The organism is Erythrobacter sp. NAP1, from assembly GCF_000152865.1.
In the GTDB taxonomy this organism is placed as follows: Bacteria; Pseudomonadota; Alphaproteobacteria; order Sphingomonadales; family Sphingomonadaceae; genus Erythrobacter.
In genome coordinates this window covers 1416152-1639853 of the sequence record NZ_CH672390.1, presented here as the reverse complement: position 1 = coordinate 1639853, position 223702 = coordinate 1416152, and the positions used below count along the sequence as shown (strand labels likewise).

At 61.4% G+C, this 223702-nt stretch carries 228 protein-coding genes, 2 tRNA genes and 2 pseudogenes (2 of these 232 cut by a window edge); 125 read left to right on the top strand and 107 right to left on the bottom strand.

What is annotated here, in order from left to right; genetic code table 11:
* Together fsa and cobT are read left to right on the top strand one after the other, a co-directional pair.
* Nucleotides 1-639, top strand: partial view of a fructose-6-phosphate aldolase gene (fsa, locus tag NAP1_RS07880; protein ID WP_007164736.1) — the 3' portion only. 15 nt of this gene lie to the left of the window's left edge; only the last 639 of its 654 coding nucleotides appear in the window; its start codon lies off the left edge, out of view; it ends in the stop codon at nt 637-639.
* Nucleotides 640-690: 51 nt separating this feature from the next.
* Complete coding sequence (gene cobT / locus NAP1_RS07875; RefSeq protein WP_007164735.1) at nt 691-2529, top strand: cobaltochelatase subunit CobT; 1839 nt, start codon at nt 691-693, stop codon at nt 2527-2529.
* Here the strand turns inward: cobT and NAP1_RS07870 are convergent, their stop codons facing one another.
* Nucleotides 2530-3060, bottom strand: coding sequence for a hypothetical protein (locus NAP1_RS07870; RefSeq protein ID WP_007164734.1), 531 nt, complete (start codon nt 3058-3060; stop codon nt 2530-2532). It lies immediately after the preceding gene.
* A 103-nt stretch (nt 3061-3163) separates the two neighbouring features.
* On the opposite strand from NAP1_RS07870, the gene NAP1_RS07865 reads away from it, so the two are divergent.
* On the top strand, nt 3164-3826 hold the full coding sequence (locus NAP1_RS07865) for a nitroreductase (RefSeq protein WP_040464837.1): 663 nt from the start codon (nt 3164-3166) through the stop codon (nt 3824-3826).
* Nucleotides 3827-3833: 7 nt separating this feature from the next.
* Here NAP1_RS07865 and NAP1_RS07860 read toward each other — a convergent pair whose 3' ends face one another.
* Nucleotides 3834-4508 (bottom strand): DUF998 domain-containing protein, encoded by a 675-nt coding sequence (locus NAP1_RS07860; RefSeq protein WP_007164732.1) that lies wholly within the window; start codon nt 4506-4508, stop codon nt 3834-3836.
* A 30-nt stretch (nt 4509-4538) separates the two neighbouring features.
* Between NAP1_RS07860 and cysS the strand changes: the two genes are divergently transcribed.
* From cysS to NAP1_RS07840, 4 genes are all read left to right on the top strand, one after another.
* A complete protein-coding gene (gene cysS, locus NAP1_RS07855; RefSeq protein WP_040464836.1) occupies nt 4539-5987 on the top strand; it encodes a cysteine--tRNA ligase in 1449 nt (482 codons plus the stop codon).
* A gap of 102 nt (nt 5988-6089) precedes the next feature.
* Nucleotides 6090-7028 (top strand): D-2-hydroxyacid dehydrogenase, encoded by a 939-nt coding sequence (locus NAP1_RS07850; protein WP_007164730.1) that lies wholly within the window; start codon nt 6090-6092, stop codon nt 7026-7028.
* A gap of 225 nt (nt 7029-7253) precedes the next feature.
* Nucleotides 7254-8912, top strand: a complete 1659-nt coding sequence (locus NAP1_RS07845; protein ID WP_007164729.1) for an acetolactate synthase large subunit — start codon at nt 7254-7256, stop codon at nt 8910-8912.
* Nucleotides 8913-8970: 58 nt separating this feature from the next.
* Entirely contained in the window at nt 8971-10347 is a 1377-nt protein-coding gene (locus NAP1_RS07840) for an aldehyde dehydrogenase family protein (RefSeq protein WP_007164728.1), read from the top strand.
* A gap of 119 nt (nt 10348-10466) precedes the next feature.
* Here NAP1_RS07840 and NAP1_RS16655 read toward each other — a convergent pair whose 3' ends face one another.
* Together NAP1_RS16655 and NAP1_RS07830 are read right to left on the bottom strand one after the other, a co-directional pair.
* Entirely contained in the window at nt 10467-10901 is a 435-nt protein-coding gene (locus NAP1_RS16655) for a hypothetical protein (protein ID WP_007164727.1), read from the bottom strand.
* A complete protein-coding gene (locus NAP1_RS07830; protein WP_007164726.1) occupies nt 10891-11121 on the bottom strand; it encodes a hypothetical protein in 231 nt (76 codons plus the stop codon). The genes NAP1_RS16655 and NAP1_RS07830 overlap by 11 nt, the downstream gene beginning before the upstream one ends.
* A 133-nt stretch (nt 11122-11254) precedes the next feature.
* On the opposite strand from NAP1_RS07830, the gene NAP1_RS07825 reads away from it, so the two are divergent.
* A complete protein-coding gene (locus NAP1_RS07825) occupies nt 11255-11938 on the top strand; it encodes a S24 family peptidase (protein ID WP_007164725.1) in 684 nt (227 codons plus the stop codon).
* Here the strand turns inward: NAP1_RS07825 and NAP1_RS07820 are convergent.
* Nucleotides 11935-13236 carry an NADH:flavin oxidoreductase/NADH oxidase family protein gene (locus NAP1_RS07820; protein WP_007164724.1) on the bottom strand — a complete coding sequence of 434 codons (1302 nt, stop codon included), beginning with the start codon at nt 13234-13236 and terminating at the stop codon, nt 11935-11937. The genes NAP1_RS07825 and NAP1_RS07820 overlap by 4 nt on opposite strands.
* Nucleotides 13237-13347: 111 nt before the next feature.
* Between NAP1_RS07820 and NAP1_RS07815 the strand changes: the two genes are divergently transcribed.
* Nucleotides 13348-14013, top strand: a complete 666-nt coding sequence (locus NAP1_RS07815; protein WP_007164723.1) for an MBL fold metallo-hydrolase — start codon at nt 13348-13350, stop codon at nt 14011-14013.
* Here the strand turns inward: NAP1_RS07815 and NAP1_RS07810 are convergent.
* Complete coding sequence (locus NAP1_RS07810; protein ID WP_007164722.1) at nt 13998-14315, bottom strand: metalloregulator ArsR/SmtB family transcription factor; 318 nt, start codon at nt 14313-14315, stop codon at nt 13998-14000. The genes NAP1_RS07815 and NAP1_RS07810 overlap by 16 nt on opposite strands.
* Nucleotides 14316-14402: 87 nt before the next feature.
* On the opposite strand from NAP1_RS07810, the gene NAP1_RS07805 reads away from it, so the two are divergent.
* Nucleotides 14403-15389, top strand: coding sequence for an acyl-CoA desaturase (locus NAP1_RS07805; protein ID WP_193353877.1), 987 nt, complete (start codon nt 14403-14405; stop codon nt 15387-15389).
* On the opposite strand, the gene NAP1_RS07800 is transcribed toward NAP1_RS07805, so the two are convergent.
* Nucleotides 15352-15747, bottom strand: a complete 396-nt coding sequence (locus tag NAP1_RS07800) for an MAPEG family protein (RefSeq protein WP_007164720.1) — start codon at nt 15745-15747, stop codon at nt 15352-15354. The two genes, NAP1_RS07805 and NAP1_RS07800, sit on opposite strands and share 38 nt — an antisense overlap.
* A gap of 291 nt (nt 15748-16038) precedes the next feature.
* Between NAP1_RS07800 and rpmF the strand changes: the two genes are divergently transcribed.
* The 5 genes from rpmF (at nt 16039) to NAP1_RS07775 (ending at nt 19226) form a co-directional block, all read left to right on the top strand.
* Nucleotides 16039-16221 (top strand): 50S ribosomal protein L32, encoded by a 183-nt coding sequence (gene rpmF, locus NAP1_RS07795; RefSeq protein ID WP_007164719.1) that lies wholly within the window; start codon nt 16039-16041, stop codon nt 16219-16221.
* 26 nt (nt 16222-16247) lie between these two features.
* Nucleotides 16248-17348, top strand: coding sequence for a phosphate acyltransferase PlsX (gene plsX / locus NAP1_RS07790; RefSeq protein ID WP_007164718.1), 1101 nt, complete (start codon nt 16248-16250; stop codon nt 17346-17348).
* On the top strand, nt 17345-18322 hold the full coding sequence (locus NAP1_RS07785; RefSeq protein WP_007164717.1) for a beta-ketoacyl-ACP synthase III: 978 nt from the start codon (nt 17345-17347) through the stop codon (nt 18320-18322). Before plsX ends, NAP1_RS07785 begins: the two co-directional genes overlap by 4 nt.
* Before the next feature lie 137 nt (nt 18323-18459).
* A complete protein-coding gene (locus NAP1_RS07780) occupies nt 18460-18759 on the top strand; it encodes an integration host factor subunit alpha (protein WP_007164716.1) in 300 nt (99 codons plus the stop codon).
* 14 nt (nt 18760-18773) lie between these two features.
* Entirely contained in the window at nt 18774-19226 is a 453-nt protein-coding gene (locus NAP1_RS07775) for a MerR family transcriptional regulator (protein ID WP_007164715.1), read from the top strand.
* A gap of 22 nt (nt 19227-19248) precedes the next feature.
* Here the strand turns inward: NAP1_RS07775 and smc are convergent, their stop codons facing one another.
* The 4 genes from smc to NAP1_RS07755 form a co-directional block, all read right to left on the bottom strand.
* Nucleotides 19249-22671 (bottom strand): chromosome segregation protein SMC, encoded by a 3423-nt coding sequence (gene smc, locus NAP1_RS07770; protein WP_007164714.1) that lies wholly within the window; start codon nt 22669-22671, stop codon nt 19249-19251.
* Nucleotides 22672-22693: 22 nt separating this feature from the next.
* Entirely contained in the window at nt 22694-23440 is a 747-nt protein-coding gene (locus NAP1_RS07765) for a thioredoxin domain-containing protein (RefSeq protein WP_007164713.1), read from the bottom strand.
* A gap of 122 nt (nt 23441-23562) precedes the next feature.
* Entirely contained in the window at nt 23563-24324 is a 762-nt protein-coding gene (locus NAP1_RS07760) for a thioredoxin domain-containing protein (RefSeq protein WP_241761196.1), read from the bottom strand.
* Nucleotides 24321-24914, bottom strand: a complete 594-nt coding sequence (locus NAP1_RS07755; RefSeq protein WP_007164711.1) for a DUF721 domain-containing protein — start codon at nt 24912-24914, stop codon at nt 24321-24323. The genes NAP1_RS07760 and NAP1_RS07755 overlap by 4 nt, the downstream gene beginning before the upstream one ends.
* 14 nt (nt 24915-24928) lie before the next feature.
* Between NAP1_RS07755 and NAP1_RS07750 the strand changes: the two genes are divergently transcribed.
* Complete coding sequence (locus NAP1_RS07750; RefSeq protein WP_007164710.1) at nt 24929-25966, top strand: A/G-specific adenine glycosylase; 1038 nt, start codon at nt 24929-24931, stop codon at nt 25964-25966.
* On the opposite strand, the gene NAP1_RS07745 is transcribed toward NAP1_RS07750, so the two are convergent.
* The gene (locus tag NAP1_RS07745; RefSeq protein ID WP_007164709.1) at nt 25963-26184 is read right to left on the bottom strand and encodes a hypothetical protein; all 222 of its coding nucleotides are present in this window, start codon (nt 26182-26184) and stop codon (nt 25963-25965) included. The genes NAP1_RS07750 and NAP1_RS07745 overlap by 4 nt on opposite strands.
* A 136-nt stretch (nt 26185-26320) precedes the next feature.
* Between NAP1_RS07745 and NAP1_RS07740 the strand changes: the two genes are divergently transcribed.
* From NAP1_RS07740 to NAP1_RS07720, 5 genes are read left to right on the top strand one after another with little or no spacing between them, the layout of a single operon-like run.
* Nucleotides 26321-27646 carry a serine hydrolase gene (locus NAP1_RS07740; RefSeq protein WP_007164708.1) on the top strand — a complete coding sequence of 442 codons (1326 nt, stop codon included), beginning with the start codon at nt 26321-26323 and terminating at the stop codon, nt 27644-27646.
* Nucleotides 27646-28539 carry an NAD(+) diphosphatase gene (nudC, locus tag NAP1_RS07735; RefSeq protein WP_007164707.1) on the top strand — a complete coding sequence of 298 codons (894 nt, stop codon included), beginning with the start codon at nt 27646-27648 and terminating at the stop codon, nt 28537-28539. The genes NAP1_RS07740 and nudC overlap by 1 nt, the downstream gene beginning before the upstream one ends.
* On the top strand, nt 28536-29228 hold the full coding sequence (locus tag NAP1_RS07730) for a DsbA family oxidoreductase (protein WP_007164706.1): 693 nt from the start codon (nt 28536-28538) through the stop codon (nt 29226-29228). Before nudC ends, NAP1_RS07730 begins: the two co-directional genes overlap by 4 nt.
* Complete coding sequence (locus tag NAP1_RS07725) at nt 29225-30043, top strand: SDR family oxidoreductase (RefSeq protein ID WP_007164705.1); 819 nt, start codon at nt 29225-29227, stop codon at nt 30041-30043. Before NAP1_RS07730 ends, NAP1_RS07725 begins: the two co-directional genes overlap by 4 nt.
* A gap of 54 nt (nt 30044-30097) precedes the next feature.
* Entirely contained in the window at nt 30098-30991 is an 894-nt protein-coding gene (locus NAP1_RS07720; RefSeq protein ID WP_007164704.1) for a DUF1295 domain-containing protein, read from the top strand.
* 32 nt (nt 30992-31023) lie between these two features.
* On the opposite strand, the gene NAP1_RS07715 is transcribed toward NAP1_RS07720, so the two are convergent.
* Nucleotides 31024-31269: a hypothetical protein gene (locus NAP1_RS07715; protein ID WP_007164703.1), complete on the bottom strand. Its 246-nt coding sequence runs from the start codon at nt 31267-31269 to the stop codon at nt 31024-31026.
* A 154-nt stretch (nt 31270-31423) separates the two neighbouring features.
* Between NAP1_RS07715 and NAP1_RS07710 the strand changes: the two genes are divergently transcribed.
* Nucleotides 31424-31924, top strand: coding sequence for a cytochrome c (locus tag NAP1_RS07710; RefSeq protein ID WP_162013477.1), 501 nt, complete (start codon nt 31424-31426; stop codon nt 31922-31924).
* Nucleotides 31925-31947: 23 nt separating this feature from the next.
* Nucleotides 31948-32619 carry a cytochrome b/b6 domain-containing protein gene (locus NAP1_RS07705; RefSeq protein ID WP_007164701.1) on the top strand — a complete coding sequence of 224 codons (672 nt, stop codon included), beginning with the start codon at nt 31948-31950 and terminating at the stop codon, nt 32617-32619.
* An 11-nt stretch (nt 32620-32630) separates the two neighbouring features.
* Here NAP1_RS07705 and NAP1_RS07700 read toward each other — a convergent pair whose 3' ends face one another.
* Nucleotides 32631-33020 (bottom strand): DUF1489 family protein, encoded by a 390-nt coding sequence (locus NAP1_RS07700; protein WP_007164700.1) that lies wholly within the window; start codon nt 33018-33020, stop codon nt 32631-32633.
* Between the two features lie 68 nt (nt 33021-33088).
* On the opposite strand from NAP1_RS07700, the gene NAP1_RS07695 reads away from it, so the two are divergent.
* Nucleotides 33089-34030 (top strand): cyclase family protein, encoded by a 942-nt coding sequence (locus NAP1_RS07695; protein ID WP_007164699.1) that lies wholly within the window; start codon nt 33089-33091, stop codon nt 34028-34030.
* A gap of 6 nt (nt 34031-34036) precedes the next feature.
* On the opposite strand, the gene mgtE is transcribed toward NAP1_RS07695, so the two are convergent.
* Nucleotides 34037-35485, bottom strand: a complete 1449-nt coding sequence (gene mgtE / locus NAP1_RS07690) for a magnesium transporter (RefSeq protein ID WP_007164698.1) — start codon at nt 35483-35485, stop codon at nt 34037-34039.
* Nucleotides 35486-35596: 111 nt separating this feature from the next.
* Here mgtE and NAP1_RS07685 point away from each other — a divergent pair, with 111 nt between their 5' ends.
* The 5 genes and pseudogenes from NAP1_RS07685 to NAP1_RS15895 all read left to right on the top strand — a co-directional run bounded on the left by NAP1_RS07685 (nt 35597) and on the right by NAP1_RS15895 (nt 40971).
* A complete protein-coding gene (locus NAP1_RS07685) occupies nt 35597-36058 on the top strand; it encodes a peptidylprolyl isomerase (RefSeq protein WP_007164697.1) in 462 nt (153 codons plus the stop codon).
* A 141-nt stretch (nt 36059-36199) separates the two neighbouring features.
* A complete protein-coding gene (locus NAP1_RS07680; protein ID WP_007164696.1) occupies nt 36200-37006 on the top strand; it encodes a hypothetical protein in 807 nt (268 codons plus the stop codon).
* A 35-nt stretch (nt 37007-37041) separates the two neighbouring features.
* Nucleotides 37042-38370 (top strand): tRNA (N6-isopentenyl adenosine(37)-C2)-methylthiotransferase MiaB, encoded by a 1329-nt coding sequence (miaB, locus tag NAP1_RS07675; RefSeq protein ID WP_040464352.1) that lies wholly within the window; start codon nt 37042-37044, stop codon nt 38368-38370.
* A 145-nt stretch (nt 38371-38515) separates the two neighbouring features.
* Nucleotides 38516-39569 (top strand): annotated as a pseudogene (locus NAP1_RS07670) (PhoH family protein).
* Nucleotides 39562-40971: an acyl-CoA thioester hydrolase/BAAT C-terminal domain-containing protein gene (locus tag NAP1_RS15895; protein ID WP_162013476.1), complete on the top strand. Its 1410-nt coding sequence runs from the start codon at nt 39562-39564 to the stop codon at nt 40969-40971. Before NAP1_RS07670 ends, NAP1_RS15895 begins: the two are co-directional and overlap by 8 nt.
* A 75-nt stretch (nt 40972-41046) precedes the next feature.
* Here the strand turns inward: NAP1_RS15895 and NAP1_RS07660 are convergent, their stop codons facing one another.
* The gene (locus NAP1_RS07660) at nt 41047-41661 is read right to left on the bottom strand and encodes a hypothetical protein (RefSeq protein WP_007164691.1); all 615 of its coding nucleotides are present in this window, start codon (nt 41659-41661) and stop codon (nt 41047-41049) included.
* 18 nt (nt 41662-41679) lie between these two features.
* Entirely contained in the window at nt 41680-42669 is a 990-nt protein-coding gene (locus NAP1_RS07655; protein WP_007164690.1) for a PD40 domain-containing protein, read from the bottom strand.
* 121 nt (nt 42670-42790) lie between these two features.
* Here NAP1_RS07655 and NAP1_RS07650 point away from each other — a divergent pair, with 121 nt between their 5' ends.
* The 5 genes from NAP1_RS07650 (at nt 42791) to NAP1_RS07630 (ending at nt 48686) form a co-directional block, all read left to right on the top strand.
* Complete coding sequence (locus NAP1_RS07650; RefSeq protein ID WP_007164689.1) at nt 42791-43261, top strand: Lrp/AsnC family transcriptional regulator; 471 nt, start codon at nt 42791-42793, stop codon at nt 43259-43261.
* Nucleotides 43262-43495: 234 nt separating this feature from the next.
* Entirely contained in the window at nt 43496-45973 is a 2478-nt protein-coding gene (locus NAP1_RS07645) for a hypothetical protein (RefSeq protein WP_162013475.1), read from the top strand.
* Nucleotides 45974-46259: 286 nt separating this feature from the next.
* Complete coding sequence (gene ybeY / locus NAP1_RS07640; protein ID WP_007164687.1) at nt 46260-46745, top strand: rRNA maturation RNase YbeY; 486 nt, start codon at nt 46260-46262, stop codon at nt 46743-46745.
* A gap of 25 nt (nt 46746-46770) precedes the next feature.
* A complete protein-coding gene (locus tag NAP1_RS07635; protein ID WP_040464346.1) occupies nt 46771-47706 on the top strand; it encodes a hemolysin family protein in 936 nt (311 codons plus the stop codon).
* 95 nt (nt 47707-47801) lie between these two features.
* Nucleotides 47802-48686: a LysR substrate-binding domain-containing protein gene (locus NAP1_RS07630; RefSeq protein WP_083776271.1), complete on the top strand. Its 885-nt coding sequence runs from the start codon at nt 47802-47804 to the stop codon at nt 48684-48686.
* Between the two features lie 6 nt (nt 48687-48692).
* On the opposite strand, the gene NAP1_RS07625 is transcribed toward NAP1_RS07630, so the two are convergent.
* The 7 genes from NAP1_RS07625 to NAP1_RS07595 form a co-directional block, all read right to left on the bottom strand.
* A complete protein-coding gene (locus NAP1_RS07625; RefSeq protein ID WP_007164684.1) occupies nt 48693-49616 on the bottom strand; it encodes a 1-acyl-sn-glycerol-3-phosphate acyltransferase in 924 nt (307 codons plus the stop codon).
* A 10-nt stretch (nt 49617-49626) separates the two neighbouring features.
* Entirely contained in the window at nt 49627-50049 is a 423-nt protein-coding gene (locus tag NAP1_RS07620) for a Fur family transcriptional regulator (RefSeq protein ID WP_007164683.1), read from the bottom strand.
* A gap of 189 nt (nt 50050-50238) precedes the next feature.
* On the bottom strand, nt 50239-50676 hold the full coding sequence (locus tag NAP1_RS07615; protein WP_040464829.1) for a MucR family transcriptional regulator: 438 nt from the start codon (nt 50674-50676) through the stop codon (nt 50239-50241).
* A 139-nt stretch (nt 50677-50815) separates the two neighbouring features.
* On the bottom strand, nt 50816-51265 hold the full coding sequence (locus NAP1_RS07610) for a GNAT family N-acetyltransferase (protein ID WP_007164681.1): 450 nt from the start codon (nt 51263-51265) through the stop codon (nt 50816-50818).
* Nucleotides 51266-51294: 29 nt separating this feature from the next.
* Nucleotides 51295-51924: a tRNA (adenosine(37)-N6)-threonylcarbamoyltransferase complex dimerization subunit type 1 TsaB gene (tsaB, locus tag NAP1_RS07605; protein WP_007164680.1), complete on the bottom strand. Its 630-nt coding sequence runs from the start codon at nt 51922-51924 to the stop codon at nt 51295-51297.
* 53 nt (nt 51925-51977) lie between these two features.
* Entirely contained in the window at nt 51978-52586 is a 609-nt protein-coding gene (locus tag NAP1_RS07600; protein WP_007164679.1) for a malonic semialdehyde reductase, read from the bottom strand.
* 23 nt (nt 52587-52609) lie between these two features.
* Nucleotides 52610-53191 carry a NifU family protein gene (locus NAP1_RS07595; RefSeq protein WP_007164678.1) on the bottom strand — a complete coding sequence of 194 codons (582 nt, stop codon included), beginning with the start codon at nt 53189-53191 and terminating at the stop codon, nt 52610-52612.
* Between the two features lie 96 nt (nt 53192-53287).
* On the opposite strand from NAP1_RS07595, the gene NAP1_RS07590 reads away from it, so the two are divergent.
* The 7 genes from NAP1_RS07590 to NAP1_RS16300 all read left to right on the top strand — a co-directional run bounded on the left by NAP1_RS07590 (nt 53288) and on the right by NAP1_RS16300 (nt 62612).
* On the top strand, nt 53288-56290 hold the full coding sequence (locus NAP1_RS07590; protein ID WP_007164677.1) for a pitrilysin family protein: 3003 nt from the start codon (nt 53288-53290) through the stop codon (nt 56288-56290).
* A gap of 136 nt (nt 56291-56426) precedes the next feature.
* The gene (locus NAP1_RS07585; RefSeq protein ID WP_007164676.1) at nt 56427-57803 is read left to right on the top strand and encodes a class II 3-deoxy-7-phosphoheptulonate synthase; all 1377 of its coding nucleotides are present in this window, start codon (nt 56427-56429) and stop codon (nt 57801-57803) included.
* 69 nt (nt 57804-57872) lie between these two features.
* Nucleotides 57873-59030, top strand: a complete 1158-nt coding sequence (locus tag NAP1_RS15890) for a diguanylate cyclase domain-containing protein (protein ID WP_083776270.1) — start codon at nt 57873-57875, stop codon at nt 59028-59030.
* Between the two features lie 102 nt (nt 59031-59132).
* Nucleotides 59133-60401, top strand: a complete 1269-nt coding sequence (gene egtB / locus NAP1_RS07575; RefSeq protein ID WP_007164674.1) for an ergothioneine biosynthesis protein EgtB — start codon at nt 59133-59135, stop codon at nt 60399-60401.
* 5 nt (nt 60402-60406) lie between these two features.
* Nucleotides 60407-61393, top strand: a complete 987-nt coding sequence (gene egtD, locus NAP1_RS07570) for an L-histidine N(alpha)-methyltransferase (protein WP_007164673.1) — start codon at nt 60407-60409, stop codon at nt 61391-61393.
* A gap of 46 nt (nt 61394-61439) precedes the next feature.
* Complete coding sequence (locus tag NAP1_RS07565; RefSeq protein WP_007164672.1) at nt 61440-62399, top strand: NAD(P)/FAD-dependent oxidoreductase; 960 nt, start codon at nt 61440-61442, stop codon at nt 62397-62399.
* A gap of 3 nt (nt 62400-62402) precedes the next feature.
* Entirely contained in the window at nt 62403-62612 is a 210-nt protein-coding gene (locus NAP1_RS16300; protein WP_007164671.1) for a DUF5522 domain-containing protein, read from the top strand.
* A 27-nt stretch (nt 62613-62639) separates the two neighbouring features.
* Here NAP1_RS16300 and NAP1_RS07560 read toward each other — a convergent pair.
* From NAP1_RS07560 to yghU, 3 genes and pseudogenes are all read right to left on the bottom strand, one after another.
* Nucleotides 62640-62714: transfer RNA gene (locus tag NAP1_RS07560), tRNA-Gln, on the bottom strand.
* A 54-nt stretch (nt 62715-62768) separates the two neighbouring features.
* Nucleotides 62769-64094 (bottom strand): annotated as a pseudogene (locus NAP1_RS16650) (MFS transporter).
* 149 nt (nt 64095-64243) lie between these two features.
* Nucleotides 64244-65110 carry a glutathione-dependent disulfide-bond oxidoreductase gene (gene yghU, locus NAP1_RS07545; RefSeq protein WP_007164668.1) on the bottom strand — a complete coding sequence of 289 codons (867 nt, stop codon included), beginning with the start codon at nt 65108-65110 and terminating at the stop codon, nt 64244-64246.
* 119 nt (nt 65111-65229) lie between these two features.
* Between yghU and NAP1_RS07540 the strand changes: the two genes are divergently transcribed.
* Both NAP1_RS07540 and NAP1_RS07535 read left to right on the top strand, forming a co-directional pair.
* Nucleotides 65230-66240, top strand: coding sequence for a DNA topoisomerase IB (locus NAP1_RS07540; RefSeq protein ID WP_007164667.1), 1011 nt, complete (start codon nt 65230-65232; stop codon nt 66238-66240).
* Nucleotides 66241-66296: 56 nt separating this feature from the next.
* Nucleotides 66297-68360: an NAD(+) synthase gene (locus NAP1_RS07535; RefSeq protein WP_007164666.1), complete on the top strand. Its 2064-nt coding sequence runs from the start codon at nt 66297-66299 to the stop codon at nt 68358-68360.
* Between the two features lie 60 nt (nt 68361-68420).
* On the opposite strand, the gene NAP1_RS07530 is transcribed toward NAP1_RS07535, so the two are convergent.
* From NAP1_RS07530 to NAP1_RS07520, 3 genes are all read right to left on the bottom strand, one after another.
* Entirely contained in the window at nt 68421-68849 is a 429-nt protein-coding gene (locus NAP1_RS07530) for a DoxX family protein (protein WP_007164665.1), read from the bottom strand.
* Nucleotides 68850-68880: 31 nt separating this feature from the next.
* Nucleotides 68881-69471, bottom strand: a complete 591-nt coding sequence (locus tag NAP1_RS07525) for an FMN-dependent NADH-azoreductase (RefSeq protein ID WP_007164664.1) — start codon at nt 69469-69471, stop codon at nt 68881-68883.
* Nucleotides 69472-69551: 80 nt separating this feature from the next.
* On the bottom strand, nt 69552-70253 hold the full coding sequence (locus tag NAP1_RS07520) for a pirin family protein (RefSeq protein WP_007164663.1): 702 nt from the start codon (nt 70251-70253) through the stop codon (nt 69552-69554).
* A 122-nt stretch (nt 70254-70375) separates the two neighbouring features.
* Here NAP1_RS07520 and NAP1_RS07515 point away from each other — a divergent pair, with 122 nt between their 5' ends.
* Nucleotides 70376-71269: a LysR family transcriptional regulator gene (locus tag NAP1_RS07515; protein ID WP_007164662.1), complete on the top strand. Its 894-nt coding sequence runs from the start codon at nt 70376-70378 to the stop codon at nt 71267-71269.
* Here the strand turns inward: NAP1_RS07515 and NAP1_RS07510 are convergent.
* The 6 genes from NAP1_RS07510 to NAP1_RS07485 all read right to left on the bottom strand — a co-directional run bounded on the left by NAP1_RS07510 (nt 71266) and on the right by NAP1_RS07485 (nt 76333).
* On the bottom strand, nt 71266-71655 hold the full coding sequence (locus NAP1_RS07510; protein ID WP_007164661.1) for an STAS/SEC14 domain-containing protein: 390 nt from the start codon (nt 71653-71655) through the stop codon (nt 71266-71268). The genes NAP1_RS07515 and NAP1_RS07510 overlap by 4 nt on opposite strands.
* A 14-nt stretch (nt 71656-71669) precedes the next feature.
* The gene (locus NAP1_RS07505) at nt 71670-72059 is read right to left on the bottom strand and encodes an STAS/SEC14 domain-containing protein (protein WP_007164660.1); all 390 of its coding nucleotides are present in this window, start codon (nt 72057-72059) and stop codon (nt 71670-71672) included.
* Nucleotides 72060-72094: 35 nt separating this feature from the next.
* Nucleotides 72095-72763, bottom strand: coding sequence for a glutathione S-transferase (locus tag NAP1_RS07500; protein ID WP_007164659.1), 669 nt, complete (start codon nt 72761-72763; stop codon nt 72095-72097).
* Nucleotides 72756-73694, bottom strand: a complete 939-nt coding sequence (locus NAP1_RS07495) for a rhodanese-related sulfurtransferase (protein ID WP_007164658.1) — start codon at nt 73692-73694, stop codon at nt 72756-72758. The genes NAP1_RS07500 and NAP1_RS07495 overlap by 8 nt, the downstream gene beginning before the upstream one ends.
* Before the next feature lie 3 nt (nt 73695-73697).
* Nucleotides 73698-74777 carry a branched-chain amino acid aminotransferase gene (locus tag NAP1_RS07490; protein ID WP_007164657.1) on the bottom strand — a complete coding sequence of 360 codons (1080 nt, stop codon included), beginning with the start codon at nt 74775-74777 and terminating at the stop codon, nt 73698-73700.
* Between the two features lie 1001 nt (nt 74778-75778).
* A complete protein-coding gene (locus NAP1_RS07485) occupies nt 75779-76333 on the bottom strand; it encodes a hypothetical protein (protein WP_241761194.1) in 555 nt (184 codons plus the stop codon).
* Between the two features lie 49 nt (nt 76334-76382).
* On the opposite strand from NAP1_RS07485, the gene NAP1_RS07480 reads away from it, so the two are divergent.
* Complete coding sequence (locus NAP1_RS07480) at nt 76383-77147, top strand: TlyA family RNA methyltransferase (RefSeq protein ID WP_040464341.1); 765 nt, start codon at nt 76383-76385, stop codon at nt 77145-77147.
* 66 nt (nt 77148-77213) lie between these two features.
* Complete coding sequence (locus tag NAP1_RS07475) at nt 77214-77483, top strand: GIY-YIG nuclease family protein (protein WP_007164654.1); 270 nt, start codon at nt 77214-77216, stop codon at nt 77481-77483.
* A gap of 39 nt (nt 77484-77522) precedes the next feature.
* Here NAP1_RS07475 and NAP1_RS07470 read toward each other — a convergent pair whose 3' ends face one another.
* Nucleotides 77523-78227, bottom strand: coding sequence for a hypothetical protein (locus NAP1_RS07470; protein ID WP_007164653.1), 705 nt, complete (start codon nt 78225-78227; stop codon nt 77523-77525).
* Nucleotides 78228-78312: 85 nt separating this feature from the next.
* Nucleotides 78313-78579 (bottom strand): hypothetical protein, encoded by a 267-nt coding sequence (locus NAP1_RS16465; RefSeq protein ID WP_156777218.1) that lies wholly within the window; start codon nt 78577-78579, stop codon nt 78313-78315.
* A gap of 403 nt (nt 78580-78982) precedes the next feature.
* Here NAP1_RS16465 and NAP1_RS07465 point away from each other — a divergent pair, with 403 nt between their 5' ends.
* The 6 genes from NAP1_RS07465 to NAP1_RS07440 all read left to right on the top strand — a co-directional run bounded on the left by NAP1_RS07465 (nt 78983) and on the right by NAP1_RS07440 (nt 84712).
* Entirely contained in the window at nt 78983-79531 is a 549-nt protein-coding gene (locus tag NAP1_RS07465) for a TspO/MBR family protein (protein WP_040464824.1), read from the top strand.
* 47 nt (nt 79532-79578) lie between these two features.
* Nucleotides 79579-79830 (top strand): accessory factor UbiK family protein, encoded by a 252-nt coding sequence (locus NAP1_RS07460; protein ID WP_007164650.1) that lies wholly within the window; start codon nt 79579-79581, stop codon nt 79828-79830.
* A gap of 102 nt (nt 79831-79932) precedes the next feature.
* Entirely contained in the window at nt 79933-81918 is a 1986-nt protein-coding gene (locus NAP1_RS07455; RefSeq protein WP_007164649.1) for a S9 family peptidase, read from the top strand.
* Nucleotides 81919-81929: 11 nt separating this feature from the next.
* Nucleotides 81930-82532 carry a DNA repair protein RecO gene (locus NAP1_RS07450; RefSeq protein WP_007164648.1) on the top strand — a complete coding sequence of 201 codons (603 nt, stop codon included), beginning with the start codon at nt 81930-81932 and terminating at the stop codon, nt 82530-82532.
* A 10-nt stretch (nt 82533-82542) separates the two neighbouring features.
* Nucleotides 82543-83607 (top strand): 3-isopropylmalate dehydrogenase, encoded by a 1065-nt coding sequence (leuB, locus tag NAP1_RS07445; RefSeq protein WP_007164647.1) that lies wholly within the window; start codon nt 82543-82545, stop codon nt 83605-83607.
* A 13-nt stretch (nt 83608-83620) separates the two neighbouring features.
* Nucleotides 83621-84712, top strand: a complete 1092-nt coding sequence (locus NAP1_RS07440) for a glycosyltransferase family 2 protein (protein ID WP_007164646.1) — start codon at nt 83621-83623, stop codon at nt 84710-84712.
* 107 nt (nt 84713-84819) lie between these two features.
* On the opposite strand, the gene NAP1_RS07435 is transcribed toward NAP1_RS07440, so the two are convergent.
* Nucleotides 84820-86178, bottom strand: a complete 1359-nt coding sequence (locus NAP1_RS07435) for a phospholipid carrier-dependent glycosyltransferase (protein WP_007164645.1) — start codon at nt 86176-86178, stop codon at nt 84820-84822.
* A 57-nt stretch (nt 86179-86235) separates the two neighbouring features.
* A complete protein-coding gene (locus NAP1_RS07430; RefSeq protein ID WP_007164644.1) occupies nt 86236-86634 on the bottom strand; it encodes a hypothetical protein in 399 nt (132 codons plus the stop codon).
* A gap of 101 nt (nt 86635-86735) precedes the next feature.
* Between NAP1_RS07430 and NAP1_RS07425 the strand changes: the two genes are divergently transcribed.
* The 4 genes from NAP1_RS07425 to NAP1_RS07410 all read left to right on the top strand — a co-directional run bounded on the left by NAP1_RS07425 (nt 86736) and on the right by NAP1_RS07410 (nt 91122).
* A complete protein-coding gene (locus NAP1_RS07425; protein ID WP_007164643.1) occupies nt 86736-87281 on the top strand; it encodes a TetR/AcrR family transcriptional regulator in 546 nt (181 codons plus the stop codon).
* 12 nt (nt 87282-87293) lie between these two features.
* Nucleotides 87294-88511, top strand: a complete 1218-nt coding sequence (locus tag NAP1_RS07420; RefSeq protein WP_007164642.1) for a PLP-dependent aspartate aminotransferase family protein — start codon at nt 87294-87296, stop codon at nt 88509-88511.
* Between the two features lie 346 nt (nt 88512-88857).
* A complete protein-coding gene (locus tag NAP1_RS07415; RefSeq protein WP_007164641.1) occupies nt 88858-90375 on the top strand; it encodes a SulP family inorganic anion transporter in 1518 nt (505 codons plus the stop codon).
* A 126-nt stretch (nt 90376-90501) separates the two neighbouring features.
* Entirely contained in the window at nt 90502-91122 is a 621-nt protein-coding gene (locus NAP1_RS07410; RefSeq protein WP_007164640.1) for a 2-hydroxychromene-2-carboxylate isomerase, read from the top strand.
* 3 nt (nt 91123-91125) lie between these two features.
* On the opposite strand, the gene NAP1_RS07405 is transcribed toward NAP1_RS07410, so the two are convergent.
* Both NAP1_RS07405 and NAP1_RS07400 read right to left on the bottom strand, forming a co-directional pair.
* Nucleotides 91126-91914: a formyl transferase gene (locus NAP1_RS07405; protein ID WP_007164639.1), complete on the bottom strand. Its 789-nt coding sequence runs from the start codon at nt 91912-91914 to the stop codon at nt 91126-91128.
* Nucleotides 91911-92810: a polysaccharide deacetylase family protein gene (locus NAP1_RS07400; protein ID WP_007164638.1), complete on the bottom strand. Its 900-nt coding sequence runs from the start codon at nt 92808-92810 to the stop codon at nt 91911-91913. The genes NAP1_RS07405 and NAP1_RS07400 overlap by 4 nt, the downstream gene beginning before the upstream one ends.
* A 287-nt stretch (nt 92811-93097) precedes the next feature.
* On the opposite strand from NAP1_RS07400, the gene apaG reads away from it, so the two are divergent.
* The 34 genes from apaG (at nt 93098) to NAP1_RS07230 (ending at nt 116570) form a co-directional block, all read left to right on the top strand.
* Nucleotides 93098-93511 (top strand): Co2+/Mg2+ efflux protein ApaG, encoded by a 414-nt coding sequence (gene apaG, locus NAP1_RS07395; protein WP_007164637.1) that lies wholly within the window; start codon nt 93098-93100, stop codon nt 93509-93511.
* Between the two features lie 71 nt (nt 93512-93582).
* Entirely contained in the window at nt 93583-94371 is a 789-nt protein-coding gene (locus NAP1_RS07390) for a LysR family transcriptional regulator (RefSeq protein WP_040464338.1), read from the top strand.
* A gap of 49 nt (nt 94372-94420) precedes the next feature.
* Nucleotides 94421-94963 (top strand): GNAT family N-acetyltransferase, encoded by a 543-nt coding sequence (locus NAP1_RS07385; protein WP_007164635.1) that lies wholly within the window; start codon nt 94421-94423, stop codon nt 94961-94963.
* 553 nt (nt 94964-95516) lie between these two features.
* Nucleotides 95517-96302: a winged helix DNA-binding protein gene (locus NAP1_RS15885; RefSeq protein WP_007164634.1), complete on the top strand. Its 786-nt coding sequence runs from the start codon at nt 95517-95519 to the stop codon at nt 96300-96302.
* Nucleotides 96303-96581: 279 nt separating this feature from the next.
* Nucleotides 96582-97355 (top strand): serine protease, encoded by a 774-nt coding sequence (locus tag NAP1_RS07375; RefSeq protein ID WP_162013474.1) that lies wholly within the window; start codon nt 96582-96584, stop codon nt 97353-97355.
* A gap of 211 nt (nt 97356-97566) precedes the next feature.
* A complete protein-coding gene (locus NAP1_RS07370; protein ID WP_007164632.1) occupies nt 97567-98190 on the top strand; it encodes a hypothetical protein in 624 nt (207 codons plus the stop codon).
* A 459-nt stretch (nt 98191-98649) separates the two neighbouring features.
* On the top strand, nt 98650-99021 hold the full coding sequence (gene rpsL / locus NAP1_RS07365) for a 30S ribosomal protein S12 (protein ID WP_007164630.1): 372 nt from the start codon (nt 98650-98652) through the stop codon (nt 99019-99021).
* A 133-nt stretch (nt 99022-99154) separates the two neighbouring features.
* Nucleotides 99155-99625 (top strand): 30S ribosomal protein S7, encoded by a 471-nt coding sequence (rpsG, locus tag NAP1_RS07360; RefSeq protein ID WP_007164629.1) that lies wholly within the window; start codon nt 99155-99157, stop codon nt 99623-99625.
* Between the two features lie 105 nt (nt 99626-99730).
* The gene (gene fusA, locus NAP1_RS07355) at nt 99731-101863 is read left to right on the top strand and encodes an elongation factor G (RefSeq protein WP_007164627.1); all 2133 of its coding nucleotides are present in this window, start codon (nt 99731-99733) and stop codon (nt 101861-101863) included.
* Nucleotides 101864-101956: 93 nt separating this feature from the next.
* On the top strand, nt 101957-103132 hold the full coding sequence (gene tuf, locus NAP1_RS07350; RefSeq protein ID WP_007164626.1) for an elongation factor Tu: 1176 nt from the start codon (nt 101957-101959) through the stop codon (nt 103130-103132).
* 323 nt (nt 103133-103455) lie between these two features.
* A complete protein-coding gene (gene rpsJ, locus NAP1_RS07345) occupies nt 103456-103767 on the top strand; it encodes a 30S ribosomal protein S10 (protein ID WP_006831877.1) in 312 nt (103 codons plus the stop codon).
* A 293-nt stretch (nt 103768-104060) separates the two neighbouring features.
* Nucleotides 104061-104882 carry a 50S ribosomal protein L3 gene (gene rplC, locus NAP1_RS07340; protein WP_007164624.1) on the top strand — a complete coding sequence of 274 codons (822 nt, stop codon included), beginning with the start codon at nt 104061-104063 and terminating at the stop codon, nt 104880-104882.
* Between the two features lie 3 nt (nt 104883-104885).
* Nucleotides 104886-105509: a 50S ribosomal protein L4 gene (gene rplD, locus NAP1_RS07335; RefSeq protein ID WP_007164623.1), complete on the top strand. Its 624-nt coding sequence runs from the start codon at nt 104886-104888 to the stop codon at nt 105507-105509.
* A complete protein-coding gene (locus NAP1_RS07330) occupies nt 105502-105810 on the top strand; it encodes a 50S ribosomal protein L23 (RefSeq protein WP_007164622.1) in 309 nt (102 codons plus the stop codon). The genes rplD and NAP1_RS07330 overlap by 8 nt, the downstream gene beginning before the upstream one ends.
* A gap of 8 nt (nt 105811-105818) precedes the next feature.
* On the top strand, nt 105819-106655 hold the full coding sequence (gene rplB / locus NAP1_RS07325) for a 50S ribosomal protein L2 (protein ID WP_007164621.1): 837 nt from the start codon (nt 105819-105821) through the stop codon (nt 106653-106655).
* 6 nt (nt 106656-106661) lie between these two features.
* A complete protein-coding gene (gene rpsS, locus NAP1_RS07320) occupies nt 106662-106937 on the top strand; it encodes a 30S ribosomal protein S19 (protein ID WP_007164620.1) in 276 nt (91 codons plus the stop codon).
* A complete protein-coding gene (rplV, locus tag NAP1_RS07315) occupies nt 106937-107314 on the top strand; it encodes a 50S ribosomal protein L22 (RefSeq protein ID WP_007164619.1) in 378 nt (125 codons plus the stop codon). The genes rpsS and rplV overlap by 1 nt, the downstream gene beginning before the upstream one ends.
* Before the next feature lie 3 nt (nt 107315-107317).
* A complete protein-coding gene (gene rpsC / locus NAP1_RS07310) occupies nt 107318-108013 on the top strand; it encodes a 30S ribosomal protein S3 (protein ID WP_007164618.1) in 696 nt (231 codons plus the stop codon).
* Nucleotides 108014-108034: 21 nt separating this feature from the next.
* Complete coding sequence (gene rplP / locus NAP1_RS07305) at nt 108035-108469, top strand: 50S ribosomal protein L16 (RefSeq protein ID WP_007164617.1); 435 nt, start codon at nt 108035-108037, stop codon at nt 108467-108469.
* Entirely contained in the window at nt 108469-108675 is a 207-nt protein-coding gene (gene rpmC / locus NAP1_RS07300; protein ID WP_007164616.1) for a 50S ribosomal protein L29, read from the top strand. The genes rplP and rpmC overlap by 1 nt, the downstream gene beginning before the upstream one ends.
* Before the next feature lie 10 nt (nt 108676-108685).
* Nucleotides 108686-108988, top strand: a complete 303-nt coding sequence (rpsQ, locus tag NAP1_RS07295; protein WP_007164615.1) for a 30S ribosomal protein S17 — start codon at nt 108686-108688, stop codon at nt 108986-108988.
* Between the two features lie 72 nt (nt 108989-109060).
* The gene (rplN, locus tag NAP1_RS07290) at nt 109061-109429 is read left to right on the top strand and encodes a 50S ribosomal protein L14 (RefSeq protein WP_007164614.1); all 369 of its coding nucleotides are present in this window, start codon (nt 109061-109063) and stop codon (nt 109427-109429) included.
* A gap of 1 nt (nt 109430) precedes the next feature.
* Nucleotides 109431-109751 carry a 50S ribosomal protein L24 gene (rplX, locus tag NAP1_RS07285; protein WP_007164612.1) on the top strand — a complete coding sequence of 107 codons (321 nt, stop codon included), beginning with the start codon at nt 109431-109433 and terminating at the stop codon, nt 109749-109751.
* On the top strand, nt 109744-110322 hold the full coding sequence (gene rplE / locus NAP1_RS07280; RefSeq protein WP_007164611.1) for a 50S ribosomal protein L5: 579 nt from the start codon (nt 109744-109746) through the stop codon (nt 110320-110322). The genes rplX and rplE overlap by 8 nt, the downstream gene beginning before the upstream one ends.
* Nucleotides 110323-110366: 44 nt before the next feature.
* Nucleotides 110367-110672 carry a 30S ribosomal protein S14 gene (rpsN, locus tag NAP1_RS07275; RefSeq protein WP_007164610.1) on the top strand — a complete coding sequence of 102 codons (306 nt, stop codon included), beginning with the start codon at nt 110367-110369 and terminating at the stop codon, nt 110670-110672.
* An 11-nt stretch (nt 110673-110683) separates the two neighbouring features.
* Entirely contained in the window at nt 110684-111079 is a 396-nt protein-coding gene (gene rpsH, locus NAP1_RS07270; protein WP_007164609.1) for a 30S ribosomal protein S8, read from the top strand.
* Nucleotides 111079-111612 (top strand): 50S ribosomal protein L6, encoded by a 534-nt coding sequence (gene rplF, locus NAP1_RS07265; protein WP_007164608.1) that lies wholly within the window; start codon nt 111079-111081, stop codon nt 111610-111612. The genes rpsH and rplF overlap by 1 nt, the downstream gene beginning before the upstream one ends.
* Nucleotide 111613: 1 nt before the next feature.
* Nucleotides 111614-111958, top strand: a complete 345-nt coding sequence (gene rplR / locus NAP1_RS07260) for a 50S ribosomal protein L18 (RefSeq protein ID WP_007164607.1) — start codon at nt 111614-111616, stop codon at nt 111956-111958.
* Entirely contained in the window at nt 111958-112767 is an 810-nt protein-coding gene (rpsE, locus tag NAP1_RS07255; protein ID WP_007164606.1) for a 30S ribosomal protein S5, read from the top strand. The genes rplR and rpsE overlap by 1 nt, the downstream gene beginning before the upstream one ends.
* A gap of 6 nt (nt 112768-112773) precedes the next feature.
* The gene (gene rpmD, locus NAP1_RS07250; protein WP_007164605.1) at nt 112774-112950 is read left to right on the top strand and encodes a 50S ribosomal protein L30; all 177 of its coding nucleotides are present in this window, start codon (nt 112774-112776) and stop codon (nt 112948-112950) included.
* A 75-nt stretch (nt 112951-113025) separates the two neighbouring features.
* Entirely contained in the window at nt 113026-113505 is a 480-nt protein-coding gene (rplO, locus tag NAP1_RS07245; protein ID WP_040464335.1) for a 50S ribosomal protein L15, read from the top strand.
* Between the two features lie 174 nt (nt 113506-113679).
* Nucleotides 113680-115044: a preprotein translocase subunit SecY gene (gene secY / locus NAP1_RS07240; RefSeq protein ID WP_007164603.1), complete on the top strand. Its 1365-nt coding sequence runs from the start codon at nt 113680-113682 to the stop codon at nt 115042-115044.
* A 75-nt stretch (nt 115045-115119) separates the two neighbouring features.
* Nucleotides 115120-115764, top strand: coding sequence for an adenylate kinase (locus NAP1_RS07235; RefSeq protein ID WP_007164602.1), 645 nt, complete (start codon nt 115120-115122; stop codon nt 115762-115764).
* A gap of 68 nt (nt 115765-115832) precedes the next feature.
* Nucleotides 115833-116570, top strand: coding sequence for a hypothetical protein (locus NAP1_RS07230; protein ID WP_007164601.1), 738 nt, complete (start codon nt 115833-115835; stop codon nt 116568-116570).
* Nucleotides 116571-116573: 3 nt separating this feature from the next.
* Here NAP1_RS07230 and NAP1_RS07225 read toward each other — a convergent pair whose 3' ends face one another.
* Both NAP1_RS07225 and NAP1_RS07220 read right to left on the bottom strand, forming a co-directional pair.
* A complete protein-coding gene (locus NAP1_RS07225; RefSeq protein WP_007164600.1) occupies nt 116574-117014 on the bottom strand; it encodes an ArsI/CadI family heavy metal resistance metalloenzyme in 441 nt (146 codons plus the stop codon).
* Nucleotides 117014-117346: a helix-turn-helix transcriptional regulator gene (locus NAP1_RS07220; protein WP_241761193.1), complete on the bottom strand. Its 333-nt coding sequence runs from the start codon at nt 117344-117346 to the stop codon at nt 117014-117016. Before NAP1_RS07220 ends, NAP1_RS07225 begins: the two co-directional genes overlap by 1 nt.
* 380 nt (nt 117347-117726) lie before the next feature.
* On the opposite strand from NAP1_RS07220, the gene rpsM reads away from it, so the two are divergent.
* The 7 genes from rpsM (at nt 117727) to NAP1_RS16460 (ending at nt 123399) form a co-directional block, all read left to right on the top strand.
* Entirely contained in the window at nt 117727-118095 is a 369-nt protein-coding gene (rpsM, locus tag NAP1_RS07215) for a 30S ribosomal protein S13 (protein ID WP_007164598.1), read from the top strand.
* Between the two features lie 58 nt (nt 118096-118153).
* On the top strand, nt 118154-118543 hold the full coding sequence (rpsK, locus tag NAP1_RS07210; RefSeq protein ID WP_007164597.1) for a 30S ribosomal protein S11: 390 nt from the start codon (nt 118154-118156) through the stop codon (nt 118541-118543).
* A gap of 127 nt (nt 118544-118670) precedes the next feature.
* Nucleotides 118671-119726, top strand: a complete 1056-nt coding sequence (locus NAP1_RS07205) for a DNA-directed RNA polymerase subunit alpha (protein WP_007164596.1) — start codon at nt 118671-118673, stop codon at nt 119724-119726.
* Between the two features lie 80 nt (nt 119727-119806).
* On the top strand, nt 119807-120229 hold the full coding sequence (gene rplQ, locus NAP1_RS07200; protein WP_007164595.1) for a 50S ribosomal protein L17: 423 nt from the start codon (nt 119807-119809) through the stop codon (nt 120227-120229).
* 86 nt (nt 120230-120315) lie between these two features.
* Nucleotides 120316-121725 (top strand): serine hydrolase, encoded by a 1410-nt coding sequence (locus NAP1_RS07195; RefSeq protein ID WP_007164594.1) that lies wholly within the window; start codon nt 120316-120318, stop codon nt 121723-121725.
* A gap of 107 nt (nt 121726-121832) precedes the next feature.
* Nucleotides 121833-122384 (top strand): hypothetical protein, encoded by a 552-nt coding sequence (locus NAP1_RS07190; RefSeq protein WP_007164593.1) that lies wholly within the window; start codon nt 121833-121835, stop codon nt 122382-122384.
* Nucleotides 122385-122532: 148 nt separating this feature from the next.
* Complete coding sequence (locus NAP1_RS16460; protein WP_156777217.1) at nt 122533-123399, top strand: hypothetical protein; 867 nt, start codon at nt 122533-122535, stop codon at nt 123397-123399.
* On the opposite strand, the gene NAP1_RS07180 is transcribed toward NAP1_RS16460, so the two are convergent.
* The 17 genes from NAP1_RS07180 to NAP1_RS07100 all read right to left on the bottom strand — a co-directional run bounded on the left by NAP1_RS07180 (nt 123384) and on the right by NAP1_RS07100 (nt 142488).
* Nucleotides 123384-124079: a trimeric intracellular cation channel family protein gene (locus tag NAP1_RS07180; RefSeq protein WP_007164591.1), complete on the bottom strand. Its 696-nt coding sequence runs from the start codon at nt 124077-124079 to the stop codon at nt 123384-123386. The two genes, NAP1_RS16460 and NAP1_RS07180, sit on opposite strands and share 16 nt — an antisense overlap.
* Nucleotides 124076-124786 (bottom strand): PepSY domain-containing protein, encoded by a 711-nt coding sequence (locus NAP1_RS07175; protein ID WP_007164590.1) that lies wholly within the window; start codon nt 124784-124786, stop codon nt 124076-124078. Before NAP1_RS07175 ends, NAP1_RS07180 begins: the two co-directional genes overlap by 4 nt.
* Before the next feature lie 26 nt (nt 124787-124812).
* Nucleotides 124813-126171: an amidase family protein gene (locus NAP1_RS07170; RefSeq protein ID WP_007164589.1), complete on the bottom strand. Its 1359-nt coding sequence runs from the start codon at nt 126169-126171 to the stop codon at nt 124813-124815.
* Between the two features lie 67 nt (nt 126172-126238).
* Nucleotides 126239-127603, bottom strand: coding sequence for a serine hydrolase (locus tag NAP1_RS07165; protein WP_007164588.1), 1365 nt, complete (start codon nt 127601-127603; stop codon nt 126239-126241).
* Between the two features lie 80 nt (nt 127604-127683).
* Entirely contained in the window at nt 127684-128661 is a 978-nt protein-coding gene (locus NAP1_RS07160) for a hypothetical protein (RefSeq protein WP_007164587.1), read from the bottom strand.
* Nucleotides 128658-129494 (bottom strand): hypothetical protein, encoded by an 837-nt coding sequence (locus NAP1_RS07155; protein ID WP_007164586.1) that lies wholly within the window; start codon nt 129492-129494, stop codon nt 128658-128660. The genes NAP1_RS07160 and NAP1_RS07155 overlap by 4 nt, the downstream gene beginning before the upstream one ends.
* Nucleotides 129494-130912 (bottom strand): dihydrolipoyl dehydrogenase, encoded by a 1419-nt coding sequence (gene lpdA / locus NAP1_RS07150; RefSeq protein WP_007164585.1) that lies wholly within the window; start codon nt 130910-130912, stop codon nt 129494-129496. The genes NAP1_RS07155 and lpdA overlap by 1 nt, the downstream gene beginning before the upstream one ends.
* A 17-nt stretch (nt 130913-130929) precedes the next feature.
* Nucleotides 130930-131448: a DapH/DapD/GlmU-related protein gene (locus NAP1_RS07145; RefSeq protein ID WP_007164584.1), complete on the bottom strand. Its 519-nt coding sequence runs from the start codon at nt 131446-131448 to the stop codon at nt 130930-130932.
* 54 nt (nt 131449-131502) lie between these two features.
* The gene (locus NAP1_RS07140; protein ID WP_007164583.1) at nt 131503-131832 is read right to left on the bottom strand and encodes a hypothetical protein; all 330 of its coding nucleotides are present in this window, start codon (nt 131830-131832) and stop codon (nt 131503-131505) included.
* 27 nt (nt 131833-131859) lie between these two features.
* The gene (odhB, locus tag NAP1_RS07135) at nt 131860-133086 is read right to left on the bottom strand and encodes a 2-oxoglutarate dehydrogenase complex dihydrolipoyllysine-residue succinyltransferase (protein WP_007164582.1); all 1227 of its coding nucleotides are present in this window, start codon (nt 133084-133086) and stop codon (nt 131860-131862) included.
* A gap of 34 nt (nt 133087-133120) precedes the next feature.
* Nucleotides 133121-135952 (bottom strand): 2-oxoglutarate dehydrogenase E1 component, encoded by a 2832-nt coding sequence (locus tag NAP1_RS07130; protein WP_007164581.1) that lies wholly within the window; start codon nt 135950-135952, stop codon nt 133121-133123.
* A 24-nt stretch (nt 135953-135976) separates the two neighbouring features.
* A complete protein-coding gene (sucD, locus tag NAP1_RS07125; protein WP_007164580.1) occupies nt 135977-136867 on the bottom strand; it encodes a succinate--CoA ligase subunit alpha in 891 nt (296 codons plus the stop codon).
* The gene (locus NAP1_RS07120) at nt 136868-137356 is read right to left on the bottom strand and encodes a hypothetical protein (RefSeq protein ID WP_007164579.1); all 489 of its coding nucleotides are present in this window, start codon (nt 137354-137356) and stop codon (nt 136868-136870) included.
* Nucleotides 137349-138311 (bottom strand): malate dehydrogenase, encoded by a 963-nt coding sequence (mdh, locus tag NAP1_RS07115; RefSeq protein WP_007164578.1) that lies wholly within the window; start codon nt 138309-138311, stop codon nt 137349-137351. The genes NAP1_RS07120 and mdh overlap by 8 nt, the downstream gene beginning before the upstream one ends.
* A 272-nt stretch (nt 138312-138583) precedes the next feature.
* Nucleotides 138584-140467 carry a bifunctional diguanylate cyclase/phosphodiesterase gene (locus NAP1_RS07110; RefSeq protein ID WP_241761243.1) on the bottom strand — a complete coding sequence of 628 codons (1884 nt, stop codon included), beginning with the start codon at nt 140465-140467 and terminating at the stop codon, nt 138584-138586.
* A gap of 264 nt (nt 140468-140731) precedes the next feature.
* On the bottom strand, nt 140732-141106 hold the full coding sequence (locus NAP1_RS07105) for a hypothetical protein (RefSeq protein ID WP_007164576.1): 375 nt from the start codon (nt 141104-141106) through the stop codon (nt 140732-140734).
* Nucleotides 141107-141288: 182 nt separating this feature from the next.
* Complete coding sequence (locus NAP1_RS07100; protein ID WP_007164575.1) at nt 141289-142488, bottom strand: cell wall hydrolase; 1200 nt, start codon at nt 142486-142488, stop codon at nt 141289-141291.
* Nucleotides 142489-142603: 115 nt separating this feature from the next.
* On the opposite strand from NAP1_RS07100, the gene NAP1_RS07095 reads away from it, so the two are divergent.
* The 4 genes from NAP1_RS07095 to NAP1_RS07080 all read left to right on the top strand — a co-directional run bounded on the left by NAP1_RS07095 (nt 142604) and on the right by NAP1_RS07080 (nt 146500).
* A complete protein-coding gene (locus NAP1_RS07095) occupies nt 142604-143482 on the top strand; it encodes an ABC transporter substrate-binding protein (protein ID WP_241761192.1) in 879 nt (292 codons plus the stop codon).
* The gene (locus tag NAP1_RS07090; RefSeq protein ID WP_007164573.1) at nt 143479-144468 is read left to right on the top strand and encodes an iron ABC transporter permease; all 990 of its coding nucleotides are present in this window, start codon (nt 143479-143481) and stop codon (nt 144466-144468) included. The genes NAP1_RS07095 and NAP1_RS07090 overlap by 4 nt, the downstream gene beginning before the upstream one ends.
* The gene (locus NAP1_RS07085) at nt 144468-145211 is read left to right on the top strand and encodes an ABC transporter ATP-binding protein (protein WP_007164572.1); all 744 of its coding nucleotides are present in this window, start codon (nt 144468-144470) and stop codon (nt 145209-145211) included. The genes NAP1_RS07090 and NAP1_RS07085 overlap by 1 nt, the downstream gene beginning before the upstream one ends.
* Nucleotides 145212-145501: 290 nt before the next feature.
* A complete protein-coding gene (locus NAP1_RS07080) occupies nt 145502-146500 on the top strand; it encodes a hypothetical protein (protein ID WP_007164571.1) in 999 nt (332 codons plus the stop codon).
* 30 nt (nt 146501-146530) lie between these two features.
* On the opposite strand, the gene NAP1_RS16645 is transcribed toward NAP1_RS07080, so the two are convergent.
* On the bottom strand, nt 146531-147529 hold the full coding sequence (locus NAP1_RS16645) for a lysozyme (RefSeq protein WP_007164570.1): 999 nt from the start codon (nt 147527-147529) through the stop codon (nt 146531-146533).
* Between the two features lie 482 nt (nt 147530-148011).
* Here NAP1_RS16645 and NAP1_RS07070 point away from each other — a divergent pair, with 482 nt between their 5' ends.
* Nucleotides 148012-149730, top strand: a complete 1719-nt coding sequence (locus tag NAP1_RS07070; protein WP_162013473.1) for a toll/interleukin-1 receptor domain-containing protein — start codon at nt 148012-148014, stop codon at nt 149728-149730.
* A 13-nt stretch (nt 149731-149743) separates the two neighbouring features.
* On the opposite strand, the gene NAP1_RS07065 is transcribed toward NAP1_RS07070, so the two are convergent.
* Nucleotides 149744-150106 carry a hypothetical protein gene (locus NAP1_RS07065; RefSeq protein ID WP_007164568.1) on the bottom strand — a complete coding sequence of 121 codons (363 nt, stop codon included), beginning with the start codon at nt 150104-150106 and terminating at the stop codon, nt 149744-149746.
* Between the two features lie 313 nt (nt 150107-150419).
* On the opposite strand from NAP1_RS07065, the gene uvrA reads away from it, so the two are divergent.
* A complete protein-coding gene (gene uvrA, locus NAP1_RS07055) occupies nt 150420-153344 on the top strand; it encodes an excinuclease ABC subunit UvrA (protein WP_007164566.1) in 2925 nt (974 codons plus the stop codon).
* Nucleotides 153345-153675: 331 nt separating this feature from the next.
* On the opposite strand, the gene NAP1_RS07050 is transcribed toward uvrA, so the two are convergent.
* Complete coding sequence (locus NAP1_RS07050; protein WP_007164565.1) at nt 153676-155034, bottom strand: ATP-binding protein; 1359 nt, start codon at nt 155032-155034, stop codon at nt 153676-153678.
* Nucleotides 155035-155882: 848 nt separating this feature from the next.
* Here NAP1_RS07050 and NAP1_RS07045 point away from each other — a divergent pair.
* Nucleotides 155883-156245: a hypothetical protein gene (locus tag NAP1_RS07045; protein ID WP_156777216.1), complete on the top strand. Its 363-nt coding sequence runs from the start codon at nt 155883-155885 to the stop codon at nt 156243-156245.
* 33 nt (nt 156246-156278) lie between these two features.
* On the opposite strand, the gene NAP1_RS07040 is transcribed toward NAP1_RS07045, so the two are convergent.
* The 3 genes from NAP1_RS07040 to NAP1_RS07030 form a co-directional block, all read right to left on the bottom strand.
* Nucleotides 156279-156728, bottom strand: coding sequence for a response regulator (locus tag NAP1_RS07040; protein ID WP_007164563.1), 450 nt, complete (start codon nt 156726-156728; stop codon nt 156279-156281).
* Nucleotides 156721-157854 (bottom strand): ATP-binding protein, encoded by a 1134-nt coding sequence (locus NAP1_RS07035; RefSeq protein WP_007164562.1) that lies wholly within the window; start codon nt 157852-157854, stop codon nt 156721-156723. The genes NAP1_RS07040 and NAP1_RS07035 overlap by 8 nt, the downstream gene beginning before the upstream one ends.
* Nucleotides 157855-157967: 113 nt before the next feature.
* Entirely contained in the window at nt 157968-159137 is a 1170-nt protein-coding gene (locus NAP1_RS07030; RefSeq protein WP_007164561.1) for a lipoprotein, putative, read from the bottom strand.
* Nucleotides 159138-159251: 114 nt separating this feature from the next.
* On the opposite strand from NAP1_RS07030, the gene NAP1_RS15875 reads away from it, so the two are divergent.
* A complete protein-coding gene (locus NAP1_RS15875; RefSeq protein ID WP_007164560.1) occupies nt 159252-160124 on the top strand; it encodes a hypothetical protein in 873 nt (290 codons plus the stop codon).
* A gap of 15 nt (nt 160125-160139) precedes the next feature.
* Nucleotides 160140-160598 (top strand): CHRD domain-containing protein, encoded by a 459-nt coding sequence (locus NAP1_RS15870; protein ID WP_007164559.1) that lies wholly within the window; start codon nt 160140-160142, stop codon nt 160596-160598.
* 27 nt (nt 160599-160625) lie between these two features.
* Here the strand turns inward: NAP1_RS15870 and NAP1_RS07015 are convergent, their stop codons facing one another.
* Together NAP1_RS07015 and NAP1_RS07010 are read right to left on the bottom strand one after the other, a co-directional pair.
* Entirely contained in the window at nt 160626-161240 is a 615-nt protein-coding gene (locus tag NAP1_RS07015) for a septal ring lytic transglycosylase RlpA family protein (protein WP_007164558.1), read from the bottom strand.
* 1019 nt (nt 161241-162259) lie between these two features.
* Nucleotides 162260-163483 (bottom strand): argininosuccinate synthase, encoded by a 1224-nt coding sequence (locus tag NAP1_RS07010; RefSeq protein WP_007164557.1) that lies wholly within the window; start codon nt 163481-163483, stop codon nt 162260-162262.
* Nucleotides 163484-163685: 202 nt separating this feature from the next.
* Between NAP1_RS07010 and NAP1_RS07005 the strand changes: the two genes are divergently transcribed.
* Nucleotides 163686-163934 carry a hypothetical protein gene (locus tag NAP1_RS07005; RefSeq protein WP_007164556.1) on the top strand — a complete coding sequence of 83 codons (249 nt, stop codon included), beginning with the start codon at nt 163686-163688 and terminating at the stop codon, nt 163932-163934.
* A 20-nt stretch (nt 163935-163954) separates the two neighbouring features.
* On the opposite strand, the gene NAP1_RS07000 is transcribed toward NAP1_RS07005, so the two are convergent.
* Nucleotides 163955-165289 carry a cyclopropane-fatty-acyl-phospholipid synthase family protein gene (locus NAP1_RS07000; protein WP_007164555.1) on the bottom strand — a complete coding sequence of 445 codons (1335 nt, stop codon included), beginning with the start codon at nt 165287-165289 and terminating at the stop codon, nt 163955-163957.
* A 128-nt stretch (nt 165290-165417) separates the two neighbouring features.
* Between NAP1_RS07000 and NAP1_RS06995 the strand changes: the two genes are divergently transcribed.
* The gene (locus tag NAP1_RS06995; protein WP_007164554.1) at nt 165418-165855 is read left to right on the top strand and encodes a DUF1801 domain-containing protein; all 438 of its coding nucleotides are present in this window, start codon (nt 165418-165420) and stop codon (nt 165853-165855) included.
* 6 nt (nt 165856-165861) lie between these two features.
* Here the strand turns inward: NAP1_RS06995 and NAP1_RS06990 are convergent, their stop codons facing one another.
* The 12 genes from NAP1_RS06990 to NAP1_RS06935 all read right to left on the bottom strand — a co-directional run bounded on the left by NAP1_RS06990 (nt 165862) and on the right by NAP1_RS06935 (nt 175962).
* On the bottom strand, nt 165862-166611 hold the full coding sequence (locus NAP1_RS06990) for a molybdopterin-dependent oxidoreductase (RefSeq protein WP_007164553.1): 750 nt from the start codon (nt 166609-166611) through the stop codon (nt 165862-165864).
* Nucleotides 166604-167278: a cytochrome b/b6 domain-containing protein gene (locus NAP1_RS06985; protein ID WP_007164552.1), complete on the bottom strand. Its 675-nt coding sequence runs from the start codon at nt 167276-167278 to the stop codon at nt 166604-166606. Before NAP1_RS06985 ends, NAP1_RS06990 begins: the two co-directional genes overlap by 8 nt.
* Nucleotides 167275-168063, bottom strand: coding sequence for an SDR family oxidoreductase (locus tag NAP1_RS06980; RefSeq protein WP_007164551.1), 789 nt, complete (start codon nt 168061-168063; stop codon nt 167275-167277). The genes NAP1_RS06985 and NAP1_RS06980 overlap by 4 nt, the downstream gene beginning before the upstream one ends.
* A gap of 97 nt (nt 168064-168160) precedes the next feature.
* Nucleotides 168161-168688, bottom strand: a complete 528-nt coding sequence (locus NAP1_RS06975; RefSeq protein ID WP_007164550.1) for a glycine zipper 2TM domain-containing protein — start codon at nt 168686-168688, stop codon at nt 168161-168163.
* 137 nt (nt 168689-168825) lie between these two features.
* Nucleotides 168826-169476: an MOSC domain-containing protein gene (locus NAP1_RS06970; RefSeq protein ID WP_007164549.1), complete on the bottom strand. Its 651-nt coding sequence runs from the start codon at nt 169474-169476 to the stop codon at nt 168826-168828.
* A gap of 175 nt (nt 169477-169651) precedes the next feature.
* Entirely contained in the window at nt 169652-170248 is a 597-nt protein-coding gene (locus NAP1_RS06965) for a bifunctional 2-polyprenyl-6-hydroxyphenol methylase/3-demethylubiquinol 3-O-methyltransferase UbiG (protein WP_007164548.1), read from the bottom strand.
* 32 nt (nt 170249-170280) lie between these two features.
* The gene (locus tag NAP1_RS06960; RefSeq protein WP_040464806.1) at nt 170281-171261 is read right to left on the bottom strand and encodes an acyl-CoA thioester hydrolase/BAAT C-terminal domain-containing protein; all 981 of its coding nucleotides are present in this window, start codon (nt 171259-171261) and stop codon (nt 170281-170283) included.
* A 64-nt stretch (nt 171262-171325) separates the two neighbouring features.
* Nucleotides 171326-172576, bottom strand: coding sequence for a 23S rRNA (adenine(2503)-C(2))-methyltransferase RlmN (gene rlmN, locus NAP1_RS06955; protein ID WP_007164546.1), 1251 nt, complete (start codon nt 172574-172576; stop codon nt 171326-171328).
* A gap of 41 nt (nt 172577-172617) precedes the next feature.
* Entirely contained in the window at nt 172618-173007 is a 390-nt protein-coding gene (locus tag NAP1_RS06950; RefSeq protein ID WP_199796966.1) for a VOC family protein, read from the bottom strand.
* Nucleotides 173004-173483, bottom strand: coding sequence for an invasion associated locus B family protein (locus NAP1_RS06945; protein WP_007164544.1), 480 nt, complete (start codon nt 173481-173483; stop codon nt 173004-173006). Before NAP1_RS06945 ends, NAP1_RS06950 begins: the two co-directional genes overlap by 4 nt.
* On the bottom strand, nt 173476-173958 hold the full coding sequence (gene greB, locus NAP1_RS06940; protein WP_040464332.1) for a transcription elongation factor GreB: 483 nt from the start codon (nt 173956-173958) through the stop codon (nt 173476-173478). Before greB ends, NAP1_RS06945 begins: the two co-directional genes overlap by 8 nt.
* 24 nt (nt 173959-173982) lie before the next feature.
* Nucleotides 173983-175962: a lytic transglycosylase domain-containing protein gene (locus tag NAP1_RS06935; RefSeq protein ID WP_241761191.1), complete on the bottom strand. Its 1980-nt coding sequence runs from the start codon at nt 175960-175962 to the stop codon at nt 173983-173985.
* 96 nt (nt 175963-176058) lie between these two features.
* Between NAP1_RS06935 and dapA the strand changes: the two genes are divergently transcribed.
* Entirely contained in the window at nt 176059-176940 is an 882-nt protein-coding gene (dapA, locus tag NAP1_RS06930; RefSeq protein ID WP_007164540.1) for a 4-hydroxy-tetrahydrodipicolinate synthase, read from the top strand.
* Here dapA and NAP1_RS06925 read toward each other — a convergent pair.
* Nucleotides 176937-178007 carry a succinylglutamate desuccinylase/aspartoacylase family protein gene (locus NAP1_RS06925; protein ID WP_007164539.1) on the bottom strand — a complete coding sequence of 357 codons (1071 nt, stop codon included), beginning with the start codon at nt 178005-178007 and terminating at the stop codon, nt 176937-176939. The genes dapA and NAP1_RS06925 overlap by 4 nt on opposite strands.
* Before the next feature lie 88 nt (nt 178008-178095).
* On the opposite strand from NAP1_RS06925, the gene smpB reads away from it, so the two are divergent.
* The 5 genes from smpB to alaS all read left to right on the top strand — a co-directional run bounded on the left by smpB (nt 178096) and on the right by alaS (nt 186113).
* Entirely contained in the window at nt 178096-178578 is a 483-nt protein-coding gene (gene smpB / locus NAP1_RS06920) for an SsrA-binding protein SmpB (protein WP_040464805.1), read from the top strand.
* 241 nt (nt 178579-178819) lie between these two features.
* Complete coding sequence (locus NAP1_RS06915) at nt 178820-179353, top strand: DUF2062 domain-containing protein (protein ID WP_007164537.1); 534 nt, start codon at nt 178820-178822, stop codon at nt 179351-179353.
* Nucleotides 179354-179427: 74 nt separating this feature from the next.
* Entirely contained in the window at nt 179428-181935 is a 2508-nt protein-coding gene (locus tag NAP1_RS06910; RefSeq protein ID WP_241761190.1) for a response regulator, read from the top strand.
* Nucleotides 181936-182098: 163 nt separating this feature from the next.
* On the top strand, nt 182099-183163 hold the full coding sequence (gene recA / locus NAP1_RS06905) for a recombinase RecA (protein WP_007164535.1): 1065 nt from the start codon (nt 182099-182101) through the stop codon (nt 183161-183163).
* Nucleotides 183164-183449: 286 nt separating this feature from the next.
* Nucleotides 183450-186113 (top strand): alanine--tRNA ligase, encoded by a 2664-nt coding sequence (alaS, locus tag NAP1_RS06900; protein WP_007164534.1) that lies wholly within the window; start codon nt 183450-183452, stop codon nt 186111-186113.
* 3 nt (nt 186114-186116) lie between these two features.
* Here alaS and NAP1_RS06895 read toward each other — a convergent pair whose 3' ends face one another.
* From NAP1_RS06895 to cpdR, 7 genes are all read right to left on the bottom strand, one after another.
* Nucleotides 186117-186302, bottom strand: a complete 186-nt coding sequence (locus NAP1_RS06895) for a hypothetical protein (protein WP_007164533.1) — start codon at nt 186300-186302, stop codon at nt 186117-186119.
* A gap of 48 nt (nt 186303-186350) precedes the next feature.
* A complete protein-coding gene (locus tag NAP1_RS06890) occupies nt 186351-188114 on the bottom strand; it encodes a cation:proton antiporter (RefSeq protein ID WP_007164532.1) in 1764 nt (587 codons plus the stop codon).
* Between the two features lie 31 nt (nt 188115-188145).
* Nucleotides 188146-189789, bottom strand: coding sequence for a bifunctional GNAT family N-acetyltransferase/carbon-nitrogen hydrolase family protein (locus NAP1_RS06885; RefSeq protein ID WP_007164531.1), 1644 nt, complete (start codon nt 189787-189789; stop codon nt 188146-188148).
* A 101-nt stretch (nt 189790-189890) separates the two neighbouring features.
* The gene (locus tag NAP1_RS06880) at nt 189891-191111 is read right to left on the bottom strand and encodes an NADP-dependent isocitrate dehydrogenase (RefSeq protein ID WP_007164530.1); all 1221 of its coding nucleotides are present in this window, start codon (nt 191109-191111) and stop codon (nt 189891-189893) included.
* Between the two features lie 186 nt (nt 191112-191297).
* Nucleotides 191298-191990 (bottom strand): SDR family oxidoreductase, encoded by a 693-nt coding sequence (locus tag NAP1_RS06875; RefSeq protein WP_007164529.1) that lies wholly within the window; start codon nt 191988-191990, stop codon nt 191298-191300.
* An 81-nt stretch (nt 191991-192071) separates the two neighbouring features.
* A tRNA-Val gene (locus NAP1_RS06870) sits at nt 192072-192146 on the bottom strand.
* A 110-nt stretch (nt 192147-192256) separates the two neighbouring features.
* Nucleotides 192257-192646, bottom strand: a complete 390-nt coding sequence (cpdR, locus tag NAP1_RS06865; protein WP_007164528.1) for a cell cycle two-component system response regulator CpdR — start codon at nt 192644-192646, stop codon at nt 192257-192259.
* A 323-nt stretch (nt 192647-192969) separates the two neighbouring features.
* Between cpdR and NAP1_RS06860 the strand changes: the two genes are divergently transcribed.
* Nucleotides 192970-193878, top strand: coding sequence for an N-formylglutamate amidohydrolase (locus tag NAP1_RS06860; RefSeq protein ID WP_241761189.1), 909 nt, complete (start codon nt 192970-192972; stop codon nt 193876-193878).
* A gap of 254 nt (nt 193879-194132) precedes the next feature.
* Here NAP1_RS06860 and NAP1_RS06855 read toward each other — a convergent pair whose 3' ends face one another.
* Nucleotides 194133-194951, bottom strand: a complete 819-nt coding sequence (locus NAP1_RS06855; protein WP_007164526.1) for a SapC family protein — start codon at nt 194949-194951, stop codon at nt 194133-194135.
* A gap of 125 nt (nt 194952-195076) precedes the next feature.
* A complete protein-coding gene (locus NAP1_RS06850; protein ID WP_007164525.1) occupies nt 195077-196525 on the bottom strand; it encodes an FAD-binding oxidoreductase in 1449 nt (482 codons plus the stop codon).
* A gap of 171 nt (nt 196526-196696) precedes the next feature.
* Between NAP1_RS06850 and NAP1_RS06845 the strand changes: the two genes are divergently transcribed.
* Both NAP1_RS06845 and NAP1_RS06840 read left to right on the top strand, forming a co-directional pair.
* Nucleotides 196697-197296, top strand: coding sequence for a hypothetical protein (locus NAP1_RS06845; RefSeq protein ID WP_007164524.1), 600 nt, complete (start codon nt 196697-196699; stop codon nt 197294-197296).
* Nucleotides 197297-197467: 171 nt separating this feature from the next.
* Entirely contained in the window at nt 197468-198856 is a 1389-nt protein-coding gene (locus NAP1_RS06840; protein WP_040464804.1) for a DEAD/DEAH box helicase, read from the top strand.
* Between the two features lie 6 nt (nt 198857-198862).
* On the opposite strand, the gene NAP1_RS06835 is transcribed toward NAP1_RS06840, so the two are convergent.
* Nucleotides 198863-200218, bottom strand: a complete 1356-nt coding sequence (locus NAP1_RS06835; RefSeq protein ID WP_083776264.1) for an Ig-like domain-containing protein — start codon at nt 200216-200218, stop codon at nt 198863-198865.
* 189 nt (nt 200219-200407) lie between these two features.
* Between NAP1_RS06835 and NAP1_RS06830 the strand changes: the two genes are divergently transcribed.
* Both NAP1_RS06830 and NAP1_RS06825 read left to right on the top strand, forming a co-directional pair.
* Nucleotides 200408-201184, top strand: a complete 777-nt coding sequence (locus tag NAP1_RS06830) for an aspartyl/asparaginyl beta-hydroxylase domain-containing protein (RefSeq protein WP_007164521.1) — start codon at nt 200408-200410, stop codon at nt 201182-201184.
* Between the two features lie 18 nt (nt 201185-201202).
* A complete protein-coding gene (locus NAP1_RS06825; protein WP_007164520.1) occupies nt 201203-201841 on the top strand; it encodes a hemolysin III family protein in 639 nt (212 codons plus the stop codon).
* Between the two features lie 28 nt (nt 201842-201869).
* On the opposite strand, the gene NAP1_RS06820 is transcribed toward NAP1_RS06825, so the two are convergent.
* Nucleotides 201870-204185, bottom strand: a complete 2316-nt coding sequence (locus NAP1_RS06820) for an ATP-dependent helicase (protein ID WP_007164519.1) — start codon at nt 204183-204185, stop codon at nt 201870-201872.
* Nucleotides 204186-204355: 170 nt separating this feature from the next.
* Here NAP1_RS06820 and NAP1_RS06815 point away from each other — a divergent pair, with 170 nt between their 5' ends.
* The 3 genes from NAP1_RS06815 (at nt 204356) to NAP1_RS15865 (ending at nt 206043) form a co-directional block, all read left to right on the top strand.
* The gene (locus tag NAP1_RS06815) at nt 204356-204658 is read left to right on the top strand and encodes a hypothetical protein (RefSeq protein ID WP_007164517.1); all 303 of its coding nucleotides are present in this window, start codon (nt 204356-204358) and stop codon (nt 204656-204658) included.
* Between the two features lie 267 nt (nt 204659-204925).
* Nucleotides 204926-205288 (top strand): hypothetical protein, encoded by a 363-nt coding sequence (locus NAP1_RS06810; protein WP_007164516.1) that lies wholly within the window; start codon nt 204926-204928, stop codon nt 205286-205288.
* Between the two features lie 164 nt (nt 205289-205452).
* Nucleotides 205453-206043, top strand: coding sequence for a hypothetical protein (locus NAP1_RS15865; RefSeq protein ID WP_007164515.1), 591 nt, complete (start codon nt 205453-205455; stop codon nt 206041-206043).
* On the opposite strand, the gene rsmD is transcribed toward NAP1_RS15865, so the two are convergent.
* From rsmD to NAP1_RS06790, 3 genes are read right to left on the bottom strand one after another with little or no spacing between them, the layout of a single operon-like run.
* Nucleotides 206009-206563: a 16S rRNA (guanine(966)-N(2))-methyltransferase RsmD gene (rsmD, locus tag NAP1_RS06800; protein WP_007164514.1), complete on the bottom strand. Its 555-nt coding sequence runs from the start codon at nt 206561-206563 to the stop codon at nt 206009-206011. The genes NAP1_RS15865 and rsmD overlap by 35 nt on opposite strands.
* Entirely contained in the window at nt 206563-207345 is a 783-nt protein-coding gene (locus NAP1_RS06795; RefSeq protein WP_007164513.1) for a pseudouridine synthase, read from the bottom strand. The genes rsmD and NAP1_RS06795 overlap by 1 nt, the downstream gene beginning before the upstream one ends.
* Nucleotides 207346-207367: 22 nt before the next feature.
* Nucleotides 207368-208492: an aromatic ring-hydroxylating dioxygenase subunit alpha gene (locus NAP1_RS06790; RefSeq protein WP_156777344.1), complete on the bottom strand. Its 1125-nt coding sequence runs from the start codon at nt 208490-208492 to the stop codon at nt 207368-207370.
* A gap of 119 nt (nt 208493-208611) precedes the next feature.
* Between NAP1_RS06790 and NAP1_RS06785 the strand changes: the two genes are divergently transcribed.
* A complete protein-coding gene (locus NAP1_RS06785) occupies nt 208612-210024 on the top strand; it encodes an MFS transporter (RefSeq protein WP_007164511.1) in 1413 nt (470 codons plus the stop codon).
* On the opposite strand, the gene NAP1_RS06780 is transcribed toward NAP1_RS06785, so the two are convergent.
* From NAP1_RS06780 to purB, 9 genes are all read right to left on the bottom strand, one after another.
* Nucleotides 210021-211334, bottom strand: coding sequence for a folylpolyglutamate synthase/dihydrofolate synthase family protein (locus NAP1_RS06780; RefSeq protein WP_007164510.1), 1314 nt, complete (start codon nt 211332-211334; stop codon nt 210021-210023). The genes NAP1_RS06785 and NAP1_RS06780 overlap by 4 nt on opposite strands.
* 8 nt (nt 211335-211342) lie before the next feature.
* Entirely contained in the window at nt 211343-212194 is an 852-nt protein-coding gene (gene accD / locus NAP1_RS06775) for an acetyl-CoA carboxylase, carboxyltransferase subunit beta (protein WP_007164509.1), read from the bottom strand.
* Between the two features lie 12 nt (nt 212195-212206).
* Nucleotides 212207-212989 carry a tryptophan synthase subunit alpha gene (trpA, locus tag NAP1_RS06770; protein ID WP_007164508.1) on the bottom strand — a complete coding sequence of 261 codons (783 nt, stop codon included), beginning with the start codon at nt 212987-212989 and terminating at the stop codon, nt 212207-212209.
* 164 nt (nt 212990-213153) lie between these two features.
* Nucleotides 213154-214371, bottom strand: coding sequence for a tryptophan synthase subunit beta (trpB, locus tag NAP1_RS06765; RefSeq protein WP_007164506.1), 1218 nt, complete (start codon nt 214369-214371; stop codon nt 213154-213156).
* Nucleotides 214364-215005 carry a phosphoribosylanthranilate isomerase gene (locus NAP1_RS06760; RefSeq protein WP_007164505.1) on the bottom strand — a complete coding sequence of 214 codons (642 nt, stop codon included), beginning with the start codon at nt 215003-215005 and terminating at the stop codon, nt 214364-214366. Before NAP1_RS06760 ends, trpB begins: the two co-directional genes overlap by 8 nt.
* A gap of 18 nt (nt 215006-215023) precedes the next feature.
* On the bottom strand, nt 215024-215398 hold the full coding sequence (locus tag NAP1_RS06755) for a bleomycin resistance protein (protein WP_007164504.1): 375 nt from the start codon (nt 215396-215398) through the stop codon (nt 215024-215026).
* A 12-nt stretch (nt 215399-215410) separates the two neighbouring features.
* Complete coding sequence (gene pyrF, locus NAP1_RS06750; RefSeq protein WP_007164503.1) at nt 215411-216085, bottom strand: orotidine-5'-phosphate decarboxylase; 675 nt, start codon at nt 216083-216085, stop codon at nt 215411-215413.
* Nucleotides 216082-216459 carry a hypothetical protein gene (locus NAP1_RS06745; RefSeq protein ID WP_007164502.1) on the bottom strand — a complete coding sequence of 126 codons (378 nt, stop codon included), beginning with the start codon at nt 216457-216459 and terminating at the stop codon, nt 216082-216084. The genes pyrF and NAP1_RS06745 overlap by 4 nt, the downstream gene beginning before the upstream one ends.
* Before the next feature lie 121 nt (nt 216460-216580).
* A complete protein-coding gene (gene purB, locus NAP1_RS06740) occupies nt 216581-217891 on the bottom strand; it encodes an adenylosuccinate lyase (protein WP_007164501.1) in 1311 nt (436 codons plus the stop codon).
* A gap of 147 nt (nt 217892-218038) precedes the next feature.
* On the opposite strand from purB, the gene NAP1_RS16290 reads away from it, so the two are divergent.
* Nucleotides 218039-220273, top strand: coding sequence for an FAD-dependent oxidoreductase (locus NAP1_RS16290; RefSeq protein WP_007164500.1), 2235 nt, complete (start codon nt 218039-218041; stop codon nt 220271-220273).
* On the opposite strand, the gene radC is transcribed toward NAP1_RS16290, so the two are convergent.
* Nucleotides 220270-221016: a DNA repair protein RadC gene (gene radC, locus NAP1_RS06730; RefSeq protein WP_040464799.1), complete on the bottom strand. Its 747-nt coding sequence runs from the start codon at nt 221014-221016 to the stop codon at nt 220270-220272. The two genes, NAP1_RS16290 and radC, sit on opposite strands and share 4 nt — an antisense overlap.
* Nucleotides 221017-221100: 84 nt before the next feature.
* On the opposite strand from radC, the gene NAP1_RS06725 reads away from it, so the two are divergent.
* A protein-coding gene (locus NAP1_RS06725) for a YdbH domain-containing protein (RefSeq protein WP_050750415.1) crosses the window boundary here: on the top strand, nt 221101-223702 show its 5' portion. It continues 710 nt past the right edge of the window; the window shows 2602 of its 3312 coding nt (coding positions 1-2602); its start codon is at nt 221101-221103; its stop codon lies off the right edge, out of view.

Genomic DNA, 223702 nt, shown 5'->3' with positions numbered 1-223702 from the left:
GACACCGCCGAGATCGATCCGATCAAGGAACTCGCCGCAACTGGCCTGCTCGACGGGGTGACCACGAACCCCTCGCTCATCCACAAGTCGGGCCGCGACTTCATGGAAGTAACCAAGGAAATCTGCAGCATCGTTGATGGCCCGGTCAGCGCCGAAGTCGTCGCCCTCGACCATGATACGATGATGAAAGAGGCTGAAGTGCTGCGCAAAATCGCGGACAATGTCTGCATCAAGGTTCCGCTGACGGTCGACGGGCTGAAGACCTGCAAGGCGCTCACCGAAGACGGGACGATGGTGAACGTGACATTGTGCTTCTCGGCCAATCAGGCGCTCCTCGCGGCCAAGGCTGGGGCGACCTTCATTTCGCCTTTCGTTGGCCGTCACGATGACAACGGCTTTGACGGGATGGACCTTATCCGTGACATCCGCCTGATCTACGATAACTACCTTTTCGACACTGAAATCCTTGTCGCATCGGTGCGTCACACCAATCACGTGCTCGAAAGCGCGAAGATCGGCGCCGACGTCATGACTGCGCCGCCAAAGGTAATCCACGCGCTGTTCAAGCATGTGCTGACCGACAAGGGGATCGAGGGCTTCCTCAAGGATTGGGAAGCGACCGGGCAAAGCATCATCTGATTTGGGCATCAATTGATCGCTGCAAGCCGTATCCCTATCTGAACCAAGAGAATGTCCGAAGAATCCCCCCTCGACCGCTTCAAACACGCCTTGACCGGAGCAGCGCGCGCGATTGCGCGTGATGCCGAGGTTGAGGTTGCGTGGAGTGCAGACGTGCCCGGCGCGTCGGGCAATCGTTTCCGGGTGCCTCTGCCCGGACGCGATCTGCCGGCCGATCAGGTGACCGAGGCGCGCGGCTTTGCAGACAGTTTTGCGCTCAAATTGCGCCACCACGATGCGGGGCTTCACGCGATGGCCGCGCCGCCCGAGCCGGTGGCGCGCGCCTGCTACGATGCGATCGAGCAGGTCCGTTACGAGGCGCTGGGTGCAAACCGGTTTGGCGGGATTAAATCGAACCTCGATTCGGCCACAGAAATGCGCACTGCGGGTGACCCGATTGCCCGCGCGCAAAACGCTTCCGAGGTGCCGCTCCAAACCGCGCTCTCGCTGATGCTGCGCGAACAGCTTACCGGCGAAGCCATTCCTGACCGCGCTCAGGCAGGCGTGGGGCTGGTCCGCGAATTCATCGAAGACGCCGTGGGCGACGATTTCGCCTCGCTTGCCGAACAACTGAGCGATCAGGAAGCCTTTCAGAAGCTCACGCTCGACCTGCTCCGCGATCTCGACCTCACGCGCCCGACCGAAACGCCCGAAGAGACCGAGAACGACGACAGCGAAGAGGACGAGGGCGAGGACGACGACCAGACCGGCGACGAACAGAATGAAGGCGACGCCGACCCGCAAAGCGCCGAGATGGCCGGCGAAATGGCCGAAGGCGACGCCGATGGCGAAGCCGACAGCGAGATGTCCGCCGATGACGAGACGCAGGAGGGTGAGCCGGGAGAAGAGGGCGATGCCTCCAACGCGCCTGTGCGCCCGAACCGCCCGCAAGCCGACATCCCAGATGGCCTCGACTACAAGGCCTTCACAGACCGTTTCGACGAGGAGATCGAAGCGCCCGAACTGTGTGATGCCGAAGAGCTCGACCGGCTGCGCGCCTATCTCGACAGCCAACTGACAGGGCTTCAGGGCGTGGTCACGCGCCTCGCCAACCGGTTGCAGCGCCGCCTGATGGCGCAGCAGAACCGCAGCTGGGACTTCGACCAGGAAGAGGGCGTTCTGGATGCAGCGCGCCTTTCGCGCGTCGTTGTTTCTCCGGGCACGGCGCTGTCCTACAAGGTCGAGCGCGACATCGACTTCAAGGACACGATCGTCACGCTGCTGATCGACAATTCTGGTTCGATGCGCGGGCGACCGATCTCCATCGCCGCGATCAGCGCCGACATTCTCGCGCGTACGCTGGAGCGCTGCGGGGTAAAGACCGAGATCCTCGGCTTCACGACGCGCGCCTGGAAGGGTGGGCAAAGCCGCGAAGCATGGCTGGCGGATGGCAAACCGCAGGGTCCGGGCCGCCTCAACGATTTGCGTCACATAATCTACAAGCAGGCCGATGAGCCATGGCGCCGCGCGCGCCGCAATCTCGGCCTGATGATGCGCGAAGGGCTGCTCAAGGAAAACATCGACGGAGAAGCGCTCCTCTGGGCACATTCCCGCCTGATCTACCGCCCCGAAGAGCGCCGCATCCTGATGGTGATTTCCGACGGCGCGCCGGTTGATGACAGCACATTGAGCGTGAACTCGGCAGGCTATCTCGAAGCACACCTGCGCGGCGTGATCGACTGGATCGAGAACGTCTCACCCGTGCAGCTGGTCGCTATCGGCATCGGTCACGATGTGACCCGGTACTACCGCCGTGCGGTAACCATCATGGATGTCGAGCAACTGGGCGGCACGATCATGGAGCAGCTTGCGGAGCTGTTCGAAGATGAGAAGGGGCCGAAGCGGCGCTGATCAGGGCTTCAATGCAAATCGACGCCGTGGATCGCCCTTCATCAGATAGCGCTGCACGATCACCATTGCGATGGCGAGAATGGCGAAGTTCGACAATGCAAAGACCATCCAGAATGTCGCGATCGGCATCACTTCGACGATACCGAAACGCGGGTTGGTAAGCATCTGGCTCAGCCCCGCCATCAGAAGCCCTGCATAGCTGAAGGCGAAGCGCACCTGGTGTTTGCGAAGCCACTCAGGATCGCCGGTTACGCGCCACCGCCAAAGCGCAAACGCGCCAACCGCCGAACTGACGCCACCGACTATGATAAACAGATGGAAGAAGCCCCAGCCGCTATTTCCGAATTCAAGCACAGTCGCAGGCACGAAGGCGACAACGCCAGTCGTGACCAGCATCGCCACAACATAAGCAGACGCAAATCGGCGGTGAGGCGCGCCACCTTTCGGCAGCGAAAAGACGATCGCTCCCAAAACAATGGCAGCCATCGCTGCGACGATATGAATTTGCAAAAGCAGGCTGAGATCGCTCATCGTTCTTCCCCTCGACGACGGCGCAGTGCCTAGCATATGTGTATTATTGAGGCAATACAGTGGTCGGTTGCTTTTCGAAACCGCTCTGTTAGGTCTTGCTGCCATGAACGTTACCGAAGCCGTCACAACCCGCCGCTCTGTACGCCAGTTTCTCGATAAGCCGGTCGATCTCGAAACCATCCGCCGTGTCATGGACAAGGCGCGCTGGGCTGCTTCGGGGTGCAATTACCAGCCTTGGGAAGCGACGATCCTGACGGGTAAGCCGCTGGCCGAGCTTCAGGAGAAGATGAAGACCACTCCTCCGCAGCAGGCCGAGTATGACTGGACTGCTCCAGGGCAGGAGGAAGCTTACACCAAGCGTCTCCACGGCGTGTCCGCTGGCATGTTCGGCGCCATGGGCATAGCGCGTGATGACGGGCAGGGCCGAATGGCCGCAATGGCGCGCAACACGACCAGCTTCGATGCGCCGGTCGTCATGTTCACCTATTTCCCGCGCTTCATGAAAGAGGCGCAGTGGTCTGACACCGGCATGTGGCTCGCCACGGTCGGTTTGCTCTTGCGCGAGGAAGGGCTCGACAGCTGCTACCAGGAATACATGGCGCTTTATGCCAACGTCATCCGTGAGCATATCGGGATCGACCATGATCGCTACATGCTCTTTTGCGGCATGGCGATCGGCTATCGCGACCCGGACGCTCCGGTGAACAATTTCGAGCGTGAGCGTGAGCCGCTCGACGATACGGTGAAGTTCCTCGGCTTCGACTGAGCGCGGGTCAATCGTGCCCGCGCTGGTCCTCTGACACCTGCCGGACAACGTCGGGGTCGTCCCAGATCATCACCCCCATGGTGATGAACCATGCGAGCATTCCGCCCGCCAGCATCCGCTCGTAAGCGCCGTCATAGTCGGTCGGTACGAAGAAAAAGAGCGGACCCAGTACAGCCCATGCCACTCCGCCGAGATAGAGCGATCGGCCAAGCCACTTGTTGATTTCCCAGAATTGCCCGGCGGTCAGCAGGACGGTCAGCGGGAAGGCTAGGCCCAGCACATAGACCAGCCGGTAATGGATCACCGGCCCTTCGCCGGTCGTGTAAGCCTCGTATCCAGCGATCAGCACAACGCAGACCGCCACGATCACCAGCAGCCATGACCCGATCTTCCAGTCCAACCGATCGATCCGCCATCGCAGCAATCCGGCGGTCGTTGCCAGCACCGACGCGACGAACGCGTAAATGCCAAGGTCGGCAAGCTCGTCTGCAGGCGTGCCCTCGTCTTTGGATGCAGCAAGGTCGCTGATCGTGTCGCGCATGATGCCGACCTGCTCGGACATTCCTGTGCCTATGAAGTCCATGATGACCGAGATCAGGCATCCGCCAATCGCGATGCCTCCCAGCACGCGCGAGATCGTATCGGTTCCGGAATCTGTGCTGATCGTTGGCTCCTGTTGCACTGGGTGGCGGTTTGTCGCATGGGCGCTGGCATGGCCCAGACACCGCTTAGACTGTTCAACTCTCTCAACAGGCAGATCGAGGAGTTCGTTCCAATTCACGAGGGCGAGGCGCGCGTCTACACCTGCGGGCCGACGGTCTATAATTACCAGCATATCGGCAACATGCGCGCATACGTGTTCGCCGATACGCTTGGCCGCACGCTTCAACTCAAAGGGCTGAAGCTCACTCACGTCATCAACATCACCGATGTAGGCCACCTTACGTCCGACGCTGATGAGGGTGAGGACAAGATGGAAAAGATGGCGGCGAGCCAGGGCAAGAGCGCTTGGGACATCGCTCGCTTCTATCAGGAAGACTTCGAGCGCGATCTGGCGCGGCTGAACGTTCAGAAGAAACAGCACCCGCGCGCGACCCAATATGTCGAAGAAATGATCGCGTGGGGCAAGCGCGTGGCGGACAAGCACTGCTATGAGCTTGAGAGCGGGCTCTATTTCGACGTCTCGACGGTCGCGGATTACGGCAAGCTGGCCCGCGCCGTCACCGAAGAGGGTGAAGGGCGGATAGAGCGGCTGGAGGGCAAGCGCAACGCGGCCGACTTCGCGATCTGGCGCAAGACGCCGGAGGGCGAGACGCGGCAGATGGAATGGGACAGCCCATGGGGCAAAGGCGCTCCGGGATGGCACCTTGAATGCTCGGTCATGGGCGAGGCGCTGCTCGGCTTTCCCTTCGACATTCACACCGGCGGTATCGACCACCGCGAAATCCATCACCCCAACGAGATCGCGCAGAACCAGGCTTATTGCTGCTCGGGCGGGCTTTCCGATGCGACCAATTCGGGCGCGCGCATCTGGATGCACAACAACTTCCTGGTCGAGCGTTCTGGCAAAATGTCGAAGTCGTCGGGCGAGTTCCTGCGGCTGCAACTGCTGGTCGACAAGGGCTTCCACCCGCACGCCTATCGGATGATGTGCCTGCAAGCGCATTATCGCAGCGAGCTCGAGTTCAGCTGGGAGGGGCTGGAAGCGGCGCTGACGCGATTGAAGCGGATGATCATGGCGGTTGAGCGGCTTGCCGATGCGCCGTCGCAGCCGGTTGCGGAACACCCCAAGTTCGCTGCTCCGCTTGCCAAGTTCGAAGAGGCGATGTCGGACGATCTTAATACCGCGATTGCTCTGACTGCGCTGGAAGACGCGCTTGCGACCAAGAAGGTCGATGCAGGCATCAAGCGCGCTGTGGTTGAACATATGGATGCGGTGCTCGGCCTCGACCTTTTCAGCCTTTCCAGAGCAGACTTGCGCATTCGCCCCGCCTCAGCTGAAATCGCCGAGGAAGAGATCGAAGACGCGCTCGCCCGCCGCAAGGCTGCGCGCGCCGAGAAGGACTTCGCAACCTCCGACGCAATTCGCGATGAACTCGCGGCTAAGGGCGTGGAAGTGATGGACGGCGACCCGCTGGGTTGGGACTGGAAACTCTCCTGACTTCCCGTCGCCCCAGACTTGATCCGGGGTCCGGCCGCCTTCTACGATTGGGCGAAAAGAAGCTGGATCCCGGTTCAAGTCCGGGGTGACGAAAGGATTTCAATGACCACACTCGCAATCTCCGGCCTCATCCGTCCGCTTCTCGAACCGCAGCTGCCCAATGGGCTCGATGTGCGTTGGTTCATGACTGCCGAGGACGCGATCGACGCGGTGAAGGGTGCAGAGATCGGCTGGTTCGACATGAACGACAAGGAGGCGATGGCGAAGGCGCTGCACGCCGCGACTGATCTCAAATGGCTGAACTCGATCTATGCGGGCCTTGATTTCCTGCCGATGGATGTGCTGATCGAGCGCAATATCACCGTCACCAACGGCGTCGGCATCAACGCGATCACCATTGCCGAATACGTCGTGATGGGCATGCTCAACATCGCCAAGGGCTACCGCGACGTTATCCGCGCGCAAGAACGCCGCGAGTGGCTGCTCGATTCTCCGGGAAAGCGCGAGCTCGCCGGTTCGAAGGCCCTGCTGCTTGGCTACGGTGCAATCGGGAAACTCATCAAGCCAAGGCTCAAAGCCTTCGATGTGGATGTGAGCGTGGTGCGCCGATCAGGCGGAGAGGGCGTGCTGACGCCTGACGAATGGCGCGGGAAACTGGGCGACTTCGACTGGGTGATCCTTGCCGTGCCTTCCACCCCCGAGACCGAGAACATGATTGGCGCGGACGAGCTTGCAGCGATGAAATCGGATGCAGTGCTCGTCAACATCGCGCGCGGCGAAGTGGTCGATCAGCCGGCGCTTGTCGAGGCGCTTCGCAGCAAGGCTATCGGCGGGGCATTTCTCGATGTGACGACGCCCGAACCGCTTCCCGAAGATCACGAGCTTTGGACGCTCGATAATGCGCACATCTCGATGCACCTGTCAGGCCGTGCGCAGGACAAGATGTTCATCCGCTCTGCCACGCGCTTTCTTGAGAACCTGCAAAAATATTTGGACGGAAAGCCCGTCGCGCCGATCTTCGATCCGCATCTGGGCTACTGATCTAGGCCGCTAATTTTCCGGGAATTTCCGCTTCGCCCTTGGATTCTGGCGGAATCCTGCAATACATGGCTCTGACGTCCGGCCATCACGGCTGCGACACACACGACACGTACCGCAAGGACATTGGGTGCAGCCTCCACGTAGAGGCGTCCTTGCGTGAGCATTTTACGGTCACGGCGAAAGGCAAGCGACGGCTTTTTGCGAAGTATTGGGGGGAATACGAAAATGAGCGATACCAAAAAAGCGTCTGACGTCTTTATCGACTGTCTCGAGGCCGAGGGCTGCGAGTATATCTTCGGTGTGCCGGGTGAGGAAAACCTCGACTTTCTCGACTCCCTTGGCCGCTCAAAAAAGATCAAGCTGATCCTCACGCGCCACGAACAGGGCGCAGGCTTCATGGCCGCGACCTATGGCCGCCATACCGGCAAGACCGGCGTGTGCGTGGCAACGCTTGGCCCGGGCGCGACCAACTTCGTAACCAGCGCGGCCTATGCGCAGCTTGGCGGGATGCCGGTGCTGATGATTACTGGCCAGAAACCGATCAAGAAATCCAAGCAGGGCCGCTTCCAGATTGTCGACATCGTCTCGCTGATGGAGCCGGTCACAAAGTATTCGATCCAGATCGCAGCCGGCGACAACATCCCCAGCCGCGTGCGCGAAGCCTATCGCCTCGCCGAAGAGGAAAAGCCGGGCGCGACGCTGATCGAGCTTCCCGAAGATATTGCCGAGGAGCAGGCGACCGACTTCAAGCCGCTTCCCAAGAGCGTGGCGCGTCGTCCCTCAGCTGAACCCAAAGCGGTTCGCGCTGCGGTGAAAGCGATAGAAAATGCAAAGAACCCGGTCCTCGTCATCGGAGCGGGCGCCAACCGCAAACTGTGTGGACGGATGCTCGAACAGTTTGTCGAGAAGACCGGCATCCCATTCCTGACCACTCAGATGGGCAAGGGCGTGATCGACGAACGCCACCCGAAATTCCTCGGTTGTGCGGCGCTTTCGGCTGGCGATTTCGTTCACCGCGCGGTCGAAGCCTCCGATTGCATTATCAATGTCGGCCACGACGTGATCGAAAAGCCGCCTTTCTTCATGAAGGACAACGGCGTCACTGTGATCCACGTCTCGACCAAGACGGCGGAGGTCGACCCGGTCTACTTCCCGCAGATCGAGGTCATCGGCGACATCGCCAACGCGGTCTGGCAGATCAAGGAAGACATCTCGCCCAATCGCGACTGGGATTTCGAACAGATGCTCGGCTACCACAAGGCTGAGCTTGAACACACCGGCAAGCTTGCAGCCGACGATCGCTTCCCGATCTTCCCGCCGCACCTTGTTCAGCAGGTCCGCGATGCGATGCCGCGCGATGGGATCATCTGCCTCGACAACGGGGTCTACAAGATCTGGTTCGCGCGCGGATACACCGCTTACCTTCCCAACACCGTGCTGCTCGACAATGCGCTTGCGACGATGGGTGCAGGCCTGCCGTCAGCGATGATGAGCGCGATGCTGTACCCCGATCGCAAGGTTATGGCGATCTGCGGCGATGGCGGTTTTATGATGAACAGCCAGGAGATGGAAACCGCGGTCCGCCTCGGCCTTAACCTGACGGTCCTGATCCTGCGCGACGATGCATACGGCATGATCCGCTGGAAGCAGGCGAATATGGGCTTTGACGATTTCGGTCTGACCTATGGCAACCCGGACTTCGTGCAGTACGCGGAAAGCTACGGCGCGAAAGGTCACCGGGTGGAATCCTCAGCGCATCTGGCCGAGCTGCTGAAGCATTGCAACGAGACGCCGGGTCTCCACCTGATCGACTGCCCGGTCGATTATTCGGAAAACGACCAGATCCTGAACATCGACATCAAGAAGCTGAGCGCCGAGCTTTAAGCTTAGCGTTCGCGCGCTTCATTCGATCAACTCACAACCTCGCTTTCAGGGGAAGACCATGCACGAAGTCGTCAATCCGTTCGACCGCCAGAAGATCGGAGAGGTTCCGACGCACGATTGGGAGACCATCGACGGGTATCTCGCCAAGGCCGAGGCCCTGCACAAGAACCGCGATGGCTGGCTCAAAACGCATGAGCGCGCCGCGATCCTCGAAAAGGTCGTCGAGATCATGAAGGATCGCCGCGATCACCTCGCGATGCAGATTGCGGACGAAGGCGGCAAGCCGCTGATCGATGCGCGCGTCGAGGCGGACCGCGCGATCAAGGGCGTCGAGCTGTGTATCGAGGATCTGGGCAATGTGCGCGGAACCGAGATTCCGATGGGGTTGAGCTCCTCGGGCGACGGTCGCCTCGCCTGGACTTCGCGCGAGCCGATTGGTCCGGTCGTGGCTGTGTCGGCGTTCAATCACCCGCTCAATCTGATCGTGCACCAGGTCTGTCCTGCGGTTGCGACCGGCTGCCCGGTGATTGTCAAACCGGCCAGTGACACGCCGCTATCGTGCTTCGAGTTCGTCTCGATCCTGCACGAAGCTGGCCTGCCCGAAGACTGGGCGCGCGCTGTCCTTCCTTCGCGCGATGCGTCGGAGAAGATGGTCACCGATAACCGCGTCGCCTTCTTCACCTTCATCGGTTCGGCAGGCGTGGGCTGGGGGCTTCGCTCCAAGCTCTCACCGGGCACGCGCTGCGCGCTCGAGCATGGTGGGGTAGCGCCGGTAATCGTCGATCCAAGCGCGGATATCGACGCGGCGGTAGGTTCGCTCATCAAGGGCGGCTTCTACCATTCAGGCCAGGTCTGCGTCTCAGTTCAACGTGTCTTCGCGCATGCCGATATTGTCGATAAGCTTTCATCGAAGATGGCCGATGCTGCCAAGGCTCTGAAGGTCGGCAACGCGATCCAGGAAGACGTCGAATGCGGCCCGCTGATCCGGCCCAAGGAGGTCGACCGGGTCGAAGAATGGGTAAGCGAAGCACGCGACGGCGGGGCCAAGGTCCTGTGCGGCGGTGAGCGGCTCAGCGACACGACATACGCGCCAACCGTGCTGCTCGACCCGCCCAAGGATGCCAAGGTTTCCACGCAGGAAGTGTTCGGGCCGGTGGTCTGCATCTACACCTACACCGACGTGGACGAGGCGATCGCGCAAGCCAACTCGCTCGACGTTGCGTTCCAGGCGGCGATCTTCTCGAACGACCTTGCGAACACGATGCACACCTATCGCAACATCGACGCAGCCGCGGTGATGGTGAACGACCACTCAGCATTCCGCGTCGACTGGATGCCGTTCGCAGGGCTCAAGCATTCGGGCCACGGCGTTGGCGGCATTCCCTATACGATGCACGAAATGACCATCGAGAAGATGATCGTGATTAAGGCGTGAGGTTTGGGCAGGCCCATCCGGGCCTGCCTCCTCGCTGGACGTGCTCCGCTTCGCTACGCACACGCTGCGGGCGGGCGGTCACCCTTGCGGGCCATACGGCCCGTTCCGACATTTCTTGCTCAGCTTTCTTCCAAGAGCAGCAACACCGCTGTTACCACCATGCGCTCGTCTTCGCCGAAGCGGTGGTCGACCTCTCTGATGGTAGCATCCGCAACGAGCTGGCCGGGGATGGTGAATTCGTGCTCGGGCAGGTTGGCGATGAACTCTTCGCCAACTGCGACAGCATCCGCACCGTTGAAATCGAGCATCACTTCGTGCCGCGTGCCAGCAAAGGTGATCGAACTCCACGCCTTCTCCTCATGGGTGAGCAGATCCGCGCGGCCATCAGCCAGCATCAAGAGCGCCTCGCGCACCCGGTCAGCTGTCGTGCGACGCGGGCGATAGCGGCGACCTGCGGGCCGAGCAGGGACTTCAGATGTGGCGGCGGACTTGGTTTCAAGCGCCGCGCTGACGCGGGCAAGCGGCGCGGCAAGCAGGGAGGAATCATACAGCATGGGCAAGGTCCTTGGTTTCGAGAGTATCGGTGTGTGAAGCCGCTGACGCTGCGGCAAACTCGGCCATCCAGTTGAGCGTTCGCGCTTCGGTTCGCGGACGCGGGATGCGGCCCATCCGCAAGTCGAGGACGAAGCGCGGATCACCCGCGGCGAGCCGACCGAACTTGGTTGCAGGCATTTCGTGAGCCTTGAGGAATTGCTCGACTTTCCGAAGCAGCATTTTTGATCCCTTTCCTGGTCATTCCGGACTTGAAGAAGCTGGGACGCCTGCACCGCGAATCGCTCAATGTTCACTAAACGTTCCACCTCAAATCCTACTTGTCTAGGAAAAATCCTTTGTGTAGGAAGAATTTATGACAAACGCCTCCGACACCTCACTCGACGCACCTCGACAGCGCCTGCTTGATCTGGCGCAGGAGCGCGGCGCCAGCCTCGCGAGCCTATCGGTGCTGATCGGCAGAAATGCGAGTTATCTCCAGCAATTCATTAAGAAAGGCTCCCCGAGAAAGCTCGAAGAGGGAGACCGGAAAGTGCTGGCACAATTCTTCGGGATCTCGGAAATCGAGCTTGGTGGAACTGAGAGCGTGGCGCAGGAAATATCCTACACGACTGGATCTGGCAGTGCCGATTCGACTCAATGGGTGGTGGTTCAACGCCTTGCTATCGGCGCATCAGCGGGACCAGGCGCCTTGCCAACGGAGGAGGCTGCGTTCGATACATTCCGTTTCTCGCGCCGTTGGCTGGCCGAGCAGGGACTGAGTAATGCGAAGCTGTCGGCAATCACGGTCGAGGGGGATTCGATGGAGCCTTTGCTCAATGATGGTGATGAGATCCTCATCGACCGCACTGAGCGCGCGTTTCGTGACGGTGTGCACGTCGTGCGGCTTGGCGAAACGCTGATGGTCAAGCGCGTTGCCCGTGCGGGGGCAGGGCGGTTCGCCTTGCTCAGTCAGAACCTGGCTTACCCGCCTGTCGAAGTGGCCGCCGACGAACTTGAAATCATCGGCCGTGTGGTCTGGAAGAGCGGCCGGATCTAGAGCACGCCGCCGCGCTCGCTCTTGCGCTTTGCAATCCAGGTGGCGTGCTCGTCCTCGACCCGGCGCCATGCGCCGAAGACCGAGAGGCCCTCTTCAGGAGCGCCCTTGCGACCCAGCGAATAAATCTGCTCGTAAAACCAGAATTGCGTCGCAAATCCGGCCATGGTCCGCACGAGCTTGATCCGGGTGAGGAATGAAAGCGGACCGGGCAGCAGCGAAAGCTCATCTTCGAAGCGCGGCAGGTCCTCCTCGCCAGCCAGCAGGTGGTTGGGGCCATCGGGTTGGGCACACAACGGACGGCCAAGCCCGATAAGGTCGGCTGCGCCTTCATCCAGCGCCTGCTCCATCGCCGCGCGGGTGCGAAAGCCGCCGGTGACCATCAGTGGAACCGATACGGCATCCTTCATCGCCTTGGCGAAGTCGACGAAATAGGCTTCGCGCTTGAGCGTGGATGCTGCGACTTGCGGGTTGTCGGCGGGTTCGGTCCCCTCGATCCCCAGCAGCTTGGGCTGTTCGTATGTGCCACCTGAAATCTCGATCAGGTCGACGCCAAGTTCTTCAAGCCACTTTACGACCCTGAGGCTGTCCTCGAAGGCAAAGCCCCCTTTCTGGAAATCCGCGCTGTTGAGTTTCACTGCGATCGGAAACGCCGGACCCACTGCCTCGCGTGAGCGGCGCACGACCTCGGTCAAAAGCCGCGCGCGGTTTTCGAGGCTGCCGCCCCATTCGTCGCTGCGCTGGTTGGTCTTGGGGCTGAGGAATTGCGAGATCAGGTATCCGTGCGCCGCATGGACCTGTATCCCGGTGAAGCCAACTTCCTTGCAAGTCTTGGCCGCGCGGACGAAGCCTTCGATCACGGCCTCGATCTCGTCAGCCTCAAGCGCGACAGGTTCGCCGAACTGTCCACCGGGCAGGTCGAGCTTGACCGCTGATGGCGCCTTCGGATGCGGATTGACGATGGCCATCGTCTGCCGCCCAGCATGGCTGATCTGCGCCCAGAAGTGATTGCCATTGAAAGTGCCGGCAGCAGTCCATTTGCGGAATGCCGTCAGCTCGTCTTCGCTCAATTCGCGGTCGATGATTACGTTGCCGGGGCGTTCGAGGTGGTGGGCGTCGATCTGGATATTGCCCGATAAGAGCATCCCCGCACCACCTTCGGACCAGATGCGATAGAGTCGCTCAAGCTCCGGCGTTGGCAGGCCATCGGTGTCCGCAAGCCCTTCGGTCATGGCAGCCTTTGCGAGGCGGTTGGGAATGGTTGCGCCGCAGGGAAGGTTTAGAGTGGTGTCCAAGGCCATGTTTGTCGCTCTCCCGGTTTCAACTTGCTACCGATAGCGCGGCGGTGGCGATCGCGCACCTTGCTCGTCCACAACTTGCAATTGGTAGAGCGACCCGCCATTTCACCGCGCATGACCGATACGCCCATTCCCCCGATGAAAGCCGCGATTATCCCGGTGACGCCGCTGCAGCAGAACTGCTCGCTTATTTGGTGCACCAAAACGAACAAGGCTGCACTGATCGATCCGGGCGGCGATCTCGACAAACTGAAAGACGGCATCGCCAAGGCCGGGGTCGAGATGGAGAAAATCCTCATCACTCACGGCCACCTTGACCATTGCGGTCAGGCAGGCATGCTCGCTGAGGAACTGGGTCTGCCGATTGAAGGGCCGCACAAGGACGATCTGTTCTGGATCGAGCAGCTCGACAGCGACGGTGCGCGCTATGGCATGACGGCGCAGAGCTTTACGCCCGACCGCTGGCTGGAGAACAATGACACGGTGACGGTGGGAGAGCTAACGCTCGACGTGATTCACTGCCCCGGCCACACGCCCGGCCATGTGGTGTTCTTCCACGCGCCGAGCCGCTTTGCGATCGTGGGAGACGTGCTGTTCCAGGGATCAATCGGACGCACCGATTTCCCGCGTGGCAATCATCAAGACCTGATCGATTCGATCACGCAGCGCCTGTGGCCGCTGGGTGAAGACGTGATGTTCATTCCCGGACACGGACCGACGAGCACTTTTGGCCGCGAGCGCAAGACCAATGCGTTCGTTTCGGACTACGCGTTGTCCTGATCGCCCTTTGCCATCGCCTGGCTTTCGCGCTTCAGAGGCCGTGAAACGGGGCAGACCTCCTGCACATATCCGTTGAGCGTATTGGTGAGGTTCTCGCGAACCAGTCGGTAATGCACGTATTGCCCGCGCTTCTCGCTTTCCACGAGACCTGCGTTCTGGAGTACGGTGAGATGCTGCGAGACGGCTGGCTTGGAGATGTCGAACCGCTCGGCAATCTGGCCGGCGGTCAGTTCGGACTCCGAGAGGTACGCCAGGATCTTGCGGCGCACGGTCGAGGCTAGGGCTTCGAAAACTTTCTGCATGATAGCTGGGTATATAAGCGCTTGCTTAATCGCTTACCAGTGCGCATAGGTATTTAAGTGATACATTAATTACCTATGGAGTTGCCGATGATTCGTTCCGAGGGTGAGCAGGCAGGCGAAGGCGCGCAAAGCCGCGACCGCTGCGAGGTGAACTGGATCGTCGACACTCCCGGCGCGGACTCTTCCAAGGGCGAAGTGCAATGGGATCCGGTGCACAGCGCATGGAATGGCGGGATGTTGCTGGCATCGCTCGCCCTCATTCCGTTCTTCACCACGCCCGCAGCGGTTGTAGTGGGGCTGGGACTGACCGGAGCGATGGTGCTGCTCGGCCACTCGGTCGGGTTTCATAGACTACTGATACACGGCAGTTTTGAGACGACGCCCTTCCTGCGGCGCTTCCTCATCTGGTGCGGTGCGGTGGCGGGAATGAGCGGGCCGATCTGGATTGTGAAGACTCACGACCTGCGCGATTGGGCGCAGCGGCAGGACGATTGCCACGACTACCTCGCTCACCGCAGGCCGATGCTGCAGGACGCATGGTGGCAGCTGCACTGCACCCTGAATCTCGACAATCCTCCGCGCTACAACGTCGCAAGGCTTGAAGAGAGTCGCTTCATCCGCTGGCTCGAACGCACATGGATGCTCCAGCAATTGCCGATAGCGGCGCTGCTATACTGGCTAGGCGGCTGGCCGTTCGTTGTTTGGGGCGTGTTCGTGCGCGTCACCCTGACCGTGCACGGTCACTGGTTTGTCGGCCACCTCGCGCATCGCCGCGGGCCGCAAAGTTGGGAAGTGCGCGGGGCAGGGGTGCAAGCCCATGACGTGCCGTGGGCGGGCGTCCCGACGATGGGAGAGGCCTGGCACAACAACCACCATGCCTATCCCGGCAGCGCGCGCATCGGCCTCAAACCCGGTCAAAGCGATTGGGGCTATCGCTTCATTCAGGTGCTGGAGAAACTGGGGCTGGCCTGGAACATCTGTCTGCCGGAACACATGGCTGGCAGAGCGGCCAAACTGGTAGAGGTCGATCCGCCCGTCAAAGCACCCGTGCCGCAATCAGCGCAGCCACGATAGCAAGGCCGAGCAGCGTCAGCAGAGTCACGATCGTCCCGATCAGGCGCCCCATCTTGAACGAGCCTCCATCCATGCCGAATGCGTGCGCGATGCGGGCAATGAAGTAGAGGGCAGCCACATATTGCAGCCAAGCCTGGCCTGTCCCGGAAAGTTCGATCACGAGAATCAGCGCGAGCACAAACGGCGTACTCTCGACGAAGTTTGCCTGCGCGCGCATGCGCCGGATCAGCGGCTCGCAGTCTTCGTCGCCGACGTAGACTTTCTCGGCGTTGCGTACCGCGCCGATCCGCAGCATCAGCCAGACATTGAGAATTGCCGCCGCCGCAGCCGCGGCCAGCGTCACAGGAAGCAGTGCCATTGAACGATCCCCTCGCGTATAATTATCAAGTCCCCTGCTTGGCCCTCACGCAGATGGCTTGCAACCTTTGAGTTTTGCGCTATATCGCGCGCCTTCCCGCCAGACCGGCTCGGACGCTTTCGCCTGGGACATATGCCTTCAGGGTATATGCCTTGTGCGCATCGCGGCCTTGCCCTAAGGGCAACGAGAATACGCCCTAAGGGCAACACCGACACGCCCTTCGGGCATTTTACGAAACACGCTGCGCCTTATTGGCGCAAACAACGCATTAATTGAGGAAGTGGCTTAGCCATGGCAGTCCCCAAGAGAAAAGTATCCCCGCATCGTCGTGGCAATCGTCGCGCACACGATTCGCTGAAGGTCGAAGCATTCCAGGAATGCTCCAACTGCGGTGAACTCAAGCGCCCGCACCACGTGTGCTCGGCATGCGGCTTCTACAACGGCCGCGAAGTGATGGTGCCTAAGGGCATCTAAGCCGTCATTAAAGAAGGACCAGGCGCATGACTCTCCCGCGTATCGCTGTTGATGCGATGGGCGGCGATGAAGGCGTGCGCGTCATGGTTGAAGGCGCTGCGCTTGCGCGGCGTGAATATGACGACTTCAAGTTCCTGCTGGTCGGTGACCAGCAGCGCATTGAACGTGCGCTCGATACGCATCCCGGCATGGCCGGCGCCAGCGAGATCCTCCATTGCGATGACGTGATCAGCGGCGACGAACTGCCCTCGCGCGCTATCCGCCGTGCCAAGACCACCAGCATGGGCCTTGCCGTGAACGCGGTGAAAGATGGCCGCGCAGGCGCTGCGGTCAGCGCCGGCAACACCGGCGCGCTGATGGCGATGAGCAAGATCGCTCTGCGCACGCTTCCCGGCATCGACCGTCCGGCACTCGCCGCTCTCTTGCCGACGCTCGAGCCGCACGACGTCGTGATGCTCGACCTTGGCGCAAACACCGAAGCCGACGCGCGTAACCTCGTCCAGTTTGCGGTGATGGGCGCGGCCTATTCGCGCATCGTCAACGGGTTTGAGAGCCCGAGCGTGCGACTGCTCAATATCGGCACCGAAGAGATCAAGGGAACCGAAGCCCTTCGCGATGCTGCCGCGCAGCTGACCGCAGCAACCGCCAACGGCAATTCCAGCCTTGCCCTTCAGTTCGATGGCTTCGTCGAGAGCGACAAGATCAACCGCGGCGAAACCCATGTTGTCGTGACCGACGGGTTTTCCGGCAACATCGCTCTGAAAGCGATCGAGGGATCGGCGCGCTTCGTGACGGACCTCTTGCGCCAGGCCTTTACCTCGTCGCTTCGTTCAAAGATCGGCTTCCTCGTGTCGCGGCCTGCGACCGAGCTTCTTCGCCATCACCTTGATCCGAACAACCACAACGGCGCGGTCTTCCTTGGCCTCAACGGCGTGGTCGTCAAAAGCCACGGCAGCGCGAACGCCAAGGGCGTAGCGAACGCGGTTACCGTCGCGGCCCGTCTGCTTGAGAACAAGCTGACACAGCGCATCGCTCACGACCTTGCCGAACTGGGCGAGGACGCGCTTCGCAAGGGCGGGAATGGCGCATCGACCGGACCATCCGAGGAAAGCGGAGCCGCAGCGTGACAGGCTCGAGAATTGTTGGATCGGGCTCTGCGCTACCTCAGCGCATCGTCACCAACAATGAGCTGGCAGAGCGGGTCGACACCTCGGACGAATGGATAATCGAGCGCACCGGCATCCGCCAGCGTCACATTGCGGGCGCAGGTGAGACCACGGCCACGCTTGCAACCGCCGCGGCACGCGCCGCGCTTGCCGATGCGGGGCTGAAAGCTGGCGATATCGACCTCATCGTTCTCGCAACCGCAACTCCCGACAACACCTTTCCTGCAACCGCAACAAAGGTGCAGCATGCTCTCGGCTGCAAGAACGGCCCCGCATTCGATGTCGGCGCGGTGTGTTCGGGTTTTCTCTACGCGCTCACAACAGCCGATTCGCTGCTCGCAACCGGCTCTGCGAACCGTGCATTGGTGATAGGCGCCGAAACTTTCAGCAGAATTCTCGATTGGGAAGATCGAACGACCTGCGTTCTTTTCGGAGACGGCGCAGGCGCGGTTGTGCTTGAAGCGCCTGATGCAGCGAACCCAGCAAAGGCCGGTGGTCCGGGCGTTCTCGCAAGCCGGCTTCACGCCGATGGCGCGCAGCATGATCTGCTTTATGTCGACGGTGGTCCGTCAAGTACGCAGACTGTCGGACATCTGCGCATGAAAGGCCCCGAAGTCTTCCGCCACGCGGTTGTCAATCTCTCCAGCGTTCTGAAGGAAGTGATTGAAGACGCAGACGTTTCTGCGTCCGATATCGACTGGATCGTCCCTCATCAGGCGAACAAGCGCATCCTCGATGCGACCGCCAGAAAGCTCGGAATTCCCGATGAAAAGGTTGTCGTAACAGTCGACAAGCACGCCAACACCTCGGCTGCATCTGTACCGTTAGCCTTCGATGTTGCGCGCAAGGACGGGCGGATCAAAGCTGGCGATCTGGTGATGTTCGAGGCCATGGGCGGCGGCTTCACATGGGGTGCAAGTCTCGTCCGCATGTAGTGACGACAGAGCCGATTGGCTTAACCGCGCAGGGCAAAACTCGTCCGACTTCGCGCAGTGCAGTTGCGCAATACCCCGTTTTTCAATAGGATTGTCACATTAACAGGGGTCGCGTTCTCTTTAAGGAGGGGAACAGCATGCGTTCAGTGGGCACTTTGACCCGGGCCGATTTGGCCGAGACAATCAATCGTAAGATGGGCCTCAGCCGGGCTGAATCGCTCGATTTGGTTGAGTCTATTCTGACCAAGATGTCAGACGCTCTGGCTAACGGCGAGAATGTGAAAATTTCCGGGTTCGGCAGTTTCGTCCTTCGCGACAAGAATGAGCGCATTGGCCGCAATCCCAAAACCGGTGTGGAAGTACCGATCACTCCGCGCCGCGTCCTTACTTTCCGTGCAAGCCAGCTGCTCAAGGAGCAGATCGCGAAAGGCGCCTAAGGGCGTCTGGCGGCATGGTCGACTTCAACGACGGCAAGGACAAGTCGGCGCTCCGAACCATCGGAGAGGTCAGCGAAGCGCTCGGTATCAAGCCCCACGTCCTTCGCTATTGGGAACAGCAGTTCGCTTTGCTCAAGCCGATGAAGCGCAGCGGTGGGCGGCGTTATTATCGGCCCAGCGACATTGAAATGGTCGAAGCGATTGACCGGCTCATCAATGAGGAAGGTTACACGCTCAAGGGCGCCGAAGCCGTGCTTCGTTCGGGCGGTGGTCCCAAGGGCTCTGGCGCCAACCGCCGCACGGGCGAAGATCGTCGCATTGGCGACAGGCGCGCTGACGCGGACGAAGTGGGCGAACCTGTCAGTCTGAGCGTCTCGCCCGAACAGGTACTGACCCCAGCGGTTGAGGAAACAATTGCGCAGCTCAAGACGCTGCGCAATCGCTTGGCAAAGGCGATCGAAGCCTAGTTTCTCGAAGAGATTGCGGCGCTTACTCGGCCGCCATCAACGCCGCTTCGCCCAGATCAACGCTGACGAGTCGCGAGACGCCTTTTTCGGCCATGGTGACCCCAAACAACCGGTGCATCCGGCTCATCGTCACCGCATTATGCGTGACGATCAGGTAGCGCGTCTTGGTCGTGCGAACCATAGAGTCGAGCAGATCGCAGAAGCGTTCGACATTGGCATCGTCGAGCGGCGCATCGACCTCGTCGAGCACGCAGATCGGCGCGGGGTTGGTCAGGAACAGCGCGAAAATCAGCGCGGTCGCGGTCAGCGCTTGTTCGCCGCCCGATAGCAGCGAGAGCGATTGCAAACGTTTGCCCGGCGGCTGGGCGTAAATCTCGAGACCCGCTTCCAGTGGATCATCGCTATCGACCAGCGCGAGATGCGCCTGGCCGCCCTGGAACAGGCGGGTGAAGAGAACGCGGAAGTGCCCGTCCACCTCTTCGAATGCCGCGCGCAGGCGTTCGCGGCCTTCGCGGTTGAGATTGCCGATGGAGGCGCGAAGGCGCGCGACCGCTTCGGTCAGTTCGGCCTGCTCGCTGGCATTCGCGCCGTGCTCTTCCTCGATCCGGGCGAGTTCTTCGGCAGCGACAAGGTTTACAGGGCCAATCCGCTCGCGGCTGGCGGTGAGGCGGTCCATCTCTTCCGATTCCACCGTCGCCGGCTTCACGTCCGCTTCGTCGAATTCGAACCGTTCGGCCAGCAGAGGGGGAGGGCACTGGAACCGCTCGCCCGACACTCGCGCCATTTCGCTGCGGCGGGCTTCCTCGTTCTCGGCGCGCGCGACCAGAGTGGCGCGACCTTCGCGTGCAACGGCGAGCGCTTCCTGAGCTTCTGCAAGTGCGCGCTCGATCGTGCGGCACGCGTCCTGGCACGCATCCATGACCGATTGCGCTTCTTCAAGTTCCTTGGTCAGGCGCGCGCGAACCTGATCGCCTTGCTCGATTTCGCGCATGAGGGCGGCGGGCTTGGCGGCGATGACTGCGCGCTCTTCCTCGATTTCTTCAAGCCTGCGCCCGGCTTCGGCAACACGCGAGGCAGCTTCGCCCGAACGCGCTTTCCAGCTCGACTGGTCAGCCTGCTGTGCGGCGAGGCGTTCGCGAGAGACCGCGAGGCCCTGGTCGTGGGCGGCGAGTTCGGCAAGCGCGGCTTGTACAGCGGTTTTCGCGGCCTCGTGCCGGGCGCGTGCTGCATCGAGAGCAGCACGGCCCGCATCAGGCGGCGGCAGGGCAGCGCGCGCGTCTTGAGCGGCCGTCAATTCGCCGCGAGCGCCGTCCAGTTGCTCGTCGAGATCGCTCGCTGATGCGGCAAGTTCCTCGAGCCGAGCGGCAACGCGTTCCTTTGCTGCTTCGGCAGAATCGAGACGGCGCAGGCTCGCGCGCTCAGTTTCGATAGCGCCTGCGAGCTCGCGTTCCTGCGCGACGAGAGCGGTTTGCAACGCCGACAATTCCTCGCGAGCCGTGGTCTCATTCGCCTGTGCGAGTTCAGCCGCGCCGCGCAGATCAGGAAGCTGTAATTCGAGTTCTTCCAGTCGGTTCGCAGCTTCGAGCCGCGCAGCCTCAGCTGAACCTTCGCCGCGGGCGATAAAGCCGTCCCAGCGACGCAGATGCCCTCCTGTCGTCACCAGCCATTCGCCGGGACCAAGGGCGCGGCCATCGTCACTGTCGGCCACATGCACCAGCGCGAGGCGGGCGCGCAGTTCCTCGGGGCAATCGCGCACGTGGTCGAGCAAACTGTCGGGCACTTGCGACGGCGCGTTGCTCCCGGTCCAGTACCGTCCGTCAGATCCATCGGGAGCTGCGCCAATCGGCGATTTTGCATCGCGGCCCAGCACGGCAGCGATGGCACGTTCGTAGCCCTTTTCGACCGCTACCTTGTCGAGCGCAGCGGGCAGGCTCTTGCGACCGGCCTCGCGTTTCGCACGCGCATCGCGGTCGCGGGCAAGGGCCGTGTATTCGCGTTCGATCCCGGCGAGTTCGGCACGCGCCGTGGAGAGTGCGGCCGATGCTTCGTCACGCGCAGTCTGAAGATCGCCCTTGCGCGCCTGTTCTTCTTCAAGCCGGGTGCGCAAGCGGGTGACTTCGGCAGCGGCGTCGTCAGCGGCTTCGCGCGCTTCGGTTACGGCGACCTCCGGGTCCTCTCCGCCTGACAGTTCTGCACGCGCTGCGGCTATGCGTTCGCCTTCGCGTTCCAGCCGGGAAAGCCGCGTCTGCGCCTGTTCGATCGCGGCCTCGGCAACGCGCCATTCGGCTTCGACACCCGCATGATCGGCGGTGGCCTTGGCAAGGTCGAGTTCGGCGGTTCGGCTGGCGCGCTCGGTCTTCTCCGACTTGTCGGCGAGTGCCGGACGCTCTGCCTCGGCTTCGGTAACGCGGGTGCGCGAGGCTTCGAGTTCGCGCTCGAGCTTCTTCAGCGCTTCGGCAGCGTCGTTAGTGAGACGGTCCGCTGCCACCCGATCTTCTTCAAGCCGTTCGCGTTGACGCTCAAGGTCGGCAAGCCGCGTTTCAGCTGCTTCCAGCTTTTCCGACAAGGCCGCCATGCGGTGCCCATGCGCGCTGGCATCGTCGCGGCGGTCGGCGAGTTCGTCGCGCGCTTCGGCAAGTTTTGCCGCTGCTTCAGCCTGCTGCTTCTGCGCCTCCGCGGTCAGGCGGTTGGCATCGGCAACCTTGGCTTCCGACGCTTCGGCAGCCGCGCGTGCCTCCTTTGCGGACGCAGCCGCATCGCGCCAGCGGGCGAAGACGAGCCGCGCTTCGGCATGACTGATCTGTTCGGTGAGCTTGGTGTAGCGTTCGGCCTGTTTCGCTTGGCGCTTCAGGGACGCCATCTGCGAATCGAGACCCGCCATCAGGTCTTCGAGCCGCTCGAGGTTCTTCTCGGTCGAGCGCAGTTTGCTTTCGGCATCCTTGCGGCGCACGTGAAGCCCGGCGATCCCGGCGGCCTCTTCGAGCATCATGCGCCGCTCGGCAGGTTTGGCGGCGATGACCTGCGCGATCTTGCCCTGACTGACCAGTGCCGGGCTGTGCGCGCCTGTCGCGGCGTCTGCGAAGGTAAGTGCGACGTCTTTTGCACGAACATCGCGACCGTTCACGCGATACGCGGAACCGGCGCCTCGTTCGATGCGACGGGTAACGACTATTTCTTCGTCATGTTCGTCGCTCGCATGCAGGACGACTTCGGCAAAAGCGCGGGCAGGGCGGGTCGACGTGCCTGCGAAGATCACGTCTTCCATCCCGCCAGAGCGCATCGATTTGGGCGAGTTTTCGCCCATGACCCAGCGGATCGCTTCGAGCAAGTTGGACTTGCCGCAGCCATTGGGGCCGACGACCCCGGTCAGGCCCGGTTCGATGCGCAGTTCGGCCGGCTCTACAAAGCTCTTGAAACCAGAGAGTTTGAGCCGGCTGATCTGCATATGCGTGTCCGGTTAGCCCCGCTTATTCCTGCCGCGCACCGGCGCGCTGGATCAGCGGCTCAAGCTCGCCCCAGCCGATTACATCGAGCTTGCGACCGTTCAGGAGGAAGGTCGGCGTCGAGTTGATGCCAAGCTCATTCGCCTGTTCGGACGAATTGTTGGCTATGCTCTCGATCGTGCTGACATCGGAAAGGCAAGCGCGCTGCTGGTCAGCGGAAATCCCGCGTGCTGCGAAAAATTCGACCAGCCCGGCGGCCTGCGCAATGCCGATAAAGCGCTGTTCGGGCGGAGCGTTGCCAGCGGCCTGATATGCAGCGTTGTTGCTGTTCACGTTGTTGAAGAAGGCAGGCAACTGTGCCCAGGCCATGTCGGACAGGGTCTGCATGTTCTCATCAGCGCCGCACCGCACCAGGGTCGCGATGGTAAGGTCGATCGGGTCGCGAACGAGGTTGCGCTGTTCGAAGCTGACGACGCCGGTTGCCACATATTCCTTGATCGGTTCCTTGGCGGTGGCCGCGAACTGCGCACAGCCGCCGCAGGTATGCGAGGCATATTCGACCAGCTTGATCGGCGCATCGGGATTGCCGAGGATGTATCCGTCTTCCTCGCTGACCGTCACTGTCTCGGTCCAGTTGGTGCCGTCCGGGGCAGCAATCGGCTCGATAGCTTCACTCGAGGCGACATCGCCTTCCTCGCCGCCGCACGCGGCAACAGCAAGCGCGAGCGGCGCTGCGAAAGCAAGCTTGAGAGAAGTGCGGATCGTATTCATGGTCGGACGTATCCTTGGAATCGAAGGGAAAGACTATCGCGGTGGGTTGTAGAGCCCAAGCGCTCCGGGGGAAGGGCTTGTGCAAAAATGTGCTGAAACTGTGAATTAGACGCCTGAATTGATCAATCCTGTGCGTTTCCGGGACGGAAATGTTCGCTCAATACCGGATAAAGCGCGTCCCACGAATGAACCTGCTGCAACAGCTCGCCATCGAGCGCAAAGCTCGGCGTGCCGGGAACGGCGAATTCTTCGCGGTCAGCATCACCATTGCGGATCAGCGCAAGCGCGGCCTCATCATCGGCAAGGCATGCGCTGATCTCGACCCGACTCATGCCGGTATTGGCAAGCATGTCGTCGAAATCGAGCGCCGCCGCCATGTTGGCGCGCGATGCTCTGTCGCCTCTGGCCCAGCTCTGCATTTGCGATTGCGGGGCTCGCTGCGCTTTCGCCATCCAGCTGTCCTGTCGGGTGAGGAACATGCGGTGGCGATCCTTCATGCCCGACACATCGCCGCACTGCACCAGCAGCGAGACGGTAAGATCGATCGCGTTGCGGATAACCGGGCGGATCTCGAGGTTCATGTGGCCGGGCGCAAGCACGGTTAGATCAAGCGCGCCTTCGCCTTCCTTGGCAAAGGTGGCGCAGTGGCCGCAGGTGTAGCTGATGAATTCGATCAGGCTCGCCTCGGCATTGGGGTTGCCGATGCGAAAACCACGCTCGGTGCGCTCGATCTCGGCATGCCATGCGGCGCGGCGACCATCGCCGACAAAGGCGCTTCCCGGATTGGAAAGTTGGTTGTCCTGCGAAAGCGGCGCCTGCTGCGCTCCAGCGGGAAGGGCAAGCAACGTGGCGGCTGCCACTCCTGCCAAAGTGGATCTTCTCACGTCTCGTCGTCTCTCTTCGTCTTGTCCCCGTCGCCCATACTGCGCGCGAGGCTTTCCAGCACGGTGCGCAGCTCGGGATCGCCGATGTCGCGCAGGCTGTCTCCCAGTTCCATCGGGATCGGCTTGAGCGACGGCGGCGCTTTGGGCTTCTCTTGAGCATTTGGCGGCTTAACCGCGCCTTGCCGAATTTTCGCGCGCGCGACGGCGTTGTAGCCGAAAAAGCGGTTCACCCGCTCGATGATTTCCGGGAGCACCTGCTGGATCAGCGGTGCGTGGGCGGGTGTGACGACAAGCTGCAGGATGCCCTCGGACTTCTCTCCCGGCGGAAAACGGATCGCTTCGGGTGAGCAGACGCGCGCATGGACCGGCCCGACAATTTCGGGCCAGCGCGTGACGACCGAACTTTGAACAAAGCCAAAGCGGCGAAAGGCGGTGCGCCCGATTTCGGGCATCAGATCGCCAATGGCCTTGGGGCCGCGCCCGCGCGGGCGCTCATACGGTTTGGCGGCCTTGCGCGGACGTCCCCTGGCGCTGGGCTTCGGTTTGCCCGAATTCGTGGTCTTGTCGCTTCCCATTTCGCTTCCAGCCATGCCATAGGCGCGCCGTGACTGCTAGCGCTTCAGACAACCTTCTCGACTGGTACGACAAACACGCGCGCGAGCTTCCATGGCGCAATCCGCCGGGAGAGCCTGCGCCAAACGATCCTGCGTGGCCTTATCGCGTGTGGCTGTCCGAGGTCATGCTGCAACAGACGACGGTCGCTGCGGTGAAGCCTTACTTTGCCAAATTTACGACCATCTGGCCGACCGTCTTCGATCTTGCCGGGGCGAGCGATGATGAGGTGATGGCGGCGTGGGCGGGGCTCGGATACTACTCGCGCGCTCGCAATCTCGTGAAATGCGCGCGCGAAGTGGCGTCGCGTGGCGGCTTTCCCTCGACAGAGCCAGAACTTCGCGAGCTTCCCGGCCTTGGCGCTTACACCGCAGCGGCGATTGCAGCGATTGCCTTCGGCGAGCGCGCCGTGGTGGTCGATGCCAATGTTGAGCGGGTGGTTGCGCGGCTGTTCGATATTGAGGAGCCTCTGCCGGGCGCTCGTAAGCCGATCCGCGCGCGAGCCGACGAGATTACTCCCGGGCACCGCGCCGGGGACTTCGCGCAGGCGATGATGGATCTCGGCTCGCAGATATGCACCACGAAAGCGCCGCGCTGTCTGCTGTGTCCGCTGTCCGAAGAGTGCGAAGGCCGCAAGGCGGGGCAGCCCGAGCGGCTACCGGTCAAACCGCCCAAGAAAGCCAAGCCAGAGCGACGCGGCACCGCCTACTGGATCAAGCGGGAGGGGAAAGTCTGGCTCGTGACGCGCCCCGGCAAAGGGATGCTCGGCGGGATGCGCGCGCTGCCCGATGACGGCTGGAGCGCGCGCGAGGATGGTTCAGGCGAGGCTCCGATTGCTGGCGAGGTGCAGGAAATGGGCGCCGTGCGGCACACTTTTTCCCATGCTCACCTGACTCTTAGAGTGGTGCGCATTGAGGCGACCACCGCCCCGCCGGGTGATGGCGAATGGTGGCCGATTGGTGAGATTGAAGAGGCAGGCCTGCCGACGCTATTCGTCAAAGCCGCGCGGTTGGCGCTGGCCAGCAATTAAACGAAGCCGCCACCCAAAGTCAGGCGAACCGCAGCGATCAGGCCCACGATCAGGCAGAAATTACGCCCGCCTGTTCTCGAGGACAGCGCCCCGATCACCACGCCAAGCGCAATCAGCGGCAGCGCAAGCCAGTTGGCCCAGCCCAGAAGCGGTATCTGCGCGGGGATGACGATAACAAGGCTGATGAGCCCGATGAGGTATGCAAGTATGTTTCCCATGTGTGTTATATGGGTATAACACCTTGCAGAATCAAGCCTCAAATAGACGGCGGCTGTGCACTTGCAATTGACGGTTAAGCCTCGCTCGCTCAAACAGTCGTCAAACGAAACTGACCCACCCGGGAGAGAACCCACAATGGCCTTTCGCACTTTCGAACAACCCAGCCTTTCGCGCCGCTCGCTTTTCCGCGGAGGAGCCTATGCGATGGCAGGTGCCACGCTCGCATCGCTCCCGTTCGGGCGCGCGCTCCTTGCTCATGATGTAAGCGAGAGCTGGCCCAATGTTGCTGCGATGGCGAACAAGTATGTGAGCGAAGGCAAGGTCGCCAATATGTTGCTTACCTTCGGGTGGGGGCAGGACGACATGGCGCATACCGTCGGCGGAGGCACTCTCGCGCTGAATGGCAGCACCGAAGCCGATATGGATTCGCTCTACCGCATCTATTCGATGTCGAAGCCGATTACCGGTATGGCAACGATGATGCTGATCGACGATGGCGCGTTCGAGCTCGACACGCCGCTTTACGACATCATCCCCGCATTCCGCGACACGCAGGTTCTGGTCGATCCCGAAGGTCCGCTCGACAACACCGTCGCGCCCGAGCGTCCGATCACGATCCGCCAACTGCTCACCCACACCGCAGGCATCGGTTACACGATTACGTCCAAGGGCCCGCTGCTCGACGCTTATGTCGCGAACGGTATCGTCGGCGGGCGCGTCAGCCGCTTCCCGATCCCTGGCGTTCCGAACCCAACGCCTGCACCGGGTCTTGAAGTGTGGACCAACAGGCTCGCCAGTCTGCCGCTCGCTTATCAGCCCGCGACCAAGTGGAGCTACTCGAACTCGATCGACCTGCTTGGCCGCGTGATCGAAGTTGCGAGCGGGATGGATTTCGAGGCTTTCCTCAAGACCCGGATGTTCGAGCCGCTCGGCATGACCAGCACTTGGATGACGGTGCCCGAAAGCGAGAAGGGCCGCCTCACCGACAATTACGGCATCCTTGGTGAGACGCTCCTGCCGCTCGATCCGGGTGCAAACTCGATCTTCCTCGACGAGCCCAAGGTGCCCGCGGGCGGCGGTGGCCTTGTTTCCTCGCCCAAGGACTATGATCGGTTCCTGCGCATGCTGCTTGGCTACGGCAAGCTTGGCGATGAGCGCATCATGAGCGAGGAAGCTGTGCGCGTTGGTACTTCCGATCTCATCCCCGAAACCGTCGATCTTACCGGATCGTGGATGGTGGGTCAGGGTCACGGCGCTGGCGGTCGTTCGGTCAATGGCACGTTCGGCTGGGGCGGTGCGGCTGGCACGCTTGCTGCGGTCGATTACAAGCTTGGCCTGCGCACCGGGCTTTACACTCAGTACATGCCGTCCGACGCCTATCCGATCCGCGACGAATATCTCGCTGCGCTTGAGGCGGATGTCGCGGCGATGCATGCGGGTCACGCAAACCACGCCTCGTAATGGCGCTCGCAAACGGACCCATCGCCTTCGCCGGATCTCCTCTCGACCGCGCGGATAATCTTCGCGCGGACCGCGATGCTCTGGCCGGCATGATGAACTGGAAGGCGCGGCTGCTGAAGCTCGACGCGCTGATGCCGGAACTCGACGAAACCGGGCGGCTTGCCTGGGGCACTTTGGCCGACGCTGCCGAGGATGCGGAGCTGGTGTTCCTGGGCCTCGATCGTAGCGATGGCGGCGAGAAACCGTGCTTTGCCGCGGTTCCGCCAGAGGGCGACGCAAGCCCTCGCATGGCGAATCCGCGCCTGTGGTCGCTGATGGCGACACTCGATCCGGGTGATCTGGCGCTTTACGGCGGGGCGCGCAGCCTGATCGACTGGCACGCCCGCCACCGCTTCTGCGCGAATTGCGGCGCGCCGACAAAGATCGCGAAGGGCGGCTGGCAGCGCAATTGCGACAATTGCAGCTCACAGCATTTCCCGCGCACCGATCCGGTCACGATCATGCTGGCAGAGTATGAAGGTCGCTTGATGCTGGGACGAGGGAAGGGTTGGCCTGAAGGGCGCTTCTCCGCGCTCGCAGGATTTGTCGAACCGGGCGAAACCATCGAAGAGGCTGTCGCGCGCGAGGTGTTCGAGGAATCGGGCGTGCGCGTTCGCGACGTTTCCTACATCGCCAGCCAGCCATGGCCCTTTCCAAGCCAGCTTATGGTAGGATGCCATTCCTATGCGGATGACGATGCGCTCACCATCGACGAGACCGAGATGGCCGAGATCCTCTGGTTCACTCGCGAGGAAGTAGCATCGGCTGTCGCGGGCAATGGCCCGTTCCATGCGCCGCCGCCTCACGCGATTGCGCATACGCTGATGAAATGGTGGCTGGAGAAGACCGAATGAGTGCTCCGGAAAAGCTCACGATCGACATCTATTCCGACGTCGTTTGCCCATGGTGCGTGATCGGCTACGGCCAGCTGACCAAGGCGCTGAATGAGCTTGAGGGCGAGATCGAGGCGCAGGTGCGCTGGCGGCCGTTCGAACTCAATCCCGACATGCCCAAAGAGGGCGAGGAGCAGGAGGCGCATCTCAGCCGCAAATATGGCCGCTCTGCCGAAGAGGGCGCAGCGGTGCGCGGCAAGATGCGCGAAATCGCTGAGAGCGCCGGTGTATCGCTGAGTTACGAAGGCGAGGGTGAGGCGCCGCCAGCGATGATGTGGAACACGCGCGATTGCCACAAGCTGCTGGGCCTCGCGCTTGAGCAGATGGGGCCGGAAGTCCAGACGAAGCTCAAGCTTGCTCTGTTCGAGGCCCATTTCAACCATCGCAAGGATTTGTCCGACCGCGACGTGCTGCTGGGCATCGCGAGCGAAGTCGGTCTCCACCGCGAAGCTGCCAAAGCTGCGTTTGATGACGCCGATCTTGAAGCGCGCGTACTCGCAGAGGAGCGCCAGGCGTGGGACCTTAACATCTCCGGCGTTCCCGCCATGATCGTTGAAGGCAAGTTCATGATCCCCGGCGCGCAGGCGCCTGATGTCTACGTCAATGCACTGCGCCGCGTGGTCGAGAAGACGCGGGCTTCTGCTGAGTGAGCGAATTCGCTCCCAAGAGCGCGGTCATAACGGGCGGCGCAAGCGGGATCGGGCTGGCGCTCGCACAAAGACTGGCGGGACAAGGGCTGGGCGTGATGGTCGCCGATTTGCCCGGGCCTGCCCTCGACCGTGCCGCTGCAATCGACGGTATCACCGCGATGGCCTGCGATGTGAGCGACCTGAAAGCGGTTGAGGCGCTTGCCGACGCAGCTTTCGACACTTTCGAAAGCGTCGATCTCGTCTTCAACAATGCCGGTGAAAGCGGGCCGCGAGCCAAGCTGTGGGAAGTCGACCCAGCCCGTGCCCGCGCGCATTTTGACGTCAATTACTGGGGCGTGTGGAACGGCTGCCGCGCTTTCGCTCCAAGGTTGATCGCGCAGGACAATCCGAGCGCAATCTACAACACGGGCAGTGAGAACAGCTGGTTCTGCGCGATCGAGCAATCCGCTGCGTACATAAGCGCGAAGCATGCCGTTCTGGGCCTGACCGAAAGCCTGCGCGGTGATCTGCCCGCGCACGTCCATGCGGGCCTGATCGTGCCGGGCTGGGTCTTCACCCCGCTAGGGCCCGAACAATTCATGAAGCTCGGCATGAATGTCGAGGACTATGTCGACCGGATCCTGCCGCAAGTCATGCAGCGCCGCCGCTTCGTGGTAAGCCATGGCTACAATGAGGTGCGGATAGGCGAACGCATGAGCGAGCTCTCGGCGAGTTTTGCCGAATATGCGCTACCGCCGGAGCAGGATGCGCGCCACGATGTGCGTCTGGTCGTCGAGCAAATCCGTAAAGCTTCACAAGCCGCCGAAAAGCAGTAGGCCTAAACAGCACCAAAACATTCGCCAATACAAGAAACAGGGGACAGGGGCTCAATGAGCAAGGCAATCAAGAGCTTTACCGTCGTGGCATTTGTCACGATTTTCGCGCTCGCATTTGCGTTTTTCGCAGGCGCAAACAGCGTTCAGGTCTATGACGCGCCCACCATGTATTGGTGCGCGTGGATGGCGCTGGTGATCAACTGGCTTGCCTTCATCCCCTCCGCTGCTGCGCAATCAGACAAATTTTACGACAGCTTTGGAGCGATCACCTATCTCAGCGTTACGGCGCTTGCCTGCTACGCTGCCGTCACCACGATGGGTTCTCTCGACACTCGCGGTATTGTCGTGGCCGCGATGGTCGCCATCTGGTGCATTCGTCTCGGCACGTTCCTCTTCATTCGCATCCAGGCGAAGGGCGGCAGCGACAGCCGGTTCGAGAAGATCAAGAAAAACCCGCCGCGCTTCCTTGCAGCTTGGACGCTTCAGGCGCTCTGGGTGATCCTGACTGCTTCCGCCGCGCTCGCGATCATCACCAATGAAACGCGCGAGCCGATCGGTATTTTCTTCTGGGTCGGCGCAGCGATCTGGGTCATCGGCATGGCCTTTGAGACTATCGCCGACGCACAAAAAAGCGCGTTCAAGTCCAAGGACGAGAACGACGGCGATTTCATCAATGTCGGATTGTGGAGGTGGTCGCGCCACCCCAATTACTTTGGCGAAATCACGCTGTGGACCGGTATCTTCGTGATCGCCATCCCCGTGCTTTCGGGAATGAGCTGGCTGGTCGTGATCTCGCCGATCTTCGTCTACCTGTTGCTGACCCGGATCAGCGGGATCAACCTGCAGGAAGAACAGGCAAAAGAGCGCTGGGGCGACGACCCCGAGTATCAGGAATATCGCCGAAAGACCCCAGTGCTCTTTCCCAAGCCTCCCGCCGCACAGGGTTGATGCGGGCGGGGGCAGGTGCTCGATAGCCTGACTTAGTTTGCTTCGCCCTTCTTGATGGCCTCCATCGTCTTGGGACCCTTGCGAGCATCATCTTCGGGGTTGTCCGAGCCGACCACGGGTTCGCGGTTGTCGGGATCGGTCGCGCGGTTCAGCTCGGCGCGTTTGCCCACGCGCACATTGACCGTCCCATCGGCGCTGCCCTGATGCGACGGGGTGGCTTCCTTGGTGATTTCTTCGATGAGTTCGTTGTCGGGGTGAAGCGATTGACGCTCTGGCATGTTGTTTCTCCTTTACCTCGCTTACCGGGAAGGACCCGCCAGCGTTCCCAAAAAGCGCTCGCAAAATTCGATATTTGCGCAAGGGCCAGCAATCTGTAGTGTCGCAACCGGGATCAAAGAGCGCCGTCACACCTCGCATCAAGGACCCGACCCAATGACCCGCAATTCCACTTTTCGCCTGATCGCTGCCACCCCGCTCATTGCATTGCTCGCAGCATGCGGCGGCGAAACGACAGATGCCGAAGCGCCCGAACCCGCCGGCGATGCGCCAGCCGAAATTGCCGAACGTCAGGACAATTTCGAAGCCATCGGCGACAGCTTCAAGGCGATCCGCGAACAGCTTGAAACCGACGCTCCCGATTTTGCGGTGATCGAACCGGCTGCTGCCGACATCAACACAAGGCTCCAGCGCCTGCCAGACCTGTTCCCCGAAGGAACCAGCATGGAAGCGGGCTACGACACCGAAGCTCTCGCCGCGATCTGGGAGGACCCGGAAGGCTTCAACGAAGCGATCCAGACCGCTGTCGGATTGAGCGAGGAAATGATGGCGGCTGCGGCAACTGGCGATCCCGAAGCGGTGGGCGCGCAGGTCGGCAATCTCGGCAAGAATGGCTGCAAGAACTGCCACGATAGCTTCCGCAAGGACGACGACTGATCCAGCGCAAGGTCGCATAGCGCATGGCCGAACCCACTCAGCCCGTTCGCATCTGGGACTTGCCGGTCAGGCTCACCCACTGGTCGCTGGCCGTGCTGGTCCCGGCTATGTGGGTGACAGCCGACAATTCCGAATGGGGCTGGCATATAAGGCTCGGCCATGTGCTGCTCGCGGTGCTGCTGTTCCGCATCTTCTGGGGCTTTGTCGGTACGGATACGGCGCGCTTCGGAAACTTTCTCAAGGGGCCGGGGAAAGTGCTCGCCTACCTTCGCGGCGGCTATGACGAGAAGGCGAACAAAGGGCACAGCCCGCTGGCCGCTCTCGCAGTGCTCGGCTTACTTGGCTTTACGCTGGCACAAGTCGCGATGGGGCTGTTCGCAGGCGATCCGTACGATGGAGCGACAGGGCCGCTGAACCCTCTGGTCGGAGTTGGCACCGCCGACACGCTCACCGATACGCATGAATGGTTCTGGTGGGTCGTTGTCGGAATGATCGGCCTGCACATCACCGCAATCGGCATCTACGGCGCTGTGCGCGCGGAAAACCTGATCGGCGCGATGATCGGCGGCAAGGGCGAGAAAAAGCTTGTGGTGAGCGACAACTCGCCGACCCCTTGGGGCAGGGCACTAGGCGCCTTCGCGGTTGCGGCTGGGATCGCGCTGTGGATCTACCTTGGCGCCCCGCCTTTGACATAGATGCCGCTGACCTAAACCAGTCCCAACTTCTCCAGCTTCGCCGCCAGCTTTCCGGGTAGAGCGTCGCCGATGTCTTCACCCGGAGCAAGGTCGCGAGGGGGCTCTCCCTTGAGATAGCGCCAGCCCTGATGGGCGCGCTTGGGACGCGGGGAGACCCGGACCAGTTCGGGCTTCAGCTCGATTAGCCAGCGCCCGCTATCGGTCTGCGAAAAGCCAAGAATTTCGGAGCGAGCGACGATGCTGTGCTGGTGGATCCAGTACAGCGAGCCGCCGATGCATTCCTCCCATTTTGTCGGACGATACTTGGTTGTCAGGTGCGGGCTGCGGCGACCGGCGTACCAGCTTTCGATGTCGGTATAGCTCTGCGCGCCAAACGCGATCTTGGTCAGGTGGAGAGGCATGTGTATTCATATGGCGGGTCAGAGGCGGTTTTTGAACCGGTCAAGAGCGGAAAACAGGGGGAATTTCGATGGTGAACAGTGCGAAAAATGCACTCGTGGCTGGCATGCTGGTGGCGCTTGCCGCGTGTTCAGGACAGGCGGGCGAGCAGGCGGATCAAGCCGACCTCACACCCGGCGAGCCCCATCCCGAATACGGCATGGCGAGCACCATCACCGAAGCGATGACCGCGAACGCCGCCGGTCTCGTGACCGAGGGCAAGGTCTATCCGCTTGGCGTGGTCACCGGACCGGACAGCGTGCCGTATCCGGGGCGCAGCTTCTCGATCGAGACCTTCGCCGCTGGCGACGCGATGGGAGCGAACCGCATCACGGGCCACGATGATCGCCTCGTCACGCATGTGGGGATCGGCAGCCAGATCGACGGACTTGGCCATATCGGGCGTGACGGGGTGCATTATGGCGGCGTGCGCGCAGAGGAATTCCTGACGCCCAACGGCCTCACCAAGTTCGGTACCGACCAGATCCCGCCCATCGCGACGCGCGGCGTACTGATCGACATGGCGAAGCATTTCGGCACCGACCGACTGGAACCGATGGCGAGCTTTGGCGGCGAGGACATCGCTGCCGCAGCCGAGGCGCAAGGGGTTGAGATCAGGGCAGGGGACGTGGTGCTCCTTCATTCCGGATGGCTCTCGATGGCTGAGGAAGACCCGGAAGCCTTCATCGCCCGGCAGCCCGGCATCAATGCCGATGGCGCGGAATACCTCGCTGGCCTCGGCGTTGTGGCAGTCGGTGCGGACAGCGCTGCGTTGGAGACAATGAGTTTCGAGGACGGGATCGTCTTTCCAGTCCACGCGGCCTTACTCGTCGATCACGGCATCTACATTCTTGAGACGATGAACACCGGGCCGCTTGCCGCGGACGAGATTTACGAGTTCTTCTTCGTGCTGGGGCAGCCGCGTTTTGCCGGATCGGTGCAGGCGGTGATCAATCCGCTGGCGATCAAGTAGAACGCGCTAAAGCGGTGCAAGGCCAGCCGCGACCGCAAGGCCGAGGAAGGCGAAGAAGCCCATCGAATCGGTGATCATCGTCACGAACACGCTGGACGCGACCGCAGGGTCCTGACCCATGCGCTCGAACGCGACCGGGACCAGCACACCTGCAAGTCCCGAGACCGCGATGTTGATGACCATGGCAAGCGCGATGACGACGCCCATCTGCCAGCCGAACAGGATACCAGCCGCGATCCCGATCAGCACCGCAACCGTGAAGCCGTTGAGGATCGCCACGCGCAATTCGCGCCACACGATTTTCCAAGTGTTCGCTCGCGTCAATTGGTTGGTCGCAATTGCGCGAACCGCGACGGCCATAGTCTGCGTGCCTGCATTGCCGCCAATGCTGGCCACGATTGGCATCAAGACGGCTAGCGCCACGAGCTGCTCGATCGCGGCGCCAAAGAACGCGATGATCGCGGAAGCCACCACAGCCGTCCCAAGGTTCGCGACCAGCCAGCGTACGCGGCTGGAGTAGGCCTCACGGATCGGCTCGTTGATGTCGCCATCGCCCGCACCTGAGAGAAGCAGCGCATCCTCTCCCGCTTCTTCGGAGATGATGTGGACGATGTCATCGACCGTCATCTGGCCCACAAGCCGTCCGCTCTCGTCCACCACCGCAGCCGAAATCAGCGCGTATTTCTGGAACATCAGCGCGACTTCTTCCTGATCGGTATCGACCGGGATCAGCGTCTGGTCGCGCTTCATCACGTCGGTGAGCTTGATGTTGCGCGGGGTCGTCAAAATCCAGTTGAGCGCGCAGGTGCCGACCGGATGGAAGGCGGCATCGACCACGAAAACCTCGAAGAAATCGTGCGTGAGGTCGCCTTCCTCGCGGAGGTAATCGATAAGGTCGCCCACGGTCAGGTGCTCGGGAACCGCCATCACGGCGCGGTTCATCAGGCGTCCGGCGGTCTCCTCGGGATAGGACAGCGCGGAATTGACCGCGGCCTGCGTCTCAGGCTCCAGCTCGGCGATAATCGCCTTCTGGTCGTCCTCGTCGAGGTCTTCGAGCAGTTGGACCGCGTCGTCGGTCTCCAGCTGTTCGGTAATTGCGGCGACGTCCTGAGGCTCGAGCGCCTCCATCATCAGTTCGCGCACGTGATCGTTCAGTTCCGCGATCACTTCCGCGCTCATCAGGTCGGTGATCGAAGCGGCGAGCATTGCGCGATCGTCGCGGTCGAACAGTTCGAGCAAGTCGGCGATGTCAGCAGGGTGGAGCGGCTCGACAAGGTCATAGACCGCGCCAGTATCGCCCGCCTCGAGCGCTTCCTCGACCTCGCGCACATATTCCGGTTTTAGCCGGTTTTCCTCGTCGTGCCGCTCATCGTCGATGCGGTCGTCGGGGCGCACTTCTTCCTCTTCCGCCTCGGCGGTCAGCACTTCATCATCAAGGGCTGCAGGATCGACCATGGGAGCGGGTTTAGATGCGGCCTCTCGAAAAGCAACCGCTTACCCGCACGGGTGACATGGCGAACCAAAACCGTTAGGCGCACGGGCAAATCAATCAGGAGATTCTGACAAATGGCCGAAAAGCTCACTTTCACGCTCGACACCGGCGACGGCGAAGCAAAAGACGTCGTCATCAAGCTGCGCCCGGACCTCGCACCCGGCCACGTCGAGCGCATCACCACGCTCGCCGGCGAAGGCTTTTATGACGGCGTCGTATTCCACCGCGTGATCCCGGGCTTCATGGCTCAGGGCGGCGATCCGACCGGCACCGGCATGGGCGGCAGCGACAAGCCTGACCTCAAGGCCGAGTTCAACAGCGAGCCGCACACGCGCGGCACCTGCTCGATGGCCCGTACGCAGGTCCCCGACAGCGCCAACTCGCAGTTCTTCATCTGCTTCGACGATGCCGAATTCCTCGACGGCCAGTACACCGTCTGGGGCCAGGTCGAAGAGGGCATGGAACACATCGATGCTCTGCCCAAGGGCGAGCCGCCCGCACAGCCGGGCAAGATCGTGAAGGCGACTGTCGCCTAAACTGATGGGAGTAAATAGGTGACGCTGCGCCGGGTCGCACTTGCGATTTGCCTGTTGGCAGTTTCGGCCTGCGCCACCTTTCCCGACATTTCGCAATCGCGGTCACCATGCCGGACTGAGCCTGGTGGCTGGTGCGGCTTTATGCGTGCCGCCGCCGTGCAGGCTTATCCTTTCGCGGTTGCCTCGACACAGGCCTATGTCGGTGATGACGATATATACGCCTATCCGCTCCCCACGCTTGAGCGGCTTGAGCGTTTGCCGATTGCCGAAGAGGACCGTGAGCGCGGCTTCGGTTACCAGATCTTCGAACAGTTCGAGACCGGTTCTGAAGGCGATCCTGCCAGAAAGCCTGTTGCGCGCATTCTGGCCTTTCGCGGGACCGATTTCGACGGCTTCACCGATATCTTCTACGGCACATTGCGCCGCGACCAGATCGACATTGCTGTCAGCACTTTCGAGGCGGAGATGGCGCGCTTTGACGACGACTTGCCATGGATCGTAGCGGGCCACTCGCTGGGAGGGGCGCTCGCGACCGAGGTCTCGATCCGCTATCCGGAAGTGAAAGCTTACATGTTCAACACCTCGCCATTCTACCGCGGCGAGGCGATGACCAACGACGTGCAGCGCACGGTATTCAACGAGCGAGGTGAAGTCCTGCGCAGGTTCGCGCGTTTCGACGATGCGCCGGCCGCTGACGTGTACACGCTCAATTGCGGACCGCGGAACGGTCAGTTCACGAAACACAGCATTCGCCTGCTGTCCGATTGTCTTGTTTGGATCGCAGCATACTCCAACAGCGACGCGCTCAAGATCGTGCGCGCACAAGGCATCCGAAAGCCGATGGTTGAATGCCAGCGCGATAACGACGACCATCCGGGTACGGGCTGGCAGGAGGTCGAACCCTGCGTTCATTCCGGTCGCAAACCGAAGGATGAAGCTGACAATTGAAGTGGCGCGAAGTTGCGGGTAAAGCGCCGCCAATCATGAAACCGCAAACTCCTCCCAAGACCTACCGGGTCAAGTCCTTCGGCTGTCAGATGAACGTCTATGATGGCGAGCGTATGGGCGAGCTGTTGGCCGAAAAGGGCATCACGCCTGCGCCAGAAGGTGAGGACGCTGACCTGGTGGTGCTCAACACCTGCCATATCCGTGAGAAGGCGGCGGAGAAGATCTACTCCGACATTGGCCGTCTGACCAAAGGCAAGACGCAGGAAAAGGCACCGATGATCGCGGTTGCCGGCTGCGTTGCGCAGGCCGAAGGCGAGGAGATCATGGCCCGCGCTCCGGCAGTTAGCATGGTGGTCGGCCCGCAGGCCTATCACCGCTTGCCCGACATGCTGGACAAGGCGGTTGCGGGTGAGCGCGCGACCGATACCGACATGCCTGCGATTGCGAAGTTCGATAGCTTGCCCAAGCGCAAGCGTCGTTCGCCCACCGCGTTTCTGACCGTGCAGGAAGGGTGCGACAAGTTCTGCACCTATTGCGTTGTACCTTACACGCGCGGAGCAGAAATATCACGCCCCTACAGTGATTTGATCGACGAAGCTCGCAAATTGATTGAAGCGGGCGCGCGCGAAATCACGCTGCTGGGCCAGAACGTCAACGCATGGTCCGGTGAGGACGAAAAAGGCCGCAGTGTTGGTCTCGGCCAGCTGATCCACGCGCTTGCCGAATTGGATGGGCTTGAGCGCATTCGCTACACGACCAGTCATCCCAACGACATGGATGACGCGCTGATCGAGGCGCACGGCACTTGCGACAAGCTGATGCCGTACCTCCACTTGCCGGTGCAGTCGGGCAATGACCGCGTGCTAAAAGCGATGAACCGCTCGCACACCGCCGAAAGCTATCTCAAGCTCCTCGAACGCTTTCGCACAGTGCGCCCGGATATCGCGCTCTCAGGCGACTTCATCGTCGGCTTTCCCGGCGAGACCGAGGCGGAGTTTGAAGACACGCTCAAGTTGGTCGACGAGGTCCGCTATTCGCAGGCGTTCAGCTTCAAGTATTCGCCTCGCCCCGGCACCCCTGCTGCGACGATGGATAACCAGATCGCCAAGGAGCTGATGGACGAACGCCTTCAGCGCCTGCAAGCCCGCCTCAACCGCGACCAGCTGGCCTTCAACGAGGGGCTTGTCGGCAAGACCTGCACGGTCCTCGTTGAGCGCAAGGGCAAGCATCCGGGGCAATGGCTCGGCAAATCGCCATGGCTCACCAGCGTTTGGTTCGAAGGCGATGCGCAGATAGGTGATCTGGTCGAAGTCCGCCTTGTCGAAGCGGGTCCGAACTCGATCGAAGGCCTCCTGAGCGCCTGATCACGCAGCTCATTGCACCTGTGTGACGCCATGTCGGCAGCGTGACTTTCCCCAACCTTGGATGCGGGCTGTGCTTGCTTTGCCTCGCAACGCGCTTACCTTTCCGACTCGGAAACACTCGCACAGGAGATGAGCGTAGCTACCCATGGGCCGCAGACCGACCAGCGCAATCGATCCTTCGGTTATCCCCGAAGCCATCAATCCCAAAACACGCGCAGATGCGCCAATCGGTCACGGGCAAGCGCGGGCTGAACTGTCCTTCGAGAACCAGTCGTTGCTTGGCCCGCTTTTTGGCGAGTTCGATGCGAACCTCGTTCAGGTGGAAAACCGGCTTGGCGTCTATATCCACGCTCGCGGCGACCAGATCTTGATCGAGGGGCCCGAAGACGCGGTTGGGCGGGCCCGCGACACGCTCACCACCATGTATGACAGGCTGGCGCTGGGGCAGGACCTCGATAGCGGCGCGATTGAATCGCTGATTGCCATGTCGAATGAGCCGACGCTGGGAGGGGATCATCTCCGGCGACAAGGAAGAGCCGCCGATCATGATCCGCACGCGGCGCAAGACCATCGTACCGCGCTCGGCAACGCAGATCACATATATGCGTAGCCTCGTGCGCGACGACATCATCTTCGCGCTTGGGCCGGCGGGGACGGGTAAGACCTATCTCGCTGTTGCGCAGGCGGTGGCGCAGCTCATGTCGGGAAGCGTCCAGCGCCTGATCCTCTCTCGCCCGGCGGTGGAGGCAGGGGAAAAGCTCGGCTTTCTGCCGGGCGACATGAAGGACAAGGTCGATCCCTATCTGCGCCCGCTTTACGACGCGCTCTACGATTGCATGCCGCCCGAACAGGTCGAGCGGCGGATCGCATCCGGCGAGATCGAGATTGCTCCGATTGCCTTCATGCGCGGGCGCACGCTCGCCGATGCTTTCGTGATCCTCGACGAGGCGCAAAACACCACGCGCGAGCAGATGAAGATGTTCCTCACCCGCTTTGGCCAGAACAGCCGGATGGTGATATGCGGCGATCCGCGCCAGGTCGACATTCCCGGCGGCGACCGGATGAGCGGGCTGGCCGATGCGGTCGACAAGCTCGAAGGGGTCGACGGCTTTGGCACAATCCGCTTCACAGCCGCCGACGTCGTGCGCCACCCGATCGTGGGCCGCATTGTCGAGGCGTATGAAGGGCCTGATGCGTAAGACTGCGCTGATCGCGGCGAGCCTTGCCGCCAGTGCGCTTTGCGCGGTCCCGATTGCATCCGCGCAGCAAACACCTGTTTCGGGCGAGGCAACGCAAGGCCCGCGCTTTACCGGCGACCCGGTGTGGATCGCGGGTCAGGAACCCGACATTCGGCTGGAAGGGATCGATGGCGAAGATCCGGTAACGCTCCATTCGCTGCGCAACATGGAGCGTTGGGAGGATGACGGGACCGGCAATTGGGTGAGGGCGGAAAAGCTGCTCCACGCCCGCGCGGTCGGCGTGCCGCAAGATGGCGTGCTCGAGCTGTCCGGCCTGACCCCCATCGACGGCACCTTCATGTCGACCGACAGCAATGGTCTGCTTTGGGCGGGGCGGCGCGAGGGCACGAACCGCTTCATTGAACCGCCAGCGGGCCTCGAACGTCCTGCCGCGGGCATCGTCAGGCTCGGCGCGAGCCGCAATGGAGAGCTTCTCGCGGTATACGATATCGAGCTTGTGAATGGACCTGATGACCTCATCGAAATGAAGGTCGCGGCCGAGGGGCTTGCCGGCGCCTACGCCGCACCGCCGGGAACGGGGCATCCCGCTCTCATCGTGCTTCACGGCAGCGAGGGCGCATCGCCCGGTATGACCGAGGCGACCGCAAGCGCCTATGCCGCGCAAGGATTTGCGTCGCTGGCGCTCGCCTATTTCAACCAGCCCTATCACGTATTCGACGAGCGGCTTCCGACGATCCTTGAGGAAATTCCGATCGAACAGGTCGAGACCGCGCGCGATTGGCTCGCGAACCGACCCGAAGCGGACGCGTCGCGCATTGGCATCCACGGAACGTCCAAAGGCGCAGAAATGGCGCTGCTCGCAGGTGTGCGATACGACTGGCTGGACGCGGTCATTGCGTGCGTGGGCACCGATATCGTGTGGGAAGGTGGCTCGGTCGATTACGACAAACCTGCGCATCTCAGTTCATGGACATGGGGCGGCGAACCGCTCCCCTTCATGCGCCTGCTTCCCTTCGTCGAGGGGCAGAGCCTGTGGGACTGGAACACCGACCGCTATCTCGCGTCGCGCAAGCTGTTCGCAGTGGATGAGCAAGCTGCGCGTATCCCGGTCGAAGACATCGCCGCACCCGTCCTCGCTATCGGAGGCGGACGCGACCACGTCTGGGCATCGGGCGAGATGTCGAAAGTGATAGCCGAAACGCGCGGGGAAAGGCCTACCACGGTCCTCGTGAACGAACTTGCCGGGCACCAGATCTGCGGGACCGGTACCTTCCCCAAATGGCTTTATGGCGACGACAGCGACAAGCCGAGCGCCAAGTCGATCGCCGCAGAGGGCGAGGCGGAATCGCGGTTCTGGAAAGCCAAGATTGAGTGGCTACGCGAACAGCTTTCCGAAGATTGAGGCTGATGCGGGGGGGCAGCTGCCGGGACAACGCGCTTTGGGCCGCATCGTCGAGGCTAACGATGGGCCGAACGCTTAATTGAGCAAGGCCGGTCCAACCAAGCCAAGCCAGGCGAAAATCCCCGCAACCGTGCCTGCTATCAGTGCGCCCCACGCCAGCCATCGCCGCTTATCCGGCATCGCCCGGTGCACCGTGCGCCAGACCCAGATCAGGAAGATCAGTTCGCCAACAAGCAGCGGCCAAAGTGGCAGAGCAATGGCGGTCATAACGGTATGCTCGTCGAAGGATGGCGAGGGTGGCGGTAGTCCGGATAGGGCGCGGTAGGCGAGGACGCCCAGAAACCCGACCGAGAAGATGAAACGCGCGGGCGCCGTGATGGCGAGCGCCAATCCAAACGCGCGAAACCGCCCGATCAAGGCAATACCGATCAAGGTGAGTACGACGCTCACAATTGGCCCCATGCCGGTTTGAACCACGCGCTGCAGCGGCGGATAGTCGGTAGCGGGCGTGTTTGAGATCACGCTCGATGCGGTCATGCGGACATCCTCCCCATAGGTGAGGCCAGCGAGGAAGTGCCCTGCCTCGTGCAGGAAAATCACGGGACCGGCCAGAACCAGTGACCAGAAGAAAAGCAGCGCGGCAAATTTGCCTGCCGCGCTGCTTGTCCATTGGTTTATTGAGGTCATCATGCGAAGCGATCTGTGTCTCTATTCGCTCACCTTTTCAATCGCTTCGAGCAATTCCGGCACTTCGGAGACCGCGATTTTCCAGACTTGCAGCAGACCCGCTTCGCCGCCGTCGACGGGGCGGTCCGAGGTGAAGACGAGGGTTTTGCCATCAGGCGTGATCCGCCCCGCGAATTCGGAGAAACGCGTGTTCACGCTTCTGCCCAGCGGACGCGGTGTGCTCCATGTCCCGTTTTCAAGTGTCGAGACATGCAGGTTTGCAGGAGCGCTGCTGCCGCGTGCGGTGGTGGTGAGCAGCATGAGGCGGCCATCTGCAGAAACCCAGGAACCATCATTCTCGCCATCATTGTTAATCGGCGCTGGCAGGATCTCGGGGCGCTCGAAACCGCCTGACCCATTGCTTCTGGCGACATAGATATCGCGCAGGCCCGCCCCGTCGAGGCGTTCCGACCAGAAATAAAGGTCGCCATCGAGAGTAAGAACCGGAGCGGTTTCGTTGTTGACGAAGCGCGTCTTGCGAATTGCCCCGCCGCGAATTCGGTTGATGTCAGGATCGTCGATCGCCTGGGGGACAGCGTCGGTGTCGGTCAGGTCGAGACGGAAAAGGTCAAAGTCTTCATAGACATTCTCGCCCTCATGCCGTTCACGCTCTGGGGCCCATGAGAAGTAAAGCGTGCGGCCATCAGGAGAGACGCTGGGCCAATCGACGCGGGCGCGTTGGGGGAGGGTGACTTCTTGCGGGCGGCTCCAACCGAAAGGCGTGCGTGTTGATCGCATCAGCAATTGAGGACAGTTCCAGATCCGTTCGCAATCAGCCTGCGCGAAGTAGATCGTATTTCCATCAGGCGTGAAGGCGGGTGAAAGCGTTATGCGCCCACTTTGTTGCAGGTCCTCAGGTGCAAAGAGGCTAGCACCTGACGAAGCGGTCAGGGGCGCGGGGGCATGCGCGGCAGGCTCGGCAAGGCCAAGCGATATGAGGAGACCGGAAAACAGAGAGGTGAGGAAGTTCATGGGATCATAATCCTTGGCTTGTGTCTTCTGATCCCGGCATTGAGTTCTATCAGGCGCTTAAACGTTAATGTGATCGAAAAAGGGCGTAGGATGATTGCATTCGATCATATATAACCTTTTGATGACCGAATTAGCTCAAGCTGTCCTCGACGCGGCGGATCGACGTATCTTGAGAGAGATACAACGCGATATTCGCCGCTCTCCTCAAACCATCGCCGATGCGGCAGGTCTTTCGGTTTCTAGCTACCGCAGAAGGCTAAAGCGCCTGCGCGAAGTCGGGGTGATCGAGCGCGAGGTGGCGCTGGTCAATCCGGGACAGCTCGGCATCGACATCATTGTCATGGTCAGCCTGGTCGATGAACGTGGGCCTGAATATGATCGCCTCAAGCGCCTCTACCGCGCCTCTCCGCAAATATCGCAGTGCTACAGCGTGACTGGCGACGCCGACCTCATCCTGCATGTACACATGCCAGAGATGGCCAGTTTCGAGAGCTGGATACAGGCGAACATCATCGAAGATCCGGCGGTCAAGCGATGCACCAGCCATGTCGTTTATTCACGGGTGAAGTTCGATACGACGGTCCCCTTGTGACGAGTTTCCCGGCGTCTCCCGGTATGGTCGTCACCGTGCATCAGGAAGGCACATCCGGGCTTAAACTTTGACTCTCTTGAAGAAACACGGCTAGAACGCCGTTAGTTAACACCGACTCACCATCGTGCAATGTGGTGTGTCGGCGACCAAGCGGGCGGAGACCTGCTGGTGGACAAGGCGCTTTGGGCCGCGCTTGTTTGTCTGGCCGTTTGGCCACCCTGGGGGGAATATCCAATGAAGAAATTGTTGTGGGCTGGCGCCTCGTGCATGGCGCTCACTTTGTCGACGGCTGCGTTCGCGCAGAACAATTCCAGCACCATCACGCAGACCGGCAGCGATGACGACGCTGATGTCACGCAGACCGGTGCAACCAACGTCTCCGAGGTCGAGCAAGACGGCACCGCGGTAAGCGTCGATGGCATCGCCAATGAAGCGACCATCCTTCAGGAAGGAGCGGGCGGCTTCTCCCGCGTGGTCCAGACCGGCGACAATATCGCTGATGTCAACCAGACCGGTACCAGCGATGGTATGCAATCGGTTGTCACTCAATCCAACCTAGCAGGCGGCGACAGCAACACCGCGACAATCATTCAGCGCGGCGCGGGCCTCGGCGAGGGCTCTGCAACCGGTTCTTTCGTTACGCAAACGGGCACGCGCGGCGTTGCCTTTGTCGATCAAGGCGAGTTCACCACCGATGCAGTGAGCACGATCTCGCAGAGCGGTAACACCTCGGGCAGCCAGCGCGCAGAGGTATTCCAGATCAGCGGCGCTGCCGATTCCAGCATCACCCAGCAGGACGCCGCGATGAAGGCCGAGGTCTTTCAGGATGGATCGAGCACCTCGACGATCCTGCAAACCGGCCGTTTCCATACCGCCGGCGTTCGTCAGGAAGGGGACGGCAACACCTCCAGCGTTGTGCAGACGGGCATAAATGGACAGGTCGGTGATCCCGACGACCCTGACTCCGCTCCGCTCGGAACCGCCGATGCGCTCATCGGCGTCTTCCAGGTCGGAAACGACAACGATTCGCAGATCACCCAGAACGGCGAAAACCAGAACGCTGATGTGCGCCAGTTCGCCAACAGCAACTTCTCGCGCATTTCCCAAGGCGTCCAGACGGGCGGTTCGGCCGACATCACTCAGCTCAGTGACGACAACCATTCCGAAGTCGATCAAACTGGCTCATCGACGGTCTTCGTCACGCAAAGCGGCGCTCCAAACCCGTTTGGACCACGCTCGTGGGATGGGACAGCCACGAATGCAAATTCGGGCACAGCGTATGACAACAACGTCTCGCTCGTGACGCAGTCTGGCCTCGATGCAGAAATCATTGTTTCGCAGAATGGCCAGATCAACCGCTCGAACGTTGTCCAGTCATCAAGCGACAGCATCGCCAACCGCGCGATTGTCGAGGTTTCGCAAACAGGTGTCTTCAACAGCTCGTTCGTCAACCAGTCTGGCGATGGCTCTTCGGCTGATGTCGTGCAAGGGGGTGGGCACGCGCGCAACGTATCGGGCGTGATCCAGTCTGCAACGGACTCGACCATCGAAGTCACGCAGACCGGAGAGAACTTGGCGCCGCCAGCAAACTCGCCGACGAATGAGAGCTTTGCCTCGCAGAGCGGTACGCTACAGACCGCAGCAATCATTCAGGATGGTGATGAGCACCTGTCGAACCTTACTCAGTCGGGGGAAGGCAACGAGGCGCTTGTTACGCAGCTGGGCACGGTCAACACTTCGACCGTCACTCAGTCGAACCTCAACAACTTTGCCGATGTCGACCAGTTCGCCAATGCGACCAACAGTCGCTCGACCGTGACCCAGTCGGGCGAGGGCAGCCGCGCTTTCGTTGAACAGGGCGGCGATAACCAGACTGCGACAATCACGCAGGATGTGCCAACGACGCCTCTGCTCGGTGACGACACCTTTGCTGGAGCGCTGGTGCGTCAGGAAGGCGCCGACAACACCGGCACTATCGACCAGAGCGGCGATGTTGGAGACGTCAGATTTGGCAGCGTCGCAAACCCCGGTCTCTTCCCAGGTTTCAGCTCTCAGCAGGGTGAGATCATTCAGGATGGCACCGGAAACACCGGCACGATCACGCAGACCGGCCTCAGCAACGCAGCACGCGGCATTCAGGATGGTGACCGCAACCGAGCGACGTTTACGCAATCGTCGACCAACTCGCTTGCTCGCTCGGTTTCGACCGGTGACGATAACGTCGTCACAGTGACCCAGTCGGGCGTTTACACGGGCCTGGGCGAAGCGACGATCAATCAGACGGGTGACATGAATACCTCGACTGTGACGCAAGACGGCGGTGGGCTGTTTCTTGCTTTCAGCCCAGCTTCGATCGTCAATCAGGTGGGCAACATCAACACCTCGACCATCACGCAGTCGGGCAATGATGACCTCGCATTCGTTGACCAGATCGGCGAGCGCAACCGTTCGACCATCACGCAAAATGCTGGCAGCAACCGGAACATTGCGGATGTCGATCAGAACGCCTCGGATGGCATCTCGACCATCACGCAGACGGGTGACGACAACTTTGCGCAGCTGATCCAAGGCGGTACTTTCAACGAATCCGTAATTACGCAAGACGGCACCTTGAACAGCGCTGTTGTGACGCAGGGCGGCATGATGGATTATTCGGGCGTCATGCAGACCGGGACCAGCAACGTTGCGACGGTCAATCAGAGCGTACCCTGATAACACTCAGGCGCTACGCCTCGAACAGGTTTCGGGCCGCGATCGGGGGGATCGCGGCCCGTTCTTGTTTGGGGCTTGGCGTTAAACCCTTCGCCGATGCGCGCAGCGAAACGGACCGCTTTCCTACGCGGCCATTTTCGCGCTAGGGCGTGGGGAATGATCTCGCATTTTCTTGCCCTCGCATGCGGCCTTAAGGTCGAGCGCGTACAGCGCACCGTTTTTGCGCCTGGACCGTGTAACATGCGGTCCACTTCTCGGATAAGTCACTGGAATTGCGAGGTTTCGTGTGGAGCTTGAAATCGACCTCGAAGACTGGCCAGAGGGCGAGTGGGAGGCGCTCACACAGCGGGCTGCAGACGCCGCCGCAGGTGTCGAACCAGCGCTTGCCAGCGATCGCCTCTCGGTCAGTATCCTGTTCACCAGCGATGGTGAGGTGCACACGCTCAACCGCGAATGGCGTCAGCGGGACAAGCCTACCAATGTGCTCAGCTTCCCGATGATGGAGCGCGCAGAGCTGCTTGAATTGGGCGAAGAGGGACCACCCGCAATGCTGGGCGATATCGCGCTCGCTTACGAGACTTGCGCGCGTGAAGCGGCGGAGAAGAACATCCCGCTTGATCATCATGCAGCGCACCTGATCGTCCACGGATTGCTGCACCTTGCAGGCCATGACCACGTGCATTGCGAAGAAGAAGCGCAGGTGATGGAGGATCTGGAGCGCTCGGCACTTGCAAATATGGGGATTGCAGACCCATATAACGACACTGACTGACACCAGGAGTAATCAGCAAAGGGCCATGCCCGATTCCAGTAGTCCTACCGCGGGAGACGCGGAGAGTAGCAGCGGGCTTTGGCCCCTCCTCAAGAAGATGGTCGGCGGCGGCGACGGCGACCGCTCGCTTCGCGCGCAGCTCGAAGAGAAGATCGACGAGCACGAAGGCGAGAACGACGACGAAACGCACGACGAGAATGGCAGCGGCAACGGCGATCTGTCGCCGGTTGAGCGGCAGATGCTGCGCAACCTGCTGCACTTCTCAGAACACGACGCTGACGACGTAGCCGTTCCGCGCGGCGAGATTGTCGCGGTCGATGCCTCGATCAGCTGGGATGATCTGGTTGCGCAATTCTCGCAGCACGGCCATTCGCGCATGCCGGTCTATCGCGAGACGCTCGACGATGTGATCGGGATGATCCACATCAAGGACGTCTTCACCTACCTCGCCAAGGGCAAGACAGGCCCACGCGACTGGACGGTGCTCATGCGCCAGCCGCTCTACGTGCCGCAGGCTCGCGGCGCTCTGGATGTGCTCGCGGACATGCGTGCGCGCCGCGTGCACCTTGCGATTGTGCTCGACGAGTTCAGCGGCACCGACGGCCTCATCACGATCGAAGACCTCGTTGAGGAAATCGTCGGCGAGATCGAGGACGAGCACGACGAAACGCCCGAGGCGCTGATCGTGCCGATCGGCGAAGGAATGTGGGACTGCGACGCCCGCGCGGAGCTTGAGGACGTTGCCGAACTGGTCGACCCGCGCCTTGCAGAGGTGTCTGAGGCAGTGGATACGCTGGGCGGTCTTGCCTTCGTGCTGGCTGAACAGGTCCCGCCGGTGGGAACGATGCTCGACCATTCGAGCGGCTGGAAGATCGAGGTGACGGCGGGCGATGAAACCCACGTCAAGCGCCTGCGCCTCCATGCACCTCAACCCGAAGGCGACTTGCAAGAGGTGCAATAATCGCACGCACAGGGCGATTTTCGCACTCAGGCTTCGATTTTCTGCATCCAATACGGCATTGAAACGTATCTACCTGAAAACAGGAGCCACTCGATATGCCATCACGCCGCCTGCCCCCCTTGCGAGCTCTCGAAGCCTTCATGCGCACGGTGCGTCTGGGATCGGCGCGCGCGGCAGCGGAAGAGATTGGCCTGAGCCCGTCAGCCCTTTCGCGCCGGATCACGAACCTCGAGGAGTTCGTCGGCAAGAAGCTCTTCACAAGGGCGCGCCAGTCGATGCAGCTGACCGATGAGGGTCAAGCCTTCTACGAAGCGGTGAACCCGCACTTGGAATCGCTCACCCGCGCGGTTGAGAGCCAATCGGACAACATCTCCGTCCTTCGTCTGCGGCTCGGCGTGCTGCCGATGTTCGGAAGCCAGCGTCTGTTCCCGCGGCTCGGCGAATTGCGCAAGCGGCATCCGCTGCTGCATATCGACATCGACACTGCGCCGCACCTCGAGGACAGGGTGGGCGATACGCTCGACGCAGCAATCATCCTCTCACGAGGGCCTGCGAGCGGCCTTCACGCGGTGCGGCTGGATCACAATCTCGTCCACGCGATTTGCTCGAACGAGCTCGCCGCTGCGATGGGCGACAACGTCACTCAGTCGAACATGGAAAAGCAGACCTTCCTCATCCACAACGAATTGCCTGAGAGCTTCGTTGCCTGGAGGAAGGCCAACGATCTTGAAGAGGTCGAGCCCGCCGCGATCGATCATTACGACTCAGGCGCGTTGATGCTTGAGGCAGCAGCGCAGGGTTTGGGGATTGCGATCATGCATGACGACCACCTCCGGCGCGCAGCGGACAGCCGCCTGACCAACCTCAACGGTCCCGACGTTCAGAGCCCTTACAGTTACTGGTTCGTGTGCAAGCCCACCGCGCTTGAGACACGGCCCGTTCGCCTGTTCCACGATTGGTTGGTGCGCGCAGGCCTTTAAGTCCGACTAAGCGGCGGTCTCATCGGGGACCGGATCGTCCTTTACCGCCGAATAGCGCACCGGCGGCACGTCATGTGCGAAATCACGCAGCGGCTTTCCCAGCGCCTCAAGCAGAGCTTCCTCGATCCGGCGCCGCGCTTCGACGCTGATCGCCTTGCGCCCGACATAGTCTGCCGGGCTGAAGGGCTCTAGGAACACGATACGCATGTCGAACGTGCCCTTGCGCGCAAGCACCCGCTTCGCATTGTTGAGCCCGCCTTCTTCGCCAATCCAACCGATCCATTCCGCAACGGGGCCGTAATCGAGCAGCACTGGCTGCACCAGAACGCCGGGCGGGGGCGGTTCGAGGACTGAGAGCATGCTTGTCTTGAAGGGCAGGAGCGATTGCCCGTCGGTCGTCGTGCCTTCGGGAAAGACGGTGACAGACCAGTTGTCGGCGAGCGCTTCCTTGAGAGCATTGATCTGCTGCGCGACGCCCATGCGGTGCTCACGCTTCACATAGACAGTGCGGTTCATATCGGCGAGCCAGCCAACGAGGGGCGCCTTTGCAAGCTCTGCCTTGGCAACGAACGCCGTGCCACACGCGCCCGACAGACTGAGGATATCGATCCACGAGACGTGGTTGGCGATGTAGAACACGTCGCGCTTGAGGTGCGTACCCTCGACCTTGACCTTGGCGCCCGAAATTCGCGCGGCGAAACGCAGAAACCACATGGGGAACGGCGAGCCGTAGGCGACGAGCCGAAACAGAAAATGCAGCGGCACCATCACGATGATGAGCGCGAGGAGCATGAGCGAGCGGGTAATGATGCGCACCCATCCCATGATCGAAATCGGGGTCGTCTCGCCGCGCGCAGCCGCGACCCTCAAGGCCCAGGCCTTGTCCTCGGTCGGGGCATCGGTGCCGGTGATGGCCGCTTCGTCTGTCATGTTCGCGAAGTCAGTCTTCGCGCGAAAGCCGGACGCCGTAGAGCTCCATCCGGTGGTCGACGAGGCGATAGCCAAGCTTCTCTGCAATCTGGCGCTGGAGCGCTTCGACTTCGGGGTCGACAAATTCGACAACCGCGCCGGTTTCGACGTCGATCAGGTGATCGTGATGCGCTTCGGGAACAGGCTCGTAGCGCGAGCGGCCATCGCCGAAGTCATGGCGATCAAGAATACCGGCTTCTTCAAACAGACGAACCGTGCGGTAAACGGTCGCGATTGAAATCTTGCTGTCGATTGCGGAGGCGCGTTGATGCAGCAATTCCACGTCGGGATGATCGTCGCTGTCCGAGAGGACTTTCGCTATCACGCGGCGCTGTTCTGTAATGCGCAGACCCTTCTCCGCGCACAATTGTTCAAGATCGATTTTCTGGCTCAAGCGGGTGTTCCTTGGCACGGCGTCGGGCGGGGCCGACTAATGGTCACTGCATGCTTTACCGGGCGAGGGCGGATTGCTCAAGCTGGCAGAAAAACGAAGTCCCCCGCTTGATCTTTCAAACGGGGGACATGATGTGTGCGTCCAGGTCCATCGCGACCGCGACCCGTAAGGTCGCTCCGAACTCCGGATTTACTTGGTCTTCTTGCGACCGCGGCCGGCACCCGGCTTGCGGCCAAGGCCGATCTTCTTTGCCAGATCACGGCGCTTTTCGGCGTAGTTGGGTGCCACCATCGGATAGTCTGAGGGAAGTCCCCAGCGCGCCCGATATTCTTCGGGCGTCATATCGAAATTGGTGCGAAGATAACGCTTGAGCATCTTCAGCTTCTTGCCGTCTTCAAGGCAGACGATGTAATCTGGCTTGACCGAAGCGCGAATGGATACGGCAGGCTCCGGCCGTTCTTCTTCCGGTTCGCTTTCGTCGCCAAGGCCGGACAAAGCACCGTAAACGTTGGTGATCAGTCCGGGGACGGCATCGACTTCGACGTTGTTGTTACTCAGGTGAGCAGCGACGATGTCGCTGGTCAGAGTGATGAGCGTCTCTTTCATCTCCATGTCCAGGTCTTGCATGAGTTCCTCGTTTTTCTTGTGTTCGGATTTTTCCGATAACAAGCGCATGGCGCACGAGGACAGCCTTTGCAAGTCACGCTGTGACGAAGTGTCCCTTTTATGAGCGGAACTCGATGTTTATTTGATCAATGACAATACTTTACAGCGAACGACCAAAAGTAATCGCATCAATGCGTTCACCATTTGAAAGACGGTAATAGTTGGGACGCTGGCCGATGGGTTCGAACCCGACCTTGCGGTACAGGTGGACGGCAGGGTTGCCGCGCCGCATCTCAAGGAAAATTCGGTTGACGCCGCGAGACTTCGCCATGTCGAAAAAGTGCTGCATAAGTTTTTCGCCGAGGCCGCGCCCTCTCATTTCAGGCGCCACAGCAATCAGAAGCAACTCTTCTTCATCAGCCGCGAAACGCGTGAGCACAAATCCTGCCGGAATAGAATCTCGGCCGTTGTGCGAGCTGCCTTCAATTGGCTCACCGTTCGCGTTGAGTACGAGTGCGTGAGTCGATGGCATGGCGAGAGCGTCGTTTACTTGACGGCGGTTCCAAGCTTCTCCGTAAGCCGGGTCGAACGCAGCCTCCATGACCGTCATTATGCGATCGATCGTTAGAGGGCAGGGCGTCACGTTGCGGCCTGCTTTTGAGGCTTGGCGTCAGGCGCGCGGCCATAGATCGGTGTCAGATCGCTCGTTAGCCAATTGTACGGCAAGAGCTTCACGTTGCCAGCATCCGGAAGCAGCTCGACAGCCTCGTGATCACCTTCAAGAAGGGCGGCGAAATCTTGCGCACGATTGCCCGCAATTGTCCGATGCGCCCCGCGTTCGGCCGCCTGCTCTGGGGTTAGCGAACGGACTTCAGCTTTCGAGTCCCTGCTAAAGTCGGCGATGAACCATTCGCCATGGCCGCCATTCATGCATACGGTGACGGGGCCGGGCGCGTCCTGCATGGCACGCGCTGCCACCAATGCCAGCGTCGGATAACCGTGAACGTCAGCGCCCCAGGCAAAACCGAGCGCCCGTGCTGCGGCAATCCCGATCCGGACACCAGTGAAGCTGCCCGGACCAAGCGAAACAAGAATACGTGACGCGCGGCCACGGTCGGGCATCGCTTCAATCATGGGGACAAGGCGTTCCGCATGGCCGCGGCCAAGCACACGGTGGTCGCGCGCTATCAATTCATCGCCCGCAAAGAGAGCGATCGAACACGCCTCACTGGCGGTTTCAATGGCAAGGGTGCGCGAGGGATCCTGCATGCGGCTTCGCCCTGCCTCAGGGCGAGCCGCGCTGCAAGTCGTTCACGCCAATATCAGACGATCGAGTTGAACTTCTCGAAGTCGGGGCGCGGCGAACGGTCGAAAATGCTTTCGGGATCGCCATAGCCAATCGAGCACAGGAAATTCACACGGTGACGCGGATTGTCTCCGAAATAAGCCTCGTTGACCTTGTCGGCATCGAAGCCCGACATAGGGCCGCAATCGAGCCCAACAGCGCGTGCTGCAAGTATGAGGTACGCACCCTGCATCGAGGAATTCCGGAACGCGCCTTCCTTGCGGCCTTCCTCGTCCCCTTCAAACCAGCTCTTTGCATCGGTGTGCGGGAACAGCCAGGGCAATTCCTCGTGAAAATCGATGTCGTAGCCGATGATCGCGGTAACAGGCGCGGCCTTGATCTTGTCGCGGTTGCCTTCCGAAGCGAGACCGGCGAGGCGGTCCTTTTCTTCCTGGCTCTTCACCCAGATGATGCGAACCGGCTGCATGTTAGCAGAGGTCGGCGCCATCTTCATCAGGTCCCAGATAGCCTTCAGCTGCGCGTCCGAGACGGGCTTGTCGAGCCAACCATTATAGGTGCGCGCATCGTTGAAGAGTTGGCCGAGCACGTCGGCAGACAGAACGTTGTCGTGATATTGGGTAGGCATGAGTGTCCTTGGAAATTGAGAGATTAAGCTGCTCTCACTTCAACAACCTCGGGCACATAATGTTTCAAAAGACTTTCGATGCCGTGCTTGAGCGTGGCCGTGCTCGACGGACAGCCGGCGCATGCCCCTTGCAGCGTCAAGTAGACAACACCATCCGAAAATCCGCGATAAGCAATGTCGCCGCCATCGCCTGCGACTGCTGGGCGAACGCGCGTTTCGAGGAGCTCATTGATCGAGGCGATGATCTCGGCATCCTCCTCTCGATCCTCGACCACCATCTCTGCCTCTTCCGGGGGGACGCTGATCCCGTCAGCCGTGCCGCCGACGAACAGCGGAGCTTCCGACACGAAATGGTCGAGCAGGATCGCGTGAACCTGAGGTTTGAGTGCGCTCCAATCGACGCCGGGAGCGGCGGTGACCGTCACGAAGTCCCAGCCATAGAACACATTGACGACCTCGCCCGTGTCAAAGATCGCCTGGGCAAGCGGGCTTGCTTCGGCGGCTTCGGGGGAGGCAAACTCGCGCGTTCCTGACGGCATGACGGCGCGCCCGGGGAGGAACTTGAGGCTCGAGGGGTTCGGCGTGGTTTCGGTTTCGATGAACATAAGCCTTAAATAGGCTTAGGCGCGCTTCGCTACAAGCAAGCGATAGTTTGGTCACATTCACTGGTCCTTCACCCGCAGCCTCTCTATAGAGTAGCCATGAAGAAGTTTGTCCGGGCGCTCGCTGCCTTTTCCCTGATCGCTGTTCCTGCCACGCTTGTCGCTCCGGCATTTGCCCAAGAAGCGCCTGCCGAGCCGGAAATCCCCGCACCGCAAGCGCTGCAGCCCGAGGGCGAGGTTCCCTGGCTCTACGAGGGCAGCAACGTTCCCGTCGACGAGGAATGGTATTGGGGCGTGATGGACAACGGCCTGCGTTACGCCGTGCGCCGCAACGGCGTGCCGCCGCGCCAGATCGCGATCCGGGTGCGCGTCGATGCTGGCTCGCTCCACGAGACCGACAGCGAACAGGGCTTTGCTCACCTTCTCGAACACCTGCTCTTCCGTGAGAGCAAGTATCTGGGACAGGCCGAAGCCATCGCCGCTTGGCAACGCCTCGGCGCAACCTTTGGTGCTGACGCCAACGCGGAAACGAGCCCGACGCACACGGCTTACAAACTCGACATTCCAGACATAAACCGCGCCAAGCTGGACGAGAGCTTCAAACTTCTTTCCGGCATGATCCGGGAGCCGGTCCTGAACGACGCTAACGTTGGCGCCGAGCTGCCCATCGTGCTTGCCGAAAAGCGTGAGCGTGGCGGCGCGGCTGAGCGTGTGGGCGACATCACCCGCCGCACATTCTTCGCAGGACAAAGACTCGCGACCCGCAACCCGATCGGCACCGTCGAAACGCTCGAAGCCGCTCGCGGTGATGCGGTGCAGGCGTTCTATGACCGCTGGTATCGCCCTGAGAAGACAGTGATCGTCGTCGCAGGTGATGCCGATCCTTTGGTACTCGCTGGCCTCGTGGAAAAATGGTTCGGAGACTGGGAAGGAACGGGCAATCCCGGCATTGCCCCCGATTTCGGCGACCCGCTTCCACCAGAAGGCGCTCCGGTAACAGCCGGGACAGACCTCCCGATTGGCGAAGTCAGCGCAGCCATCGAAGCAGATCTTGCGCGCACGTTCACCTATGCGATCATGCGTCCTTGGCGCAAAGTTGATGACACCATCGTGTACAACGAAGGCCGACTGCTGGACGCGCTTGCGCAGTCGATAATCAATCGTCGGTTGGAGACTCGGGCGCGGGCAGGGGGCTCATACCTCTTTGCGCAGGTGCAGCAGGATTACGTCTCGCGTTCGAGCGATGCGACCTTTGTGAGCTTCCGTCCGCTGACCGAAGACTGGCGGGCCGCTCTCGCTGACGTGCGCGGGGTCATCGCCGACGCAATCGAAAACCCGCCGACGCAGGAAGAGATCGACCGCGAGGCGGCGGAGTTCGACGTTGCTTTCGTGAATTCGGTCGAACAGGCCCCGGTTCAGGCTGGGCGTGACCTTGCCGACAATCTCGTCAACGCGGTCGACATCCGTGAAACGGTGGCGAGCCCGCAAGTCGTGCTCGACGTGTTTCGCGGAATGCGCGCACGGATGAACCCGGAAGAGATTCAGGAGCGCACGCGCGGCCTGTTCAGCGGAAACGTCGTGCGCTCGGTCTATGTGACGCCTGCCATCGGTGAGGCCGATGAGAGTGCGCTCCAGCTGGCGCTCGCAAGCGAGGCGCTTGTCGATTCAGGTGCGCGGCTTGCCGCCGAGAGCATCTCCTTCGATGAACTCCCGCCGATTGGTGAACCGGGGGCGGTCACTGAAATTGGTCCGCTTGGCATTCTGGAAGTCGAGCAAGTCAATTTCGACAACGGCGTGCGCGCGCTTCTTTGGTCCAATGACGCAGAGCCGGGCCGCGTGACCGTCAAGGTCCGCTTCGGTGCTGGCTACCGCGCATTCGATCAGGACAGCGCGGTTTATGCGCCAATCGGTCAGATGGCTCTGGTCGGGTCGGGCCTTGGAGAGCTCGGCCAGAACGAGATCGACAGGCTGGCCACTGGCCGCAAGCTCGGCTTCGACTTTGGTATCGACGATGCGGTCTTCACTTTCACGGCGCAGACCCGCTCGGACGATGTGGCCGATCAGCTGTATCTGTTTGCGGCAAAACTCGGCATGCCACGCTGGGATGCCGATCCGGTGATCCGTGCCAAGGCGGCAGCAGAGCTTGCCTACAACACCTATTCGACCAGTCCCGGGGCGGTGCTGAATCGCGACCTCGAATACATCTCGACCGACAGCGATCCGCGCTTCGCAACGCCGACGCCGGAGATGCTTGAGCAGGTCACACCCGAAGGTTTCCGCGAGGTTTGGGAGCCGCTGCTTCAGCAAGGGCAGATTGAAGTGCTGGTCTTCGGAGAGTTCGACCGTGATGCGATCATCGAAAAGCTGCGTGTCACCTTCGGCGCATTGCCGGAGCGTGCGCCCATCGCTCCCGAAGTTGCAGCGCGCGTCCCCGGGTTCCCAGATGCTTCGAACGCTCCGAGAGTGCTCACACACCGCGGTGATGATAACCAGGCCGCAGCCGTGGTCGCTTGGCCGAGCGGCGGCGGGATGGCGAGCATTCGCGAGGCACGCCAACTCGAAATCCTGATCCAGGTCTTTAACAACCGCATGCTCGACGCTCTGCGCGAACAGGCTGGCGCGAGCTATTCTCCGCAGGTCTTCTCAGACTGGCCGACCGACATTTCGGGCGGCGGTCGGATCGTGGCGCTCGCTCAGCTTGAGCCGGACTTCGTGCCTGTGTTCTTTGCAGAGGCCGATCGGATCGCAAGCGACCTTGCCGCCAGCCCACCGAGCGCAGACGAAATCAACCGCGTGACCGAACCGCTCAGCCAGCGCATCCGCCGTGCATCGACCGGCAACCAGTTCTGGCTCTACAACCTCGAAGGCGCGAGCCGTGATCCCAGCCGTGTTGAGCTGCTGCGCTCGCTGCTGAGCGATTATTCTCAGACGACGCCGCAGATCATGCAGTTCCTCGCCGATCGCTATTTCGCCAATGGCGCCCCGCTCAAACTGGCCGTCATCCCCGAGGGTCAAGAGCTTGCCGAAGGTCCGGCGCCAGTTCAGGGACCGGTCGACACCGCGGCTCCGGCAGTACGCGCGGTGCAGACTTTTGGCAGGTAGAAATTGCAATGATCGGCCTATCCGATCACTGATGCCGTGAAACAAAGTTGTCGCAAACAGCTTCACGGCTTTACATATAGAACCAGCGCGCCTAGTCCGCGCGCCCGCAGACGTTAGAGAAGAATCGAGAATATCCGTGGCCCAGAACTGGAAGCCTGAAAGCTGGAAAGAGCACGAAGCGCGGCATCTGCCGCATTACGAAGACGCCGCCGAACTGGCCGAGGCCGAGGCGACGCTCGCTGCCTATCCGCCGCTCGTCTTTGCCGGTGAAGCACGTGCTCTGAAGGCTGACCTTGCAGATGTCGCCAACGGCCATGCCTTTCTGCTCCAAGGCGGCGATTGCGCTGAGAGCTTTGCCGAGTTCCACCCGAACAACATCCGCGACACGTTCCGCGTGATACTGCAGATGGCGGTCGTCATGACCTTCGCGAGCAAGCGCCCTGTCGTGAAAGTCGGCCGCATGGCCGGCCAGTTCGCCAAGCCCCGCTCCTCGTCGACTGAAACCAAGGGCGACCTCACGCTGCCGAGCTATTTCGGCGACAACATCAACGGGATCGAGTTCGACCCCGTGCAGCGTCGTAATGATCCGGGCCGCATGGTTCGCGCCTACTCGCAGGCCGCTGCAACGCTCAACCTGCTGCGCGCCTTTGCGGGCGGCGGTTACGCGAACCTGCGCCAAGTGCACCAATGGACGCTCGATTTCATGGGACGCACGCCCTGGGCTGAAAAGTTCTCCGAGACCGCAGATCGCATCGGCGAAGCGCTCGACTTCATGGAAGCCTGCGGCGTCGACCCCGCCACGGTCCCGCAACTTCAGGGCACCAGCTTTTACACCAGTCACGAAGGCCTGCTGCTGCCTTACGAGCAGGCGCTGACCCGTCAGGATTCGCTCACCGGCGATTGGTACGCAACGTCCGCACACATGCTGTGGATCGGCGACCGCACGCGCTTTGAAGGCAGCGCGCACATCGAATTTGCTCGCGGTATCGGCAACCCGCTTGGAATGAAGTGCGGTCCGAGCCTTGAACCTGATGCGCTTCTGAAGCTGCTCGACCAATTGAACCCGGCCCGCGAAGCCGGACGCATCACGCTCATCAGCCGCTATGGCCACGACAGGGTGGAAGACGGCCTGCCCAAGCTCGTTCGTGCCGTGAAGCGTGAAGGGCACCCCGTCGTGTGGTCGTGCGACCCGATGCACGGCAATGTGATCAAGTCGGAGAGCGGCTACAAGACCCGTCCATTCGACCGCATCCTTTCTGAGGTGAAGGGCTTCTTCGCCGTTCACCGTGCTGAGGGCACCCATCCGGGCGGCATCCATGTCGAGATGACGGGGCAGGACGTGACCGAGTGCGTCGGCGGCGCTGTTGCTATAACCGACGATGCGCTGGGCGATCGGTACCACACCCACTGCGACCCGCGTCTTAATGCGGAGCAGTCGCTCGAGCTCGCATTCACCCTCGCGGAGATGCTCAACGAGGAAGCGAATACGCAGCGCACAGCAGACGCAGCCTGACCGCAATTCAGTACGTAGCCGCACGAGGGGCTGCGTTTCCTGAACTTCGCAAGTCTTTGCTTAGAGGCCATGCCTACGATGCTGGCCGCCTCACCTTTCTTGCCCGGTAGCGAACTGGGAATTGCACCGACCATTGGCGCGTCTAAACCCGATGCGCGCGCTACGGACTGGCTGCATGCATATGTGGGATCGACGGATACCACTTCGCTTTTGATCGCATGTCTCACACTGACCATCATCGCGTTGGTCGCTCTTTCGAGCACGATGGTGAACCGGCGCGAGATGCGCTTTGTCGCCCGCGAGGCTCGGTCCCGATCCGAGACGATGCGCGAATTGCTTCGCACGATGAGGATGGCGGAATGCATCGCCGGGATCGGCGTTTGGGAATATGACTATGCGGCTGGTGTGCAGCACTGGTCTGACGGTCTCAAGCGCCTTTTTGGCATCAGTGCGGATGCTGAATTCACACCGGGCGATGCAGAGACTTTGTTGTTCGCGAATGGCGCGGATCTGGTCGGTCAGATTAGAGCTAAGGGCGAAGAGGTCGAACCGTACAATTTGACGCTGGATATTTACGGGTTCGACGGCGTTGAACGTACTTTGCTTATCCAGGCCTGCAATCTTCGCGGTGCCGATGGAACCGTGCAGCGCGTTGTGGCGGTGGTGAAAGAGGGCAAGAGCAGCAAGCCGGTCGCAGGCGCGAATCCGCAAATCTCGTCATCGAAAGCGATCAACGGCCTAAGGACGCCTGAAACTTGTGCCGACAGCCGTGATCGGGGCGCGATCATGCGCACTTTGGACCGACTGGTGGTAAGCGCACGAGCGGGGAAGCATTCCCTCACAATGGTGATGTTCGACGTCAGAATTCGGCCTGCATCAGAGGAAGCCCAGCGCTCAATCTCGACGTCTGAAATGGCTGCCCAAGTCGCCCGCATTTCTCGATGGCGCTCGCGATCCGATGAACTTGTCGGAAGGCTGGGCGAAGAGCAGTTCGTTTGGCTTCTTCCGGAGATATCAGAGAATGCGGCAAGAGTTCACGCAAATGCCCTGCGCCGGGCGATAGAGAGCGAATATCGGTGTGACGGCGTGCATTTCAGCATAGGCGTCGCCGGTCTTCAGCCCGGCGATAGCGCGCTTTCCCTAATTGCTCGCGCTGATGATGCCATGAATTGCGTGAACCATCCTGAGACTATCAAAGTCGAAGTATCGCCGAGAGTGTCAGCCTGATACGACGCCTAAAAGTGTCGCGAAACCAGTCACTCAACGCTTTTCTTTGGCTTCGCTATGCGCCATGGAGGTGCGCGGACGGACCCGAGAGGGAGAGGAACGTTGGCTCAAGGCCGGCATCAGGAAGCGACCTCAAACGATACGCATGGCGGTATCGCGGAGGCTTTTGCGCGCACGCGCTCACTTATGGAAGCGCTCGCGCAGCCGCTCAGCGATGCTGACGCGAGCATCCAGTCAATGCCCGATGCCTCGCCTGCAAAATGGCATCTGGCGCACACGACTTGGTTCTGGGAGACGTTCCTCCTGCGAGAGCATGTGCGAGGATACAGGCTGCACAACGAAGAATGGCCGTTCCTTTTCAACTCCTATTATGAAGCCGAAGGTGCCCGGATTGCGCGTGCGGCTCGGGGAATGCTGTCGCGTCCCAGCGTGCAAGAGATTCTCGACTGGCGCGCTGCGGTCGGTGCGGCAATGGAGCCTCTATTTGATCGTGAGGAGCTTGTTGATTTGATCGCGCTGGGTATCGCGCACGAACAACAGCATATCGAATTGCTGCTGACCGACATAAAGCACGCTCTGTTTCAGAACCCACTCGGCCCAGCAATGTGGGATACGGATCGTGAGCGATCTCCATCCAGCGAGGACTTGGGGTGGCATGAACACCCCGGCGGGGTCGCTCTTATCGGTCACGACGGCGACGCTTTCGCTTTCGACAATGAGGGGCCGCGTCACCGAGTGCTACTTGAACCGTTCGCTGTTGCAGACCGTCTGGTCACCAATCGCGAGTGGTCGCAGTTTATCTCCGACGGTGGCTACAAGGATGCCTCGCTGTGGCTATCAGATGGCCTCGCATGGGTGAGAGAGAACGGGATCACCGCACCGCTATATTGGCGCGGAGCCGAGCAGTTCACGCACACCGGGTGGCAAGGCCGCGATCCGGACGCTCCGGTTACGCACATCTCCTATTATGAGGCCGATGCATTTGCGACATGGGCTGGCGCAAGATTGCCGACCGAGTTCGAGTGGGAGGCCATCGCCCGCGGACAAGACCAGCAAGGTTCGCCACAGGCGCACGATGCGACAGCGGGCAACCAGCTTGATCGAGCTGAAGCACCTTTGCCATCGGGCGGGAGCGAGCTGTTCGGTGATTGCTGGCAATTCACTCAATCGGCCTATCTTCCCTATCCGCGCTTCAAACCCGCATCGGGCGCGGTCGGCGAATACAATGGCAAATTCATGAGCGGTCAGTGCGTTCTGAAAGGCGCGAGCTGCGCCACTGTTCGCGGTCATTCGCGCGCATCCTACCGCAACTTTTTCTACCCCCACCAACGCTGGCAGTTCACTGGACTAAGGCTGGCAAAGGACATCTAGTTCCCATGACCACAAGCCAAGGGCTCAAGCTCGTCGACCTCGATGAAGCGGGGGTCGACAATGCTTTCAGGGCTGATGTGCTCGCAGGGCTCTCGCAGGAGCCAAAAGCAGTTCCGGCGCGCTGGTTCTACGACGACGCGGGCTCGAAGCTGTTCGAGAAAATCACTCAGCTGCCAGAGTATTATCCGACCCGGGCGGAAACGGAGATTTTGAGAGATCGGGGGGCCGAGTTCGCAAAGCTGATCCGGCCCGGCTCTACAGTGGTGGAGTTTGGATCTGGCTCGTCGGTCAAGACACCGCTACTTTTGTCCGCGATCGAGCCGTCGGCTTACGTGCCGCTTGATATTTCAGGCGATTTCCTTCGGGCGAGCGCTGCTGATCTGGCGGAGAAATTTCCGGGCCTTCCCGTCTACCCTGTTGAAGCTGACTTCATGCGGCAGGTGGAGTTACCTGACGCAGTTGCAGACCTCCCCAAGCTTGGTTTTTTCCCTGGTTCGACAATAGGCAACATGGTCGCCCGCACCGCGGTCGATCTGCTTCGTTCAATGCGAGAGACATTGGGCGTGGGTGCACAGCTGCTTATCGGGATGGATCAGATCAAAGACGAGGACGTTCTGGTTTCGGCCTACGACGATGCAGCCGGTGTGACTGCGGCCTTCAATCTGAACCTCGTGACCCGAATAAATCGCGAGCTTGGCGGGACAATTCCCCTAGAAGCTCTCAAGCACGAGGCGCGGTGGAACGACGATTTCGCTCGTGTCGAAATGCACCTTGTCGCGACCCACGACATTACCTTCGAAGTCGATGGCAAGAGCTTTGCCATGGCCGAGGGTGAGAGCATCCACACCGAGAACAGCCACAAGTTCAATCGTCGCACCTCGAACATGCTGCTTCTTGCTGGAGGGTGGGAGCCAACCAAGCGCTGGCTGGACGATCAAGGGCGCTTCTCTCTGCTGCTGGCTGAGGCCAGAGCACCCCGATCCGCGCCTTAGTCGTTTAACGCTTGAAACCGCCGACGCTTTCGGGCGTTAGGGGCGCATGAGCACACAGCATTGCGATATTCTGATTATCGGCGCGGGAATGGCTGGCCTGGCCTGCGCAAAGGCGCTGTCCGAGGCTGGCCGCAAAGTCACTGTCCTTGACAAGGGCAGGGGGCCAGGTGGCCGGATGGCCGCGCGCCGCGCAGAAATTGCTGGTAACGTCGTTTCCTTCGATCACGGCGCGCAATACTTCACCGCTCGCGATGCGCGCTTTGTCGAAGTTGTAAAGGAATGGGAGCGGCTCGGCGTGGTTGCACGCTGGGACGGTGCGGGATCGAGCGACCCGGCTTTCGTAGGCGTTCCCGGAATGAATGGTCCGATCCGCGCGCTCGCTCATCCGCTCGACGTTCGCTGGAGCACGAGAGCGGAGACGCTCACACGCTTGGGCGAAGAATGGCATGTCGATGCAGGCGACGAAAGCTTCACTGCCGACACCGTCCTCGTCGCCGTCCCTGCCGAACAGGCGGCTGACATTCTCGCAGTCACAGTGCCGGACTTTGCAAAGGTTGCGGCGAGCGTTCAATCCGAGCCCTGCTGGGCGGTCATGGCCGCCTTTTCACAGAAGCTGGACGTCACAGCCGACAGTATCCGGGATGAAAGCGCATCAATCTCGTGGGCAGCGCGAAATAGTGCGAAGCCCGATCGCGCCGGGCGTGAGACCTGGGTCCTGCACGCCTCGCCCAAGCGCAGCCGCGAACTTGTCGATCTTCCAAAGGAGGAGGTCGGACCGATTTTGCTGGACGATTTCTTCGATCAGACCGGCACTCCATGCGTTGCGCCGATCCACCTCGCCGCTCATCGATGGCTTTATGCCATGCCAAAGCCCGTCGACGGTGAAGCTGCACGATACGATCGTGATCGCAGCATCGGGATTGCTGGCGACTATCTGCATTCTCCGCGGGTCGAGGGAGCATGGATATCAGGTCGTGGGTTGGCCGATCAAGTGCTAGCGGAATAGAGAATGGCTGAGGCTCCTGAAACAGGATCGAAGCCGGCATGGTACGCCCTGCATGAAGCCGCCTGCGCTCAAGGCAAGCGCAAGTATATCGACCCAGAAACCGGCTACGTCGTCTTTACGAGGCTTGCTCATCTGGAGCGCGGCGAATGCTGCGGTTCTGCCTGCCGCCACTGTCCCTACGGACACGAAAACGTGCCGCCTGAATGGCAGTGAGCCCAACACAGCGATTTTAGGAAGGCCTGGCTGGGGTGGCAGGGATCGAACCTGCGAATGGCGGTACCAAAAACCGCTGCCTTACCACTTGGCTACACCCCAGCAGGAGGCGCGGATATAGCGCCCCGGACACAAATGTGAAGGGCTTTTGGAAGGTTATTGCGACCGCTGGCGCCGCACGGCCAAATCGCGCTCAACCTCGTCCATTAAGGAGTGGCTGAGTTTGTAGAAAAGCATCGCCACGCCCGCAGGCAAGAGCGCGAGCGCTGGCAGGATTGCAAAGGCAAAATTGATACCCGCAAGCGCCTCTGCGCTTTGTTCGCCCTGGGGCACAAAGCCCGTCAGTTCGAGGGCAATGCCGGGGGCAAACGCGCCGAGGCCTGTGCCAACTTTCACTCCGAAAATCGACGCTGAAACAGTCAGCCCGGTCATCTGCTGCCCCGATTTCCAGTCGATATATTCGGCAATATCGGTGAACATCGAGAAGGACAAAACCATCAAAAAGCCAAAGCCCAGGCCGACGAAGTACTGGGCGAGCGTCTGGGGCCAGATCGCATCAAGTGGCATCATCGCAAAAGCGGTAATTCCAATCACCTTCATCGCTCCTCCGGCGAGGATCAGATGCGACTTTTCAAACCTTCGCTGGAGCAAAAATCCAAGGATGACGCCGCTGACCTGACCCACGGCAAGTGCGGTGAGGAACAGACCGAAGCGGTCGAGGAACAGGAAGACGGGCGTTCAGTCGTCACCCGCCACGTACTTGAAGAAGAAGCGAGCCGTTGATGCACGGCTCGCGATCGAGAGCACTCCGAAGACTGCCGCGATGACGACGCAGATCCATGCGCCCGTCCTGAACAGCGTCGCAAGGTCGCGCCTGATCGCCGTGTTCGTCGGGACGGCGGGTATCCGCTCCTTCGTCGTAGCGAAAGTTACGACGTAGATTACGACGGAGACTGCGGCGAAGACGCCCATCGTCAGCATGATCCCCGTGCGCTCGTCATCGCCGCCCAGCTCGCGGATCAAGGTCGTGGCAAGCACGCCCACCACGATCCCGGCAAGGCCCGAGAAGAACATCCGATAAGCCGTGACGTTGGCGCGCTGCTTGGCCGATGGTGAGATCACTCCCAGCAGCCCCGAATACGGAACGTTGACTGCCGTGAAAGCCAGCATGGTCAATCCATAGGTCACGTAGGCCCACACCAGCAGCCATCCGGTCGACATCTCCGGTGCGGCGAAGATCGCAAAGCCGGTTAGGCCAAAGGGCAGGGCTCCGAACAAGAGGTAAGGACGGTATCGTCCCCACCGCGTGCGCGTCCGGTCGGCGATGACGCCCATGACCGGATCGGTGACCGCATCGAAAACACGCGACAGGAGGAGCATCAATGCCATCGCAGCAGGAGCAATCCCGCCAAGGTCGACGAAGAAATAGAGCAGATAGGCGCCGAAGAAATTGAGATAGAGGCCAGAGGGCAGATCGCCCACGCCGTAGCCGAGCTTCTCGCTCAGGCGGATTCGTTCATGCGCCTGTGCGCTCAAAACATTCTCTCACTCACGCATGAGACAATGGGCCGGAAGCGCAGTGACTTCCAGCCCATTTGTGCAGTTGTTCGACGAGTTTCGATGCGTGCCGGTCAGAAGGTGAAGTCGAGGTTCTTCCCTTTGAAGTCCGCGGGCGAGTGGCGCTCGGCCAATTGCTGGTCTTCGTCGCCCCAGACCTTGTTCACGAGGCGACCGCGCTGAACGCCTGGACGCTGAGCAATCTCTCGGGCCCAGCGGCCGACGTTCTTGTAGTCATCGATCGAGAGGAAAGTCTTGGCTTCGTTGTAGATCGTGCCTGCCACGAAAGGAGCCAGCCAAGGGAAGTTCGCGATATCGGCGATGGTGTATTCGTCGCCCGCAAGGAAGCGCGTCTTGCCAAGCTGCTGGTCGGCGACATCGAAAATACGCTTCGTTTCCATTGCGTAGCGGTTGATCGGATATTCGTATTTTTCAGGCGCATAAGCATAGAAATGGCCGAAGCCGCCACCGATGAATGGCCCGGTCCCTACCTGCCAAAACAGCCACGAAAGCACTTCAGCGCGCGCAGCGGGATCGGTCGGCAGAAACTCGCCGAACTTCTCGGCGAGGTAGACCAAGATCGCGCCGGATTCGAACACGCGAATATCGTCTTCGCCGCTCGCATCGACCATCGCAGGGATTTTCGAGTTCGGATTGATCTCGACAAAGCCGCTGGTGAACTGGACGCCTTCGCCGATATTGACGGTGTAGGCGTCATACTCAGCGCCCGCGTGCCCCTTTTCGATCAGTTCCTCGAGCATGATTGTCGCCTTCACGCCGTTGGGCGTTGCAAGCGAGTAGAGCTGGAAGGGATTGTCGCCGCGCGGCAGCGCTGCTTCTTCGCGCGCGCCTGCTGTGGGGCGGTTGATGTTTGCAAACTTGCCGCCGCTTTCGCTGTCATAAGTCCAGACTTCGGGCGGGGTGTAAGTGGGATCGGCCATGTCGTACTCCTTTTCTCAAGGAAGAAAATTGCGATGCGTTCCTCTGGCGGATCAATTGGAGGCTTAGCGCAGTCACCGCAAGGTGGAACCAAGCGTGCTTGCGGCGCATTTCCTTTGGCATGGAGAAGCTTATCTATGTCGATGACGCCCTGCCGGGCATCACGCGCAAGGGCGCAGGGCGCGGCTTCGCTTACTATTCTCCCGCAGGCGATCTGATCCGCGACCGGGGTGAGCGCAAACGCTTGAACGCGATCGCTCTGCCTCCTGCCTATCGCGATGCGTGGTTCTGCCCGGAGAGCAACGGGCATATCCTAGCCACCGGCTATGACGATGCAGGGCGCAAGCAATATCGCTACCACCCGCATTTCAGGCTGATGCGCGAAGGCGACAAGTTCGACCGCTGCGAGGAATTCGGCAAACGCCTGCCCCTGATCAGAAAGCGGGTCGCAAGCGAGATCGAAGGCGATGTCGCTACGCGCGAGAGAGTGCTGGCGGCAATCGTACGGCTGCTCGACATGGGCTTCGTGCGGATCGGCAACGAGGTCTACAAGAAAACCAACCAGTCCTTCGGCGCCTCCACTTTGCGCGACGAGCATGCGACGATTACCGGCAGCAGGGTCGAGCTTTGCTATACCGGTAAGGGCGGCAAGGATCGGCGTGTTCTGCTCGAAGACGAAGCGCTGGCACGCGCGGTGGAAGATGCGCGCGATGTTCCCGGACCTCATCTCTTCCAGTATTACGATGAAGACGGAGATCGTCACGCGCTCGGCAGCAGCGATGTGAACGACTATCTGCGTTCCGTGATGGGCGAGGAATTCTCGGCCAAGAACTTCCGCACATGGCACGCGAGTGTGCTTGCGTTTGCGAAGATTGCTGAAGCAACAGAGCGTCCGACCATCACCACAATCCTTGAGGAGGTATCCGACAAGCTCGGCAACACTCCGGCGGTTGCGCGCAACAGCTATATCCACCCTGTGGTGATCGACATTCTTTCAAGAGAGCGCGGATGGGAGGAGTGGCAGGCGACCCTCTCAATCCCGCGAGCTACAAAGTACCTGACAGGCCATGAGCGCGGCCTCTTGGAGCTCCTCGAACAAAGCCCGCAGGCCGCTGAACTGCTAACTGCCTAGAGTCTGTTGGCGATAGCGGCTAGAGCACACAGCAATTGCAGCGGGAGCAGGGCTTTATGGCCGATACATCTCACCCCTTTTACGACATGCATGCGCACGGTTTTGTCCGTGTGGCGACCGCGACGCCGTGCATGCGGACTGGGGATGTGGCTTACAATGTGAAGGGCATCCTTGCTGAGGCGCGCAAGGCGCATGAGCAGAATGTCGATCTTGTCGTTTATCCCGAACTCTGCGTTTCGTCCTACGCCATCGACGACCTGCATCTTCAGAACGCGATGCTCGATGCATCCGAAGCGGCGCTCGGGACGATTGCTGAGCAAAGCCGCGACCTGACCCCGGTGCTTGTTGTCGGTGCGCCGCTGCGGCGCAATTCGAAGATCTACAACTGCGCCATCGTCATCGCGCGCGGCGAAGTGCTCGGCGTCATCCCAAAGAGCTATCTGCCAAACTATCGCGAGTTCTACGAGAAGCGGTACTTCGCCCATGGCCGCAACTGTCAGGATTTATGGATCGGCGTGAATGGCGAAGAGGTGCCGTTTGGTACGGACCTCGTCTTCTCCGCCTCGAACCTGCCGGGCTTCACCTTCGGCGTCGAGATTTGCGAAGACTTCTGGGCTCCGAACCCTCCCGGTACGCTGGCGGCGCTCGCTGGGGCGCATATCCTTTGCAACCTTTCGGCATCGCCAATCACCATCGGGCGCGCGGATGATCGCCACCTGCACTGCCGCTCGTCCTCCTCGCGCTCGATCTGCGCCTATGTCTATTCGGCAAGCGGTCACGGTGAAAGCACGACGGATCTAGCTTGGGACGGGCAGGGAGTGATCTACGAGCTTGGCGGACTGCTCGCCGAAAGCGAGCGCTTCGATCTCGATCCAGAGCTTTGTGTGGTCGACGTCGACACCAATCGCATCGCGGGTGAGAGGATGCGCAATCAGACCTTCAGCGACGCTGCCGAAGCGCATGGACGCCCGGAGGACAGTTTCCGCCGCGTGGTGTTCGATCACGAATACGAAGAAGGCGATATCGGGCTCGAACGGCCCGTGCGCCGGTTCCCATTCGTGCCTAACAATCCCAAAACGCTGGACGAGGATTGCTACGAGGCTTTCAACATCCAGGTCGACGCGCTCATGCGCCGGATCCAGGCCACCAAGGCAAAGTCGCTAGTCATAGGCATTTCAGGCGGTCTCGACAGCACGCACGCGCTCATCGTGGCGGCGAAGGCCTGTGATCGGCTCGGGCTGCCACGCAGCACCATTCGTGGCTACACCATGCCCGGCTTCGGTACGTCGGATGGCACGAAGAGCAATGCGTGGAAGCTGATGGAAGTCTTCGAGATCACCGCCGAAGAGATCGACATCAAGCCCGCTGCGCAGCGCATGCTCGAAGACATGGGCCACCCCTTCGCCGAGGGAGAGCCGGTCTATGACGTAACCTTCGAAAACGTCCAGGCGGGCCTTCGCACCGACTACCTCTTCCGTCTCGCAGGGCAGCACAATGGCTTCGTCATCGGGACCGGCGATCTGTCCGAATTGGCACTTGGCTGGTGCACCTACGGTGTTGGCGATCATATGAGCCATTACGGCGTCAATTCTGGGGTGCCCAAGACGCTGATCCGGTACCTGATTCGCTGGACCGTCCAGACCGAGCAGTTCCTCCCGGTCTGCAGCGAAGTTCTGATGAGCGTCTACGACACGGTCATCTCACCCGAACTTGTCCCCGCGGGAGAAGACGGCGCCATTCAGGATACCGAGGCGCATATCGGGCCGTATGAGCTCAATGACTTCTTCCTGCACCACTGCGTACGGTTCGGTCAGCGACCGGGCACTATCGCGTTCCTCGCATGGCACGCATGGCGCGATGCTGAGGCAGGAGACTGGCCCGCCGGATTCCCCGAAGAACGCAAGAACGAATACACGCTCGGCGAAATCGCTGAGTGGCTGCAAAGCTTTCTCAAGCGTTTCTTCGGCTTCTCGCAATTCAAGCGCAGCGCGCTCCCCAATGGGCCGAAAGTCTCCTCCCAAGGCGCGCTTTCGCCGCGCGGAGACTGGAGAGCACCGAGCGATGCAGTTGCCGATGTATGGCTCGATGAATTGAAAGCGAGCTTGCCTGACAAGTTGTGATCGCAAAAAGGCCGGAGCGTCGCTGGACACTCCGGCCTTTCTAGGACGTGATCGCTAGGATCAGCCGCGATCGAGCGAGTACCTGCCCGCGCCGAAGGCAGCGATGGCGAACATGCCCCCCGAGATGGCGAGGTTCTTGAGGAACATGGTCACCTCAAGCTGCTGCGAGAAGTCATTGTGAAAGATGACTGCGGTCAGGACTGTGAAGATGCCCATCGCCAAAGCGACTTGGCGTGCCTTGAAACCGATGGCGAGCAAAAGGCCCCCGCCGATTTCGAGCGCTACCGTGCCGAAGTAAACCAGCTCGGGAAACGGAAGGCCGACGGATCCGATATACCCGACAGTGCCTTCCATTGCGCCGATCTTGTTGATCCCGGCGAGGACGAAGAGCAGCGCAAGGAGGAGTCTTGCGACCAGAGCAAGTGCGTCCTGACGCGCGGTCGAGGAAGTCGCTGGGACGGTGGTGGTTGCTTGTGAAATCGTGGACATGGGTAGTCTCCTTGATGGAGGGGCGAGATGGTCAGACCATCTCTTCGATGCGGGCCTTGGCCGCTTCGATCTTTTCAGGGCCGTCGCGGCCCATGATGCCGTCAGCTGCAACGATCTCGACGTCGCTGATGCCGAGGAAGCCGAGGAAGAACTTCAGCCAGCTCGACATGAAATCCATGCCTGAACCGATCGGAGTGCCGCCCGATGCACCCGCGATGTAAGCCTTCTTGCCCTCAAGCAGGCCGACCGGACCGGTCTCAGTGTACTTAAAGGTGGTCCCGGCGCGGGCGACGAGGTCGGCCCATGCCTTCACCGTTGCGGGCACACCGAAATTGTAGACGGGCGTCGCGATAACGATCGTGTCGGCAGCCATCAGTTCAGCGATGAGCGTATCTGCGATCGCGGCGAGTTCCTGCTGCTCTGCAGTGCGCTCAGCCTTTTCGGTCAGGCCTGCGTTGAACAGCTCCCAGCTCTGAAACGGGATGTCGTTCTCGGCGAGATCGCGCTTCGTGACGCTTGCGCAGTTCTTCTCGGCGAGGCGGTGAACCAACTTGTCTCCCAGAGTGCGCGAGACGCTTTCCTCGTCGCGGATGCTGGCAGTGATATGAAGGATGTTGGACATTGGGATGTGCTCCTTTGGAGTGAGAAACAGGGTGGGGCCGACCGCAGGGGGGAAGGCGGTCGGCCCCGGAGGGACTTGGATCAGGCCGCGTCGACGAGGACCACTTCGCTGTCTTCAAGCGCGGTGATGGTCACGCTTTCGAGCCGGGTGATCGCGACGCCGTCGCGGGCATTGGCTTCGACATCCTCGACCCGGACCTTGCCTGTGGCAGGGACGAGGTAGAGGTGACGATCTGCCGCCGATGGTGTGTAAGTCACGCTTTCACCGGCCTTGATCGTTGCACCCAGTACGCGGGCATTTGTTCGAATGGGCAGCGCGTCATTGTCGTTTGCCGAGCCGCTTGCGAGCGGGACGAACGATCCGGCGCGGTCGCCCTTCGGAAACTCGCGGGCGCCCCAGCTGGGTTCACCGCCGCGCTCCTCGGGGATGATCCAGATCTGGAAGATCTGCGTGTCGGTGTCCTCGAGATTGTATTCCGAGTGGCGCACGCCGTTGCCAGCGCTCATGACCTGGACATCGCCCGCTTCGGTTCGGCCCTCATTGCCCATGCTGTCGCGGTGGGTGATGGCGCCTTTGCGGACATAGGTGATGATTTCCATGTCGTTGTGCGGGTGAGTGGGGAAACCCGTTCCCGGAGCGATCGTATCGTCATTCCAGACGCGCAGGCTGCCCCAGTGGACGCGTGCCGGATCGTGATAGCCGGCAAACGAGAAGTGGTGGTGAGCATCGAGCCAACCGTGATTGGCGGAGCCGAGGCTGTTGAAGGGACGAAGTTCGATCATGTCGTATCTCCTGTTCGGATCGAGCGTGTCGCTCTGTTGAAACGGGAGATAGGGAGGATTGTTCAACCAGATAACTGCGATAAAACTTGCCAAGATGTTCAGATTATCTGAACATAGCGCATATGAAGCTCGGCGATCCCAGTCTCGACCAGTTGCGCATTTTCCTCGAAGTTGTTGATGCGGGCAGCTTCGGCGGTGCCGCGCGGCGCATGAACCGTGCGGTTTCGGCAATCAGCTACGGCATTGCGCAGCTTGAAGCGCAGCTTGCGGTGACCCTGTTCGAACGTGAGGGGTCGCGCAAACCCGTTCTGACACCTGCTGGCGAAGGGCTCCTCGCCGAAGCGCGGGGAGTGGCTGATGGGATCGACGCATTGCTTGCCAAGACGCGCAGCCTGCATGCGGGGCTTGAAAGCAATCTCGGCTTGGTACTCGACGTGATGGTGCCCGGCGATGATACGGCAGGCGTCCTGCGAGATTTTCGCGAGACCTTCCCGACCGTCGCCCTGCGGCTTCGCGTCGAAGGTTTGGGAGCGGTCGCATCATGCCTCATCGACGAGGAGGGCCAGCTGGCCATAGGTGGCCCGATCGTGGGCGAGGACCCGCTGCTGGAGCGCCAAGCTATCGGTGAGGTCGAACTGATACCGGTTGCCGCACCATCCCACCCGCTTGCGCAGAAAGGTGTCCAGCCCGGCGAAAGCCGCAAGCACTTGCAGCTTGTCCTTTCCGATCGCTCGAGCCGGACCGAGGGCCGCGAGTTTTCGGTGATCAGTCCACTAACGTGGCGGTTGGGTGATTTGGCAGCAAAGCATTCGCTGCTGAAGGAAGGGCTGGGCTGGGGCAACATGCCGCGCGAAATGGTAGCTGACGATCTGGCGGCAGGGCGCCTCGTGGAGCTCGATTTGCCTGAGAAACCGGGCGACAATTACACGCTTTACGCGCTGTGGCGGCGCGACACGCGGCTTGGACCAGCCACAAGCTGGCTGATCGATGCTTTCAGGGAGCGATTGGGCGCTTAAGGCGCACGTGCGGTGCGGAGCCACTCTTCGGCGTCGCTCGGCGTGTCGAAGAACTCGACATCAAGCCCGCTTGTGATCCGGCGGTACTGCATGCGCACGAGTGAGCTCTCTGATACCACGGCAAAGCGTGTCAGTCCGTTGGTCTGCGCGAGCAGTAAACTTTGGCGGATTGCGTCGGCGGTTTCGCGATCCTGCGGGACAAAGTGCCTCAGGTCGCCAAGCGCACTGAAGGTCTCGCGGGCCTTGATGAAGGGTGTCGCAGCCTTAGCCAGTTCGTCGAGAAACTTGCGCATGGTTTCGAGCGTCCAGAAGCCGCCAATCGTAAAGTGCAGCTCGCTGTGAGCCCTGTCTGTGCGGATTTCCTGAGTGCGTTCGAGCTGCTCCATGCTTTGAGTCCTGCCTAGGCGGCTTCCTTGCTGCGCAGCCAGTCGAGGGCATCGGCTTTCGTCTCGAAGATCTCGAGATTGATGCCGTCGTTGATGCGCTTGTATTGCATCGCTGCCAATTGCGAGTCCGTAACGATCGCAGTGCGGACCACTCCAAGCCTCGCAGATTCGCTGACGACCAGACGGATGCCTTCTGCGATCTCGCGAGTTTGCGTGACGAAGCCGGTGAGGTCGCCGAGCACGTACATCTTACGTCCCTGCGAATAGAACGGCTTGGCCTTTTCCAGAAGCTCGCGCGAGAATTCGGCGAGGGTATTCTGGTCCCAGAAACCGGCAGCCGAGAAATGCACCTCGCGCCGATCTAGATCGGCGATGACGGAGAATGATGGGTCAAGCGTCTGCATACCACTTGCCGTAGCGGAAGTGGGTAAAGATTGCCCTAAGCCACTGTCTTTTCTGGCCCGAATAGGACCGTTTCACCTCCCGCTTTCCACGGCGTGAACTTGGGCATGATGCTGGCGAAGAGCTCGCTTTCTAGATGCCCATTGAGCCAAGGTTGCAGATGCGGCAGGTCCTGTGCGTCGAACCAGGCGCGGTCGTGATTGGCGAATTGGCGGATGAAGGGGAATAGGGCGATATCTGCGAGAGTGCGCCGCTCTGCGCAAAGCTGGCCCTGCGCCGCGATCCGCTCGTCCCATCGTGCGAGGATCGCCAGCCCTTCCGCGCGGTGGTCGACTTTGCCGTGGTCCGGCTCGTCCTCGTAACGGTTGGGGTATTTGTAGCGGTCAAGATGGTGCTTGAACGTTCCATCAGCCTCGGCGATCAGTTCCGTATCATCGCCTTCGAGCCAGCCTTCAGGATCGTTGCGATGAAGCGCCCAGCGCATGACCGCGATGCTTTCCTCGATGACAGATCCATCGCGAAAGTCGAGCACGGGGACGGTCGCTTTAGGCGAGGCCGCGATCAGTTCGGGCGGCTTGTCGGCAAGCTTTACCTCGCGCAGTTCCACCGTCTCGCCTGCGATCCACAGCGCCATGCGTGCGCGCATCGCATAGGGGCAGCGGCGGAACGAGTAGAGGACAGGGAGGGGACGCGTCGATTCAGTCATCCTTGTCTGAGAACTCCGCACCCACATGCGCGGTTCCGCGCGCCTTGGCGATCGCTTCCTGCCGCTGACGTTCGCGGTAGCGTGCGCGCTGTTCTTCAGTGCGCTCGTTGAAGCAGGCAGGGCACGACACGCCTTCCTCGAATGCGGGCGAGGCATGATCCGACAGGCTCACTGGGCGGCGACAGGCGCGGCACAGCCCGTATTCCCCAGTTTCGAGGCCATGCTTCACCGTCACGCGCTCATCGAAGACGAAGCAGTCGCCCTGCCACCTGCTCTCTTCTTCTGGCACCTCTTCGAGATACTTGAGGATGCCGCCTTTCAGGTGGAACACGTCCTCAATCCCCTCGGCGCGCAGAAAGCTGGTCGACTTCTCGCAGCGAATGCCGCCCGTGCAGAACATCGCGACCTTCGTCTTGCCTTCGAGCAGTTCCTCGCGGTGTTCGCGGAACCATGCGGGGAAGTCGCGGAAGCTGGGGGTCGCGGGATCGACCGCGCCTTCGAACGTGCCTACCGCGACCTCGTAGTCGTTGCGCGTGTCGATCACGAGCGTGTCGGGGTCTGAGATGAGCGCGTTCCAGTCTTGCGGATCGACATAGCGCCCGACGCTTTCGCGCGGGTCGATGTCTGGCACTCCCATGGTAACGATCTCGCGTTTCAGCCTGACCTTCATGCGGTTGAAGGGCATTTCGAGAGCGGATGAGTACTTGACGTCGAGCTCGGTACAGCCAGGCAACGAGCGGATGTGGTTGAGCACCGCGGCTACGGCATTGTCTGTGCCGGCAATGGTGCCGTTGATGCCTTCATGCGCAAGGAGCAGCGTCCCCTTGACGCCGACTTCCTGACAGGCAGCCAGCAGCGGCTCGCGCAAGGCAGCTGGGTCTTCGAAAGGCGTGAAGCGGTAGAGCGCGGCGACCGTGATCGCGTCAGTCATGGCTCAAACCCGCATCACCCAGCCGTGCTTGTCGTCGACCGCGCCGTTCTGAATGCCGACGAGCTTCTTGCGCATCTTCTCGGCCATCTGACCGATACCGCCGGTGCCGATGGTGAACTCGCCAGCGGGGGAGGCGACGGTGCCGACCGGGGTCACGACCGCAGCGGTTCCGCATGCGAGCGTTTCGAGCAGCTTGCCGCTCTCGGCTTCCTCGCGCCATTGGGCGATGGAGTAGGGCTCCTCTCGCACGTCGAGGCCTTCCTCGCGCAGCATCGCGATCAGGCTGTCGCGGGTGATGCCGGGCAGGATCGTGCCGGTGAGCGGCGGGGTGATGACGCTGCCGTCGCTGCGCACGAAGAACAGATTCATGCCGCCCAGCTCCTCGATCCACTTCTTCTCGACCGCATCGAGGAAGACGACCTGATCGCAGCCATGCGCAATGGCTTCTGCCTGCGGGACGAGGCTGGCGGCGTAGTTGCCACCGGTCTTGGCTGCGCCGGTGCCGCCGGGGGCTGCGCGCACGTAGTCTTGGCTGACCCAGATCTTCACCGGGTTCACGCCGCCCTTGAAGTAATTGCCGCTGGAGACGAGGATCACGACGAACTTGTACTGCTTGGCCGGACGCACGCCCAGGAACGCTTCGGAGGCGAACATGAAGGGGCGGATGTAGAGCGAGCCGCCTTCGACGCCCGGCATCCACTTCGCATCGGTCTTCACCGCGAGTTTCACCGCGTCGAGGAACACGTCCTCGGGGATTTCGGGCATCGCCATGCGCTTGGCGCTTTCGTTGAAGCGGCGCGCGTTTTGCTCCGGGCGGAACATGGCGAGACCGCCGTCAGCGTGGCGAAACGCCTTCATCCCTTCGAAGATCTCCTGCGCATAGTGCAGGACGGAAGCCGCCGGATCGAGCGCAATCGGCTCACGCGGACCGATGCGCGCGGAATGCCAGCCGCCCTTGTCCTCGTCATAGTCGATCGTGACCATGTGATCGGTGAAGACCTTGCCGAAACCGGGGTCGGCAATGGCGGCTTCGCGGGCCGCATCAGGTGTGGGTGAGGGGTGAGGAATAGTCTCGAATTGCATAGATCACGCGGATAATGTCGGGCGAGGCCGGGGGCAAGCGGTGTGTGCGCGCTGTGGCTTTTGGAAGGCTGCGATGGACCGTCGAAGGGGTGCTTTTGAAAATACGGCGGTTCGGAGCATGTGCCTGTTAAATAGCGGGTTTTGAGTGGATTGGCGTGTAGGATGTGTGACTTTCCGTTGGCGGGCCATCGAGGCGGTCGCGGGCTTGATCATCTTGGAGAGTGTCAGGCTTTCCATAAACGCGATCCATAACTTCTGCTCTGCAAGTAGGAAAACGGGCAGCACCCTTCGCCAACACCGCCCAATGAAAAGGGCGCTTCCTCGCCCGTAGGAGGAAACGCCCTTTCATGGTCAGCGGCGGTAAGCGCCGCTCACGAAGTCTTACTCGGTCGTTAGGTTACCGAATATACCTCGCGCGGAAACTTGCCGACCTCTCTACTGAACCATGAGACATCGGATCACCTCCTTTCGCGCTTGTAAGCCAAGACCCAAACCGTATCACCGGGGGCCGAGAGCCGCGTTCGCCGCTGGCCTCAATCACTGTTGTGAATCATGTGAATTGTTCAGGCAAGACTTGAAAAAAGTTTTTCCCACGTCAGAATAGAACATCGTTGCGTAATTGACGTAACGAACGGCGCCTTGGGGAAATCCGGGGCGTTTTGTATATTCGGGACAGGTTTGTGGGTAGCCTGTCGAGAAGCTGTGGATATTAACGGATAGAATCGGTTTGGCTTGCGTGACCCCATCCGGGGCCACATCCTCGATGCTGTTCCTCCTTCGCTGTGTTCAGTCGGGCATCTGCGGCTCGCGCGCGTGCGCTCGCGACGCCTGCAGCGTCGATCACAAGCCACATGAGAAAATTACTCATAAATTGCTGCATACGGCCCGCAGGGTCGCAAGGGCGCCAAAGAGACGTGGGCGCCCGCCCGCAGCGGGCCCGCAGCGAAGCGAAGGCGTCAAGCGAGGACGAAGCCCCGGATGGAGCTTCGCTAAAGAACGATCTACCTGCAATCCTCGATCACACGCGTCACTTCGGCCCATGCGGGTAGGTACAGCGTGCGCTCGCCTTCGGTGCCGATAGCAAAGCGACCTTTGGTGATCGCCATCGCATCGAGCAACGGATCTCTCGGTTGCAGGCCCACGGCGACAAGACCGCTATCAGGGATCGGCTGAGCGACAAGCTGGCGCGTCGTCGTTTCGGTCGTGACGCTCATGGCGCGTGGCTGCGGCGAAACATTCCCGGTCGGGCGACCCAATGCGACGATCCCGGCGGCGCATCGCACGATGAAGACGGGCTCGCCCGATCCTTCCGTAAAGATCGCGAGGCTTTCACCCGGCTCATCCACATAGCTCCACATGCCCTGCGTCTGCGGCGCATCGAGGTAGTTGTCGTATTGCGGCTCCTGAACGAACGGCGGGGGCGTCGGGGTAGGGGTGGGTGTCGGCGAAGGCGTTGACACCGGCGCTGGCGGCGGCGGCGGAGGGGGAGGTGGCTCTGCGCTTGGAACGCAGGCTGCAATTCCGAAGGTGAGGGCAATGGCGCCGACGGTGTGCAAGAGACAAGCTTTCATGCCCACTCAATGCGCGCTAACGGCATTCAGGTCCATGACTGATAAGAAAAATCCTCAGAAGAAGCGCGCAAAGAAGCGCGTCGATCATCTGCTGGTCGAACGTGAACTGGCCGAGAGCCGCACGCGCGCTCAGGCGCTGGTGATGGCGGGCGTCGTTTTCGTCGGCGAGGAGAAGGTCGCAAAGCCCGGTCAGCAGGTTGCCGAGGATGCGGCGCTCGAAGTGCGCGGTCGGGATCACCCTTGGGTGAGCCGGGGGGGGATCAAGCTGGCTCACGCAATTGAACACTTTGACCTTGATCCAACCGGCGCAGTGGCGATCGACGTTGGCAGCTCAACCGGCGGCTTCACCGACGTTCTTCTGTCCAATGGCGCGGCGCACGTCTTTGCGGTCGACAGCGGCACCAACCAGCTCGCATGGAAGCTGCGCCAGGATGACCGCGTTACCGTGCTCGAACAGACGAGTGCGCGGATCCTGACCCGCGATCAGATTGACCGTGACTGCAACTGGGTGGTGTGCGACGCGAGTTTTATTGGTCTCGCAAAGGTGCTTGAGCGCCCCCTCGAACTGGCGGCGCAGGAGTGCCAGCTTGTCGCGCTGATCAAGCCGCAATTCGAAGTTGAAAAGCACGAGGTAGGCAAAGGCGGCGTGGTCCGCGACCCGGCCTTGCACGAACGGGTCTGCAACGAAGTTCGTGAGTGGTTAGAGGGGCTTGGCTGGGACATTGAAGGAATTGTCGAAAGCCCGATCACCGGTCCGCAAGGTAACGTCGAATTCCTGATTTCAGCGCGGCGCCACTAATTCGTCATTGCGAGCGAAGCGAAGCAATCCATAGGTCGATCAAAAGACTTCCAGCCTGTTGTTTATATGATGGCGAACCAAAAGGGAGGGACGATCTATGTGGGCGTCACTTCAGATTTGCCACGGCGGGCGTATGAGCATCGCGAAGGCCTGATGAGTGGATTCACCAAGAGATACAGTTGCAAACGACTTGTCTGGTTTGAGCTTCACTCGACGATGGAGGAAGCAATTCTGCGTGAGAAGCAGATCAAGGGCGGCTCTCGCTCAAAGAAGATATCCTTGATCGAGGCCACGAACCCTGAATGGCGAGACCAGTTTTTCGACATTAGCCGTTAGGCCATGGATTGCTTCGCCTGCGGCTCGCAATGACGAGGGCTACTCCAGGTCCAGCGACCCCAGCTTCGCATCAAGGTCGATCGGGATTTGCGAGAGCACTTCGATACCGCTCTCTTTCTCATACGCCGCCTCTTCACCGTGCTCTGCGACGAGTTCCGCGTGCTTCTCGTCGCGTTCGCGCAGCAGCTGCGCGATCTCGTCGCGGTAGAGCGCGACCATTGCGGTGACGAAGCGGTTCACGAGGTCGTCTTCGGGCGTGTGGTCGGTGTTAAAGTCGGACAGGTGCTCGATCATCACGTCAGCGGGGAACAGGAATTCGTTGGTCACGAAGCGGTTCACCGTGAACCATGCGCGCGGAATGCCGTTCGTGTCGATCGACAGGCCGATGACATGTGTGACGTGAGCGCGGCAGTCTTCCCCCTGAGGCGGCCAAACCTTCGGCTCCAGCCCTTCGGGCAGCTGAGTGCGGTGGAGGAACAGGTGGAAGTGCCCGTGCTCGTCCTTGTCGCGGCTGCCGGGAGCATGGACATGATAGTACCAGCGCGACTTGCAGTATTTGTCGCGCGCATCTTTGATCGGGTAATGCTTCCAGAAGTTCGCGCCCTCTTCGGGCACGACGCGCAGCATCAGCGGTTTCTGCTCCTGCGCCATCTGCGTGATGGTTTCGATCACCACATGCGCGGCCTCAACCGTCGTAAGGGGCTTGGAGGGCGGGGCAGAAGTTGTGTCGGGAGCGCTGGCCATGTCGCCATGACTATAATGCAAAACGGCCGGCGACAACTCTCGTTATCGCCGGCCGGATTGTGTTTACGCTGATGCGTCGACGCGCTTAGGCGGCACCGCAGCAACCAGCTGCACAGCAGCCAGCGGCACAGCAACCAGCGGCACAGCAACCAGCTGCACAGCAGCCAGCGGCACAGCAGGCGATTTCTTCAGCAGCTTCACAAGCAGCGTCAGCGACTTCTTCAGCTGCTTCTTCAACCGAAGTCTCGTCAGCAGCGGTGTCGCCCTCTTCAGCCGGCGGGGTGCAGGCTGCGGTCGAGATTGCGAGGCCACCAGCAACGGCGAGCATCGATGCGAAGTTGGTCTTTTTCATTAAGTCGTCCCCTCATCGAACCTTGGACGGGTTTCCTCCCCCCGACTAAGGCCCAGTTGGCAAAGGTGAGGCGCGCGAGTGGAAATTCCTGCCGAACGGCGCCCCGAATCACGGCAAGAATGTGGCGAAGCTATCACAATGTGGCGAAAGCGCGAACGCTGTTAATTTCGCTGCCGACTTTCTGCGCGCAATCGGCTGTCACCAAGACACTGATTCAGGGTAACAATGTGCCGGATTGGGGCACGTCTGACATCAGCCGCAAGGGCAGGGTTTGGCGTGCCTTATTCGCTCGTGTATCGCCCCCAAGGCGCGCAGCGGATGCGAATCGAGACGCGCTATCGGGGACGCGGAAACAGGGCACAGCGAGTTGCGCGACAGCGGCTCGACTATGTTGGGAGAAGAGATGAATTTTCTGGCTTCGAAAGCTCAGCTGCGGGCAAGTTTCCTGCGCTGGGCGTTGTTTCTGGTCCCGCTTATCGTGCTGCTTGGTTTTACCGCGGGACAATTGGGAAGTCCCGACACCGTCTGGTTCCAAAGCCTGACGAAGCCTGCGATCTTCCCGCCGACCGCGGCCTTCGGGATCGTTTGGGGCATCCTCTATGTCGTCATCGGCCTTGCGCTTGCACTCGTGGTCAGCGCCTGGGGCGCTGCGGGCAGGGGGCTCGCGATCGTGCTGTTCGCGCTCCATTTCATCGGCAACCTTGCGTGGACGCCGGTGTTCTTCGGAATGCAGGAGATGACCCTTGGCCTTTATGTCCTGATCTATGTCGCGGTCAGCCTGCTGCTTGTCATCGCCGCGTTCTGGCGGGTGCGGCGGATCGCTGCGCTGATGATGCTGCCTTACCTTGCGTGGGTGTGCTTTGCCGCAGTGCTCAACTACCAGTTCATCGAAGCCAACCCCGATGGCGGTGCAGATGCCGGCGAAGGGGCGGTAGAGCGCATCGAGTTTTGATGGGTTGGTTCTGGACAATCGCAACGCTCGTCGCCAAATAGCGAGCCATGCAAAGCCAGAACCCGATCATCGCCGATTTCGTCAAACTCGCTAACAGCGCCGCTGGCACCATGGCCGGCATGACGCGTGAAGCGCGCGAAAGCGCTCGCGAACGTGTGCGCGAGGCGATGGGCGGCATGGACTTCGTCAGCCGCGAGGAATTCGATACGGTCAAGGCGATGGCTCAGAAGGCCCGCGAACAAGCCGACGCTCTCGAAGCCAAGGTGGCCGAGCTCGAAAAGAAGCTCGCCGCGAAGTAATCTCCAGGCACTTCCCTGCCAATCGCAGGATTGCACCCGCATCATGATCCTCTAGGCTGGCTCGCGAACTTCTTGTTTCGAGAGGCATCCCAAGAGGCATCCATGATCCGATCCATCCTGCTCGCCGCAACGGCGCTTTCGCTTTCCTCCGCCGCTTTCGCCCAGGACGCCGAAGAAACCTTCGGCGGCGCGAAGGGCGCTGACCTTTCGATCGAGGCGATGGAGCCTGATGGCAGCGGCGTCACGCTTGGCCGCGCGGGCGAGTACCCCGCAGACATTGCGCGCTATCTGCTTGCTGGCGGTCCGGGAGCAGCCAACCTCTCGCCCGATGGCGAAACCATCGCGTTCTCGTGGGACATAACCGGCCAGAGCGAGCTTTGGGTCATGCCCGCAAGCGGCGGCGTGCCGCGGCAGGTGACGTTCGAAACCGGCGTCGGCGCACCTGTCTGGACCCCCGACGGATCAGCCCTGTTTTATTCCGCCGACCGCGACGGCAACGAGCAACCCGGCTATTTCGTCCTCACGCCCGACGGGATGAGCGAGACCGAAATCCTCCCGGCAGCGCGCGGCGACTTCCGCATCTTTGGCGGCTTTGCCGAGGATGGCAGCTTCATCTACGCGTCGACCGCGCGCGGGGCCGGGGTGTTCGACATCTATCGCGGCACGATGGACGGCGCGTCCGAGTTGCTGGTCGAAAGCGAGCTTGGTCTTGCCGCACGCTCGATCTCGCCGAATGGCAAATACGCCATCGTGACCGAAACTGTGGGCGAGGATGCTGACAATCTCTACCTCCTCGATCTCGCGACAAAGGAGATGACTACGATCTCCAAGCCTCCGGTCGAGAACCGTGCGAGCCATACGCTGGGCGGCTTCGAATGGTGGCCCAATTCGCGCGGCTTCTATTTCTCGACCAACCTTGGCCGCGAATATGGCGCGCTCTCCTTCTACGATGTCGAAAGCGGCAGTTTCGAGATGGTCTTCGGATCGGACCGCGATGTCGAAAACCTCGAACTGTGCGGCGCGGGTGAGGGTGGCTCCTACCTCTACTGGACCGAGAATGACGATGGCTTTGACCGCCTTCGCGGCTGGCAGGTGGTTGAGAAGCGCCCGATCGCCATGCCCGAAATGCCCGAAGGCACCTATTCGCTGGACTGCGAGGCAGAAGGCGATCTTCTGATCCGCGTCAGCGGCTGGCAGACGCCGGGCGAATTGTGGATGACGAACCCCATCGAAGGCACCTCTGAAAAGGTGTTTGCGGCGAACTATGCCGGGCTCGATCCCGAACGCCTAATTCGCCCACAGGTCGTGCGCTACGCTGCGCGCGATGGGGTGGAATTGCAGGGGCTGCTTTACCTGCCCGAAGGTGCAGGCACGGGCGACAGCGCGCCGCCGGTGGTCTTTTCCGTTCACGGCGGACCCTCGGGCCAGTCGCAGGCGAGCTTCGACCCGATTGCGCAATATCACGTCGCAAGGGGCGTCGCGGTGTTCGAGCCTAATGTGCGCGGAAGCACCGGGCTCGGCCGCACTTATGCGACGCTCGACGACCGCGAAAATCGCCTCAATTCGATCAGCGATCTCGTCGACCTGAAGAACGCGCTTGCAGCCGATGGGCTGATCGATGGCGACCGCGCTGCGGTAATGGGCGGATCATACGGCGGCTATGCCGTGAACGCCGTTCTGGCCGAATATCCGGGCGAATTTGCCGCCGGGGTGTCGCTGTTCGGTGTCGCCGACTGGATCACCGCGCTAGAGGTCGCTTCGCCTGCGCTCAAGGCGTCTGACCGGATCGAATATGGCGACATCACCGAAGACCGCTGGCGCGAGTTTTACCGCGTCAATTCGCCGATCCGCAAAGCCGACCAGATTCGCGTGCCGGTGCTCTACTCACACGGCGTGATGGACCCGCGCATCGACATCTACGAGACCGAAGTGATGGTGAAGACCCTTCGAGATAATGGGGTCGAGGCTCCCTTCGTGCGCATTCCCGACGAAGGGCACGGCTGGCGCAAGCTGTCGAACCAGCTGTTCTACTATCGCAAGCAGGCGGAATTCATCGAAGAGCAGCTGGGTCTGGCCGAAGTCGAATAGGGTTAGTTGATTTGAACATCTCCGTCCCCGCGATCCTCGTCGCAGCGCGTGCGCATGGGGAGACGGCGGTTATTGCCCGTCTGATGACTGAGGAACACGGCCTCGTTGCCGCCTATGTCGCCGGTGGGCGAGGGCGGCAGCTGCGCCCCGTGGTCATTCCGGGCAATTCGCTTGAGGCGGAGATTCGCTCCAAGTCTGACAGCCAACTGCCTTTCGCCCGGATCGAACTGGCAGTCAGCCGCGCACCATGGATGACCGAGCCGCTGCCCGCAGCCGCGATCGGCTGGGCATGCGCGCTCACCGCCTCGACCTTGCCCGAGCGCAATCCGTACCCATCGCTTTTTTCCGCGTTCGAAGCGTTGCTGGAGGCAATCTGCCACGCACCCAGCGCGCGCGGTTGGCTTGCCGCGATGGTGGCTTACGAGGCGATGCTGCTGCGCGAGCTTGGCTATGGCGGCGAGAAGCCTGACATGGCCGCTGACCTCGAAGCACAATTCGAGGCTTTCCGCCGGCTTCACCGCCCGATCCGCGACTACCTTCTTGCGGGAAACCCCCGCGATGTTATGGCCGCGAGGGTTGCATTGGGGGAGCGCCTGAAGCGCATGATCGAGTGAGGGCGAGGTTATGAAGATCGCAATTCTGCCAGGCGACGGGATCGGCCCCGAAGTCACCCGCGAGGCGGTGAAAGTGCTAGAGGCGGTGAACCTGCCCGGACTTACACTGTTCGAAGGCGACGTTGGCGGCATCGCTTACAAACGCCACGGCCATCCGCTTCCGCCCGAAACGCTGACGATTGCCAAGTCCTGCGATGCAGTGCTGTTCGGCGCTGTCGGCGATCCCGATTGCGACAGGCTCGACCGGCATCTGCGCCCCGAACAGGCGATCCTCGGCCTTCGCAAGGAGCTCGACCTGTTCGCCAATCTGCGCCCGGCCAAGGTCTATGAGGGGCTGGAGCACCTCTCTCCCCTGAAGCCGGAGATCGCGGGCCAGCTTGACATGATGATCGTGCGCGAACTCACCGGCGACGTGTATTTCGGGGACAAGGGCGAACGGGTGGCCATCGACGGCACGCGCGAGGGGTGGGACATGATGTCCTACTCCGAAACCGAGGTCAGCCGGATTGCCCGCGTTGCTTTTCGAACCGCGCGCGCAGGCGATGACAAGTACCGCGTGACCAGCGTCGACAAGGCAAACGTGCTCGAAACCAGCCAGGTGTGGCGCGACACGGTCAACGCGGCGGCTGGCGCTCATCCCGATATCGAGCTTAGCCACATGTATGTCGACAACGCCGCGATGCAGATCATCAGCAATCCGGGCAGCTTCGGTGTGATCCTGACCGGCAACCTGTTCGGCGATATCCTGTCCGATCTGGCCAGCGCGGCGGTCGGGTCGATCGGCCTGCTCGCCAGCGCCTCGATGGGCGAACGCCGCACCGACCATGGCATCTTCGGCCTCTACGAACCGATCCACGGCAGCGCGCCCGATATCGCGGGCAGGGGTATCGCCAATCCGATGGCGACGATCCTTTCGGCAGCCATGATGCTGCGCCACTCCTTCGGTCTCGACAGCGAAGCAGCGCGGATCGAGGCGGCGGTCGAAAAGGCGCTGGCAGACGGTTTCCTCGGCGGCGACCTTGGCGGAGAGCACGGGACCGAGGCGATCGGCGCTGCGGTGAGGGAGCGGCTCTAGCCAGCATCCAGCGATGAGCCTTGAGCTTGCGATAATTCTCCCGACGCTCAACGAGCGCGGCAACCTTGCGCCGCTTGTCGAGCGCATCGAAGCGGCCCTCGGGACCGAGGGCTGGGAAGTGCTCATTGTCGACGACGACAGCAAAGATGGGACAGCAGACGAGGGCCGCGATCTTGCGCGGACTGATCGCCGGGTCCGGGTGATCCAGCGGATCGGCAGGCGCGGGCTTGCGAGTGCGGCGATAGAGGGGTTCTGCGCGACCGCTGCGCCGTATGTGGCCGTCATGGACGCCGACCACCAGCACGATCCCGCGCTGCTTGCTGGAATGCTCGATGCGCTAAAAGCCGGCGAGGCTGAGATCTGCGTTGCCAGCCGATTTGCCGAAGGGGCGAGCACCGCCGACTGGCAGCAGCCCGAGCGCGAAAGACTTTCCAACCTCGCCAACCGGATCGCACGCGGGATCACAGGGGTCGAACTCACCGATCCGATGAGCGGCTATTTCATGTTGCCAACGGTGACCGCGCGGGCGCTTGTACCGCGGTTGTCGGGGATCGGCTTCAAGATCCTTCTCGATCTGCTCGCCACCGCCGATGCGCCGATGAAAGTGAAGGAGTTTCCGCTGAAATTCGCCAAGCGCCGCGAGGGCGAAAGCAAGCTTGACCGGGCGATCCTGTTCGATTTCCTCGCCGGGATTTATGACAAGTCGCTGGGCCGCCTGATCCCGACGCGTTTTGCGCTATTCGGCACGGTCGGGGCGCTGGGTGTGATCGTGCACATGGCGGTGCTCGCGAGCCTGCTTTTCGTGTTCGAGGAAGCCTTCACCGTGTCGCAGGCCGCCGCCGTGCTGACCGCGATGAGTTTCAACTTCTGGCTCAACAACTGGCTGACCTATCGCGACCGCCGTCTGAAGGGGTGGGGCGAGTTCCTGCGGGGCTGGGCGGGGTTCTGCCTGACTTGTGCAGTGGGCGGCTTCGCAAACGTCGCGGTGGCGACACTGTTGCAATCTCAGGGGCTGTTCTGGGCGCTCGCCGCACTGGCGGGCATCCTCATCGGCTCTGTATGGAATTACGCGCTATCCAGCCGCTTCGTGTGGGGGCGGTTCTAGGCAAACCGGCTGCGCAGCAGCCGCAAGGTCGACTGGCCGCCGCGCCTTATGGCGCGAAGCCAAGCAGGCCGGATGGCCTGCGCCCGGCGTCTGAGGGCGCAAAAAAGCTACCTCCAGCCCGCGATCCAGGTCCAATCGGCAAAGCTCATGGGCCCATCGAGCGGTGCGGCGGTCAGGATCTTGTAGAACACCCCGAACAGACCCGCGCTCGCCAAAAGTACGCCGTAAGCCAGCCTGTTCCATCCCGCTTGCCTCAAATCGCTCAGCGACAAGGCCAGTGCGCCGAGCAGGAACATGCTCGGCATGACGTAGTGATAATAGAACTGCACAGGCTTGGGCGCGATCAGCCACAGGCCGAGGCTGACACCGTAACCGACAACCACCGCGATCTTGGCCCAGTCGCTTCGGTAAAGCCCCGCGACAAGGCACCACACCAACGCAGGCAGGCCAATCAGCATGGTCAGCGGATTGCCGATCAGCAGAACCCCGCGCTGCGCCTCATCGACGAACTCATAGAGATACCAGATGCCGCGCGTGTTCATCACCCATTGCGGCCAGTTGCTCTGATAGGAATGCGGGGCGAGCACCTGCTGCTGAAGCGCGAGCATGTCAGCGTGCAGCCCGAAAAGGCCAAGCTCTGAGAGCGGCGAGGGGCGAAGCTCGCTGCCCAGCCAATGTCCCGGCATGAAAGTCAGCGCGTAGATCGCAAGCGGCAGGACACCGAGCCATAGGAACGCTTCGATCAGGCTGATGCCGGGTATCGGAACACCGCGGCGGCTCGTGAACAGGCGGCGACGGCCTGCCGACAGGCGCGCTGCGAAGAAGGTGAGGCCGGGCACCATCGCCAGCGGCACTGCATTCCACTTGCTTCCCAAAGCGCAGCCGATGGCAATGCCGGTGAGAATAAGACGGGTGCGCGCGGTCTCCGGTTCGCGAATGGCGGCAGCGAATTGCCATGCGGCGAGCGACAGGAACGCCGCCATGAAGATATCGAGCATCGCGATCCGGGCATGGATCAGCAGGTGAAAACCGGTCACCAGCAGGATACCAAACGCGACCGTCGCGAACCTGTCCTCGCTCGTATGCCACATCGCCCGCATGCTCGCGCCGACAGCCACGATCCCTGCGATGAGTGGCATGATCCGCCAACCCAGCGGATTGTCGCCGAATAGGTACATGCCTAGCGCAATCAGCTCCTTGCCGAGAAGGGGATGTTCGCGGTTCACGTATTCCCCGGTCACGCCCGCCCACGCATTGAGAAATTCGCGCGCTGCCGGAAGGTAGTGAACCTCGTCGAAATAGGGCGCAGAAGGGGTCGTAAGCCGGAAGCCTGCTATCAGCGCGAAGATCGCCGGGATAACGAGGCACCAGACCCAGGGATCGCTGGGGTGCTCCGGCGCGCTTTCGTGAGCGCGATGAAGCGGCTCTGGTGCGTCGTCGACACTCTGGGCTTGGGCCTCGGTCATGGACCCGAGCGCTTAGGCAAGCACTCAGGCCCCTGCAAGCTTGTTAGGCATCTATGATCAGGCGGTTGGCGCTTCCGGCTGCGCGCATTCGAGATAAAACAGCCGCGCGCACATGGCGAGAAGTCCGATGCTGGCGGTCGATATTACGAATAGCCCCCAAAGCGCGACATTCATTCCCACTGCGCGCGCTCGCGGTGCAATGAAGAAGAAGGCAATCAGAACCGCCGCGATCAGATCCCACCAAACCTGAATGCCGGTAAGGTTTTGCGAGTGGTTCACCCAGAACATCACCGGCCCTTCCTGCCACAACTGGATCGTGGTGTAGCCAGCAAAGCCTGCTCCAAGCATCGCGGCCATAAGGGCACTTCCGGTTTTTTGATGGCGCGCCAGGATCGAGGCGAATGCGACGAGCCCGCCTGCAATGCCAGCGATAAACAGGATTTCAGTGGGACTCATGACAAATTTTCCTCATCGTTGTAGCGAGTGCTACAAAAGCTTGTAGCGTAATGTAGCACTCGCTACAAGGCCCTATGTCCAGCGCATCCAACAGATCTCAAATGAGCCGCGAGACGCTTCTTCCGCTTCTTGCGGCCCATGTCCTTGAGCACGGGCTCGCCGCTGCCAGCCTTCGGCCACTGGCCAAGGCAGCAGCGACAAGCGACCGAATGCTGATCTACCACTTCGGCAACAAGGAGCAGTTGCTTGCCGACATCCTCGCGCACATTGCCGACACCTATTCGCTGGCGCTTGATGCCGCCGTGGGTGGTGAGCGCGCGCAGAGCAGGCAAGAAGTCGTCTCGCGCATCCTCGCTCAGGTGAGGGAGCCAGCCATGCAGCCCTTCCAAACCCTTTGGTGGGAGATCGTGGCGGGCTCGGCTCGCGGTGTGCCTGGCTATCACGAGGCCGCCGAGGCGGTCATGGCTCGGTTGCTCGAGTGGCTGGAAACCCAGATGCCCGAGAACGACCCCGATCCGGTTGGCGGCGCGCGGTACCTTCTCACGCTGATCGAGGGAGCGCAGATGCTCAGCACCGTGGGTCATGCACGAACAGCGCGTGAAGGACTGCTTGCGAGCGACCTTGCGGGCAACCTTTCTGGCGACTAATCGGGCTGCAAGATGAAGAAGACCACCGGAATGGACCGCGCAACGACGCGCAACTGGCGACCCGCGACACAGGCCGTGCGCGGCGGGACGTGGCGCTCGGAACATGGCGAGACGAGCGAGGCGTTGTTCCTCACCTCGGGCTACACCTACGACGATGCGCAGACCGTTGCGGACCGGTTTGCGGGCGAAGCCGAGGGCATGACCTATTCGCGCCTTCAGAACCCGACCGTCGCGATGCTGGAAGAGCGGATCGCCTTGATGGAAGGGGCCGAGGCCTGCCGCGCTCAGGCGAGCGGGATGGCGGCCATGACCGCTGCATTGCTCTGCCAACTGTCCGCCGGCGACCATGTGGTCGCCGCGCGCGCCGCTTTCGGGTCGTGCCGTTGGCTGGTCGACCATCTGCTCCCGCGTTTCGGGATCGAAACATCGGTGATCGACAGCGCTGACGATGCGGCATGGGAAGCGGCTATCCGGCCCAATACCAAGGTGTTCTTCTTCGAGACCCCGGCCAACCCGACGCTCGATATCGTTGATCTCAAGCACGTCTGCGACCTCGCCAAGGCGCACGGGATCACCACGGTGGTCGACAACGCCTTTGCCTCGCCAGCCTTGCAGCGCCCGATGGAGTTTGGCGCGGACGTCGTCGCTTACAGCGCGACCAAGCTGATGGACGGGCAGGGCAGGGTGCTCGCCGGCGCAATCTGCGGGAGCGAGGAGTGGGTGAACGAGACGCTCATGCCGTTTCAGCGCAACACCGGACCCACGATCAGCGCATTCAACGCCTGGGTCGTGCACAAGGGGCTTGAGACGCTGAGCCTGCGCGCTCACCAGCAGAGCCGCAATGCCGTTGCGCTGGGTGAGTTTCTCGAACCGCGCGTGACCAAGGCAGGCGGCCACATGCGCCATCCCGGCCTGCCGAGCCATGCGCGCCACAATCTCGCGCTTTCGCAAATGGAAGCGACGGGTCCGATCTTTGCCTTCGACGTCGGGACGCGCGAATGCGCCTTTCAGATTCTCAACGGGCTGGAGCTCGTCGATATCTCCAACAATATCGGCGATGCGCGCAGCTTGATGTGCCACCCGGCGAGCACCACGCACGCAAACATGGGCGAGGAAGCGCGCGAGGAAATGGGCGTTTCCGAAGGCCTCCTTCGCATCAATGTGGGGCTTGAGGACATCGCCGACCTTACCGAGGACATGGACCGGGCGCTCAGCGCGGCGGGCATGTAGGGTTCAACCGCAAAAAGCCGGGGCAACGCGCATGACGCGCCACCCCGGCTTCTAAGCACATCCGCTGCGGTTCGATGGTCTCTAACGCAGCGGTTGGAACGACCTTTCGTGTGGCCTTCGCCAAGTCAGGGCATGCACGCGTGCATACCAAGACACTGCCGGTATTGGCTTACCGGCTCCTAACAATTCAGGAGCGAACGACGCTAACGCCAATTTAACCACGTCATGCACGGACAGCGCGGTTGTGCAATGCAGCATGATTGCCTATGTGGCTGCATCACTTCTCCAGTCCGGGCGCACTCTCTCCACCTGTCCGGCTCACAGACATTTCCGGATAGATCCGACCATGACCCAGACCCGCTCCTTCGCGGAAACCTTCCGCCGTGACTGGTTCGCGCAGCCTCGCGCAGACATTCTTGCAGGGATCGTTGTCGCCCTCGCGCTGATCCCCGAGGCAATCGGCTTTGCGCTGATCGCGGGCGTCGACCCGAGCGTCGGGCTTTATGCGAGCGTCGCGATTGCCATGGTGATCGCCTTTACTGGCGGGCGTCCCGGCATGATATCGGCGGCCACGGCTGCGGTTGCGGTTGTCGTGATCCCGCTGGTGCGCGATTACGGGGTCGATTACCTCTTTGCCGCGACGATCTTGATGGGCATTTTCCAGGGTATTGCGGCGGTGCTGCGGCTCGACCTGCTTATGCAATTCGTCTCGCGCAGCGTCATCACGGGCTTCGTCAACGCGCTCGCAATCCTCATTTTCATGGCGCAGATACCTCAGCTGATGCCGGGTAACGAGGGCGTGGGCCCGTGGACCTGGGCGATGGTCGCGGTCGGCCTTGGCATCATCTACGGCTTCCCGCGCATCACCAAGTCGGTGCCAAGCCCGCTTGTCGCCATCGTCTTGCTGACCGCTGCGGCAATTTACTGGGGCCTGCCCGTCAACAATGTCGCGGGCGAGGGCACTCTGCCCGATGGCCTGCCAACCTTTGCGCTGCCCGACGTGCCGCTGACGTGGGAGACGTTGCAGATCATCGCGCCGTACTCGCTCACGATGGCGGCGGTCGGATTGCTGGAAAGCCTGCTCACCGCGCAGATCGTCGATGACATGACCCACACCGAAAGCAACAAGCGCCGCGAGAGCGCGGGGCAGGGCATCGCCAACGTGGTCGCTGCCTGCTTTGGCGGCATGGGTGGCTGCGCCATGATCGGGCAGTCGGTCATCAACGTGACCTCGGGCGGGCGCGGGCGACTGTCGACCTTTACCGCTGGCGCGTTCCTGCTGTTCCTCCTCACCGTTCTTGGCCCGTGGGTCGGACAGGTGCCGATGCCGGCGCTGGTTGCCGTGATGATTATGGTCAGCATCGGGACGTTCAGCTGGAACTCGATCCCGAACCTGCGCCGCCATCCGCCGACCAGCTCGATCGTGATGATCGCGACGGTTGTCACGGTTGTGTGGACCCACGATCTTGCGCTTGGCGTGCTTGTCGGTGTGCTGCTGTCGGGCATCTTCTTCGCGCAGAAGGTGAAGAACATGTTCACTGTCGAGCGCGTGCGCCGACCGCACTCCGCAGTCTATCATGTGAGGGGCGAGATATTCTTCGCCAGCGTCGACCGCTTCGTCGACCTGCTCGGCCCGGAAAGCCAGTACGATGACGCCGCACATCACGTGGTGATCGACGTGAGCCAGGCGCATTTCTGGGACATCTCTGCCATCGGTGCGCTTGAGAAAGTCATCGAGCGCATGCGCCGCAATGGCCGTCACACGCGTGTGGTCGGCCTGAACGCGGCAAGCGCCGACCTGTTTGATCGCTTTGCGCTGGAAGACAGGACCGGGGTGGAACTGGGCCTCTCACCGACGGGCTAGCCAGCGCAATCGGCGTCGTGAGCGCGCTCGGCGCCTGAGGCCCGAAAGCATAACGTCTGAAAAACAGACTTGAAACGCGCGACGCGTCGTGCGAGCCATGGGGACAATCTTATCAGGAGAGTTCCCATGGCAAACCGCGTCGAGCTGATCTTCGATTTCGTCAGTCCCAATGCCTACATGATCTGGTGGCCGCTGCGCGATCTCGTCAAGCGGACCGGGGCAGAGCTCGACGTCACGCCGGTGTTCCTTGGCGGGATGCACAAGCTCACCGGCAACGCGCCTCCGATGATCCGCGATGCCGATGTGAAGGGCAAGGTCGAGTATTCGATGCTCGAGATGCGGCGCTTCATCGAAAAGCATCAGCTGAGCAAATACAAGCTGCACCCCAAGTTCCCGTTCAACTCAATCACGCTTCAGCGGATGCTATTCGCCGCCGATCAGGACGGCCGCGGCGTGCAATTCGTAGAAGGAATGCTGCCTGCGATCTGGGAACAGGGCGTCGATGTCACCGACCCCGAAGCCCTCGGCGCAGCGGTTGCAGCAGCAGGCTTCGATGCGAAGGACTTGTTCGAGCGGACGCAGACCGACGAGGTGAAACAGGGTCTTGTCGCCAACACCGACAGCGCGGTGGAACGCGGCGCGTTCGGTATTCCGACGCTTTATGTTGGCCCTAAGGACGGTCCGCAGGATATGTTCTTCGGTAAGGAACGCCTAGCCCAGATCGAGGAAGAGCTCGAAAAGGGGTAGCGGTTAAGTCGCCAGTCGTCCGGCTTTGCGCAACCGTTTGAGCGCCCTTCGCGACTCTAGCTCGGTCCAGATGTTGAGATCCTTGCCGCGATACTCGGTGCCGATCGAGTGGTCTTGCTCGGCGCCCTCAGCTGTGCCGTCGAGAACCTCTCCGACCACTTTCACGTAGCCCTGAGCGCCCACCTCGACAGCGCGGCCAAAGACGGCGTGCAGGTCGTCATGTGACTGCAAGCTCGCGCGTCCGGTGAAGAACACCTTGCCGCCATCAACCGCCGAGGTGCATTCGTGGACGGTCGCTCCGACCATGTCGGGCCGCTCGTCGAGGATCGGCCACATCGCGCAGCTGACCCCGCGGTAATGCGGCGAAATCCCGGTGTGCATGTTGAGCGCGATATCAGTCGCGCTCTCCAGCACATCGTCAGGGATCATACCGGTTCCGTAGATCGCCAGCACATCCGGTTGGAGCGCCTCGACCGTCTTGAGCAGGCGGCCAGCTTTTGGCCTCCCGACCCGCTGCACGAGGTCTTCGCGATCAAATTGCGCAGATGTCTTGCCAAGCACCCGCGCAAGGCTGGCCTCGCGCTTGTCCCGGTCGCTCGTAACCTTGAGAAAGCCGCCCCGCAGAGCCTTGCCCAAAAACTGGTCCGGATTGCGCTTGAGGACCTTCTTCCAGGACCTCTTGGCTGGTGGATCGCACACGAGGATCGCGGCCACGTCGTAGGCCTCGCAAAGCGCATTGGTCACATACTTGTGCTCGCGCCCGTCGCCCGTGATGATGACCAACCGCTTCACCCCAGCACCGCCTTTTTGAGGGAGCGGAGGTGTTGCTTCACCCGAAATTCCGAGGCCAGTTCGCGATTGGACTGGTTCGTCAGTGAGCGGCGATACCAGACGTCCTTGGCCGGGCGCAGCCAGTTGGCGCGGGCATGGACAAGAAAGATCGCCTCGTGACCGCTCTGCCGCGCATGCGCATGCACCTCGTCGGTAAGGTCAAGCTCATGCCCATAGGGTATCGAAAGCGAACGCACGCGGCTTTGCGACAGCTCTTCCAGCATTGCCTTTGAGCCAGCGATCTCTTCCTGCATCTCTTCTGCGGACAGGCTGCGGCAATGCACATGGGTCTTGGTGTGATTGCCGATCTCGATACCAAGGGAAACGAGCTCTTTCAGGTCATGTGCCGACAACAGCGGAGCGCGTTCGCCGAGGTCAATGGGACCGAACTCGGCGATCAACTTGGCGACCACGTCCTGACGCTCGGCCGAGCCAAGCCGCGCCATGTCCTTCACGATCAGCGAATGCACCGCATCGCGGGGCGGGATACCAAGCACGCCGCAGACCTTCTCGATCCCGAACGTATTCACGGCATAGGCCAGCATGGAATCGAGCGAGATCGCGCCTTCCTGAACCATGCCGGGATTGATGAAGTAGACTGCAGGTATCCCGCGCGGGCCCAGTACTTCGCGGGCAATGCCAAGCACCGAGTACCAGGCGTCGTCAAAAGTCAGCAGCAAGGGATCGTCCGGCAAATCCCCGCTCAGGACCTGATCAAGCGACACGAACGTATAGCGCTCATCCAGCCACGCGAGTTGACGCTCAAAGGCCTCTCGCGAACTGGTCAGGCCAAGCCCTCTTTCGAAGGCACCTTCCTCCCCGATGTGATGGTGCAGCACGCAGGTGAGGTGGGGCATGATCGGGCTTGATGGCTCGCAGAAAGGTAGAAGTGCGGCGGCGCAGCGATGGACCGGCCACGCCGTGCAGTCGGCATTCACCTAGCCCAGTCGCCGCGCGCGCGGCAAGTGCAGACCCGCAGCAATCCGGGTCAAACCGGCTGTCGCAAAGGAACCGGTGAAGTCCGCAGCCGTTCATTCATCGTCCATTGTGGCGCTGCGCGGTACAAGGCTTGCGTTATTCGCAGGTGGATTAAGGGCACTCCCGCTCTTGAGGCCAGAACGAGAATTGCTACGTATAGATTCGTATGAAGGAACTTTTCCAACACGCAGCCGTCACCGAAGGCATCACCGTGCGCGTCGCGGTCAACTTCCTGCCCGAGCAATCACACCCCGACACGGGCAAGTGGTTCTGGGTCTATCACATCCGCATCGAGAACGGATCGCATGAGCAGATCCAGCTCATCACCCGCCACTGGCGCATCACCGATGCGCGCGGGATGGTGAACCATGTCGATGGCGAGGGCGTCGTTGGCGAACAGCCTGTCCTCGCTCCGGGTGAAAGCCACGATTACGTCTCCGGCTGCCCGCTGACGACGACGCACGGATCGATGGAAGGCTTCTACACCTTCCACAAGCCGGACGGCTCACCGATGGAAGTGCGCATCCCGTTCTTCCCGCTCGCCGCGCCTGAGACTGCGGACGGACAGTCGCGCGCCTGATAGAAGGCGTTTCAAGCGCACAATTTGCATTGATCTTGCGATAGAACGCGCTCGCTTCTAAGCGGGCCTTCGTGAAACGCACGCACCTCCCCTTGAACGCTTTGCGCGTCTACGACGCTGCCGCGCGCCACCTGTCGTTCACCCGCGCAGCCGACGAGCTTGCGGTGACGCCTGCCGCTGTCGGCCAGCAGATCCGCGCGCTGGAGGATCACCTCGGAGTGGTCCTGTTCCGCCGCACGTCCAAGGGGCTGGAGCTCACCCCCGAAGGCGAGGCGGGTCTCGACGCGCTGCGCGAAGGCTTCCTGCGGTTCGAAGAGAGCGTTGCCGCGATGCAGGCGGGGCAATCCTCCGACCGCTACACCATCGCCGCCCCGCGCGAATTCTACGCCGAGTGGCTCAGCCCGCGCCTTGCCGAATTCCAGGCCGGCACCCCCGGTGTCGTCTACACCATCCTCGCCGATGAGGGCGCCGACTTCACCGAGGCGAACCTCGACCTTGCCATCCGGTTGGTCGATGGGCCCGGCGAGCTCGAAGGCACCCAGCTTGCCGAGGCTCGCCGCGTTACGGTCGAGGCCCCGAAGGCCCGCGATTCCTGGATCGACTGGCCCGGAGCCGCGCTTCCCGAAGGCGTTCGCCCGTGCATCAAGGCGGGCTCTGCTGGACAGGCTCTGGCGAGCGCGCTTGCCGGCATGGGCCGCACCGTCCTGCCGCTGCCGCTGGTGGCGGGCGCGATTGAACGCGGACAGCTGACCGCGCTGGACGAGCCGGTGGAGAGCCGCCGCGCTTACTGGCTGGTCGCCCCGGTCCCGCAATGGCGCTCCAAGAAGGTCAAGGCGCTGGTGCAGTACCTAACGCAGTAACGCCTGGTCGGGCTTGCACTCGGCTTCGCCTCGCGTATCAGCGCGAGGCATGAGAGCCGTCCAAACCCTCACCACGCCCCGCTTCACCTTGCGCCCGCTGCGCCGCTCGGATGCGGCCGCGCTTTTCGCGACCATGTCGGACGACGATGTCAGCCTCTACCTCACCCGGCCCGCCTTCACGTCGGAAGAGGAGCTGTGGGGCTGGTTCGCCGATCCCGACTGGAACGGGCGCACCTGGATCGCCGAGGATGCGGGCGGAGACGTCGCAGGCCGCTTCGTCGCGTTCCCCGCGCATGAGAAGGGCGTCGAAGAGGTCGGCTACATCACCGCCATCCACCGCACCCGCGAGGGCGTCGCGCGCGAATGCATGGAGGCGCTCATCCGCCACCTGTTCACCGCCGCAATCGAGGACGAAGGCGCACGCAAGCTCACCGCCGAAGTCGACACCCGCAACGCCGCCTCGGTCCGCCTGCTCGAAGCGCTAGGCTTCACCCGCGAGGCCCACTTGCGCGAGCACGAGACCACCCATGCGGGCCTGTGCGACATCTACCTCTACGGCCTGCTCAAGAGCGAGTGGAACGGCGGCGAATAGGGCGCTTGTGCCGGACCGCAGGGAACGCTCCAACGCCAGCGCAAACCCGCAGAAAACCGAGAAGTGGACCGCATGTTACACGGTCCTAGCGCAAATTCCTGAGCCACCGCGAATGCGCGCGCAATACCCCCTCATTCGCCTCCCGCCGAGCCGCAACTTCCGGAGGGCAGGGCGGGTTCGCCCCGATATTCCCCGTCGCCACATGAGCCGCCCAGCCGGAATTGTGCGCATGCTGATCGGTGTCGCCGTGCGGTTGCCAGCCAGCATCCGGGCGGCCGGGAGGAAGCGGCTGTGTTGGATCGTAGGGAGGGGTTTTCATGGCGTGGTCCTGTTGTGGAGAGGAAAGGACCGGTTTAGTTGGCAGGTTTTGGGCGTGTAGGAAAATCGTACAAGCGCAGACCAGAAAATTGCGATCTGATTGCCGAGTTTTAATCGGGACAAGTTCTCTTAGATTATTGATTTTGCGAAGTTTAAAGCCGAACGACCCCGCGCAGGCAATGCGACCCGATAACGGCGAAGCGCATTGGCCCTGCAAACCCAAAGGGGGGGGTGAATGACCGAAAAACGCCTTGCCGCGGAGCACCTGCTTCCGCATCTCAACCGAAGTGAGCGAGACGTCGTCAAGCTTATCGCGGGGAAGGTGTCGCTCGAACAGATCATGACGCGGATGGGTCTGTCGGAGCGTAGTGTGCAGGGCCTCGTCCACAACGCACGGTTCGCTTTCGGAGCCAATGACGATCTGGTCGATGATTACCTCAACCTGCTGACGGACTGGCAGGCGGAAACAGGCCACGATTTCGGCGTTCAGAAGGTCGAGGAACCGAAGCCCGATGCCGAGCGTCTCGCCATTCTGGAGGAAATTGAGAAGAACCTCGACCCCAATGAAATGCGAGATGTCGCCAGGTCGCTGCTTAGGCTTGCAGACGCTATCGATCAGGAATGGTCGCCCAACGACAATCGGCTGGCCTATCACTGGCCATCAGGCGCCGCCCGGATTGAGCGCAACGCGCTTGAACTGGCCAAGCGCGCGGTGATGCTCCTTGAGCAACGCAAGCTGCGAGACAAGTACCTGCCAAGCGGCCTGTTCGGCGATCCGGCGTGGTACATGCTGCTGGACCTGTTCGTGCAGTTTGCGGGCGGGGCAAAGGTGTCGATCACCAGCCTGAGCATCGCGGCCTATTGCCCGACCACCACGGCCCTGCGCCACATCGGTCAACTCGAAGAACAAGGCCTGATCGTGCGCGAAGCCTCGCCAACAGACGCACGGGTCAAGCTGCTGAGCCTGACCAAGCAAGGCGTGCTTGGTGTCGGGCGGGTGCTGGAGCGGGTTGCTGTTTGAGAGCTCGCTTAATCTCGAGCTCCAAAGAATTCGACGGATTTCATCGCTTGGCGTAGCGGGCGACCTGAGCCTTTGTTACTGACCATCGGTTTCGCAAGGTAACTAATTACCTAGCAGCGTCGGAGTACAAACAGCCTATTGCTCAAGTCATTTTAATGGGCCATTAGCTTCGTGAACTTGTGAAAGCATATCTTGAAGGGGCAAAAAGGCGCGATTTCACGCCGATGAGAGATGTTGAACTTGAGGGGCAAGAATAGCGCGACTTGGGGAGGCGTCGCGTTGAGAAATTCCATCTCCAAGCTAGGCGATAAGCTGGTGCCCATCGGTCACACTACTGACGACCCTGAGATGGGCATGTTCGTAGAACAAGATGAGTATCTGGCGGAATCTGGTGGGCTGAAGATTGAGTTGGTAGGAACATGTATTGCGATCGGACGCGGTTACTACCTGACTTGCTGGCACGTTGTCGAACAACTCGCGCGGTCGAGCGGTGAAGCCATGGCAATCGTGCCCTCTGCTGGCGAAGGAAGGAACAATCTGCGCCCGATAAGGTCGGTTAAGAAGTTTGAAGATCCACGTTTTTCGGAGAATGGAAGCCTGATCGACTGCGCGCTCCTCGCAATTCCAGGCGCTGACGACCAGCCTCTAAGTGAACTACCAGCGCCAGTGGATTTTTCGAGCTCGGATAAGTTGAGTGTCGGCTCGCGAGTTTTGCTTGGCGGCTTCCCACTTGGCGAGACTATTTTCTTTGCAAACGACACGAATAAGGGGCACATTCAACCTTCGTTTTTCGATGGAATCGTAAGCGCTATCTTGCCTCCTGCCTCTGAAGGCGAAAGTCGATTGTTGCAGATTAATGCACTTGCGCTTGCCGGTATGAGTGGGGGAGTTGTTTGTGATCCGCGAAGCGGAAAGCTGCTAGGCATGATCCTTAGCGGAATAACCCAAGACGACGTCGATTTGCCGATCACATTTGCTTTGCCGGTCGACACGTTTAGAGTATTCAGCACAGCGGCACCGAACACTAAGCTGATTTCGGAGTTTTGGAAGTAATGAAGAAAGAGATTGAAACAGGAAATAAGAAATGGAAAGTCGTCGGCCGAAGTAAACTGACCGGAAAATACGTATACTCACCTAAGGCGACGAAAAAGAGCAAGTTGTCTGGGGCCAAAATCGACTTAGCTATTTCTCGTGTTTCCTCACTGTCTCGAGTATCAAAAAAGTCGGAAAAGGTCTCGCAAAATACGAAAACCAGAAGTGAATAATGAGTGAGACTTCTTCTTCGCGGCAGGTTTTCATCAACTGCCCGTTCGATGACGATTATCTCCCGATGTTTAGAGCAATCGTGTTCTCGGTAATGGCGTGCGGGTTCATTCCAAGGTCCGCCCGAGAGCTTGATGATAACGGCGAACCGAGGATCGAAAAGCTCTACGGCATCATAAATGAAAGCCGATATGGGATTCATGATATCTGCCGGACGGAGCTCGATCGAGCCAATGATTTGCCAAGATTCAACATGCCTTTGGAGCTGGGGATGTTCATCGCCTGTAAGCGGTTTGGCGGTGAGAGCCATAAATCAAAAAGAACACTAATATTTGATACCGAACAGTATCGGTATCAAATGTTCTTATCGGATCTGGCTGGAATGGACATCAATGGCCATGGCGGCAATCCGGACAATGTGGTGGCTCGTACCCGTAACTGGCTGGCAAATGTATCAAGGCGCGTTTTGCCGAGTGACAATCTTCTCCTTCGACTCTTTCAGAGGTTCTCGGTTGATTTTATCGACATCTGTGAACAGCTAGAATTCGACCCCGAGCAGATACCGTATGTCGATTTTGAGCGGATCGTTGCTAATTGGCTTATTGAAGCACCGGAAGTCCCTTGACCCCCCGCCCACATCCCCTTATGTGCGCGCCCATCCGGTGACCGGCTTGCTGTGTGCGAGTCTCGTCTTCGAACAATAGAGCTGAACATTGCCGGTTCGTCCCGCAGGCCTCGCTCGCTCCTGATACGCTCAGGGTGGAGTAAGGCCTTTTCTATTGGGCTCGCGCATGATCTTCACGATCAAAGCGGGTGTGGGGCGACTGTCAAAGTAACCCGGTGGCCACGTGGCCGGTTCTGGGTGGAGCGTTTTCAGCTTGTGCCTTTTGCGAAAGGATCGCCGCTCTTGCGGTGGCTCTTTCTCGCAAAGCCTTGGCGGCCTAGGTCGCTGGCGGCAGGCGCAAGTCCAACCTTCCACACATAATCGTCTGCAAGTTCCACCTCCGCGCCGATCCCTTCAGGGAAAGTGGGAACCGGTTTCCCGCCCGGAAGGGTCGGCAACAAGCATGGTGAAGAGTAACTTATGCCGACGATCAACCAGCTGGTCCGCAAGGGCCGCACTCCGCAGAAGGCCAAGTCGAAGGTCCCTGCAATGGAGCAGAACCCGCAGAAGCGCGGTGTCTGCACGCGCGTCTACACCACGACGCCGAAGAAGCCGAACTCCGCACTTCGCAAGGTTGCCAAGGTGCGCCTGACGAACCAGCGCGAAGTCATCTCCTACATCCCGGGCGAAGGCCACAACCTGCAGGAGCACTCGGTTGTGCTCATCCGCGGCGGCCGTGTTCGCGACCTTCCCGGCGTTCGCTACCACGTCCTTCGCGGCGTGCTCGATACGCAGGGTGTCAAGGACCGCAAGCAGTCCCGCTCGAAGTACGGCGCCAAGCGTCCGAAGTAATTGAGACGCGGTGACGGGCCTCTCCCGCGCCGTTCCACCCATACGGATACGATCCGGGTGGAAGGGCGGGGGAGAGGGCCGGCGCCGCCAAGACGCTCGCGGATGCGAGCGGCTCTCCAAAGGAGTTTTAAACATGTCACGTCGTCGTCGTCCCGAAAAGCGGGTCATCCTGCCCGATCCCAAGTTTGGTGATCAGGTTCTCTCGAAGTTCATGAACAACCTCATGCTCGACGGTAAGAAGGCCGTTGCTGAAGGTATCGTCTACTCGGCGCTCGAAACGGTAGAGGCGAAAGCCAAGGCCGATCCGGTGCAGCTGTTCCACGATGCGCTCAACAACGTGAAGCCGCAGGTCGAAGTTCGCAGCCGCCGTGTCGGTGGTGCGACCTACCAGGTGCCGGTCGAGGTTCGCCCCGAGCGTGCCCAGGCTCTCGCGATCCGCTGGCTGATCGGTGCGGCTCGCGGTCGCCCCGAGACCACCATGAGCGCCCGTCTGTCGGGTGAGCTGATGGATGCCGCCAACAACCGCGGCAACGCCGTCAAGAAGCGCGAAGACACGCACCGCATGGCGGACGCGAACCGCGCCTTCTCGCACTACCGCTGGTAAGGATTGTGGAACGGGCGAGGGACACGTCTTTCGCCTGTCACAATCGTCACTATATGGGGGCCGATCCGCTAACGGCGGCCCCCTGAAGACCTTAAGGAAGATATTATGGCCCGCGATTATCCGCTGGAGCGCTATCGCAATATCGGCATCATGGCGCACATCGATGCCGGCAAGACCACCACGACCGAGCGTATCCTCTACTACACCGGCAAGTCCTACAAGATCGGCGAAGTGCACGATGGTGCTGCGACGATGGACTGGATGGAGCAGGAGCAGGAGCGCGGGATCACGATCACGTCGGCTGCGACCACTTGTTTCTGGAACCCGGAAGATCCCGACATGGATCCGATGGGCGATCCCAAGGAACTGCGCGCGAACACGCCCAAGCACCGCATCAACATCATCGACACCCCCGGCCACGTTGACTTCACCATTGAAGTCGAGCGTTCGCTGCGCGTGCTCGACGGCGCGGTTGCATGCTTCGACGGCGTTGCCGGCGTTGAGCCGCAGTCCGAGACTGTCTGGCGTCAGGCCGACAAGTACAAGGTTCCGCGGATGTGCTTCATCAACAAGCTCGACCGCACCGGCGCCGACTTCAAGTACTGCGTGCAGTCGATCATCGACCGCCTCGGTGCGACCCCGGCTGTCCTGTACCTGCCGATCGGCATCGAATCGAGCCTCGAAGGCCTCGTCGACCTCGTCAACCAGCGTGCTATCACCTGGAAGAACGAAGACCTCGGCGCTGAATACACCTTCGGCCCGATCCCTGACGATATGGCTGACGAAGCGGCAGAATACCGCGAGAAGCTGATCGAGCTTGCCGTTGAGCAGGACGATGATGTCATGGAAGCCTATCTCGAAGGCAACGAGCCTGACGCTCAGACGCTCAAGCGCCTGATTCGCCAGGGCACGCTTGAGCAGAAATTCGTCCCCGTCCTGTGTGGTTCGGCGTTCAAGAACAAGGGCGTTCAGCCGCTTCTCGACGCGGTCATCGACTACATGCCGTCGCCGCTCGACGTTCCCGCGATTAAGGGCGTTCTGCCCGACAGCGAGGAAGAAGCATCGCGTCCGTCTTCGGATGACGAGCCCTTCAGCGCGCTCGCATTCAAGATCATGAACGACCCGTTCGTCGGCTCGCTCACCTTCACGCGCATCTATTCGGGCAAGCTCGAAAAGGGCTCGGTCCTGAACTCGGTGAAGGACAAGAAGGAAAAGATCGGCCGTATGCTGCTGATGCACTCCAACGAGCGTGAAGACATTGATGAAGCGTTCGCTGGCGACATCGTTGCAATCGCAGGCCTGAAGGAAACCACCACCGGTGATACCCTTTGTGCGCCTTCCGCACCGATCATCCTCGAGCGCATGGAATTCCCCGATCCGGTTATCGAACTGTCGGTGGAACCCAAGACCAAGGCCGACCAGGAAAAGATGGGCGTTGCGCTCAACCGCCTGGCTGCCGAGGATCCCAGCTTCCGCGTGTCGACCGACCACGAAAGCGGTCAGACGATCATCAAGGGCATGGGCGAGCTTCACCTCGACATTCTCGTCGATCGTATGAAGCGCGAGTTCAAGGTCGAAGCAAACGTCGGTGCGCCGCAGGTGGCATACCGCGAATCGCTCGCCCGCGAAGTCGAGCTCACCTACACCCACAAGAAGCAGTCGGGTGGTTCGGGTCAGTTCGGTGAAGCCAAGGTTGTCGTCACCCCCGGTGAACGCGGCCAGGGCATCATCTTCGAAGACGAGATCAAGGGCGGTAACATTCCGCGCGAATACATCCCGTCGGTTGAAAAGGGCATGCGCGAGCAGGCTGAAAGTGGTCACCTGGTCGGCTTCCCGATCATCGACTTCACGATCCGTCTGATCGACGGCAAGTACCACGATGTCGACAGTTCGACGGTGGCGTTTGAAATCACGGGTCGCGGTGCGATGCGTGAAGCCGCTCAGAAGGCCGGTATCAAGCTGCTTGAGCCGGTGATGAAGGTTGAAGTCGTCACTCCCGAGGACTACCTCGGCGACGTGATCGGCGACCTCAACTCTCGTCGTGGTCAGATCCAGGGCACCGACAGCCGCGGCAACGCACAGGCCGTCGAAGCCTTTGTCCCGCTGGCCAACATGTTCGGCTACGTCAACGAACTGCGCTCGTTCACTCAGGGACGCGCACAGTACACGATGCAGTTCAGCCACTACGACGAAGTGCCGCAGGCTGTGGCGCAAGAGGTTAAGGAGAAGCTTGCGTAAGCAAGCGCTAAACGCTAGGGGCGGCGCCTGATTCAGCGGGCCCGCCCTTTCTCCCGCGAAGCAATCAATTTCAAAAAGAAGGTTATTAGAGAAATGGCGAAGGAAAAGTTTGAGCGTAATAAGCCGCACGTTAACGTCGGCACCATCGGTCACGTTGACCACGGTAAGACCACGCTGACCGCAGCGATCACCAAGGTCCTGGGTTCGGCTGTCGATTTCGCAAACATCGACAAGGCTCCCGAAGAGCGCGAGCGCGGCATCACCATTTCGACCGCACACGTCGAATATGAAACCGACGCACGTCACTACGCTCACGTCGACTGCCCGGGTCACGCTGACTACGTGAAGAACATGATCACCGGCGCAGCGCAGATGGACGGCGCTATCCTGGTTGTGAACGCAGCTGACGGCCCGATGCCGCAGACCCGCGAGCACATCCTGCTTGCCCGTCAGGTCGGCGTTCCGGCTCTGGTCGTTTACATGAACAAGGTCGACCAGGTTGACGACGAGGAAATCCTCGAGCTCGTCGAACTGGAAGTTCGCGAACTCCTCAGCGAGTACGGCTTCGACGGCGACAACATCGCCATCGTGAAGGGTTCGGCTCTGGCCGCTCTCGAAGGTCGTGATCCGGAAATCGGTGAAAACTCGATCAAGGAACTCATGGACGCTGTGGACGAAAACATCCCGCAGCCCGACCGCCCGGTCGACAAGGACTTCCTGATGCCGATCGAAGACGTGTTCTCGATCTCGGGTCGTGGTACGGTTGTTACCGGCCGTGTTGAAACCGGCGTTGTGAACGTTGGCGACGAAGTTGAAATCGTCGGCATCAAGGACACCACCAAGACGACCGTGACCGGCGTTGAAATGTTCCGCAAGCTGCTCGATTCGGGTGAAGCTGGCGACAACATCGGTGCCCTGATCCGCGGCGTTGGCCGTGAAGAAGTTGAGCGTGGCCAGGTTCTCGCGAAGCCGGGTTCGGTTACGCCGCACACCGAGTTCAGCGCAGAAGTCTACGTCCTTTCGAAGGACGAAGGTGGCCGTCACACGCCGTTCTTCGCTAACTACCGTCCGCAGTTCTACTTCCGCACCACCGACGTGACCGGCGAAGTGATCCTTCCCGAAGGCACCGAGATGGTTATGCCGGGCGACAACGTGACCATCGGCGTCAAGCTGATTGCACCGATCGCCATGGACGAAGGTCTGCGCTTCGCAATCCGCGAAGGCGGCCGCACCGTCGGCTCGGGCGTGGTTTCGAAGATCACCAAGTAAGCCGCTGCCCTCAGGGCAACGCACAAATTCGGGGGCCGGTTCACAAATGTGAGCCGGCCCCCAATTTATGTGAGGTGAGTTTCGACGAACGTGTCGGGAGAACACCTCACCGGCTGCGTGTACTTTTCGTGACACTTATGGGTTGCCAGAATCCGGCTCACCCGATATACGCGCGCCAACTTCGACGGAGATTCGTTTCCGTTGTAACGAAATTAGGTAAGGCCGCCCGCAGAACGGCAACGAGAAGCGGGGCTGGCCTTTTGTTTTTGAGGGCGTCGCCCACCACAGTGGCGTTCTTCGGCTCTTTCGCATTGGTATAGGTAATGGAAGCACAGAATATCCGTATTCGCCTCAAGGCATTTGACCACCGCGTTCTCGACCAGGCGACTGGCGAAATCGCTGACACGGCGCGTCGTACGGGTGCTCTTATTCGTGGCCCCATTCCCATGCCGACGCGTATCGAGAAGTTCACCGTGAACCGCGGCCCGCACATCGACAAGAAGTCGCGCGAGCAGTTCGAGGTGCGCACCTACAAGCGGCTGCTCGACATCGTGCAGCCCAACGCCCAGACGGTCGACGCTCTGATGAAGCTGGACCTTGCTGCAGGCGTGAACGTCGAAATCAAGCTGGCCTAATCACCGCTCGATTTCACCGTCCATCAGGCAGGACGTAAAGCTGGTCTGAGAATTTGGGCCCCCGATGGCCCCGCTGGTCGGAAACGACCCGCAAGACATCTGGATACCGCCGAGCATGCTCGGGCTGCGTCCTCCGTCTCGCCAAACCGGCGCCATGAAGGCGAGGGGAGGCATAAGCCCGGACGGGGCTCGTAGCATAAACAAATTGGGCCGAATGGATTGCCAAGGAAACAAGGTGATCCGCACGCACCTTTGGGATGGTCCCTTGGGTGCCTCTGTAAGGAGTATAGACGATGCGCACAGGCGTGATCGCAAAGAAGGTTGGGATGACCCGCCTCTTCCAGGAGGACGGACGGCACGTGCCCGTTACCGTGCTCGCTCTGGAAGATTGCCAGGTCGTCTCGCACCGCACCGCAGATAACGACGGCTACTTCGCCGTTCAGCTGGGTGCAGGCGAAGCGAAACAGAAAAACGTTGCGAAGCCGCAGCGTGAGCACTTCGGCAAAGCAGGCGTTGGTCTCAAGCAGCGCGTTGCCGAATTCCGTGTCGAAAACGAAGAAGGCCTCGTGCCCGTCGGCTCGCTGATCAGCGCCGACCACTTCGTCGCAGGCCAGAAGGTCGACATCACGGGTCACACCCAGGGTAAGGGCTTTGCCGGTGCTATGAAGCGCTGGGGCTTCGGCGGTCTTCGCGCCACCCACGGTGTTTCGATCTCGCACCGCTCGCACGGTTCGACGGGTAACCGTCAGGATCCGGGCCGCGTGTTCAAGGGCAAGAAGATGGCCGGCCACATGGGCGACCGTCAGCGCACCCAGATGAACCTCGAAGTGGTTCGCACCGATGCCGATCGCGGCCTCCTCTTCATCAAGGGCTCGGTCCCTGGCTCGAAGAATGGCTGGCTGCTGGTTCGCGACGCGATCAAGCTCGACATGCCTGAAGATCTTCCGTTCCCCGGCGCTGTCCTCGAGACTGCAAAGCCGCAGGACGAAGCTGCAGCACCCGAGCAGGATGCCACCGACGTGCCGACCCCGGCTGAAGAAGCTGCTGCCCAAAACGGTGGCACGACTGACGCCCCCGCCACCGATGGCGCGGCTGAAGAAAAGAAGGAAGACTAAGCCATGAAGGTGAAGGTCCAGAAAATCGACGGGAAGGCGTCGGGCGATATCGAACTGTCGGATGACGTGTTCGGTGTTGAACCGCGCGCTGACATCCTGCACCGGGTCGTGACCTGGCAGCTCGAGAACCGCCGTGCCACCGCTCGTCCCACGCGTGAGCGTTCGGACGTGGCACGCACCGGCAAGAAGTTCGGTGCCCAGAAGGGTTCGGGCGGCGCTCGCCACGGCGATCGCGGCGCTCCGATCTTTATCGGCGGTGGTAAGGCTCACGGTGCTCGCAAGCGTGACTTCAACCAGTCGCTGAACAAGAAGATCCGCGCTCTCGGTCTCAAGATGGCTCTTTCGACCAAGGCAAAGGACGGCCTCGTCGTTCTCGACAGCCTTGAGCTGAAGGAAGCGAAGACCCAGGCTCTCAAGGGTCACTTCGACAAGCACGGTTTTGCCGGCAAGGTCCTCGTGATCGACGGCGAGAGCGTGAATGACGGCTTCAAGCAGGCTGCAGGCAACCTCAAGGGCGTCAACGTCCTGCCGGCCGCTGGCGCGAACGTCTACGACATCCTCAACCACGACACGCTGATCCTCACCAAGGATGCGGTCGAAAAGCTGGAGGCGCGCTTCAATGGCTAAGAAGGACGGCATCGACGCGCGGCACTACGACGTGATCCTCGCACCTCACATCACCGAAAAGTCGACCATGGCGTCGGAACAAAATGCGGTGGTGTTCAAGGTGGCGAACGACGCGACCAAGCCGCAGATCAAGGAAGCGGTGGAAGCCATCTACGACAAGAAGGTCGTATCGGTGAACACCATCCTGACCAAAGGCAAGACCAAGCGCTGGAAGGGCAAGCCCTACAAGCGCTCGGATTTCAAAAAGGCTGTCGTACGTCTCGCTGAAGGCGAGATGATCGACATCACCAGCGGTATCTGAGGCGGATCATGGCACTCAAGAACTACAAACCGACAAGCCCCGCACGTCGCGGCCTTATCCTGGTCGACAAGTCGGGCCTCCACAAAGGTGGCCCGGTCAAGTCGCTCACCGAAGGCAAGCGCAAGACCGGTGGCCGTAACAACAAGGGTCACGTGACCTCGCGCGGTATCGCCGGCGGTCACAAGCAGAAGTATCGTTTCATCGACTTCAAGCGTCGCAAGTGGGATGTCCCCGCGACCGTCGAGCGGATCGAATACGACCCCAACCGCACCGCTTTCATCGCACTCTTGAAGTACGAAGATGGCGAACTGGCTTACATCATCGCTCCGCAGCGTCTTGCTGTGGGTGACACGGTGGTCGCCGGTGAAAAGGTCGACACGAAGCCTGGCAACGCTATGCTTCTGGGCCAGATGCCGGTTGGCACGATCTGCCACAACGTCGAGATGAAGCCGGGCAAGGGTGGTCAGATCGCCCGCTCTGCCGGTGCTTACGTCCAGCTCGTTGGTCGTGACCGCGGCATGGTCATCGTTCGCCTGAACTCAGGCGAGCAGCGTTACCTGCGTGCCGATTGCATGGGTACGGTTGGCGCGGTTTCGAACCCCGACAACCAGAACCAGAACTTCGGCAAGGCCGGTCGCACCCGTTGGAAGGGCCGTCGCCCGCTCACTCGCGGTGTCGCCAAGAACCCGGTCGATCACCCGCACGGTGGTGGTGAAGGCCGCACCAGCGGTGGCCGTCACCCGGTTACTCCGTGGGGCAAGCCGACCAAGGGCGCCCGTACCCGCAAGAACAAGCAGACGGACAAGATGATCATCCGTTCGCGGCACGCGAAGAAGAAGAGGTAAGCAGACATGGCACGTTCCGTCTGGAAAGGTCCGTTCGTCGAACTCAGCCTTCTCAAGAAGGCCGAGGACGCACAGGAAGCGAGCAGCAACAAGCCGATCAAGACCTGGTCGCGTCGCTCCACCATCCTGCCGCAGTTCGTTGGGCTCACGTTCAACGTCTACAACGGTCAGAAGTTCATCCCGGTTTCCGTTTCGGAAGAAATGGTTGGCCACAAGCTTGGCGAGTTCGCTCCGACGCGCAACTTCCCAGGCCACGCGGCTGACAAGAAGGGTAAGCGATAATGGGCAAGGCAAAGTCCCCCCGCCGCGTTGCAGAGAATGAGGCGCTTGCCGTCGGCACCACGATCCGTGGTTCGGCGCAGAAGCTCAACCTCGTTGCCGAGCTGATCCGTGGCAAGAAGGCCGAAGAGGCCATGAACATCCTCTCCTTCTCCAAGAAGGCGATGGCGAAAGACGCCAGCAAGGTGCTCGCATCCGCGATCGCCAATGCGGAAAACAACCACGATCTCGACGTCGACGCTCTCGTCGTTGCCGAGGCTTCGGTTGGCAAGTCGATCACGATGAAGCGTTTCCACACTCGTGGCCGCGGCAAGTCGACTCGCATCCTGAAGCCCTTCAGCAAGCTGCGCATCGTCGTTCGCGAAGTAGAGGAGGCCTAAACCATGGGTCAGAAGAGTAACCCAATCGGTCTGCGTCTCCAGATCAACCGCACGTGGGACAGCCGCTGGTACGCCGAAGGGCGCGACTACGCCGGCCTGCTCGCGGAAGACATCAAGATGCGCAAGTACATCCTTGAAAGCCTGCCCCAGGCAGCGATCTCGAAGGTTGTGATCGAGCGTCCGGCCAAGCTGTGCCGCGTTTCGATTTATGCTGCGCGTCCGGGCGTCATCATCGGCAAGAAGGGCGCAGACATCGAAAAGCTGCGCGCCAAGCTGTCGACCATGACTTCGAGCGAAGTGAAGCTGAACATCGTTGAGATCCGCAAGCCGGAAATCGACGCCAAGCTCGTCGCTCAGGGCGTGGCTGACCAGCTGGTTCGCCGTGTCGCTTTCCGCCGCGCCATGAAGCGTGCGGTTCAGTCGGCACTGCGTCTTGGCGCTGAAGGTATCAAGATCGTGTGCGGTGGCCGTCTCGGCGGCGCTGAAATCGCCCGCGTCGAATGGTACCGCGAAGGCCGCGTGCCGCTTCACACCCTGCGTGCGAACATCGACTACGCTGAAACCGAAGCGCTCACCGCTTACGGCATCATCGGGATCAAGGTCTGGATCTTCAAGGGCGAGATTCTGGCCCACGATCCGACCGCGCAGGACCGTCTCATGATGGAAGCTCAGACTTCCGGCGTGCGTCCGGCTCGCTGATTGCAGGATTAGGAAAGAACCATGCTGCAACCAAAGAAAACCAAGTATCGCAAGGCTTTCAAGGGCAAGATCAAGGGCGACGCGAAGGGCGGCACCACGCTGAACTTCGGCTCTTACGGTCTGAAAGCTCTTGAGCCCGAGCGTATCACCGCGCGCCAGATCGAAGCGGCTCGCCGTGCGATCACCCGCGCCATGAAGCGCCAGGGTCGCCTGTGGATCCGCGTCTTCCCCGACGTGCCAGTTTCGAAGAAGCCGGCTGAAGTTCGTCAGGGTAAGGGTAAGGGCTCGGTCGAATACTGGGCTGCTCGCGTAAAGCCGGGCCGCATCCTGTTCGAACTCGACGGCGTTGACGGCCAGGTGGCCGCTCTCGCTTTCGAACGCGCCGCGATGAAGCTGCCAATCAAGACCAAGGTCGTTGCCCGCTTTGGCGACACCTCGCACCTGGGAGGCGAATAATGGCTAACACCGAAGACCTTCGCACCAAGACCGACGACCAGCTGTCCGCTGAGCTCACCGAGCTCAAGCGCGAGCAGTTCAACCTGCGGTTCCAGGCTGCGACCAACCAGCTCGAGAAGCCTTCGCGCATCCGCGAAGTGCGTCGCACGATCGCTCAGATCAAGACGCTGCAGAACGAGCGGGCTGCTGCGGCAGCCAAGGCGTAAGGAGTAGACAATGCCGAAACGTATCCTCGTCGGGACTGTCACCTCCGACAAGACCGACAAAACCGTGACCGTACTGGTCGAGCGCAAGGTGAAGCACCCGCTTTACGGGAAGATCATCCGTCGCTCGAAGAAGTATCACGCTCACGACGAGAAGAACGAATACACCCTGGGTGACGTCGTTCGTATCGAAGAGACGAAGCCGATCTCCAAGACCAAGACCTGGGCCGTCAAGGACCGTGTCGTGGCTGGCGGAGTGCAGGCAATCGAAGCCGATCTGGACGTCGCAGAAGCGACCCCGACCGGCGCAGAGTAAGACGTAGCAAGGAACTGCCAGGCCCCGGTTACTGTCGGGTGACTTGGCAAGCCAAGAGAAGGAACCGGATCAATGATCCAGATGCAATCCAATCTCGACGTCGCGGACAACAGCGGCGCAAAGCGCGTCCAGTGCATTAAGGTGCTGGGCGGGTCGAAGCGTCGTTTTGCCTCCGTTGGCGACGTGATCGTGGTTTCCGTCAAGGAAGCCCAGCCGCGCGCAAAGGTGAAGAAGGGCGACGTTCACCGCGCCGTCATCGTGCGCACCCGCAAGGATGTGCGCCGCCCCGACGGCAGCGTAATCCGCTTCGACAGCAACTCCGCTGTCCTGGTCAACAAGTCGAACGAGCCGATCGGCACCCGTATCTTCGGGCCGGTGGTTCGCGAACTTCGTGGCCGCGGCTTCATGAAGATTATCTCGCTCGCTCCGGAGGTGCTCTAAGATGGGTGCTGCAAAGATCAAAAAGGGTGACGAAGTCGTCGTTCTCTCGGGCAAGGACAAGGGCCGTACCGGCAAAGTCCAGCAGGTCCTGCCGAAAGAAGGCAAGATCATCGTCGAGGGTATCAACGTCGCAACCCGTCACCGCAAGCCGAGCCAGGTAAACCCGCAGGGTGGCATCGACCGTACTCCGGCTCCGATGAACATCTCGAAGGTTGCTCTGGCCGATCCCAAGGATGGCAAGCCGACCCGCGTCCGTTTCGAAGAAAAGGACGGCAAGAAGGTTCGCGTTGCCGTGAAGAGTGGGGAGACCATCGATGGCTGATTACACTCCGCGCCTCAAGGCCCGTTACGAAGACGAAATCGTCAAGGCGATGACCGAAAAGTTCGGTTACAAGAACCGTCTCGAAGTCCCGCGTCTCGAAAAGATCACGCTCAACATGGGCGTGGGCGAAGCGAGCCAGGATAAGAAGAAGGTCCAGACCGCAGCTGAGGAAATGGCTCTGATCGCTGGTCAGAAGCCGGTCATCACCAAGGCGAAGAAGTCGATCGCACAGTTCAAGCTGCGCGAAGGCATGCCGATCGGTTGCAAGGTAACCCTGCGCCGTGACCGCATGTTCGAATTCCTCGACCGCCTCGTGACCATCGCAATGCCTCGCATCCGCGACTTCCGCGGCGTGAACGACAAGTCGTTCGACGGCCGTGGCAACTACGCGATGGGCCTCAAGGAGCAGATCGTTTTCCCCGAAATCTCGTACGACAAGATCGAGAAGGTTCGGGGCATGGACATCATCGTGACCACCACCGCCAAGACCGACGAAGAAGCCCGTGAGCTGCTGCGTCTGTTCGGCTTCCCCTTCCAGGGCGAAGCAGGCGAAGACAAGAAGGCCGCCTGAGGGCGAGCCTTGGACAAGACACTAGGAAAGAGAGCTTAAGTCCAATGGCGAAACTGAGTTCGATCAACAAGAACGAGCGCCGCAAGCAGCTCGTTAAGAAGTACGCAGCGAAGTACGAGAAGCTGAAGGCTATCGCTAACGATGAATCGCTTGATGAAAGCGAGCGTCTGATTGCGCGCCTGAAGATGGCCGAGATTCCGCGTAATGCGAATCCGACCCGCGTGCGCAACCGCTGCGCCACCACCGGCCGCCCGCGCGGCTATTACCGCAAGTTCGGCATCAACCGTATCGAACTGCGTCAACTCGGCAACCGCGGCATGATCCCCGGTCTGACCAAGTCGAGCTGGTGAGGAACTGACACATGGCTATGACCGATCCTCTGGGTGATATGCTCACCCGCATCCGCAACGGCCAGCAGGCGAAGAAGGACAGCGTCCTTTCGCCCGCTTCCAAGCTGCGTGCAAACGTTCTCGAAGTGCTTCAGCGCGAAGGCTACATCCGTGGCTACAGCGAAGACAGCTCGGGCAAGCACGCTGCGCTGCGCATCGAACTGAAGTATTTCGAAGGCGAGCCGGCGATCAAGCACGTCGCTCGCGTCTCCAAGCCGGGCCGCCGCATTTATTCGGGTTCGAAAGAACTGCCGAACGTGCGCAACGGCCTTGGCATCACCATCGTCTCGACCCCGCGCGGTGTCCTTTCGGATGCTGAAGCACGCGAGAACAATGTCGGCGGCGAAGTGCTCGCGGAGGTGTTCTGATGAGCCGCATTGGTAAAAAGGCAGTCCCGATCCCGGGCGGCGTGACGGCCAACATCGAAGGCGACACGCTGACGGTTAAGGGCCCCAAGGGCACGCTGAGCATGGGTCTTTCCGACCTCATCGACTACAAGGTCGAGGGCGAAGAGATCCAGGTGAACCCGGCCAACGACACGAAGCAGGCGCGCTCCTACTGGGGCATGCAGCGCACGCTGGTCGCGAACCTGGTTGAAGGTGTGACCGAAGGTTTCTCCAAGACGCTCGAGATTTCGGGCGTTGGTTATCGTGCAAACGCACAGGGCAAGAAGCTCAAGCTCGAGCTTGGTTTTAGCCACGATGTTCTGCTCGACGTGCCCGAAGGTCTCGAAGTGAAGACCCCGGACCAGACCACGGTCGAAATCAGCGGTATCGACAAGCAGGCCGTTGGCCAGTTTGCCGCCGAAATCCGCGAATATCGCAAGCCTGAGCCTTACAAGGGCAAGGGTATCAAGTATCGCGGCGAGTATATCTTCCGCAAGGAAGGGAAGAAGAAGTAAGATGGCAAAACTTTCCCTCTTTGAACGTCGCCGTCGTCGTGTGCGCACCGCTCTGCGGTCGCGTGCTGGTGGCAAGCCACGTCTCTCGGTGCACCGCACCGGTCGGCACATCTACGCCCAGATCATCGACGATGCAGAAGGCAAGACCGTTGCCGCCGCATCGACGCTTGGTGCCAAGGCTTCGGGTGCGAATGTCGATGCCGCCGCAAAGGTCGGCAAGGACATCGCTGCCGCTGCCAAGAAGGCCGGCGTGACCACTGTCGTGTTCGATCGCGGCGGGTTCCTGTTCCATGGCCGCGTCAAGGCGCTGGCCGATGCCGCTCGCGAAGGCGGGCTGGAGTTCTGATGATGGCTGACGAAAACAAGAACGAAACTCCCGAAGTGACGGAAACTCCCGAAGCAGCGGCTGCAAAGGCCAACGCTGAGGTTCCTGCTGCTGCAGAAACGCCGTCGGAAGCTGCCGACAACCAGAACCCGGCTCAAGAGCCCAGCGCTCAGCCGACCGAACAGCCCAAGGCGGAAGAACGCCAGGGCCGTGGTCGTGGCCGTGGTGGTCGTGACGGTGGTGGCCGTGGTCGTGGTGGTCGCGACAACCGTCGTGGCAAGCGCGAAGAAGAAGATGATGGCATCATCGAGAAGCTCGTGCACATCAACCGCGTCTCGAAGACGGTTAAGGGTGGTAAGCGCTTCGGCTTTGCAGCTCTCGTCGTCGTCGGCGACGGTCAGGGCCGCGTCGGCTTTGGTCACGGCAAGGCACGCGAAGTGCCTGAAGCCATCACCAAGGCGACCGCTGCTGCACGCAAGAAGATGATCCGCGTCCCGCTCAAGGAAGGCCGCACGCTTCACCACGACGGCAATGGCCGTTTCGGTGCAGGCAAGGTCACCGTTCGCACTGCGCCTCCGGGTACCGGCATCATCGCCGGTGGTCCGATGCGTGCCGTGTTCGAAAGCCTCGGCGTTGCTGACGTTGTCACCAAGTCGGTCGGCACTTCGAACCCGTACAACATGATCCGCGCTACCTTCGACGCGCTTGCCGACCAGACTTCGCCGAAGTCGGTTGCGCAGCGTCGCGGCAAGAAGGTTGCCGACCTCCTGGGTCGTGGCGGTGCCAGCGCAGCCGAGGCGGAAGCCGACGCTGCAGCTATTGTGGAGTAACACCTGATGGCTACCATCAAGATCAAGCAGATCGGGTCGCCGATCCGTCGTCCCGAAAGCCAGCGCAAGATCCTTATCGGTCTTGGGCTCAACAAGATGCACAAAGTCGTCGAGCGTCAGGACACCCCTGAAGTTCGCGGCGCGGTCGCAAAGATCCCGCATCTTGTAGAGATCGTTGACTAAACCAATCTCATGGGGCCTCGCATGGTGCGGGGCCTCATCCTTTCAGCGCGAACAAAAGCGAAAGCGAGTGCACACATGAAACTCAACGACATCCGTGACAACGAAGGCGCCCGTAAGGGTCGCATGCGTGTGGGCCGTGGTATCGGCTCGGGCAAGGGCAAGACTGCCGCACGCGGTCAGAAGGGCCAGAAGAGCCGTTCGGGCGTAGCGATCAAGGGCTTTGAAGGCGGCCAGATGCCGCTTCACATGCGTCTTCCGAAGCGCGGCTTCAACAACCCGTTCGGCAAGGACTACGCGGAAGTGAACATCGGCATGGTCCAGAAGTTCATCGACGCCAAGAAGCTCGACGGCAAGAAGGACATCACCGAAGAAGCCCTGCGCGAGGCTGGCCTTGCACGTGGCGGCAAGGACGGTGTCCGTCTGCTCGGCAAGGGCGAGCTCAAGGCCAAGGTCAAGTTCGTCGTAACCGGCGCGACCAAGGGCGCGATCGCAGCGGTCGAAAAGGCAGGCGGCAGCGTCGAGACCAAGGCTCCTGCCAAGGCTGACGCCGAATAATTGGTATCTCTCATCAGCCCGGGGTGTCGCGAAGATGCTCTGGGCTGACGAAAAGTGGCCCAAAATCTGGCGGCAGGGTTCGACAAGTCGCCCTGCCGTTCCTATTTAGGCCCGCATGACCGGGGCAGGGCAGGGATCGTCCGGACCGGAAAATGTTAGGATCGACATAGAAACATGGCTTCACGCGCCGACAATATCGCCAGCAACCTGAACCTCGGCAACTTTGCCCAGGCAACAGAGCTTCGCCAGCGCATCTGGTTCACGATCGGCGCGCTGATCGTCTTCCGCTTCCTCAGCTTCGTGCCGCTTCCGGGTGTCAACCCGCTGGCGCTCGACCTGCTGGCGCAGCAGAATCAGGGCACCATCCTCGACATGTTCAACATGTTCACGGGCGGTGCGCTTGCGAATATGAGCCTCGTCGCTCTTGGCGTGATGCCCTACATTACCGCGTCGATTGTGGTGCAGATGGCATCGGCGCTTCACCCGACGCTGGCCGCTCTCAAGAAAGAGGGCGCGTCGGGCCGTCAGAAGCTCAACCAGTATACCCGCTACGGCACGGTCTTCCTGTGCGCGATTCAGGGCTATTTCCTTGCAACCGGCCTCGAAAGCTATGCCAGCGCGCAGGGCATCGAGGCAGTGGTCAATCCCGGCTACGGCTTCCGCATCGGCGCGGTGATCAGCCTTGTCGGCGGCACCATGTTCCTGCTGTGGCTGGGTGAGCAGATCACCAGCCGCGGTATCGGCAACGGCGTCTCGCTCATCATCATGGCGGGCATTGTCGCCCAGTTCCCGACCTTCGCGATGAACATGTTCGAAGGCGGCCGCACCGGCTCGATCGCTCCGACGATCATCATCGCCTTCCTGCTGATGGTCGTGGTCCTCATCCTGCTCATCAGTTTTGTCGAGCGCGCCCAGCGCCGCCTGCTGATCCAGTATCCCAAGCGCGCGACGCAGCGTGGCATGATGCAGGCGGATCGCTCGCACCTTCCGCTCAAGCTCAACACCGCTGGCGTTATCCCGCCGATCTTCGCAAGCTCGCTGCTGCTGCTGCCGCTGACGATCAGCTCGTTCGCTGGCAACTCGGTCGACACGACCAGCGGCTTTGGTTCGACCATCGTGTGGCTGAACCAGTATCTTGCGCATGGTCAGCCGATCTACATGGCGCTCTACGCCATTGGCATCATCTTCTTCTGCTTCTTCTACACCGCGGTCGTGTTTGACCCGGAAGAGACGGCGGACAACCTCAAGCGCAATGGTGGCTTCATTCCGGGCATCCGTCCGGGCAAGCGCACCGCCGACTATCTTGAGTATGTGCTCACCCGCATCACCGTGGTCGGCGCGATCTACCTGACGCTCGTCTGCGTGATCCCCGAATACATGATCGCCCAGACCGGCATCCCGCTGTTCCTTGGCGGCACCAGCCTCCTGATTGTCGTCAACGTGACCGTCGACACGATCAGCCAGGTCCAGTCGCATCTGCTGGCTCACCAGTATGGCGATCTCATCAAAAAAGCTAAGTTGAAAGGCCGCATGCGCTGACGCATGGTGGCATGATCACGCGACACAAATGCGCACGGGCGTAGTGCCCGGCGCGACAAAAGGGGATTTGCGCTCGTGAACATCATTCTTCTTGGCCCTCCGGGCGCGGGCAAGGGCACGCAAAGCGCTGGCTTGGTAGAGCGCCACGGCATGAAGCAGCTTTCAACCGGCGACATGCTCCGCGCTGCGGTCAAGGCAGGCACTCCGGTCGGGCTTCAGGCAAAAGCGGTCATGGATCGCGGCGAGCTGGTTTCGGACGAGATCGTCTCGAACCTGATCGACGAGAACCTTGCCGCCATGCCCGCTGACCAGGGCGCGATCTTCGACGGCTATCCGCGCACCGCAGCGCAAGCAGGCGACCTTGACCGTATCCTTGCGAAAAATGGCCGCAGTCTCGATCGCGTGATCGAGCTTGAAGTGAATGTCGATGCTCTGGTTGAACGCATCACGGGGCGCTTTTCCTGCGCAAATTGCGGCGCGCTTTATCACGATACCGCGAACCCGCCCGCGAAAGAGGGCGTGTGCGACGTGTGCCACTCGACCGAGTTCAAGCGCCGCCCTGACGACAACGAGGAAACCGTGCGCACCCGCATGGAGGAATACCGCGCCAAGACCGCGCCGATCCTTCCGGGCTATGAAGAGCGCGGCATCGTCTCGCGCGTCGACGGCATGGCGGAAATCGCTGAAGTGGCTAGCGCCATCGACGCAATTCTTGCCTGAGCCGACCTTCGCACTTTCCACCGGCCGGAGCTCGCTCTAACCTCGCTTCGACTGAGGGAGGATTTTTCGTGCGCATTGTTCTGAAAACCGTAAGCGGACTGGCGCTTGCCATGGGGCTCGCGGCCCCTGCCATGGCCGAAGTGGTCGAGTCTAAGGAAGATCACTTCGTCACCCGCAACCAGGCGGTGGTGGAAGCCGATCCCAAGGCGACATGGCTCGCGCTCATCAGCCCGGCGCGCTGGTGGTCGGGCGAGCATACCTGGTCCGCCGATGCTGCGAACCTGACGCTTATGCCGCAGGCAGGCGGGTGCTTTTGCGAGAAGATCCCCGAAGTCGAAGACGCCGAACGCATCACGCTTGAGGGAAGCGTCGAGCATATGCGCGTGATCCAGGCTTACCCCGAAGTCGCGCTTCGCATGGAAGGCGCGCTCGGCCCGCTGCAAAGCGAACCGGTGACCGGCATCCTCACCGTCGCAATCAGCGAAGTGGATGAAGGGACGCGGATCGTCTGGGAATACAATGTAGGCGGCAAGATGCGCTATCCGATCGAAGTGATCGCGCCTGCGGTCGACGGGGTGATGACGCTGCAACTGACGCGGCTCGCCGACATGCTCGGCACGGTTACTGCTCCGACTCAAGGGGGCGAATTGCCCGAGCCTGAGGAAGAGGGCGAGCCGAAGGCGGAAGCTCCCGCAGATGAAGATGGCGCGGCGATGATCGACCCGGAAGCCGTGATCGAAGAAGACGAGCCCGAAGGCCCCAGCGCGGTCGACGAGGCTTTCGGCGACCTCGGCGGTCCGGGCTGATTGTCAGCAGCAGCGGCTGCTTTCCCTGGCCGCTTCTTCGGTGACCGCAGCGATAGGCGCATTGTCTTCGCCATAGGTGGCGGCTGCATCCATCGTGCGGAACATTTCCCAGACGACAGAGCTCGGGTCGGCGGCCCAGTGCTTGTCGCTGCGTGCATAGCAGCAATGCGCGCCTTCTTCTGGCTTGGACGCGATATCGGCCTTGGCCAGCCGCGCTTCGAGTTCGGCCAGCTCGCCAGCATCGCCAGCCTGAATGCCGAGATGGTTGACCCCGACTGACGCGCCCTCGCGGGTGCTGATTGCGAAGTTGACGCGCGGATCCTCGACCTCCCATTTGGCGTAATCGCCCTTGGTGACGCTCGGTTCCTGATCGAAGAGCGCAGAATAGAACGCGATGGCGGGTTCGAGCGCGGCGACGCTCACATGGACGTGCAGTCGTTTCATTAAGATGCTCCTTGAGTAAGCGCGGTGAGATCGAGATCGCCGACAATCGCGGGGCTGCCGCTGCAGCAATCGGCCATCAGAAATTGGAGAAGTTCACGCAGGGTGCCGTAATCGGCGCGGTAGATGATCGATCGCCCGTCGCGGCGCGAGGTCACAAGCCCGGCATTGCTGAGCTTTGAAAGGTGCGCCGATAGCAGCGTGCTTCCGATATCGAGCTGGCGCGCGATTTCCCCTGCGGGCAAACCGTCATCACCGGCCCGCACCAGTAGCTTGAGCGTTTCGAGCCGTGTTTCCTGTGAAAGCGCGGCAAAGCAGGCGAGGGCGGTTGTCATTTCCATAATTCAACAACTATTGAAATGATTCGATCATGTCAAGATCAGACGAGCGGCCGCATCGAAATCTGCCTTCCACAAGTCGGGTTTTGCGTCGCGCCGCGTTTGGTAGTATCAGGGGCTTGAAACAACGTCTCGGCGACCCATATGGGCCGCTCGATTGACGCCTGCGCGTTTGCCCGGTTGACGTATCCCTCGAATCACCGTAAGCGCGCCCTTCATTCGACAGGTTCGAGTCCAGTCCGGCGGGCACCATGGCTTTGGTGCACCAACCGGACTTTTGCCGTTTGGGCATGGCTCGACACCATCGAATGAATTGAGCGTTGAGATAGGGGGCAGCGGCCCATAACCGCAAACCCCTGTGGAGCATGGAGAATTAAGTGGCTCGTATTGCCGGGGTAAACATCCCCACAAATAAGCGCGTAATCATTGCGCTGACCTACATTCACGGAATTGGCCGCACGACGGCAGTCCAGATCGCAGACAAGCTTGGCATTCCGCACACCGCCCGTGTGCAGGACCTCACCGATGAGGAAGTGCTGCGCATTCGCGAAACGATCGACGAAGCCTACACCGTTGAAGGTGACCTTCGCCGCAACACCGCGATGAACATCAAGCGTCTCATGGACCTGCGTTCGTATCGCGGCCTGCGCCATCGTAACCAGCTGCCCGTTCGCGGTCAGCGTACGCACACCAACGCCCGCACCCGCAAGGGCAAGGCCAAGCCGATCGCCGGCAAGAAGAAGTAAGCTGCTGGTCCTTCCAGCACGCTTTTTCCTTCTCCCGTAGAATAAGGATAACCGAACAATGGCACGCGAACCCGGCAAAGTAAGGCGCCGCGACAGAAAGAACATCACGAGCGGCGTTGCGCACATCAACGCCAGCTTCAACAACACCATGATCACCATCACCGATGCGCAGGGCAATGCGATCAGCTGGTCCAGCGCCGGCATGATGGGCTTCAAGGGTAGCCGTAAGTCGACCCCGTATGCAGCACAGGTTGCTGCCGATGACGCGGGCAAGAAGGCTGCTGAACACGGTGTTCGCACCCTCGAGGTTGAAGTGAAGGGTCCGGGCTCGGGCCGTGAAAGCGCACTTCGCGGTCTCGCCGCAGTGGGCTTCAACATCACCTCGATCCGTGACGTGACCCCGATCCCGCACAACGGTGTGCGTCCTTCCAAGCGCCGCCGCGTTTGATCCGAATTTGGGTGGTGGCGGTCTTTCGGGACTGCCGCCAACCAACCGGGTCTGGTTCGCTGACGAGCGTTTCAGACCCGCCTCACAATTCCAGAACCCGCTTACGTAAGCGAATTAGGGGAAATCCATGTCCGTCAACATGAAGAACTGGCAGGAACTAAAGAAACCCAACGCTCTCGAAATCAAGGAAGGCGGCGACAAACAGCGCAAGACCACCTTCGTCGCAGAACCGCTTGAACGCGGTTTCGGCCTGACGCTCGGCAATGCGCTGCGCCGGGTGCTGCTGAGCTCGCTTCAGGGCGCAGCGATCACCTCGATCAAGATTGAAAACGTCCTTCACGAATTCTCGTCGCTTGCCGGCGTTCGCGAAGACGTGACCGACATCGTTCTCAACGTGAAGCAGATCGCGCTCAAGATGGAAGGCGAAGGCCCCAAGCGCCTGCAGCTTTCGATGACCGGTCCGGCTGAAGTCACCGCTGGCGACATTGCTGTCACCGGCGACATCGAAGTCATGAACAAGGACCTCGTCCTTTGCCACCTCGACGAAGGCGCGACGCTCAACATGGAGCTGACCGCTGACGTGGGTAAGGGCTACTCGCCTGCCGTTCAGAACCGCCCGGCCGACGCGCCGATCGGTCTGATCCCGGTCGACTCGCTTTATTCGCCTGTCCGTCAGGTGAGCTACAAGGTCGAGAACGCCCGTGTCGGCCAGGAACTCGACTACGACAAGCTCTCGCTGACCATCGAAACCGATGGCACCGTCACTCCGGAAGACGCCGTGGCTTACGCTGCGCGCATCCTTCAGGACCAGCTGACGCTGTTCGTCCACTTCGAGGATGGCATCCCGCAGCCGCAGTCGGCCATGATCGGTCAGGCTGCTACGCCGCAGGAAGACGACGCCAACCAGCTCAACCGTTACCTTCTCAAGAAGGTCGACGAGCTCGAGTTGTCGGTGCGTTCGGCGAACTGCCTCAAGAACGACAACATCATCTATATCGGCGACCTCGTTCAGAAGACCGAAGCCGAGATGCTGCGCACGCCGAACTTCGGCCGCAAGTCGCTCAACGAGATCAAGGAAGTTCTCTCCAGCATGGGCCTGCGCCTTGGCATGGACATCCCCGGATGGCCGCCTGAGAACATCGAAGAAATGGCCAAGAAGCTCGAACAAGAGCTGCTCGGCTAACCAGGTTCCGGCGGCGCACCTTAAGCGCCGCCAGCACTGGGCTACCTCACACGGGCCCTTTTCAAACGAAGGAAATACAAATGCGTCACGGAATTTCTCAGCGTAAGCTTTCGCGCAAGTCGGGCCACCGTACGGCTCTGTTCCGCAACATGGCTGCGGCCCTGATCAAGCACGAACAGATCGTCACCACGCTGCCCAAGGCGAAGGAACTGCGTCCTTACGTCGAAAAGCTGGTCACGCTGGCAAAGCGCGGCGGTCTTTCGAACCGTCGTCTCGCCATGACCCGCCTTCAGGACGAAACGCAGCTCAAGAAGCTGTTCGACACCCTGGCCGAGCGTTATTCGGACCGTGATGGCGGCTATACCCGCATCATCAAGGCCGGCTACCGCGACAGCGACAGCGCCGCGATGGCGATCATCGAATTCGTCGAGCGCGACGAAGATGCACGCGGTCAGGACTCTGGTCCGGACATGAGCGAGCAGGACGAATACGCCGACGCGTAAGTCCTCGCACAAGAGACAAGAGAAGGGCCGGCGGAGCGATCCGCCGGCCTTTTTCTTTTGGGCGCGCATGGCTAGGCTCCGCGGCCATGAGAAAACTCGCCCTTGTCGCCGCCGGCGCGATCGTCGCCCTTTCCTCGCCAGCCATCGCGCAGTCCGCACAGGAGCGGCTAGACGCGCGATACGACCGCGCGCTGGCTGCGGGATACAAGGCGTTATTCCTGTGCAGCGCGATCGCCAATGCGGAACTTTTCGGAGCGCAGCGCAGCGAACAGAGCGTCACCGAATACGAGCTCACCGGTATCTACCCCACGCTCGATCCGATCATTCGGGACATGCCCGCTTTTTTCGAGCGCGGAGGTGATGGGGTGATTGACTACGTGCTGGTCGAATGGACAGACGACGCCGCCGCCCGCATCGCCGTTCATAAGCCAGATCGCGGCTGTTCGGTGCAGCCGATGGCGATGATCCCGCAGAACGAACCCGATGCGGAGATTTTGACCCGCGCAGCCCCCCGTATGGACAGCTTTGACCTCGCGCTAAATCCGGACGAAGGGCTTGCCCGCACCGGCTTCACCGATGCGTATGGAGCGGGAGCGCGGACCACGGGCGTGGTCATCCTCCAAGACGGCAAACTCGTCAGCGAGGCTTATGGTCCCGATCATGGGCCCCGGACGCCGCAACGAACTTGGTCGGTCGCGAAAAGCATTGCGGCGACTCTGGTTGGCGCGACAGTCCAACATGGCCTCGTCGAGGTAACCGACAGCGCCGGGCTTGGCGAGAACGTGAACGATCCACGCCGTACGATCAGCATCGACATGGCCCTTCGCATGGCCAGCGGGCGCTATTCGGACACGCCGGGCAACCGCACCGATCCGCTCTACTGGGGCGGCACGACGGTCGATGAGCGCGCACAGAACTGGCCGCTTCTGAATGCGCCTGGGACCGTCTATCGCTATGCCAACAACGATACGCTCGCAGCCGTGCAGGCGATCGAGGCGACGTTCGAGGAGCATCCGCCCACCGAACTGTTTGACAAACTGGGCATGAACCACACGATCGCAGAGACCGACTGGCAGGGGAATTATGTCTTGTCCTCGCAGGTCTGGTCGACCGCGCGCGATCTGGCGAAGCTGGGCCAGCTTTATCTCAATGATGGCGTTTGGGATGGCCAGCGCATCTTGCCAGAGGGGTGGGCTGATTACGTCTCCAGCCCTTACGGCCCACAGCCCGAGGGCACCCAATGGGGCTACGGCGCAGGCTGGTGGACCTTTCGCCGACCCGAAGGCAACGCGTTCGAAGGCATCCCCGACGACGCCTTTGCCGCGCGCGGCAATCGCGGTCAGTACGTCGTTGTCGTCCCCAGCCGCGATGTCGTGATCGTGCGGCGCGGTGAGGATATGGTGGGCACGCGCTTCGACATTGCGGGCTTCACCCGCGACGTTCTGGCGGCCTTGGCTGAGCAGTGCATCCATTCAGATAAGTCGTCATTTACCTGAACATCAACTGTAAGCCCCGCTCAGAATCACCTCAGTTTTGTTCATCTAGAAGGCTCTCACGGTGAACGGAAATTCCTCCGTCGCTGTAAACCCGAGGATGAACCCACATGACTGATCTTACCAAGACCATCACCAAGGGCGCGCTCGGGACTGTCGCGGCTGGCGCGATGGCCCTGGCGTCCGCAACTCCCGCTGCTGCAAGTGATCGCCACCGCGATCGTGGGATCAGTGCCGGCGACGTGATTGCAGGGGCCGTGGTCATCGGCGGCATCGCCGCGCTGGCAGGTGCCTTCGATGGCGACCGCGACCGGCGTTACCGTGACAATCGATACAACGACCGGCGCTTCCGTGGCTATAACGACCGCGTAGGCCATCGTGGCCGCGGTGGTGGTCAACGCGCTATCGAGCGCTGTGTTCGCACCGCAGAGCGTCAGGCCCGCCGTTTCGGTGGCTACCGCTTCGCTGACGTAACCCAGATCCGCGACGTCGATCGCACCCGCTTTGGCTGGCGCATCCGTGGCCGGATGGAAGTCGAAGGCCTGCGTGGTCGCGGCTATGGCTACGGCAACCAGGGCTTCGATCGTGGCCGCTTCACTTGCTACGTCGAACGCGGCGTGCGTCCGGAAGTCCGCTTCCGCGGCATCGCCGGGCTTCGCTAACTCATAACCAACACTGCTCGGACGGGGCAGTGACCACCAAGGCGGTTCAGGCTTGCGCAAGCCTGGGCCGCCTAACTATGGTCTACTTATGAGCGATTGGTGGCCGCTCGCCTGCACCATTGGTGACAACAAACAGGAGGGAGCTTCCATGGCTCAAAACACGAAGGCTTTTCGCATTGGCGCGCTGACCGGCATGGTCGCAGCCGTTTCGATGGCCGCTTCACCCGCATACGCAGCCGAAATGCCGCTCGCCTCGACCGAGGCAAACGGTAGCGCCTTCGGCCTCGTCTTTTCCGAAACCGACGCGATGAGCGGCGACTGGTATGCCCCGGGCGCAGAGCCGCTCGAATATCGCCGCTATCGCCGGGGCTGGCGTCGCGGTTGGCGTGGTCGGCGCGGCATTCGCGGGGGCGATGTGCTTGCAGGCGTGCTCGTCCTCGGCGGGATCGCTGCCATTGCAAGCGCGGCCAGCAACAACCGCCGCCGTGACCGCGATGTCGTGATCGTAGAACGTGACCGCGTGCGCGACCGCGACGACCGCCGCTATGATGATCGCCGCTCGAACCCGCGCGCCTCGTCTGGCTCGGGCCTCGACAATGCCGTCTCCATCTGCCTCGACGAGATCGAACGCGACGTGCGCGTCGATGCCGTCAACAATGCGAGCCGCACGCCAAGCGGCTGGGTTGTCAGCGGGACCTTGTTCAACGGCGCTGGCTTCAACTGCCGCATCGATAACAATGGCCGCGTGTCAGGCGTCGACTACTCGGATTTTAGCGGCGTGAACTTTGAGAGCGGCGAAACCGTTCAGCCCGCGGCGGGCCAGTGGTCCGACGACCGCTATCGTGAAGCGCGTGCGCAGACGGGCGAGCAGACGCCCACGCAGACAACCACGCTGGCTTTCGCCGAAGGGGCCGAGACAAACGCTCAGCCACTCAATGCCGCGAGCGCAAACGATGCGCAGCCGGCCTATCCCGGAGGCCCGCTTCCCGGCGAAGAGGGTTATCCCGAAGAGTGATCTTTCGATGATGGGGCGGGTCTTGGGTCCGCCCCTTCTTCTTTGGGGGTAGAGCGTCCGTAGCTTGGCAGCCCCAGTTCGAAATGGATGGCAGCCGCGCGCAGGACAAAACCTGCGACGAATGCCAGTGCCCAGGCCCACTGGGTCGGCACACCGATCAGTACCGCCGCAATCGCTCCGCCAACGGTCAGCGTCGCGCTAAGTGCGGCGGCAGTGACGTATAGCTCTGGCTGCATGATGATCGAAGGACGTCCGGCGACCACGTCGCGGATGATCCCGCCAACGCATCCCGTAATGATCCCCATCAGCGAGGCTGGGACGGGCGGGATACCGTAAGCCATCGCCTTCGCCGCGCCGAGCACGGCGTAAGCTGCAAGGCCGAGCGCATCGGCATAGTCGAGCAGCTTGCCCTCCCACAAACGCATCGGCGTAAACCACGCGATCAGCGCGGTGCCCAAGCATACGACCGCGACCCACGGATCGGTCATCCAGAAAACGGGCGCGTCGATCAGCAGATCGCGCACGGTTCCCCCGCCAACACCTGTCACCAGCGCGAAGAATGCCATGGTGACGAAGGTCTGCCGCTCGCGCGCAGCCACCAGCGCGCCCGACAGAGCAAAGATCGCAATGCCTGCGATGTCGAGCAGGTCGAGGATCGGGGTGAGGACGGTCTCGTTCATGCGCTGACGGTCTTAGCGCGGGCCTTGCGGCGGCGGAACATCAGGATGCAGCCGAAGATCGCTCCTGTCAGAGAGAGCGCGGCAAAGGCGATCAGGATCGGGTGGCTCGTATCCTCGCGCTCGGAGAGGTCCATGATGTGCAGCCCCCACATGAAATCGAACCAGCGCCACCAACGCGTGCGCACCGCCTCGATCCGGCCCGTGTCGCGTCCGACATAGACATGCGTGCCGTCCTCGAGAGCGACTTGCCAGACGGGCAAGGGACGGCGGAAATCGAAGGGCACATTCTCGGCGTCGAACGCCGTTACGCTGGCTACCATGTCGCCGCCCACAATTTGCGATGCCACCAGTTCGCGCGCTTCGGCTTCGCCAAGCGGGTCAAGCGCGTCTCCGCTAACTGCATCAAAGCGCTCTATGCGACCATCCATATAGGTGACGCGGGTAATCGCCCGGCCCGATTCCATGCGCGTCTCGAACGATCGAACAGGCGGTGTGCCGGTAAGCTGAAAAGCTATCGGGGCAGGATTGCCCGGTGGCAAAGCGGCGTCCTTGCTTTCGATACGCAAGTGTTCGCCGCGCACTTCCTCAATCGGTTTGGCGACCATGAACAGACCCGTCGCGGTCCACATCACGATAGGAACGCCGACCAGCCAACCGAGCCAGATATGCCACTTCGCAAGGCGGCGCATGATCGATGTTTTCGCCATAGTCTCGCGCCCTTGGCGAAGCTGTATCAGCTGTGCAAGATTTTCCCGATCTCGCCAGCCGCATCAATGCAGTCGAGATCGGACATGAACTGCCCCATGACCTGCATTCCGCAAGGAAGTTCAGTGCCTTCGTACATCCCGCTTCCCACAGGCACGATGGTGGAGGGCAGATTGGGAAAGGTCGCAATGCCCGCCCAGGCAAGCCCGCTTGCGCCCGGAATGTCCTGTCCGTTCACTCGGATCGTCGAATCGAACACGCGCTCTTCATTGTGCGGGACCGCCAGCACAGGCGCGGGCGGGGCGAGGACGAAGTCGTAGGTGTCGAACAGGGTTTCCCATTCGGCAATGTTGGCCGCCTGCGCGTCGAGCAGGTCGAACCAGTCGGTTGCTGTCGCGCGCTTGCCGCTTGGCGCAGGCGCGCCGCGCGCCATCGCGGTGTTGAGCATCCGCATGTAATGGCCCTGCTGCGCTTCGAGATCGGGGATTAGCGTACTTGCGCGGTCGATGGTGATGCCAGCTGCCAGAAGCGCCTCGATCGCGTTCTCGATCGGCTCCGTAACCGAGGCATCGACCGGTGCGCCGGGATATTCGGTGATTGCAAGCACTCGGCACTGCTTGAGCGGTTTGCCGGAGCGGGTGAGCGCGTATTGTCCGGCGATTGCAGTCAGCGCGGCGAGGTCTTCTGCATTGCGGGCCAATGGACCGGCGACAGACAGCGCGCCATCATGGGCCGCGACAAAGCCCTTTCGCCGCGCCATTTGCGGGTGGTCGTGGCCGCGCTTCGAGATCAGACCCCAGCTCGGCTTGTGCCCGTAAACGCCGCAGAAATGCGCTGGCACGCGGACAGAGCCGCCGATGTCGGTCCCGAATTCGCACGCCACCATTCCGCTCGCCACCGCAGCCGCGCTGCCGCCCGATGATCCGCCGGGCGAGCGTGTGGTGTCGTGCGGATTGTTCGTGCGGCCATAAACCGGGTTGAAGCTTTGCCAGTCGGTGAGGTCAATCGGCACATTGGTCTTACCAAGGATCACCGCGCCCGCCGCCTTGAGCCGCCGCACGAGCTCGCTGTCGCGCGGAGCGATATAATCGGTCAGGCGTTTGTGCCCCCAGCAGCTTTGCAGGCCCTCTACGTCAAAGCTTTCCTTGACCGTCATCGGCACGCCGAACAGCGGCTGGTCCTCTCGTGGGCCGGCCTTGTCGAGAGCCAACGCCGCTTCGTGCGCACGCTCGAAATCAGGAACGGCCAGCGCGTCGATCTCGGCATCGAGATGCTCGATCCGCGTGATCGCGGCATCGACCGCTTCGGAGACGCTCATCTCGCCTGCCCGGATCGCCGCTGCGGTTTCGAGCGCGCCGGGTTTGTCGGTCAGTTGCGGATAAGCCATCGTCAGTGTTCCCCTCGGCGCAGAGGGTTAATCCAGCAAAGTGCGCGGGGCAACTTTGCTCGCTCGCTTATTCCTTGGTCGCGGGCATTTCGCGCCCGCCCTGGAACAGGGTGAGGCCGGTGATGGTGCCGCTGTCATCGCGGTTGAAGCGGACCTGCGCATCGACGACCTTGAGGAAGAACGTGTCGCCTTCCTCGCGGAAGATCTCGTTGGCGCCTTGCCCGGTCGCCTGCGCCATCAGCTTTCCGCCCTCGACGAAAGTGGTGATCTTGAAGGTCGGGGCGAGGGCATAGACGCCCTCATATTCGGCCAGCGCCTCCGCCGGGACCTCAACCGCAACGCGGTCAGCCGTCGTCGGGATTTCGCCGCCCTGCGCCAATGTCATGAGCTGGCGTCCAATGTTTTCGGCCGATCCGCCATTGAGGTTGGCGAGGACGGCCACCGTTGTACTCTTCGCGCGGTCATAGCCTAGCCAGGCGTTGAACCCCTGAATGCCGCCGCCGTGCCAGATGTATTGGCCGTTTTCGCTGTCGCTGACGACGACCCCGTGCGCATATTTCGCTTCGCCGATCGCATCATGCGGGGCGGGCTCGACAAACTCGGCAACGCTTTCGGGCGACAGGATTTCGCCGGAATACAGCGCCTTGTTCCAGCGGTGCAGGTCGCTCACAGTCGAATACATCGCGCCCGCGCCGGTGGGGATGCCCATAAAGACATATCCCGCATTCACCCGGCCTTCGCCGCCCGGCGAATAGCCCGCCGCGCGCTTGGGCAGGATTTCGGCGCTCACGTCAAACCCGCTGTTTTCCATGCCGAGCGGCGTGAAGAACTGCTCATCAAAGTAGGTAGCGATGTCCTGCTCGCTGACCTGTTCGACGATACGCGAAAGGAGGACATAGCCCGAATTCGAGTAGGACCACTTGCTGCCCGGCTCGAATTCGAGCGGCAGGTCGCGGAAGAAGGCGATCAGGTCATCCTGCGAGGTTTCAAGGCGGCTGAGATCGCCGAACCCGTCGAGCGAGGTGACGTTGGGCAGGCCCGCCGTATGACGCATCAGGTTGCGCACGGTGATCGCGCTCCAGCTCTCCGGCGTGCCTTCGAGATAGGTCGAAATCGGCGCGTCGAGGTCGATCAGCCCTTGCTCTGCCAGCTTCATGATCGCAACCGAGGTGAACTGCTTGGTCACCGAACCGATGCGGAACTTCGTGTCAGGAGTGTTGGCGATATCCCATTCGAGATTGGCCGATCCCCATGCGCGTTCGAGCAACACCGTATCGTCATTCGCAACGATCACCGCTCCCATAAATGCGCCTGATTCCGCCTCTGCCGAGGCGATCTCGACCATGCGCTCGGTATCCTGCGCGGCGGCTGGCACTGCGAAAGCGATGGCCAATGGGGAAAGGGCGAGCGCGAAGCGGCGCGTGATGAGCATGTGATTTCCTCCCGAGCGTGTATTAGGTAAGCAATACACACACTCGCGCGCTGTGCAAGTCGGGATATGAGGCAAGCCCTTCAGAGCGATGCGAAAAATCGGTCTTCGGCGTCATATTCGAACATGTCCCACGGATAAGCGGCGAGCTGAGGGAATGCCTTGCGCCAGTCGGCGGGGTTCAGATCGATGAGCCATTGCGCGCTGCTCAAGAGCTCGGATGCCACGCAGAAAAAGCCCGCCTTGTCGGCCTTGGCGTTCGAGACGACAAAAGGTTCAGGCACCGACCAAGGCGTGCGGCCTACGCTGCCTTGGGGAGGCCCGTCCATCAGGTGAAATTCGACTTGGTAACCGAGCCAATCGGCAAGCACCTTGCCGATCTCGGCGACCGTTCGTGCGGGATCATCCGCCATGTTGAAGACACCGCCCGCGCCGTCGGCAGCCATCTTTTGTGCGTTTGATCCGAGACAGAACGAACTGGTCGTGCTGAACTGGCTTCGCCCGCCAAATGCCAGCGGGATGCGCGTGCGCCCGCCGAGGAACCGTTTGACGAACCACCACTCGCGCGGGTGGCGGCTGTATTTGCCGAACAACGCGCAGGGCCGCAGGATCGTCGCTCGCTTCCCGAACAGGTCGAGCGCCTTGTTCTCCATGCGAACCTTGCGGGTCGAATAGGTGTCCGGCCCGGGCGCGACGGTGGATTGCTTTTCCGTGACAGGGCCGTCGAATTTGGGAAAGCCGTTGGTGGCGGCCTCATCGAGCGTTCGGCCTTCGTCATCGCAATAGACGCTCGCCGAGGAGATCGCGATCAGCCTGCCGACCGCATCGGGGTCGTAGCGGGCGACGTCACCCTCATCGAAAGCGATGGTGTCGAGCACCACGTCGGCGTGAGGTGTAGGGGCTTCGCCAGCGGTGTAAGGAACGAATCTCTCATTCTCGCCTAGCTCCCAGGCGGGACGTGTGCGCGAGTGGATGCGCACGTCCCAGCCGTGGAACGCAAAGTTGTAGGCTGCGGCGTAACCGATCTGGCCTGCGCCGATGATTGCGACTGTCTCGCTCATGACTGCGTCCCTTTGCTGGCATTTGCCGGCCGTCGTGCGAGCGCGAGGCCCCAGCCCAGAATGCTCGCCGCGCCGTAGCCTATGAGTGGGTACGGGTAATTGGCAAGGAGCGCCGCGAGCGTGAAACCTGCGAGCGCTCCGGCAAGGGCAAAGCGCTCGGTTCGCGGCCAATCGGTTGCCTTCAGGACGAGCACCATGCTGGCGAGCAAGGTCGCCGCGAGAGCCGCGCTCGCGAGTGGCTGGCTCGGCCAGAGATCTGTGAGGATACCTTCGACAAAGGGCTGCGGGGGCAAGTCACCTGCAAAGTTCGCTCCGATGGCCGCGAAGATGCCAAGCGCTGCGACGACCGCCGTCCACCTGTCGCGCGCTGCGAAAGCGACGCTGATCGCAGCGAAGGTCAAAGCGAGCGCCGTTCCAGTGTCGGGATGGGCAAAGGCGATAAGGATCGCCGTCAGCGTTACCCAAGGTCTGATTAGCGCATCGTGCGCCACGAGGCGCACGAAAAGCGGGACCGCCAAGAATCCGGCGTGAAGCGTGAGCGGTCCGAGTGGCAACCAGCGCGACACCCCATCGAGCGAGGGCCCGGTGACGAGGGGCAGGGCGAGCACTGCAAGCAATGATACGGCCACGCCTCGGGTAGGGGCGGCGGGCTGCGGCAGGCGCACAAAAATCAACGCGCCCAACGCGAGAACTAGCGCGCCCGCATTGACCAGAAGGTAACTGAAAGGTGCGCCCGAAAACGCGAGATACGCCAGACCCCCAAGCGCGGGCGCGAGCAGCGCAAGAGCAGCGCCGCCTTGGCTCTTCAACCAAGGCGGCGCGGTCTTGCTCATTACATGTGGATCGGCTTGCCCTGAACCGCCATCGCCGCTTCCTTGAAGGCTTCGGCGTGAGTGGGGTGAGCGTGGCAGGTGTAAGCGATGTCTTCGCTCGTCGCTCCGAATTCCATCGCCTGTGCCGCCTGCGCAATCATCGTCCCCGCCAGCGTGTTGATCATCCACACGCCTAGAACACGGTCGGTCTTAGCGTCCGCAATCACCTTGACGAAGCCATCGGTGTCGCGGTTTGCCTTTGCGCGGCTGTTCGCCATCATTGGGAACTTGCCGACCTTGATCGCCTTCTTGTCGCCGCCCGCCTTCTTGATCGCCTGTTCCTGCGTGAGGCCAACGCCAGCGATTTCGGGGGTGGTGTAAACCACGTTCGGGATCACATCGTGGTTCACGATGCCGGTCTGGCCTGCGATGTTCTCTGCCACCGCGACGCCTTCATCCTCGGCCTTGTGCGCGAGCATCGGGCCGGGGACCACATCGCCGATGGCCCAAACGCCTTCGACGCCGGTGCGGAATGCGTGATCGATCTCGATCTGGCCGCGATTGTTGACCTGAAGCCCTGCCTTTTCGAGCGCGAGGCCATCGGTGTTCGGGCGGCGGCCAATCGATACGAGCACGTGGCTGGCTTCGAGCTTTTGCTCATCGCCGCCTTCGGCTTTCTCGATCGTGAGCGTGACTTTCTTGCCCTTGACCTCGGCGCCGGTGACCTTGTGGCCGAGCATCATTTCCATGCCCTGCTTCTTGAAGATCTTGTTCGCTTCCTTGCGCACTTCCTCGTCCATGCCGGGGAGGATCTGTGGCAGGAATTCGACCACCGTGACCTTCGCGCCAAGGCGGCGCCAAACGCTGCCAAGCTCAAGACCGATCACGCCGCCGCCGATAACGACGAGGTGCTCTGGCACTTCTTCGAGTTCGAGAGCGCCGGTCGAATCGACGATGCGCTTTGCCTCATTGTCGACTTCGACGCCAGGAAGCGGGGTGACCGAAGAACCGGTTGCGATCACGATGTCTTTGGCGGTGATGGTTTCATCGCCGACCTTGACCGTGTGCGCATCTTCGAACGCGCCGTGGCCCTTGAGCCAGGTGACCTTGTTCTTCTTGAACAGGAATTCGATCCCCTTGGTGAGATCGCCGACCGCGCTGGTCTTTTCCGCCATCATCTTGGAGAGATCGAATGTCGCCTTGGCGTCGATACCCCAGGTCGCGAAGTGACCGCCTTCGGCCTCTTCGAAAAGCTCCGATGCGTGCAGCAACGCCTTCGACGGAATGCAGCCCACGTTGAGGCAGGTGCCACCCAGCGTTTCGCGCGACTCGATGCAGGCGGTCTTGAGGCCAAGCTGCGCTGCGCGAATGGCGGCGACATAGCCGCCGGGGCCAGCGCCAATAACAAGGCAATCGTAATCGTAGGGGTGGTCAGCCATGTTTCGAATGATCCCGTTCAGTCTGACGTTTGAGTGTGTTGAGGCCCATTTAGTGGCTTGGGTGCCGTTGTGCCATGCAAAGTTTGCGCTGGTTCATCAATACGACCTTCGGCCCATGCGACCATGCGGCCGTGATGGCCGGTGTTGATGCCGGTCTTGACGATTCTGGCCGGATTTCCCGCCACCATCGAGCGGTCGGGCACGTGGCCGTTGACGATGCTCCCGGCAGCGATGACGCAGTGATCGCCGATAGTCACGCCCGCCGTGACAACCACGTTCGCGCCGATGAAACAGCACTTGCCGATCCGCGTATCGTCGTGATGCGCGCCGACGAAATCATGCGCAAAGATGCGAGCGCCCGGCGTTATGATCGTGTGATCGCCGATATGGATACCCTTGGGGTGAGTGTAATCGAGAAACGCCTTGCCCGAGATCAGCACACCCTTGCCAATATCCATGCCCCACACACTGCGCAGATACTGGCGGCGGATCGCCGCGAAAGCGAGGTAGAGGCGTTTGCGGATTGCAATCAGCATGGCTTCTCCTTCCGCTCACGGTGCGGTGCGCAACCAAAGAGCCGCTTCGCTGCGTCAGCTTGCGGGCGGTGCTTCCGCAGGCGCAGCGTCAGCCTCGCCAGCCGCGCTCGCGCTGCAAGTGCGCAGGAGTTCCTCGATCGTCTCGCGGTTGATATCGAGCGACGCGTCCGAAGCATCTTCGGCCAGCCTGTCCGCAGCGCATTCGCATGCAGGCGTGACGTTCTCCGAAGTGATCCCATTGTCCTGGGCAATCTGCTCGCATTGCGAAACCACCTCGGTGCGGATCTGGTCCTTGATCGCGTCGCCTGCCATTTCGGTTGCCGCATCGCACGCGGTCAATGCGAGAGCGGCGACGGGAAGCGAAATCAGGGCAAAAGCGCGCATGGGTAGGATCCTTAAAGGAGGGTCGGATTACAGGTCGATCAGCATCCGGGTCGGGTCTTCGATCGCTTCCTTGATGATCTTGAGCGCAGTCACAGCCTCGCGCCCGTCGATCAGGCGGTGGTCGTAGGAAAGCGCGATATACATCATCGGACGAATCTTGACCTCGCCATTGATCGCAACCGGACGGTCTTCGATTCGGTGAAGGCCGAGGACGGCGCTCTGCGGCGGGTTGATGATCGGGGTCGACATGAGCGAGCCGAACACGCCGCCGTTGGAAATCGTGAAGGTGCCGCCGGTCATGTCGGCCATGGTGAGCGTGCCGTCCTTGGCGCGCTTGCCATAGTCGGCGATGTCCTTCTCGATTTGGGCAAAGCCCTTCTTGTCGCAGTCGCGCACGACCGGAACGACAAGGCCGTTGGGAGCCGAGACCGCAACCGAGATGTCGACATAGTCGTGGTACACGATCTCGTCGCCCTCGATGTAAGCGTTGACGCTCGGCACGTCCTTCAACGCAAGGCAGGCGGCTTTCGCGAAGAAGCCCATGAAGCCAAGGCGGATGTCGTGCTTCTTGGCGAACAGGTCCTTGTACTTGGTGCGCGCTTCGATGACGGCGGTCATATCGACATCGTTGAAGGTGGTGAGCAGCGCGGCGTTGTCCTGCGCACCCTTCAGACGCTTGGCGATGGTCTGGCGCATGCGGGTCATTTTGACGCGCTCTTCGTTGCGGCCTTCACCGGTGGCTGTCGCGGTCGGTGCCGGAGCAGGGGTGGGCGTAGGCGAAGGCGCGGGACTGTCGCCCTTGGCTTTCGCAGCAGCGATCACGTCTTCCTTGGTCAGGCGGCCATCCTTGCCGGTGCCCTTGATGGTCGAGGGATCGACCCCGTGTTCGAGCACGGCGCGGCGAACGGCTGGCGAGAGCGTCTGAGTGACCTCTTGGTCTTCACGCTTCTCTTCGCCTTCCTCGCGCTTTTCCTGAGCGCGCGCGGGCTCTTCACCCTTGGTCGCAGCGCCGGTTGCGCCTTCTTCGATCACCGCGATGACAGCGCCAACTTCGACCGTGTCGCCTACCTCGGCGCGGTGTTCGGAGAGCACGCCAGCCACAGGCGAGGGCACGTCGACCGCGACCTTGTCGGTTTCGAGGCTCGCAATCGGCTCATCGACCGCGACCGCGTCGCCCGGCTGCTTGAGCCATTCGCCGATCGAGCCTTCGGTGACCGATTCCCCGAGCTGAGGGACAGTGATTTCAGTAGCCATTTCTCGTGATCCTCGAGTTTCTTGTCTTGGCGAATTACTTGGTGAGGCCGAGCGCGTCGGCGACCAGCTTCTCTTGTTGTTCGACGTGCCGCTTGGCGAGGCCGGTTGCGGGCGATGCAGCTGCCTCGCGTCCGGCATATTGCGGGCGCTTGCCCTCGTGGCCTGCCGCGGTGAGAGCGTCCTCGATCTGGTTCTGGACGAAGAACCAGGAACCGTTGTTCTTGGGCTCTTCCTGACACCAGATGACCTCTTCGAGGTTGGTCATGCGCTTCAGACGCACGGCGAGCGGGTCGCCGGGGAAGGGATAAAGCTGCTCGATCCGCACGATCGAGACGTCTTTCAGTTTTTCCGCGTCGCGTTTCTCGATGAGGTCATAGGCGACCTTGCCCGAGCACAGGACGAGGCGCTTGATCTTCTTGTCGTCAGCCGTTGCCGGTTCCATCGAGGGATCCGACTTGATCCGCTTGAACTGCCAGTCGCCAAGGAATTCCTCGCGCGGGCTTTTCGCCATCGGGTGACGCAGAAGCGACTTCGGCGACATGATGACAAGCGGCTTGCGGAAAGACCTGAGCATCTGGCGCCGGAGCACGTGGAAGTAATTTGCCGGCGTGGTGATGTTGCAGACCTGGATATTGTCGCTCGCGCACAATTGCAGGAAGCGTTCGAGGCGCGCCGAGGAGTGCTCCGGCCCCTGTCCCTCATATCCGTGCGGCAGCAGCATCACGAGGCCGTTGGCGCGAAGCCACTTTACCTCGCCTGACGCGATATACTGGTCGATCATGATCTGCGCGCCGTTGGCAAAGTCGCCAAACTGCGCTTCCCAGAGCGTCAGCGTTTTGGGATCGGCCATCGCATAGCCATACTCGAAGCCGAGCACGCCATATTCCGACAGCGTGGAATCGTGCACTTCGAACTTGCCGTGCGGCAGGGTGTTCAAGGGCACGTATTTGTTCTCGTCCTTCTGGTCGACCCAGACAGCGTGGCGCTGCGAAAACGTACCGCGGCCCGAGTCCTGGCCCGACAGGCGCACGTTGTAGCCTTCCATCACGAGGCTTCCGAAAGCGAGCGCTTCGGCGGTGGCCCAGTCGAAGCCTTCGCCGGTCTCGAACATCTGCCCCTTCGCCTTGAGCACGCGGCCAAGGGTGCGGTGGATGTTCACATCGTCGGGCACTTCGGTGAGCGTGCGGCCAAGCGAATCGAACATCTTGCGCTCGATTGCGGTGTCGACGTTGCGCCGCGCGGTCTCGTCGTCGGCAGGGCGGTGCAGACCCGCCCAGCGCCCGCCAAACCAGTCGGCCTCGTTCGGCTTGTAGCTCTTTGCGGCTTCAAACTCGTCTTCGAGATGAGAGACGAATTCGTCAGCCATTTTCTGACGGTCGCCGTCATCGATCACGCCTTCGGCAATCAGGCGCTCTTCGTAAACGCGGCTGACCTTGGGGTGCTTCGAGATCACGTCATACATGATCGGCTGGGTGAACTTGGGCTCGTCACCTTCGTTGTGGCCGAAGCGTCGATAGCACCACATGTCGATCACGACGTCGCGGTGGAAGCGCTGGCGGTATTCGACCGCGAGCTTGCATGCGAAAGTCACCGCTTCGGGATCGTCGCCGTTGACGTGCAGGATTGGCGCCATCACGCCCTTCGCCACGTCGCTCGGATAAGGCGAGGAACGCGCGAACATCGGCGAAGTGGTGAAGCCGATCTGGTTGTTGATGATGAAGTGCAGGCAGCCGCCGGTGTCGTAACCCGGCACGCCCGAAAGCGAGAGGCTTTCCCAGACAACGCCTTGCCCCGCAAAGGCCGCATCGCCGTGGATCAGCACGGGGAGCACCTGTTCCTTCTTCGAAAGATCGTCGCGGATAGCCTGCTGCGCGCGGGTCTTGCCGAGCACGACGGGGTTCACCGTTTCGAGGTGCGAGGGGTTGGGGACCAGGCTCATGTGAACGCTGATGCCGTCAAATTCGCGGTCGGTGCTGGTGCCTAGGTGATATTTCACATCGCCCGATCCGCCGACATCTTCGGGGTTGGCCGATCCGCCCGAAAATTCGTGGAAGATTACCTTGTAAGGCTTTTCCATCACGTTCGCGAGGACGTTCAATCGCCCGCGGTGGGCCATGCCGTAAATGATCTCGCGCACGCCCGCGCTGCCGCCATGCTTGATGACAGCTTCCAGTGCCGGGATCATGGATTCGCCGCCATCAAGGCCAAAGCGCTTGGTGCCGACATATTTCTTGCCGAGGAATTCCTCGTACTGCTCGCCGCGAAGAACGGCGGCGAGGATCGCCTTCTTGCCTTCAGGCGAGAACTGGATCGTGTCGCCCGGGCTTTCGAACTTGTCCTGCAGGAAGCGCCGCTCTTCGGTGTCGGCGATGTGCATGTATTCGAGGCCGACCTTGCCGCAATACACAACGCGCAGCCGCTCATACAGCGCGCCCACGGTCGTCCACTCCATGCCCAGCACGCCGCCGACATAGACTTCCTCGTTCTCCTTGCCCGCAAGGCCATGGAATTCGAGCGTAAGGTCGGGTGGTGTCTCGCTTCGCTTGGTAGACGTGCCCAGTGGGTCGAGCTGCGCAGCGAGGTGTCCGCGAACACGGTAGAGCCTCACAAGCGTCATCGCCGCGATCGAAAGGCTGGCCGCCTTCTCGATCGAGGCTGGGTCAGCCGCCTTGCCAGCCGCTTTCGCAGCCTTGCCGACCGCCTCCTTCGCCCCGAGCAGCATCTGCGTCGGGTCCATGGCGCTCGCCAGGTCCGCGTCTGCGTCCGCTACCTCGGCAAGCCACTTGGGATTGCCCCAGGAAGGGCCCGGCTGCGGGCCTTCCTGGTCGGTCATTTCGGGGAGAAAGTTTTGCGGTTCTTCGCCCATGAGGGTTCTCCGGGGAGGGTAGGGTTACGCCATTTCTTTCAGCATAGCGTCGAGAGTAGTGCCGAGTTCCGAGGGCGAAGGCGAAACACGGATGCCCGCATCTTCCATCGCCGCGATCTTGTCGTCAGCGCCGCCCTGACCACCCGAGACGATGGCGCCAGCGTGGCCCATGCGGCGGCCCGGAGGCGCGGTGCGGCCTGCGATGAAGCCGACGGTCGGCTTCGAACGGCCTTTGGCGGCTTCCTGCTTGATGAATTCTGCGGCTTCTTCTTCAGCCGATCCGCCGATTTCGCCGATCATGATGATCGACTTGGTTTCCGGATCGTCGAGGAAGAGGTCGAGCACGTCGATGAAGTTGGTGCCGTTCACAGGGTCGCCGCCGATGCCGACAGCCGTGGTCTGGCCGAGGCCAACCTGCGTGGTCTGGTGCACGGCTTCGTAAGTGAGCGTGCCCGAGCGCGAGACAACGCCGACGCTGCCCTTCTTGAAGATCGAGCCCGGCATGATGCCGATTTTGCACTCTTCAGGGGTCAGCACGCCGGGGCAGTTCGGGCCGATCAGGCGCGACTTGGAGCCGGTCAGCGCTGCCTTGGCGCGGACCATGTCGAGCACGGGAATACCCTCGGTGATGCAGATGATGAGCTCCATCTCGGCATCGATGGCTTCGCAGATCGCGTCCGCTGCAAAGGGCGGCGGCACGTAGATGCACGAAGCGGTCGCGCCGGTGGCTTCCTTGGCTTCGCGCACGGTGTTGAACTGCGGCAGGCCGATATGTTCCGTGCCGCCTTTGCCCGGCGTCACACCCGCAACCATCTTGGTCCCGTAATCGAGAGCCTGCTGCGTGTGGAAAGTGCCGGTGTTGCCGGTCATCCCTTGCGTGATGACCTTTGTATCTTTGTTTACGAGGATGGACATTCAATTGTTCTCCGTTCGGGTTCCCACGACCAGTCGCATGGCCGGGGCTTCACGTGATCCTGTGGGGGCGATCTGAACGATGTGCCCTTGGGCACTGAACAGGATTTCGCCTTTTTCGTTCGCGTCTGGAAGCTTGCCGCCAAAGGCAGCCTTGAATTCTTCGTAGGTGTCGAAGCTCTCGATGCGGGCGTTGACCATGCAGATGCCGTCACCGCTGAGATCGCTCAGAATGATGATCGGGGCACGCTCGCCGTGGCCGTAGATGATGGGGCCATCTTCGACCGTGTTGCCGTCGCCGTCGCGCATTGTCGCGCGCGCCCAGCCAAGATCTTCGAGCGAGGACGTGGAAATCGAGCCGCTTTCGGTTGCCGCGAAGCAATCGTTGTAGCTTTCGAAAATCTCCGGGAGCGCGGCCTCGCGAAGCTGCGCCGAAGCCGGCGCAGCGAGCAAGGCCGCGGAACCCAGAAAGATCGATGCGCGCTTAAGCAAGGCTGCTATCCAGCCCCTTACACGCTTCGAGCAGTTCTTCGACCGCGTCGGTCGAAACCTTGAGGTTGGACTTTTCCTCGTCCGACAGTTCGATCTCGACCACTTCCTCGGTGCCGCCCGCGCCGATCACGGTCGGGACGCCAACATAAAGCCCGTCGAGGCCGTACTTGCCTTCGACGTAGGAGGCACACGGCAGGATGCGCTTCTGGTCACCCAGATAGGCTTCGGCCATGCTGATCGCGCTGGTGGCGGGAGCGTAATAGGCCGAGCCGTTGCCGAGCAGGCCGACGATCTCGCCGCCGCCCTTGCGGGTGCGGTCAACGATTTCGTCGAGACGCTCTGCCGGAACGCCCTTGATCTTGGCGTAGTCGTCAACCGGGATACCGTTGATCGTGGTGTAGCTCTTGACCGGAACCATCGTGTCGCCGTGGCCACCGAGGACGAAGGCGTTGACGTCCTTGACCGAGCAATCGAATTCCCATGCAAGGAAGGTCGCAAAGCGCGCGCTGTCGAGAACGCCGGCCATGCCGACCACCTTGTTGTGGGGAAGGCCCGAGAATTCACGCAGCGCCCACACCATCGCGTCCAATGGGTTTGTGATGCAGATCACAAAAGCGTCGGGGCAGTTGTTCTTGATGCCTTCGCCAACAGCCTTCATCACCTTGAGGTTGATGCCGAGCAGATCGTCGCGGCTCATGCCGGGCTTGCGCGGGACGCCCGCCGTGACGATCACGACGTCGGAACCGGCAATGTCAGCATAGTCGTTCGATCCAGTGATCTTGGCGTCAAAGCCTTCGATCGGGCCGCACTGGCTAAGGTCCAGCGCCTTGCCCTGCGGCATACCTTCGGCGATGTCGAAGAGGACGATGTCGCCCATTTCTTTTTTCGCTGCGAGGTGGGCGAGCGTGCCGCCAATCATGCCGGAGCCGATAAGCGCGATCTTCTTGCGGGCCATGTGTATCCTTCCCAAAATCTTCGGGACGAATAATCCAAGCGAGGCTTAATAGCCCGGCTTTCGTCCCAAATGGCCGGGCACCCGCTTCTGGCGGCGGGGTAGGCCCGGGAAAGGGCGATTGCAACCGTCAAAAGGTCGCATTTGCCAACTATCTTCGCAAATAGTTCGCAATTGCATTAAGTGCAGCGATTGCGAGATTTCCGCGCCCCGCACAAGACGGTGCAAATCATGCTTAGTGGGATAAAGGTAATGCGCTCAGCGAACGCTTCGGATCAGGCGGTCGCGCGGCGGCCGTCCTGCTCGCGTTCCTGTGCCAGCAGCATGGCGGCAAGATAGTCGGGCACGGCGCGGCTGAAGTAGTAGCCCTGGCCAAGGTTGCAGCCCGCATCGCGGACAACCTGCACCTGGTCGATCGTCTCCAGACCTTCGGCGACGATGTCCATGCCAAGCGTCGTTCCCATTTCGGCCACGGCGCGGATGATCGCATCGCTCTTGCGGCCAACCTGCGCGCCCGAGACAAAGGAACGGTCGACCTTGATCTTCGAGAACGGGAAGGTGTTGATGTAGCCGAGCGAGGAATACCCCGTACCGAAATCGTCGAGAGCAAAGCGCACGCCGATTTCCGACAGTTCCTCGATGAAGGCAGCGGTCGAGTGGTTGTCTTCGATGAAGAGGCTCTCGGTGACTTCGAGTTCAAGACGCCGCGGGTCGAGCCCTGCTTCACGAAGCGCGCTCTTGATACCCAAAGCCGCGCCCGGAGCGCGGATCTGAAGCGGTGAGAGATTGACGGCGACGGTCACGTCATCGGGCCATGTCGCAGCAACGCGCGCGGCCTGCGCCGTGATCCAGTTGCCAAGCGTCACGATCACGCCGGTTTCTTCCGCCACCGGAATGAATTCGTCAGGCCGCAGTTCGCCCTTGTGCGGGTGGAACCAGCGAACCAGCGCTTCGAACGTCTTGATGCGGCCTGTTTCCAGATCGACGATCGGCTGGAAGTAGATCGACAGCTCGTCGCGTTGGATTGCGGCGCGAAGCTCGTCCTCGATCTCGCGGCGGCGTGCGAGGTCGCGCGACATCGAGGAATCGTAGAAACATGTCCGGCTGCGTCCGCCGACCTTTGCATGATAAAGCGCAAGGTCTGCGCTCTGCATCAGCGTGTCGGCATCGTTGCCGTTCTCCGGCAGCAGCGAAACGCCCAGCGAAGCGCGCACTTCGAGGCGTTCTCCGTCGATGCGGAACGGGCGCATGATCTCTGCATGGATTTCGCTCGCTAGGCGTTCGGCGTCCTGGCGGCTTACGATCGGGCAGAAAATGATGAACTCATCGCCGCCAAAGCGAGCGACGGTCGATCCTTCAGGCGAAACTTCCTTCAATCGCTTGGCAACGCCGGTCAGAACGCGGTCGCCGACCGGGTGGCCGAGCAGGTCGTTCACTTCCTTGAAGCGATCAAGGTCGACCCAGATCAGCGCCAGACGGCTGTCGTCATTCACGCCCATCATCGTTTCGACCATCGCGTGATTGAGGCCGGCGCGGTTCGCAAGGCCGGTCACCACGTCGGTGCGAGCAAGGACCTGCATCTTGTCAGCCAGCCGCGCGCTGGTTTCGGCAGAGGCAATCGAGTCGCGCAACACCGTGAAGATGTTGCCGCAGATCGAGATCATCGCCGGGATCAGCAGAAGGATCGTGATGCCCAGCGCGATGAAGCCCGGCTTCGCAGTCCAGAAACTTGCCAGCGCGATCGGAACGCAGGTGAGGCCAAGCTGGCCCATCGCGATCGTCAGACGACCGGCATTGCGGGCGCTCACCCCGATCCCATAGCCGACCGCATTACACACCATCAGCACTTCGACCTGCACACTGCTGCCGTCTACGATCACGAATGCAGCGGTGCAGCCAAGCGCGAGAGCGAAGCTGAACGCGCCGATTTCGTAAACGAATTCAAGCGTGGCGGTGCTGTTGCCATCGGCTTCGGCATCGAGCGCCAATGCCGCTGCGACACGCGCTGCCGCGATCACGGTCAGCACTGCAGCTGCGACGTAAAGTTCGGGCATTTCGGCAATCCATGCCGATACCGATGCCGCGCACACGATGCACAGCGCGCCAATCGCAAGGCTGGAAGGTTGAGCGTAAAGTGTCGTGACCAGCAAGCGGCGCACGCGTTCGGACAATTGGTCCGACGACTCTTGCCTGCCGAACCGCCCTTTCAGGCGGCTTATTACACTGGTCACTCCCATAACAGTTTGGCCCTACGCAAAACAGGTCAAGGGGTGGTTAACGCGGCGGCGGCTTTATCCACGTTCGGTGGACGCAAACCTTCGAATTCAATTTGAATCGATCGTTTACCGCCGCAGGAAATCGAGCGGACCCGGGGAGGGGGAACTGGTCGGCTCGATGGCGATAGGGACGTGCGAGGCAAAGCCTTAGCTGAGCGCGCCATTCGGTCCGAGATTGGCCGCTTCCGCCGCAAGCCTGCGGTCGAGCGTGCGGGTGATGCCGAGCCACCAGTCATACGCCTGGCGGTCGCCCTCGAAGAATGCCTTTTCCGCCTGTGCGCGTGCCTGGCGCGCGGCGCCGAGGCCGTGCTCCGCAAAGTGCCTAAGGGCTGCACGAAGCATCTGGTCATTCGCCGGTTTGTGATCGCCAGCGTTTGCGCGCTTCACCGGCCCCTTGGTTCCCGATTTCGGGTTGTTGTCGTTGGCCACGCGTTCTTGCGCACGAACCGCCAGAGCCTTGGCAATCGGAGTGCAGGCTGGGGCGTGAGCGAGGCGATTGGCGGGTGCGAAGCGAAGGGACATCGGGCGTCTTGGTCTCTCGTTTTGGCGCCCGCGTGCAATTCGCTGCCAATATAGGCGCGGCGTTGCTGTCGGGCGCAGAAAAGGGTTTCAGCGATGTCAGCCGCAATAAGCCTGACGCGCTAAGGCTTGGTGTGGAGCTAAGGTTGAGACCGCGTTAACCGGCTGGCTAACCGCTGGCCTTCTTACCGCTGGGAAGTGGGCGGAGCGGCGGTGTTCTCACCCGCTAACGAACGCTGTTCCTGCTCCAGCGCGGCGCGCGCGGCATCGCTCTTCCATTGCCCGGCGCTCGCATAGTCGTCGCGAACCTGGCCGACGCCTGCGTAAGCGGGATCGGCAAGCACGGGCTCCGGTGCAGCAAAGGCTGCCGGCGGCGAAGAAGGCTCTGCTGCGCTGCGCGGACTGGCCACCAAACCGCCTTGATTTGGCAAGGCTGGCAAGGTCTCGATATGCGCCGTTCTTGCCCGGTTTGCGGCCCCCGGTTCCTCACCTGCATAGCGCGCGGTGAATGCGCCGCTCGCGCCAGCCGCGCCTTTGGAGCGGTAGAAGCGGTGTGCGCCGATCGTGCCGATGTGGTCGAGGCTGGACGCCCAGTAAGGATTGACCCAGAGCGTGTGGTAATGCGTCGCGTGCCCAACTGGCGCGTAGACGCTGCCCGCCAACGCTTCGTCAGCAATCTGTTTTGCTCGGTCCCACGACCGCCCGCCAGCGCGGCGCGAAAGGCTGCCATCGCACGTAAAGGTGAACTGGCAACCGGTCCTGCGCTGAGAGCCCTGATAGACCACGCCGCACACGCTTCCCGGCCAGCTGCGATGGGAGACGCGGTTCAGCACGACCTGCGCAACGGCGCGCTGTCCCGCTTCGCTTTCGCTCGCCGCTTCGTACCAGATCGCCTGCGCAAGACATTCAGCAGCGCGCAGGTGGCTTGCTCCTCCGACGCTGAAGAATGGCTGCGCAGCGGGGCCAGCGTCGATCACCTGCCCCAGCTCGCGTCCGGCCTCTGCGCCGGTATCGTAGGCGTCTGTTGTTGGCAGAGCGATCAGCGCATCGTCGGCTGAAGGCGCGGCAAGGAAGAAGAACGCAGAGCCTGGGAAACTTTGGCCGGGACGCTCAAACGGCATCGCGGGGTTGGCTTTGAGCTCGGCAGACAGCTTTGCGCTCACCATCTCGGCCTCGGTCGGAGCATTGCCCGCGAGCGCTCCGAATTCGCCGGGTGCGGCCATGGCAGGCACCGCGATTGCGGCGAGCAGGACCATCAGCCGCGCGCGCAGATTGCCGCCCTGCGCTCGCGGCTGCGGCGCAGACGCGCTCGCGTCGGGCAGGCGGATCACCTGCGGCGAGGCGGTTTTGGCCACGTGGGCTGAAAGGTTGCGAAGGAAACTCATGGCGCGCCTCAAGCGCGTAACGATTGTGAGGCGCTTTCACGAGCGTGCTGACAGGTGGCGTCCCGAAAGGCGACACAGGCCATCAATTCGTTAACGCTGCGCCAGCGCGCTTGTGGTGAGCCCGTCGCGGCCCTATCGGCTGGCAGGGATGGGAGTTTCGGCGATCAATCGGGCGGCACGTTGGCTCGGCGCGGCAAGTGCGCTCGCGGTCCTTTCGGGCTGCCAGCCCGCCAAGGCCGGCCGATCCGATGACATCGGCCCCACCTTTGTCAGCCTCAATCCGTGCCTCGATGCAATCCTCGTCGAAGTGGCCGCGCCTGAGCAAATCCTTGCCCTCTCGCATTACAGCCGCGATCCGGCAGCCAGTTCGGTGGATGTGAACCGCGCTCGCAGCTTTGGCGTGACGGGCGGGACGGCTGAGGAGATCATCGCGCTTTCGCCGGACATCGTCCTTGCCAGCCGCTTCATTGCGCCTGCCACGCTGAACGCGCTCGAACGCGCAGGATTGCGGGTCGAGACCTTCGACAGCCCCTTCAGCAGCGAGGCGAGCTTCGATCAGATTTTCCAGATTTCCAACCTTGCCGAGCACCCAGCGAGGGGTGACGAGTTGGTGCAGCAAATCCGCTTCAGCGTCGACAAGCCGGAAGGCGATGCGGGCTCAGCCATGGTGTGGCAGGCTGGACAGATCGTGGCAGGCGAAAGCTCGCTGGTGGCAGAGCACCTGCGCTGGGCAGGTTTCTCTAACCACAGCGCAGCGCAGGGGTTGGGGCAGGCCGATTTCGTGACGCTCGAAGCGGTGCTGACCGAGCCGCCCGACCTGCTTCTGATCGCGGGCGATGCGGCAGGGCAGGGGCATCCGGTGCTTGGCTCGCTTGAGGGCACCCATGTCGCGCGTTTTGACCCGAACCTGTTCTATTGCGGTGGCCCCTCGATTGCGCAGGCGCGCGAACGTCTTGTCGATATTCGCGCAGAGCTTGAGGGGGCGAGCGAGTGAACCGCGCTGCCGTCATCTTCGCAGCGCTGCTCGTGGTGCTTGTGCCGATTTCTCTGCTCGCAGGGCGGGTCTGGATCAGCCCAATCGGTGCGGAAGGCACGGCGAACGCAGCGCTCATCCTGATGGAATTGCGCCTGCCGCGCGCTGTGCTGGCGATTGTCATCGGGGCGGGGCTTGGCGCGGCTGGCGCGGCGATGCAGGGCTATCTTCGCAACCCTTTGGCCGATCCGGGCCTGTTCGGCATTGCTCCCATGGCAGCGCTTGGCGCGGTGGCGAGCTTCTGGTTCGGGCTCGCCTCGTCTTCCTGGGGCGTTCCCGTCTTTGCGCTGGCCGGAGCCGCTCTCGCGATGGCGCTGCTTGCCGCGATTGCGGGTAGAAGCGTGTCCGATGGCCGCGCGGGCGCGGGCGGAGGGATCGCGCTCTTCACGCTTGCCGGTCTGATGATCGCCAGCCTTGCCGGCGCTCTCACCGCGCTTGCTATCACCATGGCGCCCAGCGCCTTTGCGATGAGCCAGATCGTCATGTGGCTCAACGGCGCGATCACCGACCGCTCATGGGCGGAGGTCTGGATCGCAGCGCCGCTTACTCTTGCCGGGATCGCGGTGCTGATGCTGGCATCGCGAAGCCTTGATGCGCTGACGCTCGGCGAAGAGGCGGCACGTTCGCTCGGCGTTGACCCAAGGCGGCTGCTCTTCCTGCTGGTGGTGGGAACGGCGCTCACCGTGGGGTCAGGGGTCGCGGTAGCTGGAATTATCGGTTTCGTCGGATTAATCGTGCCCCATCTCGTGCGCCCGCTCACCGACCGCCTGCCATCCTCGCTCCTTCTTCCAAGCGCTCTTGCAGGGGCATGCCTGGTGCTGCTGGCAGACAGCGTTGTGCGCGTCCTGCCGCTGGTGACCGAGCTTCGGCTCGGCATAGCCTTGTCGCTCATCGGGGCGCCGTTCTTCCTGTGGTTGCTCATCCGCATGCGCAAGGGGCGGCTGTGATGCTGGAGGCAAACAACCTTTCCATTGAGCGCGGCGGTCGCCGGGTTTTGAGCGATGTCAGCGCTGCGTTTGCAGCCGGTGAGATCACCGCGATTGTCGGGCCGAACGGAGCTGGCAAGTCGAGCCTCGTCCTCGCGCTCGCAGGGCTGCTCGATCCGGTGGGTGGCGCTGTGACGCTTGATGGACGCTCGATCCATGCACTGCCGCCGCGAGAGCGGGCACGCATGCTCGGCTATCTTCCGCAGGACACTGACATCGCCTGGGACGTCGCGGTCGAACAGCTGGTGGCGCTTGGCCGCCTCCCCCATGGCGACCGCGGACGCGATGAAGTCGAAGCCGCCATTTCGATGCTCGCGCTTGAGGATTTGCGCCATCGCCCGGCGAGCCGTCTGTCAGGCGGGGAGAAGGCGCGCGTTCTGCTGGCGCGAGTGCTGGCTGGAACGCCTGAGTGGGTGCTCGCCGATGAACCGCTCGCCGCGCTTGACCTTGCGCATGCAAAGGCGCTGACCGAGCACTTTCGCGAGATCGCCGATAGCGGTTCTGGCGTCGTGCTCGTGGTCCACGATCTTGCCGTGGCAATGAACTGTGCCGACCGCGTCATCGTTCTGAGTGATGGCAAATGCGTGGCCACCGGCACACCAGCCGATGCCCTTACGCAAGAGATAATCAAACGCGTGTGGGGAGTGGATGCTGACTGGTTGGGTAAGCCGGGCCAGCATGCGCTGGTCATTCGCCGTCCTTAGCGGCAGGTGCAGTGCCGCTGAATACCACAGGTGACCTGCGCATACCGACCCGGTGCGGCGGGTTAGGGTGCGCCGCATCTCAATGTTTGTTGCAATCCAAAAAGCCCAAGGCGCGACCCGAAGGGCAGGAGTGCAAAGACCTACAAAGAGGATTGCTTCATCACCAATTGCCGCCATTTTGGCGACTTCATATTTTCTGTACCCCTTCGCCAACCCCGGTTTTCTGCGGGTTTGGAGCGAAATAAAGAGTTTCGCTGGCTCCCGATTGCGAGGCCGACTAAGCCGTTTTAATGGCCAATTCCGACCAGATTCTCTCAGATTCCCGCTGGCTCCCTCACGCACTCGATCCGGCAACAGGGGCGATCACCTTCATCAAGCTGGAGCGTGAGCGACTATCGGCATCGCGCTTTCTTGCAGACGTAGGCGGCGAGGAAGGGCGCGATGTTGCAAGCGTGCCATTGGCCGAGATGGCTCAGGCTCAAATCGCTCAAGGCCCGCTCCATTTCATCTTTCACACTGCGTTCTGTCGCTCGACCCTGCTGGCAAGAGCGCTCGAACAACCCGGCATTAGCGCCGGTCTCAGCGAGCCGGGAATCATCGCAAGCCTGGTAAACGCAGGGCCTCAGGCAAAGCCTGCAATCGCGCCGGTCATGGCATTGCTAAGCCGCAGCTGGAGTGAGGGAGAGGCGGTGTTCGTCAAACCGACCAACCACGCCAACGCCATCGCGCCCGCGCTCATGGAAGCGGTGCCGGGGGCCAAGGCGGTGGTGATGACCAACCCGCTGCCAGCCTTCCTCGCTGCCGTGGTTCGCAAGGGGATGCTCGGGCGTCGGTGGGCTCGGCAGTTGTACCTCGAGATGATGGGCTATGCCGGAATGGACCTCGGCATGGATGGCCGAGAGCAGTTCTCCATGACTGACCTGCAAGCGGGCGCGCTGGCTTGGTTCCTGAACCAGCGTTTCATGCATGGGATGGCCAGCCGGTTCGGCGACCGCGTGCGCACCCTCGACGGAGATCGTTTTGGTGAGGAGCCAGCCGAAACACTCGCAGCTATTGGAGCCTTCACTGGAGTTCCGATCACTCAGCAAAAAGCCGAGGCAATCGCAAGCGGCCCCGTCTTTGCCAGCGATGCCAAGACCGGCGAGGATTACGCGACCAAAGCTGCCCGCGACGCAAAGGCCACGAGCAGCGCGGTGGTCGAGGATGAGATAGCAAAGCTCGAAGAATGGATCGCCATGATCGCTGGCCAGGCCGGGCTCACGGTGCCGATCAAACAGACGCTGTTTTAGCCGCGTCCCGACCAGCTGCCCGACTTGCGATCAGGCCTCGCGCGGATCGGAATAGTCGGCATTCAGGAAGATGTTGGTGCGCCTCTCGCTGCGATAGACAAGGCCTTTTGCGACCCTGCTTGCCGCATGGTGGTATTCGAGTTCTTCCGCGATGCCCTCATAGTCGCCCGCTTCGATGGCTGCGTTGAGCTTCGGGCTTTTCTCCGGTCCGACCGTCCCAATGCCCACATTGAAGACAAGGTCGACAAGCGCGTCGAATTCGTTTTGGTTGAGCGGAAGATCACCGACGATTTTTCGCACGCCCTTTTCGGCCTTTGCGAGGTCCTTTTCGAGAAAGGCGAGGGCGCGTCTGTGCGAGATGGTATCGCCTACCTTCAATCGGTCTTTGGGCAATACGAGGTGCCCGACGCCGACCGTTGGATAGCCCGCCACATCGCGGTAGACATCATAGCGCACGCCTTCTTCCTCGATCATCGCATCAATCAGCCGGTCGCTTACCGAGAGCTTCTTCGCATGGCGGCGCTCGGACGGGTCGACAAGTTCGAATTCATTCGCGCTCTCGAACTCCCCCATCATGTTCTCCGCCGCAATCGGATCAGCGGACAATGCAAGGTTAGAGGTCCCTGAAAGCCCGAGTGCACTGACGCCCAGCGCAAACGCGGTCCGCTTGCGCCTTTTGCCGCGCTGGCGAACATTCTGAAGCGGCGTGTAAGTGACAGAGCGCCTGCGCCTGCTGCGCTCGCGCCGGTCGTTCCAACGCTTGCGAAACGACTTCGCAAAACTGCGCCGTACAGCCTTCTTGACGGAAGGCAGATCGGGCGCCTGCGTCAAAGGCGACGTGCCCGGCGAAGTGAGCCGCGACCCCTTTTCGCCGCCAGAGGCAGCGTTGATCGAAAAAGCGGGTTTGCGACCCGCAGGACCAGATGTGAGAAGTGTGTTGCGCGTTGAACTAAAGATAAAGCTGTCCTTTCGAAGGAAAGGACCGGGCGCTTCGTCACGAATTCCGTGACGGCGAGCGAGCCTCGGCACGTGAGTGCGGCATCAAAGAGGCGCTGCTTCGGATCCTTCCCGAAATGTCTGCACGACCTGGGCGCGGCGGTTGCGCGCTGAAATGTTCGAGGTCGTTGTTGTGTTCACTTTAGTTACAGACAGGGCCGCAAGTTCGATCCACGGCTCAGCGTGATTGAGACACGGGATGTGGGAAGCTGGAGGTTGCTTTGTGAGAGCTGTCGCCGGATAGGGAAGGGATGGCGGTCGAGATCACATCGAGGGGGGAGCTTGCCGCGTGGCTTGAGGACAAGCCGCGTGAATGGGCGCAGGTGATTGGCTTCCGAGCAGTATTGAGACCTCTGGCTTTGATTTTCGAACCGGACGAGTGGACTTCGGAGTCACCACAGGTTTCAGCAGCTCTACCGACTTTCAGGGCTCTCTGCGTTGTGCACGCAATAGTGTCGTTGACTCGCGGTGCGTTGTTTCACTCTGCCGCAGAAGCTGCCTTCTTCGCGCGCGATATGGCGGAAGTAGCGGCACGCCGGGGGCCGGTCGCAACGCCGACTGACCCGGTCTCGTTGCTTTTCGGTGCGAGCGATGCAGCGTACACAGCAGCCTTTGAGAAGGCGTATGCCCAAGCAGCAGCGGACGCAGCTTTCTCAGCTAGTCAAGCGCCTCTACGGACTTATTCCGGCTACCTGTGGTACGAGACTAGCCGCGACTGTTCGCAGCTTGCGGACAATATGGACCCGTTGAGGCTGATGCATTCATCGGTCTGGAATCAGAGGCCCGATTGGTTTCAGCAGATTTGGAGCGCTGCCGCTCGATGGCTTTCGCGCAGCGAGCATGGCTTCGAAATCTGGCGCGAGTGGTACTACGGGCGGCTCGAAGGCCTCTCCCACGCCTTTGCCGAATTCGACGACGAAGCAGACCAAACCTTCTTTCGCTGGATCGTCGAACAGGACAACGAATGGTGGTCCCGCGAACCCGCCGAGGTAAACGCCGACATCAAGGCATTTGTCGACTCTTTACGCAAACGAAAATCCGACGACAAGCCGCGCGTCGACTTCTTCATCTCCTACGCCTCGCCCGACGAGACCGACGCGCGCGAAGTTGCGGCGATCTTGGACCAGCTGGGCAAATCCTACATCGTCCAATATCGCGACTTCCCGCAGGCGAATTTCGTCAATGCCATGAACGACGCAATGGACCGCGCCGACCGCCTCATTCCGCTCTATTCCAGAAGCTACGTTGCGTCTGACCACTGCAATGCGGAGTGGAACTACTATTACAACCTCGACCCGTCCTCGGTCGAGCGGCGCATTGTTGGCTTCAAGCTGGATGGCGGCGATCTCAAGCCGTTGATGCAGACGGTCAATTACCGCGACCTCACCCGGTACTCGGGGTTCGATCGCGAAGAGGCCATTCGCGAGTGGATCGAATGGGAACCCCCTGCGCCGACCAGGGAGAGCGTTTCGGACTCGGTCGAACGTCTGCTCAGCCCGCAGATTGCTGCCAACGCCGAGGGCAAGCTCGACACTCTGCCCAATCCCCTGACCGACGTCCCGGTGCGCGAAAGCGCTTTGGAAACCGCCGTGCGCGAGCTCTTGCTGGTGCTCGACGTCATCTTCGCATCGAAGCACAATCTCCCAAGCAACATGGACCGCGCGCTTTTGCGCTATCATGATGAGGTTCGCGAAAGCGGCGCGAAATCGGCTTGGGGCGGGCTTGATCGGCTGGTAAACATCGTGACCGGCGGTCTTTCAACGATGTCGAGCGCAGAGTTTGCACCGGGACAGCGTGAAACGCTCGAGGAGTTCACTGCCGCGCACAAGAAATGCATGTCGGCACTGCCGAGCCTCGATCTGGAGGAACGCGCCCTCTCAGAGATTTCAGTCGAGGAAGCTGATCCGGAAGCGGTGCGGGAGATCACGCAAAAGCTTCGCGCGATGCACGAGCCGCTTCAGGAGGCGGGCAAAACCACGTCTTCGCTCGATGAGTTGATCGAGGACGTCATCAAGGAAGGGCAGGACGTTGCTCACGCTGCGGGCGCCCTAGACGCGGACGCGAAGGAGCAGGGCAGCAAGCGGCGCTACCTCATGTATGTTGGTGGGATCGGCTTCGGGGTCGTGAATGCGCTCGGCGCGATGGCCACGATTGCCGATTCACCATCCGCGGTACAAGCGATGCAAGCGGGCAGAGAGCTTATCGAGGCCTTCTTCAAAGCGCTTGGACTCTAGCCCGCCGCGCCACTCACCCCCCGCAATACCGCCAATCCCCACCGCGACACCGCCGCACGGCTTCGCGCCATTCGCGCATGCGGCGTTCGTAGTCGGCGCGGCTTCTCTCGTAGTCGTCCATGTCCTGCGCGTGGCGGTCGTAGGCTTCCCAGCCGCGCGCATATTCGGCGTCGCGGCGCTCGACGTAGCGCAGCTGCTCGCGGTTGAGGCGGCGGATTTCGGCGCGGTCGCGGGCGAGTTCTTCGCGTGAGAGGCCTTTGCAATCGTCGGGATCGGAGCAGGCGTATGCAGGTGCGGGTGCGCTTGCGGCTAGCGCGGTGATCACAAGAGCGGCGGTTGCGGCCAGAGGGGCGGGGAAGGCGGTGGCGATACGCATGGTGGGTTCCTTCGCGATGTGAAGCGATCAAGTTGTTGTTTTTCCACCAGCCACGATCATACCGCGAAAGCCGAAGAAAGCCTTACCCGAGCCGCTCGGATCGCCGCCGCTCAGCGTCGGCCCGTCGATGCGGCATTCGATTGTGGCAAGGCGGCACCAAGTCGCGCCTCGGGCGTTGTAATCGGTAAGCCTCGTCGCCACCTCACACCCAAGCGGGCACAGCGCTCTGCGCTCCCCCTTTACATCAGCGAACATTTGCGGAACAAACGCCCCTTATGAGCCTTACGAAAATTCAAAAGCATTGGCCTGCCACATGCTGACAAAAATAAGCGTCCGTGGTGCCCGTGAGCACAACCTCAAAGGCGTCGATATCGACCTGCCGCGCGATAGCCTGATCGTGGTGACGGGGCTGTCGGGTTCGGGCAAGTCGAGCCTCGCCTTCGACACGATCTATGCCGAGGGGCAGCGGCGCTATGTTGAGAGCCTCAGCGCCTATGCGCGCCAGTTCCTGGAGATGATGCAGAAGCCCGATGTCGAGCATATTGACGGGCTCTCTCCTGCAATCTCGATCGAGCAGAAGACTACCAGCCGCAACCCGCGCTCGACCGTGGCAACCGTGACCGAGATTTACGACTACATGCGCCTTTTGTGGGCGAGGGTTGGCGTGCCGTATTCGCCTGCGACGGGAGAGCCGATCACTGCGCAGAGCGTGTCGCAGATGGTCGACCGGGTGATGGCTCTGCCAGAGGGCACGCGGCTTTACCTGCTCGCGCCGGTCGTGCGTGGGCGAAAGGGCGAATATCGCAAGGAAATGGCCGAGTGGCAGAAGGCGGGCTTCACCCGTGTGCGGATCGACGGGGAACTTTACCCGATTGAGGAAGCGCCTGCGCTCGACAAGAAGTTCAAGCACGACATCGAAGTGGTGGTCGACCGGCTGGCGGTGAAGGAAGGGCTGGAGACGCGTCTTGCGGACTCGTTCGAGACTGCGCTCAAACTTGCCGAGGGCCTCGCCTATGTGGACCTCGCCGATGGCGTGGTGCCGGGGCGCGAGGATGAGGCGGATCAGGGCGGCGCGATGAAGGGCGCGGGGCTCACTGCCAACCGCATCGTGTTCAGCGAAAAGTTCGCCTGCCCGGTCAGCGGCTTCACCATCGAGGAAATCGAGCCGCGCCTGTTCTCGTTCAACTCCCCCCAGGGCGCGTGCCCGACCTGCGACGGGATTGGCGAGAAGCAGCTGTTTGACGAGCAGCTCGTGGTCCCGAACGAGGAGCTGACTCTCAAACAGGGCGCCATCGCGCCATGGGCCAAGTCCAACCCGCCGTCGCCTTATTACATGCAGGTGCTCACCAGCCTCGCGAAGGCGTATGACTTCACGATCACGACGCCGTGGAAGGACCTTGAGCCTGACCAGCGCATGATCATCCTTCACGGCACGGGCGGGATGCCGGTTGCGCTCACCTTCAAGGACGGGCGCAAGCAGTACACCGTCAACAAGGCGTTTGAAGGCGTCATCGGCAACCTCAACCGCCGGATGATGCAGACCGAAAGCGCGTGGATGCAGGAGGAGCTGGGCAAGTTCCAGACCGCCCAGCCGTGTGAGACCTGCGGAGGCAAGCGCCTCAATGAAAAGGCGCTCGCGGTGAAGATCCCGAGCGCCAAAGGCCCCACGGATATTGCCGAACCCACGGTCATGAGCGTCGCGGATGCCAAGGCGTGGTTCCTTGACCTCGATCGGCACCTCACCGACCAGCAGGGCCAGATCGCCCGCCCGATCCTGAAGGAGATCAACGAGCGGCTGGGCTTCCTCGACAATGTCGGGCTCGACTACCTCAACCTCGACCGCACCAGCGGCACGCTTTCAGGCGGGGAGAGCCAGCGCATCCGGCTCGCCTCGCAGATCGGCAGCGGCCTGTCAGGCGTGCTCTACGTCCTCGACGAGCCTTCCATCGGCCTGCATCAGCGCGACAATGACCGGCTGCTCGAAACGCTCAAGCGGCTGCGCGATCTCGGCAATACGGTGATCGTGGTCGAGCATGACGAGGACGCCATCCGCACCGCCGACCATATCGTCGACCTTGGCCCGGGCGCAGGGGTGCGCGGGGGCGAGGTGGTGGCGCAAGGCACGCTCAAGCAGATCATGCGCGCGAAGAAGTCGCTCACCGCTGACTATCTCACCGGCAGGCGCGAGATCGCGGTCCCGCAAACCCGGCGCCCCGGCAACGGGCACATGCTCACCGTCCACGGGGCGAAAGCGAATAATCTGAAGGACGTGACCGCCGCCATCCCGCTCGGCACCTTCACCTGCATCACCGGGGTCAGCGGGTCTGGCAAGTCGTCCTTCACCATCGACACACTCTACGCCTCCGCCGCGCGCACATTGAACGGCGCGCGCGTCATTGCGGGCAAGCACGACAAGGTCACCGGCCTCGAATATTGCGACAAGGTGATCGAGATCGACCAGTCCCCCATCGGCCGCACCCCGCGCTCCAACCCCGCGACCTATACCGGCGCGTTTACCCAGATCCGCGACTGGTTCGCCGGCCTCCCCGAAAGCCAGGCGCGCGGGTACAAGCCGGGCCGCTTCTCCTTCAACGTCAAGGGCGGGCGGTGCGAGCAATGCACCGGCGACGGCCTCATCAAGATCGAGATGCACTTCCTCCCCGACGTCTACGTCACGTGCGAGACCTGCGGCGGCAAGCGCTACAATCGCGAGACGCTGGAGGTGAAGTTCAAGGGGCATTCCATCGCCGACGTGCTCGACATGACGATCGAGGATGCGGAGGAGTTCTTCAAGGCGGTCCCCCCGATCCGCGACAAGATGCGGATGCTGAACGAGGTGGGGCTTGGCTACGTCAAGGTCGGCCAGCAGGCGACGACGCTGTCAGGCGGCGAAGCACAGCGCGTGAAGCTCGCCAAGGAGCTTGCCAAGCGATCCACCGGACAAACGCTCTACATCCTCGACGAGCCTACCACCGGCCTGCATTTCGAGGACGTGCGCAAGTTGTTGGAGGTGCTGCACCGGTTGGTGGAGCAGGGCAACAGCGTGGTAGTGATCGAGCACAATCTCGACGTCATCAAGACCGCCGACTGGATCGTGGACCTCGGCCCGGACGGCGGCGTGCGCGGAGGCGAGATTGTGGCGGAGGGCACGCCGGAGGATGTGGCGCAGGTGGAGCGGTCGTTTACTGGGCGGTACCTTCAGCCCATGCTCAAGCGTCAGCAGGAAGCGGCGGAGTAAGGAAGCGCAGGTAAGCGCCGGGATGGTGACGAACCCGCCCGAAGCGCCCCCAAAGACTACGCGGAGCGGATGTGCTGCAGAAAACAGGGCGCGCGGTCGTCAACTGGATCTCATCCGAAAGAGGTATTCGACCGAAAAAGGACGCTTAGAAGAAGGGCAGTGGGAAGTTCTCATCTTCGGCGTCTCCGTGTAGTGCTATTCTATGTAATGTATCGATTCATTTCTTCGGCAGGATTCCCATTCGCACGGCGTTGGTTGTCCGCACGTCGCCAAAAATCAGGCTAAACTCATCTTATCAATTTGCTCGTGTGCAATTCGACAGAATTTTTTTCTAACCTAGCTTTACCCCGCGCTCGCTCCGTGAAAGCCGCTGATGAATGTGTATTCGCTCGTCTACATCAGCTAAAAGTTCGTTTTTTCTGCCTCTCAACCAAAGCGTGAACGTTTTGTCGACTAGAGACAGTTTGAACTTATTGCGATTATCGGAGTAAATATCGATTATAGAGGTGAAATTCTGTGAATATAGAAACTCCCGCAACGTATGCATTGCTTCCCGCGCAAATAGATCATTGAAACGATAATCTTGAAAGTCGGATTCAATTTTGGATTGAATTTGCCTAGAGGTAAAAAGGCCACGGCTGCTTGCGTAAAGTTTGAGCACGAGCCGATATATGTAAAGTGCGGGCATCTGCCGTTCCTTTCTGCAGAAACCCATCAACTTGTTGTGGAAATCGGTAAAGTTGCAATGCCTGTCAGCAACTCGCCTAACGATGGTGCTGGCATTAAGGGTTTGAGTGACCTTCAGAAGTTCAGCAGGGGCGTCCGAAACTCCGACTTGACGGCATGCTTCGGAGCAAGCTTCTTGAACGATAAAAACGCTCCCGCATGATTCCTTGGCTACAGATTCCGCGAAGCCGTCAGGGAAAGTCAAGTTGAGCATTGCTGCTCCGTTTTCGACGACCTCAACGAGATCGGTTTTTGTCCAAACATTGCAATTGATTTCAACGCATCTTCCAAGCAATTCGGTGCAAAGCGAGGCGAGCTTTTGTTCTTCCGCCCAGATACCTACACAGATGAATACAACATTCGCATTATCGAATAGCATCTTTGCGGTGTTGGCGATTTTTGTCTGTGCATGCTCTGACAATTGATGAAAATCATCGACAACAATATAGAGGTTTTCATCATACCCCCGGTCACGACCGTAACCAAGTTCTTCGAAGAAACGAAGCATGTCTCCGGGGTTGAGTAAGTCGTACTTCCGGGAATCGATTGTTCGAATTATCTGTGTGTGCGTTTTTTTGTTTGATCCTCCGACATCAATTCTAAAGTCTCCGGAGCTTGCGCCCAAATTGGCTCTCGCGTTCTTTTCGTTTACGCGCTCTTCCTCTGTTTCCGAGATTTGTTCAGTTCGGCCATACGCAACATTGAGTAAAGCGTCGATGAATTGTTCGTATGTCCATGCGTGTAGACACTGAATGTAAAGGCGCTCAGATCGCCCAACGTGTCTCTCAATCAGCGAACTCTTGCCGGTTTTTGATGCACCGTAGAGAGACACGTGTTTTCCGTTCTGCAGGGAGTCGATGAAGAGATCATCGACGTCCCTTCGTTCGATGTAATTGATTAACTCGTAGGCTTTTTTGACCCCGAAGACTTGGTTTGCGGTTAGACGCTCACTTTGTTGACGCATTAACTTTCCTCGAACCGGAATAGAGATACTTTAAGATGACGTGGCCGGTTTCAGCAAGTGCGGAGAGTATTGCCGCGGTAAGATTGTGTGCGAGATTGACTGGTTGGTGCGTCGCAAGTCTAATTTCGTGCTCCCCCCGGGAAATGCGTGCCTCAAATAGTCTAAACGGCCCGCATGGCTGCAAACCCCACCAAGTGTCCGTAGCGATCCGACCTTCGGGCCGCGTGAGCGATGAAGTCGCACACAGAATGGCGTTCGGCTCACTCGCAACAAGCTTCTCGTTCTGGGGAGTGTCTCGTCTCGTTTTGTGAATTCGTCGCCTCGGACTTTATCCGGGGTCCAGTTTTTGCCTTGTCCACGCGCAAGTAAGTTGGAGCCCGGCTCGGAGGCCGGGGTGACGGTTGGGGCTGCGGGAATGGCATTTTCCTACTCCCAACAAACCCGCTAACTGAAAGATTCGCAACGGCCCGCAGGGCCGCAAGCCCGACCGGGCGCCCGCAGCGGAGTCGAAGACGGCGCCGTGCGCCACCCGGCCTTTAGGACGTGTGAGCGAGGAAATCGCACGCCGGATGGCGTGCGCAAGGAAAGGACTCTCTCCCCCATGCACACCCCCACCATCGACCAACACCCGCCTTTCACCGCCACCACCGCTACCTCGCCCCAAGACCACCACACGCGCCCAACCACCACCACCCACTTTACCCCCAGGACCGTGTAACATGCGGTCCACTTCTCCGGTTTCTGCGGGGTTGTTGAGGGGGCACGGGGCCCGCGCTGGCTCGAAGCTCTGCGGGCGCTCTTGCTGCCATGGGCGCTATCATAATCCCTGCAATGATGTAGGGCGGGTGATGGCTTTCAAATCGAACCCCTGTCGCCCGGACGCGCGCGTCCTTGCTCTATCGCCTCGCCGGGCTGTCTGCATGGCGCTTGGCGCGGGGGTGCTGATGCTTGCCGCCGGGTGCAGCGACCTTGCCGATCCGCGCGATTACGGGGGCGGGGCCGAGGGGCGGGTCTTCGCTCAGTGCGTCACGCGCACCGAGAAGGACAACCCTTCGATTACCCGCGAACAGGCGGCGAGTATGTGCACCTGCCTCAACGAGCGCATCGCCGAAGGGACCGAACAGCCGATCGCCAACGGCACGGTCGGTCGCAGCGAGACGCAACGCGCCTTGCTGCGCTGTGCCGCTGATCTCGGGATCGAGGCGGGCTGAGCGCAAGGATCGCGTGCGCCGCGAGAGGTCTCGCTACCCGGGCAGGATCACGGTCGAGGCGTAGGACTTCAAGAGCTCGGTCATGCCCGCCATTTGCGGGCCCACGCGCGATTTGGCGATGTAGCCCGCGACGCCGAAGTCGTAGGCGCGGTCGCGGTCCTCCTCGGCCTCGGAGGTGGTGAACATGAAGACGACGTGGTTGCGCAGTTCGGGCTTCGCGCGGATCTCCTTGAGGAACTCGAAGCCGTTCATGCGCGGCATGTTGATGTCGAGCAGGATGACAAGCGGCTTCTCGCACGGATTGGCGGCGCGTCCGGTGAGCACATCGATGCCCTCCTGACCGTCCTCGGCGGCGACAACACTGATATCGGGGGCGGCCTTGCGCAGGGCGCGCTCGACCAGCTCGGAGTAGATGTCGTCGTCGTCGATGATGAGGATGCGCGGTTCGCGGGTGTGGGGCGCTTGCGTCAGGGTGTCATGCATTGAGGTCGGTCCTTGTGAAACGGGGCCAGGTGAGGCGGAAGGTGGTGCCGCGTTCGGTGATGGAGGGGACGAGATCGAGCTGGCCGCCATGTCCGGTCGCAAGCCGCTGGGCGACGGCGAGGCCAAGGCCGGAAGAGCCGCGCTCCGATGCCTTGAGCGTCTGGAACAGGCGGAACACCCGCTCGCGCGCGTTCTCGGGGATGCCGGGGCCGTCGTCGGCGATGTCGATGAGCGCCTGGTTGTCCTGCAACCGCGCGGTCACGGTGACGGTGCCTTCGTCCCTGTCATGGTGCTTGATCGCGTTGGAGATGAGGTTGCGCAGCACGGTCGTGAGCGGGGTGCGCGCGGCGTCGAAGGGTTCGTCCGAAGCCTCGACCTTGACCGCGAAGCCGTCCGGGATGTCCTCGATCGCGATGATGTCGGAGAGGATCTCGGAAAGGCTGGTGGGTTCGAGTTGGACTGCGCGGTTGCCGGCGCGGGCATAGGTGAGCAGGTCGTCGATGAGTTTCTCGACCGAGTGGACGCGGGCTTCCATGCGGTCGATGTTCTTGAGGACCCCGTCGAGCTGGCCGTCCTCGAAATCCTCGCGGATAAACTCGATGAGGTTGGAGATGCCGCGAATGGGAGAGCGCAGGTCGTGGGAGGCGACATAGGTGAACTCTTCGAGCTGCGCGTTGACTTCGCGCAGGCGGCGCTCGGTGCGCTGGCGTTCGGTGATGTCGACGATGGCCGCGCAGGTCATGGGGCCTTCGCTGGTGGTGAATGGGGTGAGCCCGATCTCGAGCGGGAATTCGACCCCGTCCTTGCGCAGGCCGGTGAGGTCGCGGCCCTGACCCATGACGCGCGCTGAACGGTCCTCGCCATATTGCGCCCGCTTCGAGGCGTGGTCGTGGCGGTACCGCTCGGGCAGGAGCTGGTCGATGCTGGTGCCGATGAGTTCGGCTTTCTCGTATCCGAACAGCTTGACGGCGAGGTCGTTGACGGCGGAGATGATACCGTCCTCGCCGATGATGATCTTGCCGTAGGGCGAGTTGTTGAAGATGAGGGTGAAGGCCTCATCCTCCTCGCCTGCGCCGGGTGCAAGCTCGCTCGGGACGACGCTTAGGGGCGGGAAGTGCTGGTTCATGGTGCCTGCTTTGCGATCGGCATGGTGTGGGTCGTCCGAGAACGACGCATTACCCGGGCAATCTCAAAGCAATGGTGGCGATCATGCCACGCAAGGGCACGTAGGACAGGCGCTTAGCCGGTGGGGCAGTTGCCCGCGATCTCTTCCCCGGCGAAGGCCTTGGTAACGAAGGCGGCGGCATCGTCCATCGATTGCAGCAGTCCGCCCGAATGGTCTGCCCCGGCATAGGTGCGCGCCTCTATGGTCGAGCCCGCAGCGCACGATGCCTGGACGAAGGCCTGCTGCATCGGGAGCGGGGTCACGGTGTCGACCTCGCCCGTGCCGACGAAGGCGGGCACGCCGAGCGCGAGGGTCGGGTATTCCAGCGCCCCGAAAACCATCGGCTGGCGCTTGAGCACCTCGGGCGTGTTGATGTCGGCGGGGGTCAGCCCTTCCTCCATCACCGTCTCGGTCAGTTCGAACACGCACTGGTCATAGGCTTTTGCAACCGTCGGCCACACATCCGCGCCGACCGATTCCTCAAGCGAGAATGTCGGGTCGAGCTCCTCGGCGAGGATCATCAGGTAGAGCGTGTAGGTATTCTGCGGCGTCGGCGTGTTTGGGTCCGCGCTCAGCATCATCTCGCGGATGGCAGGCGGGAAGAACGGGACGCCGGTTGCCGAGATCGCGCGCAGGTCGATCTCCGGCGCATATTGGGCGGCAAAGCCTGCGGTCGCAATCGCGCCCGCTGCGCCTTGTGATTGCCCGGTGACGACCACCGCATCGCTAACAGCGAAATTGCCCGACTGCACCGCGCGGATTGCGTCGAGATTGCTGTAGGCCATCGGCGCGGCGGCCATGTAGGGGTGGACGCCCTCGCTCCCCAATCCCTGATAGTCGCTTGCGACCACGGCATAGCCTTTCTCAAGCCAGCCGGAGAGGTAGGTGAGATCGCGCTGAGACCGGCCATTGGTCGACGGAGCGCAGGCATCGGCTACGCCCACCGTTCCATGCGACCACGCGATTAGCGGCCAGCCGCCTTCGGGCGCTTCGCCTTCGGGCAGGTAGATCGAGCCGGTGACCGTGATCGGGCTTTCCCCGTCGAGGCCGTTGGTCGAGGCGTAGGTGAAATTCACCCCGCTCGCCGCACCGGGGATGAGCGAGCCTTCGCCCACCGCGCTTTGCGAAATGAGCGTGCCGGGCTCCGCTTCGTCGGTTGTCTGCCCTCCCGCTTCGGGTGCGCAGGATGCGAGAAACGTCGCGGCAAGAGCGACAGGCGAGAGCGTGAGGAAAGCTGATTTCATGCGTGCGATGCTTCCTTGGCGACCCTCGTCTTGTCAAGCGAGCGACACGCGCCATTTTCCTACTCGCCCAAATCTGTGTAGCTGGTCTGGCTCCGCTTCAAGGAGCCAAGAGAAATGTCAGCACAAAGCCCGCGCCCGTTCATCCCCGCAGCCGAGGCGCTTCCCGCCATCATCGAGATGTTGCCGCCCGACAGCGAGTTTTCGGGCCAGTTGCGGTTTGCGCGGGGTCGACAGGCGGATTTCCTGCGCAAGCTTGCCGACTGCGGAGAGGTGCGCGCGGCAGCGAAAGCCTCGGCGGTCTCGCATCAGACGGTCTACCGCATGCGTCGCGCATCGCCCGCCTTTCGCGCCGGCATGGACGCAGCGATGCTGATCGCGCGCGAACTGGCCGAAGATCTGCTCGCAAGCCGGGCGATGAACGGGATCGAGGAAGAGGTCTACTACCACGGCGAGGTCGTCGCCACGCGGCGGCGCTATTCGGATCGGCTACTGCTTGCACACCTTGCGCGGCTCGACCGGCTGGCTGAACGTGATGACTTGGCGGTGGTTGCAGGTTCCTTCGATGCGATAATCGAGGCATTCGAAACCGCCGAAGATGAGAGCGAAGAAGCCCTTTCCGATTTTGCGCCAGGACCGTGTAACATGCGGTCCACTTCTTGCGCTTCAAGCGAAGAGGTTGAGGTGGAAACACCGCTTGGTGAGGAGGTCGAGGAGGTCGAGGAGGTTGAGGAGCTCCCGGTTGAACGGCTTGAAGAGCGGCTGTGCGCAATGGAGGATGCACGCCCCGCCGATGCTCCGCCATTGAGCGAACTGGCGCAAACCTCTGACGAGATAGGGGAGATCGAGGCGCTGCATCTCGCCGCCTTCGAAGCAGGCGAAGCCGAGTGGTGGATGCTGAGCAAAACGGGCGCAGAAGCTGGCGCGGACGGCAAAAGCGAATCCGGCTTCCGCGACTCAGAAGAGAGGCGTATTTTGAAGGCTCCTTAGACAAGGAGAGGGACGATGAAACTCACGCATAACGCACGGATTGCAGCGGTCTGCAGCGCAGGCTTGATCGGCGCAGGGATAGTCGGCGTTCCGGCAGCGCTCGCCGACGGGCATGCACACGCGCTTGGCGCGTCGCTGTTCGGCGAGAACGAGGTCGGCCACCAGGGCGCGGGCGAGGATGCCAGCGGCAACTTCGAAGGCGAGATCGACATGGAGGCGGGCACGCTGTGCTACTACCTCGAGATCGAGGAACTGGACGGATTCACCGCAGCTCACATCCACAAGGGCAAGGAAGGCAAAAACGGGCCGCCCGTTGTGGTGCTCGAACTGACCGGAGAGGATGGCGACGAGACCTGCACCGAAGTCGATGGCGAGGTGCTGGCCGCAATCGCGAGCGACCACGAAGACTACTACGTCAACGTGCACACGTCCGAGTTTCCGGCGGGCGCTATACGCGGGCAGCTGGGAAGCTAAGCGCGAGCGCCGACAGGCGAGGGGCGCTTAGGGCGCCAGCAGCTCCATCTCGACGCTGGCATGGCCGCGCGAGATCATGCCGATCTCGCGCGCTGCGGCGCGGCTGAGGTCGATCGTGCGCCCTCGTATGAAGGGCCCGCGATCGTTGATGCGCACCGTGACGCTCTTGCCGTTGCGGGTGTTGGTGACGCGAACGAGACTGCCGAAGGGCAGGGTCTTATGCGCGGCGGTCATCGCGCCCATGTCGAATCGTTCGCCATTGGCGGTGCGACGGCCATGGAAGCGGCGGCCGTAATAGGAAGCAACGCCCCTACCGAGGTCACGAAGAATTGTCGGGCCACGCGGAGGCTCGAAGGTGTCGAGATCGACGGCGTCGGGCGGTACCATCAGGTCGATGTCCTGAAGATCCGGGCCAAGCGGCTCGATCACGTCGGTGAACTGGGCGGCGAAAGGCACGATCTCGGCGGACTCTTCGTAGCTGGCTGCGGCGTCGGGACTGGTCGCAGAGTAGAGCGTTTGCTGCGCGGTCGAGGCCCCCAGCGGAAGGCTCGCAAGACAGATGGCGAGCACGAATCGCGATGCTGCACGCGGCGTGCGTGCCCTGCGGTGCTGCGGGTCCAAGAGGCGATCTGGCTGTCTCATGGGAGGCGTCAGATACACGACAGGAGCCTGACAAGGCAAATCTGCGCCGTTCCAAGCGGCGCTAGCGGGCCTCCGACTGGCGCGATCTGGGGCACATTTGCGACAAACCGAAAGGCGCGGGATGTGAGTAGGAATCGAGGGACAGAGCCGGGGAGGGCACAAAGCAAATGGGGCCGGCATTGCTGCCGACCCCACTCTTACCAGCGCGTGGTCGCATCGGTTTTGCGTCCGGTTTGGCGAACCTCCCCTTCAGCATCCGTTTGCGCGCTTGGCGCCCGGTTTCTCATCCGCGTCCGGCCGTGCTGTCTCTTCAGGGCCCTTGCGGGCTCTTCCGTTCTTGCACCGCCTTGCTTCGCGGTTCGTCACCGGCGCTCGCACCGGCATCCGACCTTGTTTCGTGACTGTCCCGCTATGGGTCCGGCCGAAGCCATCTCCTTGCGCTAACAGCCCCTTGACGAAGGCCGTGGCTGCAATCCCTTAGTGGCTGGCGGTTCAAACACTCCAGTTCCGTGCTCGAAAGCACTTTCCTACAGCTATCGCCTGCCGGTATCGCAGCCTTAACGATGACAACGCATTCGCACTTTCCTCAAACAAGCCGGTTTGCTTCCTGCGTGAGCATTCTGCATACCGTCTCTCAGACAGTGCGTGGACAGCAGCCACCGTATCTTCGCAACCCAAATTGCTCTGGTTTTCAGTGCCTTGCGGCTCTTCAATCAGTGCCTTCTGTGTTCCGAAGACAACTTGAAACTGCGCCCGAATCGCTTGGTTCGCAAGCCATGCAAGAGCGGGTTATCCACTTTTCACCAGATCAGCTGTGGAGAGCGGTGGACAACTCAACGGTTCATCGCATTGGACAGCTTTGAGCGGGAACCAGTGAGGCAGCGAAGCGTTGCGCTTGCAGGAAGCCGCAAGCGCAGCTTTTCGAATGTTACGCTTCTGTGAAATCCGCTTCGGAGCGACTCGGTGCGACTCGCCGCAACAGCGAATCGGTGATGGGCGAGTCGCTGCGATTGTCGATGTCAGTCCCGCTTGCGATCCCGGCCTGCCAGAAGCTTGAGGCGCAGCGCATTGAGCTTAATGAAGCCTTCGGCATCGTGCTGGTCGTATGCGCCCGCATCGTCCTCGAACGTCACGTGCGCTTCGGAATAGAGCGAATGCGGCGACTTGCGGCCCACGACGCTGGCCTGCCCCTTGTAGAGCTTGAGGCGGACGGTGCCGGTCACCTTCTCCTGGCTGAGGTCGATTGCCGCCTGCAGCATCTCGCGCTCGGGCGCGAACCAGAAGCCATTGTAGATGAGCTCCGCATATTTCGGCATCAGCTCGTCCTTGAGGTGAGCAGCGCCGCGGTCGAGAGTGATCTGCTCGATACCGCGATGGGCGCGGGCATAGATCTCGCCGCCCGGTGTCTCGTACATGCCGCGCGACTTCATACCGACGAAGCGGTTTTCGACGAGGTCGAGCCGGCCGATACCATGCTTGCGGCCAAGGTCGTTCAAAGCGGTGAGGAGGGTTGCAGGGCTCATCGCTTGACCGTTCAGCGACACTCCATCGCCGCGCTCGAAGCCGATCTCGATGTGTTCAGGCGTGTCGGGTGCGTTCTCTGGGTGGTCGGTACGCGAGTAGACGTAGTCCGGGGTCTCCTCCCACGGATCCTCGAGTACCTTGCCTTCGGACGAGGTGTGCAAGAGGTTCGCGTCGGTCGAGAAAGGTGCCTCGCCTCGCTTGTCCTTGGGCACCGCGATCTGATGCGCTTCGGCCCATGCGATGAGAGCGGTCCGGCTGGTGAGGTCCCATTCGCGCCAGGGAGCGATGACCTTGATGCTCGGGTCGAGCGCGTAGGCGGAGAGTTCAAAGCGAACCTGGTCGTTGCCCTTGCCGGTCGCGCCGTGAGCGATGGCGTCGGCGCCCGTCTCATGCGCGATCTCGACCAGACGCTTGGAAATGAGCGGACGGGCGATGCTGGTGCCGAGCAGGTAGTCGCCCTCATACCGGGCGTTTGCGCGCATCATCGGGAAGACGAAATCGCGCACGAACTCCTCGCGCAGGTCCTCGATGAAGATGTGCTCGTCCGGGATGCCCATGGCGCGCGCCTTTTCGCGGGCAGGCTCGATCTCCTCGCCCTGTCCAAGGTCGGCGGTGAAGGTGACCACCTCGAGCCCGCGCTCGACACTCAGCCACTTGGCGATGACGGAAGTGTCAAGGCCGCCGGAATAGGCAAGGACTACGCGCTTGATGTCGGACATGGTCGAGGTACTCGGATGGGCGGCCTTGCGGCGTGTGGATAATCGGAATGCGGCGCTTTACCGAGCGCAGAGGGTGGAAGCAATCCAGTCGCGTAAGTCTCGGGTAACGCGGAGCAATGTCTTAACGTATCGCGACATTCGGGGTAACAGTCTGGTTTGTCATTGGTATGCGCGGTGCGGGATCACGGACTGAAGACAATTGATGAAGAGTGTGCTCGCCGCCGCCACCCTGATCGCTTTCGCCGCCAGCGGGGCGTATGTCGACGAAATCCTGCACGCCGACCACGCTGATCATGCTCTTGGAGCGGATTGCGGCCATGATACGATGAACCAGCACGGCTCGCACATGGACTTCGTTCACGCAGGCCGCCTCCACCACATGCACGGCGACCACTTCGACGATCACGGCCCGGTCAAGATGGTCAGCAAAGAGCAGCTCGCCCGCCGTTGACCATTGCGAGCGGCGGAGTGCTACTCCGCCGCTTCCTTAAGCTCTGGATCGAAGCGCCAGCTCGGGATCTCGCCGATCTCGCGCAGGCGCGCGCTTTCGCGCTCCATATATTCGCGAGTCATCGGGATGGCGCTCCGGTCTTTCACATATTGCAGTTGCCAGTTGACCATCGTCCCGTTGCGGAAACTCTGCTCCGCTCCGGCGAGGTAGAACAGCCACATGCGATAGAACACCTCATCATACATCTCGGTGATCTCGGCCTGATGCATGACGGTGCGCGCGTACCATTCTTGAAGCGTGTGGCTGTAGTGAAAGCGCATCGCTTCGACGTCCATCACCTGCCAGCCGTTCTTCTCGCTCTCGGTCACAAGCTCGCTGAGCGCCGGGATATAGCCGCCCGGGAAGATGTATTTGCGAGTCCATGCATCGGTGTAGCCCGGCGCGCCCGATCGACCGCAGCAATGCGAGATCATCACGCCGTCCTGCTTGAGCAGGCGGTTCGTGTGTTCGAAGAATTGCGGGTAGTGGATCGTGCCGACATGTTCGAGCAGGCCCACGCTTGAGATACGGTCGAATTCGCCGGTAACGTCGCGGTAATCCATCAGCTCAAACTTGACGTGTTCGTCCACGCCCAGCTCTTTCGCGCGCTCGTTCGAAAAGGCGATCTGGTCGGGCGCTAGCGCGACGCCGAGCACTTCGCAGTCGTACATCTTGTGCAGGTACAGCGCGAAGCCGCCCCAGCCGCAGCCGATGTCGAGCACGCGCATGCGCTTGCCGCCATTGTCCTCGGGCCGCTTCAGATAGAGCTTGGAGGCAAGGTGCGCCTTCTTGTCCATCTGCGCTTGTTCGAGGCTGGTGCGCGTGGGATCGTCCTCGCGATAATAGGCCATCGTATACTGGCGATCCTCGTCGAGGAAACGCTCATACAGCTGGCGCGTCAGGTTGTACGTGTGCTCGGCATTGGCTCTCGCCGAACTGCGCAGGTTGATCCCGTCGACTGCGGCCTTGACCTTCTGCACCGCCTTGCGAACTGGCCCCTTGGCCTTGAGCGACGATGCTCCTAGCCGTTTGGCGTTCATGGTCACCATCAGGATCATGTCGCGGATATCGTGCGGCTCCTCGACCACGAGCCAGCCCCACATGAACGCCTCACCAGCGCCCATCTGCGGATAGCGAACGATGTGGTTCGCCGCTTTCTTGTTGGTCAGCTTGATGCGGATTGGACCGGCACGCCCGCCAACGAGCGGATCGTATTCGCCGCCAGGTCCGTAGGTGTACTCTTTGCCATCGTGATCCGTCACGATAAGCTGGCCAAGCTGAATTGCCTTGGTCAGGAATTTGTCGAGTAGCCACATATGTCTGATTGATCCCCCGAAAACAGTGTGCGCCGTACGAGCAAGAAAGTCTCTCCAAACACCGGTTTGGCTGGCTTTGTGTTATGCTGTCAATCGGGAGTAGGAAAGTGTCGTCAGGGGAGACGGGGATGAGCGAAGCCAAGACACAAGTGAACGATGCGCCGGTTGAGGACTTTATCGCCGCGGTAGAGCCGCCTGCAAAACAGGACGATGCGCGGGTACTGCTCGACCTGTTCGAGAAGGTGACCGGCGAAAAGGCTCGCATGTGGGGCGACAGCATCATCGGCTTTGGCGAATACAAGACGACCTATGCGAGTGGGCGCGACGTACATTGGATGCGGGCAGGTTTCAGCCCACGTAAAGCGAAGCACTCGCTTTATCTCATGGGCGGCTATTGCGACGACATCGCCGCAAAGCGGCGCGAGGAAGCGCTTGGGCGGCTTGGCAAGCACAAAACGGGCAAATCCTGCCTCTACATCAACAAGTTGGCAGACGTTGATCTCGAAGTGCTTGAAGACATGATCGCTGCCGATTGGGAGGCTATGGGCCGCATCTACCCGGAGTAGTGCGACCTAGATGCCGGCATACCACTGGTAGTCGCCGACATCCTCCCAAAAGCCACCTTTGCCGCCGTTGATGTCTTCAAAGCTTGCGACGGCTTCGATGCCGGTCAGGTACTTGGCGTGCTTGTAGCCAAGCTGCCGCTCGATCCGCATTCTTAACGGTGCGCCGTTCTTCTCGGGGATGGGTTCGCCGTTGAGCTGGTGCGCGATGATTGTCTGCGGATGATAGGCATCGACCATGTCGACGCTCTCGTAATAGGCGCGGCCATAGAGAGTGTCGGCGCAGCGGAAGAGGATGAAGTTGGCTTCCTCGCGTACCCCGGCCTCGTCGAGCAGGCGTGAAAGTTGCGGCCCGTTCCATTCGGCAATCGCGCTCCAACCCTCGACACAGTCATGGCGGGTGATCTGGGTGCGCTGAGGCAGGGCTTTGAGATCGGCAAGGCTCAGGATCAGCGGATTTGCAACCAGCCCGCCGACATCCAGCCTCCAGTCGGCAAAGCCGTTCGCCAATTGCTCGCGATACTCAGGCGTGTCGACCGTGAGCGATCCGTTGCCGCGAATGTCGGGAGAGCGTTCGTCCGGCGCATATTCGGGAGCCAGCGCCTGACGATTGGCGAGCGCGCGGTGCGCGGCGCGGTGCCAGTCCTCGGCAGCGTCGAACAGATCGCCTGCGGGGCCGGTTTGGGCAAGCTCGGTGCAGGCGGCGGCGGGAAGCGCGGCCATCCCGGCAAGCATCGCGCGGCGGGTGGTGTCAGCCATGTCGGCTCTCCTTCTTGCCCCCGGTAATCATCGCACCAAGCTCCTTCCATTGGCTGGGCATGAGAGCGAGGAGGATATGCAACACCGCGAAGCCCGCCAACGCCCATGCGGCGAGGAAGTGGAGGCTGCGCGCGCTCTGACGACCACCGAGAATGTCGACCAGCCACGGCGCGATCGGTTCGAAACCGGGGCTCATGGCAAGGCCGGTGAAGACCATCAGCGGCAAGAGGATGCCGAGCACCAAACCGTACATGATGCGTTGCAGCGGGTTGAACTTGGATGGCTGTTCGTGATCTCCCGAAATGTGAGACTTGATGACTTCAAGCCAGCGGCGCGGCGACCAGTCGCCCGGGCTGGTGGCGACATCGCGCCAGAAGTGACGGTTGATGAGGCTCGCGATCCACATGAAGAGCAGCGCGAGCGCAAAGATCCATGCCGACAGGTTGTGCCAGTCGCGCGCCTCGGCAAGGTCGTAGCGTTGGGGGATCGTCATCCAGGACGGGAAGCGCATGACCCTAAGCCACGCATCGGCCGGGTCGAAGCCATAGTCGCCCCAATAGAGATAGCGGTGCGCGTTCGAGATGGTGAGGCCGGACCCGAACAGGACGATGAAGGCGACCGCGTTGATCCAGTGCCAGATCCGCGTCGAGAGCGCGTGGCGCTTCATGCCCTGTCCTTCCGCCGCATCGCCTCTTCTCGGGCGAGGTAGATAACGTCGCGCGGCTGGTCCATCAGGTGCTGGCCGCTGTCGATGAAGAGCGTGGTGCCGCTCTTCAAGGTGCCGGTCGCAAGGAACAGCGCGGCATCGACGATCTCTTGCGGCGATGTCTTGCGCTCCAGCAGGTTCAATCGATGCGAGACATCGGTTTCATCCTCGCTCTGATCGTGGCTTGCGAGGATCGCTCCGGGCGCGATGCCGTAGACGCGGGCATCGGCGGGAGCGGTCATCGCCATCATCGGGATGGTCGAGGCAAGCGCATGTTTTGACATGGTGTAGCTGAAGAAGTCGGGGTTCGGGTTCTCGATCTTCATGTCGGTGACGTTGATGACACAGCGCGGTTCGTCACCTTGCGCATGCGCGACGAAAGCCTGTGCCATGCGGGCAGGGGTGAGGGCGTTGACTTGCATCGCTTCTCTATTCGTAGCGGGATCGAGTTTGGTTGCATCGTCGTAGCGAAAGACTGACGCGGAGTTGACGAGGCAACGAAGGCCGGGGAGACGGGCTGCCGCTTGTTCGATCATAGAGGCGGCGGCGTTATCGTCCGACAAGTCGCATTGGACGGTCTCAGCGGACGGCAATTCGCCTGCAAGCGCCCCGGCCTGATCGCCTGAGCTCAGGTAGTGAATGACGACGTGCCAGCCTTGGCCAGCAAAGCCGCGCGCGATCTCGGCGCCGATGCGCGTGGCGCCTCCGGTAATGAGGATGGCGGGGAGGGGTGCGTCATCAGCCATGACGCAGAGCCCTATCAGCGCTCACCCGCTTTGCACACAGCAAAGCGCCGCCCGCTGGGACTTGCGGACGGCGCTTATCTGGTTGGCGTTTAGAGGGTTAGCGGCAGCGTGCGTCGCTGCGGTCGATCTCGCGGCCCAGGACTGCGCCCAGCGCACCGCCGAGCAGCGTACCTACCGTGCGGTCGCCGCGGGTGTCGATGGTGCGGCCAAGGAGGGCACCGACGCCGGCACCGATCACAAGACCGGTCGTGCCGTTGTCGCGCTCGCAGTAGTAGCGTCCGTCGCGGCCGCGCCAGACGCGGTCCCCGCGGCGCAGTCGGCGCGGCTCGTAGTAGCGGCCACGGTCATCATAGACGCGGCGATTGTACCTGCGGTCGTACCGCCGGTCGCGGCGATCTTCGTAATAGTCGTCATCGTCGTCATCGTAGCGGTCACGGTAGCGACGGCCGTAGCCGCGGGCATGACGCGGCGGGTCGCCGTAGGAGGCGACGTGCTCGAGGCCGGTGTCGAATGACAGTTGTATATCCATAGCAGGAGCGGGGGCGGGAGTGATCTCGGCAGCCTGGGCGGGAGCGCTGATGGCGGCGAGGGAGCCGGTGGCGGCAAGCAGTGCGATCATTTTCATCGTCGTGTTCCTTTGCGGCCTTGTTCGTGAAGGCACGCCCTAGTTCGTTCATCTTCACCGAACGCTGGATGAACGAAATGTTGGAATACGAGTCAGGGAGACGAGATGCGTCCTTGCTGCGACGAGCGGATCGAATCTCAGATCAACTTCGCCCGCGCCTTTTCGCGCAGCTTGGGGGCGAGTCGTTCCATTTCAGCGAGCTCCTCAAGCTCGTCTTTCGAAGCCTTGCTCGCGACCAACGCCGCGAAAGTGCGCGCGACCGTCCAGTCGCTCTCGCCCGTCTCGGTCCGCTCAAGTACGTCGCCAGCGCACGCTTCCCCGATTTCGAGCACGCGGAAGTACCAGCCTGAGCGCCCGCTTTCGATGATGGTCTTCACCATCCCTTTCGATTTGCAATGCTCGCCGAAACGGTGCTCGATCTTCCAGCAAGGCTGGCGCGGCTGGCTTACTTCGATCAGCGCGCTGCCGAGCCGGAGGCGGTCGCCGATATGCACCTCGCTTTCAGTGAGGTCGCTCACCGCAAGGTTCGACCCGAACGCGCCGGGATGGTCGAGCAGGTCGACATCGCCGAGCGTTTCTCGCCAGAATGCGTGGTGGTCGAGCGGGTAGAGATGCAGCGCCATTTCCGGCCCGCCATGAACGCGCCGGTCGGCTTGTTCGTCGGGGGCTAGTCCTTCCTCGAGGATCTGCACAGCGCCCTTGCGTGGGTACTTGGCAAAGGCGCTCAATTCCGCGCCGTTGAAGGGGCGAGCGGTCCCGGTGCAGATCGCTTCGAGCGTGCGTTTCATGGCTGTTCCTTCAGGGGCGACGTATGAGAAGTGGACCGCATGTTACACGGTCCAAAGGCAAAAACTGTGCGCTCTGAAACCGGCGCGAAATACCGCTTTTGAAAATTGGGCGAGGCGACGGTTTTCATGCCAGCCTTGCAGCACATTGCGTGCCAGTAGGAAAGTGTAACGCCCGTCAATCGGGACGCCGTGCGGTGATCGCGAGCCAGTCGCGCATGACGCCGTCCGCGCCCTTTCCCTGCCACGGGGCAAGTTCGAGGATTTCGAAGCCGGCAGCGGAGTAAAGCTCCTCCACATAACCTTGCGTGACCCGTGAATTGAAGCGTCCGCGATCGTCGCGGAATTCATCATCGCCGCGCTTGTAGCTTGCAAAGTGAAGCCCGCCGGGGACCAGCGCCGTGTGGATCGCTCCGACGATATCGCTCAGCGCGTCGGTGGGCACATGCATCAGGCAGGCATGGGCCCATATCGCGTCATATTCGGCCGACGCCGCCAGTTCCTCGAACCGCATCTGGCGCGCGTTGACGCCGTGCCGTTCGTTTGCCTTGGCGACCATCGCGGCGGTGCCATCGGTTGCGTCGACCGCAAAGCCACGCTCGATCATGCGCGCCGCGTCGCGCCCCGTTCCGCAGCCCAGTTCAAGAACACGCGCACCGGAACCGAGCCGGTCGAGAAAACGGTCGAGAAACCGGCTGTGCGAGCGGTCGAATGCGAGCGTGTAATAGGGCACGCTCGCTTCGTAGTGGTCGATTGTCGGCTGATCGGTGCTCATGGCGGATGTCGTGCCCGCCAGGAGGCTGCGGATCAATCCTTGAGATTGCGCTCAAAGAATTGGAGCGTAGCGGGCCAGATGATCTTCTGCGCCTCGCCATTGGCGGGGTTGCCGGTTTCGCGGCTGCCATCGCCCGACAGGTAATGGCCGGCATCGGTGAAGATCAGGCTGACGGTCGGCAAGCCAGCTTCGGCGCGCCGCTCTGCGATGAACTGGGCCATTTCGCCTGAGTTCCAAACGAGATCGGCATCGCCGCCTGCGACTAGCACCGGCTCGTCGATCTGCTCCACTGCGATGCGCGCTTTGACCACCCGGTCGGGATTGGCGTTGCGGCCCTTGTCGTGCGGCAACCGGATACGAGGGTTGCCATCGGGACCGGTCGGGTTGGCGAATTCCTCTCCCATGCCTTCATACGGCACGAAAGGAAGCGGCTCGCCCTGCCAGCTGAAGGAGCTTGGGCGGGTGCCATCGCCTGTGCCCCATCCTTCCCAGACTACATCGCTGGGTACGATGGCTGCGATGGCCGCAAAGCCGTCGATATAGCTTCCCGCGAGGAGGGCTAATTCCGCACCCTTCGAGACGCCGTAGATGCCAATATCGTTTGCGCGCACATCGTCTCGTTCGGCAAGCCATTGCAGCGCTGTTTCTGCACGGTCGACGGGAATGTCGGCAAATGCGCGAGGCAGGCCGGGGAATTGCTGCGGATTGTCAGCCCAGGCGGGCGAGTAATAGGGCATGCCGAAGACCGCGTATCCTTCGGCGAGGAAGCGCGGTGCAAGGTTGCGCGCGGCGCGGTCGCCGCCTTCGCTCCCGCCAAGCAGGATGATCGCGGGGAAGGGGCCTTCGCCTTCGGGTGCGATGAAGAACGAGCCGGGCATCGAGTCGCCAACGGCAATCTCGGGAAGCTCACTGGTAGGCGCGGCGTCCTGCGCTAGCGCAGAACCCAGCGGCAACGTGAGGGGCAGCGCAGCGGCCGCGAGTGTAAGACCACAGATGGCGGTGCGGATAGTCATGTCGGCTCTCTCCTTCATCCCTCACCGGGCAAAGCTACGAGGAAGAGCCACATTGAGATGCGGATCAGTCCTCGCTCGCGAGCGCGGCGGCTGCGGCCTCACGGTCGCGCTCGGCGCGGCTCTTCTTCTGCGCAGCCGTTTTCAGCTGCCCGCACGCGGCGTCAATGTCGCGTCCGCGCGGAGTGCGAACAGGCGCGCTGATACCGCCTTCGAACACGATGTTCGAAAACGCCTTGATCCGTTCGGGCGTCGAACATTCGTAATTCGCACCCGGCCACGGATTGAACGGGATGAGGTTGACCTTTGCAGGCAGGTCGAACTTCCTGAGCAGGCGAACAAGCTCACGCGCGTCTTCGTCCGAATCGTTCTTGTCCTTGAGCATCACATATTCGAACGTGATGCGCCGCGCGTTGGAGGCGCCGGGATAATCGGCGCAGGCCTGAAGCAGTTCCTCGATGCCGTACTTCTTGTTGAGCGGCACGATCTCGTCGCGCACGTCCTTGGTCACGGCGTGGAGTGAAACCGCGAGATTGACCCCGATTTCCTCGCCGCAGCGCTCCATCGCCGGGACGACCCCGCTGGTGGAAAGCGTGATGCGACGCTTCGACAGTGCAAGCCCGTCGCCGTCCATCACGAGGTTGAGCGCATCGCGCACATGGTCGAAATTGTAGAGCGGCTCGCCCATGCCCATCATCACGATGTTGGTAAGCAGGCGGCCATCGGCGGTGTAGTGGCCGACATCCTCGGCCTCATCCAAACCGTCCATAACACCCTTGGGCCACTCGCCGAGGGCATCGCGAGCAAGCATGACCTGACCGACGATCTCGCCCGGCGTGAGGTTGCGAACGAGGCGCATCGTGCCGGTGTGGCAGAAGGTGCAGTTCAGCGTGCAGCCGACCTGGCTCGACACGCACAGCGTGCCGCGGTCGGCGTCCGGGATGAAGACCATCTCGAAATCGTGGCCGTCATCGGTCTGGAGCAGCCACTTGCGCGTACCGTCAGAGGAATGCTGCGCTTCGACGATGTTGGGGCGACCGATCACGAACCGCTCGGCAAGCCACGGGCGCATGGTTTTCGAGATGTCGGTCATCGCCTCGAAGTCGGTGACGCCGCGATGGTAGAGCCAGTGAAACACCTGCTTGGCGCGCAGCTTCGCCTGACGCTCGTCAAGACCCGCTTCGGCGAACAACTCGCGGATGCGCGGGCGGGGGAGGCCGATAAGGTCGATACGACCATCGGCGCGCGGCGTGATGTCACGCGCGACGGGAACCGGGTCCACCTGCCCGGGGATGGTCATGAGTGTCGTGTCTGCCATGATTGAGCGCGCATATAAGGGCGCGAGTGCGATTTGACCAGTCAGCTCATCGGGTGACTGGTGAGGTCCTGTCCGAACATGACGCGGTGCCCGTCAGGCGTGCGCACGGCAAATTCGCGCATGTCCCATTCCTCGGTGCGCGGCTCTTTCAGAATGTCGGCCTTTTCGCGGTCGATTTCGGCGAAATAGGCGTCGATGTCGTTGAACTCGATATAGCCGAAATACTGGTGGTCGCCGAGGTCGGGGACCGGATGCGCATCGGGGCAGGAACCAAGCATGATCATGCAAGGCCCGCGCTTCACGAAAACCCAACCGCCAAGATCGCGCAGGGCGTCGAACTTCATCACGTCGATCCACCAGCGCGCAGTCGCCATCGCGTCGGGTACGGCAAGCACGAAGCTCATGCCGGTGATCGAAGGCTTCTCGCTCACCGCGACGCGCATCCGACGACGGCGGCATCGATAGCGGTCGCGACGCCTGCAAGATCGTATCGGTCGGTAAAGCGCCTCCCTTGCTCGTCACGCGCCGACACGCTCATGCGTGTGGCGGAGCGAAGCGCGGCGACGACGCTTGCATCCATGCGCGCATCCTGCGCCCAGGCGTTGCGGCCATTAGCGGCGAGGGTGAAGCGCTCGGACCCGATGGTCAGGCGCACATCGCTCCCCTCTCGTGCGGGGCGGGACAGCTGAATGTGAAGCTGTGTGCGGATGTTCTGGCGCGGCCAGCTTGCGATGCTGGCGAAGGGCCCCGCTTCGTTGCTGCGGGTCGGCTTGGCAATGGCGTAGCAGCGCGCAGGGCTGTCATCGCGAAACGCGGCCCAGCTGGAATAGACGCCGAGGCTGTCTTTCGCAGCGAGAGGCGAGGCGATGAGGCCGAAGGCTAGCAGGGGGAGGGCAAACCTAGTCATAGTCTATTCCCATGACTTCCCACTCCTTGAGCCCGCCGGGAAGCTTTACGATGCGCAAATCCCCGACAGATGCGCCTTTCAGCGCCTTGGCGATGGGAGAAGACCACCCGACGAGGCCCTTGCCCGCGTCCTGTTCATCGTCCCCAACGATAGTAACAGTGCGGCGCTCGTCGTCCTCGTCGGCAAGCTCGACCGTCGCGCCGAAGAATACGCGGCTGCGGTCCGGCTGGTTGGCCGGATCGACCACGCGGCACGCTTTCATCCGGCGCGACAGGTAGCCCAGCTCGCGGTCGATCTCGCGCATGCGCTTGCGGCCATAGATGTAGTCGCCGTTTTCCGAGCGGTCGCCATTGCCCGCCGCCCAACTGACGATCTCGACAATCTCAGGGCGTTCGGTGCCGAGCAAATGGTCATAGCGCGCCTTGAGCGCAGCCATGCCAGCGGGCGTTATCGGAGGGCCGGGTTTTGAAGCCATGACGCCACTTTTAGCGCGAAGGCTTTACGGAAGAAAAGTGTCGACCGTGCGCGGCAGCCCCGCTTGCTCTGGATACATGTGCGAATAGCTAACCGCATTGCCGATCACGCGCATGACGTAATAGCGCGTCTCGAAATTGGCGGGGATCTTCTCGATCCATTCGACCCAGTCGATCTCGCCCCGGCGCGGGTCGCCATTCAGCGCGAGCCACTGACGCACGCGCCCCGGCCCTGCGTTGTAGGACGCAATCGCAAGCGGGTAGGCACCGCCATACAGGTCCATCCGGCGGGCAAAGTGCGCATCGCCAAGGCGGATATTGTATTGCGGATCCTCGGTGAGGTCCGCGCTCATATACTGGATGCCAAGAATGCCCGCTTCTTCGCGAGCGGTGCTGCGCAGAAGCTGCATCATGCCGATCGCGTTTGCGTGGCTGCGACGGGTGCGGTCGAACTCGCTTTCCTGACGGGCGATGGCGTGAACCATCGTCCAGTCGTTGACGCGCGGGGTGGGGACGGTCGGGAAGCCGATCCGCTCATAGCCCGAAAGCCCGTTTGCGCCCGCTTCCATTCCGACGACGACCGCCATTTCTTCAAGGCCCGTTTCAGCGGCGAGCTGGTTCACCATCAAGAGCTCTTCGGGCGTCTTCGCGCTTTCGCCGATCGCCTGGAAAAAGCGGCGCTCGGTCCGCCAGTCGCGGCGATTGCCGGCAAGCGTGCGGATCGCGCGAACCAGCGGGCGCGCCTCGAATTCGGCGCGGGTGGCCGCGTCGATCTGCAGTTGGGGAAGTTCGGCAAACTCAGGCATCGGGCGGCCAAGCGCCTGAAGCGAGAGCTGGCCGTAATAGTAATGCGGATATTTGGCAGCCATTTCGAAGTAGCGCGACGCATCTTCGGAAAGACCCGCCTGACGCGCCGCACGGCCTGCCCAATAAAAGCCCTTGGCGCGGGTCAGCGGCGTGCGAGCCGCCTCGCCATAGCGAAGGAACAGCGGAGCAGCTGCCGCGCCATTGCCAAGCTGCCAGAGTGCGTTCGTGCCGCCCAGCCACATGAGGTCGGTGTAGCGATCACGCAGCGAGAAGGAGCCTTGCGAGATGTCCTCTCCCTCTTCGAACAGGTCGTCGATCTTGCTCGCGATGCGCACCGAACTGGTCGCGCCTGCCGCCTTGGCAATCGCAAGCATGTCGCCGACGAATTCCGCCGAATCAAAAGCAGGTGCGTTGAAGTCGGGACGGTTCGAGAGGAGATTGATCGCCGCATCGGTCATCCGGCGCGAGCGGTAGTAATTCACGAGGTTGAAGACATAGCCCGCATCGCGCTGCGCATCGGCAGGGACCGGCACGCCCGCTTCAGACGGCAGGGTTCCGCGAACCAGCGCAATGCGCGCGGTCGCGAGGTCACGCTGCGGCGCTGCAAGGTTCACGAGGTGACGCTCGGCAGCTTCGGCATCGCCTTGCCAGAGCAGGGCATCCATGCGCGCCGCGTGATCTTCATCGGAGAATTGCGAGCCAAACAGGCCAAGGATGTAGGCCTCTGCCGTGGCGCTCATGTCACCGCCGCGCCACGCTTCGCGCGCCATGTTAAAGGCTTCGTCGCGGTTCGCAGCTACCAAAGTCAGCGCGTAAAGCGCGCGGCCATGATTGGTAAGCGGTGGGTGCGCGTCAAAGAAAGCGAGCGCATCGGCCTGCTCGGGCACCTCATCGTCGAGCGTGCGCTCGGCGCGGATACGGATCATCTCCATGCGCGGAAATTCGGGATAGCGCAGCGCGAAGCCTGCATAATCGGCGAAGGAATACTCGCCGTTTCCGGTCAGACGCTCCCATTGGGAAATCGCCGCCCCGATCTCACCGGGAGCCCGCGCCACGAGGTTGCTGCGCTGGGGAACGCTGGTCGCTTGCGCGCTCTCTTTCATGGCCGAGCCAGGGGTCGAAAGCGCTCCCACGGAAGCTGCGGCGAGGGCCGCGATGGCAATAGGGCGGGAAAGCAAATTTCTGACCATGCTGGACATAGTGCGGATTGGCTCCTTATCAGGCGCTTAACAGGATTACTCGGGTGATGAAGATTGCCCCAGCCTTAAGTTATTGTGTCATACAGGAAGATTGCAATGTTCAGCGGCTCCATTCCGGCTCTGGCGACTCCTTTTCGCGACGGATCGTTTGATGAAAGCGCGTTTCGCAAACTTGTTGACTGGCAAATAGAAAACGGCAGCTCGGGACTTGTTCCCTGCGGCACGACCGGAGAGGCTTCGACGCTTTCCAATGCCGAGCATCACCGGGTGATCGAAGTGTGCATCGAACAGGCCGCAGGACGCGTGCCGGTGATCGCCGGTTGCGGGTCGAACGACACCCGCAACGCCGCGCTTCACATGAACTTTGCCAAGAAGGCGGGCGCGGCTGCTGGGCTTTGCGTTGCGCCTTATTACAACCGGCCAAGCCAGGCGGGACTGATCGCGCATTTCAGCTATCTCGCCGAGAGCTGCGACCTTCCGATCGTTCTCTACAATGTGCCGAGCCGCACGGTGACCGACCTCGAGGACGAAACCGTGGTCGAACTGGTCAACCGCTTTCCGGACAAGATCATCGCGATCAAGGATGCTTCAGGCGATTTATCGCGCGTCGCGGACCACCGCATGGGGATCGGGCGCGAATTCTGCCAGCTTTCGGGCAATGACGAATTGTGGCTGCCTCATTCGGCCGCCGGGGGCAGGGGGGCTATTTCCGTGACGGCCAATGTCGCGCCTGCACTATGCTCGGAATTTCACGCAGCGATTGCAGCAAACGACCTCAAGAAAGCGCGTGAGCTCAATGACCGCCTGTTCCCGCTACACTACGCGATGTTCTCAGACGCATCGCCTGCTCCTGTGAAGTACGCACTGAGCCGCGTGCACGACTGGTTCTCACCCGCTGTGCGCCTGCCGATTGTCGAGGCGAGCGAGGCATCGCGCAAAGCAGTCGACGACGCGCTTGAACATGCGGGGCTGATCTAAAGCACCTCGTCTTCGTCGAGCAGCGTTTCGGCAAAGCCTTCGGGTTCGCTGGTATAGATCGCGTCTGCGAGGCTCTCGATCCGGGCGCCGACTCGTTCAGGGTGGTCGACATGGGCGATGTGGAACAGCGCATCGCCCTGATGGACCACGGGCAGGGTTGCATGGCCGATGATGATGCCGTCGGTCGGGCTGAGGATTTCCAGCGGCTCTTCGCCGAACAGGCCGGCAACGGCGGCCAGCAGGTCGCCTTTCTTCACCGCATCGCCCGACTTGCGCATCCGGTGCGTAACGCCGCCGCGCGGAGAGCGCACCCATTGCGTCTTGTTCGAGCGTGCCGGAACGCCGACTTCCGCAAGTCCATCATCGGCTTCAATCATGCCAAGATGGGCAAGCACGCGGCTCACCCCCGCAACGCCGGTCTCGATGGAAAAGCGGTCAAAGCGCAGCGCCTCGCCGGTTTCCATCAGCAACATCTCGACCCCTTCCTTGGCGGCGAGCGCGCGCAGCGACCCGTCGCGAAGCGGACTTTCGATGATGACCGGCGCGCCGAATGCCATCGCAAGCTCGACCAGCTTCTTGTTTCCGGCGGCGATGCGGATTTGCGGCAGGTTGTAGCGATGGACGGCAGCGGTGTGGATGTCGATGCCAAGCGAAGCGCGGCTTACCACTTCGCTGAAGAATACGTTGGCGACTTGCCCGGCAAGCGAACCCGACGCGTTGCCGGGAAAGGAGCGGTTGAGATCGCGCCTGTCAGGCAGGTAGCGGGTGTGACTCAAAAAGCCAAAGATGTTGGCGACCGGCACCAACATAAGCGTGCCTGACAGTTCCTCCGCCGAAAGCTGGTTGGCGATGCGCTGGATGATCGCGGTTCCCATGATCTCGTCACCATGGATCGCGCCGCTTACGAACACAGTGGGCCCCGGCTTGGCCCCATGCAGAACGCGCACGGCAAGCTGCGAAGAGTATCCGGTCGCCATCGTGGTGATGGGCAGGCCGATATCGGCCTCGGTCCCCGGCGCGATGGTCTCTCCGCCGATCTCGAAATTGGATGGTTTTGGCGCGTGCATCTTTGAGTAAATCCCTGTGGTGAGCGAGATTGCGCCTCAAAACGCGCGCTTGGCAAGCGGAAGTTGCGCGCCTATCTCGCCTGCCACCATGGCACGGCCCAAACCCAAAACTTTCGACAAGCAGAAAACCGTCGCGGAAAATCGCCGTGCGCGCTTCGACTATGCGATCGAGGAAAAGTTCGAAGCCGGTCTCGCGTTGCAGGGGACCGAGGTGAAAGCCTTGCGCGCTGGCGAGGCGACGATTGCCGAAAGTTATGCCGAAGTGCGCGATGGCGAGGTTTGGCTGATCAATTCGAACATCCCCGAATACAGCCACGGCAACCGCCTGAACCACGAACCGCGCCGCCCGCGCAAATTGCTGCTGAACGGGCGCGAGATCAACAAGCTGTTCGGCGCGGTCGAGAGGAAGGGCATGACGCTCGTGCCTTTGTCGATCTACTTTAACGCACAGGGGCGCGCGAAGGTCGAACTCGCTCTAGCCAAGGGCAAGCAGGCGCATGACAAGCGCGCCAGCATCAAGGAGCGCGACTGGAAGCGCGACAAGGCACGGATCATGCGCGACCGGGCGTAATCGCCGTTGAGAGCAAAGCTTCACGGTTAATTTTCGCTTGGGTCAATTCACCCATTGGTCAGATGCCATTCGCTACCCATATGGCGGTCATGGTGGTTAATCGGCACTTGAACGAAGGACGCTTGCACTGCGTGAAGACGCAGGCCAAGGCGCGCCCGTCGTCATGAGCAGCCAGCGCACCTCTTCTCCCAGTTTCTTCCAGAGCCCGTTCCGCTGGATGGGACACGCTTTGGCTCGCTACATGCCGAGCCGCGAGGAAATGGCTCGCAGCAAGTATCTCGCACCGATTGCGCACCGTTTCCTGTCGCCTGAATTGTGGCGCTTCACGCGGCGCTCGGTTCCGCGCGGGGTTGCTCTGGGCCTGTTCAGTGCATTCATTCTGCCGGTGGGGCAGATATTCCTCGCCGCCTTTCTCGCGCTTCCTGCACGGGCCAATGTGCCTCTTGCCGCAGCCGTCACATTTGTAACCAACCCGTTCACCATCGCCTTTTGGGCAGTGGTCGCAAACCGGGTGGGAACCTTCATTCTCAAGATCGATGCGGCCGCCGCGCAGGTCGCGAGCGCCAAGGCGGGCTCAACCTGGTGGGCGTCCTTCGTCGACTTCTTCGAACTCGCCGGAGTGACCGTGGTCGGCTTTGTCGTCCTCGCCGTTGTCTCGTCGGCAATCGGTTATCTCATCTCCGGCGCGATCTGGCGACTTATCGTTGCACGCAAGCGGGCAAAACGGCTGAAAGTGATGGGCAAGCGGCTCGACCTGAGCGCTGACGCAAACTAGGCTGGAAGGCCATTCGAGACGGGCGTTCGTGCGCTCACCTTGCAGCCGACAATCGACGAAGAGCCGTACCCAGCGTGAAAGCCCCCAGCACCGACATTTCTTCAAAATCCTCGCCATCGCTGCTTTTGACAGGGGTGGGGGCAGGGCTGCTGTTGAGCGCGCTCTTGGTGTTCCTGGTAAGCGGGGACTGGATCGTCGGTGTCGCTTATGCGGCGGGCCTGATCGTGCTGCTGGCCGCAGCCTTCGCCTTTGAACGCTACACCGCCGAACCATCGCAGGCGGAGGTCGCCGCAGCCGATTGGTCGGTAACCGTCGCAGCGATCGAAGCAAGTGGCGGCGCATCGGATGATCGCGCGGCGGAAGCCATCGCCATCACCGATAGAGCAAACAGGCTGGTCTGCGCGAACACGCCTTTCACCAACGCTTTTGGCGCTGAAAGCGCCCCGCCGGCGCTTGATCTGGATCGCCCCGAACTCGAAGCCATGAGCAAACTCGCGCGCGAAGCGTGGCGCGATGGCGATGCAAGCCTTGCTTCGCTTGATAGCCAGGGGGGCAGGGAATGGTCGGTCAGCGCGGCGCGCGCCGGGCGCGGCGACGACCACCTCATCTGGCGCTTTACTCCGATCATCGCTGCGACAAGCGATCCGCTCGCCAAGATCGACCTCTCCGGACCTTTTGGCGCGATGTTGAGCCGCGCAGGGATCGAGGCGGCCATCACCGGACCTGACGGCATTATCCGCTCGGTCAGCGCAGGATTTGCCGAGCGCGCTTCGGGTGACGAGGCTGCGACACTTGCCGGGCAGGAATTCGTTTCACTGCTGCGCGCCGACGAACGCGATCGCATCTTCTTCGCACGCGAGGGGCGCAGCGGAACGCCGCAGACGCTGATCGACGTGCCGCTTAGCGAACCGGGCCTTGCAGGGATCACTCCGGGCCCGGACGAAGGGCTTTCAATGATGCTGCTGGTCGACAGCGGCGTCGGCATCGGAACCGGCTGGGACGGAGCGTCGCAAGCGGGCGTCGCGCAGCTCGAAGCGCTGCTTTCGCAATTGCCGCTCGGCCTCGCAATGGCAGACCGCGACGGACGGTTCCTGTTCGGAAACGAAGCATTCCTACGCTCGGTCGATCGCGAGGGAAGGGGACTTCCGCCATTTCCGACCGACCTTGTCGTGCGAGAGGACAAGGGTGCACTGTCCGACGCCGTGCGCCGCCACGGACGCGGGCCTGCGACAAGCGGCGACATGGCCGTGCGCCTGACCTCGAGCTCGGAAGAACCGGTCTCGATGGGACTTGCCGGTGTGCGCGGGCTGGGCGAAGCGGCGGTGCTCCTAAGCCTTGCCGATTCCAGCGAAGAAAATCAGCTCAAGCGGCAGGTTGCACAGGCGACCAAGATGCAGGCGGTGGGCCAGCTTGCTGGCGGTGTTGCGCACGACTTCAACAACGTGCTCACCGCGATTATCGGGACGTGCGACCTCATGCTGCTGCGCCACACGCCGGGTGACAGCGACTATGACGACATCCAGCAAATCCGCGCCAACTCCAACCGCGCCGCCTCACTGACACGGCAATTGCTCGCGTTTTCGCGCCAGCAGACCCTGCGTCCGGAAATCCTGCAATTGCCTGACGTAGTCAGCGAAGTGAGCCCGCTGATCAAACGGCTGCTCGGCGAGAAGATCGACTATTACGTCCAGCATGACCGCAACCTTGGTGCGGTGCGCGCCGACCCGCAGCAGCTTGAGCAGGTCATCATGAACCTTGCCGTAAATGCGCGCGATGCGATCAATTCCAATACCGGTCACGGGCGAGCGATGGGCGGTAAGCGGCAGGGACGGATATCGCTCCTCACGCGCAGCCTGGAATCGAACCAGGTGGTTAAGCTCGGCTCCGAAATCCTGCCGCCTGCCGACTACACTGTGCTTATCGTGGAGGATAATGGCGGCGGTATCCCGACCGAGGTCCTGCCCAAGCTTTTCGAACCCTTCTTCACCACCAAGGAACAGGGCAAGGGCACAGGGCTCGGCCTTTCGACCGACTACGGGATCGTCAAGCAATCGGGCGGCTTTATTTTTGCTGACAACGCCACCGATGCGAGCGGGCGGCCCAAGGGGGCGCGCTTCACGATCTACTTCCCGGTCCACAAGGGCGTGGTCCCGCGCAAGCAGGTGGCCCCTGTGAGTGAGGCGTCCTCCGATTGGTCGGTGGGCGGCAAGATCCTGCTGGTCGAAGACGAGGACATGGTCCGCGCCGTCGCCGAACGCGCCCTGTCGCGCGCCGGATATCAGGTCACGCCTTGTGCTGGCGGGGAGGAGGGGCTTGCCGCTATCGAAGGTGACGGCGATTTCGACCTCGTTGTCAGCGATGTCGTGATGCCCGGAATGGACGGGCCCGCCATGGTGCGAGAAATCCGCAAAGCGCATCCAAAGATCCCGGTGCTCTTCATGTCGGGATATGCCGAGGAATCCTTGCGCAAGGATATCGACATTCCCGACATGCACTTCATTCCCAAACCCTTCAGCGTCGCTGCAATCAGCGACAAGGTCGGCGAAGTCATGCGTGCAGCCAAGGCAGCGCAGGACGCCTGAATTATTGCTCATTCACAGGGCGTGTGAAAAAAGTTCTGTTCTACTCTTGTTCTTATGGAACAAACCGTATACATCCACTCCAACAGGGGGCGCTCGACGGGCATCTCCAACCGGCTGGTTAAAACTCGCTAATCAGCCCTAGGCAAGCGAAGGAGTGCATGCGATGGCTACCAATCTCAAGCTCGTAGAGAAGGAAAAAGACGTGGACCGTCAAAAGGCGCTCGACGCCGCCCTTGCACAGATTGATCGCGCTTTCGGCAAGGGCTCGGCGATGAAGCTCGGCTCGAAAGAGGCGATGCAGGTTGAATCGATTTCGACCGGGTCGCTGGGCCTCGATATTGCTCTTGGTATTGGCGGCCTGCCTAAAGGCCGCGTGATCGAAGTCTACGGCCCGGAAAGCTCGGGTAAGACGACGCTCGCACTGCACTGCATTGCAGAGGCTCAGAAAGCCGGCGGTACGGCGGCCTTCGTCGATGCCGAGCATGCGCTTGACCCGGTCTATGCGAAGAAGCTGGGCGTCGACATCGACGAACTGGTCGTCTCGCAGCCCGACACGGGTGAGCAGGCACTCGAAATTACCGACACGCTGGTCCGCTCGAACGCGGTTGACGTGCTGGTGGTCGACTCGGTCGCGGCGCTTGTCCCGCGCGCAGAAATTGAAGGCGAGATGGGCGATTCCCACGTCGGCCTGCAAGCGCGCCTGATGTCCCAATCTCTGCGCAAGCTGACCGGGTCGATCAATCGTTCCAAGTGCATGGTGATCTTCATCAACCAGCTGCGGATGAAGATCGGCGTCATGTACGGCAACCCCGAAACTACGACCGGCGGTAACGCGCTCAAGTTCTACGCTTCGGTTCGCCTCGACATTCGCCGCACCGGCCAGATCAAGGACCGCGACGAGGTGATCGGCAACTCGACTCGCGTGAAAGTGGTCAAGAACAAGGTCGCCCCGCCGTTCAAGCAGGTCGAATTCGACATCATGTATGGCGAAGGCATCTCCAAGATCGGCGAGATTCTCGATCTCGGCGTGAAGGCCGGCATCGTCGAGAAGTCGGGCAGCTGGTATTCCTATGACAGCGTCCGCATCGGCCAGGGCCGCGAGAATGCCAAGACCTACCTCAAGGAAAATCCTGAAGTTTGCGACAAGTTGGAAGCCGCCATTCGCGGTAAAACCGACGAGGTCGCCGAGGAAATGATGACGGGCCCGGACGCGGATACCGACAGCTGATCCTCAAGCGGGCGCCCTGCTGAAACCTCGTCTTTTGACGAGGGAGGGGCGGATCAAAGTGCGGGCCTTTCAGGGTCCGCCGCCCGGAGAAACGGAACACCGGCGCGTACCTTGCTCCCTATATTCAGGAGCGTCAGGTCCGCGCCGGTTTTTCGTTGCGCAAAGATCGGGCGCTGGGACTGGCCGATTGCTGGGATAGGCGGTGCTGCAACAGGGATGATCCGAATGGGGCAAGAACCGCTCCTTTCGCTTGTCGCTTCCGCAAGCATTGCCTAACTGCCAATCCATGACTTCGACCAACGATATTCGCCGCTCCTTTCTCGACTTCTTCGCCAGTGAAGATCATGTCGAGGTCCAAAGCGCGCCGCTCGTCCCGCACAACGATCCGACGCTCATGTTCGTCAATGCGGGCATGGTTCCGTTCAAGAACGTCTTTACTGGTCTCGAAACACCTCCGGGGCCGCGCGCCACGTCCTCGCAGAAATGCGTTCGCGCCGGCGGCAAGCACAATGACCTCGACAATGTCGGCTACACCGCGCGTCACCACACTTTCTTCGAGATGCTCGGCAACTTCTCGTTCGGCGACTATTTCAAGGAACAGGCGATCCTCAACGCCTGGACCTTGCTGACCAAGGAATGGGGGCTTGCGCCCGAAAAACTAACGGCGACCGTCTATCACACGGATGACGAAGCCTTCGACCTGTGGCGCAAGATCTCCGGCCTCCCGGAAGAACGCATCATCCGCATCGCGACCGCCGACAATTTCTGGTCGATGGGCGATACGGGTCCATGCGGTCCGTGCTCCGAGATTTTCTACGATCACGGAGAGCACATTCCCGGCGGCCCTCCCGGAAGTCCGGACGAGGATGGCGACCGCTTCATCGAGATCTGGAACCTCGTTTTCATGCAGTTCGATCAGGCGGCCGATGGTACGCGCCGCGATCTGCCGAGCCCGTCGATCGACACAGGAATGGGCCTCGAACGCATCGCTGCTGTCATGCAGGGTGTCCACGACAACTACGACACCGATACGTTCAAGGCGCTGATCGCGGCATCGGAAAACCTGACTGAAGTCCCTGCGAGCGGTGAGAACACTGCCTCACACCGCGTGATTGCCGACCATCTGCGTTCGACATCTTTCCTGATGGCTGACGGCGTGCTGCCCTCTAACGAAGGCCGCGGTTACGTCCTTCGCCGCATCATGCGGCGCGCCATGCGGCATGCGCACCTGCTCGGCGCGAGCGAGCCCCTCATGCATCGCCTTGTACCTGCACTCGTATCCGAGATGGGCCAGGCTTATCCCGGACTTCAGCGCGGGCAGTCACTGATCGAGGAAGTGCTGCTTCGCGAGGAAACGCAGTTCCGCAAGACGCTTGATAAGGGCCTCAAGCTCCTCGACGAAGCCACCGGCTCGATGTCTGAAGGTGGCGAACTCGACGGCGAGACCGCTTTCAAGCTCTATGACACATATGGCTTCCCTTACGATCTGACCGAAGACGCTTTGCGCGCCCGCGGCATCAGCGTCGATCGCGGCGGTTTCGATGAAGCAATGGCGCGCCAGAAAGCCGCCGCTCGCGCAGCCTGGAAAGGCTCGGGCGAGGCCGCATCGGATGAAATCTGGTTCGACATCGCCGAACGCGAAGGCGCAACCGAGTTCACAGGCTATTCGACCACTTCGGGTGAGGGAACCGTTGTCGCTCTCGTGAAGGATGGCGCCGAAGTCGACAGCGCGTCGGCAGGCGATGAGGTCGTGGTCCTCACCAATCAGACGCCATTCTATGGTGAAAGCGGTGGCCAGACCGGCGACACCGGAACGATCAGCACGCCTACCGGCTTGGCAGCGGACGTCACCGACACAAGCAAACCGCTCGGCCGCCTGCACGCGCATCAAGCCAGGATCACTGCTGGCAAGGTCAAGGTCGGCGACAACGTTCAGCTCGACGTGGACGCAGAGCGCCGTACACAGATCCGCGCCAATCACTCGGCGACGCACCTCGTCCATGCAGCTTTGCGAAATCAGCTCGGCGATCATGTTACGCAGAAGGGCTCGCTCGTTTCGCAGGAGCGGCTGCGCTTCGACTTCTCCCATCCCAAGCCGCTATCGGCAGAGGACATCGTCGCGATCGAAGATGAGGTGAACGCCGAAATCCTCGCAAACGAGCCCGTCGGCACGCGCTTGATGAGCCCTGACGACGCGGTCGAGGCAGGCGCGCTTGCTTTGTTTGGTGAGAAATATGGCGACGAGGTCCGCGTGCTCTCGATGGGGCGTTCCGGCGGCAGCGGCCGCAACTACTCGGTCGAGCTGTGCGGCGGCACCCATGTCAGCGCGACAGGCGATATCGGCCTTTTCCGCATAGTCTCCGAAGGTGCCGTGTCTTCGGGCGTGCGCCGGATCGAGGCGTTGACTGGTGATGCTGCGCGCAACTGGCTCGTCGCTCGCGAAGAGGCGCTCAAATCCGTTGCTGGCGCAATCCGCGCAACACCGGAGGAAGTCCCGGCGCGCGTTGCCGCACTTCTTGATGAGCGCAAACGGCTTGAGAAGGAACTGGCAGAAGCCAAGAAAGCCCTCGCGCTGGGCGGCGGCGGATCTGGCGGCGGCCCGGCGGCTTCGGCTGATGAGCAGGTTGCCGGGGTCGCGTTCAGCGGACAGGTGCTCGAAGGGCTCAACCCCAAAGAGCTTCGCCCGCTTCTTGATGAAGCGAAGGCACGGCTTGGCACGGGCGTTGCCGCAATCGTTGCAGTTAATGATGGCAAGGCGAGTATTGCTGCTGCCGTGACCGATGACCTCACCGACAAATTCAGCGCGGTTGATCTGGTGCGCGCAGGTGTCGAAGCGCTTGGTGGCAAGGGTGGGGGTGGCCGCCCCGACATGGCACAAGGCGGCGGCCCCGACGGCTCGAAAGCCGCCGAGGCCATCGCTTCGGTCAAGTCTGTGCTGGAAAGCGCGTAAGCGTTACGCGGCGGGCGTCTGCTTCGTCACGCCGCTGCTGCCCTGTTCGACATCGTTGCCGCCGGTATCACCGGGGTGGCCGCGACCCTGATCGGTCGGCGCCTGGTCTTTCAGCGGGTCCTGTACGTTCTGCGGCTTGAACTTTTCGTCATTCGGCGTGGGCTTGGTGGGGTCGACATCCTTGGTCATGGGTTTCTCCTTTGTCTAAAAGGATTACCCGCAAGCTGCCCACTTGGTTCAATTTTCGACCGTTGACGTCCTCAGTTTCGGAGGGGACTTGAGCCCTCCGTCGACCTCCAGCTGTTCTCGAAACTCGTCACGCTTCTCATGGATCGAGGCGATCACCGGACCCATCGCGACACCGATATCGACCAGCACGGCTTCGGAGAGCTGCAACGAGCTTTCGAGATTTTCGGGCACGGCGTGGCTAGCGCCTGCTCGGTAAAGCTGCGCTGCATGGTCGGTATCGCGGGCGCGCACGACGATGAGCAACTCGGAATGGTCGGCACGCAGCCTGGCTACGAGGCGTTGTGCCAGCACCGGCTCGTCCATGGTGAACACAAGCGCTGGTGCCTCCGCGATACCGACCCGCGCAAGCACATCGCCGCGGGCCGCGTCACCGAACATGACGCGATAACCCTTGCGCTTGGCCGCATCGACTACGTCGGGATCGGAATCGATCAGCACATGGGGTTGGTCATGCGCTGTCATCATATCGGCAATCAGCCTTCCTACACGTCCTGCGCCAACGATGATGGTGCGCGGTTCGCCGTCGTCATCGTCGGGTAGGTCTGGAACGGCCTCGACCCGGCGAGCGATAGCTCTACCGAGCTTGGCAAGAAGCGGTGTGATCGTGAGACCGATTGCCGTAACGATCTGCCAGAACTGTGCGGTTTCGGTGTCGACAACAAGCGCGCTCGTCGCTGCTGCGAGCACGATCAGGGTGGTTTCCGATGGGCTCGCCATCAGCACGCCAGTCTCTGCCGCCGTAGAGCGCCGCGCGCCCATCATGCGCAGCAGGGCACCGGTTACGACCGCCTTGAACACCAGCACACCGACGACCGCCCCCATGATGGTGCCAAGATCGGCCCAGATCACGCGCAGGTCGATGCTCATGCCAATGGTGATGAGGAACACGCCGAGCGCGAGGCCCTTGAATGGCTCCATGATGCTTTCAACTTCGCCGTGATACTCGGTCTCTGCGATCAGAAGGCCTGCAATGAGCGCACCGACGATGGGCGAAAGGCCGGTGGCGGCGGTGGCAAGGCTTGCGCCAATGACGACCAGCATGGATGCGGCGAGAAACAGCTCCGGACTCTTTGTTCGCGCCGCCTGGCTGAACAGGCTTGGCAGGGCGAAACGCCCCGCGACGAGGAGGACGAGGATCACGATCCCGCCCTGGATCAGGGTGTTCGTGAGGTCGCTCACGCTGTCGCCCGATGCGGTCGGAGCGAGCGCGCCGAGGATGAAGATAATCGGGACGATCATGATGTCCTCGAACAGCAGCATCGACAGGGCTGCGCGTCCGACCGGGCTCTTGGTCCCGGAAATCGGCAACACGATGGCGGTCGAAGAAAAGGCGAGGGCAAAACCAAGCGCGAGCGCGGCTTCGGTCGCCATGCCGCTCGCATAGCCGAAGAAACCAGCCGAGATGCTGCCGATGATCAGCAGCTCAAGGCTGCCGAGGCCGAAGACGAGCCTGCGCAATTGCCACAGTCGATTGAACGAGAGCTCGAGCCCGATCGCAAACAGCAGCAGGATTATGCCGAAGTCGGCGAAGGGTGTTAATCGGTCGGGGTCAGAGATCGAGACGTATTGCAGCCACTCAAACTGATCGACCAGCGACCCGAGCCCGTATGGGCCCACCAGGATGCCGATCAGGATGAACCCGATGATCGGCGTGATCCGAAAGCGAGCGAAAACGGGGATCACGATGCCTGCCGATCCGAGGATCACCAGCGCATCCTGCATCACCGGGGACATGGTAAGTTCGCCTGCCATGGCTAGGACTTACCCGTGTCAAAAGGTGCTGTCATCCGCCACCGTGCCCTCTTGACCCGCTCGAAGAAGCAGCTGGCGTGTCGACTTTTTCTCCGAGCGGATCGGAAATGTTGCCCACGCGCCTGTCCCACTCGATTCGGTAGAGATCGAAGCGGCGATCGGCGAGGTTCTGCACCGTGCCCTCGGCCCGGGCCCATTGAAGGTCGGACAGGTTCACATCGCTGATGGTGAGCGTTTCGACGTTCTCCGAGGCTTCTGCCGCGATGCCATCGCGGGCGAAGGGGAAGTCGCATGGGGTCAGGATGCAGCTTTGCGCGTACTGGATGTCCATGTTCGCGACATTGGGCAGATTGCCGACATTGCCGCTCATCACGACATAGCACTGGTTCTCGATCGCGCGGGCCTGCGCGCAGTAGCGCACCCGCATGTAGCCCTGGCGGCTGTCGGTGCAGAACGGCACGAAAATGATCCGCGCGCCTTCGTCGACAAGGCGGCGGGCAAGCTCGGGAAACTCGCTGTCGTAACAGATGAGAACACCGATCGGGCCGCAATCGGTCGGGATGGCATCGATGCTGTCACCGCCCTTGATGTTCCACCAGTACGCCTCGTTAGGCGTGGGGTGAATCTTCTCCTGCGCGTAGATCGACCCGTCGCGAAGGCACACATAGGCAACGTTGTGGATGTCGCCATCGGGCATGCGGGTGGGGTGCGAGCCGCCGATGATGTTGATGTTGTAGGCGAGCGCCATTTCCGAAAGCTTGGTGCGGATCTTGGGTGTGTATTCGGACAGGCACTCGATCGCTTCCAATGGGCTGAGTTCGTCCTCCTCTGCGCTCAGCAGCATCAGCGTGAAGAGCTCGGGAAAAACGATGAAGTCGCTTTCATAGTCGGCAGCGACATCGACGAAATATTCGACCTGCTTCATGAATTCGTCGAAATCCGCGACCGCGCGCGCCTGGAGCTGGCAGGTCGCAATCCGCACGCCTTCGACGTCACGCGGCAGGCGGTGCTTCTTCGGCGCGTCTGCATCGACATAAGGGTTGCGCCAGACCATGCGCACCGCATTGCCGCGGCTCGCCTTGTCTTCGGGCAGGTACTTGGGGAGGATGCCCGCAGGCTCGAAGCCGTTGGCAAGCTGGAAGCGCAAGACTGGATCGTGGACCTTGCCCTCGAGGATCAGGTCGAGATATTCCTGCGGGTTCTCGGCCCGGTTGTTCTTGCGACGCTTGGCCCGCGCATAGCCCGGCATGCGTCCGCCAAAGACAATGCCGGTGAGGTCGAGCCGCTCGGCAAGCGCGCGCCGTTCTTCGTAGAGCCTGCGCCCGAGACGGCTTCCACGCACATTAGGATCGACGCACAATTCATAGCCGTAGAGCCAGTCGCCGGTCGGATCATGGCGCGATCCAAAGCCGTTGCCGGTCACCTCGTCCCATGTGTGATCGGAGAGAGCGACCTTCTCGTCGAGCCGCATCGAAGCGCAGTAGCCGACGATCTTGCCATCGAGCTTCGCGACGAAACATCCCTCGGCATAGTTGTTGATCTGCCCGCGTATCTCACCCTGCGTGTAGGCGGGCAGGTCGTCATAGGCCCGGCGCACAAGGTCGCCGATGGCGCGCACGTCCTTGAGCTTGGCCTGCCGGACTTCAAGCCGGGCCTTGCTGCGGGTCTGGGTCATTTAGGCTTGTCTCCAAATGCACAAAGGGCGGCCTGCTCCAAAAGAGAGGCCGCCCTGATGCTACGCCGTAGTGCGGGCGTTGTTCCGCCTAAGAAAGCGGATCAGGCCCAGCTCTGCATTTCCTTTTCGAGGTTCTGCACGATTGCCTCGAAGAACTGCTCGGTAGTGAGCCAGTTCTGGCTCGGACCGATGAGCAGAGCGAGGTCCTTGGTCATCTGGCCGTTCTCGACCGTTTCGATGCACACGCGCTCAAGCGTTTCGGCAAAGCGCACCACGTCGGGGGTGTCGTCGAACTTGCCGCGATACATGAGGCCGCGGGTCCACGCGAAGATCGAGGCGATCGGGTTGGTCGAGGTCGCCTTGCCCTGCTGGTGCTGGCGATAGTGGCGGGTGACGGTGCCGTGTGCGGCTTCGGCTTCGACAGTCTTGCCATCGGGCGTCATCAGGACCGAAGTCATCAGGCCGAGCGATCCGAACCCTTGCGCAACAGTGTCGGACTGAACGTCGCCATCATAGTTCTTACAGGCCCAGACGAACTTGCCCGACCACTTGAGCGCCGATGCGACCATGTCGTCGATCAGGCGGTGCTCATAGGTGATGCCGGCTTCCTTGAACTTGTCGGCGAATTCGGCGTCGAACACTTCCTGGAACAGATCCTTGAAGCGGCCATCATAGGCTTTCATGATCGTGTTCTTGGTCGACAGGTAGACCGGCCACTTGCGGTCGAGGCCGTAATTCATCGAAGCGCGCGCGAAGTCGCGGATCGAATCGTCGAGGTTGTACATCGACATGGCGATGCCGGCGCTCGGGAAGTCGAAAACGTTGAGGTCGATCTCGGTCCCGTCATCGCCGTGGTAGACCATGCGCAGCTTGCCCGGTCCCGGGATCAGCGTGTCGGTCGCGCGGTACTGGTCGCCAAATGCGTGACGGCCGACGACGATCGGGTGAGTCCAGCCCGGTACGAGGCGCGGGACATTGTCGATCACGATCGGTTCACGGAAAACAACGCCGCCAAGGATGTTGCGGATGGTGCCGTTCGGCGACTTCCACATTTTCTTGAGGTCAAATTCCTCGACGCGCGCTTCGTCAGGAGTAATCGTCGCGCATTTCACGCCAACGCCATATTCCTTGATCGCGTTGGCTGCATCGATGGTGATCTGGTCGTCGGTCTCGTCGCGCTTTTCGACCGAGAGGTCGTAATACTTCAGGTCAACGTCGAGATAAGGCAGGATCAGCCTTTCGCGGATCCACTGCCAGATGATCTTCGTCATCTCGTCGCCGTCGAGTTCGACAATCGGGTTTTTGACCTGAATTTTCTGCATGGCTAGCGCCTCATCCTTGTGGAATGTCTGTGAGCGTTAGGATGTCTGATGTGATCCCTTGCGAGCGCTCTAGCAGAGGCTGCGCAGGGCGCAAGGTGTCGAAGGTCTAATGCGACCCGACTTGTTGCAATCGACATGCAAAAGCGGAAACGGGAGTTGGGTGGCGCGCATCAACAGCGCGCCGGCTCAGAACGGCCAGAGTTCCTCGATCAGAGCTGGCGGTGTCTCGAGCTTCACATCTTCCTTGCGTGCGATGAAGGGACGCTCACGGACGTGTTTGTCCTCAAGCGCGCATTCTAGCATGAATTGCGCAAGGTCGGGGCGCCGGGTGCGCAGCGTATTTCTGGGCATGTCGTCCAACGAAACTTCATAATCGCCGGTACGCTTACGGTTGAGCAGCCAACCGGGTCGCACTGCCGTCCAGTCGATATCTTCGCATACGCGCAAGACCCGCTCCATCTCGCCCATCTGGCGAAAAATCCGGTCGAGCGCAGCGGTCGCGCCTTTGAACCAGAGCGGCACGGTGGCTTTCGGGTCGGCGAAGGCGGCGGAGATGACGACAAGGCGCTTTTTGCCGGTCTTGCGCATGGCTTCAACCATGTTGACCGCGCCTTCGGTGTAGAGGGGGGGAGGGTTGATCAACGTCTGCGGATCGCGGCCCAGACCAACAGCCGAGATGACGACGTCGATGCCGTCCATCAGATGCGCGAGGTCACCATCGAGCAGGTCGGCTTCGCATTTTTCGAAGCGTTCGTGCTCGATGAAATCACGCGGCCAATCGCGTTCTGCGCCACGTACCGAGTGGCCTGCGTCCAATGTTTGTTCGAGGAGAGGCTTGCCGGTGTCGCCGGTCGATCCGAATAGAAGTATGTTGCTCATGCTCTTGCCAATTCACGAGAGCGCGAAAAGTGCCAAGAAACTTGGCGCTTTCGTGGTTTCAGCGGATCGAAGGGGAGAAGATGGTGGGCGTAGGAAGAGTTGAACTTCCGACCCCTGCGATGTCAACACAGTGCTCTACCACTGAGCTATACGCCCACACTATCATCATATCCCGAAATCGGCCGAAGCCCGTTGCGGGAAGCGGCGCATTAGCGAGAGCGCGTCGCCAGTGCAAGCGATTCGCGCAGCGTTGATACGATTTTATGTCAGACCTGGGCTTGCGCCTGCTCTTCGAAGACGCGCTCCACCTCAAGCACGAGGTCGCGCAGGTGAAACGGCTTTGACAAAACCTTGGCATGTGGCTGCTCACGGCTGGCGCGAAGCGAGACGGCGGCAAAGCCCGTGATGAACATGACCTTGGTGCGCGGGCTAACTTCCGCGCAACGCTGCGCGAGTTCAATTCCATCCATTTCGGGCATGACAATGTCCGAAAGAAGCAGGTCGAATTCGCCTTCCTCGAGAAGGGGCAGTGCTTCGGTGCCGCGATCGACGCTGGTGACTTCATAACCGGCCTTGGTGAGCGCACGCTCCAGATATGTGCGCATTGCGTCTTCGTCTTCGGCAAGAAGGATTCGCGGAGCAAGATTTGTGGTCATGGCGAAGCCCTTTACCGCATTTCGCTTAAGAAGTCCTTGGCATGAATGCCGCGTGCCCTCATTTGAGACGGGTAACCTAATCGGGTTACCACACAGGCTTAACGTGATCGGCACATCGCAGTGGTCGCGAGTAGAGGGGCAAACGAGGCTTTGACTCAGATGTTCAAATTGGGCAGCAAAAGACCTCAATGAACCGGTTTTCCCGAAAGTCCCCGTTGCGCCCTGTTCCTGCTGGCAAAAGCGGTCAAAGCACCACGTCAAGCGGCGGCGCGATTGCGCCTTTGGCCGAGGGGCATGATGCTCAAGATCCAGCGGAAAAGGACGTGACTAACGCAGCTTACGTCCATGTCAGTCCGCGCGCGATGCCGCTGCCGGTCCTGATCGCCGTTCCGCATGCAGGGCGCGTCTATCCCGGCAATGTGCTCGCCACGATGCGCGATGCGGGGCTGAGCCAGCTGCGGCTTGAAGATCGTCATGTCGATGCTGTCGGCGTCGAGATTGCGAAGGCGACAGGAACCGGGCTTCTGGTCGCGCAGGCGCCGCGGGCAATGTTGGACCTCAACCGCTCGGCAGACGATATCGACTGGGAAATGATTGTCGGAGCGCCTGAGGAGATCCGTTCTCCTTCGCGTTCGCATCGGCGCGGCCGCGCGATGCCCAATTCTCGCGCTCGGAGCGGTCTGGGGCTGGTGCCGCGCCGCCTGCCCGGTTTTGGCGAGATCTGGCGCGAGCGTCTTTCCGCCCAGGAGCTCGCGCGTCGCATCGACCGCATTCATCGCCCCTATCACGAATTTCTAGCCAAGGAGCTTGAGCGCATCCGCGACGTCTGGGGGGCTGCTCTGCTAATCGATCTGCACTCGATGCCTCCGCTGCGCCGACCCAGTGGAGAAGAGCGCGCGCCGCAGATCGTGATTGGTGATCGGTTTGGAGCTTCCTGCCACAACACCCTAGCTGCTCGCGCGCTCAGCTACCTTGATCGCCACGGTTGCGCAGCGGCGCATAATCGCCCTTATTCAGGTGGTTACGTGCTTGATCGTCACGCGGAGCCCGCGCGCGGTATCCATGGCATTCAGGTTGAACTGTGCCGTTCGACCTATCTCGATGCGACGCTTTCGCACACTACGGCTGCGGTCAAGCCGCTCGCCAACATGATTGCAGGCCTGGTGCGCGAACTGGGCGCCGAAACTGCCGGGTTGGGGGCAGGTGGGCAGACAGCTCAGGCGGCTGAGTAAGTTCGCCTTACAAATTTCTGAAAAACTGAAGAAAAAGACCGCCTCGCGTTTTTAAGGGGGGTAACACGAGGCGGCCAGGCTCAGGGAGGAAAACGCCCAAAAGGGCGCGTCCCGGACGGCTCATGAGGGGGTGCCGTCCGCAGGTTGCAAATAAGAACTGAGGGCCCCGTGTTCAAGACACGGAGCCCCCAGAAAAAGATCGCTTTTGGCGAAAAGCGAGGGACGCTTTTGGAGCGTCCTCGCTTCGGCATATCTTACATCGTGCCGCCGGCAGGAACGGCAGGCGTACCGCCTTCAGGCATGGGAACCTTGCCCTGTGCGCTCTGGCGTTCGAACAGCATGCGCATCAGGTTCATCGAGAACAGGTGCGCGTGCATCAGCATCAGCATGCCGTTCTTGTTGAGGCCGTCGAGCACGTCCTTGTCGAGCTCGCGCAGCTTCTCTTCGTTGACCATCTGGAAGCCGGTGTAGACGAACGGCTTGTCAGGCATGTCATTGCGAGTGATGTCGATGCGGCCTTCCATCAGAACGTCGAGCTTCTTGAGCTCTTCGAGGAATGCGCGGGTGCGCTGACCGGACTGTTCAAAGCGGCGGCAGAACTCGAGAACGCCGTCGGTGTATTCGGTCGGCTTGCGCGGCTCGTCGCCTTCGCCCGGCTGGAACAGCGCCTGGCCTTCTTCGCTTGCGCCAACAACGCCCGCCTGCGGGTCGAAGCACAGCGACATATCGTCGCTGTCGCGGTTGAGCTTGGCGAGCATGAACGGGTAGCGGCGAACATAAGCGGGTACGTACACACCGGCTTCGAGCTTGCCGTCTTCGCCGATGTAGCAATTGACGCCGTCATTGAGGCCCATGAGCGCGATCGGCAGCGGGTTGTCGCCGGCGGTGAACACGATCGGGAAGTGACGCTGCGCATCGACGAACTCGTCGACGGTCAGCGGGATCGCGTGCGTGTTCGCGAGGAACGATGCGTCTGCGAACGGGCTGACTTTCCAGTCGCCATGATCGCGACTGTTGAGCGGAAGCAGGTCTTTGTAAAACAGCGGAAGTTGCGGCTGCGGCGCGGTCGCCATGGAAATCTCTCCGAGAAGCTATTGGAAATCTGTTCGCGGCTGTCAGCGGAAAAGAGGCCCCTCCCACAAGGCCGCGATTGCGGCGCTTTAGGCGTTCGCGTGGGCAGGCGCAAGCGCGAGGGGGATCAATTACCCTGCGGCGGCACCAGTTTACCCGGATTCAGCAGATTTAGCGGGTCTAGCGCCTGTTTGACGCTGCGCATCATCGCAAGCGCAACCGGATCGCCGAGCCTGCCGAGATCGCTGACCTTCATCTGGCCGATGCCGTGTTCCGCGCTGATTGACCCGCCCCATTCGGTAACGAGATCATACACTTGCGCGCTGACAGCCTTCCCTTGTGTCTCTTCCCAGACGCCCGGCTCAGCGCCCTTTGGAGCAAGAACGTGGAAGTGGACATTGCCATCGCCCAGATGCCCGAACGCAACGGCTGAGGTGCCCGGATGCGCTTCCTCGATTGCAGGTGAGGCGGCGAGGATGAATTCAGGCATGCGTTCAACGGGAACCGAGATGTCGTGCTGCATCGCAGGACCAAGCGCCCGCTCTGCTGCCGAGATCGAATCGCGCAAGGTCCAGAAGTCCTCTGCCTGCCGCTCGTTCGACGCGATCACAGCATCGGCCAAAAGCTCGGCTTCGGCAGCATCGGCAAGCGCCTCTTCCAACCTCTCGCGAAGCTCGGCATCGTCTCCATCGAGCGCCACGCATTCGACGAGCGCGTTCCAGGCGTGACGCTGCCCAAGCGGTGAGCGCGCGTCGGGCAAATGCGCGAGCACGCTGTCGAGGCAGTGCGCTGGGACGACCTCGAACCCCTCCAGCGTATCGCCGAGCGCGCGGTCGACACGCCTCAAGAGCGCGCGCGCATCAGTGATGGAGGACAGGCCGACCCAGGCGGTTGCGCGGGCCTGCGGGGCGGGGAGCAATCGAAGCGTTGCGCCGGTGACGATGCCGAGTGTGCCCTCCGACCCGATCAGCAATTGCTTGAGGTCGAAACCGCGATTGTCCTTCTTGAGCACGGTGAGCGCATCGAAAATGCTGCCATCGGCCAGCACCGCCTCGATCCCCAGAACCTGTGCGCGCATCGTGCCGTGACGCAGCACCTGCGTGCCGCCTGCATTGGTAGAGATCAGGCCGCCAATCGTCGCTGAACCCTTGCCGCCGAGCGTAAGTGGGAACCTCAAGCCCTCAGCCTCCGCCGCTTCGTGAAAGGTCTGCAGGATCACGCCCGCATCGCACACGGCATGACCTGCGCCAACATCGATCGAGCGGATCGCGTTCATGCGCCGCAGCGACAAGAGGATCGATGCACCGGTTTCGTCCGGCGTCGCACCGCCCGCCATGCCGCTGTTCCCGCCTTGCGGCACAATCGGGACGCCGTGCTTGGCGCACAGCTTCACCAGTGCCGAGACTTCCTCGGTCGATGCGGGCGAGGCGAGAGCCAGCGCGCTTCCGGTGTAGCGCCCGCGCCAGTCGGTTTCCCACGGCTCGATATCCTCGGCGAGCTGAGTGAACCCCTTGGGTCCGAGCAATTCCGCTGCTTCGGCAAGGAATGTGTCTTTGGTTCGAGTCAGTGTCGTCATTGTGGCTGCTATGCCACACTCCGCCGCGATTGTACCAGTGCTTTGCCCCGAGCAGTCCGCTTAGTTAAGCCAGCGTTCAATCGCTCATGCTAGTGCGCATTTCGGATCGCGTCAGAGGCCAGGACTAAAAGCAAACGGCCTTCGAATACTGGAGGAACCCCCGAGAAACCCATGCCGAGCTTGCTCGCCCTTGCAGCGCCGTTTGCGCTGATCTTGCCCGTTTTGGGGCAGGGGTTTTTGCAGGCTGAAAGCGGGGTGAATGACGGGGAAGAGGCTGCCAAGACGCAATCCACCGCTCCCGATTTTGATGAGCGACCCGAGGCACCTTACTCGCCCGCGAATACCGCCGCGACGCCGCTCGATGCGTTTTATGGTGGGCAGGTCGCACGTCAGGTCAGGATCGACCGGAGGGTCACGATCCGCATCACGCCGCGCCGGGAAAGCCCGCGCAACAGCTTGCTGGCACGCTTGCCACAACGCGGAATGAGCCTCGCTTACGAAGAGCGCGATACCGAGCGCTGCGTGCCGATGGCGCGTATCTCGGGCGTTCAGACGGGAACCGGCAATCGCTTGCTCCTGTTCCTTCGCGACAATCGTATCTTCAGCGTCAATCTTGAGCGCGCGTGCCGCGCCCGCGATTTCTACGCCGGTTTCTACATCGAGCGCAGCGAGGACGGACAACTTTGCGTCGAGCGAGACCAGCTGCAATCGCGCAGCGGTGCCAAGTGCGAGGTCGAGGCAATGCGCCAATTGGTGGTGGTGCAAGAGTGATTGCCGCTCTGCTTTGATGCGGCCCCGGCGACACAAGCTTCCCCAACCCTGTCCAATTCTTGACTTTTGCGGCCTTTTTCGCCAATCGCAGCGGCGCTGCTTGAGGATAACCTTATAGGCAGCGCCCAATCCGGCAGCCTCGCTGCCCGCTATCCGGACATTTTGAACCGCATGACCTTTGCCGATCTCGGCCTATCTCCCGAATTGCTGAAAGCCGTCGAGGACGCCGGCTACACCGAGCCGACCGCGATCCAGGCCGAAGCCATCCCTGCCGTGTTGATGATGAAAGACCTCATCGGCATCGCGCAAACCGGAACCGGCAAGACCGCCAGCTTCGTGCTTCCCATGATCGACGTGATGGCCGCAGGCCGCAGGCGCGCGCTGATGCCGCGCTCGCTCATCCTTGAGCCGACGCGCGAACTTGCTGCGCAGGTTGCCGAGAACTTCGAGAAGTACGGCGCGAACCACGATCTCAAGATGGCGCTGCTGATCGGCGGCGTGCAGATGGGCGACCAGTTGAAGACGCTCGACGAGGGCGTCGATGTCCTGATCGCAACGCCGGGCCGTCTGATGGACCTGTTCGAGCGTGGCAAGATCCTGCTCAACGGCTGCGAACTCCTCGTCATCGACGAGGCCGACCGGATGCTCGACATGGGCTTTATCCCCGATATCGAGTTCATCTGCGACAAGCTGCCTGAAACGCGGCAAACGATGCTTTTCTCGGCCACCATGCCTGCGCCGATCGAGAAGCTCGCAAAGAAGTTTCTCAGCAATCCCAAGCGGATCGAGACAACGCGCGCAGCGACCACGAATAAGGACATCACTGCGTTCAAGGTTCCGGTCAAGGCCCGCCAGAAACGCGATACGCTCGAATGGCTGCTGGCAAACGACCAGGTTGAAACGGCGATCATCTTCGCCAATCGCAAGACTACTGTGCGAGAGCTCAACAAACACCTTCAACGCCAGGGTTTTGCCAGCGGTGAGATCCATGGCGATATGGACCAGAGTTCCCGTCTGAAAGAACTCGACCGGTTCAAGTCGGGCGACGTCAACATCCTCGTCGCGTCAGACGTTGCGGCGCGAGGGCTCGACATCAAGGGCGTTTCCCACGTCTTCAACTTCGACACACCATGGCACCCGGACGACTACGTGCACCGCATCGGCCGGACGGGCCGCGCGGGAGCAAAGGGCCGCGCTTTCACGTTGGTTGCCGATGAAGACGCGGAAGCCATCGCCAATGTCGAGAAGCTGACCGGTGCGAAGATCAAGGTCTTCGGCAAGGAAGACGTGCGCGTCGAACTGGCGGATGGTTCAGCCAAGAACACCGGCAGTGATGACGAGGCGAAGGACGAAAAGCCCGCCGAGAAGAAGAGCCGCTCTCGCAGCCGCAAGCGCGACGATGAGGGCGATGCGCCTCGTAAACCGCGCCGCGAAAGCGCCGAGGACAAGCCTGCACGCAAAAGCCGCCCACGCCGCCGCGATGATGAGAGCGACGATCCGGTCCCTGCAGGCGAATGGAACGGGCCGAAGCCCGGCTTCCTCGACGTAGGCGCGACCTGAGGCTTGCTACTTTACGCGCACGAAAATTCGTGCCGTTTGCGTCTCGCCGTTCCCGTCAGTGACAGTGTAATCCACGTAAGTCAGACCGGTGAAACCGGAGGCTGGCATGATCGTGATGAGATTATTCTCGCCAAGGGATGCGGAAACCTCGGACACGTTGCTGCTGGGCACCGCGACCTGCGAGACCGTTATTCCGTCCGGGATCAAAAACCCATCATCAACGGCGGTGAAGTCGTTTTCGATGGGGTGGTCCTCATCGACACCGTCATCGACCAAGGTTAGTCCGATGCCGGCCCCCGTTTCGTAGTAATCGGGGCTTGGAAAGAAAAATCCTGTCTCGGTTATCGGGATAAGCTCTGCAAATCTTGCGATCGCATCTCTGATATCTTCTATGTTGAGAGCCAGGACTTCGGCGGCAATCTCGCTTGAATTGGTCTGCTCCAATTCCGAGATTCGAGGAACGAGAAAACCGACCACCGCCATCTGGAATTGAGCAGCCTGTTCAGGTGTTTCAATCCGAAGGGGTACCGTGGCTGCATATGCATTGATCAAGTGAGCGATCGCGCTTTGCACGTCACTTTGAAGGTCTGAATATAGCGGCAACCGCGCGACAAGTGCGCTCATCGCCGCGTTGTCATTGAACAAGAACGCGTCTGGCGCCGCATCTAGAGACGCAGATAGCGAGTTAATATCCTCGGGAAACACACTGCGAACGAACGGAGATATCTGCAGGGATAGCAACCCAAGCGCCCGTGCATTTGCCGCAAGCAGGCGCTCCGCATCGGCGGCCACTTCCGCGTCGTCGCTCAGTGCCTCCTTGAGCGGGTCGAATGTGCGGATATCAGGGTCGAGCGTTTGCAGGCGGAAAACGTTTTCTGTCACGCCCAACTGACGCTTGAGCTTATCCTGGTCTGGCCCATTCGGTAGAAGCGAGGTGAGTGGTGACACAACAGTCGCATCACCCGGCGCTCTCAGTACCGTTCGAAGACTCGATTGCGCGTCAATGAAGAGCGGAGCCTTGCCGAGGTCGGAAAGATCTCCTTCTCGTTGGCCCGAAACCTTACTGGGCAAACCGTCACGTTCCGAAAAATTTGGAAAGTACTCACCTTCGCGGTTGCCGTATCCACCTGCGACGAACTCGGATTCGTCATCGAAATCGCTATCGTCAAAGAAGCGCCAGAACGACGGGCCTGAGGCGAGGCCTAGCACACGCGCAGTCGATCCGGTCGGTGTGGGGGAGGGCGTGGGTGTGGGTGTCGGGGTCGGGCTTGGTCCCGAGCTTGGGGGAGGCCCGCTGCCGCCTCCGCCACACGCAGCCAAGGCAACACAGGCAGCGCCTGTGAGCAAAAGTCTCGAAATCATAAAGGTGCGACCCCGTCCCCAATTCTTCTCTAGCGCCATCGTACGGGGTGGGTCATGCTTTGCAAGTGCGTTGCACAAGCTCCTCCCATCCTCTTTGTGGGCAATGGCAAATCGAGCCCCTTTCACCAATCGAGCCGATCGCCTAAAGGCGGCGCTGCCCCCGTTTGAAACACCTTTTGGAGAATACCCTTGGCCTGGCAAGACACCCTCAACGCGCGCGGATGGAAAATCCCGTTCGTGGGCAAGTCGCTGTTCCAGATCGGCAAGGAACTGCGCCCGAAGATCGATGCGATCATCATGGAAAACTCCAAGATTCCCGACGCTGCGATCCAGGACAAGAAGAACTTTCCCTGGATGGAAAAGCTAGAGGCGCGCTGGACGGATATCCGCGACGAAGCCGTGCGCATCCGCGCGCAGGACATTCCCTCGCTGGGCGAGATTTCGTTCGATCATGGCCGCATTGGCAAAGACAAGCGCTGGCGCGCGTTCTTCCTCAAGGGCTATGGCTACACGATGGAAACCAACGCCGCGCGCGCCCCGATAACGTCGAAGCTGCTCGACGAGGTGCCGGGGCTGGTGACGGCGAATTTCTCCGTGCTCGAAGCAGGCGGTCATATTCCGCGACACTGGGGCATGACCAAGGGCATGCTTACCTATCACCTCGCGCTGAAATCTCCGGCCGAGACCGAGAAGTGCCGCATGCACCTTGAGGAAGGCGAGACAACCCACGTCCTCAATTGGCGCGATGGCGAAAGCTTCGTGTTCGACGACATGTTCAACCACGAGGTCTGGAACGAGACCGACGAGGATCGATACGTCCTTCTGATCCAGATCAAGCGCCCGTGCCGTTGGAAGGGCAATGCGATCCAGAACCTGTTCCTGTTCGGCGTGCGCAATTCGCGCTTCGTGCAGGACATCAAGAAGGCGATCGAAAGCGCGGCGAAGAAGCGCGAGACGGCGGCCTGAGGCAAGCACAGGTCTTCGATGTATCCCAGCAAAACCGCCCCTGAGCGCCTTGCCGACGGGCTCGTCCATGCGGTGAGCCTTGCTGGTTTTGCGATTGCAGCCGGGTTCCTCATCCAGAAGAGTTCCGCGACCGATGACATCTGGCTGACCAGTGCCGCGATCATCTATGTCGCGGCAGGGCTGTTCTCGATCATGGTCTCCTTCGCATACCATCTTCACCCGCGCCACGAATGGCGCCCGGCATTGCGGCGCTGGGACCATGCCGCAATCTACGTGGTCATTGCTGGCACTTTCAGCCCGCTTCTGATCATTGCGGGGTCGACGATGGCACATGCCGTGCTCGCCGTCATCTGGCTGGCAGCGATGGCAGGGGTGGCCTTCAAGCTGATGGCCGACAACGGCGACTCACGCTGGTCGCTGATCTCGTATCTGGCTCTCGGCTGGACGGCGCTGATCGCCTTGCCAAGCTTCTGGAACGCGCTGCCAGCATACTCGACCGCCGCAATCGCTGCCGGGGGCCTGTTCTACACGGTCGGAACGCTGTTCTACCGCAACAAGATCATGCGATTCCGCTACCCGATCTGGCACGCTTTCGGGACGCTCGGCGGAACGTCGTTCTTCGCAGCGATCTGGATGGCTGTCGCGGGCGTGGTGTAGATCTTGGCCGCTGAGCGTTGCCCGCGACCTAACCCACCACCGTCACGAAACTGTCGATCACGCGCTTTTCGCCCGCTTCCTCAAAGTTGATCGTCAGCTTGTTGCCTTCCTGATCGATTACGCAGCCTGTGCCGAATTTCTTGTGTTCGACCATCGCGCCGATGGCGATGTCGGAGCGCGGCTTGGCTGCGAAGCTTGCCGCTGAACGTCCCGGTTCGGCGACGCGCTTCTGGCGCGGTTCGTAGCCGGTTGCGACCGCGCGTTGCCATCCGGGACCGCGCGCCTGTGCGCGGTCAGGGCGGTCGCGTGCGACGTGGGCGAAGGGGTCTTCGTTTTCCGACCAGTTTGCTCGCCATAGCGAAGCACCGCCGGTCATCGTGGTTTCCTGCTCGATATGCTCTTCGGGCAACTCCTCGATGAAGCGCGAGGGGATCGAGCTGGTCCACTGGCCGTAAATGCGGCGGTTGGCCGCGTGCAGGATCATGCAGCGTCGACGTGCGCGGGTGATCGCGACATAAGCGAGGCGGCGCTCTTCCTCGAGGCTTGCGAGCCCACCTTCGTCGATCGCGCGCTGCGAGGGGAAGACGCCTTCTTCCCAACCGACGCAGAACACGTGGTCGAATTCGAGGCCCTTGGCCGCGTGGATCGTCATGATGGTTACGGTGTCTTCCTCGTCGCCGCGATCATTGTCCATGACGAGGCTCACATGTTCGAGGAAGTCGCCGAGCGTTTCGTACTCTTCCATCGCACGGGCGAGTTCGGAGAGGTTTTCCGCGCGTCCTGCGCTTTCGGCAGAGCGGTCGGCGGCGAGCATGTCGTTGTAGCCGCTTTCGTCCAGAACAAGCCGCAAGAGGTCGGACGGCGTCATCTGTTCCGAAGCCTCGCGCCAGGCGAGGAACGACCGCATCAGCGAGCCAATCGTATTCGCGGCGCGCTTTGGCAGTTCGTCGCTGTCAGCAAGTTCGAGCGATGCAGCGGCGAGCGGCATGCCGACGCGGCGGGCATGCTGGTGCATTTTCTCGAGCGTCTTTGCGCCTAGCCCACGTTTTGGCTGGTTGTAGATCCGTTCGAACGCGAGGTCGTCCTGCGGCTGCGCGATCACCCTCAGATAAGCGAGCGCATCGCGGATTTCCGCGCGTTCGTAAAACCGGAAACCGCCGATGATGCGATAATTGATGCCGGTCTGGATGAAGCGGTCTTCAAACTCGCGGGTCTGGTATTGGGCACGTACCAGGATCGCGACCTGGTCCAACGGAGCGCCCTCGCGTTCGAGGCGTTCGATTTCTTCGCTGACCCGCCGCGCTTCTTCGGGCGCGTCCCACACCCCGATGACGCGGACCTTGTCGCCGCCATTCACCTCGGTCCACAGCGTCTTTTCGTGACGCTGCGAGTTCGCGCGGATCAGGCCCGAAGCGGCGCCTAGAATGTGCGGGGTCGAGCGGTAGTTCTGTTCGAGCCGCACGACATGCGCGCCGGGGAAGTCCTTTTCAAACCGAAGGATGTTCGCGACCTCGGCCCCGCGCCAGGAATAGATCGACTGGTCATCGTCGCCGACCACGCAGATGTTCTTGTGGCTCTGGGCAAGCAGCCTCAACCACAGATACTGGACCGCATTGGTGTCCTGATACTCGTCGACGAGGATGTATTTGAAGCGCTGCTGGTAATCGGCAAGCACATCGGTGTGCTTGCGGAAGATGTTCAGCATGTGGAGCATCAGGTCGCCGAAGTCGCAGGCGTTCAGCGCCTTCAAGCGATCCTGATAAAGGCGATAAAACTCCGCTCCCCGCCCGTTGACGTAGGCCTCGCACTCCGCGGGGTCGAGGTCTTCGGGATTGAGTCCGCGGTTCTTCCAGCGGTCGATGAGCCCCGCAAGCTGGCGCGCAGGCCATCGTTTTTCATCGACGCCGTTGTCGTTGATCAGCTGCTTCAACAGCCGCAATTGATCGTCGGTGTCGATGATCGTGTAGTTCTGCTCAAGCCCGACGAGCTCCGCATGGCGGCGAAGCATCTTGGCGCAGATCGAGTGGAACGTGCCGAGCCAGGGGATGCCCTCAGCACCCGGACCCAGATGGCCTGCAACACGCTCCCGCATTTCCCGCGCAGCCTTGTTGGTGAAGGTCACGCACAGGATTTGGCTCGGCCATGCGCGGCGTGTTGCAACGAGGTGAGCAAGGCGCGAAGTCAGCGCCGCAGTTTTCCCTGTGCCCGCACCCGCCAGCATCAGCACCGGCCCCTCAGTCGTCAAAACGGCCTCTCGCTGCGGCGGGTTCAGCCGCTGAGCATAAGGCGGCACCGGCCCGTCGGGGACGTTGTCGTCAGGGGGAAGGGGAAGGTTCGAGCTCATGACTTCTTTTTAGAGGCGCTGTGCGAACAGGTAGGGAACGAATGCCCGCTCGGCAAGCGCACTCGGCTGCGTTTTCATCTTTTTCGGAACCATGGGACGGGCGAGTGCATTGGGAAGGGCATCACGGGAACTGACAAAGGAAGACGGGAAACAACAAAGGATTACACACGATGAAGAACCTTATCTCAGCCTCGATCACCTCTATTTCGGCCGCGACTCTTTTTGCTGTGGCCCCGGTCATTGCGCAGAATGATGCGACTACCGACAACGACGGCTCGACGAAGGCCGAATCGCCAGTAGTGGTGGAGCGCAACGATGCCGGTAAAGCCACGAAGGTGCGCATCGATGGCCAGGTTTACGACGTGTGCATGAACGACGATCAGGACGGCTGCATCAACCCCCGCGCCGCTGGCCTCGATTGGGGCAATCGCCCGCTCGATTATTGGCCTGGAAAGCCGGCGAGCTCGAAGTAAGAGCTTTGGCTCCAACCCAATTTGAAGGAAGGCGGCGCTGATAGCCGCCTTTTTTCATGTCCGCTTCCGGCCTTCGCTGTTCGCCTCAGCCTGTTTGCGCCACAGGTTTCGTTTATCCGTGCGCGCGCAGAGGTCTGGGCGCTTCAGCGGGCTTCGCGAATGACTGCGGCCATGCCACATAAGGCTCGTCCGGATCGAAGGGGATCACTCGTCCGGGTCGCATTAGCATTCGTCGCGCAAACGTGTTCGATCATCAGGAGACCACTCATGCGCAAATCCCATCTCATCCTAGGCGCCGTCGCTGTCGTCACATTCGGAGTCGTTGCCTCAGCCCCGGGCATGGCACAGGACATCGAAGAGCCAGCGCCGCCTGCAACACCGGACCCGATGGCTCCGGAGGCGAAGGCTGAATATGACGGCTGGCCGGCGGAAAAGCAGGCCGAGTACGACGTCTGGCCTGCGGAAACGCAGGGCTATTACTGGACGCTGACACCCGAACGCCAGACAATGTTCTGGAGACTTGAGGACGGCGACAAGATCGCAATCACCGCGATGACCGGCCCGGAACGCGAGGCGGCATGGACTCAGATCGAAAACGCCTTTGCCGACCCGGGCCCGAGCGAGGGCTGAGCAGCTCGATCCACGACTGATGGCAGGTCTTCGTGCCAAGAGCGCGGACCTGCCACCTTCTTCAGTTGGGGAAGATTGAGCCGGCATCACTTGCTCGCATTGATCACCCGTTCACCCGTCACTAGCCTCACAACTCGTTCGGTTTTCGTGGCGAGGGGCAGTGCATGGGTGTCGGCGAGTATCTAATTATCTTTGCAGCGATCCTGATCGGCTTGTCAGTTGCCGATCTCGCTCTCAGCCTTCATCGCCTCATGCGGCAGGGACGCGCCATTCGATGGGACCCGATCGTCCCAGTGACGGCCTTCATCGTCCTTTGCCTTATCCTCAACATCTGGTGGGGTCTCTATCGCGGCTTTTCGGAGCTCGAGCAGATACAATTCATCGAATTCCTTCCGGTCGTTTTCACACTGCTGACCCTGTTCCTGCTGGCGGCGGCTGTCCTGCCTGACGAGAAGCTGGAGCAAGGAAGCTCATTGCGCGAATACTATCTCGCGAACCGCGTCCAGTTCTGGGGGCTCTTCGCATTCTATCTGGCGATAGTGACCGCCTCTGGATTCTATGACGGCTGGCGCGAAGGATGGGAGGCGATGGAGTATTTCCAGCGGGGCATCGCAAACATCGTCTGGATGTTCCTTTGCATCGGACTGATCTTTACCAAGCGCATGGCTGCGCATTGGGGCGTGGTCATTGTCAGCCTTGTCGCGATCGCCCTATCCTGGTTCAACGCGCCTCTTGCGATGCCTGCAGCAGCGTAAGGCGCGCTTTGCCGACCTTGCGCGACACGTCGACCGAGAAACCCTTGATCTCGGGCTCTTCGTCGAAAGCCGTTTCGAGCGCGATCCAAGTCGCATCGCCAATCCATCCGAGCCGCAGCAAACGGTCGAGCGCAACTTCGCCCGCGCCGGTGCGATAGGGCGGGTCGGCAAGGATCAGATCACAGGGCTCTTTTGCCGCGCGCAGGCTCATGACCGAGCCCGCGTCGACTTGAGTTCGGGAACGACAATCCAGCGCTGAGATATTGGAGCGGATAGCGTCCAGCGCGCCGCGTTCCTGTTCGACGAACAGGCAATGAGCAGCGCCTCTGGAGAGCGCCTCGAGACCGAGTGCGCCCGATCCAGCGAATAGGTCAGCGACGCGTAGGTCTTCGAAGCTGCCAAGGCGGCTGGTGAGCATGGAGAACAACGTCTCCCGTGTTCGGTCGGCCGTGGGACGCGTCGCGTCGCCCTTGGGCGCGACCAGTTTTCGCCCGCGCCATTCGCCAGCGATCACTCGCATTACTTCGCGGGCCTCTTCAATGTGCTGACAAAGCGATCAAGATCGCCCTTGCGGATGCGAACGGCCTGTCCGCGCGGCAGGTCGCCAAGCCCAAATGGGCCGTAGGCGGTGCGGATCAGCCGGTTCACTTTCAGCCCGAGATATTCGAGCACGCGGCGCACCTCACGGTTCTTGCCTTCGGTGATTGTCATCTCAACCCATTGGTTCTTGCCCCCAGCGCCCCCGCGCTCGAGGTTCGCGTCGATCGAGCCGTAGCGAACGCCGTCAATTTCGACGCCTTCGATCAGCGCTTCGAGCTGTTCCTGCGAAACGTCCCCGAAAGCGCGCGCACGATAGGTGCGCGGAATGCCCGAGGATGGCAGCTCCATCTGTCGCTTGAGGCCGCCATCATTGGTCAGCAGCAGCAGCCCCTCGGTGTTGAGGTCCAGCCTGCCGATCGGCATCAGCCGCGGCGTATCCTTGGGCAGTGCATTGCGAAGCGCTGCGTAGATCGTGGCGCGCCCCGCCGGATCGCGCTCCGCCGTTATCAGGCCGGTGGGCTTGTGAAACGCGTAAAGCTGCGCAGGTTCGGGCTTCGCGACCGGCTTGCCATCGACAGCCACGCCCTGAAGGCTGGTCAGGAAGGTTGCAGGTGTCTCGACGACCTTGTCGTTCAGCGTGATGCGGCCGTCGGCAATCATGCGCTCGATCTCGCGGCGGCTGGCAACACCTGCGCGGGCGAGCAGTTTCGCGATACGGTCGCCCTCGGGGCGGTCTTCGGATTGTTTGGGGTTGGTGGGCATTATATTCCTTTGCCCGCGCCCCTTAGGCGTTCAAGGCGTCCTGCACAATCGCATCAAAGCGCGCGATCCCGCCTTCGAGCGTACCGAGCGTCAACTCTGTCACCGCTCCGCTCTCAAGACCTTGTTGACCCAGCTCAGCGGCGCGGAAGTCCTCGCTTGCAAAAACTCCCCCGTCGAGCAGTTTCCAAGACCGCTCCCAGTGGTCGCGCGCCTTGTCGGTCTTCGGCTCTTCGGGGATCAGCATGAAGTCCTCGACCAGAGTGAGATCATGGCGCTGAGGCATCAGCACCATGACGTTGACGTAATCGGGGCTGGGCACGATGACGGTCGCTGGCAGCAATTGGTAGGCGAAGGTGATGACCCGCCGCATCGCTTCCATATCCGTGAGGTCGACGCCTTCCATTTCTTCGAGCCGCCCAACCGCGCTGCGCAGGTGAGGACCGACGCTGTCGCCTGCTGTGACACCATCCTTGAAGAACGGACCGATCGTGTTCGCGTGAAGGCGGGTCACGTGGTAGCTTTCGAGGAAGGCATCCATGATGAGCTTCCAGTTGCCGTAGACCGTGTGGGTCTTGCGGCGGAACAGGTAGGCCTTGCCCATTCCGAACGCATCGAAATCGGCGCTCACCGCCTTCGCGTCGCTGAAATCCGCGCCTTCTTCAGGCGCGAACCAGATGAGGCCGCCTGCCTCGAGGCTAGGCAGCTCGACAAGGCCGTGCTCGCTCTTATCGAGGCCGGGGAAGGTTTCAGGCCGGGGTAAGGCAAGGAGCTTGCCGTCGAGCTTGTAGGTCCAGGCGTGGTAAGGGCAAACAAGCCGCTTGGCGCATTGGACTTCTTGTCCCTCAACCAACCTCGTGCCTCTATGTCGGCAGACATTCAGGAAGACATGCGCCACCCCATCGCCGTCGCGCGTGATGAGCAGTGGGCGACCCGTCGCATCGTGAGGCACGGCCATGCCTGCATCCGGGATCAGCGCGCTAGGCGCGAGGACCTGCGGCAGCCTGTCAAAGAGCGCCGCTTTCTCGCGAGCGAAGTGATCGGGGTCGGTGTAACGGCTCGCGGGTACCGTCTGACCGGCCTCGGCCTCCCGCGTCACCCCCTCGCCAACAGCCTGCGCCAAGGCCAATTGCCCCGGTGTCGGCTGCATCTTCGACGAATCCTTGGGTAAATCTGTTGTCGGCGCGTTCATCGCGGCTTCCCTATCTCTCTTCTCAAAGGCTAGTGTTGCATAAAATTCCTGGGAAGCAAAAGGACGACGACGACGGAATGGACTGGAGCACAGCAATTCTCTTTGGGGTCATCGCGGCCATGGTCGGGCTCGCATACGTCGTCCCGTCCTTCGCCCCCTATCGTCGAAAAATGCCATTCGTGGCGTTCCTACTTGGAATTTCCTCCGGATTTCCGCTGACGCTCCTGCTGGGGACGATGACCTTCTGGCTCTCGAAAGTCGGTATCGAAAAGTCGACCATCGGTTTCGCCATCGGCCTGACGACACCTTACACGCTCAAGTTCCTGTGGGCGCCGTTGATCGACAAGACCCGCATTCCGATCCTGTCCGACATGTTGGGTCAGCGCCGTGCATGGCTCTACCTCGTTCAGGGAGCGCTAGTTCTTGCGCTCTGGCAACTTGGCAGCAGCAATCCGACGAACGAGAACATCGGCCTCTTCGCATTCTGGGCCATCGTCGTCGCGTTCCTTTCCGCGACGCAAGACATCGTGATCGACGCTTACCGGATCGAAATTCTGTCCGACGAAGAAATGGCGCACGGCACCGCGATGAACCAGTTCGGCTATCGCACCGGCAACCTGCTGGCAGGTGCAGGCACGATCTACCTCGCTTCGACCGAGGGTTACGACGTCGGCTGGGCGATGGCTTACGGGATCACGAGCTTTCTTATCCTGCCCGCAGCGCTGGGTGCCTTGTGGGCGGGGGCGGGGCGCTATGACCCGTCGAGCGCGCGCGCCGCAGGTCAGAAGTTCTCGACCTGGCTGATCGAAACCGTCGTCAACCCGTTCAAGGAGTTCCTGGGTCGCAAGGGGGCGGTGCTGATCCTGCTGTTCGTGCTGGTCTACAAGGTCGGCGACGCGATGGGGCAGGGTATGCTCAATCCAATGATCGTCGAGCTTGGTTTCTCCGACACCGAATTCATCACGATCAACAAGTTCGTCGGTTTCGGCGCGCTGATCGTTGGCTCTGCGCTAGGCGGCCCCTTCATCGCGTGGCTCGGTATGGGGCGCGCGCTTATCGTCTCGGGCCTGTTGATGATGCTGTCGAACTTCATGTTCGTCCTGCTCGCCATCGTTGGTGACAACAACATCATGCTGGCGCTGGCCGTTGGGACCGAGAACCTGACGAGCGGGATCGGTCTGACCGTCTTCGTGACGTATCTCTCCGGTCTTTCGAACCTCGCTTACACCGCGACGCAGTTTGCGCTGCTGTCGAGTTTCGCAGCCGTCGGGCGGACCTGGTTGGCGACCCCCTCGGGTTACCTTGCCGAGAACCTGGGATGGGTCGGTTTCTGGACCTTCACTGTGATCATCGCGATTCCCGGCATGACGCTCTTGTGGCTACTGTGGCGCAAGGGTTTCGTGGTCGAAAGTGTGCGGCAGACGGGGAAGGAAGAGGTCGATGATCCACCTGAGGCGGTGAATGCCAAACCGCGGGTGGAGCCGAGCTAGGTCGGAACCTCGTCGTTCAACTTTAAGGCTTCGCCCGCGAGGTAGAGCGAGCCTGCAATCAGCACGGGCAGATCGTCCTGCGGCAGCATGCTCATTGCCTCGGAAAGGCTGCTCGCAGACTTGGCCTCATCGCCGAAGCTTGCTGGGGGATGCGCGTCGTGACCGGGGACCGGCACGGCGGTGATCGAGGCCAGATGGCCAGCCAGCGGCTCGATCAGAGCGGCAGGGTCCTTGTTGTCGAGCATACCGATCACGAGGTGTAGCTGCCCTCCCAGATGTCTCTTCGCATGACGCGCGATTGCCAGGCCTGCGCTGCGATTGTGACCGCCATCCAGCCAAACGCTGCGATTGCCTGTGAGCGGACCGGGAGCCAGTCGCTGTAATCGCGCTGGCCAATGCACATCGGTCAGACCTTTCCCCATCGCCTCTTGTGGAACGTGGACCCTGTCCTGATGGCGCAGCATCGCGGCGGCAAGGGCGGCATTGGCGAACTGGTGAAAGCCAGGAAGCGAGGGGACGGGAAGGTTCAAACGCCCCTCCGCATCGGCGTAAGCAAGCGTTGGTCCATCGCGGAAATGCCAGCTGTCCCCTTCGAGGAGGAGAGGCGCTCCAGCCTCGGCACAGCTGGCCAAAAGCTGTTGGTTGGCAGCCGGGATCGAACTGAGCGCCGCGAGAGGCACGCCCGTTTTTGCGATCCCTGCTTTCTCGAATGCAATGCGAGCCAGTGGTTCGGTCGGCACGCCTTCTTCGGGCGCGAGCAGGAAGCGCTCATGATCAATACCGAGTGCGGCAATGCCCGAAGCGGCAACGGCTTCGGCCTCAAGCACATTGGTCGCATCGAAGCGTCCACCAAGGCCGACCTCGACCACGCAGGCGTCGGCTGGCGTGCGGCTGAAGGCGAGAAAGGCGGCGGCAATGGTGACTTCGAAGAAACTGGGCGCAAGATCCTCGCCCTCATCGAGCACCTCTTCGAGAAGCTCAGCTAGCTGTCCGTCCTCGATCAGCTTGCCGGCCAGCCGGATGCGTTCATTGTAGCGCACCAGATGTGGGGAGGTTGTCACATGCACCCGCTTGCCATCTGCTTCGAGCATCGCGCGCAGGAACGCGCAGACCGAGCCCTTGCCGTTGGTCCCCGCGACGTGAAACACGGGCGGAAGCTTGCGGTGCGGATTGCCGAGCCTATCCATCAGCGCGCGGATCGTCTCCAGCCCGAGCCGCCCTTGCGGGACACTCAGCGCCGAGAGCCGGTCCAGTTGCGCCTGAACGCGCGGGTCATCGGACTGCCCGAAGTCGAGCTGACCGGATTTCATGGGAGTGCCTACGCAGCCGCTTTGGGCTGCAAATAGTCGAGCACCTGCGAGAGCCGTTCTTTCAGGTCCTTGCGATGGACCACCATGTCGACCATCCCGTGCTTGTGCAGGTATTCGGCGCGCTGGAATCCTTCGGGCAATTGCTCGCGGATCGTGTCCTGGATCACGCGCTGTCCGGCAAAACCGATGAGCGCGCCGGGCTCTGCGATATGGACATCGCCAAGCATCGCGTAACTCGCCGTCACTCCGCCCGTGGTCGGGTCGGTGAGGACGACGATGTATGGCAAGCCAGCGGCCTTGAGGCGGCGCGTCATTACCGTCGCGCGCGGCATCTGCATCAGGCTCAGGATGCCTTCCTGCATGCGCGCGCCGCCTGCCGCAGTGACGACCACAAAGGCGCAGCGGCGGTCGATGGCTTTTTGCGCTGCCTGACAGAAGGCTTCACCCACCGCCATGCCCATCGAGCCGCCCATGAAGGTGAAGTCCTGCACGCCAACAACGGCAGGTCGCCCGTCAATCGCGCCCGAGCCTGCGACAAAGGCGTCTTCGTGCGTGCTTTTGGCGCGCGCCGCCTTGATGCGGTCGGTGTACTTCTTCGAATCCTTGAACTTGAGCGGGTCTTCGGTGACCTGCGGGATCGGCAAAAGCTCGAAACCCGGATCGAGCAACAGCGCCAGCCGCGTGTCGGCGTCGATACGCCCGTGATGCGCGCATTTCGGGCAGACCGAGAGGTTCTCCTCGAACTCCTGCACGAAGAGCATTTCCTGGCAATTCTTGCATTTGACCCAGAGGTCTTTCTCGGTGCTCGTTTTCTCGGTGCCGAAACCGAGCGAATTGCGGACGCGGGTGAACCAGTTCATTTCTCGTATCCCTTAGGAACGTGCGGCGCGCATGGCCGAGGTCATGGCGCTGGTCAGTGCTTGTAGCTTGGCAGGGGCCGCATCGCCAAATTCTCCGACCAGATCGACGAAGGCGGAGCCGACGACGACGCCGTCCGCCACTTTGGCGATCTCCGCAGCCTGCTCGGGCGTGCGGACACCGAAACCGACCGCGACGGGCAGGTCAGTTGACTGCTTGATCCGGCTGACATTTGCTTCGATCGAGTCGATCGCGGCCTGTTGCTTGCCAGTAATGCCTGCGACCGAGACATAATAGAGAAAGCCCTCGCTGCCCTCGATCACCGCGGGAAGGCGCGCTGCGTCGGTGGTGGGTGTTGCGAGGCGGATTGGAGCAATACCTTTTTCACGCAGGGCCGGGCCAAGCTCGCCGTCCTCCTCGGGCGGAATGTCGACGCAAATGACGCCGTCAACGTCGGCATTCGAGGCCGCGAGCGCAAACCATTCAGCGCCGCGCCGGATCATCGGGTTGGCATAACCCATCAGGACCAGCGGCGTTTCGGGATGGCGTTTGCGGAAGTCGGTCGCCATTTGCAGCACGTCTGCGGTAGTCGTGCCCTTGCCGAGCGAGCGTAAGTTGGCGCTCTGAATCGCGGGGCCGTCAGCCATCGGATCGGTAAAGGGCATGCCCAGTTCGATCACGTCGGCCCCGCCCGCGACCAGCGCGTCGAGGTTGGCCGCGGTGTCCCCATCGCCTGCGGTTGCGAAGGCGACGAAAGCGGGGTGCGGTTTGGAGAAGGCGGCTTGGAGGCGGTTCATTTACGCAACTTTTGAGAAAGAATAATCGCGAGCGACATGATGAAGCCTAGGGTCGCAGCCTGACCGGGAGAAAGAGTGTCCCATTTGGAAAAATGGCTCGAGCCCCATGCGATCAAGGATGTGATGGGCCACAGCAGCGCGAATTTGACGAGGTCCGGCAACGCTCACATCTCCACCCCAAGCTTCTCAGCCACGGTGAAGATGTCCTTGTCGCCGCGTCCGCACAGATTCATCAGGATGATCTGGTCATCGCTCATCTGCTTGGCGCGTTCGGCGACCGCGTGAATGGCGTGGCTCGGCTCAAGCGCGGGAATGATTCCCTCGGTACGGCAAAGCAGCTTAAAGCCTTCGAGCGCCTCTTCATCGGTCACGGCGGTGTATTCGACGCGGCCTGTTTCTTTCAGCCAAGCGTGCTCGGGCCCGATGCCGGGATAGTCTAGGCCGGCGCTGATCGAGTGGCCTTCGGTGATCTGGCCGTCTTCGTCCTGAAGCAGATAAGTCTTGTTGCCGTGGAGCACACCGGGGACGCCGCCAAGGAGGCTTGCCGCGTGTTCGTCACCATCCAGGCCGTGACCCGCCGCTTCGACGCCGAGCATCTTCACGTCCGGATCGTCGAGGAACGGGTGGAAAAGGCCTAGTGCATTCGATCCGCCCCCGATGCAGGCGACGAGAAGGTCGGGCAGTCGACCGGTGCGGGCGAGCATTTGCGCGCGCGCTTCGGTGCCGATCACGCTCTGGAAATTGCGCACAAGCTCGGGATAGGGGTGCGGGCCTGCCGCCGTGCCGATGATGTAGAAGGTGTCGTGGACATTCGCGACCCAGTCGCGGAGCCCTTCATTCATGGCGTCCTTGAGCGTCGCGCCGCCGCTGGTGACAGGAACGACCTCGGCGCCAAGGAGCTTCATGCGGAAGACGTTCGGAGACTGCCGGGCCACGTCTTCTGCGCCCATGTAGATGACGCAGGGCAGTCCAAAGCGCGCGCACACGGTCGCGGTGGCAACACCGTGCTGGCCAGCGCCCGTTTCAGCGATGATGCGCGTCTTGCCCATACGCTTCGCCAGCAGGATCTGGCCGATGCAATTGTTGATCTTGTGCGCGCCGGTGTGATTGAGCTCGTCGCGCTTGAACCACACCTGCGCTCCGCCCAGCGCCTCGGTCAGTCGCTCGGCAAAATACAGCGGCGAGGGGCGGCCCACATAGTGTTCGAGCAGGTCGTCGAACTCAGCCTGAAACGCCGGATCGGCCTGGGCAGCGCGATATTCACGCTCCAGATCGAGGATCAGCGGCATGAGCGTCTCGGCGACGTAGCGGCCGCCAAACTCGCCAAAATGCCCGCGATCGTCGGGCTGGGTGCGGAAGGAATTGGGGGTGTTCTCAGTCATGGTCGAGCGCGGCTTTGCAGAAGGCGGCGATTCTGTCCACGTCCTTGACGCCCGGCGCGCTTTCCACACCTGACGAAGTGTCGACCAATGGGGCGCCGGTTGCGCGGATGGCGTCGGCAACATTCTCGGAATTGAGGCCGCCCGCAAGGCCCCAAGGGATGGACTTGTCGAACGCATCGAGCAGCGACCAGTCAAAGCCCATTCCCATGCCGCCCGGCAGCGCACCCTTGGGCGTCTTGGTGTCAAACAGGATCAGGTCGGCAACGCTCGAGTAGGCGTCGGCAGCGGCGATATCCTCGTCCGTTTCGACGCTCAGGACTTTCCAGACCGGCAGGCCGAAGCTGGCCTTGACCTCTTGGACGCGGGCTGGAGTTTCCTTTCCATGAAGCTGGATCGCATCTAGCGCGCCGTGCCGGACTGCCTCGTTGAGCAGGGTATCGTCCGGGTTCACAAACACGCCAACCTTCAGGAGCGACCTTGGCGTTATCGCAGCCAGTTCGCTCGCAAGCTCAGGCGCGACAGAACGCGGTGAGGGCGGGTAGAAATTGAAACCGATATGGCTCGCCCCCGCATCTGCGGAAGCGGCAATCGTCTCAGGCGTCGAGAGCCCGCAAATCTTGATTTGGATGGTCATGCCAAAAGGTTTCGGGCTTCAGTCGTTCTGGATCAACCTGAGCAGCGATCCGTCCGGGTCAGTCAGATACGCGATCGTTAGCCCGCTGGCTTCTTTTTGAGGAGGATGAATTCGCGGATAACCGGTGCGCGTATCAGGTACGCCTGCTGCCTCAATTTGTGCGACCATCTCAGCCAGATCGTCGAGCCGAATACATGCGCCAAACGAGCTCTCGAGGGGATTGAGGTCGGGATACGGAAAGAACTCTAGAACCGCGCGTGAGCCCTTTGGGCCGCGATGTAGGATCATCCAGTTATCAGCCCGGTAACCGCATTCGAAGCCGAACTTGGTGAAAAACTGAACCGTCGCATCAAAATCGCGCGACGGCAGGTTAGGCGTGGCCAGATCGGGCATTCGTCACCTTCGTCAAAGTGTTGCCTCGATTGCGCGCGCAGCGGCTTCGGGGTCTTCGGCGCGGCTGATTGGACGGCCAATTACAAGCACGCTCGCACCATCGTCGCGCGCCTGTCGCGGGGTGACGGTGCGTTTCTGGTCGCCGGTGAGTGAGCCTGCGGGGCGAAGGCCTGGGACGACGAAGAAGCCGTCCTTCCACTGTTTGCGGACCTGTCCGACTTCCTGACCGGAACAGACTATCCCGTCGAGGCCAGAGGAATGCGCAAGTTCAGCAAGGCGCATCACGTGATCGTGCGGGGTGCCTTCGGTGCCCGTGGCGCGAAGGTCGCGTTCATCGAGGCTGGTGAGCATGGTAACGCCGACGACCTTGCAGCCTTCTGCAGCAGCCGCCTTCGCATCCTCCATCATTGCGCGGCCGCCGCTTGCGTGCACGGTTACGATGGATGGCTCGAAGACGTGGATTGCCTGCATCGCGCCTGCGACGGTGTTGGGGATATCGTGGAACTTGAGGTCGAGAAAGATCGGCAGCCCCATATGCGCGATCTCGTGAACGCCGTGGCCGCCATGCGCGCAGAAGAACTCAAGCCCCAGCTTGATCCCGCCAATATGCGCCTTCACCTTCGATATAAGCGCCTTGGCAGGCTCGATCTGAGGTACGTCGAGCGCAAGATAGACCGGATTGCTCATTCAGCGGTGTTGTCCTTCTGGGGTGAGCTTGGTGTCGGGGCGAGTGTTTCCGCAGGCTTTGCCGGGATATCCGCAGGCTTATCCACAGTCGCATCCGGCTGATGACGCTGTGACAAGGCGTTGGATTTGATGGAGTTTTCAAGACTGCGGATACGGCGGCCAAGGCTCCACTTGACGCTGCGGTGGTAGAGCCAGGTGGGGATAACGCCGAGCAACCAGAAAACCAGCGCGATGATGCCAACGGGCCAGTCGAAACCGACAGGGTCTTCCGACAGCCAGATGCGGACCCGCTGAGGCTCTCCGTAATTGAGCATCACGAAGACGACGATGAATATCGCCAGCAAGACCCACAGAATTGTACGCACGATCTGCACGTGTTCGATCCCCTTGATTTCGCGACCCGCATTTTTCCGGGCATTTTCTATTGACGCAAACCTAGGCGATTTGGCGCACGAGTCTAGCGGTGTGGGGGCCTATCCCCGATCTCAGGGTGGCTCAGCCGAACACCCGCGCGATGATCGTGTCGACATGCTTGAAGTGATATTCGAGGTCGAATTTCTCCTCCAGCTCTTCGTTCGAAAGCGCCGCGGTCACTTCTTCGTCGGCCTTGAGCAGGTCGAGCAGAGAGAGCGTGCCGGACGATTCCCAGACCTTCATCGCGTTGCGCTGGACGATGGCATACGCGTCTTCGCGGCTCACGCCTGCCTGTGTGAGAGCCAGCAGAACGCGCTGCGAATGGACAAGGCCGCCCATCGAATCGAGGTTGGCCTGCATGCGTTCAGGATAGACGAGCAGCTTTTCGATCACCCCGGTCAGCCTAGCCAGCGCAAAGTCGAGCGTAATCGTCGCGTCAGGGCCGATGAACCGCTCGACCGACGAATGCGAGATATCGCGCTCGTGCCATAGCGCCACGTTTTCGAGCGCGGGGAGGGCATAGGCCCGGATCATGCGCGCTTGGCCGGTCAGGTTTTCGGTCAGGATCGGGTTGCGCTTGTGCGGCATCGCGCTCGAACCCTTCTGGCCCTTGGAGAAGAACTCCTCGGCTTCGAGCACTTCGGTGCGCTGGAGATGGCGCACCTCAACCGCGAGCCGCTCGATGCTGCCGGCGATGACGGCGAGGGTCGAAAAATACATCGCGTGGCGATCACGCGGGATCACCTGGGTCGAGACTGGCTCCACACTGAGGCCGAGTTTCTCGGCGACGTAGGCTTCGACTTCGGGGTCGATATTCGCAAACGTTCCCACCGCGCCCGAGATCGCGCAGGTGGCGATTTCCTCGCGTGCGGCGATTAGGCGCTGCTTGCACCGGTCGAACTCGGCATAGGCCTGCGCGAGCTTGAGGCCGAAGGTCACCGGCTCTGCATGGATACCATGGCTGCGGCCGATGGTCGGGGTGTATTTGTGCTCTTCGGCGCGGGTCTTGATCGCGGCAAGCAGTGCGTCGAGATCGGCGAGCAGGATATCCGAAGCGCGAGCTAGCTGGACCGCAAGCGTCGTGTCGAGCACGTCAGAGCTGGTCATGCCCTGGTGCATGAAACGCGCTTCTTCGCCGACCTGCTCTGCCACCCAGGTGAGGAAGGCGATCACGTCGTGCTTGGTCACCGCCTCGATCGCGTCGATGGCTTCGACGTCGATCTCAGGATTGGTCGCCCACCAGTCCCACAGCGCTTTACCGGCACTTGCAGGGACGACGCCCATCTCGCCCAGCTTTTGCGTCGCGTGCGCCTCGATCTCGAACCAGATGCGGTACTTGGCTTCAGGCTCCCACAGGGCGGACATCTCTGGGCGGGCGTAGCGGGGGACCATGAGCGGAGGCTTTCTTTCGAAAAGAGTGGATCGGCGGCTTTCCCGGCGCGGCTATGCCGCGACGCGCTGTTTGGCAAGAGCCGCCTTCGCGGTATCACCTGTAACCGGGGACGCGCCCGGCGCGAATGTAGGGCAGGAGGAACATTCATGACCAACGCATCGCCTGTAAGCGTGCCGCCCTCGGCTGTGGGCGTGGCTCACGCAGACAAGCTGCAGGAAGAGCGCTTTCCGCCTTTCCTGCGAGTGACGGTGCGCCGCTGGACGAAGTGGTACCTCGAAGGGACCGAGACCTTCTGGCCATTCAGCGATGTCGTCGTTCGATTCTTCATCGGCATGTGGTTCCTGCGTTCGGGACTGGTTAAGGTCGCCGACTGGGAGACCGCGCTTTACCTTGCCGCTAACGAGTATCCCGTTAGCTGGATGAGCCCGGCCAATGCGGCGATGACTGGGCTTGCGATCGAACTGATCGGGCCGATCCTGCTGATCGCTGGCTTCTTCACGCGCCCCGCCGCTTTGGCGATGGCCGCGCTGACGATTGTGAGCCAGGCGGTATACATCCCGACCACCACCAACCTCATCGTGAGCGCGATGCTGGTCTGGTACGTGTTTCACGGGCCCGGCGCGCTATCGATGGACCGGGTGCTGGCATCGGGTTTCAAGGCGAGCGCGCTCCCGTTCGCCCGTCCGACCGTCAACGCTTGGGAGTTCTCGCGCGAACACATCGCCCCAGTCGTGATGGCCGCGATCCGTGTCTGGTTCGCAGTGACCTTGCTTGTCGCAGCGGGACTTTTTGAGCCACCGATCGTTGTTCAGACATGGCTACCCATCAGCATTTTCTCAGGTTTCCCGGCGTGGCTCTCGATCCTGTGGGCAGCGTTCTTCTTCACCGGGTTCGGCGCGGTGATCGTATCCTACGCACTATTCTTCCTCATCGCATTCTTCATGATTGCAGGCGCTCACCCGAACATCACGCTGTTCCCGTTCCTCTTTCTCGCGATCTACGAGGCGAAGGGGGCAGGCTGGCTTTCGGTTGACCGGGCTATCCTCAAGTGGCTCGAGAAGAACATCCTGTTCGACCGAGATTATGCAGAAATTCCCGATCGCTGGCCGCATGTGGTGGTCGTTGGCGCAGGGTTTGGCGGATTGGCCGCTGTTGAACGCCTCAAGCGCCTGCCTGTGCGCATCACACTGATCGACAAGCGCAACTATCACCTGTTTCAGCCGCTACTCTACCAAATCGCCACCGCGACCCTGAACCCGGCTGACATCGCGACCCCTATTCGAAGCCTGTTCAAGGCTGACGGCAATGTGCGTGTCATCAAAGGCGAGGTGAAGGGCGTGGATAAGGAAGCGCGTACGATCACCTACTGCACCAGCGAGACGGATCACGAGCAGCACCTGACATTCGACAAGCTGGTGCTCGCCACCGGTGCGACCCACTCGTACTTTGGTAAAGACGAGTGGGGGCCATATGCGCCCGGCCTAAAGACCATCGAAGACGGTGTTGCCGTGCGGGCATCGATCCTAAACGCCTTTGAAGAGGCCGAGGCTTCGGGCGATCCGGAAAGGATCAAGCGACTGCTGACTTTCGTGATCGTCGGTGCTGGTCCTACCGGTGTCGAGCTCGCCGGTGCAATCGCGGAACTCGCCCGCGTCAGCGTCGAGCGCGAGTTTCGCACTTGCGATCCTTCGACCGCGCAGGTCATCCTAGTCCAGTCAGGCGACCGAGTGTTGCCCGCATTCCCTGAAGAGCTGTCAACCGAGGCAATGGCTTCGCTCGAGAAACTGGGCGTCGAAGTGCGGCTAGGTGGGCGCGTGACCGAAATTGCGGAGCGTCATGTGAGGATTGGCGAGGACACGGTGATCGAGACCGAAACCGTTCTCTGGGCCGCGGGCGTGGCTGCATCCCCTGCTGCCAAATGGCTCGATGCCAAGGCAGACAGAGCGGGCCGGATCGAGGTGAACCACAATCTTCGCGTGCTTAGGCCAAACGGCGCAGCGATTGAGGACGTGTTCGCCATTGGTGACACCGCTGGCAGCATGGCGTGGGATGGCAAGCCCGTTCCAGGTCTGGCACCTGCTGCGAAGCAGGCAGGTGTGCATGTCAGCCGCGTCATTGAGGCCGAATTGCTGGGCAAGCCATGCCCCGGACCCTTCGCCTACAAGCACCAAGGCAGCCTTGCGACAATTGGCCGAAAGTCGGCGGTCGCTGATTTCGGTCTGTTTAAATTGTCGGGCGCTCTTGCGTGGTGGCTGTGGGGTCTAGTCCATGTGGGCTTTCTCACCGGAGCGCGCAACCGCGTAACAGTGACGGTAAACTGGGCGTGGAGCTTCTTTGCCAAGCATTCGGGCGTCAGGCTGATTACCGAAAAGCAGGTCTAGATCAGCCCCTTCGCGCGCAGGCTTACATGACCTTCGCGTCCCACAATGACATGATCGTGCAGGGTCACTCCGAGCAGTCTTCCAGCCTCGGCGATTTTCTGTGTGATCTGAACATCTGCCCGGCTTGGCTCAGGGCTGCCGGATGGGTGATTGTGCACGAGGATCAGCGCGCTCGCGCCTACATCCATCGCACGCCGGATCACCTCGCGCGGGTGGATGGCGGCTTCGTCGATTGAACCGTCGCCCACATGATGATCGTCGATCAGCCGGTTCTTCGCATCGAGATAGAGTACGCGCACGCGCTCGACCGTCAGATGCGCCATGTCAGTCGTGAGATAGTCGATCAGCGCCTGCCAACTTCCGAGCAAGGGCTTTTGAACGATTTCACTGCGGGCCATGCGGCGTGAGGCGAGTGCGACGCTCTTCAAGGCCGCGGCGCTGGTTCGTCCGACGCCTTTCACTCGCTGCATTGCCGCTGGATCAGCGTTAAGCACGCCTGCGAGCGATCCGAACCGTTCGATCAGCGCTTTTGCCACCGGCTTGGTGTCGCCTTGCTTGATTGCGGCAAACAGCAGGTATTCCAAAACCTCATAATCTGCGAGCGCCTCGGCCCCGCCTTTCAGGAGCCTTTCGCGAAGTCTTTCGCGGTGGCCCTTGCCAGCCATCTTGCCCGAATCGGAGACATAAGCAGCCTCAGAGGCGGAGGTCTGGCCGAAATCAAAACTGTCTTCAGGTTGAGGCAATCCGGGTCCCGTCACGTAAAAAGTGTGCGATCTGTCAAAGCCATAATTGCCTTTGGCAGCCGCGTCGCGCAAGTGAAGAGAAAGATGTCAGATGCCCCTTCGCCTTTCGATTCCACAATGGAGCGCCGATCGCTTCTGAGGGGAATGTGGCCTGATCGCTGGCGCTGGCGTTTCAGTCTGCTGACATTGATTTTCCTGATTGTTTTCGGATCGGCTGCATGGATCGAGCGAGATCGCATCGCGGCCAACCTGATCGATGACGCACTTGAGACCAACGGGATCGAGGCGACTTACGAGATCTCCGAAATCGGACCGCAGCGACAGGTAATCAAAAACGTGGTGGTGGGCGACCCGCTTTCCCCCGACCTCACCGTCGAACAGGTCAATGTCGATGTCGTCCTGACCCTCGGCACTCCGCAGATCGGGCGGGTCAAACTTGTGCGACCCAGGCTTTTCGGACAGTTTCGCGATGGCCGCCTGAGCCTCGGAGCGCTTGATCCCGTCCTCTACGCTGAAAGCGACGGGCCACCGGGGCTCCCCGCGTTCGATATCGCGATCGTCGATGGGCGTGCGCGGATCGAGAGCGACTTTGGCGTCATCGGTGCAAAGCTCGATGGGGCAGGTCGGCTCGACGGCGGTTTTGAGGGGATCATCGCAGCGACCGCTCCGGGCCTCGGGACGGAGAATTGCAGCGCGCAAGAAGCAACTCTCTACGGCGAGGTGTCTGTCGATGGCGGAAGGCCGATCTTTGATGGTCCCGTGCGGCTGCGAGAATTCAAGTGCGAGGGCGCCTCGCTTGCGAGCGCCGATATCGCCGCGCGGGTCGAATTGTCGGAGGGCTTCGATTCGCTCGACAGCAATCTCGGTATCGCCGCGGCTGGCATCGGCTATCGTGAAAACGGCGCATCCTCGCTTGATGGAGACGTCGGTTTGCTCTGGCGGTTTGCAGGCAGCGAACATGATGCGATGGGTGATCTGAGCGTACGGCACGACCTGACCGCATCGGGCGTTACGACCGCTTACGCCGATATCGGTGAGCTTGGAGCAGAAGGGCAGCTACGCCTCACCGACAACATGGCGCGCGGCGAATGGAGCACACGGTTCAATGGCCGCGGAGCCGAACTCGCACTCGATGCGACCAGCGCCCTCACAGACGCGCAGGAAGCGAGCGAGGGGACGTTCCTTGCTAGCTTGCTGGCAAAGGCCGAGCGTGGCCTCTCGCGGGGCCTCAGCGATGCGCGGCTTGCAGGTGACGTCACCGTGCGGACCAATCCCCAGGGTCTGAGGGTAATCATCCCGGAAGCACGCCTTCGCAGCGATAGTGGCGAGACCCTGCTGGCGCTGTCGCGGGTCAGCTATTCGCATTCCGAAGCGGCGGGAGATCAGCTAGCCGGCAATTTCATCACCGGCGGCGCCGATCTGCCGCTCATCACCGGGCGAATGGACCGACGGGGCAATGGCGACCTCGCGGTGCGCATGACGATGGCGGAATACAGAGCCGGTGCAGATTCGCTGGCGGTTCCGCGATTGACGCTGTTGCAAAGTGCGAGCGGGGCGCTGTCGTTCAATGGGCTGGTCGAGGCTCAAGGCGCATTGCCCGGCGGTCAGGTGCGCGGGCTTCTCGTCCCGGTTGAAGGGAGCTATTCGTCGGCAGCTGGTCTCGCGGTTGGGCGGCGCTGCACCGACATCGCGGTGCGCGGCCTCGAGCTATATCAGCTTTCGCTGACCGAACGGCGTGTGACGCTCTGCCCGCAGGCGGGATCCTCCGCGATGGTGCGCTACCTCGATGCGCTCGACGTCTCGATCGCGAGCGAGGCGATTGATCTTGCAGGCTCCCTCGGCGAATCGCGCGCCCGCCTGTCCGCCGCCTCGGCTTTGCTGCGCTATCCGGGTCCATTTGCGCTTACGGGGCTGGAAGCGGTGATCGGTGATCCCGACAACGCGGTTCGCTTTTCTGCGGCAACATTGGTAGGGCGGTTTGACGATGGGATCGCGGGCACATTTGCGGGCGCAAGCGCGGCGCTCGACATCGTTCCGCTCGACCTCAGCCAGATGTCGGGCAACTGGAATTTCAAGGACGGTGCGCTGCTTGTCGATGAGGGCGCATTCAGGCTGACCGAAAGGATCGATCCGGCAAACGGTCCAGACCCGCGATTCCAGCCATTGACCGCGCAAGGTGCCTCGCTCGTTCTGGCGGACAACACGATCATCGCCGAAGCTGCTCTGCGCCATCCAGCGAGCCAGTCGCTCATCACCAGTGTTTCGATCCGACACGACTTGTCTGAGGGGACGGGTAGGGCGGACCTCGATATTCCGGGCGTCCGCTTTGGCGAGAACCTGCAGCCCGACGATCTATCGATCCTCGCGCGAGGCGTGGTGGCCGCGGCCGAAGGGGTGGTCACTGGCGAGGGCGTGATCACTTGGACGCCCGACGGGATCGACAGCTCAGGCACCTTCCGCACCGACGACTTCGACTTCGCTGCTGCCTTCGGTCCAGTGCAACGGGTCAGCGGAGAGATCGAATTCACCGACCTCCTCGAACTGACGACCGCGCCGGGGCAGGTGCTCAACATCGGCTCGGTCAATCCCGGTATCGAGGCGCTCGACGGACAGGTCACCTATTCGCTCACCGGAGGCACGCTCGTTGAAGTCGAGGAAGGACGCTGGCCGTTTATGGGCGGCACGC

Bases quoted from the DNA above. Each gene is read 5' to 3' on its own strand.
- cobT (WP_007164735.1), top strand. From the start codon at position 691: ATGTCCGAAGAATCCCCCCTCGACCGCTTCAAACACGCCTTGACCGGA.
- NAP1_RS07870 (WP_007164734.1), bottom strand. From the start codon at position 3,060: ATGAGCGATCTCAGCCTGCTTTTGCAAATTCATATCGTCGCAGCGATG.
- NAP1_RS07865 (WP_040464837.1), top strand. From the start codon at position 3,164: ATGAACGTTACCGAAGCCGTCACAACCCGCCGCTCTGTACGCCAGTTT.
- cysS (WP_040464836.1), top strand. From the start codon at position 4,539: ATGGCCCAGACACCGCTTAGACTGTTCAACTCTCTCAACAGGCAGATC.
- NAP1_RS07850 (WP_007164730.1), top strand. From the start codon at position 6,090: ATGACCACACTCGCAATCTCCGGCCTCATCCGTCCGCTTCTCGAACCG.
- NAP1_RS07845 (WP_007164729.1), top strand. From the start codon at position 7,254: ATGAGCGATACCAAAAAAGCGTCTGACGTCTTTATCGACTGTCTCGAG.
- NAP1_RS07840 (WP_007164728.1), top strand. From the start codon at position 8,971: ATGCACGAAGTCGTCAATCCGTTCGACCGCCAGAAGATCGGAGAGGTT.
- NAP1_RS16655 (WP_007164727.1), bottom strand. From the start codon at position 10,901: ATGCTGTATGATTCCTCCCTGCTTGCCGCGCCGCTTGCCCGCGTCAGC.
- NAP1_RS07830 (WP_007164726.1), bottom strand. From the start codon at position 11,121: ATGCTGCTTCGGAAAGTCGAGCAATTCCTCAAGGCTCACGAAATGCCT.
- NAP1_RS07825 (WP_007164725.1), top strand. From the start codon at position 11,255: ATGACAAACGCCTCCGACACCTCACTCGACGCACCTCGACAGCGCCTG.
- NAP1_RS07820 (WP_007164724.1), bottom strand. From the start codon at position 13,236: ATGGCCTTGGACACCACTCTAAACCTTCCCTGCGGCGCAACCATTCCC.
- NAP1_RS07815 (WP_007164723.1), top strand. From the start codon at position 13,348: ATGACCGATACGCCCATTCCCCCGATGAAAGCCGCGATTATCCCGGTG.
- NAP1_RS07810 (WP_007164722.1), bottom strand. From the start codon at position 14,315: ATGCAGAAAGTTTTCGAAGCCCTAGCCTCGACCGTGCGCCGCAAGATC.
- NAP1_RS07805 (WP_193353877.1), top strand. From the start codon at position 14,403: ATGATTCGTTCCGAGGGTGAGCAGGCAGGCGAAGGCGCGCAAAGCCGC.
- NAP1_RS07800 (WP_007164720.1), bottom strand. From the start codon at position 15,747: ATGGCACTGCTTCCTGTGACGCTGGCCGCGGCTGCGGCGGCGGCAATT.
- rpmF (WP_007164719.1), top strand. From the start codon at position 16,039: ATGGCAGTCCCCAAGAGAAAAGTATCCCCGCATCGTCGTGGCAATCGT.
- plsX (WP_007164718.1), top strand. From the start codon at position 16,248: ATGACTCTCCCGCGTATCGCTGTTGATGCGATGGGCGGCGATGAAGGC.
- NAP1_RS07780 (WP_007164716.1), top strand. From the start codon at position 18,460: ATGCGTTCAGTGGGCACTTTGACCCGGGCCGATTTGGCCGAGACAATC.
- NAP1_RS07775 (WP_007164715.1), top strand. From the start codon at position 18,774: ATGGTCGACTTCAACGACGGCAAGGACAAGTCGGCGCTCCGAACCATC.
- smc (WP_007164714.1), bottom strand. From the start codon at position 22,671: ATGCAGATCAGCCGGCTCAAACTCTCTGGTTTCAAGAGCTTTGTAGAG.
- NAP1_RS07765 (WP_007164713.1), bottom strand. From the start codon at position 23,440: ATGAATACGATCCGCACTTCTCTCAAGCTTGCTTTCGCAGCGCCGCTC.
- NAP1_RS07755 (WP_007164711.1), bottom strand. From the start codon at position 24,914: ATGGCTGGAAGCGAAATGGGAAGCGACAAGACCACGAATTCGGGCAAA.
- NAP1_RS07745 (WP_007164709.1), bottom strand. From the start codon at position 26,184: ATGGGAAACATACTTGCATACCTCATCGGGCTCATCAGCCTTGTTATC.
- NAP1_RS07740 (WP_007164708.1), top strand. From the start codon at position 26,321: ATGGCCTTTCGCACTTTCGAACAACCCAGCCTTTCGCGCCGCTCGCTT.
- nudC (WP_007164707.1), top strand. From the start codon at position 27,646: ATGGCGCTCGCAAACGGACCCATCGCCTTCGCCGGATCTCCTCTCGAC.
- NAP1_RS07730 (WP_007164706.1), top strand. From the start codon at position 28,536: ATGAGTGCTCCGGAAAAGCTCACGATCGACATCTATTCCGACGTCGTT.
- NAP1_RS07720 (WP_007164704.1), top strand. From the start codon at position 30,098: ATGAGCAAGGCAATCAAGAGCTTTACCGTCGTGGCATTTGTCACGATT.
- NAP1_RS07715 (WP_007164703.1), bottom strand. From the start codon at position 31,269: ATGCCAGAGCGTCAATCGCTTCACCCCGACAACGAACTCATCGAAGAA.
- NAP1_RS07710 (WP_162013477.1), top strand. From the start codon at position 31,424: ATGACCCGCAATTCCACTTTTCGCCTGATCGCTGCCACCCCGCTCATT.
- NAP1_RS07705 (WP_007164701.1), top strand. From the start codon at position 31,948: ATGGCCGAACCCACTCAGCCCGTTCGCATCTGGGACTTGCCGGTCAGG.
- NAP1_RS07700 (WP_007164700.1), bottom strand. From the start codon at position 33,020: ATGCCTCTCCACCTGACCAAGATCGCGTTTGGCGCGCAGAGCTATACC.
- NAP1_RS07695 (WP_007164699.1), top strand. From the start codon at position 33,089: ATGGTGAACAGTGCGAAAAATGCACTCGTGGCTGGCATGCTGGTGGCG.
- mgtE (WP_007164698.1), bottom strand. From the start codon at position 35,485: ATGGTCGATCCTGCAGCCCTTGATGATGAAGTGCTGACCGCCGAGGCG.
- NAP1_RS07685 (WP_007164697.1), top strand. From the start codon at position 35,597: ATGGCCGAAAAGCTCACTTTCACGCTCGACACCGGCGACGGCGAAGCA.
- NAP1_RS07680 (WP_007164696.1), top strand. From the start codon at position 36,200: ATGCGTGCCGCCGCCGTGCAGGCTTATCCTTTCGCGGTTGCCTCGACA.
- miaB (WP_040464352.1), top strand. From the start codon at position 37,042: ATGAAACCGCAAACTCCTCCCAAGACCTACCGGGTCAAGTCCTTCGGC.
- NAP1_RS15895 (WP_162013476.1), top strand. From the start codon at position 39,562: ATGCGTAAGACTGCGCTGATCGCGGCGAGCCTTGCCGCCAGTGCGCTT.
- NAP1_RS07660 (WP_007164691.1), bottom strand. From the start codon at position 41,661: ATGATGACCTCAATAAACCAATGGACAAGCAGCGCGGCAGGCAAATTT.
- NAP1_RS07655 (WP_007164690.1), bottom strand. From the start codon at position 42,669: ATGAACTTCCTCACCTCTCTGTTTTCCGGTCTCCTCATATCGCTTGGC.
- NAP1_RS07650 (WP_007164689.1), top strand. From the start codon at position 42,791: ATGACCGAATTAGCTCAAGCTGTCCTCGACGCGGCGGATCGACGTATC.
- NAP1_RS07645 (WP_162013475.1), top strand. From the start codon at position 43,496: ATGAAGAAATTGTTGTGGGCTGGCGCCTCGTGCATGGCGCTCACTTTG.
- NAP1_RS07635 (WP_040464346.1), top strand. From the start codon at position 46,771: ATGCCCGATTCCAGTAGTCCTACCGCGGGAGACGCGGAGAGTAGCAGC.
- NAP1_RS07630 (WP_083776271.1), top strand. From the start codon at position 47,802: ATGCCATCACGCCGCCTGCCCCCCTTGCGAGCTCTCGAAGCCTTCATG.
- NAP1_RS07625 (WP_007164684.1), bottom strand. From the start codon at position 49,616: ATGACAGACGAAGCGGCCATCACCGGCACCGATGCCCCGACCGAGGAC.
- NAP1_RS07615 (WP_040464829.1), bottom strand. From the start codon at position 50,676: ATGCAAGACCTGGACATGGAGATGAAAGAGACGCTCATCACTCTGACC.
- NAP1_RS07610 (WP_007164681.1), bottom strand. From the start codon at position 51,265: ATGACGGTCATGGAGGCTGCGTTCGACCCGGCTTACGGAGAAGCTTGG.
- tsaB (WP_007164680.1), bottom strand. From the start codon at position 51,924: ATGCAGGATCCCTCGCGCACCCTTGCCATTGAAACCGCCAGTGAGGCG.
- NAP1_RS07600 (WP_007164679.1), bottom strand. From the start codon at position 52,586: ATGCCTACCCAATATCACGACAACGTTCTGTCTGCCGACGTGCTCGGC.
- NAP1_RS07595 (WP_007164678.1), bottom strand. From the start codon at position 53,191: ATGTTCATCGAAACCGAAACCACGCCGAACCCCTCGAGCCTCAAGTTC.
- NAP1_RS07590 (WP_007164677.1), top strand. From the start codon at position 53,288: ATGAAGAAGTTTGTCCGGGCGCTCGCTGCCTTTTCCCTGATCGCTGTT.
- NAP1_RS15890 (WP_083776270.1), top strand. From the start codon at position 57,873: ATGCCTACGATGCTGGCCGCCTCACCTTTCTTGCCCGGTAGCGAACTG.
- egtD (WP_007164673.1), top strand. From the start codon at position 60,407: ATGACCACAAGCCAAGGGCTCAAGCTCGTCGACCTCGATGAAGCGGGG.
- NAP1_RS07565 (WP_007164672.1), top strand. From the start codon at position 61,440: ATGAGCACACAGCATTGCGATATTCTGATTATCGGCGCGGGAATGGCT.
- NAP1_RS16300 (WP_007164671.1), top strand. From the start codon at position 62,403: ATGGCTGAGGCTCCTGAAACAGGATCGAAGCCGGCATGGTACGCCCTG.
- yghU (WP_007164668.1), bottom strand. From the start codon at position 65,110: ATGGCCGATCCCACTTACACCCCGCCCGAAGTCTGGACTTATGACAGC.
- NAP1_RS07540 (WP_007164667.1), top strand. From the start codon at position 65,230: ATGGAGAAGCTTATCTATGTCGATGACGCCCTGCCGGGCATCACGCGC.
- NAP1_RS07535 (WP_007164666.1), top strand. From the start codon at position 66,297: ATGGCCGATACATCTCACCCCTTTTACGACATGCATGCGCACGGTTTT.
- NAP1_RS07530 (WP_007164665.1), bottom strand. From the start codon at position 68,849: ATGTCCACGATTTCACAAGCAACCACCACCGTCCCAGCGACTTCCTCG.
- NAP1_RS07525 (WP_007164664.1), bottom strand. From the start codon at position 69,471: ATGTCCAACATCCTTCATATCACTGCCAGCATCCGCGACGAGGAAAGC.
- NAP1_RS07520 (WP_007164663.1), bottom strand. From the start codon at position 70,253: ATGATCGAACTTCGTCCCTTCAACAGCCTCGGCTCCGCCAATCACGGT.
- NAP1_RS07515 (WP_007164662.1), top strand. From the start codon at position 70,376: ATGAAGCTCGGCGATCCCAGTCTCGACCAGTTGCGCATTTTCCTCGAA.
- NAP1_RS07510 (WP_007164661.1), bottom strand. From the start codon at position 71,655: ATGGAGCAGCTCGAACGCACTCAGGAAATCCGCACAGACAGGGCTCAC.
- NAP1_RS07505 (WP_007164660.1), bottom strand. From the start codon at position 72,059: ATGCAGACGCTTGACCCATCATTCTCCGTCATCGCCGATCTAGATCGG.
- NAP1_RS07500 (WP_007164659.1), bottom strand. From the start codon at position 72,763: ATGACTGAATCGACGCGTCCCCTCCCTGTCCTCTACTCGTTCCGCCGC.
- NAP1_RS07495 (WP_007164658.1), bottom strand. From the start codon at position 73,694: ATGACTGACGCGATCACGGTCGCCGCGCTCTACCGCTTCACGCCTTTC.
- NAP1_RS07490 (WP_007164657.1), bottom strand. From the start codon at position 74,777: ATGCAATTCGAGACTATTCCTCACCCCTCACCCACACCTGATGCGGCC.
- NAP1_RS07480 (WP_040464341.1), top strand. From the start codon at position 76,383: ATGACTGATAAGAAAAATCCTCAGAAGAAGCGCGCAAAGAAGCGCGTC.
- NAP1_RS07475 (WP_007164654.1), top strand. From the start codon at position 77,214: ATGATGGCGAACCAAAAGGGAGGGACGATCTATGTGGGCGTCACTTCA.
- NAP1_RS07470 (WP_007164653.1), bottom strand. From the start codon at position 78,227: ATGGCCAGCGCTCCCGACACAACTTCTGCCCCGCCCTCCAAGCCCCTT.
- NAP1_RS16465 (WP_156777218.1), bottom strand. From the start codon at position 78,579: ATGAAAAAGACCAACTTCGCATCGATGCTCGCCGTTGCTGGTGGCCTC.
- NAP1_RS07465 (WP_040464824.1), top strand. From the start codon at position 78,983: ATGAATTTTCTGGCTTCGAAAGCTCAGCTGCGGGCAAGTTTCCTGCGC.
- NAP1_RS07460 (WP_007164650.1), top strand. From the start codon at position 79,579: ATGCAAAGCCAGAACCCGATCATCGCCGATTTCGTCAAACTCGCTAAC.
- NAP1_RS07455 (WP_007164649.1), top strand. From the start codon at position 79,933: ATGATCCGATCCATCCTGCTCGCCGCAACGGCGCTTTCGCTTTCCTCC.
- leuB (WP_007164647.1), top strand. From the start codon at position 82,543: ATGAAGATCGCAATTCTGCCAGGCGACGGGATCGGCCCCGAAGTCACC.
- NAP1_RS07440 (WP_007164646.1), top strand. From the start codon at position 83,621: ATGAGCCTTGAGCTTGCGATAATTCTCCCGACGCTCAACGAGCGCGGC.
- NAP1_RS07435 (WP_007164645.1), bottom strand. From the start codon at position 86,178: ATGACCGAGGCCCAAGCCCAGAGTGTCGACGACGCACCAGAGCCGCTT.
- NAP1_RS07430 (WP_007164644.1), bottom strand. From the start codon at position 86,634: ATGAGTCCCACTGAAATCCTGTTTATCGCTGGCATTGCAGGCGGGCTC.
- NAP1_RS07425 (WP_007164643.1), top strand. From the start codon at position 86,736: ATGAGCCGCGAGACGCTTCTTCCGCTTCTTGCGGCCCATGTCCTTGAG.
- NAP1_RS07420 (WP_007164642.1), top strand. From the start codon at position 87,294: ATGAAGAAGACCACCGGAATGGACCGCGCAACGACGCGCAACTGGCGA.
- NAP1_RS07415 (WP_007164641.1), top strand. From the start codon at position 88,858: ATGACCCAGACCCGCTCCTTCGCGGAAACCTTCCGCCGTGACTGGTTC.
- NAP1_RS07410 (WP_007164640.1), top strand. From the start codon at position 90,502: ATGGCAAACCGCGTCGAGCTGATCTTCGATTTCGTCAGTCCCAATGCC.
- NAP1_RS07400 (WP_007164638.1), bottom strand. From the start codon at position 92,810: ATGCCCCACCTCACCTGCGTGCTGCACCATCACATCGGGGAGGAAGGT.
- apaG (WP_007164637.1), top strand. From the start codon at position 93,098: ATGAAGGAACTTTTCCAACACGCAGCCGTCACCGAAGGCATCACCGTG.
- NAP1_RS07385 (WP_007164635.1), top strand. From the start codon at position 94,421: ATGAGAGCCGTCCAAACCCTCACCACGCCCCGCTTCACCTTGCGCCCG.
- NAP1_RS15885 (WP_007164634.1), top strand. From the start codon at position 95,517: ATGACCGAAAAACGCCTTGCCGCGGAGCACCTGCTTCCGCATCTCAAC.
- NAP1_RS07370 (WP_007164632.1), top strand. From the start codon at position 97,567: ATGAGTGAGACTTCTTCTTCGCGGCAGGTTTTCATCAACTGCCCGTTC.
- rpsL (WP_007164630.1), top strand. From the start codon at position 98,650: ATGCCGACGATCAACCAGCTGGTCCGCAAGGGCCGCACTCCGCAGAAG.
- rpsG (WP_007164629.1), top strand. From the start codon at position 99,155: ATGTCACGTCGTCGTCGTCCCGAAAAGCGGGTCATCCTGCCCGATCCC.
- fusA (WP_007164627.1), top strand. From the start codon at position 99,731: ATGGCCCGCGATTATCCGCTGGAGCGCTATCGCAATATCGGCATCATG.
- tuf (WP_007164626.1), top strand. From the start codon at position 101,957: ATGGCGAAGGAAAAGTTTGAGCGTAATAAGCCGCACGTTAACGTCGGC.
- rpsJ (WP_006831877.1), top strand. From the start codon at position 103,456: ATGGAAGCACAGAATATCCGTATTCGCCTCAAGGCATTTGACCACCGC.
- rplC (WP_007164624.1), top strand. From the start codon at position 104,061: ATGCGCACAGGCGTGATCGCAAAGAAGGTTGGGATGACCCGCCTCTTC.
- rplD (WP_007164623.1), top strand. From the start codon at position 104,886: ATGAAGGTGAAGGTCCAGAAAATCGACGGGAAGGCGTCGGGCGATATC.
- NAP1_RS07330 (WP_007164622.1), top strand. From the start codon at position 105,502: ATGGCTAAGAAGGACGGCATCGACGCGCGGCACTACGACGTGATCCTC.
- rplB (WP_007164621.1), top strand. From the start codon at position 105,819: ATGGCACTCAAGAACTACAAACCGACAAGCCCCGCACGTCGCGGCCTT.
- rpsS (WP_007164620.1), top strand. From the start codon at position 106,662: ATGGCACGTTCCGTCTGGAAAGGTCCGTTCGTCGAACTCAGCCTTCTC.
- rplV (WP_007164619.1), top strand. From the start codon at position 106,937: ATGGGCAAGGCAAAGTCCCCCCGCCGCGTTGCAGAGAATGAGGCGCTT.
- rpsC (WP_007164618.1), top strand. From the start codon at position 107,318: ATGGGTCAGAAGAGTAACCCAATCGGTCTGCGTCTCCAGATCAACCGC.
- rplP (WP_007164617.1), top strand. From the start codon at position 108,035: ATGCTGCAACCAAAGAAAACCAAGTATCGCAAGGCTTTCAAGGGCAAG.
- rpmC (WP_007164616.1), top strand. From the start codon at position 108,469: ATGGCTAACACCGAAGACCTTCGCACCAAGACCGACGACCAGCTGTCC.
- rpsQ (WP_007164615.1), top strand. From the start codon at position 108,686: ATGCCGAAACGTATCCTCGTCGGGACTGTCACCTCCGACAAGACCGAC.
- rplN (WP_007164614.1), top strand. From the start codon at position 109,061: ATGATCCAGATGCAATCCAATCTCGACGTCGCGGACAACAGCGGCGCA.
- rplX (WP_007164612.1), top strand. From the start codon at position 109,431: ATGGGTGCTGCAAAGATCAAAAAGGGTGACGAAGTCGTCGTTCTCTCG.
- rplE (WP_007164611.1), top strand. From the start codon at position 109,744: ATGGCTGATTACACTCCGCGCCTCAAGGCCCGTTACGAAGACGAAATC.
- rpsN (WP_007164610.1), top strand. From the start codon at position 110,367: ATGGCGAAACTGAGTTCGATCAACAAGAACGAGCGCCGCAAGCAGCTC.
- rpsH (WP_007164609.1), top strand. From the start codon at position 110,684: ATGGCTATGACCGATCCTCTGGGTGATATGCTCACCCGCATCCGCAAC.
- rplF (WP_007164608.1), top strand. From the start codon at position 111,079: ATGAGCCGCATTGGTAAAAAGGCAGTCCCGATCCCGGGCGGCGTGACG.
- rplR (WP_007164607.1), top strand. From the start codon at position 111,614: ATGGCAAAACTTTCCCTCTTTGAACGTCGCCGTCGTCGTGTGCGCACC.
- rpsE (WP_007164606.1), top strand. From the start codon at position 111,958: ATGATGGCTGACGAAAACAAGAACGAAACTCCCGAAGTGACGGAAACT.
- rpmD (WP_007164605.1), top strand. From the start codon at position 112,774: ATGGCTACCATCAAGATCAAGCAGATCGGGTCGCCGATCCGTCGTCCC.
- rplO (WP_040464335.1), top strand. From the start codon at position 113,026: ATGAAACTCAACGACATCCGTGACAACGAAGGCGCCCGTAAGGGTCGC.
- secY (WP_007164603.1), top strand. From the start codon at position 113,680: ATGGCTTCACGCGCCGACAATATCGCCAGCAACCTGAACCTCGGCAAC.
- NAP1_RS07225 (WP_007164600.1), bottom strand. From the start codon at position 117,014: ATGAAACGACTGCACGTCCATGTGAGCGTCGCCGCGCTCGAACCCGCC.
- NAP1_RS07220 (WP_241761193.1), bottom strand. From the start codon at position 117,346: ATGACAACCGCCCTCGCCTGCTTTGCCGCGCTTTCACAGGAAACACGG.
- rpsK (WP_007164597.1), top strand. From the start codon at position 118,154: ATGGCACGCGAACCCGGCAAAGTAAGGCGCCGCGACAGAAAGAACATC.
- NAP1_RS07205 (WP_007164596.1), top strand. From the start codon at position 118,671: ATGTCCGTCAACATGAAGAACTGGCAGGAACTAAAGAAACCCAACGCT.
- rplQ (WP_007164595.1), top strand. From the start codon at position 119,807: ATGCGTCACGGAATTTCTCAGCGTAAGCTTTCGCGCAAGTCGGGCCAC.
- NAP1_RS07195 (WP_007164594.1), top strand. From the start codon at position 120,316: ATGAGAAAACTCGCCCTTGTCGCCGCCGGCGCGATCGTCGCCCTTTCC.
- NAP1_RS07190 (WP_007164593.1), top strand. From the start codon at position 121,833: ATGACTGATCTTACCAAGACCATCACCAAGGGCGCGCTCGGGACTGTC.
- NAP1_RS16460 (WP_156777217.1), top strand. From the start codon at position 122,533: ATGGCTCAAAACACGAAGGCTTTTCGCATTGGCGCGCTGACCGGCATG.
- NAP1_RS07180 (WP_007164591.1), bottom strand. From the start codon at position 124,079: ATGAACGAGACCGTCCTCACCCCGATCCTCGACCTGCTCGACATCGCA.
- NAP1_RS07175 (WP_007164590.1), bottom strand. From the start codon at position 124,786: ATGGCGAAAACATCGATCATGCGCCGCCTTGCGAAGTGGCATATCTGG.
- NAP1_RS07170 (WP_007164589.1), bottom strand. From the start codon at position 126,171: ATGGCTTATCCGCAACTGACCGACAAACCCGGCGCGCTCGAAACCGCA.
- NAP1_RS07165 (WP_007164588.1), bottom strand. From the start codon at position 127,603: ATGCTCATCACGCGCCGCTTCGCGCTCGCCCTTTCCCCATTGGCCATC.
- NAP1_RS07160 (WP_007164587.1), bottom strand. From the start codon at position 128,661: ATGAGCGAGACAGTCGCAATCATCGGCGCAGGCCAGATCGGTTACGCC.
- NAP1_RS07155 (WP_007164586.1), bottom strand. From the start codon at position 129,494: ATGAGCAAGACCGCGCCGCCTTGGTTGAAGAGCCAAGGCGGCGCTGCT.
- lpdA (WP_007164585.1), bottom strand. From the start codon at position 130,912: ATGGCTGACCACCCCTACGATTACGATTGCCTTGTTATTGGCGCTGGC.
- NAP1_RS07145 (WP_007164584.1), bottom strand. From the start codon at position 131,448: ATGCTGATTGCAATCCGCAAACGCCTCTACCTCGCTTTCGCGGCGATC.
- NAP1_RS07140 (WP_007164583.1), bottom strand. From the start codon at position 131,832: ATGCGCGCTTTTGCCCTGATTTCGCTTCCCGTCGCCGCTCTCGCATTG.
- odhB (WP_007164582.1), bottom strand. From the start codon at position 133,086: ATGGCTACTGAAATCACTGTCCCTCAGCTCGGGGAATCGGTCACCGAA.
- NAP1_RS07130 (WP_007164581.1), bottom strand. From the start codon at position 135,952: ATGGGCGAAGAACCGCAAAACTTTCTCCCCGAAATGACCGACCAGGAA.
- sucD (WP_007164580.1), bottom strand. From the start codon at position 136,867: ATGTCCATCCTCGTAAACAAAGATACAAAGGTCATCACGCAAGGGATG.
- mdh (WP_007164578.1), bottom strand. From the start codon at position 138,311: ATGGCCCGCAAGAAGATCGCGCTTATCGGCTCCGGCATGATTGGCGGC.
- NAP1_RS07105 (WP_007164576.1), bottom strand. From the start codon at position 141,106: ATGTCCCTTCGCTTCGCACCCGCCAATCGCCTCGCTCACGCCCCAGCC.
- NAP1_RS07100 (WP_007164575.1), bottom strand. From the start codon at position 142,488: ATGAGTTTCCTTCGCAACCTTTCAGCCCACGTGGCCAAAACCGCCTCG.
- NAP1_RS07085 (WP_007164572.1), top strand. From the start codon at position 144,468: ATGCTGGAGGCAAACAACCTTTCCATTGAGCGCGGCGGTCGCCGGGTT.
- NAP1_RS07080 (WP_007164571.1), top strand. From the start codon at position 145,502: ATGGCCAATTCCGACCAGATTCTCTCAGATTCCCGCTGGCTCCCTCAC.
- NAP1_RS07070 (WP_162013473.1), top strand. From the start codon at position 148,012: ATGGCGGAAGTAGCGGCACGCCGGGGGCCGGTCGCAACGCCGACTGAC.
- NAP1_RS07065 (WP_007164568.1), bottom strand. From the start codon at position 150,106: ATGCGTATCGCCACCGCCTTCCCCGCCCCTCTGGCCGCAACCGCCGCT.
- uvrA (WP_007164566.1), top strand. From the start codon at position 150,420: ATGCTGACAAAAATAAGCGTCCGTGGTGCCCGTGAGCACAACCTCAAA.
- NAP1_RS07050 (WP_007164565.1), bottom strand. From the start codon at position 155,034: ATGCGTCAACAAAGTGAGCGTCTAACCGCAAACCAAGTCTTCGGGGTC.
- NAP1_RS07045 (WP_156777216.1), top strand. From the start codon at position 155,883: ATGGCTTTCAAATCGAACCCCTGTCGCCCGGACGCGCGCGTCCTTGCT.
- NAP1_RS07040 (WP_007164563.1), bottom strand. From the start codon at position 156,728: ATGCATGACACCCTGACGCAAGCGCCCCACACCCGCGAACCGCGCATC.
- NAP1_RS07035 (WP_007164562.1), bottom strand. From the start codon at position 157,854: ATGAACCAGCACTTCCCGCCCCTAAGCGTCGTCCCGAGCGAGCTTGCA.
- NAP1_RS07030 (WP_007164561.1), bottom strand. From the start codon at position 159,137: ATGAAATCAGCTTTCCTCACGCTCTCGCCTGTCGCTCTTGCCGCGACG.
- NAP1_RS15875 (WP_007164560.1), top strand. From the start codon at position 159,252: ATGTCAGCACAAAGCCCGCGCCCGTTCATCCCCGCAGCCGAGGCGCTT.
- NAP1_RS15870 (WP_007164559.1), top strand. From the start codon at position 160,140: ATGAAACTCACGCATAACGCACGGATTGCAGCGGTCTGCAGCGCAGGC.
- NAP1_RS07015 (WP_007164558.1), bottom strand. From the start codon at position 161,240: ATGAGACAGCCAGATCGCCTCTTGGACCCGCAGCACCGCAGGGCACGC.
- NAP1_RS07010 (WP_007164557.1), bottom strand. From the start codon at position 163,483: ATGTCCGACATCAAGCGCGTAGTCCTTGCCTATTCCGGCGGCCTTGAC.
- NAP1_RS07005 (WP_007164556.1), top strand. From the start codon at position 163,686: ATGAAGAGTGTGCTCGCCGCCGCCACCCTGATCGCTTTCGCCGCCAGC.
- NAP1_RS07000 (WP_007164555.1), bottom strand. From the start codon at position 165,289: ATGTGGCTACTCGACAAATTCCTGACCAAGGCAATTCAGCTTGGCCAG.
- NAP1_RS06995 (WP_007164554.1), top strand. From the start codon at position 165,418: ATGAGCGAAGCCAAGACACAAGTGAACGATGCGCCGGTTGAGGACTTT.
- NAP1_RS06990 (WP_007164553.1), bottom strand. From the start codon at position 166,611: ATGGCTGACACCACCCGCCGCGCGATGCTTGCCGGGATGGCCGCGCTT.
- NAP1_RS06985 (WP_007164552.1), bottom strand. From the start codon at position 167,278: ATGAAGCGCCACGCGCTCTCGACGCGGATCTGGCACTGGATCAACGCG.
- NAP1_RS06980 (WP_007164551.1), bottom strand. From the start codon at position 168,063: ATGGCTGATGACGCACCCCTCCCCGCCATCCTCATTACCGGAGGCGCC.
- NAP1_RS06975 (WP_007164550.1), bottom strand. From the start codon at position 168,688: ATGAAAATGATCGCACTGCTTGCCGCCACCGGCTCCCTCGCCGCCATC.
- NAP1_RS06970 (WP_007164549.1), bottom strand. From the start codon at position 169,476: ATGAAACGCACGCTCGAAGCGATCTGCACCGGGACCGCTCGCCCCTTC.
- NAP1_RS06965 (WP_007164548.1), bottom strand. From the start codon at position 170,248: ATGAGCACCGATCAGCCGACAATCGACCACTACGAAGCGAGCGTGCCC.
- NAP1_RS06960 (WP_040464806.1), bottom strand. From the start codon at position 171,261: ATGACTATCCGCACCGCCATCTGTGGTCTTACACTCGCGGCCGCTGCG.
- rlmN (WP_007164546.1), bottom strand. From the start codon at position 172,576: ATGGCAGACACGACACTCATGACCATCCCCGGGCAGGTGGACCCGGTT.
- NAP1_RS06945 (WP_007164544.1), bottom strand. From the start codon at position 173,483: ATGACTAGGTTTGCCCTCCCCCTGCTAGCCTTCGGCCTCATCGCCTCG.
- greB (WP_040464332.1), bottom strand. From the start codon at position 173,958: ATGGCTTCAAAACCCGGCCCTCCGATAACGCCCGCTGGCATGGCTGCG.
- NAP1_RS06935 (WP_241761191.1), bottom strand. From the start codon at position 175,962: ATGTCCAGCATGGTCAGAAATTTGCTTTCCCGCCCTATTGCCATCGCG.
- dapA (WP_007164540.1), top strand. From the start codon at position 176,059: ATGTTCAGCGGCTCCATTCCGGCTCTGGCGACTCCTTTTCGCGACGGA.
- NAP1_RS06925 (WP_007164539.1), bottom strand. From the start codon at position 178,007: ATGCACGCGCCAAAACCATCCAATTTCGAGATCGGCGGAGAGACCATC.
- smpB (WP_040464805.1), top strand. From the start codon at position 178,096: ATGGCACGGCCCAAACCCAAAACTTTCGACAAGCAGAAAACCGTCGCG.
- NAP1_RS06915 (WP_007164537.1), top strand. From the start codon at position 178,820: ATGCCGAGCCGCGAGGAAATGGCTCGCAGCAAGTATCTCGCACCGATT.
- recA (WP_007164535.1), top strand. From the start codon at position 182,099: ATGGCTACCAATCTCAAGCTCGTAGAGAAGGAAAAAGACGTGGACCGT.
- alaS (WP_007164534.1), top strand. From the start codon at position 183,450: ATGACTTCGACCAACGATATTCGCCGCTCCTTTCTCGACTTCTTCGCC.
- NAP1_RS06895 (WP_007164533.1), bottom strand. From the start codon at position 186,302: ATGACCAAGGATGTCGACCCCACCAAGCCCACGCCGAATGACGAAAAG.
- NAP1_RS06890 (WP_007164532.1), bottom strand. From the start codon at position 188,114: ATGGCAGGCGAACTTACCATGTCCCCGGTGATGCAGGATGCGCTGGTG.
- NAP1_RS06885 (WP_007164531.1), bottom strand. From the start codon at position 189,789: ATGACCCAGACCCGCAGCAAGGCCCGGCTTGAAGTCCGGCAGGCCAAG.
- NAP1_RS06880 (WP_007164530.1), bottom strand. From the start codon at position 191,111: ATGCAGAAAATTCAGGTCAAAAACCCGATTGTCGAACTCGACGGCGAC.
- NAP1_RS06875 (WP_007164529.1), bottom strand. From the start codon at position 191,990: ATGAGCAACATACTTCTATTCGGATCGACCGGCGACACCGGCAAGCCT.
- cpdR (WP_007164528.1), bottom strand. From the start codon at position 192,646: ATGACCACAAATCTTGCTCCGCGAATCCTTCTTGCCGAAGACGAAGAC.
- NAP1_RS06855 (WP_007164526.1), bottom strand. From the start codon at position 194,951: ATGGCGACCGCGCCGCAGCCGCAACTTCCGCTGTTTTACAAAGACCTG.
- NAP1_RS06850 (WP_007164525.1), bottom strand. From the start codon at position 196,525: ATGACGACACTGACTCGAACCAAAGACACATTCCTTGCCGAAGCAGCG.
- NAP1_RS06845 (WP_007164524.1), top strand. From the start codon at position 196,697: ATGCCGAGCTTGCTCGCCCTTGCAGCGCCGTTTGCGCTGATCTTGCCC.
- NAP1_RS06840 (WP_040464804.1), top strand. From the start codon at position 197,468: ATGACCTTTGCCGATCTCGGCCTATCTCCCGAATTGCTGAAAGCCGTC.
- NAP1_RS06835 (WP_083776264.1), bottom strand. From the start codon at position 200,218: ATGATTTCGAGACTTTTGCTCACAGGCGCTGCCTGTGTTGCCTTGGCT.
- NAP1_RS06825 (WP_007164520.1), top strand. From the start codon at position 201,203: ATGTATCCCAGCAAAACCGCCCCTGAGCGCCTTGCCGACGGGCTCGTC.
- NAP1_RS06820 (WP_007164519.1), bottom strand. From the start codon at position 204,185: ATGAGCTCGAACCTTCCCCTTCCCCCTGACGACAACGTCCCCGACGGG.
- NAP1_RS06815 (WP_007164517.1), top strand. From the start codon at position 204,356: ATGAAGAACCTTATCTCAGCCTCGATCACCTCTATTTCGGCCGCGACT.
- NAP1_RS06810 (WP_007164516.1), top strand. From the start codon at position 204,926: ATGCGCAAATCCCATCTCATCCTAGGCGCCGTCGCTGTCGTCACATTC.
- NAP1_RS15865 (WP_007164515.1), top strand. From the start codon at position 205,453: ATGGGTGTCGGCGAGTATCTAATTATCTTTGCAGCGATCCTGATCGGC.
- rsmD (WP_007164514.1), bottom strand. From the start codon at position 206,563: ATGCGAGTGATCGCTGGCGAATGGCGCGGGCGAAAACTGGTCGCGCCC.
- NAP1_RS06795 (WP_007164513.1), bottom strand. From the start codon at position 207,345: ATGCCCACCAACCCCAAACAATCCGAAGACCGCCCCGAGGGCGACCGT.
- NAP1_RS06790 (WP_156777344.1), bottom strand. From the start codon at position 208,492: ATGCAGCCGACACCGGGGCAATTGGCCTTGGCGCAGGCTGTTGGCGAG.
- NAP1_RS06785 (WP_007164511.1), top strand. From the start codon at position 208,612: ATGGACTGGAGCACAGCAATTCTCTTTGGGGTCATCGCGGCCATGGTC.
- NAP1_RS06780 (WP_007164510.1), bottom strand. From the start codon at position 211,334: ATGAAATCCGGTCAGCTCGACTTCGGGCAGTCCGATGACCCGCGCGTT.
- accD (WP_007164509.1), bottom strand. From the start codon at position 212,194: ATGAACTGGTTCACCCGCGTCCGCAATTCGCTCGGTTTCGGCACCGAG.
- trpA (WP_007164508.1), bottom strand. From the start codon at position 212,989: ATGAACCGCCTCCAAGCCGCCTTCTCCAAACCGCACCCCGCTTTCGTC.
- trpB (WP_007164506.1), bottom strand. From the start codon at position 214,371: ATGACTGAGAACACCCCCAATTCCTTCCGCACCCAGCCCGACGATCGC.
- NAP1_RS06760 (WP_007164505.1), bottom strand. From the start codon at position 215,005: ATGACCATCCAAATCAAGATTTGCGGGCTCTCGACGCCTGAGACGATT.
- NAP1_RS06755 (WP_007164504.1), bottom strand. From the start codon at position 215,398: ATGCCCGATCTGGCCACGCCTAACCTGCCGTCGCGCGATTTTGATGCG.
- pyrF (WP_007164503.1), bottom strand. From the start codon at position 216,085: ATGAGCAATCCGGTCTATCTTGCGCTCGACGTACCTCAGATCGAGCCT.
- purB (WP_007164501.1), bottom strand. From the start codon at position 217,891: ATGGTCCCCCGCTACGCCCGCCCAGAGATGTCCGCCCTGTGGGAGCCT.
- NAP1_RS16290 (WP_007164500.1), top strand. From the start codon at position 218,039: ATGACCAACGCATCGCCTGTAAGCGTGCCGCCCTCGGCTGTGGGCGTG.